The following is a 228,212-nucleotide window of genomic DNA, read 5'->3' on the forward strand; positions in this document are numbered from 1 at the left end:
AGGTCGCGATCAAGACGCTGCACACCGAGCTGGGCCGTGAGCAGGCCTTCCGTGAGCGCTTCCGCCGCGAGGCCCAGGCCGTGGCCAAGCTCACGCACACGAACATCGTCTCGGTCTTCGACACCGGCGAGGACGATGTGGCGGGGACCATGACCCCGTACATCGTCATGGAGTACGTCGAGGGCCAGCCGCTCGGCTCCGTTCTCGACGCGGACGTACGGCAGTTCGGGGCGATGCCCGCCGACAAGGCGCTGAAGATCACCGCGGACGTGCTGGCCGCGCTGGAGATCAGCCACGAGATGGGCCTGGTCCACCGGGACATCAAGCCGGGCAACGTGATGACGACCAAGCGCGGTGTCGTCAAGGTCATGGACTTCGGCATCGCCCGCGCCATGCAGTCGGGCGTCACATCGATGACGCAGACCGGCATGGTCGTCGGAACCCCGCAGTACCTCTCCCCGGAGCAGGCGCTGGGCCGGGCCGTGGACGCCCGCTCCGACCTCTACTCCGTCGGCATCATGCTGTTCCAGCTGGTCACCGGACGGCTGCCGTTCAACGCCGACTCACCGCTTGCGATCGCGTACGCGCATGTCCAGGAGGAGCCGGTCGCTCCCTCCTCGGTCAACAGCGCGCTGCCCCCGGCGGTGGACGCGCTCGTCGCCCGCGCGCTGAAGAAGAACCCGAACGAGCGTTTCCCGAGCGCCGTCGCCATGCGCGACGAGTGCCTGCGCGTGGCCGCCTCCCTCCACCCGGCCGCCCCGAACATCGTCCCGGGCACCCCGGCGCAGAGCGGCACGGGCGTCGCCTCCGCGGTGTTCCCGCCGGTCGACCAGGCGACCCCGGCCCCGCACGGCTCCGTACAGACCCCGTACCAGCCGACACCGCACCCCCAGCACGCGAATCCGTACGGCACCACGCCGCCCCCGGCGTACGCACCTCCGCACACGCCCCCGCAGACACCGGCCCCGGCGTACGGCTATCCGCAGCAGGCCGGGTACCGGACGCCCGGCCCGTACGCACAGCACACGCCCCCGGCCGGGTACTCGCTCTCGACTTCGCCCTCGACCCCACCGCCGTCGGCCCCCTCCGGAGGCGGACGGAAGAGCAACACCCCGGTGATCGTGGGTTCCATCGTCGTCGCCCTCGCCGCCGTCGGCGGGCTGCTCCTGGCCCTGAACCTGGGCGGGGACGACACCGACAACGGCGGCGGGACCGGCACCGGCGGCACCCCGAGTGCCTCGGCCTCGCAGACAGCGGGGTCGGGGTCGGGATCCGGACCGGGGTACAAGGGTCCGGACGCGAGCAAGACGATCGACGCGGCGGAGTGCTCGGAGGCGCGGGAGTCCTACACCGACCCGGACAAGATCCAACTGCCCGACTTCCGCTACAAGAACCTGGCCTCGGTCAAGCTCTGCTTCCAGGACGCCGGCTGGCGGATGAAGGTCACGCGGGTCGCCGAGAACACGTTCGGCAAGGACCAGGTCACGGACCAGTTCCCCTCCGCGGGCGCGGACGTCGATCCGGAGGACATGCCGGTGATCGAGCTGAACGTCTCGACGGGCTACCCGCCGTCCTGAGCGACGGTTGTTCATGGAGCGGGGCCCGGCAGCCGGTCGGTCGGCCACCGGGCCCCACTCCATGAGATCTGGGGCGGACCGGACTAGAGGTACGGCCCGCCCGTACGGCCGCCCGTACGCGGGTCGTCATCTCCCTCGTGGCCGCCGACACCCGGCGGCAGCGCGCGGCGCATCTGCTCCAGCTGGGCCCGCGCGGCCATCTGCTGGGCGAACAGTGCGGTCTGGATCCCGTGGAAGAGGCCCTCCAGCCAGCCCACCAACTGGGCCTGCGCGATCCGCAGTTCGGCGTCGCTGGGAATCGCCTCGTCCGTGAACGGCAGGGACAGGCGCTCCAGCTCGTCGACCAGCTCCGGCGCGAGACCGTCCTCGAGCTCCTTCACCGAGCTGGCGTGGATCCGCTTGAGCCGGACCCGGCTCGCCTCGTCGAGAGGAGCCGCGCGCACCTCCTCCAGCAGCTGCTTGATCATGCTGCCGATCCTCATGACCTTGGCGGGCTGCTCCACCATGTCCGTCACCGGAATCTCTCGGGAGTCGTCGTCACCGCCGCCGCCGAGAGCCATCCCGTCCTGGCCAACGACCAGGATCTGGGGGTTCTCCGGCGACCTTTCGTTCCTCGGCATCTCCATACCGTCATTCTCTCGCACCAGGTAGCGGCTGCGGCCGGTGGGTCCGGCCCGGCTCCCCGTCCGGGATGCCGGACGGACGGGCGCGTGTGAGGCTGGTCCCGTCGAACCCCGGTGACGGGTGACTGCCGCCGGCGACTTCGCAGCGGGAGGAGGCCGCCGACATGACTCCATGGCTCCGCACCCTGCGTACCTGCGGCATCCTGCTGGCCCTGGCGGCCCCCACGCTCGCCGCTTCCCCGCACGGCACGACACCGCCGTACGACGACGACATCGCGTACGTCGCCCGGCCCGCCCCCGACGCCTCCCGGGCCGGAAGCCCCGCGGGTGAGGGGCGGGAGCGTCCCGGGCGGCCGGAGTCCGCGCCGCCCGACGAGGCGGCGCACGAGGAGGCAGCGGCCGCCCCCGTGCCCACCTCCGTGCCGGACGGGCCGCGGGACACCGGCGCCCGGCCCGGCACGGTCCCCGGGCCCGTGCTGCGGATACTGCCGCTCGGCAGCGGCCTGGTCCTGATCGGCAGCGGCCTCGGCCTCGCCCTCCTGGCACTGCGGCTGCGCGTACGGAGGACGTGACCGGCTAGGACTTCCCGGTCCCGCTACGGAACCACCAGCAGCACCTTCCCCACGTGCCCGCTCTCCTCCACGACCCGGTGGGCCGCCGCCACGTCACCCATCGGGAACTCGCGGTCGACGACCGGCCGGACCCGACCGGCGGCGAGCAGCGGCCACACATGCTCGCGTACGGCGGCCACGATCGCCGCCTTCTCGGCGAGCGGGCGGGCACGCAGCGAGGTCGCGCTGATCGCGGCCCGCTTGGTGAGGAGCGCGCCGATGTTCAGTTCGGCCTTGACGCCGCCCTGCATGCCGATGATCGCGAGCCGTCCGTTGACGGCGAGAGCGCGGACGTTGCGGTCCAGGTACTTGGCGCCCATGTTGTCGAGGATGACGTCGGCGCCGACGCCGTCGGTGGCCTGCTTCAGCTCCTCGACGAAGTCCTGCTCGCGGTAGTTGACGAGGATGTCGGCGCCCAGCTCGGCGCACCGGTCGAGCTTCTCCTTCGTCCCGGCCGTCACGGCGACCCTGGCGCCGACAGCCTTGGCCAGCTGGATGGCCATGGTGCCGATGCCGCTGGAGCCGCCGTGCACGAGGAGGGTCTCGCCGGGGCGGAGGTGGGAGATCATGAAGACGTTCGACCAGACCGTGCAGACCACCTCGGGCAGCGCCGCGGCCCGCTTCAGGTCGATGCCCTCGGGCACGGGCAGCAGTTGTCCGACCGGAACGGCGACCTTCTGGGCGTAACCGCCGCCCGCGAGCAGTGCGCACACCTCGTCGCCGACGGACCAGCCGGACACTCCCGGCCCGAGCTCGGCGATCCGGCCGGAACACTCGAGGCCGGGGTACGGGGAGGCGCCGGGCGGCGGGTTGTAGAAGCCCTGTCGTTGCAGGATGTCGGCACGGTTGACGGCGCCGGCCACCACCTCGACCAGCACCTCGCCCTCGCCGGGCACGGGATCGGGGACCTCGGCCCACACCAGCGCCTCGGGCCCTCCGGGTTCGGGAATCGTGATCGCATGCATGAGGGGACGCTACCCCCCGTCGCGGCGAAAACGAGGTGCGGTCCGGGTCCGGCGGAGAGACCGTGGACAGACGTGCGGCCGCGCGAGCGATGAGTTTCCGTCCGGCCGGCGGTCTCCCCTCGCGTAACCCCGTACGCGCAAGGACTCCGGAAGGACCCGAACATGAGCCCACAGGCAGCCAGGGCGGGCAGGGCGGCCGAGGCGCCCGACCTCGCGATCGAGACCGCGGGGCTGGTGAAGACGTTCGGCGAGACCCGGGCCGTCGACGGCGTCGACCTCGCCGTGCCCACCGGCACGGTCTACGGAGTCCTCGGGCCGAACGGCGCCGGCAAGACGACCACCGTGAAGACGCTGGCCACCCTGCTCAGGCCGGACGGCGGCGAGGCGCACGTCTTCGGCCACGACGTGGTGCGCGAGGCCGACACGGTACGCGGCAGGGTGAGCCTCACCGGCCAGTACGCGTCCGTGGACGAGGACCTCACCGGTACCGAGAACCTGGTGCTGCTCGGCCGACTTCTCGGCCACCACAAGCGGACCGCCCGCGAGCGAGCCGCCGAGCTTCTGGAGGCCTTCGGGCTCGGCGAGGCGGCGGGCAAGCAGGTCAAGCACTACTCGGGCGGTATGCGGCGTCGTATCGACATCGCCGCGTCCATCCTCAACACACCCGACCTGCTCTTCCTCGACGAGCCGACGACCGGTCTCGACCCGCGCAGCCGCAACCAGGTGTGGGACATCGTGCGCGCGGTGGTCGCCCAGGGCACGACCGTGCTGCTGACCACGCAGTACCTGGACGAGGCCGACCAGCTGGCGTCCCGGATCGCCGTCATCGACAGGGGCAAGGTGATCGCGGAGGGCACGAAGGGCGAGCTGAAGGCGTCTGTCGGCGCCGGGTCCGTCCATCTGCGGCTGCGTGATCCGGCCCAGCGGCCGGAGGCGGAGGAGGTGCTGCGGCTGGCCCTCGACGCGACCGTGCAGCGCGAGCCCGATCCGGTGGCGCTGACGGCCCGCGTCGGGTCGTCGACCGGCGACAACGCGGCCGAACAGGCGGCCCGCGCGCTCGCCGAACTGGCCCGCCGCGGCATCACCGTCGACAACTTCTCCCTGGGACAGCCCAGCCTGGACGAGGTGTTCCTCGCCCTCACCGGACACGACACACAGACGGACACCCCGGCCGGCTCCGCGGCCGACTCCACCGAAGGCGAGGCGGCGGCATGAGCACCGCGACCACCAGCACCGAGAAGGAACTCGCCCCCGTCAGCGCCGAGTCGCTCGCCGCGCTGCTCATCACCAAGGACCGGCCGCCGCGCCCCAGCGCGCTCTCGGCGTCCCTCACCTTCGGCTGGCGCGCGATCCTCAAGATCAAACACGTCCCCGAGCAGCTCTTCGACGTCACCGCGTTCCCGATCATGATGGTGCTGATGTACACGTACCTGTTCGGGGGAGCGCTGGCCGGCTCCCCGCGCGAGTACATCCAGTTCCTGCTGCCGGGCATCCTGGTGATGTCGGTCGTGATGATCACGATGTACACGGGCGTCTCGGTCAACACGGACATCGAGAAGGGCGTCTTCGACCGTTTCCGTACGCTGCCGATCTGGCGGCCGGCGGTGATGGTCGGCTATCTCCTCGGCGACGCGCTGCGCTACACCATGGCGTCCGTGGTGATGCTGACGGTCGGCATCATCCTGGGCTACCGGCCGGACGGCGGAGTGGTGGGCGTGGCGGCCGGCATCGCCCTCCTCCTGGTCTTCTCCTTCGCCTTCTCGTGGATCTGGACGATGTTCGGGCTGCTGCTGCGCACGGAGAAGTCGGTGATGGGCGTCAGCATGATGGTGATCTTCCCGCTGACCTTCCTGTCGAACGTCTTCGTCGACCCGAGCACCATGCCCGGCTGGCTCCAGGCCTTCGTCAACAACAGCCCGATCACCCATGTGTCGTCGGCGGTACGCGAGTTGATGGCCGGCGAGTGGCCGACCGCAGAGATCGCCTGGTCGCTGGGGTGGGCCGGCCTGCTGGTACTGGTCTTCGGCCCGGTGACGATGCGGCTCTACAACCGCAAGTAGCCGGCCGAGCGATACGGGTTCAGTGGTCGCGGATCGGGCGGGCGTCGGGCGCCACATGCGCGCCCGGCGTCGCCCGCACGATGGTGATGAGCCGGTCGGCCACCTGGAGCTGCCCGATGGACGGATCGTCGTAGCCCAGCACACGATGCCCGCGTACGACGCTCACGACCAGGTCGTCCGTCTCGCGCGGCCCCTTGCCCACCTCGGCCTTTATGACCGGCCGTTCGACGATGTCGAGCCCGCTGCCCTGCTGGATGAGGTCCTCCATGACCATGCCGGCGGCGGGGCTGAGCACCGACAGCCCGAGCAGGCGACCGGCCGCGCTCGCACTGGTGATGACGGCGTCGGCGCCGGACTGCTTGAGCAGCGGCGCGTTCTCCTCCTCGCGCACGGCGACCACGATCTTCGCCGTGCGGTTGAGCTGCCGGGCCGTGAGGGTGACGAGCACGGCGGTGTCGTCGCGCTGGGTGGCGATGATGATCTGCCGTGCCTTCTGCACCTCGGCCCGCAGCAGCACATCGCTGCGCGTGGCGTCGCCGACCACACCGGCATACCCCTCGGCGGTGGCCGCGTCCACGGCCTTGGCGCTGGGGTCGACGACCACGACCTGTTCCTTCTTCAGCCCGGTGACACAGACGGTCTGCACGGCCGACCGCCCCTTGGTCCCGAACCCGATGACAACGGTGTGCTCCCGCAAGGTCGCCCTCCAGCGGTTCTGCCGCCACTCCTCACGTGTGCGTTCCGTGAGGACTTCGAGAGTCGTGCCGACCAGGATGATCAGGAAGAGCACGCGCAGCGGTGTGATGACGAAGATGTTGGTGAACCGGGCGGCGTCGCTGACAGGTGCGATGTCGCCGTATCCGGTGGTGGAGAGGGTGACGGTGGCGTAGTAGAAGGCGTCGAGAAGGCCGACGGAACCGTCAGCGTTGTCGTTGTAGCCGTCGTGGTCGACGTAGACGATGAGAGCGGTCGCGACCAGTACGAACAGAGCCATGGCCACGCGTTTGCCGACCTGTCGGATCGGCCGCTCCACCACGGTCCGGGGAAGTTTCACCCGATAGGTCGCCAGATGCTCGTCCGCCTGGCGGGCGATGGCGTCATGGCCCGGCAGTTTCACGTGAAACATCCTCCATTGCCACCGAGTCGGGCGCTGTTCCGCCCCTTCCCATCCGAATGTTTCACGTGAAACACACCCCGGACTCGGCGGCCGCGGCCCAGGGCAGGTCGAGCAGTTCCAGTTCCTGACCGGCCCGTGCGCCACCCGGGGGGACGACCGCGAGAGCCTCGGCCGCCGCGATGCCACGCAGCATGGCCGGTCCGTTGTAGTGCAGGGGCACGGCCCGGTCGCCGCGCAGCACGACGGGGACGAGCCGGGTGTCGTGCGGGTGCCCGTGCACCTCGTCCTTGAGGGGCAGCGTGTACGGCTCGGGCGCCGCCCGTCCCGCGAGGGTCCGCACCAGGGGCTCGGCGAGAGTGAGCAGACCGGAGACCGCGGCGAGCGGGTTGCCGGGCAGCCCGACGAGATGCTGGTTCTCCTTCAGCCGGGCCAGCAGCATGGGGTGGCCGGGCCGCACCTGAACGCCGTTCACCAGCAGTTCGGCGCCGAGTCGGCGCAGGGTGGGGTGGACGTGGTCGACGGGTCCGGCAGCGGTGCCTCCGGTGGTGACGACGATCTCGGCGGGGGAGTTCTTCAGGGCCGCGTGGAGCGCTTCGGCGTCGTCCCCGAGCCTGCGTACGGCGATGACGTCGGCGCCGAGCGAGCGCAGCCAGGGCGGCAGCATCGGCCCGAGCGCATCCCGGATCAGACCGTCGTGCGGGAGTCCGTCGGTGAGCAACTCGTCGCCCAGGACGAGGACTTCGGCCCGGGGCCTGGGGATCACGGCGAGGGTGTCGTACCCGGCGGCTGCGGCGAGCCCGAGCACGGCCGGGGTCACAAAGGTCCCGGTGGGCAGCAGCTGGTCGCCGGACCGGCACTCCTGGCCGCGGGGCCGGATGTCCTGGCCGTGACTCATTTCGCGGATGGCGTGCAGCCGGCCCTTGTCGTCGGTGCGGCCGTGCTCGCTGCGCAGTACGGCGCTCGTGTCGTACGGGATGCGGGCACCCGTCGCGATCCGTACCGCGTCGCCGTCGGTGAGCGGTTCGGGTTGCGCGTGCCCGGCGAGGACACCGATCTCGCGTACGTCCCAGGGCCCGGGGCCGGCCACCGCCCAGCCGTCCATCGCGGACGTGTCGAAGGAGGGGAGGTCGGTCAGGGCCGCGAGGGGGGCGGCGAGGACCAGACCGAGAGCGGCGTCGAGGGGGACGGAGACGGGGGCCGAGGCGGCACGCGGGACCCGGCGGGCGGCGCGCTCGGCAATCGCGCGGGCCTGCGGCCATGAGGTGGCCCGGGGGCGCTCGGGGGCGGGGGCGGGGTTGGCACCCGGGTCGGTCGCGGGACTCTCGGTGTCGGCGTCCACGTCGTAGACGCCCTCCCCGGTGGGGGCCGGTACCGCGGAGCCCGCAGAAGTCTGCCCGTCACCCTGCCTGCCGCTGCCGTTGCCTTCGTTCACTAGGGCGAGCGCCTCCTCGGCGCCGAGGTCGTCCAGGTCACTGCGGGCGGTCATCCGGCGTCCGGACGGCTGTCGGGGCCCTTGCCCGTACCGTCGGCTGCCGCTGCCTCGTCGGCCCAGCGCAGCGCCAGGGCGACTGCCTTGCGGGTGGCCTCGGCGACCGCTTCCGGGCCTCCCCCGGCCCGGCCCGCCGCGTACCCGACGAGGAAGGTCGTCAGAGGGGCGGCCGGCCTGGCCACTCCGTGCGCGGCGTCGCGGGCGAGGTCCAGCAGGAGGTCGGTGTCGACGTCCAGGTCGATGCCCAGTTCGTCCTTGGCTGCGGAAATCCATTCGTCCAACACGTGCCCATGCTCCCTGATGCGTGCTCTGGCGGCGGCGATGTCGTCCCAGGTGTCGCAGTCGAAGGACGCGACCGGGTCGGACACACGGGTGAGTTCGAGCGCGGCGGTCAGCCGGCGCAGCGGCAGGCCGGTGAGGCCGCCGTGTTCGAGGGTGAGCGCGCCCAGCTCCCGGCGCAGCGCGGACGCCCGGTACGCGGCCACGAGCGGTTGGTCCCGGCCGCCGGTGTCGGTGAGCAGCGCGCCCTCGGCGCCGCTCGTCCGCAGGGCGTCGAGGAGCCGCCCTACCGTCGCCGGTCCAAGGAACGGAAGATCGGCGGAGAGTACGACGACGTGCTCGGCCCCGGTGTGTCGCAGGCCGGCGTCGAGCGCGGCGACGGGTCCGCCGCCCGGCGGGTCCTCGTGTGCCCAGGTGACGGGCCGTGCGGTGGGCCGGGGGCCGGCCACGACCACGGTGGTGTCGGCGTCGGCGCAGGCTGCGAGCACCCGGTCGAGCAGGGGGCGCCCGCCCACCCGTACGCCGGGCTTGTCGGCGCCGCCGAGCCGCCGGGCGGCCCCGCCGGCGAGCACGACGGCGTCGTAGCCGTCGGCGCCGGGGGTCCCTGAGGGCTGGGGCTCGTAGGCGGTCACCCTCCGAGTATGCGGGCCCCCGCTGATCACAGGGAACGGGCGCGCGCCACCCTGATCACAGCGTGCGCAGCAGCACCGCCGGCTGTTCGACGCAGTCCGCCACATAGCGCAGGAAACCGCCCGCCGTACCGCCGTCGCACACCCGGTGGTCGAAGGTGAACGACAGCTGGACGACCTGGCGCACCGCCAGTTCGCCGTCGTGCACCCATGGCTTGGGGACGATCCGGCCGACGCCGAGCATGGCCGCCTCGGGGTGGTTGAGGATCGGTGTGGAGCCGTCGACGCCGAACACGCCGTAGTTGTTCAACGTGAAGGTGCCGCCGGTGAGTTCGGCGGGGGTGAGGGTGCCGGTGCGGGCCGCCTCGGTCAGCCGCGCGATCTCCGCGCTCAGTGACTCGGCGTTCCTCGTGTGCGCGTCACGTACGACGGGGACGACGAGCCCTCGTTCGGTCTGCGCCGCGAAGCCGAGGTGGACCCGGTCGAGCCGGACGATCTCCCTGGCCTCCAGGTCGACCGTGGAGTTCAGCTCGGGGTACCGGGCGAGGGCGGCGGCGCAGATACGGGCGAGCAGGGCGAGGAGGGAGATCTTCGGACTCCCGGCGCCGTTCATGAGCGCGCGTGTGCGCATCAGTTCCGTCGCGTCGGCGTCCACCCAGCAGGTCGCGTCCGGGATCTCGCGCCGGCTGCGGGAGAGCTTGTCGGCGACGGCACCGCGGATCCCCTTGAGGGGGACGCGCACGCCCTCAGCCGGGATGGCGGTGGGGTGCGCGGCAGGCTCCTGAGCCGCGGTCGGGGCCGAGGGCCCGGGTCGCCTGGCATCGGCGCGCAGAGCCTGCTCGACGTCGGCGCGCAGGATCAGTCCGTTGGGCCCGGATCCCGCCAACTCCCGCAGATCCAGGCCGTTCTCGCGGGCGAGCCTGCGAACGAGCGGCGAGATGACCGGAACGGGACCGTCGCCCCGGGCGGGGGCCTGTACACCCGTGTCGTCGAGGGCCACCGGAGCGGCGGGCGCCGCCTGGTCCCGTCGTACCCTCCGTCGCCGGGCGGGTGCCTCGGACGTGCCGTATCCCACGAGCACGTTGCCGGAGCCCTCGGCCGCGTCACCGGCGGGGTCGGGGTGGGCCGGTGACCCGACGGCCACCGTCACCAGGGGTGACCCGACGGGGAGTTCGGTGCCCTCCTCGCCGAAGCGGGCGGTGACGACACCGCCGTACGGACACGGCACGTCGACCATCGCCTTGGCCGTCTCGACCTCGACGACCGGCTGGTCGACGGCGACGACCTCGCCGACCTCGACCAGCCAGCGCACGATCAGTGCCTCGGTGAGTCCCTCACCGAGGTCGGGAAGCCTGAACTCCAGTACCTGTGCCATCAGCGTTGCGCCTCCCACTGCAGCCGTCCCACGGCGTCCAGCACACGGTCGACACCGGGCAGGTGGTGCCGCTCCAGCATCGGCGGCGGGTACGGGATGTCGAACCCGGCGACGCGCAGGACCGGCGCCTCCAGGTGGTGGAAGCAGCGCTCCGTGACACGGGCCGCGATCTCCCCGCCGGGGCCGCCGAAACCGCCCGACTCGTGCACGACGAGGGCCCGCCCGGTCCGCCGTACCGAGGCACACACCGTCTCGTCGTCGAACGGGACCAGGGAACGCAGGTCGACGACCTCCAGGTCCCAGCCCTCCGCTTCCGCCGCCTGTGCCGCCTCCAGACAGACGGGCAGCGAGGGCCCGTACGTGATGAGCGTGGCGCTGCGACCCGGGCGCCGCACCACCGCGCGTCCGATCGGTTCAACGGCCGACGGCTCGTCCGGGTTCCAGGAGTCCTTCGACCAGTACAGCCGCTTGGGCTCCAGGAAGACCACCGGGTCGTCGGAGGCGATGGCGGCCCGCAGCAGGCCGTACGCGTCGGCGACCGTGGCGGGCGTGACGACATGGAGTCCCGGCGTCGCCATGTAGTACGCCTCGGAGGAGTCGCTGTGGTGTTCGACGCCGCCGATGCCGCCGCCGTAGGGCACGCGGACGGTGATCGGCAGGGGCATGGCCCCGCGCGTGCGGTTGCGCATCCGGGAGACGTGCGAGATCAGCTGCTCGAACGCGGGATAGGCGAACGCGTCGAACTGCATCTCCACGACCGGGCGCAGGCCGTACATGGCCATGCCGACGGCCGCCCCGAGGATGCCCGCCTCGGCCAGCGGGGTGTCCGTGCAGCGGTCCTCGCCGAACTCCCTGGCGAGCCCGTCGGTGACCCGGAAGACCCCGCCGAGGGTGCCGACGTCCTCACCCATGACGTGCACGGTGGGATCGGCGGCCATGGCGTCGCGCATCGCGCGCGTGAGGGCCTGCGCCATGGTGGCGGGCTTGAGGGCGACGGTGGTCATCAGTGCGTCCCCTCCGCCTCGGCTGCCAGCTCGGCCCGCAACTGGGCCCGCTGCTCGCGCAGTTGGGGGGTGGGCTCGGCGTACACCTGGGCGAACAGGTCCATGGGGTCGAGCGCAGGGTCCTGGTTCATGCGGGCACGCAGGTCGGCGGCGAGCGTCTCGGCGTCGTCGCGCGCGGCCCTGATGCCGTCCTCATCGAGCAGCCCGCGCGCGGTGAGCTCCTTTTCCAGGAGGTCGATCGGGTCGTGCTCGCGCCAGGCGGTGACCTCGGAGTCCGCCCGGTAGCGCTTGTCGTCGTCGGCGTTGGTGTGCGCCTCCACGCGGTAGGTCACCGCCTCGACGAGCGTGGGACCGCCTCCCGCGCGCGCGTGGCGTACGGCCTCGCTCAGCACGTCGTACATGGCGACCGCGTCGTTGCCGTCGACCAGGCGGCCCGGCATCCCGTAGCCGACGGCCTTGTGGGCCAGCGACGGGGCGGCGGTCTGCTTGGCGAGCGGCACGGAGATCGCGAAGCCGTTGTTCTGGACCAGGAAGACGACCGGCGCCTGCCACACGGCGGCGAAGTTCAGCGCCTCGTGGAAGTCGCCCTCGCTGGTGCCGCCGTCGCCGACCATGGCCAGCGCGACCACGTCGTCGCCCTTGAGACGGGCGGCGTGCGCGAGCCCCACGGCGTGCGGCAGCTGTGTCGCGAGCGGGGTGCACAGGGGCGCCACCCGGTGCTCACGCGGGTTGTACCCGGTGTGCCAGTCGCCGCGCAGCAGCGTCAGCGCCTGTACGGGGTCCACTCCCCGGGCGACCACGGCGAGCGTGTCCCGGTAGCTGGGGAAGAGCCAGTCGCGGTCCTCCAGGACCAGCGCGGCGGCCACCTCACAGGCCTCCTGGCCGACGCTGGAGGGGTACACGGCGAGCCGGCCCTGCTTGGTGAGCGCGGTGGCCTGCGCGTTGTACCTGCGCCCGCGCACCAACTGCGCGTACAGCCGGCGCAGCAGCCCGGGATCCGCCTGCGCCGCCGCCTCGGTGCCGAGGACGCGGTACGGAGCCGCGTCGGGCAGCAGCGGCGCAGGGTCGGTACGGGGCTGCCAGGCGGGCGGCGGTGTGGGCCGGTATGCGCCCCGCTGCTCCATGACCGTCATGACGGCACCTCCTCGTGGGAGACGGCTCCGGGCGGGCCACGGGTGTGACTCGCCTCACCTACCGATTGTTCGGTCGTCGGCACATTTTGGCTACAGGCACCGTCAGGCTGTGGACAAACGGTTCTCCACAGCCTGAGATGGACGCAGTACGTCCATGGTAGGGAGGCGGGGGGACATGGCACCTGAACAAATGGCCGAACGGTCGGAAGGTGGCGGCCCCCTGCCGCCCCCTCGTCCGCTGGACGCCATTGATCAGGCCATCCTGGAGATGCTCCAGGCGGACGGCCGCGCCTCGATCCGTTCCGTGGCCGAACGCGTGCACGTTTCCCGGGCCAACGCCTACGCGCGCATCAACCGCCTCATCGAGGACGGCGTGATCCGCGGCTTCGGCGCCCGCGTGGACCACGAACGCGCCGGACAGGGCACGTCTGCGTACATCACCCTGAAGATCGTCCAGAACTCCTGGCGCACGGTCCGCGAGCAGCTGAGACAGCTCCCCGGCGCCGACCACATCGCCCTGGTGGGCGGCGACTTCGACGTGCTCCTGCTGGTCCACACCCCCGACAACAAGGCGCTGCGCGAGCTGGTCCTGATGCGCCTCCAAGCGATCCCGGAGGTGCTCAGCACGCGCACACTGCTGGTGTTCGAGGAGGAGGACCTGGGACCGGAGGCCTGAGCCACCCCCGAAATCCCCCGTCACCTTTTTTCTGGCTCCCCATTGGGGCCTGCGGCCTTCGGGTCCGCGAGGAGAACGACTCGATCGGCCTCGACGTCGAAGCCGAGCACCGGATGGCCGTAATCACCCTCCGGATCCATCAGCACCGGCTTGCCCAGCCGCCGCCCGATCTCCCGAAGGAAGCCGCAGAACACATCAAGTCGCTCCTGACCCTGCAACTCCCGCAGGTCGACGTCGAAGTCAACTGCATCGTGGGCAAGGAAGCGGAAGATCGCCAACACATCGGCAGACGGCCAGACCCGCAGGCCCGGGCACTCGGCATCCGCCGGACGGGACAGCACGGCCTCCGCCCGGGGCACCGGAAACACCGTCTCTCCCTCGGAGTACCGGCACTTCCAGCCCTTCTCCGCGACAAGATCGAGGAGCGCCTGCCAGTCCTCCACCGAGGTATCCGAGACACGCACGTCCGGCAGCGCCCCCATCAAGTCCGGGTCGAAGAGGCAGCGCACGTCATCCCACAGCAGATCAGCCACCCCGCCATGCTGCCCGGCACCAGAGCAAACGCACCCCCGTTTCCCTTGACCAAAGCCAAAGGGGGCACCTCCCGGAATCCCCCCGGATCACCCCCGCACCACTCCTCCCGAGCGGCTCACCCCGGGTTGCGCAGCCCCCCGAAGACCAGCCGCACCACCGCGTCGGACACCTCGCGCTCGCCCATGCCACGCCCGTCGGGCCGGTACCACTCCACGACGGAGTTGATCATCCCGAAGACGAGCCGCGTCGCGAGCCGCACCTCCACGTCACCGCGGATGTCCCCCTCGGCGGCGGCTGCCTTGAGCAGCTCGGCCACCCGGTGGTCGAAGTCCCGGCGCCGCTCCAGGGCCCGGCGCTCGGTGTCGGTGTTGCCGCGCATCCGCAGCAGCAGCGTCACGTACGGCAGTTCGGCGATGAGCACCTCGACCATGCGCCGTACGACGTACTCCAGGCGCCCGGCGGCGGGCCCCACGCGCGCGTGCTCCTCGTCGAGGATCCCGAAGAGCCCGTCCAGCGCCCGGCTGACGGCAAGGCGCAGCAGCTCCTCCTTGCCGGTGACGTGGTGGTAGATCGACGACTTGGAGATGCCGGCCGCCCTGGAGAGGTGCTCCATGGAGGTGCCGTCGTAGCCGCGCTCGTTGAACACCTGGACGGCGACCTGGAGCAGCGTCGTCGGGGTGTACGTGTCGCGCTTGGCGGTGGTCATGGGGTGCCCTCCCGCTTGTCGGTGGCGTACGCGTGGCGGTAGAGCGCGAGGGACGGCGCGTACCGTCCGCTCGGGTCGCGCTGGTGCAGTTCGTCGAGGATCTCGTGCGCCCAGCTCCGGCCGAGCCTGCGGCTCCATTCGAAGGGCCCGAGCGGGTAGTTGACGCCGAGGCGCATCGCCGTGTCGACGTCCTCCTCGGTGGCGACGCCCTTGGCGACGGCGTCGTGCGCGAGGTCGACGATCCGGGCCACCGTACGGGCGACGATCATGCCGGGGGTGTCCCCGAGGACGCTGACGTCCTTGCCGAGCGCCTGGAAGAGGCCGATGGCCTCGGAGAGGGTCTGGGGCTGGGTGTCCTGGGAGGCGGACAGGGCGATGCGGGTGGCCCGCCGGTAGTCGAGGGCGAGGTCGAAGTAGACGACGTCACGGAACTCGACGCTGGTCTGTCCGTCGGCGAGGACCAGCTGACCGCCGCTGGGCAGCACCAGCCGGGTGCCGTGGTCCTCCTCGTCCTCACGGACGGGAACGCCCGCCTCACGGATCAGCGCGAGAAGGTCGGCCGCGGGGCCCAGGTCTCCCTCGGCGACGACGTACGCGGGCGCCTGGGCCTTCTCCGCGGTGTGCGGTTCGGCGCGCTCGGCGTCGTCCCCGTACTCGTACCAGCCCTGCCCGGTCTTGCGGCCGAGGCGGCCCGACTCGACGAGCCGCCGCTGGGCGAGCGAGGGTGTGAACCGCACGTCCTGGAAGAAGGCCTGCCACACGGAGTGGGTGACTGCCTCGTTGACGTCCTGCCCGATCAGGTCGGTCAGTTCGAACGCGCCCATCCTGAACCCGCCGCACTCGCGCAGCACCGCGTCGATGGTGGCGGGGTCGGCGGACTGGGCCTCGTACGCCGCGAAGGCCTCCGCGTAGAAGGGCCTGGCGAGGCGGTTGACGATGAAACCGGGGGTGTCGGCGCAAGCCACCGGGGTCTTCCCCCAGGCGCGGGCCATCTCGTACGCGCGCGTGGCCGACGTGACGTCGGTGGCGAACCCGGAGACGACCTCCACAAGGGGCAGCAGCGGCGCCGGGTTGAAGAAGTGCAGCCCCACGAACCGCCCGGGATTGCGCAGGACTCCCCCGATGGCGGTGACGGACAGGGAGGAGGTGTTGGTGGCGAGCAGACAGTCGTCGTCGACCACGTCCTCCAGGTCGCGCAGCAGCTTCTGCTTCACGTCGAGCTGTTCGAGGACCGCCTCGACGACGAGGGAGCAGTCGGCGAGTTCGGCGAGGCTACCGGCGGCGTGCAGCCGACCTCGCGCGGCGTCCCGGTCGGCCGCCGTCAGCCGGTCCTTCTCGACGAGCCGGTCGAGACGCTCGCCGATCGCGTCGGCGGCGTCCTGGGCCCGCCCTGGCGCGGCATCGAACAGCCGTACGTCATGACCGGCGACCAGCGCGACCTGGGCGATGCCCTGGCCCATGGTGCCGGTACCGACGACGGCCACGGGGCTGCTGAGGTCCAGTGCTGTCATGTGCGCGATCCTCCCGCACGACGTTGTCCACAGATGCGGCGGACCCCCTTGTCCCGACCGATCGTTCGGTTACTCTAACTCTGTCGTGCCTTTTCTGCCCAGGTCATGTACCGGTTCATGTCCCAGGTCATGTACCGGTTCATGTACCGGTTCATGCACCAGTCCGTGTCCCAGGTCATGAGCTCAACGAAGTGCTCTTGAGACGAGGAGTTGGTCCCCCTGATGGCCGCCGAACTCACCGCGCACCAGCTGATCACCCAGCACCGGCCCACCCTCGACCAGGCGCTGGAAGCGATCCGCACACGCGCGTACTGGTCCCCGCATCCCGAACACCCCAAGGCGTACGGGGAGGACGGCAGCCTGGACCTGGCCGCGGGCAGGGCCGCCTTCGACGCCGTCCTGAACACCCGCCTCGACCTCGGCCAGCCCGGCACGGACGACTGGGTGGGCGGCGAGGTGTCCCCGTACGGCGTCGAGCTGGGCGTCACCTACCCGCACGCGGACGTCGAGGTGCTGCTGCCCGCCATGAAGGCCGGCCTGCGCGCCTGGCGCGACGCGGGCGCGGAGGCCCGCGCGATGGTCTGTCTGGAGATCCTCAAGCGGATCAGCGGCCGGACGCACGAGTTCGCGCACGCGGTCATGCACACCAGCGGCCAGGCCTTCATGATGGCGTTCCAGGCGGGCGGCCCGCACGCGCAGGACCGCGGCCTGGAGGCGGTGGCCTACGCGTACGCGGAGCAGGTCCGCACCCCCGGCACCGCGGAGTGGAGCAAGCCCCAGGGCAAGCGCGACCCACTGGCCCTCACGAAGGAGTTCACGCCGGTCCCGCGCGGCATCGCCCTCCTCATCGGCTGCAACACCTTCCCCACGTGGAACGGCTACCCGGGCCTGTTCGCGTCCCTGGCCACGGGCAACGCGGTCCTCGTGAAGCCCCACCCGCGCGCGGTGCTGCCGCTCGCGCTGACGGTCGGCATCGCGCGCGAGGTCCTGACGGAGGCCGGCTTCGACCCGAACCTGGTGGCGCTGGCGGCCGAGCGCCCCGGCGAGGGCATCGCGAAGACCCTGGCGACCCGCCCGGAGATCCGGATCATCGACTACACGGGCTCGACGTCGTTCGGCGACTGGCTGGAGGCCAACGCCCGCCAGGCGCAGGTCTACACGGAGAAGGCCGGCGTCAACACGGTGATCGTGGAGTCGACCGACAACTACAAGGGCATGCTGTCGAACCTCGCGTTCGCCCTCTCCCTGTACAGCGGCCAGATGTGCACCACCCCGCAGAACCTCCTCGTCCCCCGCGACGGCATCCGTACGGAGGAGGGCCACAAGTCGTACGACGAGGTCGTCACCGGCCTCGCCGCAGCCGTCGACGGTCTCCTGGGCGACGACGCGCGTGCGAACGGGCTGCTGGGCGCGATCGTCAACCCCGATGTGAAGGCACGGCTGGAGGCGGCTGCCGGGCTCGGCGAGGTCGCCCTGGCCTCACGGGAGATCGTGAACCCCGACTTCCCCGAAGCGGTGGTCCGTACGCCCGTCGTAGTGAAGCTCGACGGCGCGCGGAAGTACTGGGACGGAGCGGACTCCGAGGCCGCCTACATGAGCGAGTGCTTCGGCCCGGTCTCCTTCGCCGTCGCGGTCGACTCGGCGGCGGACGCGGTGGAACTGCTGCGGCGGACCATCCGGGACAAGGGCGCGATGACGGTCGGCGCGTACACGACCGACCCGGAGGTCGAACAGGCCGTCCAGGAGGCCTGCCTGGAGGAGTGCGCCCAGCTGTCGCTGAATCTGACCGGCGGGGTGTACGTCAACCAGACGGCCGCCTTCTCCGACTTCCACGGCTCGGGCGGCAACCCGGCGGCGAACGCGGCACTGTGCGACGGCGCGTTCGTGGCGAACCGCTTCCGGGTGGTGGAAGTGCGCCGCCAGGCCTAGGTACAGCCGGGCTTGGTACAGCCGGACCTAGAAGGCCCGTCCCCCGGTGAAGCTCCAGTGGTACAGCGTCATGGCCACGCTGGTCGCGAGGTTGTAGCTGGAGACCTGGGGACGCATCGGGAGGGACACCAGATGGTCGGCACGCGCGCGTAGTTCGGGCGACAGCCCGCTGCGCTCGGAGCCGAAGGCGAGTACGGCGTCGTCCGGGAGCTTCAGCCCCCGGATGTCGTCGCCCTCCGGATCGAGCGCGAACACCGGCCCCGAAGGCAGCTCGGCCACCGCGAGGCGCTCCACGGCGGTCGCGAAATGCAGCCCCGCCCCACCGCGTACGACGGTGGGGTGCCAGGGGTCGAGCGTCCCGGTCATGACGACGCCGGTCGCCCCGAAACCGGCCGCGAGCCGGATCACCGCCCCGGCGTTGCCGAGGTTGCGCGGGTTGTCGAGGACGACGACGGGCGCGGTCCGGGGTGTACGCGCGAGCGCCTCCAGGTTGGCCGCGCGGGAGGGCCGTACGGCCAGGGCGGCCACTCCGGTGGGGTGCGGACGCGGCACGAGGGACGTGTACGCCGGCTCCGGTACCTCGGCCAGGAGGGCGTCCAGGGTGTCCCGTACGTCAGGAGCCAGCTCGTCGGCGAGTTCCAGGGTCGCCCGTCGGTCGGTCGTCACGGCGACCGGGATCCGCGCGCCGAAGCGGACGGCGTGCTTGAGGGCGTGGAAGCCGTCGAGCAGGACGCAGGCGCCTGCGAGGCGGTGCCAGTCGGTCACCGCGTCGATCGCCGGCCCTGTCGCTGCGTCCGTCATGCCGTGAAGCCTACGTGCGGCGGCTCCGCCGTCTCGTCCACCGCGCTCTCGTCGGCCGCCTCGGAGGTTTCCCGGTCCGGCGCGGCACGTCCGTTGCCCGGCAGGCGGGCCAGCAGGCGCACGCGCGCGCGTGCCGCCCCGTCACCGAGGCGGCGCAGGAAGGACGTCGGCAGGAACACGGCGTCCGCGGCGATCATCGCGAGGGAGAAGAAGGGCAGTCCGAGGACGACGGCGATCACGGCGTGCTCGGTCATCATCACGGCCAGCAGGATGTTCTTGACCCGCCGGTTGAAGAGCGTGAAGGGGAAGGCGACCTGCACGGCCACCGTCCCGTACGTCACCAGCATCACCATCGTGCCGCTCGACGACATCAGGTCGGAGAGCGCGGGCCACGGGGAGAAGTAGTCGAGGTGGAGCGGGTAGTAGACGGCGGTGCCGTCCTGCCAGCGCGAGCCCTGGATCTTGTACCAGCCGGCCGTCGCGTAGATCAGACAGGCCTCGGCCATGATCACGAAGAGGGCCGCGTTGTGCACGAGGTTGCCGACGATGTCCAGGAGCGTCCGCGCCTCGCCGCCCTGCCCACGGCGCGCCACGACCCACCACACGCCCTGGGCCAGCCACATGCCCCAGAGGATCACCGGGACCAGCAGGTCGCCGTCGAGCTTGCCGGCCGCGATACCGCCCAGGAGAAACACCCCGAGGACGCCCCAGAGCACGGGCCCCACGCGGTCGGGGACGGGGTCGTCGCCGAGGGCCACGCGCGCGCGTGCCCTGCGGGCGCGCCGGGCGTCCAGGGACCACACCTGGCCGCAGCGCGTGAACACCAGGTAGAGGGACATCAGGTGCAGGACGTTGTCGCCGCCGTCACCCACGAAGATGCTGCGGTTCTGGAGCGACAGCACACCGACCATGAAGAGCACGGACAGGGTGCGCGTCCGCCAGCCCAGCAGGAGAAGGAGACTGGCGAGCACCGCGAGCCCATAGACGAGCTCGAACCAGAACTGGCTGCCGGACCACATCAGGACCGTGAAGGCGCCGTTGTCCGCGATGAGCTGCCGGGCGAGATCCCAGCTCCAGGGGCCGTCGGGGCCGTACAGCTCCTGCCGGTGCGGGAACTCGCGCAGCAGGAACAGCAGCCAGGTCACCGAGAAGCCGATCCGCACGACGGCGGTCTGGTAGGGGCCGAGGGCGCTCTCGGTGACGCGGCCGATGCCGCGCGAGACCGACCGGGAGAGCGAACGGAAGGCCGCGGGGAAGAGACGGGTCATGAGCCGTCCCCCTTCGTCGCGCCGGCCGAACCCGCCGCCTCGGCCGCCTCGCCGTCGGGGACGAACCACCAGGGCATCACGCGGTACGTGGGCGTCTCGGGCACCTGCTCCTGGCTCCACTCGGGCGGTCGGACGTTCGTGCTGCGGGAGCGGACCTGAACGCGATCGATCGTGCCGCCGGGTCCGGCCGCGTTCTCGCGTTCGAGTCGCAGGACGACGATGCGGCGCAGGTACTGCTCGGCGAGGGCACCGCGCAGCCCCGAGGGACGGTTCTGGGCGTCGTGCGAGCCGAGCAGGAAGTCCCAGGCCCGGCGCAGCTCGTTCTGCTGGGTGTGGCTCGGCACCGGATTGCCGTCGATGGCCTTGCCGTCCTGCGCGGAGAGGTCGTACCAGCCGGTCGTCCGCGCGCCGCCGTCCGCGGTACGGACATCGGCGCGGACCTCGACGGCGACGTTCTGCTGGAGTGGGTTGGGGGCGAAGAGCTTCCAGTTCTGTTCGAACTCCGGGTAGATCCAGTCGTCGATCGTCCGGGAGTGCTCCTTGGTCACCGTGTTCGAGGGCGCCACGTGCAGAAAGACCATGCCGAGGTGAAAACACACGGCGACGCCGACGATCGCGACGGCGAGGGCGGCGCCCATCTGGTACGGAAGGGAGAGGGCGGCCAGTGCCGGGCGGGGTGCTTCCCCGGGTTCGGGGGAGCCCTCGGCCTCGCCGGGCCCGCCGGGCCCGCGCCCGGCGTCCGGACCTGCCTCGTACGCGTCCATTCCGCCCCGTCTCCCGATACCCGGTCCCACCGCGCCTACGGCATGTGCACGGGCACGGTACTCAAGGTCACCCGCACAGCACAGCCCCCTTCGTACATCTGCACGACCGCCGAGCAACGCCCGGGGAGGTCCGACCCGGGAGTTGTCCACAGCCGTTGACACCCTATGGCCAGCCGCCGGACCATCGACTCGGACAGACCGAACGATCGGTCGCCGTCACGCACCCTCCGGTCCCGGCCGTTCCCTTCTTCTAGAACCTGTTCTATCTTGACGCCCCGTCAGATCACCCGCCCCCGGGCCGAGAGGACAGCACATGGACTTCAGGTTCAGTGAGGAGCAGCAGGCGGCGGTCGAGGCGGCCCTGGCGGTGTTCGGCGGGGTCGCGCCGGACGGAGTGCCCAGTCCGTCGCTGGTCCCGGGTGCCGTCGCGGACGACTTCGACCGGGCCCTGTGGGAGAGGCTCGCCGACGCGGATCTGCTGAGCCTGCTGCTCGACGAGGAGTACGGCGGGGCCGGCCTCGACGCCATCGCCCTGTGCCTCGTACTGCGCGAGTCCGCGAAGGTGCTGGCCAGGGTGCCCCTACTGGAGAGCTGCGCCGCCGCCTCGGCCGTACAGGCCTACGGGGACGCGGAGTTGAAGGGAGAGGTGCTGCGCCGGGCCGGGACCGGCGAACTCGTGCTCACCGTCGCCGCACACGGCCGCACCGGCCACGACCCCGCCGAACTCGCCGTGACCGCGGGACGCGACGGCGACCTGTGGATCCTGGACGGAGTCCAGACGGCGATCCCCTGGGCGCACAACGCCGACTTCGTCCTCGTACCCGCCCGAACCAACGCCGACCGGACCGTCCTCGCCCTGGTCCCCCGCCTCCACGAAGGCGCCCCGCTCGACGGCGTCGCACTCGCCGAGCAGATATCCACCGCCGGTGAGCGGCTCGGCGAACTACGCCTGGAATCAGTGCGGTTGCCGGACCGGTACGTCCTCGACGCCGACGGCGCCTGGCCATGGCTGCGCGATCTGCTGACCGTCGGAACCTGCGCGCTGGCGCTCGGACTGGGTACGGCGGTACTGGGCATGACCAGCGACTACACCAGCAAGCGTGAGCAGTTCGGACATCCGCTGGCCACCTTCCAGGCCGTCGCCGTGCAGGCCGCCGACCGGTACATCGACCTGCGCGCGATGGAGGCCACCCTGTGGCAGGCCGCCTGGCGGGTCGGCACGGGAGCCGGGGGTGCGCTGCCCGTCTCCGGCGATGTCGCCGTCGCCAAGATCTGGGCCTCGGAAGGAGTACGAAGGGTCGTCCAGACCGCACAGCACCTGCACGGCGGTTTCGGCGCCGACACCGACTACCCGCTGCACCGGTACCACGCCTGGGCCAAGTACCTGGAGCTGTCGCTCGGCCCCGCGGCGGCCCACGAGGAGGCACTGGGCGACCTGCTCGCGGCACACCAACTCGGCTGAAGCCCACCGCCGGCCGTCAAGCACCCACTGTTCAGGCGACGAAGCCCGGCGCACCCTCGTCGGTGACGACCGGGCGGCCCGCCGCCTCCCACACCTGCATGCCGCCGTCGACGTTCACGGCGTCGATGCCCTGCTGGACCAGGTAGTTCGTCACCTGGGCCGACCGGCCACCGGAGCGGCAGATCACATTGACCCGGCCGTCCTGCGGTGCCGCCTCGGTCAACTCGCCGTAGCGGGAGACGAATTCACTCATCGGAATGTGCAACGCCCCCTCGGCGTGCCCCGCCTGCCACTCCTCGTCCTCACGGACGTCCAGCAGGAAGTCGCCGTCCTTGAGGTCCGTGACCTCGACCGTGGGCACACCAGATCCAAAACTCATGCCCCGACGATACCCAGGTCACCCCCCGAGCAACGCCGCGAGCTCCTCCTCGCGCTGCGCGACCTGGGCCAGCAGCTGCTCGGCGATCTCCTCCAGGAGACGGTCGGGGTCGTCCGGAGCGAGCTTCAGCATCGCGCCGATCGCGCCCTCCTCCAGCTCACTGGCGACCAGCGTGAGCAGTTCCTTGCGCTGGGAGAGCCATTCGAGGCGGGCGTACAGCTCCTCGCTGTGACTCGGCCGCCACTCCTCGGGCACCGGACCGGCCGCCCACTCCTCGGCCAGCTCCCGCAGCAGCGGCTCGTCGCCCCGCCCGTAGGCGCTGTTGACCCGGGAGATGAACTCGTCGCGCCGCGCCCGCTCCTCCTCGTCCTGCGCCAGGTCCGGGTGGGCCTTGCGGACCAGTTCGCGGTAGAGCTTGCGGGCCTCGTCGCTCGGGCGGACCCGCTGCGGAGGCCGCACCGGCTGCTCGGTGAGCATCGCCGCCGCCTCCGGGAACAGTCCCTCCGAGTCCATCCAGCCGTGGAACAGCTCCTCGACACCGGGCATCGGCATGACCTGCGCCCGCGCCTCCCGCGCCGCCCGTACGTCCTCGGGGTCACCGGTACGCGCGGCCTTCGCCTCGGCGATCTCGGCGTCCAGTTCGTCGAGGCGGGCGTACATCGGGCCGAGCTTCTGGTGGTGCAGCCTGGAGAAGTTCTCGACCTCGATACGGAAGGTCTCGACCGCGATCTCGTACTCGATGAGCGCCTGCTCGGCGACCCGCACGGCCCGCTCCAACCGCTCCTCGGGCCGAGGTCTCTCCGCCGCGCCATCGGCGCTGTCGGCCGCGCCGGACGGCGCCTGCGCGTCAGGGCGCTCCCGCGGCCCGTCGGCTTCGGGCACGGACGAGGACTGATCAGCTTCCGGGGTCGTCACCCGCCCAGCGTAGGCCACGGCTCACACGCCCACCGAGGGTCACCGCAGAGACCCCTGAGGTGACCCCCGAAGTGACCCCACAACCGTCACACACCCATCTCCGCGTCGATCCGCCCCGCCCGCACCCCCGCCACCAGATCCGCGTGGTCCGCCTCCGTACGGTCGGCGTAGGCCATGGCGAAGGTCGCCACCGCCTCGTCCAGCTCGTCGCTCTTGCCGCAGTAGGCGGCGATCAGGCGGGGGTCGGCACTGTGGGCATGGGCGCGGGCCAGGAGGGCGCCCGTCATCCGGCCGTAGTCGTCGATCTGGTCGGCGGACAGGGCGGCCGGGTCGACGCTGCCCTTGCGGTTACGGAACTGCCGTACCTGGAAAGGCAGTCCGTCGACCGTGGTCCAGCCCAGGAGGCTGTCACTGACGACCTGCATGCGCTTCTGCCCGAGCACCACACGGCGCCCCTCGTGCACCGAGCCCGCCGCCTCCACCGGGTCGAAACCGGCCGCGGCCAGATGCGGGACGAGTGCCGAGGGACGGGCCTCCTTCACCTGGAGGACGAGGGCCTCGCCCTTGTGGTCGAGGAGCAGGACGACGTACGACCGCGCCCCCACACTTCCCGTGCCGACGATGCGGAACGCCACGTCGTGCACCGAGTGGCGGGCCAGCAGCGGAAGGCGGTCGTCCGAGAGCGTGCCCACGTACTCCTCCAGGGACGCCGCCACCACCGCGGCCTCCTCGTCCGGCACCCCGCGCAGCACCGGCGGGGCATCCACGAAACGCCGCCCGCCGTCCTCGGTGACCTCCGTCGACCTGGCCGCGAAACGCCCGCTGGTGTTGCCCCGCGCCTTCTCGGAGACCCGCTGCAGCGTGCCGGCCAGGTCCTGGGCGTCCGCGTGGGAGACGAGCTCCTCGTCCGCGATGGCGTTCCACGCGTCCAGCACCGAGAGCTTCGCGAGCAGCCGCATCGTACGGCGGTACGCGCCCACCGCGCCGTGCGCCGCCTTGCGGCAGACGTCCTCGTCCCCGCCCACCTCCCGGCCCGCGAGCACCAGCGAGGCGGCGAGCCTCTTGAGATCCCACTCCCAGGGACCCTGGACCGTCTCGTCGAAGTCGTTCAGATCCATCACCAGGCCGCCACGCGCGTCCCCGTACAGACCGAAGTTGCCCGCGTGGGCGTCGCCGCAGATCTGGGCGCGGATCCTGGTCATCGGGGTACGGGCCAGGTCGTACGCCATCAGGCCCGCCGAACCACGCAGGAAGGCGAACGGGGTGGCCGCCATCCTGCCCACCCTTATCGGGGTCAGCTCGGGGATACGGCCACGGTTGGACTCCCTGACCGCCGTCTCCGCGTCCGGACGGGAACCGTCCGCGCCCGTGTCGAGGGACGCGTGCGCACTGCGCGGAACCTGCCGCCGCAGCGCCTTCCCCTCCTCCTTGGGCGAACCCTCCGTCGGCCACTGGGCGAACCCCGGCACCTGGGGAAGCCTGCGCGCCCGGCTCCGCACCACCGCGACCCCCGCCGACTCCATACCGACCTCGGCCATCGCGACCGCCTCCCCCGCTCCACTCACCGCCGCCAACATCAACTGGCGACGACCGTACAGCCGCACACCGCATCAGGTCAGACCCTGTGGACAAGTCGGGCAACCAGTGGGATGCACTTCATAGTGAGAGAGACCTCACATCTGCCCGACGCACGGGACACGACGCACGAGGACAACGCGAAACGGCCCTCATCGTGATCCCGATGAGGGCCGTTCACCTGTGCGCGAGGGGGGAGTTGAACCCCCACGCCCTTGCGGGCACTGGAACCTGAATCCAGCGCGTCTGCCATTCCGCCACTCGCGCATTTGGTGTGTCCTCAGGCCTTGCTCCCTGCGGGGCTGGGGCCTTCCGACATCGAGAAGATTAGCACGCTGGAGGTGGTGGGTTCACATCCCTTTCCCTCCGCCCCGGACCGCCCCGACCCGCCCCGACCGAGCCGGTCCGGCTGCCACTACGTATCAACACGAGCCGGTTCACGTATCAACCTCGTACCGGTCCAGCCCATCTCCCAAGGAGGCGGGCAAGGTGCACAGTCAGGTGCGGGACACTGGTTTGGCGCCGCCTCTACGATCTGGGTACGGCTGAAGGAGTTCGAAGAGGAGCTTCACAGGGAACTTCGTCAGGCGTCGACACCCGTCGACCGGCCTGACAGGGGGAACCAGCCGATTTCCCGGCGCGTGGATACGATCAGTAAGCAGTACCAAGCAGGGCAGGCAAGGAACGCAAGGCTCAGACAAGAGCAGCAATCTGGAGGAGGTGCCCCATGGGAGTCCTGAAGAAGTTCGAGCAGCGTCTCGAAGGTCTGGTCAACGGCACCTTCGCCAAAGTGTTCAAGTCCGAGGTCCAGCCCGTGGAGATCGCGGGTGCGTTGCAGCGCGAGTGCGACAACAACGCGACCATCTGGAACCGCGACCGGACCGTCGTGCCCAACGACTTCATCGTCGAGCTGAGCGCGCCGGACTTCGAGCGCCTCAGCCCCTACTCCGGACAGCTCGGCGACGAGCTCGCCGGAATGGTGCGGGACTACGCCAAGCAGCAGCGGTACGCCTTCATGGGCAACGTCAAGGTGCACCTGGAGAAGGCCGACGACCTGGACACCGGTCTGTACCGGGTCCGCAGCCGAACGCTGGCCTCCTCCACCAACCAGCAGGCCCCCGGCGGCCCCGGCCCTGGTGCCGCCGCACCCGCGGCCCCGCCGAGGGGCCGGCCCGGCGCGGGCGGTTACGGCTATCCGCCCGCCGCCGCACCGCCCCCGATGCCTGCCGCACCACCGCCCGGCGGACGTCCCGGCGCCGCCCCGACGGGTCCGCCCATGGGACAACGGCCGACAGCGGCCGCGGGCCGGATGCGGGCCTGGGTCGAGATCAACGGCGCCCGTCACCAGATCTCCGGCCCGACCCTGGTGCTGGGCCGCAGTACCGAGGCCGACGTGCGGATCGACGACCCCGGCGTCTCGCGCCGGCACTGTGAGATCCGGCCAGGAACGCCCCCGACGGTCCAGGACCTCGGGTCCACCAACGGCATCGTGGTGGACGGAACGCACACCACCCGCGCTACGCTCCGCGACGGTTCGCGAATCGTCGTGGGCAGCACCACCATCATTTACCGGCAAGCCGAAGGGTGAAGCGGGGGCAATGTCAGAGCTGACCCTCACGGTCATGCGGCTGGGTTTTCTGGCCGTACTGTGGCTGTTCGTGATCGTGGCCGTGCAGGTCATCCGCAGCGATCTGTTCGGTACGCGTGTCACCCAGCGCGGGTCGAGGCGTGACAGCGGCCGCCAGCAGCAGGCGGCCGCCCGACAGGCCGCCGCGCCTCCACAGCAGCGCCAGCAGCAGCCGTCCGGCGGCGGCAGGCAACGCCGGGGCGCCCCCAGTAAACTCGTCGTCTCCGAGGGCACGCTGACGGGCACCACCGTCGCGCTCCAGGGGCAGACGGTCACGCTCGGCCGGGCCCACGACTCGACCATCGTGCTGGACGACGACTACGCCTCCAGCAGGCATGCCAGGATCTATCCGGACCGGGACGGCCAGTGGATCGTCGAGGACCTCGGGTCCACCAACGGCACCTATCTCGACCGGACCCGATTGACGACTCCCACACCGATTCCGCTGGGCGCGCCGATCCGCATCGGCAAGACCGTCATCGAGCTGCGGAAGTAGTGCTGCATCATGAATAGGCGCGAGCGGAGCGAGCACGCAGCGGCGGTCCATGCGAAGGGCCCCGGCGCGCTCCCGACCGGAGGGTGGGCACCGTGCGGATGTACCCGGAGCCGACGGGCGAGGTGCGCATGAGTCTGTCACTGCGCTTCGCCGCCGGATCGCACAAAGGCATGATCCGCGAGGGCAACGAGGACTCCGGCTATGCCGGTCCACGCCTCCTCGCGATCGCCGACGGCATGGGCGGCCAGGCCGCCGGTGAGGTCGCCTCCTCCGAGGTGATCTCCACCATCGTCGCCCTCGACGACGACGTCCCCGGTTCCGACATCCTCACCTCGCTCGGCACCGCCGTGCAGCGGGCCAACGACCAGCTCCGGATGATGGTCGAGGAGGACCCCCAGCTGGAGGGCATGGGCACCACGCTCACCGCCCTCCTGTGGACGGGCCAGCGCCTCGGCCTCGTACACGTGGGCGACTCGCGTGCGTATCTCCTCCGGGACGGCGTCCTCACCCAGATCACGCAGGACCACACCTGGGTGCAGCGCCTCGTCGACGAGGGACGCATCACCGAGGAAGAGGCCACCACCCACCCGCAGCGCTCGCTCCTCATGCGCGCGCTGGGCAGCGGCGACCACGTCGAGCCCGACCTCTCCATCCGTGAGGTCCGAGCCGGCGACCGGTACCTGATCTGCTCCGACGGACTCAGCGGCGTCGTGTCCCACCAGACCATGGAGGACACCCTCGCCAGCTACCAGGGCCCCCAGGAGACCGTGCAGCAGCTCATCGAGCTGGCGCTGCGCGGCGGCGGCCCCGACAACATCACCGTGATCGTCGCCGACGTCCTGGACCTCGACACCGGGGACACCCTCGCCGGGCAGCTGTCCGACGTACCCGTGGTGGTCGGCGCGGTCGCCGAGAACCAGCACAACCTGCACGACGGCGGAGCCATGCAGACGCCCGCCGGACGCGCCTCCGGGCTCGGCCGGCAGCGGCCCGCGCACGGCGGCGGGGGCGGCGAGTTCGGCCCGCCCGGCTCCGGCGACACCACCGGCTACATCCAGACCGGCGGCTTCGGCGGCTACACCGACGACGACTTCGTCAAGCCCAGCGCCGGCCGCAGGTGGTTCAAGAGAACCCTCTACATCACGCTCGCCCTCGCCGTCATCGGCGGCGGCCTGTACGGCGGCTACCGCTGGACACAGACCCAGTACTACGTCGGCGCCAGCGACGAGCACGTCGCGCTGTACCGGGGCATCAGCCAGGACCTCGCCTGGGTGTCGCTCTCGAAGGTCGAGAAGGACCACCCCGAGATCGAACTCAAGTACCTGCCCGCGTACCAGCAGAAGCAGGTCAAGGCCACCATCGCGGAGGGCGGCCTCAAGGACGCCCAGTCGAAGATCTCCGAACTGGCCACCCAGGCCTCCGCATGCAAGAAGCAGGAAGCCCGGCGCGCGGCCGACAACGCGAACAACGCCAAGACCGGCGAGGGCGAGGCAGGAGGCACCACGGGAACCACCCGTACCGCCGCCGCGTCCAAGGCAACGCCGAGCCCGACGCCGTCCGGATCGGCGTCCCCGTCCACAACCGCACCCACTCCCACACCCGGCCCCAGCCTCTCCGAGGATGAGCAGAAGCTGGTCTCGCTGTGCGGTAAGCAGTAGGCAAGCCGTGAGGGGCCACTTCATACGATGAGCAGTACAACCAACGCTTCGCAGCACCACACGTCCACGATCGGCGCGATCGGCACCCCGAGCCGACGCAACACCGAACTGGCACTGCTGGTGTTCGCCGTCGTCATCCCTGTTTTCGCCTACGTCAACGTGGGCCTGGCCCTGAACGACAAGATCCCAGCGGGTCTTCTCAGCTACGGCCTGGGCCTCGGTCTGATCGCCGGCATCGGCCATCTCGTCGTACGCAAGTTCGCCCCGTACGCCGACCCACTGCTGCTGCCCCTGGCCACCCTGCTCAACGGCGTCGGGCTGGTCGTCATCTGGCGGCTGGACCAGTCGAAGAAGCTGCAGCGGCTCAGCGTCTACGTCGAGGCGGCCCCCCGCCAACTGCTGTACTCCGCACTGGGCGTGGCCCTGTTCGTCGCCGTGCTGGTCTTCCTCAAGGACCACCGCATCCTGCAGCGCTACACGTACATCTCCATGGCCGGCGCGCTCGTCCTGCTGGTCCTGCCGCTCGTCCCGGGCCTCGGCTTCGACAACTTCGGCGCCAAGATCTGGATCAAGATCCCCGGCCTGGGCAGCGTCCAGCCAGGCGAGTTCGCGAAGATCGCCCTAGCGGTCTTCTTCGCCGGCTACCTGATGGTGAAGCGCGACGCGCTCGCCCTCGCCAGCCGCCGCTTCATGGGCCTGTACCTGCCTCGCGGCCGCGACCTCGGACCGATCATCGTGGTCTGGATCATCTCGATCCTGATCCTGGTCTTCGAGACCGACCTCGGTACGTCGCTGCTGTTCTTCGGAATGTTCATCATCATGCTGTACGTCGCCACCGAGCGGACCAGCTGGATCGTCTTCGGTCTGCTGATGTCGGCGGCGGGCGCGGTCGGCGTGGCGAGCTTCGAGTCGCACGTCCAGCAGCGCGTCGAGGCCTGGCTCGACCCGAGGAACGAATACATCCTCAGTCTGCAGGGCGTCGAGGGTCACACCATGCAGTCCATGCAGGCCCTGTGGGCCTTCGGCTCCGGCGGCACCCTCGGCACCGGCCTCGGCCAGGGCAACTCCGACCTCATCGGCTTCGCCGCCAACTCCGACTTCATCCTCGCCACCTTCGGCGAGGAACTCGGCCTGGCCGGCATCATGGCGATCCTGCTCATCTACGGCCTGATCGTGGAACGCGGCGTCCGCACCGCCCTAGCCGCCCGCGACCCCTTCGGCAAGCTCCTCGCCATCGGCCTCTCCGGCGCCTTCGCCCTCCAGGTCTTCGTCGTCGCCGGCGGCGTGATGGGTCTGATCCCGCTGACCGGTATGACGATGCCCTTCCTGGCGTACGGCGGTTCCTCCGTCATCGCCAACTGGGCCCTCATCGGCATCCTGCTCAGAATCAGCGACACCGCGCGCCGTCCGGCGCCCGCCCCGGCCCCCAGCCCCGACGCCGAGATGACCCAGGTGGTCCGACCGTGAACAAGCCCCTGCGCCGGATCGCACTCTTCTGTGGGCTCCTCGTGCTCGCCCTGCTCGTCCGCGACAACTGGATCCAGTACGTCCGGGCCGACGACCTCAAGGACGACAAGTACAACCGCCGAGTCGCCATCGAGCGCTACGCAACACCCCGCGGCGACATCATCGTCGACGGCAAGTCGATCACCGGCTCCACCACGTCCGACAGCAGCGACTTCGAGTACAAACGCTCCTACAAGGACGGCCCCATGTGGGCCCCCGTCACGGGCTACGCCTCGCAGGCGTTCGGCGCGACGCAGCTGGAGTCGATCGACGACGGCATCCTCACCGGCAACGACGACCGGCTCTTCTTCCGCAACACCCTCGACATGATCACGGGCAAGAAGAAGCAGGGCGGCAACGTCGTCACCACCCTCAACGCCGCCGCCCAGAAGGCCGCGTACGACGGCCTCAAGGGCCGCGGCAAGGGTGCGGTGGCCGCGATCGACCCGTCCACCGGCGCGATCCTGGCCCTGGCCTCCTTCCCCTCGTACGATCCCTCGACCTTCGCCGGTAACTCGAACAAGGACTCGGAGGCCTGGACGAAGCTTCAGAAGAAGGCCGACCCCGACGAGCCCATGCTCAACCGGGCCCTGCGCGACATCTACCCGCCCGGCTCCACCTTCAAGGTCGTGACGGCGGCGGCAGCCCTCGAGAACGGCCTGTACACGTCAGCTGACGAGAAGACCGACTCGCCGCTCCCGTACACACTGCCGGACACCACGACCGAGCTGAAGAACGAGGGGACCATCCCCTGCAAGAACGCGACCATGCGCGTCGCCCTCCAGTGGTCCTGCAACACCGTCTTCGGGAAGATCGGCGTCGACGTCGGCAAGGACAAGATGCTGGAGGAGGCCAAGAAGTTCGGCTTCAACTCCGAGCAGTTCATCCCGGTCCGCTCCAGCGCCTCCAACTTCCCCGAGAAGATGGACCGGCCGCAGACCGCGCTCAGCTCGATCGGCCAGTTCGAGACGGCCACGACCCCGCTCCAGATGGCCATGGTCGCCTCCGCGATCGCGAACGACGGCAAGCTGATGAAGCCGTACATGGTCGACAAGCTCCAGGCGCCCAACCTCGACGTGCTCGAACAGACCGAGCCCGAGGAGATGAGCGAGCCGCTGACCTCCAAGAACGCCCAGATCCTCCAGTCCATGATGGAGACGGTCGTCAAGGACGGCACCGGCAAGAACGCCCAGATCAGCGGCGTCACCGTCGGCGGCAAGACCGGTACCGCCCAGCACGGCGTCGACAACAGCGAGAAGCCGTACGCCTGGTTCATCTCCTACGCCAAGCTCGCCGACGGCAGCTCACCGGTCGCCGTGGCCGTCGTGGTCCAGGACGAGGACGCCATCCGCGACAACATCTCGGGCGGCGGTCTGGCCGCGCCCATCGCCAAGAGCGTGATGGAGGCGGTCATCAAGAGCAAGCAGTGAGCCCCGTCACGTCCCCTTCGCATCGGTGCACGTTGCGATACCGGTCCGGTATCGGCTGACGGGCTTGGCCAGGTCACACAAATGAACCCGGGTACCGTAGGCCCGGACGGCACACCGCCGGACCACACACAGGTGCGGTCGGGACCGACGGAGAGGGCTGGTAGGAAGCATGGAAGAGCCGCGTCGCCTCGGCGGCCGGTACGAGCTGGGTCACGTGCTCGGCCGTGGTGGCATGGCGGAGGTATACCTCGCACATGACACCCGCCTGGGCCGCACCGTGGCAGTGAAGACGTTGCGCGCCGACCTCGCGCGCGACCCTTCCTTCCAGGCCCGGTTCCGCCGGGAGGCCCAGTCGGCCGCCTCGCTCAACCACCCCGCGATCGTCGCCGTGTACGACACCGGCGAGGACTACATCGACGGGACGTCCATCCCGTACATCGTCATGGAGTACGTGGACGGCTCCACCCTCCGCGAACTCCTCCACTCGGGCCGCAAGCTGCTCCCCGAGCGGACGCTGGAGATGACCATCGGGATCCTCCAGGCATTGGAGTACTCCCACAGAAGCGGCATCGTCCACCGCGACATCAAACCGGCCAACGTGATGCTCACGCGCAACGGCCAGGTCAAGGTCATGGACTTCGGCATCGCCCGTGCGATGGGCGACTCCGGCATGACGATGACGCAGACCTCCGCGGTCATAGGAACAGCCCAGTACCTGTCGCCGGAACAGGCGAAGGGCGAGCAGGTGGACGCGAGGTCCGACCTGTACTCGTCCGGCTGCCTCCTCTACGAACTGCTGACGGTCCGCCCGCCGTTCATCGGGGACTCCCCGGTCGCGGTGGCGTACCAGCATGTACGGGAGGAACCGCAGCCCCCGTCGGTGTTCGACCCCGAGATCACGCCCGAGATGGACGCCATCGTCCTGAAGGCCCTGGTCAAGGACCCGGACTACCGCTACCAGTCCGCCGACGAGATGCGCGCCGACATCGAGGCCTGCCTCGACGGCCAGCCCGTCGCCGCCGCGCACGCCATGAGCTCGGTCGGCTACGGCGGCTACGGCTACCCCGACGACCAGGCCACCACCGCCCTGCGCTCCGACGCCGGCGCGACCACCATGCTTCCGCCGATGAGCCCGGACGACGGCGGCTTCGGCTACGACGACCGCGGGCCCCGACGCCGCCAGCAGAAGAAGTCGAACACCTCGACGATCCTGCTGGCCGTGGCGGGCGCGCTGGTGCTGATCGGAGCGATCCTGATCGGCAAGTGGGTCTTCGACGGGCAGGCTGTCAACGACAGCGCCTTCAAGAATCCCAACTTCGTCGGCCAGACCCAGAACGATGCCAAGAAAGCGGCAGTGAACGTCGAGCTGACACTGACGTTCACGAACAAGGCCTGCGAGGACGAACCCAAGGGCAACATCTGCGATCAGGACCCGAAGGCCGGGGTCGACGTCAAGAAGGGCGACACGATCGCGCTGGTGGTGTCGACCGGGGCGCCGAAGGTGGTCGTGCCGAGCGTGCTCGGCGACAAGGTCGACGACGCCACGAAGACGCTTGAGGGCGACGAATACCAGCTCGACGTCAAGACGGTGAGCAAGGAGTCGCCCGAGGACCCGGGGACCGTCCTGGAACAGTCCCTGAAGGTCGGCGACGAGGTGGAGAAGGGCACGACGATCACCCTCACCGTCGCCAAGGAAGAAGAGAAGTCGACGGTCCCGGACGTCACCGGCCAGGACTGTGACACCGCCAAGCAGCAGATGGAGGCCAACGGCCTCGTCGGCGAGTGCACGGAGATCGAGACCGAGGACGACAACCAGGTCGGCAAGGTCATCGCGACCTCACCGGCGGCCAACACCGAGGCCGACCCTGGATCCAAGGTGACCATCCAGATCGGCAAGAAGGCCGAGGAGCAGAAGACCAAGGTCCCGAACGTCGTCGGACAGACCGTGGGACAGGCCAAGCAGACCCTCCAGGCGGCCGGCTTCACCCAGATCCAGTTCACCCAGGGCAGCGACCAGAGCGACACCGCGTTCGTCACCGCCCAGGACCCGGGCAAGGACACCGAGGTCGACGACCCGGGGAGCACCCAGATCACGCTCCAGAGCGTCGGCTTCGGCAACGGCAACGGCAACAACGGCGACAACGACAACGGCGGCATCTTCGGCTGACCGTTCGTCACGTCAGTGAGCCCCGGTACCTAAAGAGGGTGCCGGGGCTCACTCATATCCATGTACGAAATCCGACCAGAACTTCGTATGCCCGAACTCGTTGGATATGTGAGGAAAACCCGACGAGTTGAGGAGAAACGGAACGTGATCAACGAAACGGCACTTCTGGAGTCGAAGGCGCTCCGCGACAGTGCACTCGAACGTACGGATGTGCTCGACAGGGTGAAGGCACTGTCACTGCTGCCGGACGGGATGCATGTGACGACGGCGATGGTGGCGACCTACTTCGAGGTCGTCGAGACAGTCATCAACAACCTGCTCAATCGTCACCGGCAAGAACTCGAATCAAATGGCCTGCATGTCCTCAGGGGTGCTGACCTGCGGGAATATCAGGAACTCAATGTGAGTTCCTCTTCCGGCAGCTATCCACAGCGACGCTCCAGTCTGGCTCTCTGGTCACGCCGAGCCGTCCTCAACGTCGCCATGCTCCTCCGCGACAGTGCTGTAGCCCGCCAGGTGCGCACGTACCTCCTCGACATGGAGTACCTGGCACGTACGCAGTCCGTGGACAACCCTGTCCACGAAGACACTCTCTCCCTCGACGACCGCATCGACCAACGCATCACCCACATCCTCGGCAAGACCGTCGTCCCCATGTTCAATGCCCTGATCGGAACATCGGGGGAACACCGACAGGAGCTCGTCGCCCTGCGGGCCGGAGTGCAGCGCATCGAGCGACGGCTCCACCAGCACCACACACGGCTGCAGCGGCTCGAAGGGACACGGGACGACAGGCCCGCCATCGGAGTCATGGCCGCCATGGACTCCATGAACGGCCGCACGTTCGAGCACCACATCGCCAAACTGCTGCGTCGCGACGGATGTACGAACGTCGTCGTCCAAGGCGGTCACGGAGACCGGGGCGTCGACATCATCGGGCTCACAGCCGACGGGCGGCGCCTCGTCGTCCAGTGCAAGAGGTTCGCGCCCTACCTCAGCATCACCAGCCCCGACGTCCAGAAGTTCGTCGGCTCGGCCAAGGTGCTGTACAGCGCGGAAGTCGCGCTCTACGTGGCAACGTGCCCCTTCACCCCAGAAGCACTGAGCATCGCATCCGAGACCGGGATCACCGCCGTACACCGCGGGGTACTGGAGGAGTGGAGCACCGGGGAGCCTCTGAAGGTCCTGGAGTAGGCACGGCGTGACGCAAAGGGGCCCGGAGCCGCAAGTCATAGTTGCGGCTCCGGGCCTCCGCCATGCTAGGTGACTGAATTCCTTCGAGGAACTCAGTCAGCGCAACTCCTCCGGCACCGTCCGCTTCGAGTCCACCTTCTCCACCCGCACCAGCTCCCCCCACACGATGTACCGGTACTCCGACGTGAACACCGGCGTGCAGGTCGTCAGGGTGATGTAGCGGCCGGGTTTCCGCTTTCCCGATTCCTTCGGGATCGCGGACAGGACCTGGACGTTGTACTTCGAGGTCTCCGGGAGGGTGTCGTAGACCTTGTAGACGTACCAGTCGTTCTTCGTCTCGAAGACGATCGGGTCGCCCTTCTTCAGCTTGTCGATGTTGTGGAACTTGGCGCCGTGGCCGTCCCGGTGGGCCGCCAGCGTGAAGTTGCCCTGCTTCGCCTGTGGGAGCGCCGACTTGATCGGGTCCACGTAGTAGCCGGCCACGCCGTTGTTCAGGACCTTCGACGACGTGCCCTTCTTGACCAGGACCTCGCCGTTCTTCATCGCCGGGACGTGCAGGAAGCCGATGCCGTCCTTGGTGTCCAGAGCGCCCGGGCCCGTGTTCCCGTCGGCCCAGTGGTCGCGGACCTCGTCGCCCTGCTTGTTCGCCTCACGGTCCGCGACGACATTCGTCCACCAGAGCGAGTACGCGACGAAAAGGCCGAGCACCAGGCCCGCCGTGATGAGGAGTTCGCCGAAAAGGCTCACCACGGTGGCCAGTTTGCCGACCGGCCCCCGCGCGCGGGCCTGCGACGGGGAAACCGGGGCGCCGGCTGTCTGCTCGTCGTGGTCCGTCGTCGCTGCCACTCTTCATCTGCCCTTACTGCACGAGCGCATCCGGCTTGCCCTTGCTGCGCGGCCGTTCCTCGACCATCTTGCCCCACACGATCATCCGGTACTTGCTCGTGAACTCCGGCGTGCATGTCGTGAGGGTGATGTAGCGGCCGGGCTTGGTGAAACCCGAGCCGTTCGGAATCGGGTTCAGCACGCTCGTGTTGCTCGGCGACGTCACCGGCAGGATCGCTTCCATCTTGTAGACGTAGTACTTGTCCTGCGTCTCCACGACGATCGCGTCGCCCTTCTTCAACCGGTTGATGTACCGGAACGGCTCGCCGTGCGTGTTGCGGTGGCCCGCGAGCCCGAAGTTGCCGGTCGCCGCGGACGGCATCGCCGTGGTGAGGCCGCCCTCCGCGTAGTGGCCGACCATGCCCCGGTCCAGCACCTGCTTCTTGCTGGTGCCCTCCGCGATCGGCACCACCACGTCCAGCTTGGGGATGTCGAGGATGGCGAAGCCCTGCCCGGGCTCGAACACCCCCGGCGCGCGCTTCCCGCTCTCCCAGTCCTCCTGGAGGCTGGTCGTCTCGTTCCCGGCCTGCGCGTGCGCCCGTACGTTCGTCCACCACAGCTGGTAGGTCACGAACAGCAACATCAGCACGCCGGTGGTGATGAACACCTCACCGATCGCCCGGCTCGCCATCACCGCCATGCCCGGCTTCTGCGCCCGCGCCGCCTGTCGCGCCGCGACCCGCGAAAGGGGCGCTCCCTCCGCCGCCGTCTCGGCGGCCACACCCTCCGATGCCTCCTGCGGGCCCCCAGGGCGCCCGTGACGGGCCTTGGCGGCCTTCCGGCGCGCTGCGCGCCCACCGGCCACAGAGGGGCCCTCAGAAGCGCCTGTGGCCTCTGTGGCGGCCGAGGCCGCTGATTTCGAGTTCTCGTCGGCTATTCGCGGCGCCTCGGGACGCAGACCGGCAGGCAGGTCCGCGAGCCGCAGCGCCACCGTCTCCTCGTCGACGGGCGGCACGACGACGGTCGGCAGGACGACGGTCGGGGGCGCTTGAGGCGTCACCGGAGGAGCTGCGGGAGGCGCAGCGGGAGACGCGTACGGCGCCTGCTCCTCGTACACCCCCACCTGCCAGTCCTGCGCGTACCCCCGCGAGTCGTACCCCGACTCCGGTCCGGGATCCCGGTGCTCCGCCGCCCCGCGCTCGGCCGAGGCGTCGTAGGGCCGCGCATGGCTGCTCCGCCTCCGACGACCCGGCGCGCGGGGCGGTGGCGCAGGCGGATCGTTCCGCTGCCCCGGCAACGGGTCGCTCAGCGGGTCCGCCAGGCCGTCCACCGCCGCCTCGAACGCGCCGGGCGCCTCGTACGGCTGCTGCTGCCCGTACGAGGTTCCCTGGTCGCCGGTGTCTCCGCCGAAGGCGGCGCCGGACTCGCGCTCGGGGCGCACGGCGGTCACGCCGAGGCCCTGCCCACCACCGGGGCGAGCCCCACAGACCTCGCCACAGCCCCACGGTCACCGCACTCCGTCAACCAGTTGGCCAGCATCAGGTGACCGTGCTCCGTCAGCACCGACTCGGGGTGGAACTGGACCCCCTCGACGGGGAGCTCGCGGTGCCTGAGGCCCATGACGATGCCGTCGTGCGTACGGGCGGTCACCTCGAGCTCGGCCGGGACCGTGTTCGGCTCCGCCGCCAGGGAGTGGTAGCGGGTCGCCGTGAAGGGGCTCGGCAGGCCCGCGAAGACACCCTGTCCCTCGTGTTCCACGAGGGACGTCTTGCCGTGCAGCAACTCGGGCGCCCGGTCCACCACACCGCCGTACGCCACCTGCATCGACTGCATGCCCAGGCAGACACCGAACACCGGCACCCCGGTGGCCGCGCAGTGGCGCACCATCTCGATGCAGACGCCGGCCTCCTCGGGCGTACCCGGACCCGGCGACAGCAGCACACCGTCGAAGCCGTCCTGCGCGTGCGCCGTCGACACCTCGTCGTTGCGCAGCACCTCGCACTCGGCGCCCAGCTGGTACAGGTACTGGACCAGGTTGAAGACGAAGCTGTCGTAGTTGTCGACGACGAGAATCCGTGCGCTCACTGGTCGTTCACCGTCACATCGTTGAAGGGGAGGAGAGGTTCGGCCCACGGGAAGACGTACTGGAAGAGGACGTAGACAACCGCCAGCGCCAGTACGAGGGAGAGCAACGCCTTCACCCACGCGTTCCCTGGCAGATGCCGCCAGATCCAGCCGTACATGCCGTCCCTTCCGTCGCCCACGGCACCCGACTCGCAGCACCGGACTCACGCCGTACCTCACCAGATTAACGGCGCAGCGCCGCAGGTTTCCCGGCCTCCACAGGCTGTGTGGAATCCAGGTGCGCCCAGACGATCAGCCGATGACTGTGTCCCCACTCCGGATCGCACGTGGTCAGCGTGAGGTAACGACCCGAATGCGTGTACCCGCTCTTACGTGGCACAGGATCGATCACCTCAATGTCCGTGGGCACGGTTTTGTAGGGGCCTTTGTCGATCCGATACGTGAACCACGTCGTCCCGTCCGTCAGCACCACCGCGTCCCCACGCCGCAGCCTCGGGAAGTCCTTGAACGGATCGCCGTACGTACGCCGGTGGCCGGCGACCGAGAAGTTGCCCTCCTGGCCGAGCCGCGCGGTGGTGGCGTAGTGGCCGAGGCCCTTCTTCAGGGTGTTCGTCCTCGTGTCTTCGAGCACGGGCTTGTTCCACGTGAAACCGAGCCGCGGGATGTACATGATCGCGAACGGCTTGCCCGGGGTGTAGGGCCCTGGGGACCTCGGGTCGGCCGTCGGGCTCGTGGTGCCGGCGGGGGTGGGCGTCGCCGCCGGCGGCGCCTTCGTCACCGTGTCCTTCGACCACTGTTCCTGCAGCTGGTGGATCTGGTCGTCCATGACGGTGTCGGCCTTCACGCCCGTCCAGAACAGCACGTACACGACGAAGAGCACGATCACCGTGCCCGCCGTGACGCACAGTTCACTGACCGTCCTGATGATCACGCGCCCCGACACAGGCCCCCCAGCGGTGAGCTACCGGCTGCTTCAGCTGCTGTCCCAGCTACTCCACAGGCTTCGCGTAGTGCAGGTCCACTGTGCCCGAGTAGCCGGGCAGAGTCACCGTCCCGTCCTCGTCGACCTGCCAGCCGAGCCCGTAGACGTTGACGTACACCATGTAGTTCTGGATCGCCTTGGACGCCGTGAGCGCGCTCCTCAGCTTCTCCGGGTCACCGATCGCGGTGATCTTGTACGGGGGTGAGTAGACGCGACCCTGGAGGATCAGGGTGTTGCCCACACAACGCACCGCGCTGGTGGAGATCAGGCGCTGGTCCATGACCTTGATGCCCTTGGCCCCGCCCTGCCACAGGGCGTTCACCACGGCCTGCAGATCCTGCTGGTGGATGACCAGATAGTCGGGCTGCGGCTCGGGATAGCCGGGGAGCTTCGCGGTAGCGTTCGGCGGAGCGTCGTTGAGGGTGACGGTGAGTGCCTCGCCCTTGAGCTTCTGGGTGCCCGCCGCCTTCTCCAGCGCCGCCAGCTTGGCGTCCTCGGCCTCGGTACTGCCGTCGTCGCGCTCGGCGAGCGCCTCGACGTCGTCGCGCAGGGCCGCGAGGGACTCGTCGAGCCGGCCGTTCTTGTGGCTGCGGTCCTGGATGAGGTCCGAGAGCTTCAGCAGAGAGGCGTCCGTGCGGATGTTCGTGCCCTTGGCCGTGTCGAAGCTCGTGAAGAAAATCAGCCCCGCGAGGGCGAAGACCCCCACGGTGAGCACCCGTACCGGGCGGAATCGGCGGTTACGGGCGGGACTGGCATCCGTCCCGGGAGAGTCGGCAGAATTGCTCAACGTACCCTTATCTCCTTCGGCGCCGCGGAAGCACTACGCTAACGGACGCCCGGGGGAGCACTAAGTGTCCCCTTGTACGCTGCCCCGGAGCCCCACCCAGTTCCCTGCGCGGCCACGCAGCGCATCGACAGGAGAGACCCTCGTGCCGAAGTCACGTATCCGCAAGAAGGCCGACTACACGCCGCCGCCCGCCAAGCAGGCGACGGCCATCAAACTGAACAGCCGCGGCTGGGTCGCACCGGTCATGCTGGCCATGTTCCTCATCGGCCTGGCCTGGATCGTTCTGTTCTATGTGACCGACGGCAAGCTGCCGATCGACGCACTGGACAACTGGAACATCGTGGTGGGCTTCGGCTTCATCGCAGCCGGATTCGGTGTCTCCACGCAGTGGAAGTAGGGGCTCTGCCCAGGGCTTTCCACTGAGTTATCCACAGCCAGGCAGTATTTCCACACCCCGCCTGGGGAAAAGACGACGATCTGTGGATAACTCATCGAGTGTTGACGCTGGTACGACTGACACACCGGCAATCGCAAGCTTGTTCGCCCCCTGCCTGACCTGGGAAAACTCCGGTCGGTGACAGGGGGCACAGCTGTTCCCGCACACTGTGCACAGGTAGCGCCACTGACTGTGGACAACAGGCACTCAGTGACAGGCGGGGAGGGCGGGACGGCCGCTAGAGGAGCTGGCCCGTGCGGATCAGGGTCATGACGACCACCGCGACCAGGACCACCCCACAGACGCCGTACTGGACGAGAGACCGGCGCTCGCGCGGGGCGTGGACCATGGCGTAGCCGATGACGACACCGGCGACCAGGCCACCGATGTGGGCCTGCCAGGCGATGTTGCTCATCCCGAAGGTGAAGATGAGGTTGATCACCAGCAGCGCGAGGATCGGCCGCATGTCGTAGTTGAGGCGGCGCATCAGGACGGCGGTCGCGCCGAAGAGTCCGAAGATGGCACCCGAGGCTCCGAGCGAGGGCTGGTTCGGGGCCTCGATCAGATACGTCAGCGCACTGCCCGCGAGGCCGGAGACCAGGTACAGCGAGAGGTAGCGGGCGCGGCCGAGGGCGGCTTCCAGGGGGCCGCCGATCCACCACAGGCTGAACATGTTGAAGATGATGTGCATCGGGCTGCCGTGCAGGAACATCGACGTCAGCAGCCGGTACCACTGCCCCTCCGCGACGCCCTCAACCGAGCCGAGGCCCTCGTAGTAGGCGCTGCCGATGAGTTCGAAGCGTTGCGTGAAGTTGTCGCCGATCGACAGCTGGAGCATGTAGGCGGCGACGTTGAGGCCGATCAGGATCTTGGTGAGGAGCCGGGGATCGGCCGTGATGGTGCCACCGGCGAGGGTGCGAGGGGTGGTCGCGTTCGGCGCGTGTCCCGTACCGGAGCCGTTGCGCACGCAGTCCGGGCACTGGAAGCCGACGGAGGCGCTGACCATGCACTCGGGGCAGATCGGGCGTTCGCAGCGGGTGCAGCGGATGCCTGTCTCACGGTCCGGGTGGCGGTAGCAGGTGGGCAGGCTCTGGGCGTCCTGCGGGCCCTGCGGGCTGCCTGGCGCCTGATCCATGGGGTCCCCAATTCCGTCGATCCGTCGTCGTATGCAATGCACCGCCCCGCCCATCCATACGGATGGGCGGGGCGTTTGGTTCCCTGCGTGTTTCCCTGTTTGTTCCCTGTCGGGATCACGTGGATTCCCGAGGGAAAGAGCCTGTGGGAGGGCTCTCGGGTCTCAGCCCTCGCGGGTCTCGACGACGACCGACTCGATGACGACGTCGTTGACCGGGCGGTCGGTGCGCGGGTTGGTCGACGTGGTCGCGATGGCGTCCACGATCTTCTGGCTGGCCGCGTCGGTGACCTCGCCGAAGATGCTGTGCTTGCGGGTCAGCCAGTCCGTCGGGGAGACGGTGATGAAGAACTGAGAGCCGTTGGTGCCCGGTCCGGCGTTGGCCATGGCCAGCAGGTAGGGCTTGTCGAAGCGGAGGTCCGGGTGGAACTCGTCCTCGAACTGGTAGCCGGGGCCGCCGGTGCCGTTGCCGAGGGGGTCGCCGCCCTGGATCATGAAGCCGCTGATCACCCGGTGGAAGACCGTGCCGTCGTAGAGCTTGTCCGTGGACTTCTCACCCGTCTCCGGGTTGGTCCACTCCCGCTCACCGGTGGCGAGTTCGACAAAGTTCCGGACCGTCTTGGGCGCGTGGTTCGGCAGGAGCCGGACTTCGATGTCGCCTTGGTTGGTCTTCAGGGTGGCGTAGAGCTGCTCAGCCACGATCTGCCTTCCGTTGTCCTCTTGTGACTCCCAGATCCTCGCACGGTCCACGCCGTGCGTCGCTCGGCGCCCTCCTCCGGGCGAAAATCCGGCACTTTCGCTTGCTCCGGAGAAAACCGGTCGAGTAGGCACGGGACGGGGGCACTGCGCCGCGATCCGTGGCATTGTCGACGACAAGCTCCCGATGCCCTGTATTCATCGCTATTGCATGTGATCGTCATCAGCTGTCACATGTGATCGGTTCGGTGCCGGCAGTCCCGTGTGATCGGCCGTCCATGACCCGGATGCCTGCCCTCACATGCCTCACGGCGTATTGCCGGGCATGATCCGTAAAAGGGTGGAGAGTCGATAACCGTACGCCACCGAGGAGGAGGATCCCGTGACCCGCATTGAAAGCGTGCGCGCCGCTACCGGCTCGGCGAAGGACAGCGTCCTGCACGCCGCGGACGTGGTGGCGCCCTACGCCGACACAGCCAAGGACAGGGCCACCCAGTACGCACACGAGGCACGCGTACGGCTTGCGCCCAAGGTGTCCCAGGCTGCGGAACAGGCCCGTGTCCAGTACGGCGCGCACCTCGCGCCGCGGCTGGAGCAGGCCCGTACGCATGTGCCGCCGAAGGTCGACCATGCTGCCCATGAAGCCGCCGTCCGCACCGCCAAGGCCGCCCGTCAGGCCGCCGACTACACCGCGCCGCGCGTGGAGCGCGCGGTCGCGGCGGCCGGACCCGTACGAGAGGAGGCGGCCGCGCGCGGTGCCGCGGCACTGGCCGCGCTGCGCGGTCAGGTCACACCTCAGGAGATCAGGAAGCTGGCCCGCAAGCACCAGCGGCGGGCCCGGACCGGCCGGCTCGCCAAGAGGCTGGCCGTGGTGGGCATCGTGGCCGGCGGTGTCTTCGCCGCGTGGAAGTGGTGGGACAAGCAGGCCAACCCCGACTGGCTGGTCGAGCCGCCCGCCGCGACCGAGGTGCCGGAGACAGGCCGTCTGACGTCCGTGGACGGAACCGGTCACTCGGTCCTGGATCCCGAGGTCCAGGCGAAGGAGGCCGAGTCCGACGCGGTGGAGGACGACGAGAACCACCGCTGACGATTCATGCGTGGTGTCATTTGTGCGATCACTGTGGGGCGGGAGGCTTTCAGGCTTCCCGCCCCACAGCGATGTTTCACGTGAAACGTGACGGGGCGGTGTTTCACGTGAAACATCGTCGGCGGTGATCGTCCGGCGAGATCGTCTCGTCAGGAGACAGCCAGTCGTGTGCTCGCCCTCAGAGCGCCGATGCCCGTCAGGGCCGGTGCCCGGCGGACGGTACGGCGGGCGGGCTTGTTCCGGTCGGCCGCGAAGACGAACAGGCGCAGAACCAGAAAGCGGCCTGTGCCGGCGAGGCCGGAAGCGCTGAGGTAGACGATCTGCTCGGTCAGCATGCCCGGCGATGACTGGACCAGGTGCAGGGCGAACATCGCGACGCAGGTGACGACGTAGGCGGCGGTGGCCGAGCCCGCCGACTGCCAGTGCTGGCGCCATCCGGCGCGCCTGCCGGCCCCGAAGGTGAAGCGGGCGTGGAGTTCGGTGCACAGGATGGTCGAGGCGACCGTGATCAGCGCGTTGGCCAGCACCCAGGGCATTGTCGCGGCCAGCAGCGCGACGGCGCCGCTGGAGAGGAGCCCGACGCCGCCGCCGCACAGGACGAACCGGGCGAAGGAGGCGAGCGGCCCGGGAGTGGCCTCGCCGGTTGCCCCCGTTGGCCCGGACGCCTTCGTGCACAGTGCCGCGCCGGTCGTCATGGGCTTCGACGGGAGCAGCGACTTCACGGCGGTTTCCTTACGGGCGGTGGGCTGTGAACCTCTGTGGATCACTGGGGATCAACCGGGTTCAACGATGCCGTCGCACGCTCATGGAAACGATGACGTGGACTCCCCAACCGGGGGTGTAGCTACCCCCACCCCCGGGGTCCGGGAAGCGCTACCGGGCCGCACGGCAGCCGCCCGTGCCTACGGCCGCAGCGTCGCCCTTGACCGCTCCGGGAAGAGGGCCGGCAGGACACGGCCGACAGCTTCTACATGACCGTAGAAACGGCAGCGGAGACAACGCGAAGCAACAAGGTGGCCCAGCTCATCGCCACGAACGCGCTCCTGCAGAACTTCCCCGCGACGGGAAACAGGGCGCGGCAGGGGCCGCCGTACGGCGGCTGGTCGCTCTGCGCACCGGATCAAGGCCTCGCACCGCACACGGCAAGCACGGGTCACCAAGGGGACCCCGTGTTGCGAAAAAATGCCCTCCGGACCGCGTTTCCGCAGTTCAGAGGGCATTTTAAGTGTGGAGCCTAGGGGAGTCGAACCCCTGACATCTGCCATGCAAAGACAGCGCTCTACCAACTGAGCTAAGGCCCCGAATGGATGGCGTCCGCCCAGAACAACCAGGTACTGGTTGGCGCCGACGACCAGAGTACCGGGTCATCCCCCGTATCTCGCAAAAGGATTGGGGGTCCCCGTGAACGACCACTCTCCGTAAGATGCTCGTCGTGGTTCGCTACAGCGAACCGCGGTATTTGGGGAAGCGATGGGGAGACGCAATGGATGCCGCACAGCAAGAAGCCACCGCAAGAGCGCGGGAGCTTCAGCGGAACTGGTACGGGGAGCCGCTGGGGGCGCTCTTCCGTAAGCTCATCGACGATCTTGGACTCAACCAGGCTCGTCTCGCGGGGGTACTGGGGCTGTCCGCGCCGATGCTGTCACAGCTCATGAGCGGCCAGCGGGCCAAGATCGGCAACCCGGCAGTGGTGCAGCGCGTGCAGTTGCTGCAGGATCTGGCCGGTCAGGTCGCGGACGGCAGCGTGAGCGCGGCCGAGGCGACCGAACGGATGGACGAGATCAAGAAGTCCCAGGGGGGATCGGTGCTGAGCAACACCGCGCAGTCGACGACGAGTTCGGGGGCGCCCACGGTCAAGAGGGTGGTCCGCGAGATCCAGTCGCTGCTGCGCTCGGTGTCCGCCGCCGGCGACATCATCGACGCGGCGGACACTCTCGCCCCGACCCACCCGGAACTGGCAGAGTTCCTCCGGGTGTACGGCGCGGGCCGCACCTCTGACGCCGTGACGCACTACCAGTCCCACCAGAACTGAGCCGCCGGCCCGGCCGCCGATCGGGGGTTCGGCGGCCGGGCTACGGCTCAGGGGTACAAAACGTGGCAGGCGCACGGGATCAGGCTTGGACAGGCGAAGGAACGCGGGCCACGAGAGGAACCGGGGGACGACGAGCAGGTAGGGAAACAGGTACGAAGACAGGTTCTGGGCGAGCAGGGTGACAGCGGGCTCCGGAGTGGGGTAGGAGGAGCCGTACCACCCGCCGGTCAGGAACCGACCGAGCGGTGATCCGAAGGGGGATCGACGCAGAGCCATGGGTGAGGTCTTCGCCGGCCGGTACGAACTGGCCGACCCGATCGGGCGCGGGGGAGTAGGCGCGGTCTGGCGTGCCTGGGACCACCGGCGCCGCCGGTACGTGGCCGCCAAGGTCCTCCAGCAGAGCGACGCCCATTCCCTGCTGCGCTTCGTCCGTGAGCAGGCCCTGCGGATAGACCACCCGCATGTCCTCGCCCCGGCAAGCTGGGCCGCCGACGACGACAAGGTCCTGTTCACCATGGATCTGGTCGCCGGAGGCTCGCTCGTCCACCTGATCGCGGACTATGGCCCCCTGCCGCCCGCGTTCGTCTGCACCCTCGTCGACCAGCTCCTCTCGGGCCTCGCAGCCGTGCACGCGGAAGGCGTAGTCCACCGCGACATCAAGCCCGCCAACGTGCTGCTCGAAGCGACCGGTACGGGCCGCCCGCGGCTGCGGCTGTCCGACTTCGGCATCGCGATGCGGCTGGGCGAGCCCCGGCTGACGGAGACCGACTACGTGGTGGGCACGCCGGGTTACTTCGCCCCCGAGCAAATGCTGGGCGCGGACCCGGACTTCCCCTCCGACCTGTTCGCCGTGGGCCTGGTCGCGCTCTATCTCCTGGAGGGCGCCAAGCCGGACTCCAAGGCCCTCATCGAGTACTTCGCCGCGCACGGCACGCCCAGCGCCCCCCAGGGCATACCCGAGCCGCTCTGGCAGGTCGTGGCCACGCTCCTGCAGCCGGACCCGCAGGCGCGGTTCCGCACCGCCACGGGCGCCCGCAAGGCCCTGGCCCAGGCCGCCGAACTCCTGCCCGAGCCCGGCCCCGACGACGAGCTGGTCGAGATCTTCGACCAACTCGGTCCCCTCCCCAAGGGCTTCGCCCCGACCGGTCCCCTCAAACCCTCCCCCGGCGTGACCACGAACGGCGGCGCGCGCACCGGCACGGCAACGGGCGGGCCGGACCCCGGCGCCGGACACGGCGAGCCGGACGGCGTGCACACCGGCATGGACACCGGCCCAGGAGCAGCCCGCCGATACGACCCGTACCGCGAACCGAACCCGGACGGCACGCCCACCGGCCCGGCGACCGGCGGCACGCACACAGGGCTGGTGCTCGGGCCGACGCCGGGTCCGTTGCCCGGTCCGATGCCGGATCCCGCGCCGCCACCGGGAACCGTCTACCCGCCCTCCGGACCGGGCACGGGCTCCGTACCCGCCAGGCCGGTCAAGGACCCCACGCCCTCGAGCCCCGGTTCCGCCATCGAGCAACCCTGGCGGTCCTCCGGTGCCGCCCCGGTCTGGCCCGGGGCCGACTCCGTACCGGACAGCGCCGGCTCTTCCGAACAGGGACCGCGCTCTTCACCGGCTCCGCCGACCTACCCGGCCCACTCCGCCCACCGCAACGGCGTCCCGCCCCAGCCGGACGCCACCCCACCGCGCCCCGCTCACCCACCGGCAGTCGTCCCGCCCCAGCCGTCCAGCATGTCGGACACGGGAAGCTTCCACCTGCCCCCTCCCCAGGTCACCGTGCCCTCCGGCACACCGCCGCACGAGCACTTCCACCACCGGCCGGAGCAGCCTTCCACTCCCCCCACGGCCGTGCCGCTCCCGGCGCCGGCCGCGGTCCATGTCTCCCCGCCCTTCGAGGTCCCGTCCTTCGGGAGCCCGCCTTTCGAGCCCGCGCGTGGGCCCTCTCCCCAGCCGCACGCATCCCGGACCGCCGCTCAGTCCCCGACCGCGACCGCGACTCCGACGCTGCGGCAGGACACGTACGCCGCGTCCTCTTCGTACGCCGCGCCGTCCCCGCAGATCGCGCTCTCCCCGCAGGCGGTTCCGCAGCACCGCGGGCGGCGCCGTCAGCGTCGCCCCGGTCCGCCCGCGAAGGTGGCGATACCGGTCCTGCTCCTCGCCCTGGCCTGCTACGCCGTGGGTTTCTGGGCCCTGTTCCGTATCTGAGCTAGGCGCGTCCGGCCCGCCGCCGAGCGAGCAGCGTCCACAGCCCCAGCACCAGCACCAGCAAGCTCCCCGCGCCGATGCCGCTCGCCGCGACGACCTGCATCGCGGCGTCGTCGCCCCCGCCGTCTGCGTCCGCCCCGTCGGCTCCCGTGCCGCCGGCCACCCCTCCGGACGTCCAGCCGCCGGCCGCCTCCCGGTCCTGTTCCGTGACCGCGAACGTGTCCCGGGGCACGGACTGCCCCAGATACCCGGGGGCGTCCTGCGCCGTACCGCTCATCTGCACCCGCAGCGTCAGCCCGTACGGCCCCGCGCCGAATCGTTCCGTCACCTGCTCGGCGAGATGGACGACGAGGTAGTACGAGCCGGCGAACCGCATCCCGCTCATACGGTCGCCGACGCCGTAGCGGTTGGCGTAGGCGACGGGTGGCAGCGGATCGAGGGCGGCAGAGCTCTGGCGGCCGTCGTAGACGAGGCCCTCGTCGTCGACGTACCCGCGCGCGGGGTTGTAGAGCGACATGACGAGCGCGCTGCTGACGTACCCCCGGCCGCTGGAACCGGCGCTGGAGCTGCCGAGTTCGGCAACCGCGTGGAGCTGCTGCCCCCAGTCGACCGGCACCCGGTAGAACAGCGTCCGCCCGGGCGCGATGTCGCCCTGCCAGACTCCCTGCCCCAGCGGGGCGGCGGTGGCGAAGCCCGCGCCGCCCTCTCGTCGGACGGCGTCACCGGTGAGCGGGTCGGGCGAGGCGGAGTCCCAGGGCTCGGAGGACTCGGGCGCGGTCGTCGCGACCTTGTCCACAAGGCTTGGCTCCGACACATAGGTCAGCTCCAGGTCCCAGTCGTCCGACGACGAGCCTGCCGAGTCGATGCGGTCCACGACCACGTAGTACGTGCCGGCTCCCTGACAGGCCGTCGTCTCGCCGTCGGTCGTGCGTGACGCCCAGGCGGCGACCGGATGCGGGCTGTGGGAGGCCCCGAAGCGTGTGCTGTCGTAGGAGCAGGAACGGGCGTCGGCGTCCTGCACGGCCACCTTCACGCCGTCGGAGGAGGCCACCGTCGTGCCCTGCCGGGGCACAGCGGTGGCGGAGACGTACGCGTTCGAGGTGGCGTCGAGTGCGAGGCGGAAGTAGAGCCTTCCGTTGACCGGGAGGGTGCTGCGGTAGGTCCCGCCGGGCTCCAGCCCCACGGCGTCCGTGGTGCTCGCGGCTCCCTCGACGGTCCGGGCGTCCTCGGCGAAGTCGTACGTGTACGCATCCGGCGCGGCGACAGCCTCGGAGTCGGCCCCCGGCCCCGCACCCAGTCCCGCCACAGCACACAGCACCACCGCCACGACCGCGCCCCGTACTGTGCGCCGCCCCATCACGCGCCACCCCTCGTCATGCCCCGCCCGTGCCCGAACCGTCCACCGTCGCCGCCACACCCGGGCACCGTTTCTGCCCGGACCGTCGCCCATCCTGCCCCGTCGGCAGTCCCGGCACGCCCGCAATTCGCACGAGTGCCCGAAACAGCCCACCCCGAGGCACTCGATTTGCCCCGGCAATCGATTCGTTCACGACGGCGAATCATCCGCCGTCCTCCGGCGCAACCCGGGACAACACAAAACCCCGACCGCGTCGGCGGCCGGGGTCTGTTCACAGACTGGTGTCGATACTCACGAACCCGTGGGCACGGAGTCGGTCGCCTCCGTCCACAGATCCTGCTCGGCGCGATCCGCCTGGATCTGGCGGTACACGAGGAGCCCGCCGATGGCGGCCAGTGCGACCAGGAGAAGCTTCTTCACCGTGCGACCTCGTCTTTCCTTGACGTAGGGGACCTCTGGCGCCCGACTATACCCTCCGGCCGAGACCGATCGGTGACCTGCGCCGGCCCCCAACTCCCGCCCGGCGCACAGCATTAGAAGCGGACGACGCCGCTCCGATCGGAGGGTGATCACATCTCCACGTACCGTGACTATTCGCCCCGCTCGGTCCTAATTCCTCCATTCTTCTCCTCTTTTCGGGCCTGCTGCGGCCATCCGAGTGGTGTTCATCTGAAGATCGACGCGCCGCGGGCGTCGGTCCACCACTTCGCGGTCTCCGTACACATCATTGGGAAAGTACGCAAATCGCCCAACCCGAAAGTGAGGGGCCATGGCCCAGAACAAGGTCATGAAGCTGTGGACCGTCGTCGTCACCGCCTTCCTGGCGCTGTGCACGACGCTCGGCCTGATCACGACGACCGCCACCGCGGCGGTAGCCGAGAGCCACCCGGCACGCAACTGCACCGCACCCGCGGTGGTACCTCCCACAGCCGCCTGGGCCTGGTCCTACGCCCGGTCCCTGCCCCCCACGATGAAGCAGCGCATCCGAGCCGAGGCCCACGGCTCCTCCCCGAGCTGCCGACACCGCTCACCCGCGGACACGGACGCCGAGACAGAAGCCGGCCAGGAGAGCGACACGGACGCCGGGACGGCGCCACAGCCCCCGTCCTGACCCCGCTCGCGGGCCTCCTCGCGTGACCCTCATGTGATCCCCCTCCCCATGTAGCGGCGAACTTGCGTACAAAGCCACACGGAGAAGCACCAGGACAGACGAAAGAACCCCAACCATCACTGGTTGGGGTTCTTTTCGCTGTGGGGCTAACAGGATTTGAACCTGTGGCCTCATCCTTATCAGGGATGCGCTCTAACCAACTGAGCTATAGCCCCGCCGCGCTCTGCGGTGTATGTCCCGCGCGCTGACCTCTGAAGATTAGCGCACGACGCGGCCAGTCCCAAAATCGATAGTCAGACGGCAGTCGAGCGACGTTCGAGAACGTCGCTCACCCGCGTCTCACCTGCACTTCACCACTTCACCGTCAGTTCATCCGGCAGTTCACTCGTCCTCGGCGAGCGTCAGCTCGACGCCGCCGACGAAGCCCGCGGAGAGGTTGTAGATGAACGCGCCGAGCGTCGCCAGCGCCGTCGCGAGGACGACGTCGATGACCGCGATGACCGACGTGAACAGCACGACGTTCTGCAGCGACAGGAACGACTGGAGGTCGAAGCCGTTGGACTCGTTCGACCCCGTGGCCTCCGAGATGGTGCCGCCGACCGTCGAGAAGACGCCCATCGCGTCCATGACCATCCACAGGACCACCGCCGCCACGATCGTGCAGATGCCCAGCGCGATCGACAGCAGGAAGCTGACCTTCATCACCGACCACGGGTCGGCCTTGGACACGCGCAGCCGGGCCTTGCGCGTGCGGGGCAGAGTGCTCGCCCCCGTGCGCGGGCGCCGTACGGCCCCCGTCTGGGCCGGGGCCTGAACCGGGGCCGCAGGCCCGGCCGGAGCGGCCGGGTAGGCCTGCGGCGGGTGGTAGGGCCCCGCAGGCTGCTGCGGCTGCCGGTCACCGGGCAACGGTGACTGCGGCGGAGCCGCGGCGCGCTGCGCGGCGGGCTCCGCCACCGGCATGGCACCCGGGGCTCCCGGGGCGGCCGGGCCCCCGCCGGCCCCGTACTGCTGGGTCTGCGGACCTCTGGCGTCCGTCACGGTTCCCCCCTGGGATCCCTGGGATCCATGTGTGTCGGGCGAGCGCTTGCCGGTCGTACGCGGCTTGATGGCCTGCAGGTTGGTCGTGTGCGGATCTGTCGCACTGTGCGCGTCCCTCGCACCCTGCTGCGCATCGGTCGCACGCGCGGCGGAGCCACGACCGCCGCCGTCTTTGTCCGTACCGGTCGAGGGACCGGACGAACTGCCGGACGAACCGGCGCCCGTGGCTCCGCTCACGATGACTCACTCCTCGCGCTACTCCGACGAGGACTGATCGCCCTCGTCCGTGCCGATGGTCACGGTGCCCTCGGCCGACTCGTCGACGGCGTCCTCGCCGTCGACCGCCTCGGCCTCGCTTCCCGCCTCGGCGTTACGTGCGATGCCGACCACGGCATCGCGCTTGCCCAGGTTGATCAGTTGGACGCCCATGGTGTCACGGCCCGTCTCCCTGACCTCATTGACCCGCGTACGAATCACACCGCCCGAGAGCGTGATGGCGAGGATCTCGTCGGTCTCCTCGACCACCAGCGCACCGACGAGAGAACCGCGGTCCTCGACGATCTTGGCGGCCTTGATGCCGAGGCCGCCGCGACCCTGGACGCGGTACTCGTCGACGTTGGTCCGCTTCGCGTATCCGCCGTCGGTAGCAGTGAACACGAACGTACCGGGTCGAACAACATTCATCGAGAGCAGCTGGTCTCCCTCACGGAAGCTCATGCCCTTGACACCCGAGGTGGCCCGGCCCATCGGACGCAGTGCGTCGTCCGTCGCCGTGAACCTGATCGACTGTGCCTTCCTGCTGATCAGGAGCAGATCATCCTCTGCCGAAACGAGTTCGGCTCCGATCAGTTCGTCGTCGGAACCGTCCTCCGTCTCACGGAGGTTGATCGCGATCACACCGCCCGAACGCGGGGAATCGTAATCCTTCAGAGGCGTCTTCTTCACCAGACCACCCTTGGTGGCCAGCACGAGATAGGGCGCCGCCTCGTAGTCGCGGATCGCCAGGATCTCCGCGATCGCCTCGTCCGGCTGGAAGGCCAGCAGGTTGGCGACGTGCTGTCCACGCGCGTCACGTCCGGCGTCGGGCAGCTCGTAGGCCTTCGCGCGGTAGACCCGGCCCTTGTTGGTGAAGAACAGCAGCCAATGGTGGGTCGTCGACACGAAGAAGTGGTCGACGATGTCGTCTTCCTTGAGCTTCGTGCCGCGTACGCCCTTGCCGCCGCGCTTCTGCGAGCGGTAGTCCTCGGTCTTGGTCCGCTTGACGTAGCCGCCGCGCGAGATCGTGACGACGATGTCCTCTTCGGCGATCAGGTCTTCGATGGACATGTCACCGTCGAAGGGGACCAGCTTGGAGCGGCGGTCGTCGCCGAACTTCTCGACGATCGCGGCGAGTTCCTCGCTGATGATGCCGCGCTGACGCACGGGCGAGGCCAGGATCGCGTTGTACTCGCGGATCTTCGCCTGCAGCTCGTCGTGCTCGGCGACGATCTTCTGCCGCTCCAGAGCCGCCAGCCGGCGCAGCTGCATCTCCAGGATCGCGTTGGCCTGGATCTCGTCGATCTCCAGGAGGCCCATCAGGCCCTCGCGCGCGATCTCGACGGTGTCACTGCGCCGGATCAGCGCGATGACCTCGTCGATGGCGTCCAGGGCCTTCAGCAGGCCTCGCAGGATGTGCGCGCGCTCCTCGGCCTTGCGCAGCCGGAACTTCGTACGCCGGACGATGACCTCGATCTGGTGCGTCACCCAGTGCCGGATGAACGCGTCCAGGGACAGGGTGCGCGGCACGCCGTCGACGAGCGCCAGCATGTTCGCGCCGAAGTTCGTCTGCAGGTCGGTGTGCTTGTAGAGGTTGTTCAGCACGACCTTGGCGACCGCGTCCCGCTTCAGGACGATGACCAGGCGCTGGCCCGTACGGGACGACGTCTCGTCGCGGACGTCCGCGATGCCGCCGATCTTGCTGTCCTTGACCAGGTCGGCGATCTTCTGCGCGAGGTTGTCCGGGTTGACCTGGTACGGGAGTTCGGTGACCACCAGGCACTGGCGGTTCTGGATCTCCTCGACGTCGACGACCGCGCGCATCGTGATGGAGCCACGGCCGGTGCGGTACGCCTCCTCGATGCCCTTGCGGCCCACCACCAGCGCGCCACTGGGGAAGTCGGGGCCCTTGATGCGCTCGATCAGGGCGTCGAGCAGTTCCTCGTGAGAAGCCTCGGGGTTCTCCAGGTACCACTGGGCGCCGGCCGCGACCTCACGGAGGTTGTGCGGCGGGATGTTCGTCGCCATACCGACCGCGATGCCCGCCGAGCCGTTGATCAGCAGGTTCGGGAAGCGGGCCGGCAGAACCGTCGGCTCCTGGTTGCGGCCGTCGTAGTTGTCCGTGAAGTCGACGGTCTCCTCGTCGATGTCGCGGACCATCTCCATGGACAGCGGCTTCAGCTTGCACTCGGTGTACCGCATGGCGGCGGCCGGGTCGTTGCCGGGAGAGCCGAAGTTGCCGTTGGAGTCCACCAGCGGCATCCGCATCGACCACGGCTGCGCGAGACGGACCAGCGCGTCGTAGATCGAGGAGTCGCCGTGCGGGTGGTAGGTACCCATGACGTCACCGACGACGCGGGCGCACTTGTAGAAGCCCTTCTCGGGCCGGTAGCCGCCGTCGTACATCGCGTACAGGACGCGGCGGTGGACGGGCTTGAGACCGTCCCTTACGTCGGGCAGCGCGCGCGACACGATGACGGACATCGCGTAGTCGAGGTACGAGCGCTGCATCTCGGTCTCGAGCCCGACGGGCTCGACGCGCAGAGTGATCTGGCCCTCTTCGGGCGAGTTGGGACCAGTGGGGGAAAGCGGTGTCTCGTCGGTCATTGCTGGTGAAGATCCTTTCTGGTGCGGTCAGCTGAGACCGACTCAGATGTCGAGGAAGCGGACGTCCTTGGCGTTGCGCTGGATGAACGCGCGGCGTGCCTCCACGTCCTCGCCCATCAGGACCGAGAACAGGTCGTCGGCCTGCGCGGCGTCGTCGAGCGTGACCTGGCCGAGGACCCGGTGCTCCTGGTCCATCGTCGTGATGCGCAGTTCCTCGGCGTTCATCTCGCCGAGGCCCTTGAAGCGCTGGACCGAGTCGTCCCGGGTGCGCTTGCCGTTCTGCCGGCCGTGCTCGATCAGCGCGTCGCGCTCGCGGTCCGAGTACGCGTACTCGAAGTCGTCCCGGCCCCACTTGATCTTGTACAGCGGGGGACGGGAGAGGAACACGTGTCCGGCCTCGACCAGCGGGCGCATGAAGCGGAACAGGAAGGTCAACAGCAGGGTGTTGATGTGCTGGCCGTCGACGTCGGCGTCCGCCATCAGGATGATCTTGTGATAGCGCAGCTTCGCGATGTCGAAGTCCTCGTGGACCCCGGTACCGAACGCCGAGATCAGCGCCTGGATCTCCTGGTTCTGCAGGATCTTGTCGATCCGCGCCTTCTCGACGTTGAGGATCTTGCCTCGGATCGGGAGGATCGCCTGGTACTGCGGGTTGCGGCCGGACTTGGCCGAACCACCGGCGGAGTCACCCTCGACGATGAAGATCTCGCACTTGGTGGGGTCGTTCGACTGGCAGTCGGACAGCTTGCCCGGCAGCGACGCCGTCTCCAGCAGACCCTTGCGACGCGTGAGGTCACGGGCCTTGCGGGCCGCCACGCGCGCGGTGGCCGCCTGGATGCCCTTGCGGATGATGTCCGAGGCCTCGACCGGGTTGCGGTCCAGCCAGTCGTTGAGGTGCTCGTAGACCGCCTTCTGTACGAAGGTCTTCGCCTCCGTGTTGCCCAGCTTGGTCTTGGTCTGGCCCTCGAACTGGGGCTCGCTGAGCTTGACCGAGATGATCGCGGTCAGACCCTCGCGGATGTCGTCACCCGTGAGGTTGTCGTCCTTCTCGCGGAGCAGCTTCTTGTCGCGCGCGTACTTGTTGATCAGCGAGGTCAGCGCCGCCCGGAAGCCCTCCTCGTGCGTACCGCCCTCGTGCGTGTGGATGATGTTGGCGAAGGAGTACACACCCTCGGTGTAACCACTGTTCCACTGCATCGCGACCTCGAGGGACAGGCTCTTGTCCCTGTCCTCCGCCTCCAGGTCGATGACCGTCGGGTGCACCACGTCTCCCTTGCGGGAGTTGAGGTACGTCACGTAGTCGACGATGCCGCCCTCGTAGTGGTACGAGACGGTCCTGACCTCGTCCTTCTCGTCGGCGCCCGCCTCGTCGGCACCGGCCGTCGCCTTCGCCACCTCGCGCTCGTCAGTGAGTTTGATCGTCAAACCCTTGTTGAGGAACGCCATCTCCTGGAAGCGCCGCGAGAGCGTCTCGAAGGAGTACTCGGTGGTTTCGAAGATGTCGGCGTCGGCCCAGAAGGTGACCGACGTGCCGGTCTCGGCCGTGGCCTCGTGCTGCGCGAGCGGAGCCGTCGGGACGCCCAGCTTGTAGTCCTGCGTCCAGCGGTAGCCGTCGGTCCGCACCTCCACGGCGACCCTGCTGGACAGGGCGTTCACGACGGAGACACCGACGCCGTGCAGACCGCCGGAGACCGCATAGCCGCCGCCGCCGAACTTGCCGCCCGCGTGCAGCACGGTGAGCACGACCTCAAGGGCCGGTTTGCCCTCGGACGGGACGATGCCCACCGGGATGCCTCGGCCGTTGTCGATGACGCGTACGCCACCGTCGGGGAGGATCGTCACGTCGATGGTGTCCGCGTGACCGGCCAGCGCCTCGTCGACGGAGTTGTCGACGACCTCCTGCACCAGGTGGTGCAGACCACGCTCACCGGTCGAGCCGATGTACATGCCGGGTCGCTTGCGGACCGCGTCCAGACCCTCGAGGACGGTGATGGCGCTGGCGTCGTACGAGGCGGTGACCTCGTCGTTCATGGAGGTCGCCTCGGGTTTCGCGCCGGCGTCGGTGGACGGGATGTTCTCGTTGGGGTTGCCGGAATCGGCCACGAAGCGCCCTTTCTGGCACAGCACAAGCCGAACTCCGGGGGTCCCCCCTCTGGAGGGTGGCCGGATCGGCTGCGGCGTGTTGCGTTGGTAAGCCTTAGTCAGCGGTGCACACCATTTCCCGGTGGTCCCCTCCAATGGGGCGGGATTAGCTTCCAGTCTACCGGTAGCGCCGACAGTGATGGGGGTTTGCCGGTACCTGAGTCCGCATGTGCCGCCCTCAACCGGTCTCTCCCGAGTCCCCATATACGGAGCGGGGCTCCAAGGGGCTTGGAGTGGCACTCAGCGCTTCCGGGTGTCAACCCTTGGCTACCGGGGAGTCAAGAAGGGATTCGCAAACGCGCGCACCACCGTCCGCGGGCCCCCGCCGCCCGTTCCGTGTGACACAGCTCACCTACAGGGAGTGGTGGGGCTCACCCGTAGGTGTCACCCGGGCCCGTGCTCCCGGGCGCCCGTAGCGGGCCGAAACGGCGGGCCGGACCCTGAGGCCCCAGCACCTTGATCAGCCGCACCCTGCCCTGCCCGAGGTCCTCGTTCAGCCGTGCGACCAGCTGCGGCGCGAGCAGCCGCACGTTCGTCGCCCACGCCGTCGAGTCGCAGCGCACGGTGAGCACCCGCTCGTCCTCGTCGTACGACTCCGGCTCGCAGTGCTTGGCCAGGTCCGCGCCGACGATCTCCGGCCAGCGGCCCATCACCCCGCCCACCGCGGCCGGCGCCTCCCACCCGCGCTCCGTCACCAGCCGGTTGATCGCCGCACCGAGCGCCATGGGGTCACGCCTGTCCCGCCCCGAGCCGGAACGCAGACCGCCCCCGCGCCGGGACTGCTTCTTCTGCTGGACGGCGTCCCCACGCGCGCGTGCCGCCTCTTTCGCCGCTCTGAGCGCCACCCGCGCGAGATCCACCCCGGAGTGCTCGGGGACCTGCGTGGGGGCTTCCTCCGGGGTACCCCCGGGCATGGGCTCCTGGGCCGTCATACGCGCTCCACCGCCCCGTCGGACACCGAGTAACGCGCCCCCGCCAGCACATGCGGTACGTCGTCGTCGACCGCGGCCGTCACCAGCACCTGCTCACCGGGCGCCACCAGCTCCGCCAGCCGCTCCCGGCGCCGGGTGTCCAGCTCCGCGAACACGTCGTCGAGCACCAGCACCGGCTCGTTGCCCTCGGCCCGCAGCAGGTCGTACGAGGCCAGCCGCAGCGCCAGCGCGTACGACCACGACTCACCGTGGGACGCGTACCCCTTGGCGGGCAGCTGGCCGAGCTTGAGATGCAGATCGTCCCGATGCGGTCCCACGAGGGTGACGCCCCGCTCGATCTCCTGCTTGCGGACCTCGGCCAGGGCCGCCATCAGCTGCTCGTACAGCTCCTCACGCGCGTGTGCCTCGCCCGGGGCCGACGGCTTGTACTCCAGGGCGAGCGGACCGCCGCCGGGCGCCAGTTGCTCGTACGCCTTGTCGGCCAGCGGCTGGATCGCGGCGATCAGGTCGAGCCGCTGGGCCAGCAACTCGGCCCCCACGCGCGCGAGATGCTGGTCCCACACGTCGAGCGTCGACAGGTCCATCGTGCGACCGCCGTGCCGCCGGGCCAGCGCCGCCGACTTGAGGAGCGTGTTGCGCTGCTTGAGAACCCGGTCGTAGTCGGAGCGCACACCCGCCATCCGCGGGGAGCGCAGGGTGATCAGCTCGTCGAGGAACCGCCGCCGCTCACCCGGATCCCCCTTCACCAGGGCGAGATCCTCCGGCGCGAACAGCACCGTCCGTACGATCCCCAGTACGTCGCGGGGTCTGACCTGCGACGACCTGTTGATGCGAGCGCGGTTCGCGCGGCCGGGGTTCAGCTCCAGCTCGACCAGCTGCTGCCGCTCGCCCTGCTTGACCTGTGCCCGGACGATCGCCCGGTCGGCACCCATGCGGACCAGGGGGGCGTCCGAGGAGACCCGGTGGCTGCCCAGCGTGGCGAGATAGCCGACCGCCTCGACGAGGTTGGTCTTGCCCTGGCCGTTGGGGCCCACGAACGCGGTGACGCCCGGTTCGAGCGGCACCTCGGCCTGGGCGTACGAGCGGAAGTCGGCCAGCGACAGATGCGTGACGTGCATGGTCGTTCGCCGACCTCCCCCGGACTTGTGGACCGCTGAGCGGCCCTGTGGATTACTTCGACTCGACCGCGTGGCCGCCGAACTGGTTGCGCAGCGCCGCGATCATCTTCATCTGCGGGGAGTCGTCCTGCCGGGACGCGAACCGCGCGAACAGCGACGCGGTGATCGCGGGCAGCGGAACCGCGTGGTCGATGGCGGCCTCCACGGTCCAGCGGCCCTCCCCGGAGTCCGCGGCGAAACCGCGCAGCCGGTCCAGGTGCTCGTCCTCGTCGAGGGCGTTGACGGCCAGGTCGAGCAGCCAGGAGCGGATGACGGTGCCCTCCTGCCAGGACCGGAAGACCTCGCGCACGTCCGTGACGGAGTCGACCTTCTCCAGCAGCTCCCAGCCCTCGGCATACGCCTGCATCATCGCGTACTCGATGCCGTTGTGGACCATCTTCGAGAAGTGCCCGGCGCCCACCTTGCCCGCGTGCACCGCGCCGAGGTCACCCTTCGGCTTGAGCGCCTCGAAGACCGGCTGCACCTTGGCGATGTCCTCGGCGTCGCCGCCGTACATCAGCGCGTAACCGTTCTCCAGGCCCCAGACGCCGCCGGAGACACCGCAGTCGACGAAGCCGATGCCCTTGGCCGCCAGCTCCTCGGCGTGCTTCTCGTCGTCCGTCCAGCGCGAGTTGCCGCCGTCCACGACGACGTCACCGGGCTCCAGGAGCTCGGCGAGCTCGTCGACGGTGGACTGGGTCGGAGCGCCGGCCGGGACCATCACCCACACCACACGCGGGGCGCTGAGCCCGTCCACAAGCTCCTTGAGGCTGTGGACATCGGCGACGTCCGGGTTGCGGTCGTATCCGATGACGGTGTGGCCTGCGCGGCGGATCCGCTCGCGCATGTTCCCGCCCATCTTGCCGAGGCCGACGAGACCGAGCTCCATCAGTTGTTCCTTAGGTTGCGACGTGGCATGAGGGCACTCCTGTTGCTCGTGCCCACGTCCGAGCCTAAACCCGGACGCTCATGCACACCTGTGGGCATACGCGCTCAAACGTATGCCCCCACCTGCGGTGTTCCTCGTCGGAGGCGATCGGCGGCCGGAAGGCTCAGCCGCTGAGACGCACCGGCATGATCAGGTACTTGTACGCCTCGTCCGCCTCGGCGTCCACGGCCGGCTTGCCGCTGAGCAGCGCGGGCTTCGTGGACGTCGTGAAGGAGAGCTGGGCGACCGGGGAGTCGATGGCGCTCAGGCCGTCCAGCAGGAACGTCGGGTTGAAGGCGATCGAGACGTCGTCACCCTCCAACTGGGCGTCGACCCTTTCCACAGCCTGTGCGTCGTCGCTGGAACCGGCCTCCAGGATGAGCACGCCCTGCTCGAAGCTGAGCCGCACCGGGGTGTTCCGCTCGGCCACCAGGGCCACACGCTTGACGGCCTCCACGAAGGGGGCGGTCTCGATCACGGCGATGGAGTTGAACTCCGTCGGGAACAGCGAGCGGTACTTCGGGAGGTCACCCTCCAGCAGACGCGTCGTCGTGCGACGGCCGGCGCCCTCGAAGCCGATGAGGCCCTCGCCCGCGCCCGAGCCGGACAGCGCCAGGATCACGCTGTCGCCGCTCGTGAGCGCCTTGGCGGTGTCCAGGAGCGTCTTGGCGGGCACCAGGGCCACCGCGGACGCCTCCGGGTCCTCCGGCTTCCACAGGAACTCCCGGACCGCGAAGCGGTAGCGGTCGGTGGAGGCCAGCGTCACCCTGTCGCCCTCGATCTCGATGCGCACACCGGTGAGGACGGGCAGCGTGTCGTCGCGGCCGGCCGCGATGGCCACCTGGGCGGCGGCGGAGGCGAAGACCTCACCGGGCACCGTGCCGGTCGCGGTCGGCATCTGCGGCAGCGCCGGGTACTCCTCCACAGGCAGTGTGTGCAGGGTGAAGCGGGAGGAGCCGCACACGACCGTCGCCCGGACACCGTCCATGGAGATCTCCACCGGGCGGTTGGGAAGGGCGCGGCAGATGTCGGCGAGGAGCCGGCCGGACACCAGGACCGTGCCCCCCTCCTCGACCTCGGCCTCCACCGAGACCCGCGCGGAGACCTCGTAGTCGAAGCTCGACAGGCTCAGCTGGCCTTCCTCGGCCTTCAGCAGGAGGCCGGCGAGGACAGGGGCCGGCGGACGGGCCGGGAGGCTGCGCGCCGCCCAGGCAACTGCCTCCGCGAGTACGTCGCGTTCCACCCGGATCTTCACTGTTGCCGCCTCCTGCTGTTGCCGGCGCTTCTCGGCCTGCCTGGCTTCGTCGTCTGTCTCGGTGTCGTCGGTCCCTGTGCTGGGAAGGACACCGGGGAACAGTCTGACGCACAGCACTGACAGTAGGTGCCTCTCGGGTCAAGTCGTGACGAGGGGCAGCCGGGCTCCCGACAGCGAGTTGTGCACAGGACCCACTTCGAAACGGATTCCCAGCTCTCTCTAGTTGTCAGTAGTAGTAGGGGCTGTGGATACCGTGGATAACCCCGTTTTCGCAGCTCAGGCGGCAAATTTTGTCCACTGACCCTGTGGGCGGAGGCGGTGGATAACCAGGCCCCTCTGTGGAGAACAGAAAGTTCTGCACACCCCATGCACAGCCGGGGGCGACTTCTCCCCAGCGCCGTCCCCAGCTTTACCCACCTTTCCCACAGACCAACCAGGCGCCTTGGTGTGACGCCTTTCACTCGACGTGGTGACGAGGCGCGTCGTGTTGCCGAACAGTGGACAGAGATGTGGAGAAGCCGGTGATCGCTGGGGACAACCGGCCGCAGCCTGTGGGTCGACGGTGGACAACTCCGTGCACAGCCTGTGGATCAATTCTTTGTCCACAGCCTGTGGAGATCTTTTGTCCACCAATCCACAACCACCTGACCTGGTCTGATGGTCTATCACCAGCCTCGCCTGTGGACACAGTCTGGACAACTTCCGGGTCCCCAGGGTGTGGACGCGAGAAAGTCACCGAATCTGTGGAGGGTGGCCGTAACTCGGCGCTCATTCGAACAGTGGGTTGCGGTACGGCAACGCCCGACGCGCGCCGGAACGGGCGGGAAACCGGCCGGCACCCCTCCGGGAGCTCCCGGAGCACGGCGAAGGCGCCCTCGGGAACGTGTCCCAGGGGCGCCTTCGGGGCCGTGCCTGTCCTGCTGTCAGCCGTTCTTGATGCGGTTGGTCAGCTCGGTGACCTGGTTGTAGATGGAGCGGCGCTCGGCCATCAGGGCGCGGATCTTGCGGTCGGCGTGCATGACGGTCGTATGGTCGCGGCCACCGAACTGCGCGCCGATCTTCGGCAGTGAGAGGTCCGTGAGCTCGCGGCACAGGTACATGGCGATCTGCCGGGCCGTGACCAGTTGACGGCCGCGTGAGCTGCCGCAGAGGTCCTCGACCGTGAGGCCGAAGTAGTCGGCGGTCGCCGCCATGATGGCCGGCGCGGTGATCTCGGGGGTCGAGTCCTCGCCGCCCGGGATCAGGTCCTTGAGGACGATCTCCGTGAGGCCGAGGTCCACCGGCTGTCGGTTGAGCGACGCGAACGCCGTCACCCGGATCAGCGCGCCCTCCAGCTCGCGGATGTTGCGCGAGATGCGGGAGGCGATGAACTCCAGGACCTCCGGCGGGGCGTTGAGCTGCTCCTGGACCGCCTTCTTACGGAGGATGGCGATACGCGTCTCCAGCTCGGGCGGCTGGACGTCGGTGATCAGGCCCCACTCGAAACGGTTCCGGAGCCGGTCCTCCAGGGTGACCAGCTGCTTCGGCGGCCGGTCGCTGGACAGCACGATCTGCTTGTTGGCGTTGTGGAGCGTGTTGAAGGTGTGGAAGAACTCCTCCTGTGTCGACTCCTTGTCCGCGAGGAACTGGATGTCGTCGACGAGCAGGATGTCCATCTCGCGGTAGCGCTTGCGGAAGCTGTCGCCCTTGCCGTCGCGGATGGAGTTGATGAACTCGTTGGTGAATTCCTCGGAGCTCACATATCGCACGCGCGTGCCGGGGTAGAGGCTGCGCGCGTAGTGCCCGATCGCGTGCAGCAGGTGCGTCTTGCCGAGTCCCGACTCTCCATAGATGAAGAGAGGGTTGTACGCCTTCGCGGGCGCCTCGGCGACGGCGACGGCTGCGGCGTGGGCGAAACGGTTCGACGCCCCGATGACGAACGTGTCGAACAGGTATTTGGGGTTGAGGCGCGCGGTGGGTTCGCCGGGGCCCGGCGCCGGGGTCTGCCGCGAAGCCGGCGAGCCGGGTGCGCCACCGCCGGGACGCACCGAGCCGCCAGGTCCGCCCCGGTGCCCGTGACCGCCGCCCGACGGGGACTCCGACAGATCGCGGCGGCCGTCGCGCTGCTCGTACTCCGGGCGCTGCTGTCCGTAGTCGCCGCGCTGCTGCTCGTACTCGGAGCGCTGCTGTTCGTACGGTGAGCGCTCGCGCGGTGGCTGCGGGCGGTAGTCGGATGACGGTGACGCGTACGGGTCGCGCTCCGGGAAGCCGAGCCGGGGCTGCTGCCAGCCGTAGTCGTCCTGGGTCGGCCGGGGCCAGGCGCCGGGCTCGGGGCGCTGGTACTCGGACGGGTAGGCGGGGCGGGCGGTGGGGAGCTGGTCCGCGTGGGAGGGCTGCTGGCCGTCGCGCTGTGAGTGGTCGTCGGCGCGGTGGCGGCCGTATCCCTGGTACGGGTCGCGGGCCTGCGGGTGCTCGGGTTCCTCGTAGCGTGACTGGGGCGGGGCGGAGGGTGCGGGCGGGGACTGCTCGCCGACGGAGTCGTCCACGGTGATCGCGATGCGGATCGGCCGACCGCACTCTCGGCTGAGTGTCTCGCTGACGATCGGGGCGAGGCGGCCTTCGAGCACGCCTTTCGCAAATTCGTTCGGTACGGCGAGCAGTGCGGTGTCCGCGACCAGGGCCAGCGGCTGGCAGCGCCTGATCCAGCGCTCGTCCTTCACCTCGACGCCCTGTCCACGGCCCTCACCGAGGAGTTGTTCCAGCACTCGTGGCCACACTGCGGCAAGATCGGCAGGTACGTCAGCCACAGGGCACGCTCTCTCACGGGTCCCACGAACGTGTGGTTCTGGGACGTATCGGGATGTACTTCGGGTGGGACGGGCGATAGGGAGTCCGGCCACGGTAGTCAGGGCGACGGGTGCGGTTCAAGTTGTTGTCCCCAGGCTGTGGATAGTGTCTCGCCCCGGGTGCTGGTTTGACCGGATGGCGTAGCCCCGCGTACCGTGACCAGGTCGAGTTGTCGATGGCTGCTGCCGCCTGCCTCCGATGGGCATAGATCACATACGAGTGCTCCTACCAGGGCATCCTTCAGTGATCGGGAGCGGTGCAATCGGGCGTAAGCGAGCTACTCGTGGGCGCACGGTGACAGCCAAGACGGCACCCCGGTATCTACCGATTCTTTCTGGAGCCCCCGAGTGAGCAAGCGCACCTTCCAGCCGAACAACCGTCGTCGCGCGAAGACCCACGGCTTCCGCCTGCGGATGCGTACCCGTGCCGGTCGCGCGATTCTCGCGAACCGCCGTGGCAAGGGTCGCGCGAGCCTGTCCGCCTGATCCTGATCAGGTCATGACGTCGTGCTGCCTACCGAGCATCGGCTGAGGCGGCGCGAGGAATTCGCGACCGCGGTACGACGGGGCCGCCGGGCCGGCCGTCCGCTCCTCGTCGTCCATCTTCGTAGCGGTACCACGGACCCGCACGCGCCTGGGGAGAGCGCTCCCCCGACGCGTGCGGGTTTCGTCGTCAGCAAGGCAGTCGGCGGCGCGGTCGTCCGCAACAAGGTGAAGCGCAGGCTTCGCCACCTGATGCGCGACCGAGTCGCCGAGCTGCCCCCCGGTAGCCTGGTAGTCGTACGAGCGTTGCCCGGTGCGGGCGACGCCGACCATGCACAGCTGGCCCGAGACCTGGACGCCGCTCTGCAGCGGCTGCTGGGAGGGGGCGCGCGATGAAGTACCCGCTACTGGCTCTGATCAAGCTGTACCAGTGGACGATCAGTCCGCTGCTCGGGCCCGTGTGCAAGTACTACCCGTCGTGCTCCCACTACGGCCATACGGCCATCGACCGGCACGGTGCGGTCAAGGGGACGGCACTGACCGCCTGGCGCATCCTGCGGTGCAACCCGTGGTCGCTCGGCGGTGTGGACCATGTCCCGCCGCGCAAGCGTCCGCGGTGGCACGAAATGCTGCGCAACACCTGGCATGCACGCAAGGGCGGGACCTCCGCCGCCGGCGCGGCCATCGAGGGACAGAATCCTTCGAGTCCGGCCGCCGAGACCCCGTCCCATGTCCAAGGAGCATGATTAGTGGACACGATTGCCAGCATTTTCAGCTTCATCACGACACCCGTTTCCTGGGTCATCGTCCAGTTCCACAGTGTGTACGGCGCGATCTTCGGCCCCGACACCGGCTGGGCCTGGGGCTTGTCCATCGTGTCCCTGGTGATCCTGATCCGCATCTGCCTGATCCCGCTCTTCGTGAAGCAGATCAAGGCGACCCGGGCCATGCAGACGCTGCAGCCCGAGATGAAGAAGATCCAGGAGCGCTACAAGAACGACAAGCAGCGCCAGTCCGAAGAGATGATGAAGCTGTACAAGGAGACGGGTACCAACCCGCTCTCCTCGTGCCTGCCCATCCTGGCGCAGTCGCCGTTCTTCTTCGCCCTGTACCACGTGCTCAACGGCATCGCGTCGGGCGACAAGATCGGTGTCATCAACGCCGAGCTGCTGGAGAGCGCGCGGAAGGCACACATCTTCGGTGCTCCGCTGGCCTCGAAGTTCACCGAGAGCGCGTCGAAGGTGGAGGCGCTCGGTGCCTCGATCACCGACGTCCGGGTCGTCACCGCGATCATGATCGTCCTGATGTCGGCGTCGCAGTTCTACACACAGCGTCAGCTGATGATGAAGAACGTCGACACCACGGTGAAGACCCCGTTCATGCAGCAGCAGAAGATGCTGATGTATGTCTTCCCGGTCATGTTCGCCGTCTTCGGCATCAACTTCCCGGTCGGTGTCCTCGTCTACTGGCTGACCACCAACCTGTGGACCATGGGCCAGCAGATGTACGTCATCCGCAACAACCCGACCCCGGGCAGCAAGGCGCAGGCCGCTCACCTGGAGCGCCTCCAGAAGCACGTCACGCAGCACGGCAAGACCCGCAGTCGCGGTGAGCGTGCCGTCGTGAAGGCCATCGTCTCCAAGGGCCGCGACCGCAACGAGTTCGAGCGCAAGTTCATCAACGGTCTCAACAAGGCGGGCCTCGCGGCCCAGCCCGACGGCACGGTGACGAAGGGTGTGAACCCGGAGGTCGCCGAGACCGAGGACGGTACGCCGGGCGGCGCCACCGCCAAGCGCCAGCAGCCCAAGCGTCAGAGCAAGTCCCAGCGTCAGTCCGGCGCCAGGTCGGCGGGCGGTTCCGAGCCGGAGACCCCGACGACGTCGCTGATCAAGTCCGACGAGCCCGACGACGCCAAGCCGGCCGGAGGAGCCGCCAAGCAGGGCGCCTCCAAGCCCGCGTCCGGTACCCGCAGCAAGGCCCAGTCCGGACAGCGCAAGGGCCCGCAGCGTCCCAAGTCCCCGTCCAAGAAGTAAGAAGGAGTCCATCCCGTGACGGAAGGCACCACCACCTCCGCCGCAGCCGAGGGTGTAGACACCCTGTCCCGCCTGGAGCAGGAGGGCGAGATCGCGGCGGACTACCTTGAGGGTCTGCTGGACATCGCCGACCTCGACGGCGACATCGACATGGACGTCGAGGCCGACCGCGCCGCTGTCTCGATCATCAGCGACGCGGGCGGCCGAGATCTGCAGAAGCTGGTCGGCCGGGAGGGCGAGGTGCTCGAGGCCCTCCAGGAGCTCACGCGTCTGGCTGTGCACCGGGAGACCGGGGATCGCAGCCGGCTGATGCTCGACATCGCGGGCTACCGCGCCAAGAAGCGTGAGGAGCTCTCGGAGCTGGGCGCCAAGGCCGCGGCCGAGGTCAAGAGCTCCGGCGAGCCCGTCAAGATGAAGGCGATGACCCCGTTCGAGCGCAAGGTCGTGCACGACGCGGTGAAGGCCGCGGGCCTGCGCAGCGAGTCCGAGGGCGAGGAGCCCCAGCGCTTCGTCGTCGTTCTTCCCGCCTGATCGGTACGTAGGTCCCTCCGGCCCCGTCTGTTGCGCAGACGGGGCCGAACTTTGTCAGCCTGTAGTTCCCGGCAGCTGTTGGCCCTCTGTTCGTCCCCCTGTGGTCCTCGACAGCTCCAGTCCCTGTAGTCCTGGTGATCAGCGCCCAGTGCGCTCATGCGGTACGGAAGGACGGTCCCCCGTGACGGAGGCAGCGGAGCTCCCCCCGGCGCCCGAGCAGGCGCGCGAGGTGTTCGGCAATCGCTTCGCGGACGCGGTCCGATACGCGGAACTGCTTGCGGAGGCGGGTGTGCAGCGCGGTCTGATCGGCCCGCGTGAGGTGCCCCGCCTGTGGGAGCGGCACCTGTTGAACTGTGCGGTGCTCTCCGAGGTCGTGCCGGAGAACGTGACGGTGTGCGATGTGGGCTCGGGTGCCGGACTGCCCGGTATTCCACTGGCTCTGGTCCGGGAGGACCTGAAGATCACGCTGCTCGAACCGCTGCTGCGCCGGACCAACTTCCTCAGCGAAGTCGTCGAGCTGCTGGGCCTGGACCATGTGACGGTCATCCGTGGCCGCGCGGAGGAGGTCATGGGCACGCTCCAGCCGGTTCATGTGGTGACGGCGCGTGCCGTGGCCCCGCTGGACCGTCTGGCCACTTGGGGTATTCCCCTGCTGCGTCCGTACGGGGAGATGCTCGCGCTCAAGGGGGACACGGCCGAGGAGGAGCTCAAGGCCTCGGCCACTGCGTTGAGCAAGCTCGGGGCGGTCGAGACGTCCATCCTGCATGTGGGTGAAGGCGTGGTGGACCCGCTGTCGACCGTGGTGCGGGTCGTGGTCGGTGAGAGTCCCGGCGGAGTGCGGTTCGCGGCGAAGCGGGCCAAGGCTGCCAGGACGGGACGGGCGCGGCGGCGACGCTGATCTTCCCGTTCGTTGATCCGTCCTGACGACGAGACGTACTCCACACAAGCTGCCTAACCTACACATATCGGAGTGTCGCGCGGCCTGGGCCCTCACGGGTGGGCATCTTGTTTCACGTGAAACGTCGCTCACTGCTGCACGGCATCATCAGCCGCGGCCGGGCCGCGGCCGCACCCCGCGACCGAAAGCCTCTCGGTTCACCCGGAGAGGTAACGGAGTTGTCCACAGAGGTGGATTTCTCCACAGAACACCAGGCCTCACTGGTTCACGACCCCGAAGACATGGCAGGCTCTGTTCATTGCGAGCCTGAAGTCGAGGAGAGTGAATCCTTGCGGTCCAACGCCAACATCGCGGGACCGATGACCGATCCGGTCCCCGGTCCCCGAACCGAGTCGATTGGGGAGGATGTTTCACGTGAAACACCGCCCCCAATGGACGACACTCCCATCGGTCGTGCTGCCCAATTGGCGGTGGAGGCTCTGGGGCGGGCCGGCGAAGGCCTGCCACGGCCGGAGCGGACCCGTGTCATGGTGGTCGCCAACCAGAAGGGCGGAGTGGGGAAGACGACGACAACCGTCAACCTCGCCGCCTCGCTGGCCCTCCACGGGGCCCGCGTCCTGGTCGTGGACCTCGACCCTCAGGGCAACGCTTCCACGGCGCTGGGGATCGACCATCACGCCGACGTTCCTTCCATTTACGACGTGTTGATCGACAGCAGGCCACTCTCGGAAGTCGTTCAGCCGGTCCCCGACGTCGAGGGCCTCTTCTGCGCACCCGCCACCATCGATCTCGCCGGTGCGGAGATCGAGCTGGTGTCACTGGTGGCACGAGAGAGCCGGCTTGAGCGAGCGATCCAGGCGTATGAGCAGCCCTTGGACTACATCCTCATCGACTGCCCGCCCTCGCTCGGTCTGCTGACGGTCAACGCTCTGGTCGCCGGTGCCGAGGTGCTCATCCCGATCCAGTGCGAGTACTACGCGCTGGAAGGCCTGGGCCAGCTGCTGCGGAACGTCGATCTGGTGCGGGCCCACCTCAACCGCGACCTTCAGGTAACGACGATCCTGCTCACCATGTACGACGGCCGGACGCGCCTCGCGTCTCAGGTCGCGGACGAGGTGCGCAACCACTTCGGCGACGAGGTGTTGCGGACGAGCATTCCGCGCTCGGTCCGTATCTCCGAGGCGCCGAGCTATGGACAGACGGTGCTCACCTACGATCCAGGATCGAGTGGGGCCCTGTCCTATCTTGAGGCGGCCCGGGAAATCGCGCTGAAGGGTGTCGGTGTCAGCTATGACGCGCAGCACGCCCACATCGGCGCACAGAGCGCACAGAGCATCGTGGAGGGTATCCAGTGAGCGAGCGACGGAGGGGGTTGGGCCGTGGTCTCGGCGCACTGATCCCAGCTGCACCGACCGGAGACAGGCCGACGCCACCGGCGATGGGGGGCACCGCGTCCACCTCACCGGCGGCGGTTCCCGTACTCACGGCCGAGCGTGGAGTGGCCGCGGCGAGGGTGGCCACCCTGCCGCCTGTTTCACGTGAAACAGAACATGCCTCCTCGAACGAGTTCGGGGAGGTCCCGGCGCCTCCCATCGGTGCCCACTTCGCCGAGCTTCCCATCGACTCCATCACGCCGAACCCGCGACAGCCGCGTGATGTGTTCGACGAGGACGCGCTGGCGGAGCTGGTCACCTCCATCAAGGAGGTCGGTCTCCTCCAGCCCGTAGTCGTGCGGCAGGTGGGTTCCAACAGCTACGAGCTCATCATGGGCGAGCGGCGCTGGCGGGCCTGCCGTGAAGCCGGCCTGGAGGCGATCCCGGCGATCGTGCGGGCCACGGAGGACGAGAAGCTTCTCCTGGACGCGCTGCTGGAGAACCTCCACAGGGCTCAGCTGAATCCGCTGGAAGAGGCGGCGGCCTACGACCAGTTGCTCAAGGACTTCCACTGCACGCACGATCAGCTGGCGGACCGGATCGGCCGTTCCCGGCCGCAGGTCTCCAACACACTGCGTCTGCTGAAGCTTTCGCCGCCGGTCCAGCGCCGTGTCGCCGCCGGGGTCCTCTCCGCCGGTCACGCTCGGGCTCTCCTCTCCGTGGACGACTCCGAGGAGCAGGACCGGCTGGCTCACCGGATCGTGGCCGAAGGACTCTCGGTACGGGCCGTCGAGGAGATCGTGACCCTGATGGGCTCACGGCCGACGGCGGCTACGAGGGCCAAGGGGCCACGGGCCGGAGCCCTGGTGTCTCCTGCACTGACCGATCTAGCCGGTCGTCTCTCGGACCGCTTCGAGACACGGGTGAAGGTCGATCTGGGGCAGAAGAAGGGCAAGATCACTGTCGAGTTCGCCTCGATGGAAGACCTTGAGCGCATCCTCAGTTCTCTCGCCCCGGGCGAGGGTCCGGTGCTTCAGAAGAGTCTTCTGGACGACGACTCCGAGGACTCGGAGGACTGAGAACCTGGCCGGCCCGGGCGGCTTCCGCTCGATCGGCGGCCGGAGCGGGCCGTGTCCGGTACACACCGGACACGGCCCGCTCTTTGCTTGCAGACGGTATCGATGCCATCGCTTCGTGGATACGATGCGTTCGAGATGGCGTATCCACCTTGCAGCACCTCTGAGTTGGGGAGGCGGGGGCCATGCGAACGGTGAGCCGCACCGGACTGGTGAGCGCGGGTCTGGGACTGGGCGCCGTCGGCGGGTTCGTCGGCAGTCTGCTCAGGGAACGGAGCGCTCTGACAGCCGCTCGCGACGCAGCGGGCGAAGGAAGCGAGGAACAGCCTTCATGGGGCGTCGGCTCGTACCGCTCACGCTGGACAACCTTCAGGATCTTCCCAAGCGCTGTCGCGCGTGTGTCTTCTGGGAACTGGATCCCGTCAGCGGGGAAGCCGCGCTGAAGGCGGGGACACCCTCGCTGGAGAAGGAAGCGTGGATCTCGGCCGTTCTGCTCGACTGGGGTTCCTGCGGCCGTGTCGTCTACGTCGACGACAATCCGGTGGGGTTCGTGCTCTACGCACCTCCGGCCTATGTTCCCCGGTCCACGGCGTTCCCCACGAGCCCGGTCTCGCCGGATGCGGTGCAGCTGATGACCGCTTTCATCATGCCGGGCTACCAGGGGCAAGGACTGGGGCGGGTGATGGTGCAGACGGTTGCGAAAGACCTTCTGCGGCGGGGTTTCAAGGCTATCGAGGCCTTCGGCGACGCCCGCTCGAAGGAGACGGCCTGCGTACTGCCCGCGGACCATCTGCTCGCTGTGGGCTTCAAGACGGTGCGACCCCATCCTCTGCATCCTCGGCTTCGGTTGGAGCTGCGGACGACGCTCTCCTGGAAGGAAGACGTGGAGATGGCGCTCGACCGGCTGCTGGGAGCCGTACAGAAGGAGCCTGTGCTTCGGCCGCTCTAGGGACTGAAGCAAAGCGAATGGGCCGACCCTTTGGGGTCGGCCCATTCGTGTTTCACGTGAAACATCGGCTGCTGCGCCGACTAGTTGGCGATGAACTCCTCGAGGTCGCGCACGATCGCGGCCTTCGGCTTGGCGCCGACGATGGTCTTGGCGACCTCGCCACCCTGGTAGACGTTCAGGGTCGGGATGGACATCACGCCGTACTTGGCGGCGATTCCCGGGTTCTCGTCGATGTTGAGCTTGACGACCTCGATCTTGTCGCCGTACTCGGCGGCGATCGCCTCGAGCGACGGCGCGATCTGGCGGCACGGTCCGCACCAGGCGGCCCAGAAGTCCACCAGGACGGGCTTGTCGTTCTTGAGGACGTCCTCGTCGAAGGAGTCGTCGGTCACGTTCTTCAGGGTGCCGGCCACAGGGGGCTCCTTAACTCGATGCTGCGGTGGGGCGGACGGGGGTCAGACAGAGGTCTTCTCGGGCTCGGCCTGCTGCTCGTTGTCCGCCAGAGCGGCGAGGAAGCGCTCGGCGTCCAGAGCGGAGGCGCAGCCGGTGCCGGACGCGGTGATCGCCTGGCGGTAGGTGTGGTCGACCACGTCACCGGCGCCGAAGACCCCGCTGAGGTTGGTCCGCGTCGAGGGTGCGGCAACCTTCAGATAACCCTCTTCGTCGAGGTCCAGCTGCCCCTTGAAGAGTTCGGTACGCGGGTCGTGGCCGATCGCGATGAACAGGCCTGTCACCGCCAGGTCGGACAGTTCGCCGGTCTTGAGGTTGCGCAGCTTCAGCCCGGCGAGCTTCGGGTCGCCCTGGATCTCGGCGACCTCGCTGTCCCAGACGAAGCGGATCTTCGGGTCCGCGAAGGCCCGCTCCTGCATCGCCTTCGAGGCGCGCAGCGTGTCCCGGCGATGGACGATGGTCACCGACTTCGCGAAGCGGGAGAGGAAGGTCGCCTCCTCCATCGCGGTGTCGCCACCACCGATCACGGCGATGTCCTGGTCCTTGAAGAAGAAGCCGTCGCAGGTCGCGCACCACGAGACGCCACGACCGGACAGGGCGTCCTCGTTCGGCAGGCCGAGCTTGCGGTGCTGCGAGCCGGTGGCGACGATGATTGCCTTCGCCTTGTGCACGACGCCCGCGGTGTCTGTGACGGTCTTGATGTCACCCGTCAGGTCTACGGCGATGATGTCGTCCGCAACGAGCTCGGCACCGAAGCGCTCGGACTGGGCACGCATGTTGTCCATGAGCTCGGGGCCCATGATGCCGTCCTGGAAGCCGGGGAAGTTCTCCACCTCGGTGGTGTTCATGAGCGCACCACCGGCCGTCACGGCGCCCTCGAAGACCAGCGGCTTCAGCGACGCGCGTGCGGTATAGAGCGCCGCCGTGTAGCCGGCGGGCCCTGAGCCGATGATGATCACGTTTCGGACGTCGCTCACGGCGTGTTTCCTCGTTTCTGGACGGCTTCGTACGACCGGTGGGAGCCTCTCTCAGAACTCTCACCCCACCCAACGGATCCTACGGGGCCCGCATTCCCGCTGTGTCCGGGCACACAAGGGCGCCACTCGGTAGGGGATGCCATGGTGGAGGGTGAAGGCGACGCGTCCGCGCTCAGGAACGCGCGTAGGAGTGCGTCAGCAGAACCTCGCCCGGAGGGGCCGACGGCTGCTTCGTACAGGCCGAGTCGACGACGTAGGCGGTGACGCGGGTGTCGTCGCCCGCTGCGGGCAGCACGACGAGATAGGCGTCGGTGCCGTCGTAGGAGCCCTGCTTGATGCCGAGGACGCGCGTGTTGCCGCGTCCGATGCCCTTGATGACGCAGGCGGGGGCGGGCGTCGGTTTGATCTTGACGGTGCCCTCGTTCTCGCCGGTCGTCGTGTCATCGGGGTTGATCTGGACGCCGACCGATGGCACTCCGCTGCGGGTGTCCTTCTCAAGGTCCTGGCCCTTGAGAAGTTCGGCGACCTGGTTCTCGACCTTCTGTCCGGCGAACGTGCTCACAGCCTCGGACTGCTTGGTGTCATCGCCCAGGGAAGACACCAGCAGCGAGCCGAGTCCCAGGGCGGCAGCCGTGAAGACTGTGCCCAGGACAATGCTGCGGCGCCGTCCGAGTCGTGCGCGGTCTTTCCGACCCGGCCCGGTGGCCGCGTGAGCGTGTCCCGTGGGACGGTCAGTGAGCCGTTCGCTCGGGGGCGATGTTTCACGTGAAACATGCGTGCCCTCGGTCTCGCCGGACACGGCACCGGCAGCGCCGACCGACACGGGGGTGTTCAGTGGGACCTCGGCGGCGAGGGCGGCGTCGATACGGCCGACGACGTCGTCCGGCATGTGCACAGGGTTCGGCACAGAGCCGAGGAGTCCGCGGATCTCCTCCAGAGAGGCGTACACGTCGGCGCAGAGAACACACTCGTCCAGATGGCGTTGTACGTCCGTGGTCCGGGACGGTGTGAGCAGGCCTTCGGTGAGGTCGGAGATTTCCGTGACGTCCGGGTGTCCAGCTGTGTCGGTCGTGGATGTCACGCTCGCCCACCTCCGCCCTTCACAGCAGCTGAATCGCTTGGCCCTGCATCCTTTGGTCCCGCTGCGGGTGGGACGGATGTCCCCTCCGCCCGGTTCCGTCCGTCACTCGATTCCTTGCAGTCACCGGTTTTTTCCGGCCGGAGATGAGTGAGGAGCGGCAGCAGTCTGGCTCTGCCTCGGGCGCAGCGGCTCTTCACCGTCCCGGTGGGCACATCGAGTACACGGGCTGCCTCCGCGACCGGGTAGCCCTGCATGTCCACCAGGACGAGGGCGGCGCGCTGGTCGGGCGGGAGAGTGCCGAGCGCTTCGATGAGCTGGCGGTGCAGATCGTTGCGCTCGGCCGGTGCCGAGGCCGACTCGTGCGGTTCGAGCAGTTGCTCCAGCCGTTCGGTGTCGTCGACCGGCGAGGTCTTGCGGGAGGCGGCCTTGCGGGCGCGGTCCAGGCAGGCGTTCACCGTGATGCGGTGCAGCCAGGTCGTGACGGCCGACTGGCCCCGGAAGGTATGGGCGGCCCGGTAGGCGGATACGAGGGCGTCCTGGACGGCGTCAGCGGCTTCCTCGCGGTCCCCCAGGGTCCGCAGGGCCACCGCCCAGAGCCGGTCACGATGCCGACGCACGATCTCACCGAAGGCGTCGGGGTCACCGTCGACATGGCGGGCGAGGAGGTCCTGATCGCTCACTCCGTCGAACGCGGCGCCTTCCGCCATGAAACCCCTTCTCCTCGGTGAATCGTCAGCCGGTGAACTTCAGGTCCGTTATGGCCTGCTTGTAGCCGGAGCCACTGAACGAGTCACCGGCTGCGTACGGAAGGGCGGTGAACCAGACCAGCACGTACTGGCTCTTCCTCGGCTTGGCGACCTTCACCTTCGCGGTGGTGTCTGTCGTCGTCACCGTACCGAGCTTCGTCATCGAGGTCAGAGGGACCGACGAACTCGTTGAATCTGTCGCGTACAGCGTGACCGTCGTGTGGTCCCCACCGAAAAGGAGCCCTATCGAGGCTGCCGATACCTCCTGAGCCGAACCGAAGTCGTAGACGATGCCTACGCCGGGTTTGTACGCCGGGTTCATGTCCGGACCGTCTTTGTAGCTCGCGGTCCGCCAGTACGTAGAGCTGTTGCTGTCGTACGTCTTGCCGACATCTGCCGGGTGTTGGGCGCTGCCCTTGGCGACGTACTCCTCGGCGCCCTGGATCTTCAGGGTGGTGACCGGCTTGGCCTTGTCGGTGTTCTTGTCGTTGTCGTCCGGTGTCTGCGTCTGGGGGGTGTCGTCGGAGCCGGCACGCTCGATGAGCGCATCCGCCAGCTGCCAGCTCCCCAGACCCAGCGCGGCGATCAGCAGCGCCGACACGGCCCACTTCAGTGCCTTGCCCGTGCGGCTCTGCAGCGGGGGCGGTGGGGTGGGCAGGGGCTGTGTGAGGCCCGGGCGGGGCGCCTGACGGCCGTACGAGCCCTGCTGGTACGTCGTGCGCTGGTAGTCCGGCGGGGCAGTGAACACCGGCTCCGGCGGGCGGATGCGGGGCATCTCCCCGATCGCCTTGACCAGTTCCTCGGGCGTCGTGCACGCGGACTCGTGGCGTGAGGCGGTGGCGCCGTCGTTGGCGAGTGCGCGCATCGCGAGTTCCGACAGGCCGCGGTGGACTCCGGCCCGTACCTGGTCGGGCGCGATGAGACCGACACCCTTGGGCAGCCCGGACAGACCGTACGCGTCGTTCTCGTACGGCCAGCGCTGGGTCAGCGAGGCGTACAGCAGGGCGCCGATCGCCTCCGTGTCGGTGCGCTGCGGGGTGTCCGAAGTGATGCCGCGCAGAGCGGCGTTGACCGCGAGGCCACGCACACGCCACTGGCCGGACGAACTCCGAAGGATGGTGCCCGGGGTCAGACGCAGATGCGCGAGGCCTTCTCGGTGGGCGGCCGCCATGGCAGAGGCGATCTGGCTGACCATCTGGTACGCGTCGTGCGCCTCCAGAGGGCCGGCGGCCAGGAGTGCGGTCAGCTCCGTCGCGTCGGGCAGCCACTCGTGGACGACGTACACGAGATCGTTCTCCTCGACGGCGTCGAGGACCTGCACGAAGCGGGGGTCGCCCAGCAGCGCCGAGGAGCGGGCCGCGGCCAGCACGGAACGCGCCCTTGAGTGGTCCGCGGGCAGGATGTGCACGCCGACGGCGCGACGAAGCTTCTCGTCGACCGCGCGCCAGCTGCTGAATCCGTCCAGACGGGTGACGCACTCCTCCAGGCGGTAGCGCCTGGCGAGTTTGTGACCGCTGTGCAGTTCGGGCGGTGAGGCCTTTCCGGGACTCTCGGTCCCGCCGCTCCCCTGTGCCTCGTCGTTGTCCGTGTCCCGCTCCCGGTTCTGGGCCACGCCGTCGGCCGTGGACTCGTCCGCCTGCGCGGTCAACGGCTCGTCGCCGCTGTTGCCTGCCACGTCGACGGCAGCCGTGCTCCGTTCCGCCACCGTCGCTCCTGCCTCCCCATCCATTACGAGCTCTCCGACGCCAAACCCAATTGTGCCCACAGTCCGCCACTCTGCACGACACGCGGTGGCGGACGATGGTTGTGCGGTTCCCCTCGACTCACCGCCCCAGTCGCCCGCGCACCATACCCACCAGTGAGTTCAGCTCTTCAATGCGCATCCTGCGGGCGGCGACGTAGAAGACGACGAGCAGGACGGCACCGCCGCCGAGAAGGGAGGCGAAGGAGCCGCCGACACCCTGGCCCAGAGTGTGGCCGATGCCGTAGCAGGCGGCGCCGCTGAGGAGCGCGGCCGGTACCGAGGCGATGCCCAGCCGGGCGTATGTCCGCAGGACACGGGTGCCGTCGAGGTCGCCGCCGAGGCGCTTGCGCAGCCGGTTCCAGGCGACGCCGACGCCGATCGCGTACGCGAGGCCGTACGAGGCGGCCATGCCGACCACGGCCCAGCGGGCCGGGAGCACGAAAAAGCAGAGGGCGGAGGCCGTCGCGTTGACAGCGGCGACGATCACCGTGTTGTAGAAGGGCGTGCGGGTGTCCTCGTACGCGTAGAAGGCGCGCAGGACGACGTACTGCACGGAGTAGGGGATCAGGCCGAGGGCGAAGGCCATCAGCATGAAGCCCATGTTGGTGGCCCCGGTGGTGCCCGAGGAGCCGAAGATGAGGGTGCACATCGGGATGCCGAGAGCCACGAAGCCGAAGGCGATGGGCACGATCGCGACGGCTGTGGTGCGCAGGCCCTGGGAGATGTCGTCCCGGACCGCTCCGCTGTCTCCCTCGTGGGCAGAGCGGGCCAGCCGTGGCAGCAGGGCGGCCATCAGGGAGACCGTGATGATGGCCTGTGGCAGGCCCCAGACGAGCTGGGCGTTGGCGTAGGCAGCGAAGCCGGTGCCCTTGACCTTCGGGTTCTCGCCGGTGGCGGCGGTGGCCAGCTGGGTGACGACGAGGGCGCCCGCCTGGTTGGCGAGGACGAACAGGATCGTCCACTTGGCGAGCATCGCGGCCTTGCCGAGACCGTGGCCCCTCCAGTCGAAGCGCAGCCGCATCCTGAAACCGGCCTCGCGCAGATACGGGATCATCGCGAGTGCCTGGACGACGAGGCCGAGCAGCACGCCGATGCCGAGGAGCCGCTGGCCCTCCGGCGGGATGGTGGTGACCTCCATGCCGGAGTCCGCCGCGCTGCCGTACACCCAGATGAACATGCCGAGGGTCACGATGATGACGACGTTGTTCAGGACCGGCGTCCACATCATCGCGCCGAACTTCCCGCGCGCGTTGAGGATCTGCCCCATCACGACGTGGATGCCCATGAAGAAGATCGTGGGCAGGAAGTAGCGGGTGAAGGTGACGGCGACCTCGTTGGCCGCAGGATCGTCGGCGATCTCCACCGACAGGGCGCGGACCAGCAGGGGCGCCGCGAACACCGCGAGCGCGGTGAGCACGCCGAGGGCCACCATGACGAGGGTCAGCAGGCGGTTGGCGAATGCCTCTCCGCCGTCCTCGTCCTCCTTCATGGCGCGCACGAGCTGCGGGACGAAGACGGAGTTGAGGCCGCCGCCCACGGTCAGGATGTAGATCATGGTGGGCAGTTGGTAGGCGACCTGGAACGAGTCGCCCAGCATGCCGAGGCCGAGGGCCGACACGATCAGCGCCGAGCGGACGAAGCCGGTGAGGCGGGAGACCATCGTGCCCGCCGCCATGACGGCGCTCGACTTCAGCAGGCCCGAGGCCCGACCGCCCTTCTTGGGGGCCGCAGGTGCCGCCGCGGGGGCTGATTGGGGGGTGAGCTGCATCGTGGCGTCGGCCGCCGGGACCTGGGCTCTCGGGACAGGGCCGCGGCCCGGGGCGGGTGAGGGGGACGGGCCGGGTACCGCCGGAGGCTCGACGGGCCCCTGCCCGCCGCCCTGCTGCTGGTCCCGGAAGAGGTGCGCGAAGGCGTCAGGCTCGTGCCGTTGTTCTCCGGCCTGGGAGACCAGGGCGTCGACGCCCACGTACTGGGTGGTGCGGGCGTCGTCGCCGTAGGGCAGGTACTGCGTGGCTCCGTCCGGCTCGGGGGCCGGGGTCTGGGCCCACACGCTCGGGTCGGGGGCGTACGGCGCCTGGGCGGGCTGTCCGTAGAGCGGGGGCTGTGGCTGGTACGTCCCGGGGGGCGGCGGAGGGTGCGCGGCGCGGTCGTAGAGCGCCTCGGCCACCGGGTCCTGGGCGGAGAGATCCTGGGCCCGGTACGGGTCCTGGGTGTACGCGTCCTGGAGGTACATGTCCGCGGGGGACTGCGCCGGCACCTGGCCGTCCTCGGGCGGCGGACCCTCGGGATGGCCCGAGTCGCCCGCGCCCTGACCGCGGTCACCGTCGTACGGCGCGTTCATGGATACCCCACCTCATCGTTCACCGGGCCCACCGGCCACGACATCGCTCAACGGTCCACTCTCTCACCCGTCCCGGACGGGTCGGCGCTTTCCGGTGCGGTGTTCGGAGTCGGGTCACTCGGCTGCTCCGGGGCGTCTGCCCGCACCGCTGCGTCCGACTCCCCCTGAGGACGGTTCTCGTCACCGTCGTGGTTCTCGTCGGGGTCGGCGTTCTCGTCCGCGGCCTCGTTCTGGAGCTCGTTGCCGGGCTCCTCGGCGCGCCGGGCCGCGGCGCGCTTGCGCTGCGTGTACATGCGCAGGCCGGCGAGTACGAGCAGCAGGAAGCCGCCGCCGATGACCAGCATCGCCATGGCCGTGAACTCGGTGACCCGCACGTCGAAGGAGACAGCAGGGCCGTACTTCTGGCCGTCCTTCGTGTACAGCTGGGCGATCACGGTGATCGGGCCGTTGGCGTTGGACGACGTGGTGAACTTCACCGACTGGCTGTGCCCGCCCGAGACCGCGATCTGCCGCTCCTGGTAGTTGCCGTCACCGATCTTGAGCCGGGTCGGGTTCGACGAAGTGACCCGCAGTACGAGGTTGTCGACGGGCTGGACGAGGTTGTTCTGGACGGTGACCGGGATGGTGGCGCTGCCGCCGGAAAGCTTTGTCTCGGACTTCTTGATCAGCTTCACCTGGTTGGTCAGATCGTTGAGGTGTGACTCCACACTCCTGCGGAAACTGACCGCAGCGCCGGACCGGCCGCGCCAGGACGTGGCCATCTCGCGGTTGATGGCCCGCCCGAAGGGGGTCTCCACGCGGGTCTCGTCGGTAAGGATGACCTTGAAGTTGTCGAGCTTGTCCTGCGTGGTCGCGATCTGGGCGAAGGCCGACTGCGGCAACTGCTGCCTGCGCAGTGTGGCCGGGTACGAGGACGCCGAGGGCACCTTGGTGGTGGCGCCCGGATCCGGCTTGGTGTCGGCGGTCTCCGTGAGCTCCTGCGGCTGGGACCAGGTCGATTCCTGGAGGGCGGTGATCGCCTTCTCCATCGTCTGGGCCTGGCTCGCGGACGGCATGCGCTGCGGGGCGACGACGACAGTGCGCTGCTTGTCGGTCTGGAGGGTGGTCGTCAGGCTCGTGGCGAGGAACTTCTGCACCGCGAGCGTGGAGCTGCCAGCACTCGTCATATCGCCCTGGAAGGCCGTGGACAGCCGTGTGTCCGCGACCACCGCCGTGGTGCCGCCGCCGATGGGGCGGGCTGCGGAGGGCGTGTACGGCAGGTCGCCGGTCTCCTTCAGGCTGTCGCTTCGCGCGATCACCTTGTCGGCGCCCGCCGAGGTGGCGATCTTGACGATCGACGGATCGACGGCACCGTTCACCGGCCATGCGAAGTCGGTGCTCGGCGTGACGTGGAGGATCGTCGTCACGGTGTCGGTGACAACGTCCGCGGCGCTCTTGAGATGGCTCAGAGTGCCGGTGACGTTCTTGCCGTTGTGCGCGATGGAGGCGAGGTCGGGGTCGCCGAAGGGGAGGGCGACGACTTCCTTGCCCTCGACCGCGTCCTGGAGTTGGGCGAGCCACTGCTTCGCGACCGCCTGACCGGTGCCGGGCGTACTGGTGTCGTCGGCGCTCTGGATGCCGTAGCCGCCGGCCATCGCGTCGACGGAGGCCAGCAGGTCGGGGTCGATCACCCAGGTGACGTCGAGTTCCTTGCCCAGGGAGAGCATCTGCTCAAGGCGTCCGCCCGGGGAGATCTCCGCGGCGAGGTCGTCGTTGAGGAAGACGGGCGTCTGCTGCTCGCCGGGGCCGGTCTCCGCCGTCATGTGGACCGTGGAGATCAGCGGCCACAGATAAGTCGTCCGCGTCCTGGTGTCCGCCTCTGTGGGCTGCCACGGCAGGAACGTCCGCTTGATTCCCAGTACCTGCTCGTACGGCTCCGCCGAGGTCTCGCCGGACAGCGAGACGCCCAGCTCGTAGACACCGTCCTGGCCGAGGTCCAGCTTGTCGACCGGAACGGCGATGGTGAACGGCTGGGCGACGCCCGGAGTGAGTTTCGAGAACTTCTCGACGTACTTGCCGCCGACCTCCGTCCCGTCGACGCCGGGTACGTAGTCGGTGCGCGCGGCGACGTCGTCGATCGCTGAGCGGGTGGTCAGCAGTTGTCCCACGCGCAGGTCCACATGGGCGTCCGTGACCGCCCGCTTGCCCTTGTTGGTCACCGTGCCGGACACGGTGACCGTGTCCCCGTCCGTGGGGGCGCTGGGGGTGAACGAATCGATGGAGACGACAACCGGATCGGACCCCGCGGCATACGCGGGCTGTCCGGCGGGTAGTTGGAGCAGACCGGCCAGTAGGGGCGCCCCCGTGAGCAGCACTCCGGCTCGCCGGAACCACCGGCGCGCGAGAGAGGGAGTCAGCCCCGGGAAGTCTGCCGCCTCGGCCACGCGTTCGCCCGTCCCTCGTCGTCAGTGGTCGTCGGAATGTGCGTCCACGCATGGTAACGATGCGCGCTGAGGGGAAGTGCCGCGGACTGGTCCACAAGATCGTGGAACACCTTCGGGCTGTCCCCTATGTGCGTGTATTGGTGGAGGAGTCCCCGGTCCGGTGCGTGGACGTTTTATGGAGGCGCGGTACGCAGTCCGGGCCACGTACCCTTTTCTGTTGTGCCGAACGCCAACGAAGACAATGCCAGTGCCCTGAGCCAGGTGCAGCACCACGCGGTGAGTGAGCTGCTGCGGGTGGCCCCGGTCGCCGACGACCTCGCCCGCCGTTTCCAGGAGGCCGGGTTCGCGCTCGCCCTGGTCGGCGGCTCTGTCCGGGACGCGCTGCTGAACCGGCTCGGCAACGACCTGGACTTCACGACCGACGCCCGTCCCGAGGACGTACTGAAGATCGTCCGGCCCTGGGCGGACGCCGTGTGGGAGGTCGGGATCGCCTTCGGGACGGTCGGGGCGCAGAAGGACGGCTTCCAGATCGAGGTGACGACCTATCGGTCGGAGGCGTACGACAGGACCTCGCGCAAGCCCGAGGTGTCGTACGGCGACTCCATCGAGGAGGACCTCGTCCGGCGCGACTTCACGGTGAACGCGATGGCCGTGGCACTGCCGGAGAAGGTGTTCATCGATCCCCACGGCGGACGTGAGGACCTGGCTCGGCGGGTGCTGCGCACGCCGGGCACGCCCGAGGACTCCTTCTCGGACGACCCGCTGCGGATGATGCGGGCCGCGCGGTTCGCCGCCCAGCTCGATTTCGAGGTGGCACCCGAGGTCGTCACCGCCATGACCGACATGGCCGGCCGTATCGAGATCGTCTCGGCGGAGCGTGTAAGGGACGAGCTGAACAAGCTGATCCTGTCGCCGCACCCGCGCAAGGGCCTGACGCTGCTGGTGGACACCGGCCTCGCCGATCACGTACTGCCCGAGTTGCCGGCCCTGCGCCTGGAGCGCGACGAGCACCACCGGCACAAGGACGTCTACGAGCACTCGCTGATCGTCCTGGAGCAGGCGATCGAGCTGGAGCAGGACGGTCCCGACCTCGTTCTCCGGCTTGCCGCGCTGCTGCACGACATCGGCAAGCCGCGCACGCGCCGTTTCGAGGAGGACGGGCGGGTCTCGTTCCACCACCACGAGATGGTCGGGGCGAAGATGACCAAGAAGCGGATGACGGCGCTCAAGTACTCCAACGAGCTGGTGAAGGATGTCTCGCGTCTTGTAGAACTCCACCTGCGCTTCCACGGGTACGGCACCGGAGAGTGGACGGACTCGGCGGTCCGACGCTACGTCCGGGACGGCGGACCTCTCCTCGACCGCCTTCACAAGCTGACCCGCTCGGACTGCACCACGCGGAACAAGCGCAGGGCCATGGCACTTTCGCGTGCGTACGACGGCCTGGAGGAGCGCATCGCCCAGCTCCAGGAGCAGGAGGAGCTGGACTCGATCCGTCCCGACCTCGACGGCAACCAGATCATGGAGATCCTGGGCGTCAGGCCCGGTCCGGCGATCGGGCAGGCGTACAAGTTCCTGCTGGAACTGCGGCTGGAGAACGGGCCGATGGAGCGGGAGTCGGCGGTGGCGGCGCTCAAGGAGTGGTGGGCCGAGCAGGGATGAGGCGTGAAACGGCGCGATGTTTCACGTGAAACATCGCGCCGGAACGCACAGCGGGCGGTGTTTCACGTGAAACACCGCCCGCTGTGCATGTGTGCTGCGTCTGACTCAGGCTTCCTTGAGGCAGAGGACGACGTCGTGGTTGCCGCCCGACTGGATGTAGGCGATCGTCGACTCCGTGACGGCCTCGCACTTGCCGGAGTCGCTGGTGTTGTCGAACTTCTGGACAACCTTGTACTCGGCGTCGCTGGAGGTGCAGTCGACTTCGTTGAGGTCGGCGGCCGTGTCCGTACCGTCGTTGTGCATGCAGGCGCCCACGGACGTCGTCTCCGCGTCGCTCTGGCCGAAGTACCACTTGCCGCCGGCGATGGCTATCGCGATGACGATGAACACGCCTATGCGCAGCAGCTTCTTGCCGAAGCGGTTGGCCGGCGCGGGCGGCGGGACCGGAGCTCCCTGGAACGGGGCACCCTGGTGCGGAGGGTACGGCTGCTGGGGCGCCGTCGGCTCGGCGGGCGCAGGGGTGTTCGGGTTCTGGTCCTGTGGCGGAGTGGTCATTTCGGGGGTCCCCCTTGGGTATGGGCGCGCTTGGCGTGAAGTAAGACGCACGTAAATTACCGGGACCCACTGACAACTCTGAACCTCAGGAGGTCTCTGTGGCCTTCATGTGACACTTACCGACGTTCAAAGCGGGCCATAGTCACAGCAATTGCCCCGTAGATAACGGCGATCGTGACCAAGAGGGGCACCGATCGTCCGTCGGAGGGCAGTATCAGGGCCGCCACTCCGGCCGCGCCGACGAAGGCGACGTTGAACAGGACGTCGTAGACGGAGAAGATCCGGCCGCGGAAGCCGTCGTCGACCGAGGACTGGACGATCGTGTCCGTGGCGATCTTCGAGCCCTGTGTGACGAGGCCGAGGACGAACGCGGCGATCAGCACGGGCACTTCGGTGAACGCCAGGCCGAGACCCGGTACCAGGACCGCCGCCGCTCCGGCGCACACCGTGATCCAGCCGCCGGGACCGAGCCGTCCGGCTGCCGCCGGTGTCAGCACTGCCGCGACGAAGAAGCCCGCCCCGGAGATCCCCACCGCGAGGCCCAGCATGGCCAGCCCGTCGTCGGAGCCGTCCGACCAGGCGTACCGGCAGAGCATCAGGACCATGACCGTCAGGGCGCCGTAGCAGAACCGCATCAGCGTCATCGCGGCCAGCGACCAGGCTGCCTCCCGACGCCCGGGTGCGGCAAGGTGCCGTACGCCTGCCGCCAGGCCGCGTGCGGTGCCGGTGAGCGCCGCCCCCAACCGGGGTTGCACCAACTCGGGCTCGGGGCCGAGCAGTTCCCGGTCGAGTCGGAGGGAGGCGAGTGAGGCGCAGAGGTACAGGGCCGCGCCCAGGAGGACCACCGCGGCATCGGAGTCGGAGGCGGCGATTCGTACGACGAAGGCGAGTCCGCCGCCCGCCGTGGCAGCGAGCGTGCCGGCTGTCGGTGAGAGCGAGTTGGCGATCACCAGGCGGTCGGCGTCGACCACGCGCGGCAGGGACGCCGAGAGTCCGGCCAGGACGAAGCGGTTGACGGCGGTGACGCAGAGGGCGGAGACGTAGAAGAGCCAGTCGGGGACATGGCTCAGCATCAGGACGGCCGTCAGGCATGCCAGCAGGGCGCGCAGCAGGTTGCCGTACAGGAAGACCTGTCGGCGTCGCCAGCGGTCCAGCAGGACGCCCGCGAAAGGGCCGACGAGGGAGTACGGCAGGAGCAGAACCGCCATCGCGGAGGCGATCGCGGCCGGTGAGGTCTGCTTCTCCGGTGAGAAGACGACGTACGCGGCGAGTGCGACCTGATAGACGCCGTCGGCGCCCTGGGAGAGCAGTCGTACGGCGAGCAGCCGCCGGAAGTTCCTCAGGCGCAGGAGTACCCGCAGGTCACGCACGACAGCCATGGGGCACAGCCTCACATACGAGGAGGGTCCCCGGGCGGATGACCCGGGGACCCTCGACGGGCAGGAGCGACAAGCCTGTTGGGGCTCGATCGGCGCTGGACTCCTCTCAGCGCTCGACTTCGCCCTTGATGAACTTCTCGACGTTCTCCCGTGCCTCGTCGTCGAAGTACTGGACCGGCGGGGACTTCATGAAGTAGCTCGACGCGGAGAGGATCGGGCCGCCGATGCCGCGGTCCTTGGCGATCTTCGCGGCGCGCACGGCGTCGATGATGACGCCGGCGGAGTTCGGGGAGTCCCAGACCTCCAGCTTGTACTCAAGGTTCAGCGGGACGTCGCCGAACGCGCGGCCCTCCAGACGGACGTACGCCCACTTGCGGTCGTCGAGCCAGGCCACGTAGTCCGACGGGCCGATGTGGACGTTGTCGGCGCCCAGCTCGCGGTCGCGGATCTGGGAGGTGACGGCCTGCGTCTTGGAGATCTTCTTGGACTCCAGGCGTTCGCGCTCGAGCATGTTCTTGAAGTCCATGTTGCCGCCGACGTTCAGCTGCATCGTGCGGTCCAGGACCACGCCCCGGTCCTCGAAGAGCTTCGCCATCACGCGATGCGTGATCGTGGCGCCGACCTGCGACTTGATGTCGTCGCCGACGATCGGGACGCCCGCCTCGGTGAACTTGTCCGCCCACTCCTTGGTGCCGGCGATGAAGACGGGGAGGGCGTTGACGAAGGCGACCTTGGCGTCGATGGCGCACTGGGCGTAGAACTTCGCCGCGGCCTCGGAACCCACGGGCAGGTAGCAGACGAGGACGTCGACCTGCTTGTCCTTGAGGACCTGGATGACGTCGACCGGGTCCTGGTCGGACTCCTCGATGGTCTCGCGGTAGTACTTGCCGAGCCCGTCGAGGGTGTGGCCGCGCTGGACCGTCACACCTGTGGAGGGGACGTCGCAGATCTTGATGGTGTTGTTCTCGGAGGCACCGATGGCATCCGCGAGGTCGAGACCGACCTTCTTCGCGTCGACGTCGAACGCGGCGACGAACTCCACGTCACGGACGTGGTACTCCCCGAACTGCACGTGCATGAGGCCCGGGACCCTGGCCGCCGGGTCGGCGTCCTTGTAGTACTCGACTCCCTGTACCAGCGACGCGGCGCAGTTGCCCACGCCGACGACGGCTACGCGAATGGAACCCATTCGGTTGCTCCCTGTGTGTACGAGTGAGGACCTGAGCGGCCCTCACGTGGCGGTGTCGTCGGACGGACCGGTCCGGGAGTCGTCCTCCCGGGACCGGGGCAGGCCGCCCGGCGCTCCAGATGTGGTGTCCTGCGAGTCGGGTTCCCCGGAAACGGGACCTTTGAGGTCCCGCCCGGCCCGCTCGCTCTCGATGAGCTCGTTCAGCCAGCGCACTTCGCGCTCCACGGACTCCATTCCGTGGCGCTGGAGCTCAAGGGTGTAGTCGTCGAGGCGCTCCCGCGTACGTGCCAGAGAGGCGCCCATTTTCTCCAGACGCTCCTCCAGCCGACCGCGGCGGCCCTCGAGCACGCGCATGCGTACATCGCGGGACGTCTGCCCGAAGAAGGCGAATCGAGCGGCGAAGTGTTCGTCCTCGTACGCGTCCGGGCCCGTCTGCGAGAGCAGCTCCTCGAAGCGCTCCTTACCTTCCGCCGTCAACCGGTAGACGATTTTGGCGCGACGCCCCGTGAGCGGAGCGGCGAGCGCATCGTCAGGCGCACCCCCGGACTCCTCGATCAACCAGCCGCTCGCGACCAGCGTCTTGAGGCAGGGGTACAGCGTGCCGTAGCTGAAGGCGCGGAACACACCCAGTGACGTATTGAGTCGTTTGCGCAGCTCATAGCCGTGCATCGGTGACTCGCGGAGCAGGCCGAGGACGGCGAACTCGAGGATCCCGGCACGCCGGCTCATCGTCGCCTCCTTTCTCCCACGGTCCCACCGTGACGGTCCCCGGCACTGTTTATGCCGAGCTGATGTATCGACTCGATACATCTAGACGATAGATCGGCCCTGCGGATGCGACAAGAGGGGAGGTCGTGAACGGGATCACATCACCGATTCGTAGGAAGCAAGTTGCCTGTTTTGGGGTGAACTTCGGGCCTAGGCGGGTTTTGACGGTGCGTAGTCTGTGCGCCATGCAGTCCACCGGGAACCGAGTGACGTTTGGGGACGTCGTCGTGCTTGGTGCGGTACGGATGAATGCGAACACGGCCGCATCCGTACTTTGGGGGGACCGGAAACCAGCCGCCGTTTCCAGGCGCGCACGGGTGCGCCTGCCCAAGGAGTAATCGTTCGATGAGCGAGCACCGTCGCAAACCGCCGCAGCCGCAGGGAGGCGGACGTGCCGCGGCCCGACGCGGCCAGTCCGGCCCGTCCTCCGGCCGCCGCGCGGCACCGCGAGGCGCAACCGAGTCTCCTTCCGACTCCTACGGATCGGGTTCCTACGGGTTGGGTCCCTACGGAGCGGAAGGTGAAGAGCGCCCGTCCGGAGGCCGCGCCGAATCCCGGCGCGCCTCGCAGAGAAGTACCGGCGGGCGCCGCAGAGGGCCCACCGGCCAGAACGGGCCCGGGCGCGGCAGAGGCCGCGCGGCCGGCCCTCCGCCCAAGAAGCGCTTCATCGACTACCCACGCGCGGGCAAGTACGGAGCGGCGCGCTGGATGCCGTCGTGGCGGCAGGTGACGGGACTGTTCATCGGCTTCGTCGGCAGCCTGGTGGCGGTGGCCGGCATCGGCTACGCCCTGGTGGGCGTACCGGATGTCGCGAAGGCCGCCAATGCCCAGAACAACGTCTACTACTGGGCCGACGGCAGCCAGATGGTGGCGACCGGTGGTGAGACGAACCGCCAGATCATCGGCTACGAGCAGATTCCCCCGGCGATGCGGTACGCCGTGATGTCGGCGGAGAACAAGACGTTCGAGACCGACAGCGGCGTCGACCCGATGGGTATCGCCCGAGCGCTGTTCAACATGGCCAAGGGCGGTCAGACGCAGGGTGGTTCGACGATCACCCAGCAGTACGTGAAGAACGCCCGCCTGGACGACCAGTCGCAGACGCTCACGCGAAAGTTCAAGGAACTGTTCATCTCCATCAAGGTCGGCACCAATGTCGACAAGCGGGAGATCATGGCCGGTTACCTGAACACCGCCTACTACGGCCGTGACTCCTACGGTCTGCAGGCAGCGGCCCGCTCGTACTTCAACAAGAACGCCAAGGATCTGGACGCCAGCCAGTGCGCCTTCCTGGCCGCGGTACTGAAGGGCGCCACGTACTACGACCCGGCCGGCAACGTGAGCGTCGACCCCGTGAACGCCAAGCCTGAGCTCAACCGCAAGCGGGCCGTGAATCGGTGGAAGTGGATCCTCGACGAGGAGGTCAAGGACGGGCGGATGACCGCAGCCGATCGCGCCCAGATCACGACCTTCCCGAAGATCCAGAACCCGCGTTCCAACACCGCGCTGAGCGGCCAGGTCGGTTATCTCGTAGACCTCGCCAAGGGCTACCTCATCAACAACACCGACAAGACCGGGATCACCGCCGACCAACTGCAGCAGGGCGGCTACTCGATCTACACGACCTTCGACAAGAAGAAGGTCCAGGCGTTGGAGAAGGCGGTCACCAAGGTCCAGAAGGCGAACATCGACGAGAAGAAGCGGCCGGACACCGACAAGTACGTCCAGTTCGGCGGGGCCTCCGTCGACCCGACGACGGGTGCGATCAGGGCCTCCTACGGCGGTGTGGACGCGACCAAGCACTTCACCAACAACGCCGACACGACGGGCGCCCAGGTGGGTTCGACGTTCAAGACGTTCGTCCTCGCCGCCGCGATGAAGTGGGGCGTGCGGGATCCGGATCTGGAGGCCACACAGGCACAGGACGAGCGGACCCAGGTCTCCCCGGACAGCATCTACAGCGGCAAGAACAAGCTCAAGATCGAGAACTACGACAACACGATCTGGAAGGACAAGGACGACAAGGAGTGGCTGCAGCGCAACGACGGCGACGAGTCGTACAACGCGCCCAGCTACCGGATCGACCTGCGCGAGGCGATGCGGGTCTCCGCCAACTCCGCCTACGTTCAGCTCGGCATGGATGTCGGCCTGGACAAGGTCAGGGAGTCCGCCACCGACGCGGGCATCCTCGACAGCAGCCTCGCGAGTGCTGACTTCCCGTCGTTCTCGATCGGTACCTCCAGCCCGAGCGCGATCCGCATGGCCGGTGCCTACGCGACCTTCGCGGCCAGCGGTAAGCAGAACACCCCGTACTCGGTCGAGACCGTCACCAGCAAGGACGGCACGATCTTCGAGCACGAGAAGATCGCCAAGGCCAAGCAGGTGTTCACCGCTCAGGTCGCCGACAACGTCACCGACGTCCTCAAGACCGTGGTCGACGACGGAACGGGCACGGCGGCCCAGCTGCCCGGTCGTGATGTGGCCGGCAAGACCGGTACCACCGACGGCAACAAGTCGGCCTGGTTCGTCGGCTACACCCCGCAGCTGTCCACCGCGATCAGCATGTTCCGGATGGACGACGACGAGACCAAGAAGAACCGCGAGTTCCTGGAGATGTACGGCACGGGTGGCCAGGAGAAGATCCACGGTGCCTCGTTCCCGGCCGAGATCTGGCACGACTACATGGAACAGGCACTCAAGGGCGCGCCGGTGAAGAACTTCCCGACTCCCGAGCCCTACGGCGAGGTCGTCGACGAGGACCCGCTGCCGAGCCCGACGCCTTCTGTCACCGAGTCGGAGGAAGCGACGCCGACGCCGAGCCCGACGCCCACCGAGGAAGAGGTCGAGCCCTCCCCCTCGCCCTCGGCGAGCGAGACCTGCGGCACCTTCGATGTCACCTGTCAGGACACCGGAGGGACCGATACGGGCGGGACGGACGAAGGCTCTACCGACGGCGGAACGACATCCAGTCCAACACCCACTGAGAGCGACGACGAAAGCAACGGCAACGCGAACGGCAACGGGGGCAACAGTGGAGGCATCTTCGGCTGACCGAGAGGTTGGCCGGAGCAGCGCCCGGCGTGGGTGTTTCACGTGAAACATCTGATTCATGCTGTTTCACGTGAAACATGGGGCCGTCGCACCGACCAGGTGCGGCGGCCCTCGGCGTGTTCCTAGGTGTGTACGGCAGGATGTGCCCATGCCCAGTGCAGAGACGACGCAAGCGAGCGTGCGCGAGCCGGACCCGGTACGGCCGACCAGGGACGACGAGATCGCCGTAGCCGGCAGTGAGCTGATCGGCGGCCCCATCGGACGGCGTGCCCTGCTGGGGGCGTCCTGGTGGACTCCGGTACGAGTGGTCGCGCTCGTGGCGATCGGCATGTTCGCCCTCGGCCTTGTCCAGAAGGCCCCCTGCTACAACGGGGGCTGGTTCTTCGGGGCCAGTACGCAGTACACGCACGCCTGCTACTCCGACATTCCGCACCTCTATCAGGGCCGCGGATTCGCCGACGGACTCGTGCCGTATTTCGACAAGATCTCCGGCGACATGGAGTACCTCGAATACCCGGTGCTGACCGGCGTGTTCATGGAGGTGGCCGCCTGGCTCACGCCCGGCAGCGGGACCATCCAGCACCAGGAGCAGTGGTACTGGTTCGTCAACGCCGGAATGCTGATGGTCTGCGCGGCGATCATCGTCGTATGCGTGTCGCGCACGCACGCACGGCGTCCCTGGGACGGTCTGCTGGTCGCGCTGGCGCCTGCCTTCGCGCTCACCGCCACCATCAACTGGGACCTGCTGGCGGTCGCTCTGACGGCCGCCGCGATGCTGATGTGGTCTCGTGGCCGGTCACTCGCCTTCGGTGTCCTGCTGGGGCTCGCCACGGCCGCCAAGCTCTATCCCTTCCTGCTGCTCGGGCCTCTGTTCCTGCTGTGCTGGCGCGCCGGCAAGTGGCGGCCGTTCGGGAAGGCGCTGGGAGGTGCTGTCGTCGCCTGGGTCGCGGTCAACCTTCCGGTGATGGTCTTCGCCTTCGACGGCTGGTCGAAGTTCTACAGGTTCAGCCAGGAACGCGGTGTCGACTTCGGTTCCTTCTGGCTGATCCTCGCCCAGCACTCGGACAACCCGCTCACCACCGAAACCGTGAACAGGTTCGCGATGCTCCTGATGCTGCTCGCGGCTGCGGGCATCGCGGCACTCGCGCTGACCGCCCCGCGGCGTCCGCGTTTCGCCCAGCTGGTCTTCCTGATCGTCGCGGCGTTCATCATCACCAACAAGGTCTACTCACCCCAGTACGTCCTGTGGCTGGTCCCCCTTGCCGTACTGGCCCGCCCGAAATGGCGGGACTTCCTGATCTGGCAGGCGTGCGAGGTCGCGTACTTCCTGGGTATCTGGATGTACCTCGCCTACACGACCAGCGGTGACGCACACAAGGGCCTGCCCACCGAGGGCTACCAGTTCGTCATCGGCGTCCACCTGGTGGGCACGCTGTACCTGTGCGCCGTGATCGTCAGGGACATCCTGATGCCGGAACGGGACGTGGTGCGCAGGGCGGGCGACGACGATCCGTCAGGGGGTGTGCTCGACGGTGCCCAGGACGTCTTCGTACTCGGCCCTGCGGCCCATCCGCCGCGGCACGCCGCTCAATTCGACGGACCGCAGGTGGAGTGGGGCAGCCAGCAGGCGCGGGAGGGCGAGGACCGTTCGCTCTGAGCGAACAAGCCTCGGAGGTGCCACGTGAAAGGCCGTACACGGAGTCCGTGTACGGCCTTTCAGGCAATCTGCGGCATGTAGGTCAGCGGTCGACGATCCGGTCGAACTGTGTCGTGGTGTGCCGCAGATGGGCCACCAGCTCCTCGCCGACCTTCGGCTCCGGGGCGTCCGAGGGCACGAAGAGGATCGAGACCTGCATGTGCGGCGGCTCGGCGAACCAGCGCTGCTTGCCGGCCCAGACGAACGGGGCGAGATTCCGGTTGACCGTGGCGAGGCCCGCGCGGGCGACTCCCTTGGCGCGCGGCATGACGCCGTGCAGCGCCTTGGGGGCCTCCAGGCCAACCCCGTGCGACGTACCGCCCGCCACGACCACCAGATAGCCGTCCGAAGCCGCCTTCTGCTGCCGGTAGCCGAAGCGGTCGCCCTTGGCCACGTGGGTGACGTCCAGGACCGCGCCGCGGTACTCCGTGGCGTCGTGGTCCCCCAGCCACAGCCGCGTGCCGATACGGGCGCGGAAGCGGGTCTGCGGGAACTGCTGCTGAAGTCGCGCGAGGTCCTCGGCCTTGAGATGGCTGACGAACATGGTATGCAGGGGCAGCCGGGCCGCGCGCAGCCGGTCCATCCAGCCGATGACCTCCTCCACGGCGTCCGAGCCGTCGGTGCGGTCCAGGGGCAGGTGGATCGCGAAGCCTTCGAGGCGTACGTCCTCTATGGCGGCGTGCAGTTGGGGCAGCTCCTGCTCGGTCACCCCGTGACGCTTCATGGAGGACATGACCTCGATGACGACCCGGGCGCCGACGAGGCCGTGGACCCCGTCCACAGACGACACCGAGCGGATGACGCGATCGGGCAGCGGTACCGGCTCCTCGCCCCGTCTGAAGGGTGTCAGCACCAGCAGGTCACCGCTGAACCAGTCCTTGGTCCGCGCGGCCTCGTACGTCGTTCCGACGGCCAGGATGTCCGAGCCCAGTCGCGTGGCCTCCTCGGCCAGCCGCTCGTGCCCGAAGCCGTAGCCGTTGCCCTTGCAGACCGGGACGAGCCCCGGGAACTGCTCGGACACGTGCTTGTGGTGCGCACGCCAGCGCGCGGTGTCGACGTAGAGCGTGAGCGCCATGGCCGGGACCTGGAACCTTCCTCGTGGTTGTGGTGAATCAGAGGTGCGAACGGGAAAACCGGTACATCAGCGGCGTGACATGTAGATGTCGAGCGCCTTGTGGAGCAGCTTGTTGAGCGGGAAGTCCCACTCGCCGAGGTACTCGGCAGCCTGCCCACCCGTGCCGACCTTGAACTGGATCAGACCGAAGAGGTGGTCCGTCTCGTCGAGCGAGTCGGAGATGCCGCGCAGGTCATAGGCGGTGGCGCCCAGTGCGTAGGCGTCGCGCAGCATCCGCCACTGCATGGCGTTCGAGGGGCGGAACTCACGCCCGATGTTGTCCGAGGCACCGTACGAGTACCAGACGTGCCCGCCGACGATCAGCATCGTCGCGGCCGACAGGTTCACTCCGTTGTGGCGGGCGAAGTAGAGCCGCATGCGGTTGGGGTCCTCGGTGTTGAGGGCCGTCCACATGCGCTGGAAGTACGACAGGGGGCGGGGACGGAAGTGGTCGCGCACCGCTGTGATCTCGTACAGGCGCTGCCACTCCTCCAGGTCGTGGTAGCCGCCCTGGACGACCTCGACACCGGACTTCTCGGCCTTCTTGATGTTGCGGCGCCACAGCTGGTTGAAGTTCTGGTGGACCTCTTCCAGCGAACGGTTCGCGAGCGGCACCTGATAGACGTAGCGAGGCTGTACGTCGCCGAAGCCGGCCCCGCCGTCCTCGCCCTGCTGCCAGCCCATACGACGCAGCTTGTCGGCGACCTCGAAAGCGCGCGGCTCGATGAAGTCGGCCTCGATGTCACGCAGCCGCTTCACGTCCGGGCTCTGGATGCCGGCCTTGATGGACGTGGCCTCCCAGCGCCGGATGATCACCGGCGGGCCCATCTTCACGGAGAAGGCGCCCTGCTGCTTGAGATGGGCCAGCATCGGCTGGATCCAGTCGTCGAGATTCGGCGCGAACCAGTTGATGACCGGGCCCTCGGGCAGATAGGCGAGATACCGCTTGATCTTGGGCAGCTGGCGGTACAGCACGAGACCGGCGCCGACGATCTCGCCCGTCCGATCGTCGAACCACCCGAGGTTCTCGGAGCGCCACTCCGCCTTGACATCTGCCCAGGCCGGAACCTGCATGTGGCTCGCCGACGGCAGGCTCTGGATGTACTCCAGATGCTGCTCTCGGCTGATCGTCCTCAGGGTCAGGCTCATTCGGGGCGCTCCTCGGGCTGGTGTGTCCCCATGGGTACAAGGGCTCCGGCTCTCGCGCCGAAGCCTACTGCGCCCTGCGAGCGCCTCGACTGGCCGTATGGCACCTGTGCCCCGGCCTTACCTCGGCCGGGGCACAGGGCGGTGGTCCGCGTCAGCCGATCACGCCGCCGAAGAGGCCGCCGTGCGCCATGCCGAGGAAGAAGCCGACCGCTGCGGCACCGAGGCCCAGGATCAGCCCGAAGCGTTCGCGGGTCGTCTCCGAGACGAACTGCCCGTACGCGCCGGTGAGGATCCCCACCAGGCCGGTCCAGGAGCTGAGCAGATGCAGGCTGTGGAACATCGCCGTGACGAAGGCCGTGACTCCGAGCACCAGTGTCACAGCGAGCAGGCTGTCCTGGAGCGGATGGGGTTTGCCGTCGGTGGCGAAGAGAGATCCGGCGGTGTTGGGTCGCAATGCCTGTGCCATGTGGCACCTCCTGCGGAAGGCGGCGCATCGTAGCGCCATACACACCCGATGTGTACAGATTGACGGTCACCCGGCCCTGATTTCAACCGGAAGCGCAGGACGGGTACTCTGTACCGTCTGCACCGGTGTCTGCCCATGCCGTGACGAGGAATCCCTTCGGATACCTCCGACTGTCAGTGGCTGCCGATACCGTTGCGTACGCATAACAACCCTCCTGCCACGGAACGACCGTGGCCGCTGAGTCCAAAGGAGGTGGGTTCCACATGCGTCACTACGAAGTGATGGTCATCCTCGACCCCGAGCTGGAGGAGCGCGCTGTCGCCCCTCTGATCGAGAACTTCCTCTCCGTCGTCCGTGAGGGCAACGGAAAGGTCGAGAAGGTCGACACCTGGGGCCGTCGTCGTCTCTCGTACGAGATCAAGAAGAAGCCCGAGGGCATCTACTCGGTCATCGACCTGCAGGCCGAGCCTGCGGTCGTCAAGGAGCTCGACCGCCAGATGAACCTGAACGAGTCGGTCCTCCGGACCAAGGTCCTCCGCCCCGAGACCCACTGAGCCTCCCGCTCAGCCGGTCCCGGGAATTCGAGTAGCAGCACCAAAAGCAGCCAGCAGCAAACCCGCCGAGAGGTTCCCCTATGGCAGGCGAGACCGTCATCACGGTCGTCGGCAATCTTGTCGACGACCCCGAGCTGCGCTTCACCCCCTCCGGTGCGGCGGTCGCGAAGTTCCGTGTCGCGTCCACCCCCCGCACCTTCGACCGGCAGACCAACGAGTGGAAGGACGGCGAAAGCCTGTTCCTCACCTGCTCGGTCTGGCGCCAGGCGGCTGAGAACGTGGCCGAGTCGCTCCAGCGAGGCATGCGCGTCATCGTGCAGGGCCGGCTGAAGCAGCGGTCCTACGAGACCACGCAGGGCGAGAAGCGCACGGTCTACGAGCTGGACGTCGACGAGGTCGGTGCCAGCCTGCGCAGCGCCACCGCCAAGGTCACCAAGGCCGCCGGCCGAGGTGGCCAGGGCGGTTACAGCGGTGGCAGCGGCGGTGGAGGTGGCGGCCAGCAGGGCGGTGGCTGGGGTGGAAACTCCGGCGGCGCTCCGCAGGGCGGCAGCGCTCCGGCTGACGACCCCTGGGCAACGGGCGCTCCCGCTGGTGGCAACCAGGGTGGCGGCGGTGCTGGTGGCGGCGGCTGGGGTGGAAACTCCGGCGGCTCCGGCGGCGGCTACTCGGACGAGCCCCCCTTCTAGGCCTTCGGGCCGAGGGGTGGGCCGTACCCACACTTCTTGATCACACAGGAGAAACACCATGGCGAAGCCGCCTGTGCGCAAGCCTAAGAAGAAGGTCTGCGCTTTCTGCAAGGACAAGGTCCAGTACGTGGACTACAAGGACACGAACATGCTGCGGAAGTTCATTTCCGACCGCGGCAAGATCCGTGCCCGCCGCGTGACCGGCAACTGCACGCAGCACCAGCGTGACGTCGCCACGGCTGTCAAGAACAGCCGTGAGATGGCGCTGCTGCCCTACACCTCCACTGCGCGATAAGGGAAGGGTGACCGACTAATGAAGATCATCCTCACCCACGAGGTATCCGGTCTCGGTGCCGCGGGCGACGTCGTCGACGTCAAGGACGGCTACGCTCGCAACTACCTGATCCCGCGGAACTTCGCTATCCGTTGGACCAAGGGTGGCGAGAAGGACGTCGAGCAGATTCGTCGTGCTCGCAAGATCCACGAGATCCAGACCATCGAGCAGGCCAACGACATCAAGGCCCGCCTCGAAGGCGTCAAGGTCCGTCTGGCCGTCCGCTCCGGCGACGCCGGTCGTCTCTTCGGTTCCGTCACTCCGGCCGACATCGCCACGGCGATCAAGGCTTCCGGTGGCCCCGAGGTCGACAAGCGCCGCATCGAGCTGGGCTCGCCGATCAAGACGCTCGGCGCCCACGAGACGTCCGTGCGTCTGCACCCCGAGGTTGCCGCCAAGGTCAACATCGAGGTCGTCGCTGCCTGAGCGAGGCACTCGCTGAAGCAGTTGTAGGGCCGCATCCTCCGGGGTGCGGCCCTTCTGCGTGAGCCGATTCGTGGGCTGTGGCGTGGCAACGACGCGGTGCCCTGGTTGCGCGGGGAACTGAGCACGCCGATGTTTCACGTGAAACGGCAGGAACCGGGTCGATGTTTCACGTGAAACACGGGGACGTGGAACACGGGGACGTGGAACAGGGCAGCACGGTGCACTCGGCGCTCTCCGTACCTTCAGCGGGTGGCGCCCGTGACCATCCAGCGGCCTGAACGGGCTCGCAGCCACAGAGTCAGCATGCGGACGGTCATCATGAGCGTCATCGCTCCCCAGAGGGCGGTGAGGCCGCCACCGAGGGTTGGCACGAGCAGGGCCACCGGTGTGAAGGCGGCGAGTGTTATCAGCATGGCCCCGGCCAGGTAGCGGCCGTCGCCCGCGCCCATCAGCACGCCGTCGAGGACGAAGACGATTCCGCAGATCGGTTGCGACAACGCGACCATGAGCAGGGCCGGCAAGGCGGTGTCCTTGACCATGGCGTCGCTGGTGAACAGAGGCAGGAACAACGGGCGGCTGACGATCACCAGCAGGCCGAGCACGATTCCGGTGGCGATGCCCCACTCGACCATACGACGGCAGGCTTCGCGGGCGCCCCTGGTGTCGTTCGCGCCGAGGTAGCGCCCGATGATGGCCTGCCCGGCGATGGCGATCGCGTCGAGCGCGAAGGCGAGCAGGCTCCACAGGGACAGGATGATCTGGTGTGCGGCGACGTCCGCGTCCCCGAGTCGTGCTGCAACGGCCGTGGCGATCATGAGGATTGCCCGCAGGGAGAGGGTACGCACGAGAAGCGGCGCGCCCGCCTGGGCGGAGGCCCGTATCCCTGCGGTGTCGGGGCGCAGTGAGACACAGTGCTTGTGTGCGCCGCGGACGACGACCGTGAGATAGGCCGCCGCCATGCCCCACTGGGCGATGACGGTGCCCCAGGCGGAACCCGCGATGCCGAGGTCTGCGCCATAGACGAGGCCCGCGTTCAGGGCGGCGTTGGCGACGAATCCCGCGATGGCGACGTACAGCGGGGTTCTGGTGTCCTGGAGGCCGCGCAGAACGCCGGTGGAGGCGAGGACGACCAGCATGGCCGGTATACCGAATGCCGAGATCCGCAGATAGGTGGTCGCGTACGAGGCGGCGGTGTTCGAGGCGCCGAAGAGGTCCACGAGCGCGGGTGCCGAGGGCAGGACGACGGCGATGACCGCGGCTCCGAGCAGCAGGGCGAGCCAGATGCCGTCCACACCCTGGCGGACTGCGGCCTGGAGATCGCCCGCGCCGACACGTCGGGCGACGGCGGCCGTGGTGGCGTACGCGAGGAAGACGAAGACACTGACCGCCGTGGTGAGCAGGACGGACGCGATGCCCAGTCCGGCGAGTTGTGCTGTGCCGAGGTGGCCGATGATCGCGCTGTCGGCCATGACGAAGAGGGGCTCGGCGATGAGTGCGCCGAAGGCAGGGACAGCCAGTGCGACGATCTCTCGATCGTGCCGGCGCCGGGTCGTCCTGGGTTCGGCGGGAGCCTGTGTCATGACCACCAATCTAATCTTCCACAGGTAAGAGATGCAATGCCGTTGTGACTATTACCTCTCCTCTTGGGGCGTGCGTCGCGGTGTGCCGCTCGTGGAGATCTTGGCCATATGTGGAAAGTTTTTCTTCTGCACAGCCGGTGGATGGGAAACGTGCTGGTCAGAAGCCATGTAACCCAAGTCGCGAAAGCTTGTTCACAGGGCTGTCCACCGGGTCGTGCACAGGTTTTGCGGAGTTCTCCACAGCATCAGGGCCGTCGTCCACATGGCCTGTGGATAACCAGATTGGCTGACGGTGCAGACGGGCCTACGGTGGTGCGGCGCCCGCTCCTTCTCCCAGCCTCGGAAACGTCACAAAACCGACGCGCCGGAACCGGAGTTGGGCGTCTTATTTGTCAGTGCCGTGCCGTAGAAAAGAGGGGCACGGCGAGGTCCGCTCGGCGGACGGGAGGAGGTGGCTCGGTGAGTATTTCCGAGCCCTTGGACGATCCGTGGGCCGACAGCGGTCCCAGTGATCGTCTGCCCCCCTCCCGACAACGCCGTGAAGGGGGCAGGGGCCGCGACGAACAGCACGACCGCGGTCGCGAGAACGGCGCGTGGGAAAGCGAGAGCACGTCATTCGAGCGAGTACCGCCCCAGGACCTCGACGCCGAGCAGTCCGTCCTCGGCGGCATGCTCCTGTCCAAGGACGCGATCGCCGACGTCGTCGAGGTGCTCAAGGGCCATGACTTCTACCGGCCTGCTCACGAGATCGTCTACGGGGCGATCCTCGACCTGTACGCGAAGGGCGAGCCGGCCGACCCCATCACGGTCGCCGCCGAACTCACCAGACGAGGCGAGATCACCAAGGTCGGTGGTGCTCCCTATCTGCATGCGCTGGTGCAGACGGTGCCGACGGCGGCGAACGCCGAGTACTACGCGGAGATCGTGCACGAGCGCGCGGTCCTGCGCCGTCTGGTCGAGGCCGGAACCCGTATCACCCAGATGGGATACGCGGCCGACGGGGACGTCGACGAGATCGTCAACAGCGCCCAGGCCGAGATCTACGCGGTCACCGAGCAGCGCACCACGGAGGACTATCTGCCGCTCGGCGACATCATGGAGGGTGCGCTCGACGAGATCGAGGCGATCGGCTCACGTTCGGGGGAGATGACCGGCGTGCCGACCGGGTTCACCGACCTCGACCAGCTCACCAACGGTCTGCACCCCGGCCAGATGATCATTATCGCGGCCCGCCCCGCCATGGGTAAGTCGACGCTGGCGCTGGACTTCGCTCGTGCCTGCTCGATCAAGCACAACATGCCGAGCGTCATCTTCTCCCTCGAAATGGGCCGCAACGAGATCGCCATGCGTCTGCTGTCCGCCGAGGCGCGCGTGGCCCTTCACCACATGCGCTCCGGCACGATGACCGACGAGGACTGGACCCGGCTCGCCCGCCGCATGCCGGACGTCTCGGCCGCCCCGCTGTACATCGACGACTCGCCGAACCTGTCGATGATGGAGATCCGAGCCAAGTGCCGACGCCTCAAACAGCGGGCGGACCTGAAGCTCGTCATCATCGACTACCTCCAGCTGATGCAGTCCGGCGGCAAACGCTCCGAGAGCCGCCAGCAGGAGGTCTCCGACATGTCGCGAAACCTGAAGCTCCTGGCCAAGGAGTTGGAGCTGCCGGTGATCGCGCTGTCGCAGCTGAACCGTGGCCCCGAGCAGCGCACGGACAAGAAACCCATGGTCTCCGACCTGCGTGAGTCCGGCTCCATCGAGCAGGACGCGGACATGGTGATCCTGCTGCACCGCGAGGACGCGTACGAGAAGGAGTCTCCGCGCGCGGGCGAGGCGGACATCATCGTCGGCAAGCATCGAAACGGCCCGACGGCGACGATCACGGTCGCCTTCCAGGGCCACTATTCGCGGTTCGTGGACATGGCCCAGACGTGATGCGTGCCTGTAGGTCTCGCGGCCGATGTCGTAATCCCACGGGCCGTGTCGTACCGATGGCGGACACGACATCACCGTGGGACCAGCGAGTGGTGCTGCTGCTCAGCGCCTCGTCTCGTACCTGGTCAGGACCACGCCGCCGGGAAACGTCCGCGTCTCCACCAGGTTCAGGTTCACCCAGCTGTCCAGCGCGGTGAAGAACGGCGTGCCGCCGCTACCCACCAGGACCGGCGCGGTGGCCAGCACGTACTCGTCAATCAGCCCGGCCCGCATGGCGGCCCCGGCGAGCGTCGCGCCGCCGATGTCCATCGGGCCGCCGTCCTCGGCTTTGAGCCGGGTGATCTCGGCGACCGCGTCGCCGGTGACCAGGCGGGTGTTCCAGTCGACCTTGTCGACCGTCGAGGAGAACACCACTTTCGCCATGTCCCGCCAGCGGCGCGCGAACTCGATCTCGGCCGGGGTGGCGTTGGGCTGCTGGTCGCCGGTCGGCCAGTAGGAACTCATCGTCTGCCACAGCTTGCGCCCGTACAGCGACAGGTCGGTCGCCTCCAACTGGTCGGACCAGAACTGGAACAGCTCGTCGCTCGGCGGTCCGCCCCAGCTGATGTCGTCGCCGGCCGCGGTGATGTAGCCGTCCAGGGTCAGGTTCATGCCGTAGATCAGTTTCCGCATGGTTCAGCCTTCCGGTTGTGGGTGTCCGGCGATAGACCGGTGCGGCGGGGGAAACTCATCGGTGCGCGATCCGGGCTCGCCGTAGCCCTCGTGCTCGGGGCTCAGCGTGGTGTACCCGGGCGACTCGGACAGCCACCTGATCTCGATCCCGCCCTCGCGAGGAAATACCACGGATCGGAGACTGATCACGAGTGACACTGCCGTGAGACAGCCGAGAACGCCCAGGTCACGCAAGATCGACATGTCATGAGCGGCGAGACCCTGCGGTGCCCCGCGGCACAGGTGAAATACGCTCGACGCGACGCAGCACGACCGATGAACTTGCCCCATGACAACACCTCAGAACGAACTTCTTCCCGGCACACGGCGGGCGTTGCTGCATCGGATCGCGGTTGCCCAGAGTGAAGGACGGGCGCCGTCGTTGGTCGCGGCGGTGGTGCGGGACGGGGAGACGGTATGGACGGGGGCGCGTACTTCGGTGGACGGCCATGCGCCCGATGCCGACGTGCAGTACCGGATCGGTTCGATCACCAAGACCTTCACCGCGGTACTGGTGATGAGGCTGCGTGACGAGGGGCTTCTCGATCTCGTCGATCCACTGGAGAAACATCTGCCGGGTACCGGCGCGGGGGAGGCCACCATCGCCGAACTGCTCGCGCACACCGGTGGGTTGGCGGCCGAGTCACCCGCGCCCTGGTGGGAACGCACCCCCGGATCACTGCGGCCCGAGTTGGCCGACGTACTCGGGGACCGGCCCTTGCTGCATCCCGTGGGTCGACGCCACCACTACTCGAATCCTGGCTACAGCGTTCTCGGCGCGCTGGTCGAGGAACTGCGCGGTGCTCCGTGGGAGGACGTGCTGCGAAGTGAGGTGCTCGATCCCCTGGGGCTGGAGCGGACCAGCGGGCAGCCGCAGGCGCCGCACGCGGGTGGATGGGCGGTGCATCCCTGGGCCGATGTGCTGTTGCCGGAGCCGACGGAGGACCTGGGACGGATGGCGTCGGCCGGTCAGCTCTGGTCCACCACAGGAGACCTGGCGCGCTTCGCCGCTTTCCTCACCAAGGGGGACGACCGGGTGCTGAGCGCTGCGTCCGTCGCGGAGATGCGTACACCGGCAGCTCCGGCCGAGCCGGACGATGTGGCGGCGGGTTCGGCGTACGGCCTGGGTATGCAGGTTCAGTACCGGGACGGCCGGCTACTGGTGGGGCACGGAGGGTCGCTGCCCGGCTTCCTGGCGAGCCTCACCATCAGCGTGGCGGACGACCTCGCGGCTGTCGTTCTGGCCAACTGCACCTCTGGTCCGCTGGTGTCCGCGGCTGCCGCCGACCTCGTGAGGATCGTCGCGGAGGCCGAGCCGCGGATTCCCGAGCCATGGCGGCCAATGCCCGAAGTCGACAGAGCGGTACTGGAGTTGGCGGGCCAGTGGTACTGGGGGACCGCCCCTTATGCTCTGCGGCTGTCGGCCGATGGGGGCGTCTCGCTGGGACCCTTGGTCGGTATCGGCCGCCGCTCGCGCTTCAGGCCGAACGGCGACGGCACCTGGACGGGCCTCGACGGCTACTTCGCCGGAGAGCTCCTCCAGGCCGTACGACGGCCTGACGGAGTCGTGGACCACCTGGACCTCGGGTCGTTCGTCTTCGTGCGTCAGCCGTACGACCAGGGGGCTTCCGTGCCGGGTGGAGTGGATCCGGAAGGGTGGCGTGGGATCAGGTAGGTGCCGAGTGCGAGGAAGCGTCATGTTTCACGTGAAACATGACGCTTCCTCCGAGTGGTCAGAGCTGGAGCTTGAAGCCCACGTGTGAAGGCGTGAAGCCGAGCCGTTCGTAGAAACGGTGGGCGTCCGTGCGCGTGACGTCCGAGGTCAGCTGAACCAACTGGCAGTTCTCCCGACGCGATGTGTCGATCGCCCACTCGATCAGCCTGCCGCCGAGACCGCTGCCGCGTTCGGCGGCGTGGACACGTACACCTTCGATGATCGACCGGGTCGCGCCCTTGCGGGACAGACCCGGAACAATCGTGAGCTGGAGCGTGCCGACCACGCGCCCTTCGCGGACCGCGACGACCAGGTGCTGGTTCGGGTCGGCGGACAGACGGTCCAACGCGGTCAGGTATGGGGTCAGGTCGTCCGGTGACTCGCGCTGCGCACCCAGCGGGTCGTCGGCGAGCATGCCGACGATCGCGGGAACGTCCTCCGTGATCGCGGGCCGTATCTCAAGATCTCCCATGGCCGCACTCTATGCGGGCAGGATCACCGGCTCCACGACCCGGACCAGCGGAGCAGGCTCCGGATTCCTGGCCGCCTCGTCGAGGAGTTCGAACCCCGCCTCGCTGACGTTCGTGTAGATCCCGCGGCGGTCGGTGGGTCACAGGTAGCGGGCGGGCAGCCCGCAGTCCTCAAGCCTGCTCACCAGTCGAGTCGTGGCGCTCTGGCTGAGGACGACCGTGTCGGCGACCGCCTTCATCTGCAGATGGCCGCCCGCGCCGTCGTGCTGTCGGCTGAGGACGTCCAGCAGCGAGTACGCGCGCACGCTCAGGCCGCCGACAGGCAGCAGGCGGCCCTCCACCGGTGACCCGGGCAGGCATGCTCAGAGCTGTCGGCGCGTCTCCTGGCAGCCGGTGTGTGCGTCTCTTGCGGAGAGCCCTCAGCCCGCGGCCACCGTCAGAGGCGCGAACCGCCGTGTCCAGTCACCCGGCAGTTCGGCGGTTCCGTACGTCATCACCGCGTTGAGGCCCAGTTGCGCAAGCCCGCGCTCCTTCACCCAGGCCAGCAGTTCCCCGTGCCGCACGTCGATATCCGTGCGCAGCGGACGGTCGGTGTGGGCGGCGAGTGAGGCGAGGAGAGCTTTCGCCGCCTCTGTGTCGCGGGCGATCAGTGGTCCCACGACATGGGTGTCCATGTTGGGCCAGGCCGCCGCGTAGCCGATGATCCGGCCGTTCTCCTCGGCGACGCGCAACTGGTCGGAGAAGGCGGGCAGTCGAGTGATGATGGATGTGCGGTCGGTGCCGAACACCTCCTCGTCGAGCTGGATGATGGCGGCGAGATCCTCGGCCGTGGCCGCGCGCGTAGCTACTTCGGGCTCCGGCCCGTGTGGCGTGAAGTGGCCGCGCACCATCTCGGCCTCGCCGCTGACCTTGAAGCCGAGTTCTTCGTAGAGCGGGCGGCCGTTCGGGGTCGCGTGCAGGGTCAGAGGTGTGGTGCCCATCGCGGCGACCACGTGCTGCATCAGCCGCCGTCCGATGCCCTGGCGGGCATGCCGCTCGGCAACCAGCACCATGCCGATGGCTCCCAACTCGGGCTCTCCGTACGGTCCGTACTCGGTGACGACACATGCGCTGACCAGTCCGCCGCCGGGGTCGTCGATGCCGTACCCCTTCCCGGCGGTGAGCAGGAGACCCCACTTGTGCTCCTCGCGGGGCCAACCCCGGTCCTCGGACAGGTCGGCGCAGGCGATGAGATCGCGGCGCGTAAGACGGCGGATGGGCAGATCAGCGGGGGAAGGAGTCGGCACGCAGGTCAGGCTGTCCGACCGGCGACCCCTCCGTCCACCTGTTTGCGGTCGGACGCACGCTCTTTTGGCCATGTCGTGCCGGTCCGTGCAGCGCGTGGACAGATGTTTCACGTGAAACGGTGAGCATCGGTCATCGGGCGACAGGCCCTGGCTAGCCTCGGTACCCATGACGCGACTGCATCTTTTCGATCTCGACGGAACACTGCTGCACGGCTCGGCCGCCCCCATTGAGATATCCCGGCAACTTGGGCTCGATCGCGAAATCGCCGAGTTGGAGCAGGACTTCGTGACACGACGTGTCGAGCCTGCCGAGTACGCCCGGCGCGTGCACCTCCTCTGGGCGGAGCTGACCGTGGCTCATGTCGACGCGGCCTTCGCGGAAGCGCCCTGGCTGCGGCGGATCAGGGAGACATGGGAGGCGATCCGGGGCCGGGGAGAGTACTGCGCCGTTGTCTCTCTGTCGCCCTCGTTCTTCGTCGAACGCCTGACGGAGTGGGGCGCGCATGCGGCGCACGGCTCGCGCTTCCCGGCGGTGCCTTTCAGAGAGCCGCTCGATCCCACCGGAATCCTGACGCCGGTGGCCAAGGTGGAGATCGCTGACCGGCTCTGCGGGCAGTTCGGGCTGACCCGGGCGGACTGTGTCGCGTACGGCGATTCGCTCTCCGACGCGGAGCTCTTCCGGGTAGTACCGGTCTCTGTCGCAGTCAACGCCGACCTTCATCTGGCGGGCCTTGCGACCCACACCTACGCGGGGCGGGATTTGTGGGATGCCTATGAATTCGTGTGCGGCGCCCGGTAGTTGAGGGAATTGATGGTTCGCCCGTTGCTCGCCAGCGGCGAATAAGGGCGGGACTTGTGTGCTCGGCGACGGCCGGTAGGGTCGACTCCGGTTCTTGTCCGTACAGGGGTGCGTATCCCGCACACGCGGCAAGAGCAGGGCAATGCAGCCTAACGGGACGGAGAGATCGAAGACTCGCATTTCCGGTTACACGACGGAGGTCCGGGTTGTATGTGGCCGCATTGGACAGAGGGCGAACGGGGAAAGCAAGCCGTCAGCGGGGGAACGCGAGCACATTCCGAACCAGGAAGTGCGCAGACCGACCGAAAGATGTTCGAGGCGAGGCAGACCATGGACGCTCCGACCACCACGTCGGCCGACAACGGCACTTCCGGCGGCAGCGGCGGGGGCGGCTGGTTCAAGCCGCACAAGCAGCCGGAGGCACCCCCGGGCGGTGGCCAGGAGGCAACGGAGGGCAGCAGGCTGGCCGCGCTGCGTCCCGTGGGCAGGCCGCCCACGGCCGCCGCCACGAACTCCTCGCCGGACGCCGAGGCCCGTTCGGCCGGGGCCGAGCCACCGACGGAGCAGGAACGAATATCCACGCCGTCGACTCCTGGACCCCCGGCGATTCCTCCGACTCCCGGGCCTTTGCCTCCCCTGCCCCTCTCGCCCGCGTCACCGCTTCCCGCGCCCTTCACTCCCGCTCCTTCGGCCACCGGGACGCCGGTTCGCCCGCCCTTCGCCCCGGTGCCCCCGGCTTCCGTACCGCCGGCCTCCGATGAGTCGGCGGGCGCAACCGAGCCCGTGCCCCCCGCACCACCCGTCCTCCCGGCGCCGGCCCTCGCGGCCACCACCTCCGAGGCTTCCCGCACACCTTCCGCGCCGCTCCAGCAGGCATCCCCTGACGCCGTGCTCATCCGGCGGACTATGGAAGAGGTCGGTCCTGTCGCAGACAAGGCCACCTCGTACTTCTACGCGCTGCTCTTCGTCCGTCATCCCGAACTGCGTTCACTTTTCCCGGCCGCGATGGACACCCAGCGGGACCGGCTGCTCAAGGCACTGCTCACCGCCGCCGAGCACATCGACAACACCGAGGTCCTCGTCGCGTATCTGAAGAACCTCGGCCGCGGCCACCGCAAGTACGGCACCCGACCCGAGCACTACCCGGCCGTCGGCGAATGCCTCATCGGCTCGCTGAGCCGGTACGCCGCCGCGATCTGGGACCAGGAGACCGAGGCGGCATGGGTACGGGCCTACACGACGATGGCACAGGTGATGATCGACGCTGCGGCCGTCGACGAACTGCGCGCTCCGGCCTGGTGGTACGGGGAGGTGGTCTCGCACGACCTCAGGACTCCCGACATCGCCGTCGTCACCGTCCGGCCCGACCAGCCGTACCCGTTCCTCGCGGGGCAGTACACGAGTCTGGAGACGCCGTGGTGGCCCCGTATATGGCGGCACTACTCATTCGCCTCGGCGCCCCGCTCCGACGGTCTGCTGTCGTTCCACGTGAAGGCCGTGCCCGCCGGCTGGGTCTCCAGCGCGCTGGTGCACCGCGCCCGACCCGGCGACATCCTGCGACTCGGCCCGCCCGCCGGCACGATGACGGTCGACCACACCACCAACAGCGGCCTGCTCTGTCTGGGCGGCGGCACCGGCATCGCGCCTATCAAGGCACTGGTCGAGGACGTCGCCGAGCACGGTGACCGGCGGCCGGTCGAGGTCTTCTACGGTGCCCGTACACATCTCGACCTGTACGACATCGACACCATGCTGCGGCTCCAGCAGAGCCATCCCTGGCTGTCGGTGCGCGCGGTCGTGGATCAGCAGGCGAATCTCCAGCTCCCCGACGCCGTACGGGAGTACGGGCCCTGGTACGAGTACGACGCCTATCTGTCGGGCCCGCCCGGGATGATCCGCAGCGGTGTGGACACGCTGCTGCGCGCCGGTTTCCCCGCGGAGCGGATCCGCCACGACTCGGTGGAGGAGCTGGTCGTCACCGGGAACTGACCGGCTGCGCGCTGTCAGCCCAGGTCGGGCGCGTGCATCGCCCGTACGCCCTCGATGTTCCCGTCGAGATAGTGGCGCAGCGACAGCGGCACGAGGTGGACGGAGGCGATGCCGACCCGGGTGAAGGGGATGCGGACGATCTCGTAGTCGCCGCAGGGTTCCTCGATTTCGGGGCCGTGTCGAAGCGAGGGGTCCATGCTCTCCAGACGGCAGACGAAGAAGTGCTGGACCTTCACGCCCGTGGCGCCGCCGTCCGCGCCGATGTGCTCGACGGTGTCCACGAAGCAGGGCACCACGTCGGTGATCTTGGCACCCAGCTCTTCGTGCACCTCACGATGCAGGGCGTCGACGACGGTCGCATCGTCCGGTTCGACGCCGCCGCCCGGGGTGAGCCAGTAGGGATCGACACTCGGTTTGGTCCGCTTGATGAGGATCAGGTCGTCGCCATCGAGCAGGATGGCGCGTGCGGTGCGCTTGACCACGGGTCGGACGGTCATGGGAGAAATGTGGCCCGGCTGGTTCCACGTGAAACATGCCGGCTCCCCACGAAGTGCTCTCGGCGGAGCAAAGGCTGTGGACCGCATGGGGCGAAATGCGTGTTTCACGTGAAACATCGCAGTGATCCTGAGAGATCCGCAGAGGTGCGCAGGGCATGCAGGGTGGGCAGAAGGATCCAGGTTCTGTGAGGGCTCAGCCCCAGTCGGCCGCCGCGAGATGGAGCCATTCGTGCGCCCGTGTGATGTGAGGCATCGCCAGTGTGCCGGTACGGACGACCAGGAAGTACGTCCGCAGTGGGGGCACCGCCGGATCGAGCAGAGCGACCACCTCGCCCCGCTCCAGGGCGGGCGCGCACAGATACCGAGGCAGTACCGCGAGCCCCGCACCCGCGGCCGCGCAGGCGAGCACCGCGCGCAGGTCGGGCACGATGACGGTGCCTGAGGCGGCGGGGTGGGTACCGAAGACGGAGGCCCAGTAGCGGGCGACGAGTGGCAGCGACTCGTGGACCTCCACCACGGGAAGGTTCTGCAGGACGGACGGCCCCTTGCGGCGCAACTTCCCGGGGCCGAGTTCCGCGGCCCAGCGCGCAGCGGCGACCAGGACGTGCTCCTCGTCGCAGAGCGCAGTCGCCGTGAGCAGGGTGCCGCGCGGACGGGTCGTCGTGATGGCCAGATCATGATGCCCGGCGGACAGGCCCTCCAGGGTTTCCTCGGCATTGCCGAAGGAGACGCGCAGAGCGAAGCCCTGGCCGTCGTCGCCGGTCAGCTCCGTAAGCGCGGGCAGCGCGCGTTCCGCGGTGAACTCCGGAGGCCCGGCGAGGTGCAGCGTGCGTACGGAGGAGTCCTCGTCCAGCCCGGTCTCGGTGATCTCCACGAGCGCGTCGAGATGCGGCGCGGCCTTGTGCGCGAGCTCGTCGCCGATGGTCGTGGGGGTCACGCCACGGGCCTGGCGCAGGAACAGAGGGCGTCCCAGCTGCCGCTCCAGGGTGCGGATCTGCGAGGTGACGGCAGGCTGCGAGAGGCCGAGCAGGGCGGCGGCACGAGTGAAGGAGCCGGCTCGGTGGACGGTCACGAAGGTGCGCAGCAGGGCCAGGTCCATGACGCGCGCTCCCCCTTCCCTGCCCTTCTTTCGGCCTCCCGGATCCGTCCAACTATAAATAAGTCGATAGGACCCTGTCGCTACAGTGATTGGACACTGACACAGAGTCAACTAGCCTTGTTCGCGCGGTTCTTCGCGCGCGGAACCGCGGCGGTCCGAGCCACGAGGGGGGAGGCTCGGACCGCCATCGTGTGTAGCGGAGCGTCTCTCGGCTCCTGCTCGTCCGGTCAGTCAGTCCACTCCTCCAGCGCGCGCAGCACATCCGCCACCAGGTCGCCCGGGTCCTCGGCGCCGACCGAGAAACGAATGAAACCCTCCGGAACGGCGTCGCCGCCCCACCGGCCGCGCCGTTCGGCCGTGGACCGGACCCCACCGAAGCTGGTGGCGTCATCGACGAGCCGCAGCGCACCGAGAAAACGGTCGGCACGCGCGCGCGTGGGCAGCACGAAGGAAACCACACACCCGTAGCGCCGCATCTGCTGTGAAGCGATCCCGTACGAGGGATCCTCCGGCAGCCCCGGATAACGCAGCCCGGTCACCTCGGGCCGCCCGCGCAGAGCCTCGGCGAGAGCCAGCGCGGTGGCGTCCTGTCGGTCGACACGCAGAGGGAGTGTGGCGATCGACCTGTGTGCGAGCCAGGCCTCCATGGGCCCGGGAATCGCTCCTGCGATCTTGCGCCACCGTCGTACGGCGGCCATCGCGGTGGCGTCCGCACCGGTGACATAGCCGAGCAGTACGTCGCCGTGCCCGGTGAGCTGCTTGGTTCCGCTGGCCACGGAGAAGTCTGCGCCGAGCTCCAGCGGGCGCTGGCCGAGCGGTGTCGCCAGCGTGTTGTCGACGGCCACGAGACAGCCACGCGCGTGTGCCGCCTCGGCGAGCCGTCGTACGTCGCACACGTCAAGGCCGGGGTTCGACGGGGTCTCGATCCACAGCAGCCGCGCGCCGTCGAGAACGTCGAGCTGAGCGTTGCCGCCGGTCGGCGCGGTGCGCACCTCGATGCCGTACGCCTCCAGTTGGGCCCGTACCAGGGGCAGCGCCTGGTAGCCGTCGCCGGGCAGGACGACGGTGTCCCCGGTGCGCAGTTGGGAGAAGAGCACCGATGAGACGGCCGCCATCCCGGAAGCGAAGACGAGCGTCTCGACGCCGTCCTGTTCCGGCGCCTCCAGTTCGCCGATGGCACGCTCCAGCAGCGTCCAGGTCGGGTTCTCGTCGCGGCCGTAGGTGTACGGGCCGGTGGGGGCGCCCGGCAGGTGGTAGTGGGCCGCGAACACCGGGCCGGGGAGGGCCGGCGCGTACTTGACCGGCTCGGGCAGCCCCGCCCGCACCGCGCGTGTCCCGTCGCCCATGCCCGGGTTCGCGGGAACGCCCGAACTCCCGTTCGCAGCCGAATCGGTCATGCCGCCCATCCCTCCACCTCGGTCTGTACCGCGGCGAGCAGGCCCACACTTGCCGCTTCCACCATCTCAAGGCACTCCTCGAAGCCGTCCATACCCCCGTAGTACGGGTCGGGGACGTCCAGATCGGCACCCGCGGCGGGATCGTACGAGCGCAGCAGACGTACCTTCTCCGCGTCCTGCGGAGTGGGCGCCAGACGACGAAGGGCCTTCAGATGGCCTGCGTCGAGGGCGACGACGAGGTCGAGGCGGGCGAACCACGCGGCCCGGAACTGGCGGGCCGCGTGATCGCCGTCGTAACCGGCTGCCTCCAGCACGGAGACCGTGCGCGGGTCGGCGCCGTCGCCCTCGTGCCAGCCACCCGTGCCCGCACTGTCGACCTCGACCAGGCCGGCCAGCCCGGCCTCCTCCACTCGCGTGCGGAAGACGGACTCCGCCATCGGGGAGCGGCAGATGTTGCCGGTGCAGACGAAACAGACGCGGTAGGGCATCGGGTGTCCTCAGTCCTCGTCGGGAAGGACGATGTGCAGCGCCCAGGAGACGATCGAGATGATCAGGCCGCCCAGGACGGCAGTCCAGAAGCCCTCGACGTGGAAGCTCAGGTCGAACTTGTCGGCCAGCCACGAGGTGAGCAGCAGCATCAGGGCGTTGACCACGAGGGTGATCAGGCCGAGCGTGAGGATGAACAGCGGGAAGGTGAGCACCTTCACGAGCGGCTTGACCAGGAAGTTCACCAGGCCGAACAGGAGGGCGACGACGATCAGCGTGCCGATCTTCTTGCCCGTGCTGTCACCGGTCAGGGTGATCTTGTCGAGGACCCACACGGCCACGCCGAGGGCGCCCGCGTTGGCGATCGTCTTGACTACGAAATTCTTCATGTGTCTGATCGTTGCAGAAGAGATCGGTTACGAGCATGGGCGAGGGCGATGAAGGCATTCCGGTTGGATGAACTGGAGGCGGAACGCGCCGCCAACGACGGTGCCTACCTGCAGTTCCTGCGCGAACGGAACATGTCGGTCGGCCTGTACGCACTGGACGCGGGCGAGCAGGACCCACAGCAGCCCCATCGTCAGGACGAGGTGTACTTCGTGGTGAGCGGGCGGGCCGCGATCACGGTGGGCATGGAGACGACCCAGGTGGCACGCGGCAGTGTCGTGTACGTGCCGGCCGGGGTGGCCCACAAGTTCCACCACATCAGCGAGGATCTGCGGGTCATGGTGGTCTTCTCTCCGCCCGAGAGCTGACCTGTTGCCTCAGGGTTCCCTAGGGGATCGATCAGGGGAGGACAAGGGATGCGAGGCCCCCGCCGGGCCCCCTGTCGGCCCTAGCATCGAAGGCGGAACATCGAATGTCCCGGCACGAGCGAAGGGCACAGGCCCCGGCGGATGCGACGGGCCGAGCAGTAAGGAAAAAGGGCGATGCGAGAGATCTTCGCGGGAATGCCGTGGTGGGTGAAGTGGGTCGCGGTGCCGGTCATCGCCCTCGTCGTGTTCGGTGGGCTGATAGCGACCGTCGTCGGGTTCGTCATCGGCCTGCTCTTCAAGGCGCTGGTCTTCGTCGCCCTGGTCGGCGGACTCATCTACGTCGTACGGAAGTTCATGTCGAGCTCGTCGTCGCGCAGCGACTGGTGAGAGCCGTGGGGCGAGGGGGGCACGGGAGCCGGTGGACGGGACGGCGCGGGCGCCGGTAACAGAAATCATCGGTTCCCTCGGGCGGGGGAAGTTTCCCGTACGGGCCGTCTGCACGCGGTGACAGGCGGTTAGAGTCCGGAATTCGACGCGGGGACAACCCTCGCGGACGGCGTACCCCCTCCTCCCGTGCCCTTCCGCACGGGCAGCCCCCTCGCCTTCGAGAGTGACCCTCGCCATGGTCGACACCGCCCCCGTGGAACCACAGGCTCCACCCGTACAGCGACGGCCCGAACAACGGACCTCGCCCTCCCCGAGGACTCGCGGCCGGCCCACCGAGAGACCCCTGTCGGTCCCCGTGCCCGCCCTCGCCCCCGTGCCGCCCGCCGAACCGCACCCCACGGCGACCCTCATCGGTTCCGTGCAACGGGCGATGCGTCTGCTGGAGTCCGTCGCCGCGCACGAACACGGCGCACCGGCCAAACAGCTGGCCCGCGAGACCGGCCTCGCCCTCCCGACTGCCTACCACCTGCTACGGACGCTCGTCTTCGAGGGCTATCTGCGGCGAGAGAAAGGGCTCTTCTTCCTCGGTGAGGCGGCCGAGCGACTGGGCAGCAGCGGTGCAAGGCAGAAACGTCGCAGCACGGTCGTGGACGCACTCGCGCACTGGCGGGACGCCATCGGCGTACCCGTGTACTACGCGGTGTACCGCGACGGCGAGATCGAGGTCATGTGCGTCTCCGACACCCCCGGCAACCCGGCGGTCGAGGAATGGGCGGACTTCCGCGAGACCGGACACGCGCACGCCGTCGGGCAGTGCCTGCTCTCCCAGTTGGACGAACAGTGCCGTCGGGACCATCTCGACCGACACCCCGTACAGGCGGTCACCCCCTACACGGTGCGTGACAGCCACACGTTGCTGCGCCGCCTCGACCGCATGCGGCGAATGGAACTGGTCGTAGAGCGGCAGGAGTACGCGCTGGGGACGGTCTGTGCGGCGGTTCCGATCACGATCGGTTCCACGGCTGCCACATTGGCCATTTCTCTGCCTTCCCATCAGGCCGATCGACTGCTAGTCGCGGCACGGCAGTTGCAAACAGAGGTCGGAAGACTGCTGGGGTCGCTCGCGATCTCTATCAGTATCTGAAAACTCACTCCTTGTGATTCACCGTGTACTTTCAGCAAGATTCGAGCAGTATCAGAGCGATGATTCCAGGCCAGTCCACGGCAAGTGACGGGGTTAGGCGATGCGCGAGTCGGTGCAGGCAGAAGTCATGATGAGCTTTCTTGTCTCGGAGGAGCTCTCCTTCCGCATTCCGGTGGAGCTGCGCTACGAGACCTGTGATCCCTATGCCGTCCGGCTGACCTTCCATCTGCCGGGCGACGCCCCTGTGACCTGGGCCTTCGGGCGCGAGCTGTTGATCGACGGAGTGGGCCGGCCCTGCGGGGACGGGGATGTGCGGATCGCGCCCGCCGACAGCGATGTCCTGGGCGAGGTGCTGATCCGGCTTCAGGTCGGCGGCGACCAGGCGTTGTTCCGCTCAGGTGCGGCGCCGCTCGTGGCCTTCCTCGACCGCACGGACAAGCTCGTGCCGCTGGGGCAGGAGCGTTCCCTCGCGGACTTCGACGCCCACCTCGACGAGGCGCTGGACCGCATTCTGGCGGAGGAACAGAGCGCGGGCTGAGCCCCGGTCCCCGACAGTGCTGTAACGCTTCTCCTTGGCGCGAGGAGAAGCGCTGCAGCCACACTTCGCGCTCAGCGCTGCGTCGGCGCAGACCCGGAGCCGGTGCAGTCTCCGTCAGTGTCAGTGCCTGCGGCGACGGCCCTTCCCCGCGCGGGCCTGGGCCGCCGTTCCCGCTGCCGCAGTACCCGTTCCCGGTCCGGCCACTGCTGCCGCTCCTGCGGTCAGCGGTGCCGTGCCCGGGCGGTCGGCCGAGACCATCAGAGCCGCCAGGAGCGTGGTCACCGGCACGGACGCGACCAGACCGATCGAGCCCACCAGAGTCCGCACGATCTCCTCCGCGACGAGTTCGCTGTTGGCGACGGCCCCGACGCTGCTCTGCGCGATCGAGAAGAGCAGCAGCAGCGGCAACGCGGCGCCCGCGTAGGCGAGCACGAGAGTGTTGACGACGGACGCGATGTGGTCGCGGCCGATGCGGATGCCGGCCCGGTAGAGCCCGCGCCATCCCATCGTCGGATTGGCCTCGTGGAGTTCCCAGACCGCCGATGTCTGCGTCACCGTCACATCGTCCAGGACACCGAGCGAACCGATGATGACGCCTGCCAGCAGCAGGCCACTCATGTCGATGGACGGATACAGGCCATGGATCAGGCCCGTGTTGTCGTCCGTGTTGCCGGTCAGCGCGGCCCAGCCGATGAACAGCGAGCCGAGAATGCCGATCAGCACCAGCGAGATCAGGGTGCCGAGCACCGCAACAGACGTACGGGCCGAGAGGCCGTGGCACATGTAGAGCGCGATCAGCATGATGGCGCTGGCCCCGACCACCGCCACGATCAGCGGATTCGAGCCCTGGAGGACCGCCGGCAGGATGAAGAAGGTCAGGACCATGAAGCTGACGGCCAATGCGACCAGTGCCATCACACCGCGCATGCGGCCTACGGCCACGACGGCGAGCGCGAAGATGCCGGCCAGCAGGGCCATGGGGAACCTGCGGTTCACGTCGGAGACCGAGTACTGCAGGTCCCTCGGTGCGGAGGGCTCGTAGGCGACCACGACCTTCTCGTCCTGGTGCAACTGCCGTGACTGGTCCGGCTGGACGATCTCCGTGAACGTACGGCCCTTGTCGTCACCGGTGTCGACCCGGATCGTCGCCCGCTTGCAGTCGCCGGTCGCCTGCTGCTGTGCCGAGGAGCCCTCGGCGGTTGAGGTGTCGCCGGTCGGGGTCTCCCCGGAGGCGTTGACGGACTTGCAGTCCACCGCGACGACCTTGGTGACCGTGGCCTCCTGGGTCTGCCGGTCGAAGCCGACGCCCGTGCGCTCGTGCGCCGGGGCACCCCCGGGCCACAGCACCGCGAGCCCGACCACGACCGCCACGGCGAAGGGGATCAGAATCGCCCCGATGATCTTCCGCAGATGGATGGAGACAGGGGCCGCCGGGCCATGGCTGTGACTGTGGCCGTGCGAGTGACCTTGGTTGTCATCGGGGCCGTGGGCGTCATCGGGCCCAGGTCCGTGTCCGCCCCCTTGCCCGCCCCCTGGTCCGGGGCCATGCCCGCCACCGCCACCGCCATCGCCACCGCTCCCAGGACCGCCGCGAGACCTCCCACCGGGTCCGTTCCCGTGCCCATGGCCCGCGCCGTGCCCCGGACCGGAGCCGTGATCGTGCCCGCCGCTCGCTCCGAGGCCGGGACCCCGCCCGCCTTCGGATACGGGAATCGGGCCGAACCGGCCGGTCCCGGGCCCCTCGGCACCGAACCCGGGGTCGTGGCCTCCCGGGCCCGTTCGCCCGCCCTGACCTGGCCCCGGCCCATAGTCGCGCTCGACCCTCTGGCCGGGCCCGTATCCGGGACTGTCACTCGGTCCGGTCGCTCCACCGGCGCCTCCCGTTCCGGCTCCGGGCGCACCACCGGGTCGACCGGCTCCACCAGGGCCACCAGGGCCGTCGCCCAGCCGGAACCTGCGCTGCGGGCCGGTGCTGTCGCCGTTTCCGCTGCCCGGCCCGGCACCGCTTCCGCGCGGTGGCTCGGAGGGCGGATATGGGGGTCCTTGCGTCGTGGTCACCGCCCGATCATCGCAAGAACGGCAGGGGCCCTCTGTTCACCTCGCCCAAATTGACGCTAGCGTGGAGGCACCTTTGCACACGCGGGAGCTCGGAGCACCGGGCTGAGAGGGCGCTGACCTCCGTCTTAGCGATGTTTCACGTGGAACATGTGGAACGAGTGATGTTTCACATGAAACATCGGCAGACGGAATCCGCTGCGTCGACCGCTGAACCTGTTACCGGGTAATGCCGGCGTAGGGAGTAGGTCTCATGACCATCAAGGACACACGCACGCCTGCCTCCGACCAGGACGAACAGCCCGCCCAGGGCGAACAGTCCCAGGAGGCCGGGAAGTCCATCGGCTGGCACAAGGGGTATGTCGGCGGCTCACGCCCCGACCTGCGGGTGCCGGTCCGTCAGGTGCACCTCACCAACGGGAAGTCGGTCACCCTGTACGACACGTCGGGCCCGTACACCGATCCGCAGGTCGACACCGATGTTCGCAGGGGGCTGGCACCGCTGCGGGACAACTGGATCATCGCCCGCGGCGACACCGAGGAGTACGCGGGTCGCCCCATCCGCCCGGAGGACGACGGGATCAAGCACACCTCGCCGCGTGGCGGGCTCAGGAACCTCGACGCGGTGTTCCCGGGGAGGCCCCGGCAGCCGCGCCGGAGCAGGAACGGACAGGCGGTGACGCAACTCGCGTACGCCCGCCGCGGGGAGATCACGCCCGAGATGGAGTTCGTCGCCATCCGGGAGAACATCGACCCCGAGGTGGTCCGTGCGGAGATCGCCGCCGGCCGTGCGGTACTGCCCGCGAACGTCAACCACCCGGAGATCGAGCCGATGATCATCGGCAAGCGGTTCCTGGTGAAGGTCAACGCCAACATCGGCAACTCCGCGGTCACTTCCTCCATCGAGGAAGAGGTCGAGAAGATGACCTGGGCGACGCGCTGGGGCGCCGACACGGTCATGGATCTGTCCACCGGCCGCAATATCCACACCACCCGCGAATGGGTGCTGCGCAACTCCCCCGTTCCCATCGGCACGGTGCCGCTCTACCAGGCGTTGGAGAAGGTGGACGGCAGGGCCGAGGAACTGACCTGGGAGATCTACAAGGACACGGTCGTCGAACAGGCAGAGCAGGGCGTGGACTACATGACGGTCCACGCGGGCGTCCGCCTCGCGTACGTACCGCTCACCGCGAACCGCAAGACCGGCATCGTCTCGCGCGGTGGATCGATCATGGCGGCATGGTGCCTGGCGCACCACAAGGAGTCCTTCCTGTACGAGAACTTCGAAGAACTGTGCGAGATTCTCGCCGCGTACGACGTCACCTACTCCCTCGGCGACGGTCTGCGGCCGGGTTCGATCGCGGACGCCAATGACCAGGCACAGTTCGCGGAGTTGAGGACGCTCGGGGAACTCAACACGATCGCGAAGCGTTTCCATGTACAGACGATGATCGAAGGCCCGGGACATGTCCCGATGCACAAGATCAAGGAGAACATCGACCTACAGCAGGAGATCTGCGATGAAGCTCCGTTCTATACGCTCGGCCCGCTGACGACGGACGTCGCGCCGGCGTACGACCACATCACTTCCGGCATCGGTGCCGCGATGATCGCCTGGTGGGGCACGGCCATGCTCTGCTATGTCACACCCAAGGAGCACTTGGGTCTGCCCAACCGTGACGACGTCAAGACCGGCGTAATCACCTACAAGATCGCCGCCCACGCAGCCGACCTCGCCAAGGGGCACCCAGGTGCGCAGGAATGGGATGACGCGCTCTCCGACGCCCGCTTCGAGTTCCGGTGGGAGGACCAGTTCAACCTGGCCCTCGACCCGGACACAGCGCGGGAGTTCCACGACGAGACCTTGCCGGCCGAGCCTGCCAAGACAGCCCACTTCTGCTCGATGTGCGGGCCGAAGTTCTGCTCGATGAAGATTAGCCAAAGCATCACAGAGCGGTTCGGCGGTACGGCGGCTGCGGGGGCGACGGCTGAGGAGGTCGCCGAGGGGATGATGCAGAAGTCGAAGGAGTTCGCGGCGAGCGGGAACAAGGTGTATCTGCCGCTGGCGGACTGAGTAGAGCAGTCACCAGGCGAACCTGCGGCCTGTGGGGAGGCCGTGGGTTCGGGGGATAGATCTGCTACCGGCAGGGAGACAAGGCGACGGCTGCACGGTCAGGATCTACCATCAAGGAGGGGGAGAGGACCCCAGGAGATCTGATGAAGAACCGAGCGATCACCACAGGGATACTGACGGTACTCGGGCTGATCTTGGTCGCACCTGGTAGCGCCCTTGCTCTTCCGCCTACGTCGACTCAAGCATCACCACCGTCGCCCACAGCAACCTACGACCAGCTGACCGCGCGAAAGTGGGCACTGATCGCTAAGAATCCGGATGCACACGTTGGTGAGCGCTACGTCGTATACGGAGTGGTCACCCAGGCTGACGCAGCCACGGGCCCTGAGGTACTCCGGGCCGACGTAGACGGAGTTCGGCACGCAAACGCGTATCAGTACCCGACCAACACCGTTCTCAAGGGAGACGCGTCAGCGTTCGCACAGATAGTGACGGGTGACAGCTTCCGGGCGAAGGTCGAAGTGAGCGGATCAATCACGTACGACACGCAGATCGGCGGGGCGACGACCGCTCCCCAGTTGCAGGTGGATTCCATCAAAGTGATTGGTCCTGCGTCGAGTTGACACGTTCCAAGGGCTTACGGTAATGCCCTTGTCTCTCCGTCTCAAGGGAACCTGTGACTGATGCAGCGGGATGCTCCTGAGCGGCCCAATCCCTGGGACAGTCCATTCCGATCAGGGTCGATACGCAGCACGAATTCGAGTATTCCTGGCTGAGGCTGTCCTCGATGAAGATCTCGCACGACATCCGCCGCGAGCACGGCGGTGCGTCTGGTACGCCGGTGGAGATCGAGCAGGGCATGGCGCAGAAGTCGAAGGAGTTCGCCGCGGCGGGCAACCGGGTCTACCTGCCCATCGCGGACTGACACCGACCCCGAGTGCCGGCTCGTGCCGGCTCATGCCGGTTCGTGATGGTTCGCGTCTCCGAGTGGGAGCGGGTTCCGTTGACGCTCTCAGGGCGTCTCGGAGGCGCGGGCCGTTACGGGTGGGTGAGCAGGACCGTCGAAGGGTTTCGGTGCGAGCGGTAACGGAAGGGACAAGAACCCCCGTTCCTTGATCGTTCTGTCTAACCTCCGTGCCATGGGCGGAATCGACGTGGCCAACGGAGTGGTCGGAGCCGTACTCGGCATGGTGTTCGCAACGCTGTTCCAACAGCCGTTGCAGGACGCCTGGTTCCGGCTGCGGAAGCGGTCGGTCAGTGCGGTGCGCGGGCTGCGGCAGCGGGAGGAGAGCAGTACGGCCTGGCAGACGTTCTCACTCGGGCCGCTGCACACCTCCGCGCTGATCGTCGAAGGAGACGGCGACGTGGCGATCGCCCCCGAGGACGTGCACGTGCATGTGCTCGACCAGGAGATCACGCTCCCCGAGGAGATGGCCGGCTGGCGGGACGAGATCGAGGCGGAGAACGAGCGGTTGAGGGCGGAAGGGCGGACACCGGTGTGGAACGGCCCCCGTTACGCGGTCGAGTCGTTCGACATCTCAAGGACGGCCCTGGCCGAGCATCCGGAGGTCCACATACGCCTGCGGCCCACCGACTACTACACCTTCCTGGCCACTCAGCAGCTCGACCGCCGGTTGCCGGACGGCACGACACCTCGTAGCCGCCATCTCGACCCGGACGATCCACTGGTCGCGCCCGCGTTCCTCCAGTGCAGCTTCGGGGTGAACATCGCCGTGGTGACGGCCGACGACATGCTGGTCGTCAGTCGGCGCAGCAACCGGGTCCGGACGGGCCAGGGGCTGTGGAACTCATCCGTCAACGAAGGGCTGTCACGTCACATCGACTCCTCCGGCCGAAGCGCGCCGGAACTGCACGCGGTGGCCCGCCGAGGTATGCGCGAAGAGCTCTCGCTGGAGTCCCACGAGTACTCCCTCGTGCTGCTGGCCTTCGTCGTCGACGTGGAACGGCGGCAATGGAGCGCCCACTTCCACGCCCGGCTCAAGGACATCACCCGCGAGGGTCTGCAGGCACGGCTGAGCAGAGGCGCGGCCGACCGCTGGGAGCATCAGACGATCGACTACGTGCCGTTCCGTCCGGCCGACGTCGTCCGCTACATGCTGCACGCCGACCGGATCCACCGATGGGCACCGGTAGCCCCGGCCCTGTACCACCTGGCCCTGGTCCATGTGCACGGCCGTACGCCTGTGGAGCGCGCGGAAGCCCAGGTGGTCAGGCGCCTCCAGTAGCCGCCCGCTCCACCTGAGTCCTGGGTCCCCCGTCCGGACCGTCGGTCACTCCGGCGGGTGGTCCGGACCTCCGAAGTCCGGGCTGCTGAAGTCCGGGCTCGTGAAGCTGGGGCGGTGACTCGTCGTCGAGCCGTCATCGGGGCTGCTGAAGCCGGGGCGGTTGTAGCCGAGGTGGGGCATGCGGCCGGTGGTGGGTTCCGGGGACGGTTTGCGGTTCATGGCCGCCGTACCGGGGTCGGCGAGGGCGTCGCGGAGGAACGGCATGATGCCGCGCTCCAGCAGGGCCTCGCGCCAGGCTTCCCTGGCCTGCGCGACCTCCCCGGTCAGTTCGCCGTACCCCCCGGCCTCCTCCGCCTCCGGGCTGTTGCGCAGGGCGGTGAGGAGCAGGCCGACCGCGGCGACGAGTATCGCTGCCGCGGTCACCGCACCGAACACCCATCCGGTCGTGAGCATGGTCTGGGCGAACGCCGGCTCGGGGTCGAGCATCTTGAGGATGTAGCCCACGAGCAGGAAGATCGCCGCGGCCGTGCCCGCGAGGACGGGAGCCAGGACCGCGACGACGGCGACGGCGCCCGCCCCGGCGGTCTCGGCGGCGATCTCGCCCATGCCAGCGGCGAGTCCCATCGAGCCTGTGCCCGGCTCGGTGGAGCCGGATTCGTGGAGGGACGACGGGGTGGACGGCGCCGGGTGGCGCAGTTCGTCGCGGACCTTCACGTAGTGCTGGTATTCGGCCGCCGCGGCCACCGTGATGAGCGCGGTGGCGTTGAGTGCCATGGTGCGCAGTTGTTCGGGGTTCAGCCGTTGACCGACGGCGGCCAGTTCCGGGCGGTGTGGGGCGGAGCGCAGCGCCTCATCGAGGATCCGCTCGTATTCCTGGCGGTCCTCGTTCAGCAGGTGCTGCGGAACGCTGTTCATGTGCATCCCCCGATGCTCCGTAGGGCTTGGGGCTCGGCATGCTGACGAGCCGTCGGGCAGAAACGGAGGGGAGCCTGCTACGGATATGCCGATGGTAGAGCGGCGACGGCGCGCGGTGACAGGGGGTTTGAAGAAATTGCCGTGCGAGTGTCCCCCGGCCGCTGCGGTTCGCAGTCGGAGGACGCCTGCCCGGGAAACGCTCGGATATCCGTCAGAGATCCAGTGGAAGTTCCTGGACCAGCAGTTTTCCGGCCATGGTCACGCCGCCGTCCATCGCGATCGCCAGTCCGTCGGCGTAGACGTGCGGGTGTTCGATGTTCGGACCGGAGTTTTCCTCACCGTCGTCCTCGGTGCCGGCGTCGCCCACCAGATACGGGATGGGGCTGTGGCCGTGAACGATGCGGCTGCCACCGTACGTATCGAGGAGGGAGCGTACGGCTTCGGGACCGCCCTCGTCGCGGAAGGAGAAGCGCTTGGTGAACTTGCGGAACAGATCCCACACCTCGTCCGCGTCGTTGCGCGTGATCGTCTCGCGGACGGTGTCGTTGACCGCCTCGATCGAGTCGCCGTAGTCGAGGTAGGCGGTGGTGTCCGAGTGCACGAGCAGGTGGCCGTCGACCTCCTCGATCGCGTCGAGGCGGGCCATCCACTGGAGGTGGTGGTCCTGAAGCCGGTCCATGTCGGTCTTCTGGCCGCCGTTGAGCAACCAGGCCGCCTGGAAGGTGGCCGTGCCCGCGCCCGAGTTGACGGGGGTGTCCCCGAACCGCTTGGCGCCCAGCAGCAGCAGCTCGTGGTTGCCCATGAGGGCCTTGCAGTAGCCGCCGGCCGCGGCCGCCTCGGCGGACAGCCGCATGACGAGGTCGATGACGCCGATGCCGTCCGGACCGCGGTCGGTGAAGTCGCCGAGGAACCAGAGCCGGGCGGTGCCCGCGGACCAGTTGCCCGCGCTGTCGATCAGGCCCTGTTCCTGAAGGGCGCCCACCAGTTCGTCGATGTAGCCGTGGACGTCGCCGACGACGAAAAGAGGTCCAGGACCGTCGGCGGCCAGGGCTGCGGGATCGACGGTCACCTGAAGCGTGTCACCGCGGTTGATGACGGGCAGGTCGCGTTGGGTCGGCGTGTACCCGTCGGGGTATTCCTCCAGGTCGGAAAGGGTCTGCGCGCCCTCGGCGGGCTCCTGGACCTCGGTGTCGGCCGCTCCGTCGGTGACGTCCCCGGGGGCCGCGCCGTCGGTGTGCGGACCGGCCTCATGGACGTAAGCGGGCACCCGGAAGTCGCGCAACGTCGCCGTCCGCGTCACCTCGGGTCCCTGACCGGCCCCCTGAGTCATCGACCCCTCCACCATCGCGCCGCATCTGCACCGCATCGGACTGCCTGGTCGCAGCGGCCCGCGGTGTCGTGGGCCCATCATAGGAATGCGGATCGCGCCATGTGATGACCCAGGGGTGGTGAATCGGCGAAGGAGCCCAGTTCACCGCGGCTTTCGCCCCGATTCGGAGGGGCTTTCCCGTCCGGGCCCGCCCAGGACCCGCCTGCTTCGTACGTTGCTTCGAACCTCGGAACCTTCAATACCGACGCTTCGTACGATCATGACACCGGCGCCCGTCACCTGTCCGGACGCCGGTGTCCCGCGTTCCTGAGCGGAGCCGGGCTCCCGCTACCCCTGCGGGGCCGACCCCTCGTACGGCCCCGCTCTCCGGGAACCGGCCCCGCACAAGCGCACTCTCCCCGCCCCTCACCACCGCCCCCGGATCACCCTTCCTCGGGCGACCGCGGAGGACTGACCGTCGTACGCGGCGGACGGCGCTGCGAGGACGTCCGCACGATCAGTTCGGTCGGTATCACCTGCTCGACCGGCATGTCCGAGTCGAGGTTCTCGATGGCGTCGATCAGGAGCTGGACCACCGCCGTGCCGATGCGGCGCGGCTTCAGGGAGAGGGTGGTGATCGGCGGCTCCGTGGTGGCGTACACCGTGGACTCGCTGCAGCAGACCAGCAGGAGGTCCTCCGGGACGCGCAGGCCGTAGCGGCGGGCCGCGGCCAGCAGGTCGGTGCCGTTCGGGTCGAAGAGGCCGTAGACGGCGTCCGGGCGGTCCGGGCGGGCCAGCAGCCGATCGGCGGCAACGGCGCCCGCACACGGGTCGTGGGCCGGGTAGGACTCGTACACCGGGTCCTGGCCGACCCGCTCGCACCAGTGCAGGTACGCCGTGGTCGAGAGATGGGTGTAGGTGTCGGTGGACGTCCCCGTCAGCAGGCCGATGCGGCGGGCGCCGGCGTCGGCCAGGTGGTCGAGGATGCCCAGGACCGCCGCTTCGTGGTCGTTGTCGACCCACGCGGTGACCGGGAGCGAGCCGGCCGGGCGGCCGTCGGAGACGACGGGCAGCCCCTGCCGGACGAGTTCGGTGACCACCGGGTCATGGTCGGACGGGTCGATGACGACCGTGCCGTCCAGGGCGACGTTCGACCACACGTCATGGCGCGAGGTCGCGGGGAGGATGACCAGGGCGTAGCCCCGGGCGAGGGCGGCCGAGGTGGCAGCCCTCGCCATCTCCGCGAAGTACGCGAACTCGGTGAAGGTGAAAGGTTCATCCCCGTATGTCGTCACGGTCAGACCGATCAGCCCGGACTTGCCGGTACGGAGGGTTCGGGCCGCGGCCGACGGGCGGTAGCCCAGCCGGTCCGCGACCTCACGGACATGGCGGCGGGTGGCGTCCGGGAGCCGGCCCTTTCCGTTGAGGGCGTCGGAGACGGTCGTGATCGAGACGCCGGCGGCGGCGGCCACGTCTCTGATGCCTGCCCGGCCCGGCCGACTGCCTCTTCGGGTTGTCTCCGCGCGGCTCACCTGGTGCTTCCCTGCTGCTGTCATGGCGAGCCGATAGTAGGGCTCATGCGGTGGGGTAGTGCGGACGCATATGCAGCCGTTGACAGGCACGTTTCTGCATGGTCAAAAGCGATCAACTGCCTTAGAAAAGAAGCCAGTTGAACGATATTACTGCCCTACCTGACTTGTCGGCGCACATAGGCCTGCCAAGTGACCGATGTTTCGAAGAGGTCTCAACTCACCTCTACGGGGGATGCGCGCCACGGCGTGAGCCACCAGCGCGTGCCGAGAAGCGCAATGCGCCCCCCAATTCGTACAACTTTGTACGGCGATACCCCTGATGCCTGTGGGGCAGGTGGTGTGGAAGCGCGGAGCGGGTCGGATGCTCTCGGACACGACCGACCCGTACGCAGTGACGCCGAATCCTCATAAGGTGAGAAGCATTGGTACCCGGGAACCGGCAGCGGGTGGCCGTGCTGAGCCGGTGGTGGTCACGAGGAGGACTGCGGTGAGCGAGACGAGCCCCAAGCTGCGAGCCGAGCTGGAGGGTATCCCCACCTACAAGCCGGGCAGGCCGGCCGCGGCGGGCGGGCCGGTGGCCTACAAGCTGTCCTCGAACGAGAACCCGTACCCGCCGTTGCCCGGCGTGCTGGAGACCGTGACAGCCGCGGCGGGGGCCTTCAACCGGTACCCGGACATGGCCTGCACGGAGCTCATGAGCGAGCTGGCAGAACGTTTCGCCGTGCCGGTCTCCCATATCGCCACCGGCACCGGCTCGGTCGGCGTCGCCCAGCAGTTGATCCAGTCCACCAGCGGGCCCGGCGACGAGGTGATCTACGCCTGGCGGTCCTTCGAGGCCTATCCGATCATCACGCAGATCAGCGGCGCCACGTCGGTCAAGGTCCCGCTGACACCGGGGGACGTGCACGATCTCGACGCGATGGCGGACGCGATCACCGACCGGACCCGGCTGATCTTCGTCTGCAACCCCAACAACCCGACGGGGACGGTCGTACGGCGGGCCGAGCTGGAGCGGTTCCTGGACCGGGTGCCCGCCGACGTGCTGGTGGTGCTGGACGAGGCCTACAAGGAGTTCGTGCGCGACATCGAGGTGCCGGACGGGGTCGTGCTCTACCGCGACCGGCCGAACGTCTGTGTGCTGCGGACCTTCTCCAAGGCGTACGGCCTTGCCGGGCTCCGGGTCGGCTTCGCGATCGCCCACGAGCCGGTGGCGGCCGCGCTGCGCAAGACGGCGGTGCCCTTCGGGGTGAGCCAGCTGGCCCAGGACGCGGCGGTGGCCTCGCTGCGGGCCGAGGACGCGCTGTTGGGCCGGGTGGGTTCGCTGGTCTCGGAGCGCACGCGGGTGGTCGACGGTCTGCGCGGCCAGGGCTGGACGGTGCCCGAGACCCAGGCGAACTTCGTGTGGCTGCGGCTGGGGGAGCGCACGGTGGACTTCGCGGCGGTGTGCGAGCGGGCCGGGGTCGTCGTCCGGCCGTTCCCGGGTGAGGGGGTTCGTGTGACGGTCGGTGAGACCGAGGCGAACGACGTCTTCCTGAAGGCCGCGGAGATGTTCCGCAAGGAGCTCTAGAACAGCTCCTCCAGAACAGCTCGGAGCCTGTCCGGCGGACCATGTGCGGCACGTCACTCATAGCCGGTGACGTGCCGTTTTGCTGTCCTGGCGGCCCTGAATCGCACGCTCCGGGGCGGCCGGAGGCTGTTTGGGCACCCCGCGTCTCCCGTCTCGAACGGGCATGCGCCATAATTGCTTGTGAATGTGAACGCGTTCACAAGCGCGTCTCGTTTGTCCCTCTCGTGCGGGTCGGCGACCGGGACGGACCGCCGAAATGATCACGGCTCGTAAGGAGGAGATGTGGACATCGCTCTGGCGCCGGAGACTCTGGCTCGTTGGCAGTTCGGCATCACCACCGTCTACCACTTCCTGTTCGTCCCGCTGACGATCTCGCTGGCCGCGCTCACCGCCGGCCTGCAGACCGCCTGGGTGCGCACCGAGAAGGAGAAGTACCTCAAGGCCACCAAGTTCTGGGGCAAGCTCTTCCTGATCAACATCGCGATGGGTGTCGTCACCGGCATCGTGCAGGAGTTCCAGTTCGGTATGAACTGGTCCGACTACTCGCGCTTCGTCGGCGATGTCTTCGGCGCCCCGCTCGCCTTCGAGGCGCTGATCGCCTTCTTCTTCGAATCCACCTTCATCGGGCTGTGGATCTTCGGCTGGGACAAGCTGCCGAAGAGGATCCACCTGGCCTGCATCTGGATGGTCTCGATCGGCACGATCCTGTCGGCGTACTTCATCCTCGCGGCCAACTCCTGGATGCAGCACCCCGTCGGCTACCGGATCAACGAGAAGAAGGGGCGCGCCGAACTCACCGACTTCTGGCTGGTCCTCACCCAGAACACCGCGCTGACCCAGGTCTTCCACACCCTCACCGCGGCCTTCCTCACGGGTGGCGCCTTCATGGTCGGCATCGCCGCCTTCCATCTGACGCGCAAGAAGCACATCGAGGTGATGAAGACCTCGCTGCGGCTCGGCCTGGTCACCGTCGTCATCGGCGGTCTGCTCACCGCGGTCAGCGGTGACTTCCTCGGCAAGGTCATGTTCAAGCAGCAGCCGATGAAGATGGCCGCCGCCGAGGCGCTCTGGGACGGCGAGGCGCCCGCGCCCTTCTCCGTGTTCGCCTACGGCGACGTCGAGGCCGGCCACAACAAGGTCGCCATCGAGATCCCGGGCCTGCTGTCCTTCCTGGCCAACGACGACTTCAGCTCGTACGTCCCCGGCATCAACGACGTCAACAAGGCCGAGCAGGAGAAGTTCGGGCCCGGCGACTACCGCCCCAACATCCCGGTCGCCTACTGGGGCTTCCGCTGGATGATCGGCTTCGGCATGACGTCCTTCGCGATCGGGCTCGCCGGACTCTGGCTGACCCGCAAGAAGTTCATGCTGCCGCAGCATCTGCGGGTCGGCGACGACGAGGTGCCGCACCTCTCGCTGCTCCCAGGGAAAGCACTCGGCCCGACGCTCACCAAGTGGTACTGGCGCATCGCGATCCTCACCCTGGGCTTCCCGCTGATCGCCAGCTCCTGGGGCTGGATCTTCACCGAGATGGGCCGTCAGCCGTGGGTCGTGTACGGCATCTTCCAGACCCGGGACGCGGTCTCCCCCGGGGTCTCCCAATGGGAGATCCTCACCTCGATGATCGTCTTCACCTCGCTCTACGCGATCCTCGCCGTCATCGAGGTCAAGCTCCTCGTGAAGTACGTCAAGGCCGGGCCGCCCGAACTGACCGAGGCCGACCTCAACCCGCCCACGAAGATCGGCGGCGACCCACAGGACGCCGACAAGCCGATGGCCTTCTCCTACTAGGCCCAGGGAGCTGAATCGCCATGCAACTTCACGACGTCTGGTTCGTCCTCATCGCCGTCCTGTGGATCGGCTACTTCTTCCTGGAGGGCTTCGACTTCGGGGTCGGCGTCCTCACCAAACTGCTCGCCCGCGACCGGGCCGAGAAGCGGGTCCTCATCAACACCATCGGGCCCGTCTGGGACGGCAACGAGGTGTGGCTGCTCTCGGCGGGCGGCGCGACCTTCGCCGCCTTCCCGGAGTGGTACGCCACTCTGTTCTCCGGCTTCTATCTGCCGCTGCTGCTCATCCTGGTGTGTCTGATCGTGCGGGGTGTCGCCTTCGAGTACCGGGTGAAGCGGCCCGAGGAGAACTGGCAGCGCAACTGGGAGACCGCGATCTTCTGGACCTCGCTGCTGCCCGCGTTCATGTGGGGTGTGGCCTTCGCCAACATCGTGCGCGGGGTGAAGATCGACGCGAACTTCGAGTACGTCGGAAATCTCGCCGACCTGCTCAACCCGTACGCCCTGCTGGGCGGCCTGGTCACCCTGTCGCTGTTCACCTTCCACGGCACGGTGTTCGTCGGCCTCAAGACAGTCGGGGACATCCGGGAACGGGCACGGAAGCTGGCGGTGCGCGTAGGACTCGTGGCCGCCGTCGTCGCGCTCGTGTTCCTGGGCTGGACCCAGGCCGACAAGGGTGACGGGGGCTCACTGGCCGCGGCGGTCGTCGCCGTGCTCGCCCTCGTCGCAGCGCTGGGGGCGGCGTGGAAGGGACGTGAGGGCTGGGCGTTCGCGTTCTCCGGGGTCACTATCGTGGCCGCCGTCGCGATGCTGTTCCTGACGCTCTTCCCGAACGTCCTGCCGTCCTCGCTCAGCGCCGACTGGAACCTCACGGTCACCAATGCCTCGTCGAGCCCGTACACGCTGAAGATCATGACGTGGTGCGCGGGGATCGCCACCCCCATGGTCCTGCTCTACCAGGGCTGGACGTACTGGGTGTTCCGCAAGCGGATCGGCACGCAACACCTCGCCGAGGCCGCGCACTGATTCGGCTTTGCCCGCGCCGGAAATCCCTGTCCGCTCTGCGTCATCTCTGTCGGCGGGAGGTGGTTTCGCGATGTTTCACGTGAAACATCGCGAAACCACCTCCCTGGACCGAAGGGCATGTTTCACGTGAAACCAATCGATCCACGCCTCCTCCGGTACGCCGGTGCAACCCGCCGTTTCCTGCTGGCGGTTGTCGGCCTCGGTGCAGTGGGTGCGGGGCTGGTCATCGCGCAGGCCATGCTCATCGCCGAGGTGGTGGTCGGAGCCTTCCAGCACGGACTGGCGGCCGCTGAACTCCGTACGCCCCTGCTGCTGTTGGTGGCCGTCGCCGGTGGTCGGGCGGTGGTCTCCTGGCTCACCGAGTTGGCCGCCCACCGCACGAGCGCGGCTGTGAAGTCGGAGCTGCGTGGGCGGTTGTTGGAGCGGTCCGTCGCGCTGGGGCCCGGATGGCTGAGCGGGCAGCGGACCGGTTCGCTGGTCGCCCTCGCCACGCGGGGGGTCGACGCGCTCGACGACTACTTCTCGCGCTATCTGCCGCAGTTGGGGCTCGCGGTGGTGGTGCCCGTGGCCGTGCTGGCGCGGATCGTCACCGAGGACTGGGTGTCGGCCGCGATCATCGTCGGGACCCTGCCGCTCATTCCGGTCTTCATGGTGCTGATCGGCTGGGCCACGCAGTCCCGGATGGACCGTCAATGGCGGCTGCTGTCACGGCTGTCGGGCCACTTCCTCGATGTCGTGGCCGGGCTGCCGACGCTGAAGGTGTTCGGCCGGGCCAAGGCGCAGGCCGAGTCGATCCGGCGCATCACCGGTGAGTACCGGCAGGCCACGATGGGGACCCTGCGGATCGCCTTCATCTCGTCCTTCGCGCTGGAACTGCTGGCCACGCTGTCCGTGGCGCTGGTCGCGGTGACCATCGGTATGCGGCTCGTGCACGGCGAGATGGACCTGTACACCGGGCTCGTCGTTCTTGTCCTCGCGCCCGAGGCGTACCTGCCGCTGAGGCAGGTGGGCGCCCAGTTCCACGCGGCGGCCGAAGGGCTGGCCGCGGCCGAGGAGATCTTCGCCGTCCTGGAGACGGCGGTACCGGAATCCGGGACAGGGGCGGTTCCGGCGGGCGGGGTTGCCTTCGAAGGCGTGACGGTCCGGTATCCCGGGCGCTCGGTGGACGCGGTGGCGGACGCGTCCTTCGCTGTCGGGGCCGGCGAGACGGTCGCGCTCGTCGGGCCGAGCGGCGCGGGCAAGTCGACGCTGCTGCACGCGCTGCTCGGGTTCGTACGGCCGGCGGAAGGGCGGGTGTGCGTCGGGGGAGCCGATCTCGCCGGTATCGACCTGGAGCAGTGGCGTTCGCGGGTGGCCTGGGTGCCGCAACGGCCTCACCTGTTCGCCGGGTCGATCGCCGAGAACGTACGGCTGGCCCGGCCCGATGCCGACGACACCGCTGTACGGACGGCACTGGCCGACGCCGGTGCGCTGGAGTTCGTCGACGCGCTGCCCGACGGCATTCACTCGGCGCTCGGCGAGGACGGGGCCGGGCTCTCCGCCGGGCAGCGGCAACGGCTCGCGCTGGCCCGGGCGTTCCTCGCGGACCGGCCTGTGCTGCTGCTCGACGAGCCGACGGCCGCGCTCGACGGGGAGACCGAGGCCGAGGTCGTGGCCGCCGTACGGCGCCTGGCCGTTGGACGGACGGTACTTCTGGTCGTGCACCGGCCGGCGCTGCTGGCGGTGGCGGACCGGGTGGTGCGGCTGGCGGAGGCCGCCCGCCCCGCTCGCCTGCCTGGGGCCGAGCAGGCCGGTGGTGCCCTCGGCGGCGACGAGTTTGTCGTGGGCGGTGGACAGTTCCCCGTGCCCGACGAGGAAGACCTGGTGGCCGGTGTTTCCGCGGGGCGACGTGGTGTGCTCGCGCGGGTGCGGGCCATGTCCGGGGCCCGGCACGGGCGGTTCGGACTCGCGCTGCTGCTCGGGAGTCTCGCGCTCGGCAGTGCCGTCGGGCTCATGGCGACCTCCGGGTGGCTCATCTCGCGGGCCTCGCAGCAGCCGCCCGTGCTGTATCTGATGGTCGCCGTGACGGCCACACGGGCCTTCGGAATCGGGCGGGCCGTCTTCCGCTACGCCGAGCGGCTGGTGTCGCACGACGCCGTGCTGCGGATGCTGGCCGACACCAGGGTCGCCGTCTACCGGCGCCTGGAGCGGCTGGCGCCCGCCGGACTGCGGACGACCCGGCGCGGGGACCTGCTGTCGCGGCTCGTCGCCGATGTGGACGCCCTCCAGGACTACTGGCTGCGCTGGCTGCTGCCCGCCGGGGCCGCCCTGGTCGTCTCCGCCGCCTCTGTCGGGTTCACCGCGTGGCTGCTCCCGGAGGCAGGGGCCGTGCTCGCCGCCGGGCTGCTCGCGGCCGGCGTAGGCGTACCCCTAGTGACCAGTGCCGTGGCGCGGCGCGCGGAACGCCGGCTCGCCCCGGCCCGCGGGGCTCTCGCCACGCATGTGACCGATCTGCTCACCGGAACCGCCGAGGCGACGGTCGCCGGCGCTCTGAACGGACGTACCGAGCAGGTGCGGCGGGCCGACTCCGCGCTCACCCGGATCGCCTCGCGCGCCGCCACCGCCACCGCGCTCGGCGACGGACTCACCGCGTTGCTGTCCGGAGTGACGGTCGCGGCCACCGCCCTCATGGGCGCCCGGGCGGTCACCGACGGGAGGCTCGACGGGGTGGTGATGGCGGTGGTCGTCCTCACTCCCCTGGCCGCCTTCGAGGCAGTCCTCGGACTGCCGCTCGCCGTGCGGTACCGGCAGCGGGTACGCAGGAGCGCGGAGCGGGTGTACGAGGTCCTGGACGTGCCCGAGCCCGTACGCGAACCCGAAGAGCCGCTCCCTGCGCCGCTGTCGCCGTTCCCGGTCGTCGTCGAGGGACTGGCCGCCCGCCATGCCGGACAGGACCGGGACGCGCTCACCCGCCTCGACCTCACCCTCCACGAAGGGCGCCGGATCGCCGTCGTCGGCCCGTCCGGGTCAGGCAAGACGACGCTCGCGCAGGTACTCCTGAGGTTCCTGGACGCGGACGCCGGCTCCTACACGCTCGGTGGCGTGGACGCGTACGCGCTGGACGGCGACGACGTACGGCGGCTGGTCGGGCTGTGCGCCCAGGACGCCCACCTCTTCGACAGCTCCGTGCGCGAGAACATGCTGCTGGCGAAGAAGGACGCGACCGAGGACGACCTGCGGGCAGCCCTCGCGCGGGCACGGTTGCTGGACTGGGCCGAGTCGCTGCCCGACGGGCTCGACACGCTCGTCGGCGAGCACGGGGCGCGGCTGTCCGGCGGCCAGCGGCAGCGGCTGGCGCTCGCCCGGGCGCTGCTCGCGGACTTCCCGGTGCTGGTGCTCGACGAGCCCGCCGAACACCTCGACCTGCCGACCGCCGACGCGCTCACCGCCGATCTCCTGGCCGCGACCGAGGGCCGTACGACACTGCTCATCACCCACCGGCTGGCCGGTCTCGGAGCCGTGGACGAGGTGATCGTGCTGGACGAGGGGCAGGTCGTGCAGCGGGGGACGTACGCGGAGCTGGTCGCCGTCGAGGGGCCGCTGCGGCGGATGGCGGAGCGGGAAGCGGAGTCCGAGCAGTTGGCGCTGGTGGCGGCGGTGCGTCAGTCCTCTGCTCGCCAGTCCCCGGCACCTCTGTTTGCCAGGGGAGGCGTAGCCGCTCGACTTTCGTGGACAAACGGGAGTAATTAGGCTCGTGGGATGTCCGACCCACTGCCTCGTCCCGAGCCGTGCGTGCCGCAGTTGCTGGAGGCGATGCGGGCCGTCGGGAGCGGGCTCGGGCCGCATGCCACGCTGGAGCGGATCTGTGCGACGGCCACCGCCCTGGTGGACGCCGGGCGCGCGGCCATCGGGGTCCTCGCCGAGGACGGCATCGGCTTCGCCGACTTCGTTCACCACGGCGTCGACGAGGAGACCGTCCGATGGGTCGAGCCGATCCGGGTGCACGGTGAGGTCTTCGGGAATCTGTACCTGGGTGACAAGCGTGGTGGCGGCCCGTTCACCGAGCACGATCTGACCCTGGTCCGTGTGCTGGCCACCGAGGCGGGCATCGCCATCGGCAACGCCCGCCTGTACGAGGCCGCCCGGCAGCGCGAGCGCTGGATCGACGGGTCCGTGGCCGTGACCACCGCGCTCCTCTCGGGCGGTGACATCGGCGACTCCCTTCGGATCGTCGCCGAACAGGCCCGCCGGCTCTCCGGGGCGGCGGCCGGGATCGTGCTGCTGCCCGCCGAGGAGGGCGGCCTGGAGATCGTCGCCGTGGACGCGGAACGCCCCTCCGACGCGCTCGGCGTGATCATCCCGCCGGAGAGCGAGATCGTCGCCGAACTCCTCGACGGCGAGCCGGTGTTCGTCGCGGACGCGGCCACCGACCCCCGGCTGGCCATCCACACCGGCCTCACCCGCGACTACGGGCCCACCATGCTGCTGCCCCTGCAGAGCGACGGCCGCGTCGTCGGCAGCCTCGCCATGCCCCGCGCGCGGGGAGCGCGCGCGTTCACGGAGACGGAGCACGCGCTCGCCGTCCAGTTCGCCGCACAGGCCGCGCTCGCGCTCATGATGGCCGAGGCACAGCGCGACCGGGAACGGCTCGCGGTGTACGAGGACCGCGACCGGATCGCCCGTGACCTGCACGATCTCGTCATCCAACGGCTGTTCGCCACCGGGATGATGCTGGAGAGCGCCCAGCGCGGACCGGTCGCGCCCGAGGTGCGGGACGGCGTCGGCAGGGCCGTCGACGAACTCGACGTCACCATCCAGGAGATCCGCACCGCGATCTTCGCGCTCCAGGACGACCCCGGCGAGGCGCCTGCCCAACTGACCACGCGGGTGCGGCGGGAGATCCACATGGCCGCCGTGGCACTCGGCTTCAAACCCTCGCTCCAGGTGGTCGGTCCGGTCGACACCGCCGTCGGTGAGCTGACCGGCAAGAACCTCGTCGCCGCTCTTCGCGAGGGACTGTCCAACGCCTTCCGCCATGCCGGGGCGTCCCGGATCGATGTCGTGGTCGACGCGGACATGACCCTGCCGGACGGCCGGAAGGGCGTACGGCTGACCGTCGCCGACGACGGCGTCGGCATCCCCGAGGGCGGTCGGCGCAGTGGCCTCAGGAACCTGAAACGGCGCGCCGAGTCGCTGGGCGGCGACAGTCGGCACGGACCGGGCAGCGGCCCGGACGGTGGCGGTACGACGGTGGTGTGGCAGGCGCCGTACTGAGCCTGTCGCGGACCCGGTCGCTGAGCCGTTCGTGGCCAGAGGTCCCCCAGGCGTACGACTTGAACAGGCGACCGGCCCGGGTTGGGGTGCACGATCGCTGACATGGGCTCACGTCGCCGTCATCCGCTGCTGGTTCCGGCACTGCTGTGCGCGCTCGTGGTCCTGGTCGCCCGGCCCACGGCCGCCTCGGGCGAGGACACGGACGCCGGACCGGACTCCGCCACGGACTCGGGTCTCAGCACCGAGGTGACCCGGCTGTACGCGGAAGCCGCCGTGGTGACGCAGCAGTACGAGGCCGGACGGCGCGAGTCCGAGGCGGAGGGGGCCAGGGCCCGGCGGTACGAGGAACTCCTCGCCCGTGAACGGCGCGACATCGCCGTTCTGCACGAGGACCTGGGCCGGATCGCACGCGGCCAGTACCGCAGCGGAGGCGGCCTGCCGCTCACCGCGCAGATGCTGCTCGCGGACAGCCCCGAGGAGCTGATGCGCGGTCAGCGGGCGGTGTGGCAGGCCGATCTCGCCGTCAACAACGCGATCGACAAGAGCCGGCGCGCGGAGGCCCGGCTCGCCGCCGACGAGGCGAAGGCGGCGGCGCAGTGGCAGAAGCTGGAGCGGCGCAACAGCGAGATCGCGGAGCTGAAGCGGACGATCGAGGCGAAGCTCGAAGAGGCCCGCTGGACACTTCAGGGCCGGGCCGACGCCTCGGTCGCGGCGGGCTCGTGCCGGGGTGCCGTCCGGCTCGACCAGCCGGATCCCGGGACCATGCCGGAGTACGTCACGCCGGTGGAGACGTACGAGCTCTCCGCGAGTTTCGGCAGCGGCGGCGACCGGTGGGCGAACGGGCACACCGGGCAGGACTTCGCGGTACCGATCGGCACTCCGGTGCGGGCGGTCGGCGAGGGCACCGTGGTCTCGGTGTCGTGCGGGGGCGCCTTCGGCATCGAGATCGTGATCGAGCACGCCGGGGGCTACTACACGCAGTACGCGCACCTCGCCGCCGTCACCGTCGACCAGGGGCAGCGGGTGACCCCGGGCCAGTGGATCGGCCAGACCGGCACGACCGGCAACTCGACCGGCCCGCATCTGCACTTCGAGGTACGCGTCACACCGGAACTGGGGTCGGGGGTGGATCCGGCGGCGTGGCTGACGGCACGCGGGGTGCGGTTGTAGTGGGCGGTCCCCTTGCGGCGGCTTCCTCAGAGGCGTTCCGCGAGCAGCCGCTCGATCACGACGGCCACCCCGTCCTCGTTGTTGGGCGCCGTGTGGCCCGAGGCCGCCGCGAGGACGTCGGGATGCGCGTTGCCCATCGCGTACGACCGGCCCGCCCAGGTGAGCATCTCGACGTCGTTCGGCATGTCCCCGAAGGCGACGACCTCCTCGGACGAGATGCCCCGCTCGGCGCAGCACAGGGCCAGGGTGCTCGCCTTGGAGACCTCGGGGCCGCTGATCTCCAGCAGAGCGCTGGGGCTGGAGCGGGTCACGGTGGCACGGTCGCCGATCGCGAGCCGGGCGGTGGTGAGGAACGCGTCGGGGTCCATCGTGTGGTGGAAGGCGAGGATCTTGAGCACGGGCTCACCGTCGCTCGGCCCGCCCGGGGCCAGCAGCTTCTCGGCGGGCGCCAGATTGTCCGGCACCTCCATGTGCAGCTTCGGATACTCCGGCTCCTGGTGGAAGCCGTACGTCTGCTCCACGGCGTACACGGTCCCCGGGGCGGCCTCGCGCAGCAGCCGTACGGCGTCCAGCGCGTTCTCCCTGGCCAGCTCCCGCACCTTCACGAAGCGGTGGGCGCCGGGGCCGCCGTGGAGGTCGACCACGGCGGCGCCGTTGCCGCAGATCGCCAGACCGTGACCGTGGACGTGCTCGCTGACGACGTCCATCCAGCGGGCCGGGCGGCCCGTGACGAAGAAGACCTCGACACCCGCGGCCTCGGCGGCGGCCAGGGCGGCGACCGTGCGTGGGGACACCGACTTGTCGTCGCGCAGCAGGGTTCCGTCGAGGTCGGTGGCGATCAGCCGGATAGGGAGGGCGGCGGCGGGGGTCTCGGGCTCTCGGGTCGCTGAGGTCACCCGGCCATTCTCGCGTATGTCCGCGCACGCCCGTGCGACGGTCCGCCCAGGTGAGTACTCACCTGGGCGGTGCTGGGTCAGCGCAGCTGCGTCGGCGCCTCCAGGGCGATGCGCTCGAAGATCCGCTCGTCGGCCGCGAAGTCGGAGTCGGGGATGGGCCAGTGGATGACGATCTCGGTGAACCCCAGTTCCTGGTGCCGGCCCGCGAAGTCGACGAACGCGTCCACGGACTCCAGCGGACGCCCCCGGTCAGGGGTGAACCCGGTGAGCAGGATCCTGTCGAGTCCGCTCACGTCCCGGCCGATCGCGGCGCAGGCGTCGGCCAGCTTCTCGGTCTGCCCGCGCAGGGCCTGCACCGACTGTTCGGGCGTGCCGCTCTCGAACAGCCGGGGGTCGCCGGTCGTCACCCACGCCTGCCCGTACCGTGCCGCGAGCTTCAGCCCGCGCGGGCCGGTGGCGGCCACCGCGAAGGGCAGCCGGGGGCGCTGCACACAGCCCGGGATGTTGCGCACCTCGTGGGCCGAGTAGTAGTCGCCCTGGTACGAGACGCCGTCCTTGCCGTCCTCGGTCAGCAGCTTGTCGAGGAGCGCGACGAACTCACCGAACCGGTCGGCACGCTCCCGGGGTGTCCACGGGTCCTGGCCCAGCGCGGTGGCGTCGAAGCCGGTGCCGCCCGCGCCGATGCCCAGGGTGATCCTTCCGTTCGACACGTCGTCGAGGGAGATCAGCTCCTTGGCCAGCGTCACCGGGTGCCGGAAGTTCGGCGAGGTCACCAGGGTGCCCAGCCGCAGCCGGTCGGTGACAGCGGCGGCGGCCGTGAGCGTGGGCACGGCACCGAACCACGGGCCGTCCCGGAAGGTGCGCCAGGACAGGTGGTCGTAGGTGAACGCGGTGTGGAACCCGAGCTGCTCCGCGCGCTCCCAGGTCGAACGGCCGCCCTCGTGCCAACGGCGGTACGGAAGGATCACGGTGCTCAGGTGCAGACTCATGGTCAGAGAGCCTAGGCCCGGTTCATGTTTCACGTGAAACATGCCACCGGGCACCTGCTGAGGGTCACCGGACGCGACTGCTGAGCCACGGGCTGACGCCGAACACCGGGATGTACTCCTTGTACGTGCGGTCGCCGGGCAGCGGGACGACCAGGTGGCGGCCGGGCGGGAAGCGGCGGGCCGTGACGAACGCGAGGCCGTCGTAGACCGAGCGGAGGAAGGCGGGGACGTCGTCGCGTGGGATGTCGGGGCATTCGACGCCCTCGACCGTGATCAGCGCGTCGTCGTCGGGGAACAGGCGGACGGTGACCCGGGGGACTCCGCCGAGCTCGGCGAAGGCCTCGTGCGGAAGCGAGCCGTCCGGGTCCGTGGTGACGCCGATGCCCGCGGCCGTGCGCCGGGAGGTCTGGTCGGCGCCGATGTCGTGGCCGACCTCGATCTCACGGGCGTACTCGGCGGCGAGGGCGCGCAAAGCGGTGACGGCGGCCTCGGTGCTGGGCAGATGGTCCATGGCCTCGATCATGCCGGGGCCGGTGCCACGCGGTGTCAGTGCGGGTCGGAGAACCGCAGATAGCGCGGCGGTACGGCCTCCGTGAGCCACACGCCGTTCGCGCTGACGTGGAAGAGGTGGCCGTCGCGGTGCATGGCGGCCGAGTCGACCGAGAGCACGACGGGCCGGCCTCGGCGGGCGCCGACCCGGGTCGCGGTCTCACGGTCGGCCGAGAGGTGCACGGCGTGCCGGTTCATGGGCCGCAGGCCCTCGGCACGGATGGCGTCCAGGAAGCGGTCCACCGTGCCGTGGTAGAGGTACGGCGGCGGAGTCGCCGGGGGCAGTCCGAGGTCGACCTCGACGCTGTGGCCCTGGCTGGCGCGGATCCGCGTTCCGTCGATCGCGAAGCGCTTCTTGTCGTTGGCGGCGACCACGTGGTCCAGCTCGTCCCGGGTGAACCGGAAGCCGTGGGCCGTGGCAGCCGCGATCAGTGTGTCGATCTCGACCCAGCCGGCCTCGTCGAGCGCGAGCCCGATCCGCTCCGGCTGGTGCCGCAGATGCTTCGACAGGTACTTCGACACCTTCACGGTGCGTCTTTCATCCATCTCTTTCTCGGTCATCCCGTAAGGGTGCCGGGCGAGACGGTGATCACGCATTTGATTTTGGTCCGGAGGTTTGATCCACAGCCAAGTGCGGTTATCCACAGGGGAATTGAGAAAACTGTGGACAACTGGTCGGCGTTTTGCGACCTTTGGTCAACTTGGTTATATTTATTACCTTTTGGCTCCTGTGGTTACAGCGGCGGATCCATCCGCGCCAGCGTCCTCAACGCCCCCGGCAGGAAGCGGGACATGAGGTGTGCGCCCCGGGCCTCCGGTGTCACCGGCGCGACCGCCTCGTTGCGCACCACCGCGCGCAGGATCGCCGAAGCCACCTTCTCCGGCGGGTAGTTGCGCAACCCGTACAGCCGAGCCGTCCGCTTCTGTCGGCGGGCCTGTTCCTCGGCGTCGACTCCCGTGAAACGCGCGGTCGTTGTGATGTTCGTGTTGACGAACCCGGGGCAGATCGCCGAGACGCCGATGCCCTGGCCCGCCAGCTCGGCGCGCAGACACTCGCTGAGCATGAGCACCGCGGCCTTCGAAGTGCTGTACGCGGGAAGGGCTTTGGAGGGCTGGTACGCGGCCGCGGACGCGATGTTGACGATGTGCCCGCCCTGTCCGCGCTCGGCCATCTGCTTCCCGAAGAGCCGGCAACCGTGGATCACACCCCACAAGTTGACGTCCAGGACCTTCTTCCAGTCCTCCGGGGTCGTGTCGAAGAAGGACCCGGAGAGCCCGATCCCCGCGTTGTTCACCAGCACGTCCACGATGCCGTACTCGGTGGCGACCTTCTCGGCGAGCTTCTCCATCGCCTGCTCGTCCGTGACGTCCACCGGCTCCGCCCAGGCCTCGGGAGCGCCGACGAGCCGGGCCAACTCGGCCGTACGGGCGGCGCTTTCGGCGTCCCGGTCGACGGCCACCACACGAGCGCCCGCCTCGGCGAACGCGAAGGCCGTCGCCCGTCCGATGCCGCTGCCCGCCCCGGTGACCAGGACGAGCTGCCCGCCGAAACGCTGTGCGTGGGGGCCCGTTGCCGCCGCCGGGAGCCGCCCGCCCTCGTTGGCGGTCGCGAACTCCCCGATCCAGGCGGCCACCTGGTCGGGCCGGGTGCGCGGGATCCAGTGCTTGGCGTCGAGCGTGCGGCGCACCAGCCGGGGCGCCCACCGCTCCAGTCCGTCGTACAGCCGCTCGGAGAGGAACGCGTCCCCCAGGGGCGTGATGAGCTGCACGGGCGCGTGTGCGTGCGCGTCCGGGCGCGGCCTGCGCAGCCGGGACCGTACGTTGTCCCGGTACAGCCAGGCGCCGTTGGCCGCGTCCGTGGGCAGGGAGGCGGTGGGGTAACCGTCCCCGGAGACCTTTTCGAGGCGGGCCAGCAGCTTCGGCCAGCGTTTGCCGAGCGGGCCGCGCCAGGCGAGTTCGGGCAGCACGGGCGTGTGCAGCGCGTACACGTACCAGGATCTGCGGCCCTGGCCCAGGAGTTGGGCGACCGCACGCGGGGTGGGCCGCTTCAGGCGACCCTTCGTCCAGTGGCCGAGGTGGTCGAGGGACGGCCCGGACATCGACGTGAAGGACGCGATCCGGCCCTCGGTGCGTGCGACGGTGACGAACTCCCAGGACTGCACCGAGCCCCAGTCGTGCCCCACCAGGTGCACAGGCCGGTCCGGGCTGACCGCGTCCGCGACGGCCAGGAAGTCGTCCGTGAGCTTCGCCAGGGTGAAGCCGCCGCGCAGCGGACGCGGCGTCGTCGAACTGCCGTGACCCCGCACGTCGTACAGCACGACGTGGAAGCGGTCGGCGAGCCGCGCGGCGACCTGGGACCACACCTCCTTGGTGTCCGGATAGCCGTGCACGAGGATCACCGTGGGGTCCGAGGGGTCGCCCAACTCGGCGACGCACAGCTCGATCCCGCCCGTACGTACCCGGCGCTCACGCGCCCCGTCGAGAGTCACTCGTCCTCCGTCTCAAGGGTCACGATCGTCACTTCGTCTCCGCCCAGCGCCGCACGTGCGGCAGATCGTCGTCCAGCCAGAACGCGCTCTCCCGCGGGTCCGCGGAGTCCGTGACGACCAGGATCTCCTCGAACTTCGCCCCTGTGCCCCGGAATCCGAGATGCGGCTCGACCGCCCACAGGCCCGGCTGCGGCGGGTGGTCGGAGAAGCGGTACGGCGACCACAGGGGCGACCAGCCCTCGCGGTGGCCGCGCAGCGCGTCGCCCGCCAGCCCTTTCAGGGACTGCGTACCGAACCCGAACAGCCGGGGCGACCACGACCGTTCGCGTACCCGGTCGACCTTGTGCGCGATCACCCCGAAGGGATACGCGCGATGCCGGTTGGCGTAGCCCTGGCGGACCATGAGGCGGTCCACGTCCTCGTAGATCTCGCGCAGCGGGCGCCGCTCGCGCACCTCGCGCAGGATCAGCTCGCGGTGCGCCTCCAGGTCGGCCATCAGCCGGTCCTGCACCGGGTTGGCGCCGAGCGAGCCGGAGTAGCCGATGTCCGCCGCGAAACCCCGGTGGACCGGGGCCAGGTCCAGGATGAACGGCATCCCCGGCTCCAGTCGGCGGCCGGTCGGGAAGAACTGGAGGGGGATGCGGAAGTTCACGAACGCCGTGCGGTCCCCGAACCAGGCGAAGGGCAGATGGAACCAGTCCCGCACACCCCGCTCGCGCAGCCACTCCCGCTGCATCCGGGCCGCCTCGCGCTCGGTGATCCCCGGCTCCAGCCGTGCCGCGACGGCCTCCGCACACTCGTACGCCAGCCGTTGCACCCGTCTGAACCCGGCCAGTTCACCGGCCGACTCGCTGGTGAGCCCGCCTGCCTCCGCCGTCGCCATTGCCGCGCCCACCGTCCCCATCGACCGCGCTACGTGCCCGTAACTTGACCCTCGCGAATCTGACACTTGTTAGAGCCGGCGTCAACAGTCGAACGCCTGTCTGTGGACAACGGAGCCGATGTGGATAACCCGCAGTCGGTTGTTCGACCTGAGGGGGACCCCTACGGGCCCGTACGACTGGAGGTGGATATGGAGACAGCTCTTCGGGTTGACGACCGATGTGGTGTGCGCCACTACCGTCGTGGACGTGACTGTGATCGCGACCGAAAGCCTGAGCAAGCGGTTCCCCCGGGTGACCGCGCTCGACCGGCTCTCCATGGACATCGGACCCGGTGTGACCGGACTCGTCGGCGCCAATGGCGCCGGCAAATCCACCCTGATCAAGATCCTGCTGGGTCTGTCCCCCGCCACGGAGGGCCGGGCCGCCGTGCTCGGACTCGACGTCGCCACCGAGGGCGGCGCCATCCGGGAGCGGGTCGGCTACATGCCGGAGCACGACTGCCTGCCACCCGACGTCTCGGCCACCGAGTTCGTCGTGCACATGGCGCGCATGTCCGGGCTCCCGCCTGCCGCCGCCCGCGAGCGCACCGCGGACACCCTGCGCCATGTCGGCCTGTACGAGGAGCGCTACCGTCCCATCGGCGGCTACTCGACCGGCATGAAGCAGCGGGTGAAGCTCGCCCAGGCGCTGGTCCACGACCCGCAGCTGGTCTTCCTGGACGAGCCGACCAACGGCCTCGATCCGGTCGGCCGCGACGACATGCTCGGCCTGATCCGCCGTATCCACACCGACTTCGGCATCTCGGTGCTGGTCACCTCGCACCTGCTCGGCGAGCTGGAGCGGACCTGCGACCACGTGGTGGTCGTCGACGGCGGCAAGCTCCTGCGGTCCAGCTCCACCACGGACTTCACCCAGTCCACGGCCATCCTCGCCATCGAGGTGACCGACACCGACGAACACCCGGACGGCACCGCCGCGGTGCGCGACGCGCTCCACGCGCGCGGGGTGGACACCCACGACGGCAGCGGCCTGCCCGGCGCCGGACACATCCTGCTGCTCACCGCCCAGGGCGAGGACACCTACGACCTCGTGCGGGACACGGTCGCCGACCTCGGCCTCGGTCTGGTGCGCATGGAACAGCGCAGGCACCACATCTCCGAGGTCTTCACCGACAGCGACGCCAAGCAGGCGGACGAACAGCAGAGCGTGAGTGCAGGAAAGGAGGCGGTCGGCCATGGCGGTTGAGCAGACCCCGGCACAGGCGGGCGCCCAGTCCCGCATCCACAACATCGGCTACCGCTCGTACGACGGCCAGCGACTGGGCCGCGCGTACGCCCGACGCTCGCTCTACTCACAGTCCCTGCGCGGCGCCTACGGCCTCGGCCGTTCGGTCAAGTCCAAGGTGCTGCCGATGGTGCTCTTCGCCGTGATGTGCGTCCCTGCAGCCATCATGGTGGCGGTCTCGGTCGCCACCAAGGCCAAGGAACTGCCCGTCGAGTACACGAACTACGCGATCATCATGCAGGCGGTCATCGGCCTGTACGTCGCCTCGCAGGCACCCCAGGCCGTCTCCCGCGACCTGCGCTTCAAGACCGTACCCCTGTACTTCTCGCGCCCGATCGAGACCTCGGACTACGTCCGCGCGAAGTTCGCGGCGCTGGCCTCGGCCCTGTTCCTCATCACCGCGGTGCCGCTGGTCGTGCTCTACGCGGGCGCCCTGCTGGCCAAGCTCGACTTCACCGACCAGACCAAGGGTTTCCTCCAGGGGCTCGTCTCCGTGGCACTGCTCTCGCTGCTGTTCGCCGGTATCGGCCTCGTCATCTCGGCGGTCACCCCGCGCCGCGGCTTCGGTATCGCGGCGGTCATCGCCGTGGTGACCATCTCCTACGGGGCGGTGTCCACGCTCCAGGCCATCGCTGACGCCCAGGGCAGCACGGGTGCCGTCCCCTGGATCGGCCTCTTCTCGCCCATCACGCTCATCGACGGGGTGCAGACGGCCTTCCTGGGCGCCACCTCCTCCTACCCCGGAGGGGTGGGCCCCAGCACCGGCGAAGGCGTGGTCTTCCTGCTCGCCGTCCTGGGTCTCATCGCCGGCTGCTACGGCCTTCTGATGCGCCGCTACCGAAAGGTCGGACTGTGACCACGCTCAACATCGACCACGTCTCGCGCTGGTTCGGCAACGTGGTGGCGGTCAACGACATCACCATGACGATCGGCCCCGGCGTCACCGGCCTCCTGGGCCCCAACGGCGCCGGAAAGTCCACCCTCATCAACATGATGGGCGGCTTCCTGGCCCCCTCCACCGGCACCGTCACCCTCGACGGACAGCCCGTGTGGCGCAACGAGCAGATCTACAAGCACATCGGCATCGTCCCCGAGCGCGAGGCGATGTACGACTTCCTCACCGGCAAGGAGTTCGTGGTCGCCAACGCCGAGTTGCACGGCCTCGGTGCCAAGGCGGCGCAGCGGGCGCTCGCCACGGTCGAGATGGAGTACGCGCAGGACCGCAAGATCTCGACGTACTCCAAGGGCATGCGCCAGCGTGTGAAGATGGCGAGCGCGCTCGTCCACGACCCGTCGCTCCTTCTGCTCGACGAGCCCTTCAACGGCATGGACCCGCGCCAGCGCATGCAGCTCATGGATCTGCTGCGCCGCATGGGCGCCGAGGGACGCACGGTCCTGTTCTCCTCGCACATCCTCGAAGAGGTCGAGCAACTGGCGGCCCACATCGAGGTCGTCGTCGCCGGACGGCACGCGGCCAGCGGTGACTTCCGCCGGATCCGCCGTCTGATGACCGACCGCCCGCACCGCTACCTCGTACGCTCCAGCGACGACCGGGCCCTCGCCGCCGCGCTGATCGCCGACCCGTCGACCTCCGGCATCGAAGTGGACCTCGCGGAGGGCGCGTTGCGTATCCAGGCCGTCGACTTCGGCCGCTTCACCGCCCTGCTGCCCCGCGTTGCCAGGGATCACGGCATCCGGCTGCTCACGGTCTCGCCGTCCGACGAGTCCCTCGAATCCGTGTTCTCGTATCTCGTCGCCGCGTAGGAGGCCGAAAATGTACGACCCCACAGTCGCCCGGCTCACCTACCGGGCCCTGCTCGGCCGCCGCCGGGCCCTCATCCTCGGCGCGCTGCCCCTGCTGCTCATCGTGATCGCCATCGCCGTACGCGGCCTCGTCGGCGCCGACGATCAGACGGCGGCGGACCTGCTGGGCGGACTCGCCCTCGCCACGATGGTGCCGATCATCGGCGTCATCGCGGGCACCGGCGCGATCGGCCCGGAGATCGACGACGGTTCCGTCGTCTACCTGCTCTCCAAGCCGCTCAAGCGACCCAAGATCATCTACACCAAGCTGATCGTCGCGATCGGCGTCACCATGGCGTTCTCGGCGGTGCCGACCTTCATCGCCGGCCTCATCCTCAACGGCAACGGCCAGCAGGTCGCCGTCTCTTACACGGTCGCCGCACTGGTCGCCTCCATCGCCTACGCCGCGCTCTTCCTGCTGCTCGGCACGGTGTCCCGGCACGCGGTGGTCTTCGGACTCGTCTACGCCCTGGTCTGGGAGGCACTGTTCGGCTCCCTGGTGCCCGGGGCGCGCACACTGAGCGTCCAGCAGTGGGCCCTGGCCGTCGGCCACAAGGCCACGGGCGGCGACCTGATCACCTCGGACGTCGGCCTGACCACGGCGACGGTCCTGCTGATCGCGGTCACCGTCCTCGCCACCTGGTACGCAGGCCAGAAGCTGCGCACGCTGACCCCTACCGGCGATGAGTAGGCAGTTGCGGGCCCGGGTGCGCGTGGTCACCTGACAGGGATTTCTGACAGAGACTTCACGTGTGCCCGGGCACACTGGACAAACGGGGCCGCAGGGCGAGGAGGACGGGGATGGCAGGGGACAGGGACATCTGGGACGAGTTGGTCCTCGACGAGGACTTCATACGCTCTGCCGAAACCGCCGAGCCGTCCGCCCGGGCCCGCATGCTGACGGCGCGCTGGCGGAACGAGACGCCCGAGCCGCAGCCCTGGCGGTCGGACGAACCCCCGGCGGGCTGGTTCTTCAGCAAGGCGCGTCGCCGCAGGTGGCGCCGCAAGTAGGGCAGACGGTGGACGTTCCGGTCCGCCGCTCCGGAATCCGCTCACCAGTTTTATTCGGTGGCGCCCGACTCGGGTTACGGGCACAGTGGTTGTGTCCAGTACGCCGGATCTGTCCGGTGCTCTGGGTCGGGTTCTGGGAGCGGAGCCGGGCGGCGCCGATGCACGGCAGCCCGCGCGGCTTCCTTCAGGGCAGCCCGCGGCGGGCTCCGGAGCAGTCACTCCCTCCGGCGGGCCCGCCAAGCGGGGGGAGCTGCCCGGGGCGGCCACTTCGAGCGCGCGACTCACTCCGCGCGGGCCGCCCTCCCGGACCCCCCAGCCCTCAGCTTTCAGTCCCCGAAAAGGACTACGCCAGCAATCGCTCCAGCACCACCGCGATGCCGTCCTCGTCGTTCGACGACGTGACCTCGTCGGCCACCGCCCGCAGTTCGGCGTGGGCGTTCGCCATCGCCACCCCACGCGCCGCCCAGGTGAACATCGGGATGTCGTTCGGCATGTCACCGAAGGCGATCGTGTCCGCGGCCTTCACGCCCAGTCGACGGGCCGCCAGGGACAGGCCCTTCGCCTTGGACAGGCCCAGGGGGAGGAGTTCGACGATGCTCTCGCCGGCCATGGTGACCGTCACGAAGCCGCCCGCTGTCCGGGTGGCGACCTCGGTGAGCTCGTCGGTGGACAGGGTTGGGTGCTGGATGTAGATCTTGCCCAGCGGCTCGGCCCAGAGGTCCGAAGAGTCCGTGAGCGGGACGAAGGGCAGCGAGCCCAGGCTCTCGTAACCCGGCCCGACCAGCACCTCACCGTCGAGGCCCGCCCGGCTCGCCGCCAGGAACAGCGGTCCGACCTCCGCCTCGATCTTCGCCAGCGCGAGCGAGGCCAGCTGCCGGTCCAGAGTGATCGACGTCAGCAGACGATGAGCCCCGACGTCGTACACCTGTGCGCCCTGGCCGCAGACCGCGAGTCCCTCGTAGCCCAGCTCGTCGAGGACGTGCCGCGTCCAGCGCACCCCGCGGCCGGTGACGACGATGTGCGCGGCGCCCGCCGCGGTGGCCGCGGCGAGTGCCTCACGGGTGCGCGCCGAGACCGAGCCGTCGGAGCGCAGAAGCGTTCCGTCGAGGTCGGTCGCGACGAGCCGGTACGGGAACGACCCAGCGGCGTCGGTCACTTGGCGACCGGCTCCAGCAGTTCCCGGCCGCCCAGATACGGGCGCAGCATCTCGGGCACGCGCACCGAACCGTCGGCCAACTGGTGGTTCTCCAGGATCGCCACGATCGTGCGCGGTACGGCGCACAGCGTGCCGTTGAGCGTCGCGAGCGGCTGGACCTTGTTCTTGCCGTCGCTGGTGTCGCGCATCCGTACGGACAGGCGCCGGGCCTGGAAGCCGTCACAGTTGGAGGCCGACGTCAGCTCGCGGTACTTGCCCTGGGTCGGGATCCAGGCCTCGCAGTCGAACTTGCGCGAGGCGGAGGCGCCCAGGTCGCCCGAGGCCACGTCGATGACCTGGAAGGGCAGTTCGAGGGCGGTCAGCCACTGCTTCTCCCAGTCCAGGAGACGCTGGTGCTCGTTCTCCGCGTCCTCGGGGTTGACGTACGAGAACATCTCGACCTTGTCGAACTGGTGCACGCGGAAGATGCCCCGGGTGTCCTTGCCGTAGGTGCCGGCCTCGCGGCGGAAGCACGGCGAGAAGCCGGCGTAGCGCAGCGGCAGCTTGTCGGCGTCGAGGATCTCGTCCATGTGGTACGCGGCGAGGGGGACCTCGGAGGTGCCGACCAGGTAGTAGTCGTCCTTCTCCAGGTGGTACACGTTCTCCGCGGCCTGGCCGAGGAAGCCGGTGCCCTCCATCGCGCGCGGGCGGACCAGCGCCGGGGTCAGCATCGGGACGAAGCCGGCCTCCGTGGCCTGCGCGATCGCCGCGTTGACGAGGGCGAGTTCGAGGAGCGCGCCGACGCCGGTGAGGTAGTAGAAGCGCGAGCCGGACACCTTGGCGCCCCGCTCGACGTCGATGGCGCCCAGCGCCTCGCCCAGCTCCAGGTGGTCCTTGGGCTCGAAGCCCTCGGCGCCGAAGTCGCGGATCGTGCCGTGCGTCTCCAGGACGACGAAGTCCTCCTCGCCGCCGACCGGGACGTCCGGGTGGACCAGGTTGCCGAGCTGGAGGAGGAGCTTCTTGGCTTCTTCGTCGGCCTCGTGCTGCTCGGCGTCGGCTGCCTTGACGTCCGCTGCGAGCTGGCCCGTCTTCTTGAGTAGCTCGGCCTTCTCGTCGGCGGAGGCCTTGGAGATGAGCTTGCCGATGCTCTTCTGCTCGGAACGCAGCTCGTCGTAGCGGACGCCGGACGACCTGCGTCGCTCGTCGGCGGACAGGAGAGCGTCGACGAGCGCGACGTCCTCTCCACGGGCGCGCTGCGAAGCGCGCACACGGTCGGGGTCCTCACGGAGCAGGCGAAGGTCAATCACCCTCCAAGGCTACCGGTGCCGGGTCGGCGCTCACGACTCGGTATTTCCATACACGCCCCGTGTTGCTATTTGCCCGAAATGTCTGCCCGTTCGAGGAGCGTCGAGAGGTGTCAAGGAAAGGCGGCCGGATTCCCTGAAAGGGTCAGACGGTAGTGCCTGGTTGACCCGAATCCCTTGCACTGAAGGGGACTTGAGGGTGGGCTCGTCCACAGTAATCCACACCTCGGAAAAGTTATCCACAGGCTGTGCGAAAGATCTGTGGATTACCGAAGTGATCGTTTCCAAAGGTGTCCACGAGATGGCCAATTCCCGAAGCAAACCACCGTCACGCCCACTTTCGGGTGGAAATGCGTAACTCCGGCGAGTTACACCAGGGAAACGAGTGGACGAAGGGTGGCATGCCGGGCTGTGGACGGATCGACGGCCTGTAGGGCGATTTGTCGACAGACCGGCACCCTGTTGTCGACTTGTCCCCAGGTCGAGAAGCGGGCCTGTGGATAACTTCTGTGGATAACGGAAATCGGCTGGTAGGACCGGCCGGAAGCACAGGCGGACCGCTTAGAAGCGGCCGTCCTGGCAGCGAGCCACCCAGTCGGCGGCCGTCACGAACTCCTCGTCGGACGTCCCCGGCAGAGGAGCACGGACGTCGTCCACGCCGATGTCCGCACGCGGGTACGAACCCAGGTACCGCACCTTGAGACAGATCCGCCTGAGCCCCATGAGAGCCTCGGCGACCTTCCGGTCGGAGATGTGACCCTCGGCGTCAATGGCGAAGCAGTAGTTGCCGATGCCCTGCCCGGTCGGCCGGGACTGCAGCAGCATCAGGTTGACGCCCCGCACCGCGAACTCGCCCAGCAGATCACGCAGTCCACCGGGGTGGTCGTCGCGCTGCCAGATGACGACGGACGTCTTGTCCGCGCCGGTCGGCGCCGCGGGCCGGGCGGGCCTGCCCACCAGGACGAACCGCGTCTGCGCGTTCTCCGCGTCGTGGATGCCGGTCTCCAGCGCGGTGAGGCCGTACCGGGCGGCTGCGAACTCGCCCGCGAAGGCCGCGTCGTAACGGCCCTCCTGGACCAGCCGGGCACCGTCCGCGTTCGAGGCGGACGACTCCCACACCACGTCCGGGAGGTTGATCTTCATCCAGTTGCGGATCTGCGACTGCGCGGCCGGATGGGCGGTGACGGTCTTGATCTCCGACAGCTTGGTGCCTGGCCTGACCAGCAGCGCGAAGGTGATCGACAGCAGCACCTCGCGGTAGATCATCAGCGGGGAGCCCGCGACCAGCTCGTCGAGGGTGGTGGTGATACCGCCCTCGACGGAGTTCTCGATCGGCACGAACGCGGCCTCGACCTCACCGCTGCGCACCGCGTCGAGCGTGGCCGGCACGGACACCATCGGGATCAGCTCTCGGGTGGCCGTCTCGGGAAGCGTGCGCAGGGCAACCTCGGTGAAGGTGCCCTCGGGGCCGAGATACGCGTAGCTGGCTGGCATGACCTCACCCTAATGGCCCTTGTCCGGCCCGACGCACGCTTCCCGGCTCCGCCGCCCCAAGGGCGACAGGGGCCCGTCGAGCGTGCTGTGGCCCCGGCACCGCTTGGGAACCGGCCGCGCGTCACCCCTCCAGCAGCCGCTGCCCGACGTACTCCCCCTCGCCCGCCCCGCCCGGCACCGCGAACAGTCCGCTCGACTCGTGCCGGATGAACCTCGACAGCGCGTCGCCCCGGTCGAGCTTGCGCTGGACGGGGACGAAACCGCGCAGCGGGTCGGCCTGCCAGCAGACGAAGAGGAGCCCCGCGTCGGGCGTCCCGTCCGCCCCGATCCCGTCGTGGAAGGAGAACGGGCGCCGCAGGATGGCAGCGCCCCCGTTCTCGTCGGGGCGGGTGATCCGGGAGTGCGCGTTGATGGGGACCACGAGATCGCCGTTGGCGTCGACCTTCTCCAGGTCCATGGCGGTCGTCTCGGAACCGCCGCTGAGCGGCGCCCCGTTCGACTTCTTCCGCCCGACCACGTCCTCCTGCTGCTTGACCGACAGCTGCTCCCAGTCGTCGAGAAGCATGCGGATACGGCGTACGACGGCATAGGAGCCGTTCGCCATCCAGGACGGTTCGCCGGCGGCGGGCACGAAGATGCGCTTGTCGAAGTCGGCCTCGGACGGCTTCGGGTTGCGGGTGCCGTCCATCTGGCCCATCAGGTTGCGGGCGGTCATCGGCTGCGCGGTGGCGCCCGGCGACCGGTTGAAGCCGTTCATCTGCCAGCGGACCCGGGCCGCGCTGCCCGCGTCCTTCTGGATCGCGCGCAGGGCGTGGAAGGCGACCAGGGCGTCGTTGGCGCCGATCTGCACCCACAGATCGCCGTTGCTGCGGGCCTTGTCGAGGTGGTCGGAGGAGAACTCGGGCAGCGGATCGAGCGCGACCGGGCGCTGCTTCTCCAGCCCGGTGCGGGCGAAGAAGCCGTATCCGAAGCCGAAGGTGACCGTCAGGGACGAGGGGCCCGCGTCCCGGGCGACATCCGTGTCGTCGTGCGCGGCGGCCTCGCCCGCCATGAGCCGCCGGGCGGTGTCGGACCAGCGGCGCAGCAGCGCGGCGGCCTCGGTGCGGCCCGCGCCCGCCGCCAGGTCGAAGGCGATGAGGTGGCCGCTGGCCTGGAGGCCCTCGGTGATGCCCGGCTGATGTTTCCCGTGAAACATTGCCATGTCCGCGCCCACCGAAGCGAGCGCGAGGGACGAGCCGGAGGAGCCGGATCCGGAACCGTCGTCGGAGGAGCCGACGGCATAGCCGGTGGCCCCGCCCGCCGCACCGAGCGCGAGCCCGGTGGCGCCGGCGGTGCCGAGCAGCCGCCGACGCGAGATGCCCTGTTCGCCGTTCTCCTGGGCGTCTCCCACGGCGTCTTCCTTCTTGTTTTCCTTGGTGGACTGGTCAGCCATGGTGCGGTTCAGCCGATCTGCGCGTTCTTGTCGACGGTCACTTGGTCGATGTCGGAGGTCCGCACGGTCACGGCGACCTTCCAGTCGCCGGCCATGGGGATCTGGACCTCGTTCGCCGTCCAGTGTCCGGTGGCGACGCGGTCCGGGTTCACGGGCAGTGGCCCGATCTTCTTGGCGGTGAGGGTGAAGGCGACCTTCACCTCGGGCACGTCGAACGCCCGCCCGTTGGGCCGCTCCACGTACACGTGCATGACGTTCCCGCCGACGCGGGCGGGGTTGATGTCGAGCCGCACGAGGCCCTTGCCGTCCTGGCCGCCGGTGTCGAAGGGCATGTCCAGGGTCAGGGCGCCCGTCCCGTCGGAGTCCGAGGAGGAAGAGGACGACGAGGAGGACGACGCCGAGGTGGCGGCCTTGGCCTCCTCCTCCGTACGGCCCGGCTCGGTCGACGTCAGCACGGTCGTGACGGCGAGCAGGACGACGGCGACGCCCGCCTCGGCGAGCACCGAGCGGCGCAGTCCCGAGCGCAGGGGGTCGGCGTCGCGCAGCCGCTTCAGCCGAGCGGTGTCGACGGCGGCCCGCTGCCGGGCGAGCTGAGCGGCCCGCTTGGTGTCCCCGCCCTTGGCGGCTGCGGCGACCGGCTCCTTCTCGGGGTCGTCGGCCTGGTCCTCGGAACTCTCCGCGTCCTCCGCCGCGCCGGCCGCGGCGGTCTCCGGCAGCTGGGCGGTCCAGCGGCGCGAGATGTAGGCGATGCCGACAAGGACGACCACCAGGCCGATCTTGACGAGCAGCAGCTGTCCGTACGAGGTGTCGGTGAGCGCCGACCAGGAGCCGAGCTGGCGCCAGGACTGGTAGATCCCGGTCGCCACCAGCGCCAGCACGCTGCCGAAGGCGACACGCGAGAAGCGGCGTACGGCCGAACCCTCGATCGGGGTGTCCGCGGGCGCCCGGAACAGCGCGACCAGGAGCGCTGAGAGCCCGCCGAGCCAGACGGCGACGGCGATCAGATGGAGCACGTCGACGGGCATCGCGATGTTGGGCTGGAGGCCGGTCGAGGCGTGTTCGGCCAGCGCCCAGGTGGCGGCCAGCCCGATCGCCACGACTCCGCCGCCGATGCCGAGCCCGAAGGTGAGGTCCCGCCGCGCGGAACTCTCGTCCAGCTCCTCCTCCCCCTCGTCCTCGTCGCCCTCGTCGCTCTCGTCGTCCTCCGTCTCGGGCCGGGCGTACGCCCCGAAGAGGACCGCGATGAACAGCGCGCCGGCCGCGAGCAGCAGCAGCCGGGAGACGAGCGCGGCACCCGTCTTGGTCTGCAGGACGTCTCCGAGGAGGCCCAGGTCGAAGATGTCGCCGACCTTGCCGGAGCCGGTGTACGAGCCGCGCATCAGCAGGAGCGCGAGTGTGGCCGCGGTCATCGCGAGCCACCCGGAGACGACGAGCCGCTGGAGCGCCCGTACGCCGGAGCCGCGCTGCCAGCAGGCGAGGACGAAGGCGGCGCCGCCGACCATGACGATGAAGCCCGCGTACGAGACGTACCGGCCGAAGCCGTAGAGGGCGCCGACGACTCCGCCGCCCGCTGTCTGGTCGGAGACCGAGACGGAGGTGACGGAGGGGGCGCCGATGGAGAAGGTGAAGGCGCCGGCGACGGGGTGACTGTCCGCCGAGACGACCTGGTAGGCGACGGTGAAGGTGCCGTCGGGCAGCCCGGAGTGGAGCGGGACGCCGTAGGTCGTGCCGCTCAGCTCGGTCGCCTTGCCGGTGTCGACACGCTTGCCGTTGGGGTCGAGCACGCGGAACGCGCCGTCGGACAGCGCGACCTTCTCGGAGAAGGTCAGCGTCACCTGGGTCGGGGCCTTGTCGACCACCACACCCTGCTGCGGGGCGCTGCCGGTGAGCGCGGCGTGTGCGGAGACCGGCGCGGCGCCGGCCAGCCCGGCGAGCAGCGCGGCGGCGACCGCGAGGAACAGCAGCACCAGGGGCCGCACGCGCGGGGCGATGGTCTGTGTCACGGTGATCCCTCCCTCGGTCTCAGTGTCCGGTCTTCGGGTTGTACGTCGCCGACTTCACCGGCATCTCGACGGTGATCGGCGAGGTTTTGGCAAAGTGCAGTCGCACGGAGACCTTCTCGCCCTCCCGCGGCTTGCGCTTGAGCTGCTCGAACATCAGATGGTCGCCGCCGCTCCGCAGGACGAGTTCGCCGTGGGCCGGGATGTCGAGGTGCTCGGCCTCCTCCATGGTCTGCCCGACGGTCTTGTGCACGGTGACATCGCCGGCGACATCGCTGGTGACGCGGGTGAGCACGTCACCGGCGGCGCCCTTGTTGGTGATGACGAGGAACCCGGCGGCCATGGAGTCCGAGACCGGCTGGGGCATGTAGGCGGAGCCGACGGACAGCCCGGCGCTGTCGCCGTCGGACCCGGACTCCGAACTCCCGCACCCGGCGAGGACGAGTGCTCCGGCGAGGACGGTGGCCGTCGCTACGGCGAGATGCCGCGCAGGCCGTACAGGCCGCGCAGTGGTCAAGAGCCTCGGGGGCCTCACGGGTTCTGTCCCTTGATGATCTTGGGGAGGTCCTTGATGTAGTCGTCGACGGTGGCGTCCTCGCCGTACAGGACATAGCCGCCGTCGGTCTTCGGGGAGAACGCGATGACCTGGGTGCCGTGCATCGAGATCGTCTTGCCGTTCTTGTCCTTCGACGTCGGCTCGATGGAGATGCCGAGGGTGCGGGCGCCCGCCTGGATGGTGGCGAAGTCGCCGGTCAGACCGACCACCTGGGGGTCGATGCCCTTGAGCCACTTGCCGAGCGCGGCCGGGGTGTCCCGCTTCGGGTCGGTGGTGACGAACACGATGCGGAGCTTGTCCTGGTCGGCCTTGGGCAGCTGCTTCTTGGCGACGGCGATGTTGCTCATCGTCAGTGGGCAGACGTCGGGGCAGTTGGTGTAGCCGAAGTAGATGAGCGTGGGCCGGCCCTTGGTCTCCGCGCGGAAGTCGTACGGCTTGCCCTGGGTGTCGGTGAGGACGAGGTCAGGCTTCTCGAACGGCTGGTCGAGGATCGTGGCCGCCTTGTCCGAGCCGGCCTCGACGGAGACATCGGCGACCGACTGGCCGGAGTCGTCGCCACTGCCGCAGGCGGAGAGGGTCAGGGTGGCCGCGACGAGCAGGGCGGACGCGGCGAACAGCTTCTTGCGCATAAGGAGAGTTCCCGAAGGTGTCGTTCGTGGAAGGTTCGGCGCGCACCCAGGGGTGTACGGGACACCGGGGGCGTACGGGACAACCGCACGCCCCCGGCGCGCACCGGAGGTGAGCGGGTGTCAGACGGTGGTGCGGCGACGGCCGGCCACGCCGTACGCGACGCCCGCGACACCGACGACGATGCCCACGACGCCCAGCACGCGCGCGGTGGTGTCGCTGCTGTCGGCGGGTTCGGCGGCGGTGGTCGTGGTCTTCGCGGCGGCCTGCTCGGCGGTCTCCGCCGAGGCTGCCGCGCCGCCATGGTGGTCCCCGGTGGCGGCGGACAGGGCGAGTACCGGAGCGGGGTTGTCGGGCTCCTCGGCGCCGTCCTTCTGGACCTCGATCCAGCGGACGACCTCCTTGTTGGAGTACGTCTGGAGCGCCTTGAAGACGAGCTCGTCGGTGTCCTCGGGCAGCTGGCCGACGGAGAGCGGGAACTTCTGGAAGAAGCCGGGCTCGACGCCCTTGCCGGTGGCGGTCCAGGTGACCTTGGAGACGGCCTCGGAGATCTTCTCGCCGTGCAGTTCGAGGGGCTTGGCCAGCTTGGACCTGGTGACCTTGACGGTCCAGCCGTCGATCGGCTGCGGCATCACCGAGGCGAGCGGGTGCTCGGTCGGGAAGCTGACCTCGAGCTTGGTGGTCGAGGCGTTGTCGCGCTCGTTCGGCACCTTGAAGTTGACGGTCGCGTAGCCGCCCTTGGCGGCGGTGCCCTCGGCCGAGACGCTGACGTGCGCGAAGGCGGGGCCGGACAGGACGAGGACGGTGGCACCGGCGAGGGCGCCGGCGGCGGCGATACGGGAAACCTTCATGACGGAAGGCACTCCATTTCGAGTGAGGTCGTCCCCGACGGGGCCGGAGAGGATCCGACAGATCGGAGAGCGAGGAGGAAAGAGGGACGCGCGTGCGAAGCGGTGCACACGCGCGCGTGCCGCACGACGGCGGCTCTTCCTCGGACTCGGACCCTCGGATCCGAAGACCCCGGGCACCCGATGGGGAGCGGTCGCGTCGTGTCAGGCGGCGAGCACGAGCGGGACGGCGGGCGGACCGCGCCGGATCACCGTGTGCTGGAGTTCGGCGGCGGACTGCCCGAGGGGAACGAGGGCCCACGCGCGCGGTGCGTGCGGTGCCCTGCCCGGCGTACCCGGAAGGCCCGTACGGAGTGCGCGCGCCAGCGCGAGCGCCCCGCGCAGGGATCGTACGAGCGCCGCCTCGGCCACCCCGTGCGCCGACAGCCGCATCAGCCGCAGCAGAGCCAGGTCGCCGCGGCGCAGCAGCCAGCCGGTGGCGACGGCCGCGAGGAAGTGACCGAGCAGCATGGGCAGCGTCGGCAGGAGGGAGGCGAGGGAGTCCAGGGAGGTGCCGGACCCGGCGGACACGAGGCCGTCAGCCGCGTGGTTCATGGACCCCATGTCCATACCGCCGCCGCTACCGCTACCGGAACCCGAACCCCCTGTCAGGGGCCCGACCGTACTGATCCGTGCGTCGGCGAGGATCCGCTGGGCCTGGGCCGGGCTGATCGCCGCGAGCGGCACACCGCACAGCAGCCGGGCGGCCCGTGCGACCAGGGCGGGGTCCGCCGTGGAGGCCGTGGTGGCCACCGACGACGTGGTGTGCTGCCCCAGTCCGAACAGGGTGTGCAGGGCGGTCTGACCGACGGCCAGCAGGGCGATGATGCCCGGGAGCGAGCGGGTCCGTCCGGCGAGCGGTGCCACGCACGCGAGGACCCCGAGGAAACCGGCACCCAACGTCCACAGCGGAACGGAGGCGCAGGAGGCAAGGGTGTGACCGGCCCCGGCCAGCACGACACAGACCGCGGAGAACACCGCGGCCCTCAGCATCCGGAAGGCGCTTCCGGAGGGCGCTGTGCGCCGGCGGCGGGCAGTCATGGCGGGCTCATCATCGCACTGGCCCCACGCCACCCGTACGGCAGGTCCACAAGGTGGATTACGGCCGGGTACCGACATGAAAAACCATGGAGAACCGAAAGATCGCTTCTGTGGGTTGATGCACTACATACACCGATTGGAGCCCACGGTGCATCCCCCGTATGGGCGGCATCACGTCAACTGCGTGCTTACACACCGCCACTCCCGGCAATACGTACAGGTATGTCGAGCCGCGGCCTGGAGGCTGGAGCATGAGCATCTGGTGGTCACTCCATCTTCGGCGTGAGGCTGCGAGCGTTCCGCTCGCCCGGCGCCTGCTGCTGGGCACCATGCAGACGGCGGGCGTCGACCCCGACATCTGTTTCGACCTCTCCGTCGCGCTCAGCGAGGCCTGTGCGAACGCCGTCGAGCACGGCGGGGACACCGGGCAGGGCGACTCCCGAGGGGCCTATCGCGTCACCGCGTACCTGGACGGGGAGAAGTGCCGCATCGAGGTCGCCGACTCGGGGCCCGGTTTCCCGGCGAGCCCGGTGACCCCGGTGGCCCCGGAGGCCCCGCGCCGGCCGGTGCCCGTGGCCGCCGTCCCGTACGACGCGGAGAGCGGCCGGGGTCTGTCACTGATCGAGGAGCTCGCCGATCACGTCACCATCGGCAACAAGCCGGGCCGGGGCGGCGCGGTGGTCAGCTTCGACAAGATCCTCAAGTGGCAGAAGGACGCGCCGCTGATGGCGGTGTGACGGCACCGGAGACGACCGGTCCGCAGCGGTGATCCGCGCGTCGCGAAGCTGCCGACTTCAGGTTTCTCAAGCTTCACAGGCGGCTCTCAGTCCACGCCCATGTTCCTGACGGACGGCGTCCCTAATTTCCTGATCATGACGGGAAACCACAAGGACACATCGATCAGCCGGCGCCGCGCTCTCGCGGTGACCGGAGGCACGGTCGCGGCCGGCGGACTCGTGGTCGCGGGCTACCAGTCGGCCTTCGCCGACGAGGCGACGAGCACGGCCACCGCCGACGCCACGGCGTCCGCCACGGCGAGCGGGAGCAGCGGCACCTGCGTGCTCATGTCGAGCGTGACCGAGGGGCCGTACTACCTCGACAACGCGCTGGTGAGAAAGGACATCACCGAGGGCAAGTCCGGTGTCCCGCTGACCCTGCGCATCACCGTCCAGGACACCACCGAGTCCTGCGCCCCGGTCGCCGGCGCGGCCGTGGAGATCTGGCACTGCGACGCCTGGGGCTACTACTCCGGCTACACCACCGCCAACCCCGGCGGCTCGGCGCCCGCCGAGAGCGAGGACGGCTCCACGGCCGACGACAACACGTACCTGCGCGGCTACCAGATCGCCAACGCCAACGGGGTCGTCAAGTTCGAGACGATCTTCCCCGGCTGGTACACCCCGCGCACCTGCCACATCCACGTCAAGGTGCACACCGGCGGCGAGAAGGAGGACGGCACCTACGAGGGCGGCAAGGTCAACTACACCGGCCAGTTCTTCTTCCCGGACGACGCGGCCGAGGGCATCTTCGCCCTGGAGCCCTACTCGAAGCACTCCGGCAGCTACACCACCCTCGACAACGACATGGTGTACGACGGCGGCGGCTCCGCCAGCGGTCTGCTCACCCTGAAGCCGGTCCACAAGAAGGACGTCTCCAAGGGCTACAAGGGCTTCATCACCCTCGGCATCGACCCGGACGCGGAGAACACCGGCGCGGGCAGCGGCGGCGGAGGCGGTACGCCCCCGAGCGGCGAGCCGCCGACGGACGCTCCGGCCGAAAGTGCCACCGCGTCCTCGTCGGCCTCCTCGGCTTCCTCGTAGGCTGCGGCCATGAGCAGCCGTGAGGACGAGGCGCTGGCGCTGGCCGCCGTGGACGCGCTGACCGGGCAACTGGCCCTGGCTCCCAAGCCGGGCCTGCCCGACCCGCGCGATCTCGACGCCCGCGCCACGCGCAAGGACCAACTCGCTCTGCGCTGGTCGGCCAAGGCGCTCGCGCCCGGCCTCGCGGCGATGGCCGCCGCGGCCCGCCGCACCGGCGAACCGACACCCGGGCTCCGTACGGAACTCGGCGCGATCGGCCGGTCCACCGAGCACTCGGTGGCGCTCGCGGGCGGCGGCCACCGGGGCGCCCTGTGGGCGCTCGGCCTGCTGGTCGCGGCAGCCGCCCTGGACCCCCGGGCCAAGGCGCTCGACGTCGCCGCAGCCGCCAAGCGCATCGCCTCCCACCCCGACAAACGCGCCCCGCGCAGACCCTCCCGGGGCTCCTCGGTGTCCGCGAAGTACGGCGCGGCCGGCGCGAGGGGCGAGGCGAGGGCCGGATTCCCGCACGTACGGCGCGCGTTGGACGCCCTGGCCACCGCCCGCTCGACCGGCGCGACGGAGGCGGAGGCCCGCCTCGACGCCCTTCTGACCGTCATGTCGACGCTCCAGGACACCGAGTTGCTGTACACGGCGGGCCCGCTCGGCCTGCGCCACGTCCAGGCGGGCGCCCGCGGAATCCTGGAGGCGGGCGGCACGTCCACGGAGGCGGGCGCCGCGGCGCTGACCGCCTTGGACGACGACCTCCACGCGCGCGCGTGGAGCCCGCGCGGCAGCGCCGGCCTCTTCGCGGGGGCACTGTTCCTGGACGCCCTGCCGGTCAGCTCACTGACACGGGCCGCCTGACAGCCGCGCCCGCCGGCCCGGCGGCGGCTGCCTTCCGGGCCGCCGGCCCCATCGCGTACGACGCCACCAGAGTGACCCCGCCCAGCAGCAGCCACCCCGGGGTCCCCCAGCCCACCAGCAGCGCGGTGAGGACGAGGGGCCCCGCGGTACGGGCCACGGTGACGCCGGTGCCGAAGAAGCCCTGGTACTCGCCGACCCGGTCGGCCGGGGCCAGCTCGAACGACAGCTGCCAGGACCCCGCCGACTGCCCCATCTCGGCGACGACCTGAAGCACCGCGCCGACCACCAGGACACCGACGGCCACCCAGGGGCTCAGCCCCGCAGACAGGGCGAACACCGCGCACGCCGCGAGCATGACCCACCCGGAGCGCCGTACCGCGCGCGTGGCCGACGCGAGCCCCGACACCCCGCGCGCCATCCGTACCTGGAACACCATCACGGCCCCGGTGTTGAGCACGAACAGCGCGGAGACGACCCAGGCCGGAGCGTCGGTCCGCTCGGTGATCCACAGCGGGATCCCGAGGCTGAGCAGCGGCATGCGCAGCAGCAGCACCGTGTTGAGCAGCGTCACGACGACGTACGGCCGGTCGCGCAGCACACCGAGCCCCCGCGACTTCGGCACGGCGACGGGCGTCACCGACGGCAGCCGCAGCAGCAGCCCCGCGCACACCAGGAAACTCACCGCGTCCAGCGCGAACACCCCGAGATACGCCGCCCGCGTCCCGGCGTTCAGCGCGAGGCCGCCGAGTCCCGCGCCGACCGCCAGACCGGCGTTGAGGGTGGACTGGAGGTGTGCGAGCAGCCGCGTCCGGTCCCCGGCGGTCACCAGCCCGGCGAGCAGCGCCTGCCGGGCCGCCGCGAGCCCCGACTGCGCGGACGCGTAGGCACAGGCGGCGATCACGAACGGCACGAAGCCCCGCACGACGAGGAAGGACGCCACCGCGGCCCCCGTGGCGAGCGCCAGCAGTACTGCGGTCCCGCGCGCCCCGCGCCGGTCGGCGAGCCGCCCGAGCGGCACGCCGACCAGCGACCCGACCGCCCAGGCGACCGTCAGCCCGAGCCCCACGCGCGCGGGGGCGAGCCCGACGACGTGGGTGAAGTAGAGGGCGGAGGTGACGTAGTACGCCCCGTCGCCGACCGAGTTGGTCAGCTGGGCCAGGGCGAGTACGCGCTGCGGGCCTGCGGGCGGGACGAGAGCGTTGGTCATACACACGACGTTAGAAGCACAGTGGACCGATGGGCAGGCCCAATAGTCACGCTCTTCAGTGGCCCAATTCCACTGAAGGGAATGCCGGGCTCAACCACCCTCCAGAACCCGCCCGAGCACCTCCAACGCCTCCGGATACACCCGCTCCCGAGGCGTCCCGTAACCCACGACCAGTCCCTGTACCCGGCCCTCCGCCGCCCCCGCGCCCGGCGTGTGCCAGTGCTCCCCGAGATGCCCCACCGCGAGCCCGGCCTCCTCGGCCCGCGCCAGGACCGCCGCCTCGTCGGCCACCTCCACCAGGGCGTGCAGCCCCGCCGCGATCCCGCGCACGTTCCGACGGGTGCCCAGCAGCTCCACGAGCCGGTCCCGGCGGCGCCGGTAGCGCAGACGGCACGCGCGCACGTGCCGGTCGTACGCGTGGCTGGTGATCAGTTCGGCGAGGGCCAGCTGGCCGATGGTCTCGGTGTGGTGGTCGCTGTGCAGCTTGGCGTCGGCCACCGCGTCGACGAGGTGGGGCGGCAGCACCATCCAGCCGAGGCGCAGGGCGGGCCCGAGCGTCTTGGAGGCGGTGCCGATGTAGGCGACCTGCCCCGGAGCCATGCCCTGAAGGGCGCCGACGGGCTGTCTGTCGTACCGGAACTCCCCGTCGTAGTCGTCCTCGACGATCAGCCCGTCACGCGCGCGTGCCCAGTCGGTGAGCGCCCGACGCCGCTCCGGGTGCAGGGTGACGCCGGTCGGGTACTGGTGGGCGGGCGTGACGACGACCGCGGAGACCTCGCGCGAGGCGGCCAGTTCCTCGACACGCGCGCCGCGTTCGTCGACGCCCACCGGTACGACCCGTCCGCCGGCCCGCCGTACGACCTCCCGGTGGAAGGGCAGCCCCGGGTCCTCCATGGCGATCGTGGCGCCGTCCAACACGCGCGTGAGGAGCGCGAGCCCCTGCACGTACCCGGAGGTGATCACGATCCGCTCGGGCGGCGCGAGCACCCCACGGGCCCGCCCCAGGTAGCCGGACAGGGCCGTCCGCAGCTCGATCCGGCCGCGCGGATCGCCGTAGTCGTACGCCAGGGAGGGCGCCGTCGCGATGGCCCGGCGCAGCGCCCGCAGCCAGGCGTCCGCCGGAAACGTGCCCACGTCCGGACTGCCGGGCCGCAGGTCGAACAGGGGCACACGCGCGCGTGCGTGTGCCCCCGGTGGTACGGCGTCCACCGGGGGCAGCGCGGCGACCTGTGTACCGGCCCCCTGTCGAGCGGTCAGAAAACCCTCGGCGACAAGCTGGTCGTAGGCCGCTTTGACGGTCCCCCGCGAGACCCCCAACTCCTCGGCGAGCCGCCGAGTAGCGGGCAGCAGGACCCCGGGCACGAGCCGCCCGTCCCGCACGGCGTCCCGAAGGGCACGCTCGAGCCCGCCACGGCGCCCTTCACCGACGGCGAACTCAAGATGCAGGTCCACGCCGATGCCGATAGGGGCGCGGGGAACTGCGCGCTCAGCCACGAACTACCCGCAGCCGAAAGATCAGCTCTTCAGGGAAGCCATCCAAGCCTCCACTTCGTCCGAGCGACGAGGAAGCCCAGCCGAAAGGTTCCGGTTACCACTCTCGGTCACCAGAATGTCGTCCTCGATCCGCACCCCGATACCCCGATACTCCACAGGCACGGTCAGATCATCGGCCTGGAAATACAACCCGGGCTCAACGGTCAGCACCATCCCAGGCTCCAGCACACCATCCACGTACGACTCGACTCGTGCCGCAGCGCAGTCATGAACATCCATGCCAAGCATGTGCCCAGTCCCGTGCAGCGTCCACCTCCGCTGCAACCCCAGCTCCAGCACCCGCTCCACGGGCCCCTCGACAAGCCCCCACTCCACGATCCGCTCGGCCAGCACCCGCTGCGCCGCATCGTGGAAGTCCCGGTACTTGCCACCCGGCTGCACCGCCGCGATCCCGGCCTCCTGGGCGTCGTACACCGCGTCGTAGATCTTCTTCTGGATGTCGGTGTACGTGCCGTTGATCGGCAGCGTCCGGGTGACGTCGGCCGTGTAGTACGTGTGCGTCTCGACGCCCGCGTCCAGCAGCAGCAGTTCACCGGAGCGAACGGCCCCGTCGTTGCGCACCCAGTGCAGCGTGCAGGCGTGCGGGCCGGCGGCGCAGATGGAGCCGTAGCCGACGTCGTTGCCCTCGACCCGCGCGCGGAGGAAGAAGGTCCCTTCGATGTACCGCTCGGAGGTCGCCTCGGCCTTGTCGAGGACCTTCACCACGTCCTCGAACCCGCGCACCGTCGAGTCGACGGCCTTCTGCAGCTCACCGATCTCGAACTCGTCCTTGACCAGCCGAGCCTCCGACAGGAAGACCCGCAGTTCGTCGTCGCGTTCGGCGGTGACCTTGTCGGTCAGGGCGGCCTCGATACCGGCGTCGAACCCGCGTACGACCCGGACCGGCCCGGTGGCCTCCCTGAGCCTGTCGGCCAGCTCGCGGACGTCCGAGGCCGGAATGCCGTACACCTGTTCGGCTTCGGTGAGGGAGTGCCGACGGCCGACCCAGAGCTCGCCCTGGCCGGAGAGCCAGAACTCACCGTTCTCGCGGTCGGAGCGCGGGAGGAGGTAGATCGTCGCCTTGTGCCCGTCGACGACCGGCTCCAGGACGAGGACGCCGTCCTCCGTCTGGTTGCCGGTCAGGTAGGCGTACTCGACCGAGGCGCGGAATGGGTACTCCGTGTCGTTCGAACGCGTCTTCAGGTTGCCGGCGGGGATCACCAGGCGCTCACCCGGGAAGCGCGCGGAGAGCGCGGCGCGGCGGGCGGCGGTGCGACCGGCCTGTGCGATGGGCTCCAAGCCTGTCAGCTCGGTGTCGGCCCAGCCGGACTTCATGCTCTCGGCAAGCTCGTCGGAGACGCCCGGGTACAGGCCGTTCTTCCGCTGCTTGATCGGCTCTTCGGGCTCGGTCTCAGTCTCCGGGGTCACCGGATTGAGCTCGTCCGCCACGGTCATCCTCCTAGATACGGCACTGGACCCCGTCCATCGTACGGTCGTACGGGACAGGGCCCAGAAGCGTGACGGGCGATCCACCGGACGACCGGCCGGACGACCATCCGGATGTCCGGCCGCTCACTCGAACCGCGCCGACAGCAGTACGACGTCCTCCTGACCGTCCGACGCGTCCAGCTCGTCCGGCAGCATGCTCCGCAGGACGTGGTCCGCGATCGCGCCCGGATCGTCACGCAGCTGCCGGGGCACGCTCGCCGCCGCCGCGTGCAGCCGGGAGAAAGCCCGGTCCACGGGTTCGCCGGTACGGTGCAAAAGCCCGTCGGTGTAGAGCAGAACCGTCTCTCCGGGCTCGGTGTGGAACTCCACGCTGGGCGCCTCCCAGCAGGCGAGCATCCCGAGCGGCGCCGACACGGTGGTCTCCACGAACTCGGTGCGCCGTTCACCGATCACCAGCGGCGGGCAGTGTCCCGCGCCGGCCAGAGTGATCTTGCGCAGCGCGGGCTCGCAGTACGCGAACAGTGCGGTGGCGCAGCGGGCGGGCTCGGTGAGCCGCAACAGCAGCTCCAGGTCGGAGAGGACCGCCACGGGGTCCTCGCCCTCCATCACGGCGTACGCGCGCAGAGAAGCCCGGAGCCGGCCCATCGCGGCGATCGCGCTGGGCCCGGAGCCGGTCACCGCGCCCACGGCCAGGCCGAGGGCCGCGTCCGGGAGCGGCAGTGCGTCGTACCAGTCGCCGCCGCCGCGCGGGCCGGTGCGGTGCCGGGCGGCGAGCTGGACGCCGGCCGTCCGGGGCAGCCGGGCGGGCAGCAGCTCTTCGGAGATCGTCCGCACGCACGCGCGCGTGCGCTCCACTTCGACCAGCCGGGCCAGGTGCTCGGTCGCGAACCGCGCGTAAAGGCCGACGAGGTGGCGCTGCCGTTCGACCGGCTCCGCTGGTTCGTCGTACAGCCAGACGGCCGCGCCGAGGCGGCCCGCGGACTCGGTGGACAGGGGGAGCGCGTAGCTCGCCGCGTAGCCGAGGCGGGCGGCCACCTCGCGGTGGCGGGGGTCGAGACCGTCCTCGGCGAGGAGGTCCGGGTGTGTGATTTCGCTCTCGCCGCCGGGCAGCCCGGCGGCCGTGTCGAGAAGCTGCCCGTACGGCATGGCGCCGCGCGGGACCGTCTCGATGTGCCCGAGGTCGGCGCGGGCCAGCCCCAGGCCAATGGTGGTGTCGGGGCCCAGACCGTCGCCGGGTTCCAGGACGAGGAGACCGCGCCGGGCGCCCACGAGAGCGGCTCCGGCGCGCAGCAGCTCCTGGAGTGCGTCGGTGAGTGCCGCCGTGCGTGCCAGGCGTTCGGTGAGCTCGTGCAGCGTTGTGAGGTCGGACACCCAGCCGGCGAGGCGGTCCTGAAGGAGAATGCCGGGGCCGTTCTGGCAGGTCAGCGCGGGTGTGTCCGCTGGGGCACCAGGGATTACGGGCGCGGGCGCGACAGTGTGTGCGGGCGAGGGAACCGTGGCATCGATTCCAGCCACTTTCGGGAGGTGAGGGGCGTTCATGGCGTCCGGCCTTCCGACCGGCGCTTATTGCTCAATAGCATCGCAAACCCCCATGTGATTCTGCGCCGCTAGCAGTGTCTCCACATGTACACGCACTCGTGAGGGGATGTCCAGCATTGTCCTGCTGGGATTCCTGGTGTCCGTGAGTTCACCGGTGTCCCCTTGCGGAAAAGCAAAGTTGGCTTAAAACTGACTCGGGTAGCGGGTTATTGCGGTCGACTGGCCTGGTTCGACGGAGCGTCACAGCGGTCTTGATGGGTACGTTCTCGGTGAAGACCAGGGGTGGTTGTGGAACCTCCCGGAACCTGGCGACGGACCCGGGCGTCTTAACCATCGACGACCGTGCCCCATCCTCCCTTGGCGGAGGCGGAGAGAACATGCGGGACGGCAAAACGCCAGACTCCGCCACCCCGCGCCATGCCCATGCTTTTGATCAACGCAGTATGGACGCGGACGTAGCCAACGCTCGGCGCTCGGCGCACAACAAGGGGGCTGCCCCTTGCCTCCCGCAGGTCGGGATGCGCCAGAAGGTACGCACAGTGAAGTGATCTGCACATGACGTGATGTGGCCCACGGTGTTGCCAGGCGTGCAACGGAAAGGAACGAGCGCTCATGCGCGAGATCCTCGGAAGGCTCGGAAGGCGACGCAGGCTCCTGTCCCGGCGTGACGGCGGGAAGCCTGAGGTGCTCGGCGCGGCTCTGACGTTCGCGACCGGATGGCAGTGGCCCGTACTCCCGGGCGTGGCACCGGATCCACAGGGGCGCGCCCGCTGCGGCTGCCCCGATCCGGAGTGCACGGTCCCCGGTGCTCACCCGTTCGACCCGGGGCTGCTCGCGGCCACCACCGACGAGCGCATGGTGCGCTGGTGGTGGACGAACCGGCCGACGGCCCCCATCATCCTCGCCACCGGTGGCGAGGCCCCGTGCGCGGTGAGCCTGCCGGCCCCGGCCGCGGCCCGCGCCCTCAAGGCACTGGACCGCAAGGGCATGCGCCTGGGTCCGGTCGTCGCGGCGCCCACCCGCTGGTCGCTGCTCGTGAAGCCGTACACGATGGAACAGCTGGGCGAACTGCTGTACGCGAAGGACTTCGTTCCCGGTTCCCTCCGCTTCCACAGCGAGGGCGGCTACATCGCGCTGCCCCCGTCCGAGACCGGCCAGGGCCAGATCCGCTGGGAGCGCGCACCGCTGCCCGGTTCGGCCTCGCCCTGGGTACCCGATGTCGAGGCCGTGGTGGACGCCGTGGTCGAGGCTCTCACTCGTACGGGTGTGAGCGCACCCGAGTTGTAGGGGTGTCGGGCGCGCGGGCAACCGGGCGCCCGTCCCCTGTCGTTATCTTCACCCCCATGAACCTCCGTCTGCTCGCGCTCTCGGGCGTCGTGGCGCTCACGGTCGCCCTGCCGCTGGCCGTGGCGTCCGCGGGGCCCGTCGGCGACGCGGACCGCGACGCCCTCCTTTCCCTGACGCCGGAAGAAGGTCCTCGGGGGGTCTCTCAGGAGGGCCCCGAGGACGGCAAGGCGCGAGAGGCCGCCGATCCTCCCGCCGATCCCGCCGATGCCCCGCTGTTGTTGGGCCTGGGGCTCGCCACGGCCGCCCGTTGCGGTCCCGAACTCACCTCCCCCGACGGCATCGAGGCGCAGACCTGCGTGCTGTCCCAGGGGGAGGAGACCTGGGCGCGCACCTACTACCGCAACGCGACCGGCCATGCGCTCACGTCCGTACTGAGCCTCATGGGGCCCGACGACCACACCGTGCAACTTCGGTGCGCGGTGGGCGCGGAGGACGAGCCGGGGGTGTGCGAGACGCCCAGGGAGCGCACGGCGGGCGAGCCGGAGGCGTACACGGCGGTCGCGGAGTTCGCGGCGGCCGGCAATTCGACGGGACGCGCGGCGGGGGCGACGGACGGCGGAGAAAGCCCGCTGCTGCTGCGATCGGGGAGCAACTCCGGTGCGCCCGGCGGGAGTTGACGCGTCGGGCGGTTCCGTACAGAACGCCGTACGGATCTCCGGGCACAGAAAGACCCGGTTGCTGGCGACGGGGGATGCACCAGCAACCGGGCTACCGCAACGCTAACAAGAGATCGGCGGTTCGCAAATTCGAACTCGGCTATTCGGACACCGATTCCGCTGTTCTCACGGGGAGTTGTGACAGGAGTCACCCCGGTCGGAGTGGGCGGATCCGACTGTGCGTCAGCTGAGAGTCACCTGCCGGTTGGTCAGGCCGCCGCGGGCGCGGCGCTCCTCCGGGGTGAGCGGGGCGTCCGAGGCCAGCGCGGTGGCGAGGCGGTCGGCGAACTCGGCGGCCGGCTTCTCGACGTCCTCCGCGGTGACGTCGGTCGGCAGGTCCCAGACCGGCACGGTGAGGCCGTGCGCCCGGAAGGAACCCACCAGACGGGTGCCCTCGCCCAGGCTGGACTGCCCGGCCGCGTGCAGCCGCGCGAGGGCGTCGAGCAGCTGCTCCTCGCCGTGCGGCATCACCCAGCGCAGGTGGTTCTTGTCCGGGGTCTCGCACCAGTACGCGGCGTCGACGCCCGTCAGCTTCACGGTCGGGATGGCCGCGTCGTTCGCACGCTCCAGCGAAGCGGTGACGTCCGCCGTGGCGTTCTGCGCGTCCGGAACCCAGAACTCGAACCCCGTGTGCACAACTGGCTCGAACACGCCTTCGGGGTCGAGCAGGTCCTGCAGCCGCGGGCCCTCGGCCGGGGAACGGCGGCCCTGGACGGGCGTACCGGGCTCCGCGGCGAGCGCGCGCTGCAGGGTGTCGGCGAGGTCGCGGCTGATGTCGCCGGACGCCGTGTCGTTCTGCAGACCGAGCAGGACCGAGCCGTCGTCGCGGCGCAGTGCGGGCCAGGCCATCGGCAGAACCGTCGCGAGTGTGACGGAGGGAACGCCCTCGGGCAGGCCGCCCTTCAGGGTCAGCTCCACGGTGGCGGCGGGGACCAGCTCGCGCAGTGCCACCCAGTCGCCCTCGCCGGCCAGGCCCTCGAAGGGACGGTGCACCAGTTCGGTCACCGCGTGCGCGGCGGCCCGGCCGTGGCAGGCCTTGTAGCGTCGGCCGCTGTCGCAGGGGCAGGGTTCGCGGGCGCCGACAACCGGGATCTCTCGGTCGGACAGCTGAGGCCGCGAGGCCTTCGTCTGGGGTCGCTTCTTGGCCATCGTGGGTGTCTCCCGGTTACGGCTCGTCTCGTACTGGCGCGAGCCTAGCCGCTCGTACGACGGGCCGACGGGACCCTGTGGACAACGGACCGCACGCCGACGGCCGGACCTGTGGACACGTCCGGCCGCCGATGTGCCGTCAGTCCATGTCGTCGAACGCGTCCGCGAAGTCCAACTCGGGTATCGCGGACATCGAGCGCGCCGTGATGCGGGTGGCGAAGTCGGTGCGCCGGTGGCCCGCGTCCGGGTCGTGCACGTCGTCGTGAACGACCACCCACACCGTGACCTCGCCGCGGCTGTCGTCGCGGACGCCCCAGTCGTTGGCCAGCGCTGTGATGATGTTCAGCCCGCGACCACCGTGCGCCGTCACCGAGGGGGTCGCCGGAACCGGGCGGGTCGGACCGCCGCCGTCCGTCACCTCGACGATGAGTCTGCCGCCGGTGTCCACGCGCCACGCGGCCCGGACATCGCCGTCACCGGCCAGGGCCTCGCCCAGTGGCCGACCGTGTTTGCACGCATTGCTCAAGAGTTCGGACAGGATCAACACAGCGTCGTCGATGACCGATTCCGACACACCGCCCGTGCGCAACTGATCGCGCATCCGGTGTCTTGCTTTGCCCACGCCCGCAGGGCCATGGGGAACGGCCATGCTCGACGACGTGGGCACCTCCTGTGCCACCACCAACGCCACCCCCGAGACCTCCTTTGCCCCACGCCACGGTGTGAATGCCCCTTTGGCCTGTACCGGAAACCGCCCCTTCCGCCTTCGGTGACGCACTCGCAATGATCGAACACGGACCGAACGCGCCGGTGCACTCCCTGTAACCGAGTGGCCGGATTTCGACGGTATGGCCGAAGGTGGAGGTTTCCTCACCGGGAGCGCCAGGTCAAGAGTCCTGGCGCGAACCGGGGTCGGAGTCGGGTAAGAGGCCGATCACGGCCGGGGGCTTCCGGATCTGTGGGAGCGCGGCTGGTCAGCGGCCCAGTTGTCGCAGGACCGCGCCCGGGCGGTTGGTGATGATGGCGTCGATGCCGAGGCCGACGCAGAGGTCGACGTCCTCGGGCTCGTTCACGGTCCAGACGTGCACCTGGTGACCGGCGCGTTTCAGCCGCTCGATATACGCCGGGTGACTGCGCACGATCCGGATCGAGGGCCCCGCGATCCGGACCCCCAGGGGCAGTCGGCCGTCCCGCAGCCGGGGCGAGAGGAACTGGTTCAGATAGACCGTCGGCAGTGTCGGCGAGGCGGCCCGCACCCGGTGCAGCGAGCGCGCCGAGAAGCTCATGACCCGAACCTGTGAATCGGCCGGGGACTCCGGGGCGTCCAGTCCGAACCGCTTGAGCAGGAACAGGAGCCGCTCCTCGACCTGGCCGGCCCAGCGTGTGGGGTGCTTGGTCTCGATGGCCAGCTCCACCGGCCGTCCGGCGTCGGCGACGAGTTCGAGCAGCCGCTCAAGGGTGAGTACGGAGGTGTCCTCGCGGTCCTCCGGCCGGTGCTCCCAGTCGGGGGCCTCGTCGCGGTTCTTCCAGGAACCGAAGTCCAGGGCGGCGAGGTCGGCGAGCTCCAGGGCGGAGACCGCGCCGCGGCCGTTGGACGTACGGTTGACGCGGCGGTCGTGGACGCAGACGAGATGGCCGTCCGCGGTCAGCCTTACGTCGCACTCCAGGGCGTCGGCGCCGGCCTCGATCGCCTTCTTGTAGGCGGCCAGTGTGTGCTCGGGTGCCTCTTCGGAGGCTCCGCGGTGGGCGACGACCTGGATCGGGTGCTGTCGAGCGTGGGTCACCGCGTCATGGTGTCACCGTCGGAGGGCGGTCGTGACGTAGTGGGCACCCCGCGCGCGTAACAGATACACATGATTGTGTGAATTGTCAGATATAAAGGATGACCCCGGACCCACAGGCACCGCTTATGGTGCCCTGACGGCCCGTGGGAAAAGCTGGCGGCATACAAAAGGACACGCACAGCTGAAACGTACCGACCGCGTACCCGTGTAAACGGGTACCCACATATGTGATCGGACGTGACCAAGTGCGACCGACCAGGACAGCCGTGGATCGAGGAGACAGAGCTGTGAGCACCGAGAACGAGGGCACTGTGGTACCCCCGGCCCCGTCCGCACCTCCCGTGCCGGTGGAAACTCCTGCTGCCTCCCCGCAGGCCACCGCGCACGAGGCCCCGACGACTCCGCTCCCGCCGGTGCCCTCGGGCGCCCCGGGCGTACCGGAGCCGGAACCGGCGCACGCGGCCCAGGTGCCGGCGTACGCGTCGGCGGGAGCGCCGGAGGCAGGACAGGCCGCCGGGCCGGGCCCCGAGGCGGGCGCCTGGCCGCCGCCCCCGCCGCCGGCGACGCCGTCGTACAGGGACGGCGGAGGCGGCGACACGGGCATCCCCTGGGGCGCCACGTACGACCAGCAGCCGAAGCCGAAGTCCGGGCGCGGCGGGCTGTTCGCCGCGGTGCTGGTGGCCGCGCTGGTCGCGGGCGGTCTGGGCGGCGGCCTCGGCTACACGCTGGCCAAGGACAACGACGACTCCACCACGTCGACGACCGTCTCCGCCGCGCAGCAGAGCGGCGGTGACCTGAAGCGCGACGCGGGCACGGTCGCGGGCGTGGCCGCCAAGGCACTGCCGAGCACGGTCACCATCGAGGCCGAGGGCTCCAACGGCGAGGGCGGCACCGGTACGGGCTTCGTCTTCGACACCCAGGGCCACATCGTCACCAACAACCACGTCGTCGCGGACGCGGTCGACGGCGGCAAGCTGACGGCCACCTTCCCCGACGGCAAGAAGTACGACGCCGAGGTCGTCGGCCACGCACAGGGCTACGACGTGGCGGTCATCAAGCTCAAGAACGCCCCGTCGGACCTCCAGCCGCTCACCCTGGGCGACTCCGACAAGGTGGCCGTGGGCGACTCGACCATCGCGATCGGCGCTCCCTTCGGCCTCTCCAACACGGTGACCACGGGCATCATCAGCGCCAAGAACCGCCCGGTGGCCTCCAGCGACGGCAGCGCCAGCAGCAAGGCGTCGTACATGAGCGCCCTCCAGACCGACGCGTCGATCAACCCGGGCAACTCCGGCGGCCCGCTGCTCGACGCCTCGGGCAACGTCATCGGCATCAACTCGGCGATCCAGTCCTCCAGCAGCGGCGGCCTGGGCACCGGCCAGTCCGGCTCGATCGGCCTTGGCTTCGCCATTCCGATCAACCAGGCCAAGTACGTCGCCCAGCAGCTGATCAAGACCGGCAAGCCGGTCTACGCGAAGATCGGCGCCTCGGTCACCCTGACCGAGGGCACGGGCGGCGCGCAGATCAGCCAGAAGTCGACGGACACCGCCAACCCCGTCGAGGCGGGCGGCCCGGCGGCAGCGGCCGGCTTGAAGCCCGGCGACGTCATCACCAAGCTCGACGACCACGTGATCGACAGCGGCCCGACCCTGATCGGCGAGATCTGGACCCACAAGCCCGGCGACAAGGTCCAGATCACCTACGAGCGCGACGGCAAGTCAAAGACGGTCGAACTGACCCTGGGCTCCCGCGAGGGCGACAGCTGACCCACGAGCGCACGCGAGGACCCGTTACTCTTGTCCCGCGCCGAGCAGATCACGCCCGGCGCGGGGAAGCGTGCCCGAGCGGCCTAAGGGAACGGTCTTGAAAACCGTCGTGGCAGCGATGTCACCGTGAGTTCGAATCTCACCGCTTCCGCAGATGAACGGCCCCTGACGAGGTATATCGGTCGGGGCCGTTCTCATGTGCACTGCCCGTCAACCACCGTGGTTCCCCGTCAGATACCGGTTGATTGGGCACGGCAGGGGCACGGGACTGGGTGGGGAGAACGCATGTCTGATGCGACTGACTGGCTGAGTGCTGCCGGCGGGATCGTAGGGGCAATCGGAGGTCCGGCAGGGCTCTGGGCGGCGTGGAGCCAGCACCAGCAGAATCGGCGCCGAAGATATGGCCCTCCAGAGGAACTCGTTGGGCTATTGGCGAAGATCATCGATGTTGCCCACGATGCAGAACTCAACTACCGCAATGAGGCCTGGATGACTGCCTCTGGCCTAGAGGAGGCCCGTGCCCGCGTCGATGAGCTGAAACACCTGGTTCGCGACCAAGAGCTGGGTAGCAAGCTCACAGTCGTTCACGCTCAAGCTGGCTTGTTGGTGGGGGCAGTCGCCAGCGATACAGATAGCACTGAGCGGATGATGAACGCTGTTGCCAAGCAGTCTCGCTACGCCTCTGACCTTGAGAAGTACGCAAACGGTGCGCTGAATCGGCTCCGACGAAAGCTTTAGAGGGAAGGGCGGCGGAGTCGCAATGGCTGTGCGTGCCCCATCGATTGGGCTCCTCGATGCGAACTACGGGCACGACGGTCGCTGAGGGTCAATTGGCAGTTCAGCAAGGGTGGCAGGGTCATACTCGGTTGACTGCGGTCTGTGCGGTTGCTGTACTCCGCTGCTGTACAGCGACTTCGGAGGCCCCGTGACCGCACTGCCGGCGAGCGTAGACCGCGACATCCTCGATCACCGGATCATGTTTGCGATCATGGCGATCCGCGAAACGCGAGGCTGCACGATTCATGAAGCCATCGACGTGTTCGCGGCACGGTATGAGGAACTGCGTCGTGATCGTCCGGACGACTTCAGCGTCGGGCCCGAGGAGTACGGCCGGGGCTTCTACTCCTGATTGGTGGCGTACTAGGTTGGAAGATCGCGTATGCGGACCCGGGCTGAGCTGGCGATTCGCTGACCTGCGGGTACCCGGGTCGCTCCCCGCTGTTCCCCGAGGCTCCCCACTGCTCGCTGTTCCGGCGGGCACGTCGGGGGCACGTGGTCACTCGTAGATCCGAGCGGCAGTCAGGGCGCGAGCGAAGAACGTCCAGTCACCGTCGGGTGGTAGATCCTTTCAGTGGTTGTCGTACCACCCGGGCGAACCCGAGACCCAGGCCTCCAAGGCGTCCAGGGGGGGGTCTAGCGACCTGCTCTCCCATGTGGCGCCATTGACGGCGGTCAGTAGATACTCCCCGTAGGCGGCCACTTAGCGCCCCATTCCTGGCCAAGGATTGCCCCACGGACGGCCATATATCTCCCCGGACCTGGACCGATACCGGTCGGCGAAGCTGACCGGTGTGAAGAACAGCAGGGAGATCATGGAGATCCTTGAGGCATACGACCTCACGGGGAGTTACCGAGCAGCGGCCGAGCTGGCCGGCTGCGACCACCACACGGTGGCCCGGTATGTGCAGGCTCGGGCCGAGGGCAAGAGCCCGACCGAGCGGCAGCACCGGGCCCGCCCGATCGACGAATACCTCGCGAAGATCGAGGAGTTGGTGGTGAACTCCCACGGCCGGATCCGTGCCGATGTCGTGCACCGGCGGATCACGGCGATGGGCTTCACGGGCGGGGAAAGGACCACCCGGCGGGTGGTCGCGGAGGTCAAGACGAGCCTGCGGGCCGGATCGCGACGGGTCTATCGGCCGTGGATCACCGAGCCCGGATTGTGGCTGCAGTGGGACTGGGGCGAAGGGCCGCGGATCGGCGGACGCCGTACTTCCTTGTGGTGCGCCTGGCTGGCCTGGTCCCGGTTCCGCGTCGTCATCCCGGTGTTCGACAAGACCCTGCCGACGATCGTGGCCTGCCTGGACTCCACTCTGCGGCGAATAGGAGGGGTGCCTGCCTATGCGCTGACCGACAACGAGAAGACGGTCACCACGATGCACATCGCGAACATCGCGGTCCGCAACCCGGACATCGTCGAGGTGGCCAGGCACTACGGGCTGACCATCCGTACGTGTCTGCCGGCCGACCCGGAAACCAAGGGCGGATCCGAGGCCACGGTCCGCATCGCGAAGGCCGACCTGGTGCCCACCGACGCCAACCTGCTCGAGCAGTACGGGTCGTTCGGACATCTGGAGGCGGCCTGCCGCGACTTCTGCGACGAGGTCAACAACCGGGTCCACCGGGCCAGCCGGCGCAAGCCCGCCGAGGCCCTCGCCGAGGAACGGCAGCGGCTGCACCCGCTGCCGAAGGAGCCGTTCGCGGTCGCGTTCGGCACCACGAGACGGGTCAACTGGGACGCCACCATCTCTGTTGAAGGCGTGCGCTATTCGGTCCCGCACCAACTCGTCGACACCCGGGTCTGGGCCCGTTTCAACGGCGACGAGCTGATCGTCACCGCCGTCGCGGACGACGGGCCGGCCGAGGTCGCCCGGCACGACCGCTCGACTCCCGGCAGCCCGCAGATCAAGGACGAGCACTACCCGCCCCGCGAAGACAAGGAGGGCGACCGGACACCGAAGGCCAACTCGGCCGAGGAAGCGGCCTTCCTCGCGCTCGGTCCCGGGGCGGCGTCCTGGCTGATCGAGGCCGGCGCGGCCGGAGCCCGCAGGGTCAAGTCGAAGATGGCCGAGGCCGTCGCGCTGGCCAAGCTCCACTCCGCCGCCGATGTCGACCGGGCCCTGGGCTCGGCGGCGGTCGCCGGACGGTTCGCGGAGAACGACCTGATCCGCATCCTCACCTACCAAGTCGGCCTGGAGACAGTCGAACCCACGCGGCCTTCCGAGAACCACAGCCTCCAGCCGGGCACCTCCGCCTGGTCCAACTTCGGCGTCGCCGACGAGAAGGAAGAGCACTGATGGCCACCCCGATCCGCACCGTCACCGGCACCCACGGCGATCCCCTCGCCGAGGCCATCGAGCTGACCCGGCGGCTGAAACTCCCGCACATCCGGAGGGCGTTGACCGACCTGATCCCCACCGCGAAGGCCCAACGCTGGGACCCCGCCGAGGTCGTCCGCGTCCTCCTGTCCGAAGAGGCTGCCGGCAGGGACGCCGCGAACCTCCGCACCCGCCGCAAGCGGGCCGGGTTCCCCGCGGGCAAGACCTTCGGCGACTGGGACGAGACCGCCTCCTCAATTCCCCGGCCGACCCAGGACTCGCTGAAGATGCTCGAGTGGGTCACCCGCAAGGAGAACCTCTGCATCTGCGGACCCTCGGGCACGGGCAAAAGCCACTTCACCGAAGCCCTGGGACAGGCCGCCATCGAAGCCGGCATGACCGTCGCCTGGTTCACCATCGAAGACCTCGGAGCCCTCGTCCGCCGCCACCGAGCCGACGACTCCCTGGCCAGAGCGATGGCCCGGCTGATCCGGACCGACCTGATCATCGTCGACGACATCGGACTGCTGCCGGTCTCACCCGATGCCGCCGAGGGCTTCTACCGGCTGGTCGATGCCGCCTACGAACGGCGGGCGCTGGCCGTCTCGAGCAACCTCCACCCCTCCGGCTTCGACGAGATCATGCCCAAGACCCTGGCCACCGCGACCGTGGACCGGCTCCTGCACCACGCTCACGTGGTGGTCACCCAAGGTGATTCCTTCCGGCTCAACCAGGCCACCAGCGGTCAGGGGGTGATCCCCTTGCGCTGATCCACCCACCAACAGCGGGGAGATATCTGGCCGCGGTTGGGGAAGATCTACTGGCCGCCAGCGGGGAGAATTACTGGCCGCCTCCGGGGAGAACTGAGTGGCCGTTGACACGCCATGCTCCGCGTGGTCCGCTCGTAGACGCGCCAGAAAGGCACTGAAAGCTTCCCGGTCGGCGATGTGGTCGTCGGGCAGCAGCGGATGGCTCATAGGTTTGACTCCATGATGCAGGACCGGCTTGCCCGTTCCCAACTGCCACTTGCTGATGAGGCCTTCGATGCCTCGGCCGGCATGCATGATGGTGTTTGTGAACTGGCTGAGCACCCTTGCCGACATTGGCAAGATCATGGGTGGGGTGGTGGCGGCACTGACCCTGTTCGGAACGGTGACAAAGTGGTGGAAGCAGGGCCCCGGAAGGCGGCGGACCTGGACGAAGAGCTTCAGGAAGCTCGCGCCGGGTGTACGGCCCGCCTATGTCGAGGCTCTCTTCGGGGAACCAGCCTTTGAGTCCAAGGTGCCGGTGCTGAGCATTACACCCGGTCAAGGGAGTCGGCTGGCGCTGACTGAGCGGGTGTGGCTCTTGGCTGCCGATGGCTACTTGACAACGTGGGGTAGCGAGTCCGACGTCCTTGCCTACTCCCTCACCACGACGAGTAGGCGCTTCAAGCCCAAGGTCCGTATTGGGTCCTCGCCTTACTCAAACGGTGCCGCGTTCAGCGTGCAGCTGGGTCGTACACGCCTGGCCCAGGTCGCCGCCGGCCTCGGTGTGTGAACCGTTCCGGGTTCGATAGAGATCTCAGATGTTGGCTGTTACCTGGAGATTCGTGGTTGCTCGGTAGAAGTTGGCTTCGTATTCGACGGGTGGGATGTGCCCGATCTCACCGTGGAGTCGGCGGTGGTTGTACCAGTCGACCCACTCGGCAGTGGCGAGCTCGACGTGCGACAGCGTCTTCCACGGCCGCTGAGGCTTTATGACCTCGGTCTTGAACAGGCCGATCGTCGACTCCATGAGCGCGTTGTCGTAAGCGTCGCCAACCGACCCGATCGAGGCCGCGATCCGGACCGAGTCCAGGTGTTCGGCGAGGCGAAATGATGTGTATTGCGACCCGGCATCGGAGTGGTGCACCAACTCGCCGGGGATGGGTGGACGACCGTCTCGGTCGCGCTGCCACAGGCCCATGTCCAGGGCGTCCAGGACGAGTTGGGTCTGTTTCGACAGCGATGCGGACCAGCCGACGATGCGGCGGGAGAAGGTGTCCACGATAAAGGCGACATAGACGACGCCCGCCCAGGCGGCGACGTGTGTGAAGTCGGCGACCCAGGTCCGGTTCGGCGCCGGTGCGACGAACTCGCGGTCGAGCAGGTCCGGGGCCCTGGCCGCCGCCGGGTCCGGCATGGTCGTGATGACCTTCTTGCCGCGGACGGCGCCGGCGATGCCGATCTCGCGCATCAGACGCTCGACCGTGCAGCGGGCCACTTTCTGGCCCTGGCGGTTCAGCTGGCGCCAGACCTTCCTCGCATCGTAGACACGGTAGTTGGCCTCGTAGACCTCCTTGATCTGTTCCTTGAGCCCCTCGTCCCGCACGGACCGCGGCGAGGGCGCCAACTGGCGTTTCTTGCAGGCGTAGTAGGTGGAAGGGGCGATCTTGCAGCCGTGCTGGGTGAGCACGCGGCAGATCGGCTCGACACCGCCGAAGCGGCCCTTGTGCTCGTCGATGAACGCTACGAGCGCGTGTGTGGCCGGTCGAGCTCGGCCGCGAAGAAACTCGCCGCCGCCTTCAAGATCTCGTTCGCCCGCCTGAGTTCGGCGATTTCCTTCTTCATCGCCTTGACCTGCGCGGACTCCTCTGTCGTGGTCCCCGGCCGGGCTCCGTTGTCGATCTGGTCCTGGCGGACCCACTTGCGCAGCGTCTCGGTCGTCCCGATCCCCAGCTTGGCGGCGACCGCCTTCATCGCGGACCACTCGGTGTCGTACTCGGGCCGCACCTCGGCGACCATGCGGACCGCACGTTTGCGCAGCTCAAGGGGGTAAGGGGAAGGGCGTGCCATGACTCGATCCTCTCAAATGATCGAGTCCCTATCGAACCCGGAGCGGTTCAGTCGTGCGCCCACGCACCCCGCTCAAGCGGCTCGGCATCGCCCGGTACGACAAGGCGAAATGGCGCGACGGCGACGAAGTCGCCTTCATCGCGGACCGTGTGGCATCAGGGCGCGAATACAAGCGCAACGAGCAGACACAGACCGTGAGCCGCGTCGAGGCGAGCGCTGCCGTCGCCGACGGGCTCGGCATCCCGGTCGGCTCCGGGGTGTACGCACGCGCCCGCCTGGTGAAGGAGGGCACCCAACCCACCCACACCCTGACCAGCTACTACCGGCCCGAACATGTCGAGGGAACACGCATCGTCGACCCCGCACCGGGCCCCGCCGGCCGTGGTGGCGGATACAGGGTGCTGTACGACGCGGGTTACGAGATCGACCACATGCGAGAGGCCCTGTTCGCCCGTGTCCCCACGGCGGACGAAATGAAGCTCTTGCAGTTGCCGCCGGGCGAACCCGTCGTAGAACTGCACCGCACCACCTACACGGCAGACGGCACGGTCGTCGAGTACACCATCGGCATCCACTCGGCATCGCGCTTCGCATGGGAGTACGACTTCAAGGTTCCGGACTCGGCACAGGACGGAGAGGGCCAGAAATGATCTCGGCGCAGGCATGGGCGGACGCCCGACTTCTGTGGGACTACCACCTCATGCACCACGACCCACGGCCCTGTTCGGTCGCCGTCGGATTGGGGAGCCACGACCTCGGCGTGGCCGACGTGACAGCGGAGTTGTATCGCCAGGGCATGGCCCCGGTGATCGTGTTCACCGGGGCCACCAGCCCGACGACCCGAGCACGTATGCCGCGTGGCGAGGCCGTCCATTACCGCGAGCGGGCGTTGCAGCTCGGGGTGCCCGACTCCGCCGTCTTGCTGGAGCCGCGCGCCACGAACACCGGCGAGAACATTGAGTTCACGAAGGCGGTACTGGTCGAGGCCGGTATCAAGGCCTCGTCTGTCCTACTCGTCAGCAAGCCGTACGAAGAGCGGCGCTCGTACGCCATGATGCGAAAGCTCTGGCCTGAGGTCGAGGTGGTGTGCGCGTCCACACCGATGGACTTGGAGGAGTATGCCGATTCCATCGGGGATGCCCGCATGGTGATCGACATGATCGTGGGAGCGCTGCAACGAGTGCTCGTGTTCCCCGGCTGGGGTTTGGCCATCGAACAGGATGTGTCGGATGTCGTGACGGCTGCCTACGAGCGGCTTTGCGTCGAGGGCTTCACCAGTCGACTCATCCCGGAGGCAACCATCACTTGAGTTCGGGTGACGGGTGCTAGCCATGGCCAAGCCCCGTAAATGTAGGGAGTGGGGGCGGGTTCAGCCTCCTACATTGGCATGTGGTGCGCCGCGAGTGATGGACGCCACACATCCGAGATTCGATGGGTTCGGCAGTGAGTGCGACTCCGTCATGTGACGTAGGCACCCTCCTACCCCCCGAGCTGTACGCAGCGTGACTGCCCGCGATCCCCCGCCTCAGTGGCAGTTGCTCGGCTGCGTGTTCGCAGGTCGCGGTGACGTTACAAGAATCAACTAACCGTCAAAGGGCGATTCAGGGCGGCAGTTGGTCCGGGTGTGGTCACTAGCGGACCGTTGTTGTAGGTCGGACCCGGTAGGCTCATCCCAGCATCTTCTCTTGCGGCGCAATCCGTCGATCGGTTGGCCCGATCGGGGCCGATCGGCTCCGCGACCGAGAGAAAGGTGCTGCGGATGGAGAACCCGCCCGAGGGCGGGGAGCGGAAGAACCGGAAGAACGTCAAGAAAGCGATCGGCTGGCTGGCGCTTCAGGCACTGAGTGTCTGGCTGCGTCGTCTGTTCGATAGCTCTCTGTAGACGCCTAAGGCCCCCTGCTGCGAACAGAGGGCCTCACCGGGAATCCACTCCCAGACGCTGGCCCTGTGCCTCCGCCAACGGGTCATGAACCGTGGAGGTGCAGGGCCTCTTCCATCATGAATACACGTGGACCGCAGTCCCCAAACGGTGCGGCCAACGGCGTCCAACGTCGCGCATTTTCGCCGAAGCATCCACCGGTTCTGCCACTAAAAAACATGGCATCCCAGGTCAAGCTTCGAGTGGAGTTGACGATGTGACTCGTCCGTAGCCCCCGAATGGTACCTCTAAACGGGTCCCGGCGACGAGGAAGGGCGCACGGATGGCGCGGGGCATGACTCATTTCAGCCCCTCTGAGCTGCTAGCGCACCGGATGAACGTCTACGCGCGTCCGGATGTGGTGTCGATGACGGCTGAGGAGCTGGCGAAGGCAGTCGGGGCAACCAAAGCGCAGATCCTTGCTTACGAGAACGGGCACCGGGTGCCCGACCCGCCGCGCGTGCGCGCCCTCGCCCGCGCCCTGAAGGTGCACCCCTTCCAGCTCATGAAGAGTGAGCAGCTCGACACATGGACTCTTGCCGACCTCCGGCGTGCTTCTGGACTGCGGGCCCAGGACGTCGTGAACCGGCTCGGCATCTCTCCCAAGAACTACCGCCGGTTCGAGAGCGAAGGCATCGTGCCGAGCCGCAGTCCTCAGTTCCTGGACCAGGTAACCGCCGCCCTGGGGGCGCCCCGCCACCTGATCGAGGCGGCCATTGACCGGACGCCGGCCGTGCAGCGTCGCCGAGCCCGCGCTTTCGAGCTGGTCGTGGCTATGGCTGAGCGTTACGTACCCAAGACCGGGCCGTGGCGGGGGCCCGCACTCAATGATCAGAATCTGATCGAACTGGCCGCTGCTTACGCCCGACCAGTCCAGCGCATACAACGCGTCCTGACCTACGAACTGGGAGAACTGCGCCAGAGCCAGGTGCGCGCCCAGCGCGAGCGCGTCATCGCGGACTATGACACCGACCGCGGCCGCCAGATCCGCGCAGGGCTTGCACTGGCCCAATGGCACGATCTCTTCGACAAAGAATTGATTCGGATACCTCATCGTCTGGAGCGGTTCCACCGCACCGCTCAGCCGTCGGACGTCTGGGAACTGCTAGTGGATCTCTACAACGTAGAGGCGACCTTCCGCCCCGATGCGGGCACTTGGGCTGTTACGGCGCTACTGTGCAAGGACCCCAGGGTGCTGCCCTTCCACTTTGTTGAGCGGCACTTTGTCAATGACGTGGAAGTCTGCCGACTCTCTGCCCCGGGCGCCAACCACGTACACGCGTACGCCGGTTTGTATGCCGCCCTGTACCCCGGCGTGCGCAGGCCCATCATCCGCCCAAGCGGTCGCGGCGGTGGGAAGGGCCGTGTGACCACCAACAGCCCGGAGACGTTCATACTTCCCAATCGGGCTGAGCGCCTGGCGGTACCTCACATGATTCTGGAGGAAATGCGCAACATAGCGCTCAGCTCAAAGAACGCCCAGCCAGTGCGGCTGAGCCCTTCATACGAGCTCAGTGTGGGACCCAACTCCTTGTCGGTATTGGATCTTCTGAGTGCTCTCGACGACACCAATCGACAGGCTCATAACAGCGGACAGCGCGACACCCTAAGCCCTTGAGTGCGGTCTCAGCGCCGCTGCATCCGAGGGTGTCCGTAATTCGTGACAGTCTCCACGGCAGCGGATGTGTCCCGTTGCCGCGTAGGGATGCGTTTCTGGCCTGCCCGGCGGGTCTCAACGAGCGCGCGGACTTCTTACGGTGTTGGCCAAGCACGCGGCGGTGGATCACGCGATGGCAGTTGGCGCAGCAGACGAGTGCGAGACCGTTGAGTTGGGTCCGACTCTTGTCAGTCGCGGCCATCCTCTGGCCAACAAGGAACGGACGATGCATCCCGGGGCGCCGTATGTACAGGTCAGAGGCCATCCGGCCGTGTGTAACCGGCCGGTCATGAAAACCGTCGTGGCAGCGATGTCACCGTGAGTTCGAATCTCACCGCTTCCGCCAGGTGGGAGAGTGTGCAGGTCAGAAGGGGTGTCCCTCGGTGAGGGGCACCCCTTCTGCGTGGGGCTGTCTCAGCTTGACGCGGGTCTGGCGCGTTGTTGATCAGGGTGTGTGGGCCAGGTGTGGGCCACGGTCCATGCCGCGCTGGGGTCCTCTGTCGGATGCGGGAGCGCTGCTACTGCAAGGGAGTCCGTGAGACGTCAGTTGGAGCGCTGATCAGCTGCTGGAGGTGGTGAATGAAGTCCGGATCGTCGAGACGGGAGTCGGTGACACGGTCGCGCACATCGGTGAGGAGCCATTCCACCAGCTCCGCGGTGGCGTGGTATTCGCTGTGGAACCCCAGGCTCAGGTCGGTGATCTCGTACTCGAACAGCACGTCGACCATCAGGTCCGCCAAGTGCGCGTCGGCGGCCGGGGTCCGGGTGGCGGTCCATATGTCCAGCCAGGGGCGCAGGCTGTCGGTGGCGACGGTGATGAGGCTGAGGGTGTCCCTGATGGACACTGGGCTGGGGTGGGTGTGCAGTGTGGCCGGCCACCATGCGGTCCAGACGTTGCGAAGAGCGTCGGCCAGGGGCGCGTCCCAGGTGCTCCAGCCAGCTTCGACCAGGCGGGTGGCGATCAGTTCCTCGGAGACGTGGAACTGACCGGCGACAAGGGGGCGGATGATGCGTGGGACGAGACGCCGGTAGAGACGCGGGAAGTCGTCCCAGTGGCTGGGCACCTCTCCGGCGGCTGCGGACACCATGTCGTCGGGTATGAGGTGCAGCGGCCTGGAGAGTTCGGCGAGTCCCTCCTCGCCGTAGCAGTACGTGCAACCACCGACGGGGAACGGCTCTTCAGCGGCGAAGGCGCGGTCCAGTGCATCGAGGGCTGTCATGAGTTGCTGGTGGTGTGACATGGCGACCCGCCGGGGGACTCCGTCCGGGTGACCGGCGAAGATCGCAGGCTATCAGGATGGGCCGGAGCTGATACTGCGGACTGAACCGTCACTACCCGACTACGACTCGAAATTCTCAGTAGGTCCTGAGTAGCGACAACCCTGCCAAGCCAGACCGATGGGTCGCGTCAGCAGTGGCAGTGGACCCGGACGAGGATCGTGTCGCCGGGAAGGTCCGCGAGGTACGCCTCGCTGCCTGGCCACACGGCGGGCAGTGGAGAGTCGTGCGGGCACAGCTCAGGCTCGCAGAAGGCGTGGACGGCCTTCATACCGTGCTGGTACACCTCCAGCCACCAGCCATCCAGAGTGAGCACGTCCGTATTCGATGGCCTTGTTGATGTGTACTGCCGGATGTACTCGGCCCGGGTTCCGGCATAGCCGATGACCGGGTGCTCCAAAGGATCGCTGTTGCCAAAGAAGCCCAGGAAGCCCGTGTCGAGGCTGAAAGAGTGGTCCAGGTACGCCTTGATCAGCGGCTGGGCCCGGTAGGCGGAGAACATTGCGTCTGAATACCCGTCACCGCCGAATGCGGTGGGATCGTTTCGCCAGCGGTCCACGTAGTCCGCGAGGGGAACGGCCTCAGGGTGCACGGCGGAGAGGCTGTGCCACAGGTCCCATGACGCGGCGGCTGCTCGTTCGGAAGCAAGGTGCGGCTGGGAGAAGTCGAGCAGTGCGCGTGGTCCTCCGGCGCAGACGCCCGGGGGGCTGGGGCGGGGTGTGCCGTCGGGTGCGGGGTTGTCATGGATGAGCCGGGGATCCTCCTCGTGTCCGAGGGCGACGGCGAAACCTCCGTCTGTGCTGCCGCCGCGGATGCGGCGGGAGTCCCACATGCCGCGACTGACAGGGTTGTGTCCTGAATCGGAGTCGAAGGGCGCAAGAGCCTTCGTGAGCGCCCCTTCGACATCATCCACGGCCTCGGCCGGCAGGCAGACCGTCACCGTTACGCCAGCCATGATCTCTCCTTGTCGTCGGGGCGCACAGGATGAATGCAGGCGTGCAGATCCGTGCCCCAGACCATGTCTACAGTGCGGCGAAGCCGGGAAGCGATTTGTTTTGGGTGAGGGCTGTGGGCGGTCATTTCCCCAGGCTTCGGGATCTGAGCGTCACGCAATTCCCCACCCTGACGGTCACGAGTCCCCATGGGGCGGTGACCGTGAGCGGCCCCAAACCTGCTGCCGAAATCCGGTAGACGTGGCGGGGATACTGCCGTCATGGCCGTGACTCAGCAACTCGCCCGCATCTCCGAAGAGTGTCTCGCCGCCTGCCGTCAGTCCGCCAGCGCGTCACCGGACCGCGATCCCCAGTGGGATCCGTCGGCGTACGAGGTGCTGGACCTGGACTGGGCACCGGCGCTGCTGAAACGCGTCGGAGAGGTGGCCGGACTCGGAGAAGTCCATCTCGATGCTCTGCGCCGGGCCACAGACGGCGACACTGTTCTGGACCTCGGCTTCCTCAATACTCACGCGCACGCCATAGCCCCCTTCGGGGCCGCACCCACCGCCCTGGGCATCTCTCAAGTGGCGTGCGTCTCCGAACTCCTTGGCCAGATCGACATGCCCGTTCTTCTCGCGGCCCTGCCGGCCGACGACCGTGACGCCGGATCTTTGATCGGCCACGTGGGCGACCCCATCACCGGCGGTCTAAGGGCGTACCTGCTGGAGCATTTCAATGCCTTGCGCGACTTCTACCTCGACGCAGCTGAGCGCCACCTGCTCGTTGTGCTCTGGTGGGACTGACCCGCCCCCATCCGGCGTCCCCACCCCGAGCACTTGGGGAATTTTGTGGCTCTGCCAGTAATTCCGTGAAAGCCCCAGACAGGAGCACACTGTGGCGGTGTACCCGACCCGCCAAGCCTCAGAACCGCCGTCCCTGCCTCGAAAGCCGGTTCTGCCCGACATGGCCACAGCGCGCAGTCACGGGCCTGCCGCCGCCGTTGAAGCCCGATGGGTGTCACTAAACTCAGCTGGCGGTGGTCACGTGATGTCCACGAGATTCGCTCGCCAGGACAGCCATATCCGGGCATCGTTCCGCTGCTGGAGGCCGCTGCCGCGACACCACGGCTACGGCGGCTGTATCCGTTCACCAGCCATTTCGCTCTGCTCTTCAGCAGCCGCACCGACTACCCCTGGATCTTGCAGGCCGGATCCATTGAACCTCTGCGCAGCGGATCGTTCGAGGTCCGTCGCCGTGATCCCCTCGCCGTGGTCGGCGAAGTCGAAACTGCCACGGAGGCCGTGAATCTGGCAGTGAGACTTCTGCCGGCCGACTTCGAGCCGGTCGTCACAGCCTCCGCCGACAAGCACAAGTGACGACGCACGGCCACACTGACCCCGGCCAGACCACTCACATACGCAAACGGTCAGATCCAATTTTGTGACCGTCCACAAGGGCCGGGCGTGACCGAGCACCGGCGGACTGGATCCGGGCTTCCACGCCTCGCCGTACTCCTTGGAGAGGAGGTTGCCGCTCTACCGCTCGGCGGTGCCGTCCTCACCGTCGATCTCGTAGATCCGCCCTTGAAGCTGCTCCCCGGCCCAGTCCAGCTCGACGCCCAGGTCGAACCAGTGCCGATCCTTGCGGACTTGGGGCCGTGAGAGGTTCACCGCCGCCCAGGAGAACACTCCCAGGAGGATGGAACGCCCGTGCTGCGTTGTGCTCACGGACAACGCAAAGGGCGCGGCGAGTGCCGCGCGGGTGACCAATATGGCCTTTTCGTCTTCGGAACGTCGACGCCCACCCGTGAGAAACCGGGGCGTTTCAAGGATCTTGACCCACTCGACAACTGCGTCGGCCACCTGGGCGCGCAAGGACTCTTCGATGCCCTTCCGGATGGCGGTCGCGGGATCATCGCCGAGCCAGCCAAGCCAGTGATGAGGGTCGGTCAGCTTGTTGAAGTCGTCCTGTGGCACACCGTGACGGGGATTCTCCTCGTACTCACCCGTAAGTTTCCCGCTGCTGTCCACCAACCACGCGCCGCGGATTGCCTCGGGGGGTACGTAGCCGTTCGGGTCGTCGATATACGTCGGATCGATCTCGGCGACGCTGCCACCGGGATTCTCCGCAGCCGCAGCCAGTAGCGCCGGCTCCTTCGGTATGCCCTTACGTCGACTTCGCGAGCCAAAGAGCCCCACGTTCCTACCCCCGCCGTTGCCCGTCCAGTTAGTTGATCGCGATTGTTCCGCACCGGCCAGGGCTGCATGAAGGGGTGGGTGACGGCGACGGGTGAGTGGGGAATCTCAGGGCTTTGACCGCGGTTTCGTGAGCCTGTTCAGAAGGACCGGTGGATCCCCTCGGGATCATCGTGAGCCCATGCCGCGTACTCCTCGAAGCCCAGGTTGCCGATGCTCGGTTCGCGTGGACGTCGTGGAGCCCTGCGGGAATGGTGCGGAAATCGCGACCGAGCTCGGTCAGTCGTTCGTAGTCCTCTTCGTCCTCGCACTCCTCCCGCGTCAGCGTGGTGACCACCAGCAGCGGGGCGCTCTTGGCCTGCGTGGTTGTACGGTCGGCGAGAAAGACCACGGCCAGGTTGTCGTCACCGCAGACCGCAGTCAGCACCTCATCAACGGTCGCCCATGCCCAGGCCGGATCGTCGATGAGGTGGACGTGCGCCTCGTACTGCGTGTCTCCCCAGGGCTCCATCAGCGCCGTTGCCATGTCCTGCCACGCCTGGTCGTCGGGTCTAGGAGCCTGGACCCGGTCCAGCGACGGCTTCGCTGCCTCCTCCCAGTGATCGGTGGAGCGAGGAAGGCGCCACTAGGGTGGCCATTGTGGACGTGGGGGCAGGAAACGAGATGGTCGTCGTCCCGTCGGGACGGGTGACGTTGTCGGACCGGCGGACGCAGAGCAGTTGGCCGGTCGAGGTCGCGCCGTTTCAGATGTCGGCGTTCCCGGTCACCCAGTCCTGGTACGCGCTGGTCACGGGCGGAGGGTCGAGTGGAATCCAGGGCGAGCGGCTGCCGGTTGAGGGTGTTTCGTGGTGGGACGCCGTTCGGTTCTGCAACGCCCTGTCCCGGCGCGAGGGGCTGGCCCCCGCGTACGACCTGAGCGTCGACGCCGGCACGGCCGAATGGGACACCTCCTCGGACGGGTACCGGTTGCCGACCGAGGCCGAATGGGAGCACGCCTGTCGTGCGGGGACCACTGGCGCGCGCTACGGCCCGCTCGACGAGGTCGCCTGGTACCGGGGCAACTCTGACGGGCGGATCCATGCCGTCGGCGGCAGGCAACCCAACGCATGGGGTCTGTACGACATGTTGGGCAATGTGTGGGACTGGTGCTGGGACGTCTACGACGCCGAGGTGTACGGCACCTACCGGGTGCTCCGCGGTGGTGGATGGGCCGACGAGCACTGGAGCTGCCGGGCGTCGGTGCGGCGGCGCAGCCACCCGACCTTCCGGATCGACGACGTGGGATTCCGCGTTGCGCGCTCCACGCCATCGCCTCGGCCTTGACAGCCTCACTTTGAAACCGTCGGTCGGACCGCCGGGGCTGCGATGTCACGTGGGTTCGAATCTCGCCGCTCCGCTTCCGCTTCCGCCCCGGTTCAGCGTGTGAGCCGATCAGGAGGGGCGCCCCGACACCGGGGCGCCCCTCCTGTGCGTTCGGCCTCACGGGCTGGCGGCCCCCTGGGGGTTCACCCCTGCCACCCCGACATCCGCGCCGCCGAAGCCACAGTCGCCCGTGCCTCCCGTTCCGTCAGCCCCGTCTGTACGGCCGCCTCGACCAAGGGGGCCAGCAGAGCGGGCCCGAGGCCGTTCTCGTACGCGCGGCAGGCTGCCCAGAAGAGGCGGGTGTTGCGTTGGCCCTCGTGGGCCGCGAGGACGAACTGGACGAGCCCCTGGCCGTGTTCGCCCGGAGTGGGGGACGCGGAGCGGGGTGTGCGGGGCGGCGGCAGGAGGAGGCGCAGGAGGGACGGCGGGCAGAGGGCCGGGGTCAGGTGGGCCGTGCCGGGTGCCGTGCCGTAGACGCCGTGTTCGGTTCGGGAGCCGGGGCCGACGAGGTAGCCGCCGGCCCCTCTGATGTCGATGCCGGGGGCCAGCCTGCTCGCCGAGTTGGCGACCACGGCGTCCGGGGGGCCGGTCAGCCAGAGATGGCGGCCGCCGGACGGGGTCAGGACGACCACCGTCTCGGGGATCGTGAAGAGGTGGCGCAGGGCCAGTTCGCGCAGGGCCGCGGAGGAGTCCGTGCCCGACTTGGTGTCGAGGTCGATGCCGATGAGGTGGTGCGGGGGCAGACCGCAGGCGATGCCGTAGCCGGTGGCCCAGGGGGCGGCGGCGAAGAGTTCGCGGATACGGGACGGGTCGGTCGTGGCGTCGTACACGCCGTGGCCCATGCCTCCGCACTCACCGTGGCACGGGGTCGGGGCCGGGTCGTCTCGGTGGGGGGAGCGCAGGGCCGGGAGCTTTGTCCTGGACAGGGGGATGACGGCCAGGCCGCGTTCGGCGGCTGACAGGGCGTGTGCGAGGGCCAGCGTCGTGGCCTGCCGGTCTGTGGTGGCCATACCTCCATGTTCGTACTTATGTTCGAAAAAGGGAAGGGTGTGCCGGTGCGCTGTGGCCCTCTGGGGGGAATGGCTGGAAATGTGCGGGAACGCTTCAGCCCTTGCGTCCCTTGGGTGTCACCCGTAGTGGCTTGGCGTGAATCACCCCTATCGGGTTGACCTGCGACTTCCATGATGCGAAGGGGGTTTATCGACTTGTCATCACGCTTCAGGGGGAATGATCGGTTCCGGGGTGGTTCACCGGGGATTCGGTGGGCAATTCTGATCTTGCGACGCAGTGCACAGCGGCGAAACAGCACCGAGGCGGGTGGCCAACTGCCTTGGGATCAGAGGTGGTTCATGCAATCCGCAGCACGCGGTTCGCATCACACGCACTACGAGTCACTTGCACTACGCATCACACGCACTACGCATCACACGTACTTCGTACGGTCCGGCACGGAGCCGGGGCGTACATGTTCTGGAGGAACAGACATGGCAAGCATCCGTACCGCCCGCGTTCTCGCCGCCGTCTCGGCTCTGCCCCTCGCTGCCGCGCTCTTCAGCGGTGTCGCGGCGGCGGACAACGGCGCCTTCGCGGACGACGGATCGAACGCGGCCGTCGCGAGCGTCATCGGCAGCGGCGTGGGCGGAAACAACAACGGCAACTCGTCCACCTCGCAGCAGCAGGCGGTCGGCTCCGGCGCCTCGAACCAGAACAACACCGCACAGGTCAACGGCTCGGCCTTCACGGCCATCGACCAGTCCAACGCCGTCGTCAACTTCACCAACCTCTGGTGAGCCGTGGGCCGGCGGGGGTGTGGGTCCCCGGCGGTCCTGAACTCCCTTGTGGGGATCGCTTCATGGGGTGGTAACGCGTCTGCGCGGCGACACGTACTTGGTGTCGCCGCGCAGACGTTTTCCGGGCTCTTGACACCCTTCGGTATCTGACGGACAGTCAGAAACCGTGACCCACCTACCCAGTCAGCAGTCCGGTCGTCGGCCCGGTCCTCGGCCTGATGAGCCGCCCGGCGACCAACTCGCCCAGCGGCTCTCCGCGTTCGAAGGGCGCCCAGCTGTCACTGGCGGTGTCGGCAAGGATCCCGTCAACGAGCCGATGATCCGGCACTGGTGCGAGGCGCTGGGGGACAACAGTCCGGCGTATTCCGGGCCGGACGCCGTCGCGCCGCCCGCCATGCTCCAGGTGTGGACCATGGGCGGCCTCTCCGGGAACCCGGGTCGCTCGGCCGCGTACGAGGAACTGCTCGACCTGCTCGACGGCGCGGGCTGCACCTCGGTCGTCGCCACCGACTGCGAGCAGGAGTATCTGCGGCCCCTGCGGCCGGGGGACCGGGTCGCCTTCGACTCGGTCGTGGAGTCGGTCTCCGGGCCCAAGACCACCAAGCTCGGCACCGGGTACTTCGTCACGACCCGGACGGATGTACGAGTGGACGGTGAGCCGGTGGGCACCCATCGCTTCCGGATCCTCAAGTACGCACCGGTACGCAAGTACGCCCCCTCACGCGCCCCTGAGGCAGCTGAGGCACCTGAGGGGCAGGAACCCCAGGTCGCCCCCGTCCCTACCCCCACACGCCCCCGCCCGGTGATCAACCGCGACAACGCCGGATTCTGGGAGGGTGTCGACCGGCACCAGCTCCTCGTCCAACGCTGCCTCGGGTGCCGCACCCTCCGTTTCCCCTGGCTGCCGGGGTGCAGCGCCTGCGGCAACGGCGACTGGGACACCGTCGAGGCGTCCGGCGACGGCACCGTCTTCTCGTACGTCGTCCTGCACCACCCGCCCTTCCCGGCCTTCGACCCGCCCTACGCGGTCGGGCTGATCGAGCTCGCGGAGGGCGTGCGGATCGTCAGCAACGTGGTGGGCGTGCCGTACGACAAGGTGCGGATCGGGATGCCGGTGCGGCTGGAGTTCGTACGGTACGAGGAGGGGCAGCCGGCGCTTCCGGTGTTCCGGGGCGATCTGCCCGCGGAGGTGGGCGGATGAGGGCCGGGGACGAGCTGCCGCCGCTGGAGATCGCTATCACGCGCACGCTGATCGTCGCCGGGGCCATCGCGTCCCGCGACTTCCAGGACGTGCACCACGACGCCGAGTCGGCGCGGGCGAAGGGGTCCCCCGACATCTTCATGAACATCCTCACCACGAACGGGCTGGTGGGACGGTACGTCACCGACTGTTTCGGGCCCGACGCCGTCCTGCGCAAGCTCGCCATCCGCCTCGGCGCCCCCAACTACCCCGGCGACACCATGGTGTTGACCGGCCGGATCGAGGACATCGACGGCGGCGGCGAGGCCGAAGGCGACACGGTTGTCGTACGCGTCCTCGGGGCGAACGGGATCGGACGGCACGTTTCCGGGACGGTGACCGTCTCCGTACCCCCCTCGGCCCCGGGAGGCACCCCGTGACCCTGCACGCGCGCGACGATCTCGGCGGCCGTGCGGCCATCGTCGGCATCGGGGCCACCGAGTTCTCCAAGGACTCGGGGCGCAGCGAGCTGAGGCTGGCGGTGGAGGCGGTGCGGGCCGCGCTCGACGACGCCGGGCTGACGCCTGCCGATGTGGACGGCATGGTCACGTTCACCATGGACACCAGCCCGGAGATCACCGTCGCGCAGGCCGCCGGGATCGGGGAGCTGTCCTTCTTCTCCCGGGTCCACTACGGCGGGGGCGCCGCCTGCGCCACCGTCCAGCAGGCCGCGCTCGCCGTCGCCGCCGGGGTGGCCGAGGTCGTCGTCTGTTACCGGGCCTTCAACGAGCGGTCGGGACGGCGGTTCGGGTCGGGGGTGCAGCGGCGGGAGCCGTCGGCCGAAGGGGTGGCGCTCGGCTGGTCGCTGCCGTTCGGGCTGCTCACGCCCGCCTCCTGGGTGGCGATGGCGGCGCAGCGGTACCTGTACGCGTACGGGCTGTCGGCGGAGGCGTTCGGGCAGGTCGCCGTCCGTGGCCGGAAGTACGCGGCGACCAATCCGGCGGCCTGGTTCCACGGCCGTCCCATCACCCTCGCCGACCACGCGGCCTCGCGCTGGATCGCCGAGCCCCTGCGGCTGCTCGACTGCTGCCAGGAGACGGACGGCGGTCAGGCGGTCGTCGTCACGTCCGTCGAACGGGCGCGCGAGCTGCGGCGGTCACCTGTCGTCGTCGCGGCGGCGGCCCAGGGCGCGGGGCGCGCTCAGGAGCAGATGACGAGCTTCTACCGCGACGACCTCACCGGGCTCCCGGAGATGGGTGTCGTGGCCCGCCAGCTGTGGCGGACCGCAGGGGTGGGCCCGGCCGACATCGACGTCGCCATCCTGTACGACCACTTCACGCCGTTCGTGCTGATGCAGCTGGAGGAGTTCGGCTTCTGCGCGCCGGGTGAGGCGGCGGATTTCGTCGCGGCCGAGGGGCTGCCCCTGAACACGCACGGAGGTCAGCTCGGGGAGGCGTACCTGCACGGTATGAACGGCATCGCGGAGGCGGTACGACAGCTTCGCGGGACCTCCGTCAACCAGGTGCCGGGTGCGGAAAGAGTGCTGGTCACGGCAGGGACGGGGGTGCCGACATCGGGGTTGGTGCTGGAGGGTGCCGGGTGAGTGCGAGCGTCTGGCCGGCCGCTGGGCCCGCGGTTCCCTCTACTACCGGAGGAGGAGCCTCCGTACCACCGCCGTACGACCCCTCAGGGTTGAACCCTCATAGTCCCGTACTCGGCCTCCACCTTCAGGAGGTGGAGGCAGCCCCCTTCCTACAACCTGAGGCGGACGTGGCTTCGGGACCTGCGGCCGATCCGCCGGAGTAGGGGGCGAACCTAGCGTAGAGCCATGACCACACTCGTCTGCACCAGCGCTTCGAACGCGGCTACGCCGGCGACGCAGACCCTGTCGTTCGCGTCCTACACCTCGTACCCCTCGTTCTCGTCGTACGTGAAGGCCCGCCGTCCGGTGCTGCTGCGTACCGCGCGGTCGCTCACCGCCAATCCGAGCGACGCGGAGGACCTGCTGCAGACCGCGCTGACCAAGACGTACGTCGCGTGGGAGCGGATCGAGGACCACCGCGCGCTGGACGGCTATGTCCGCCGGGCGCTGCTGAACACGCGGACGTCGCAGTGGCGGAAGCGGAAGGTCGACGAGTTCGTCTGCGACGAGCTGCCCGAGCCCGAGGGGGCGCCGGTCGGCGATCCGGCGGACCAGCAGGTGCTGCACGACGCGATGTGGCGCGCGATCATGAAACTGCCGGCGCGGCAGCGGGCGATGGTGGTGCTGCGGTACTACGAGGACCTGAGCGAGGTCCAGACGGCCGAGGTGCTCGGGGTCTCGGTGGGCACGGTCAAGTCGGCCGTCTCACGGGCGCTCGGCAAGCTGCGCGAGGACCCCGAGCTGGTGCTGGCCAAATAGCTCCGCCAGGCTCCACCAAGCTCCCCCAAGCTCCGTCTGTTGGTCGCCGAAGGGGAACCTATGGTGATCGCCGGTAGTTCCCGAGGCAGGACGTGATCTGATCGATCACTCTCTCCTAGTGACGTACCGCTCGGTATGTGCGCAGAATCAGCACAACCTTTACCACCGAGTAGGCAATGAAGCCCCGGGAGGACGCCGTGCTGAGCACCATGCAGGACGTACCGCTGCTGATCTCAAGGATCCTGACCCATGGGTCGACGATCCACGGCGACTCGAAGGTCATCACCTGGACCGGCGAGGCCGAACCGCAGCGCCGCTCCTTCGCCGAGATCGGAGCCCGGTCGGCGCAACTCGCACACGCCCTGCGCGACGACCTGGGAGTCGTCGGCGACGACCGCGTGGCCACGCTGATGTGGAACAACTCCGAGCACGTCGAGGCCTACTTCGCGATCCCGTCCATGGGCGCGGTCCTGCACACCCTCAACCTGCGGCTGCCTCCTGAGCAGTTGGCCTGGATCGTCAACCACGCCGCCGACAAGGTGATCATCGCCAACGGTTCGCTGCTGCCGCTGCTCGCCCCGCTGCTCCCGCACCTCAAGACGGTCGAGCATGTCGTGATCTCCGGCCCCGGTGACCGTTCCGCCCTCGCCGGTTCGCACGCGCAGGTGCACGAGTACGAGGACCTCGTCGCCGGGAAGCCGACCGGCTACGACTGGCCCGAGCTCGACGAACGCGCGGCCGCGGCCATGTGTTACACCTCCGGCACGACGGGCGACCCCAAGGGCGTGGTGTTCAGTCACCGCTCCATCTACCTGCACTCCCTCCAGGTCAACATGGCGCAGTCCATGGGCCTGACCGACGAGGACACCTCCCTCGTCGTGGTCCCCCAGTTCCACGTCAACGCCTGGGGACTGCCCCACGCGACCTTCATGACCGGCGTCAACATGCTGATGCCGGACCGGTTCCTCCAGCCCGCCCCGCTCGCCGAGATGATCGAGAAGGAACGGCCGACCCACGCCGCCGCCGTCCCCACCATCTGGCAGGGCCTCCTCCTGGAGCTCACCGCGAACCCCCGGGACGTCTCGTCCCTCACCCAGGTCACCATCGGCGGCGCCGCCTGCCCGCCCGCCCTGATGGCGGCCTTCGACAAGCTGGGCATGCGCGTCTGCCACGCCTGGGGCATGACGGAGACCTCCCCGCTCGGCACGATCGCCCGTCCGCCGGCCCATGCGGTGGGTACGGACGCGGAGTTCGCGTACCGCATCACGCAGGGCCGTTTCCCGGCGAGCGTCGAGGCCCGGCTGAGCGGCCCCGGTGGCGAACGTCTCCCCTGGGACGGCGAATCGGCCGGCGAGCTGGAGGTGCGCGGCCCGTGGATTGCGGGCTCCTACTACAACGGCCCCGACGGTGAACCCCTGCGCCCCGCCGACAAGTTCAGCGAGGACGGCTGGCTCAAGACGGGCGACGTGGGCACCATCAGCCCGGACGGCTTCCTGACGCTCACCGACCGCGCCAAGGACGTCATCAAGTCCGGCGGCGAGTGGATCTCCTCCGTCGACCTGGAGAACGCCCTCATGGCCCACCCGGACGTCATGGAGGCGGCCGTCGTGGCCGTCCCCGACGACAAGTGGGGCGAGCGCCCGCTGGCCACCGTCGTGCTGTCGGAGGGCTCCACCGCCGACTTCGAGTCCCTGCGCGCCTTCCTCGCCACCGAGGGCAAGATCGCCAAGTGGCAGCTCCCGGAGCGCTGGACGATCATCGAGTCGGTACCGAAGACGAGCGTGGGCAAGTTCGACAAGAAGGTGCTCCGCAAGCAGTACGCGGAGGGCGAGTTGGACGTCACCAAGCTCTGACGGCCGACTGAGGCCGACGTACGGGTTGGGGCATGTTTCACGTGAAACATGCCCCAACCCGTATACGTAATAAGCCGATTAGCGCTGTTGATCCGGGCCGTCAATTGGTTCCGATACGCGCGAGCAGATCGACGATCCGGCTCTGCACCTCGGTACTGGTGGACCGTTCGGCGAGGAACAGCACCGTCTCGCCAGAAGCGAGCCTCGGCAGGTCGGCCTGGTCGACGGCGGCCGTGTAGACGACCAGCGGGGTGCGGTTCAACTGCCCGTTCGCCCGCAGCCAGTCCACGATTCCGGCCCTGCGACGCTTTACCTGAAGCAGGTCCATGACCACCAGGTTCGGCCGCAACTGCGAGGCCAGGGTGACCGCGTCGGCGTCGCTCGCGGCCCGCGCGACCTGCATCCCGCGCCGCTCCAGCGTCGCCGTCAGCGCGAGCGCGATCTCCGCGTGCTCCTCGATGAGCAGGACCCGCGGCGGATGCTGCTCACTGTCACGCGGGGCGAGCGCCTTCAGGAGTACGGCGGGATCGGCGCCGTACGCCGCCTCGCGCGTCGCCTGCCCGAGTCCGGCCGTCACCAGCACCGGAACCTCGGCGGCCACGGCGGCCTGGCGCAGCGACTGCAGGGCGGTCCGGGTGATCGGCCCGGTCAGCGGATCGACGAACAGCGCCGCCGGGAAGGCCGCGATCTGTGCGTTGACCTCCTCGCGCGAGTGCACGATGACGGGCCGGTACCCGCGGTCGCTGAGCGCCTGCTGAGTGGTGACGTCCGGCGCGGGCCACACCAGCAGCCGACGCGGGTTGTCCAGCGGCTCCGGCGGCAGCTCGTCGTCCATGGGCCGGGGCTGCGGCTGGTCGGAGACCTCGACGGCTCCGCCGGGCCCGTCGAGCGGCTCGGGCCCCTCGGCGGCGTTCTCGTCCGGTGCTCCTATGGCGTACGAGCGCCCGGCCCCCTCGGTGAACCCGGGAAGCCGGGGAGTGCCCGGGGCGAGCTGGGTCTGCCCGGCGAGCGAGGGCTGCGTGGGCAACGGCGCCTGGGCGAGCGGTGCTTGCCCGGCGAGGGACGGCTGGCCCGGCAGGGGCGCCTGGCCGGCCAGGGAGGGCTGAGCCGGGACCGGCGCGGCGGGGGCGGCCTGGCCTGTCTGGGGGTGCGGGCGGGCCGTCGTCTCCGGCTGGCCGGCGGGCTCGGGCCGGGTACCGAGCTTGCGGCGACGGCCGGAGCCGTTCGAGCCGTTGGTGCCGTGCGGAGGCGTCGCCGTCTGCGGCTGGCCCGGTGTCTGTACCTGCGCCGCCTGCCGGGTGAACGGCACACCCTGCCCGAGCGTCCGCACGCTGATCGCCCGCCCCTGCGTCGAGTTCGGGTCGACCGGCGCGGCGGCGGCCTCGGCGGGCAGCGCCTGCCCCAGCCGTGGCTGCGCGACCCGCTCGGGCGGGAGGGGAGCGGCTGCCGCCTGGGGCGCGGGGGCGACGCCAGGAGCAGCGGCCGGGTTGTTCGGGTGCGGCGCTACGGCGGTGCCGGCGTCCGGGGTCGCGTCGTCGGCCGGGGGCCAGGGCTGGGGCTGGGCGGCGGGGGCGGCCTGAGCGGGGATCGCCTGGCCGGGGGCGAGCCCCTGGCCGAGTGCGCCCTGGGGGGCCATACCCTGCGCCGGGACCTGCTGGGGCTGGGGCTGGGCCTGAGGAACGGACTGGGGGGCCTGCTGCGGAACCTGCTGGGGAACCTGCTGGCCCTGGATGCCCTGTGCCGGGACGGGCTGACCGGGGAGCGGCTGACCGGGGACGGGCTGTGCGACCGGCTGTCCCAGCGCCGACTGCGCGGGAAGTCCCTGAGCCGGAACTGCCTGTCCGGGCATGGCCTGTGCGACCTGCGAGGCCTGCGCGTTCTGCGCGACCTGTGTGGCGGGAACTGCCTGTCCGGGCATGGCCTGCCCCTGTCCCGGCACGCCGCCCTGTGGGCCGGTGGCGGCCTGGGCGGCCGTTGCCTGCGCCGGAGCCGCCTGCACGGGAACCGCCTGGCCGGGAATCCCGCCCGGAGGCACGACGCCCGGCTGCTCCGGGGCCTGGCGCGCACGGCGGCGACCGGTCGGAGCGGAGGTCGGGTGGGGCTGGGGCGGGGTGTGGTCGTCGTCGGGATCGTGCATGAGCCCGTCATGCCGGCCACCGTCGTCGAACCGGTCGCCGACAGGCCCGGCGGGCACCGCGGCGGAGCTTTCGTCGGTCGTCCGGTCGGCCTCCGCCGGCGGCAGGGCGAACACCGGACGGGGGCCCGCCTCCTGCGCCGCGCCGCGCTCGGCCGCGGCCGCCAAGGCCCGGCGTCGACGCCCTGTGGGCTGCCCGTCCGCACCGTCGTCGGCGCCACCCTCCGCGCCGATGGCCCCGGAAGGAGCCGCGGGCAGCGCGGGCTGCCCGGATGGCAACGCGTGCTGCTCGCCTCCGCCGCGCCGACCCGGCGCGCCGGGCACGCCCTGAGGCGGCACCGTCCCGCCCAGGCCGGTTCCTGCGGCAGCGGTGCCCGCGCCGTACTCGCCCGCCATGACGACGGCGCCGGAGGAGACACCGTCGCCACCGTTCGCGTCGCCCGCGTCGGCGGGGCTGGGCCGACCACGCCGACGCCCCGTACCGCCGTCACCCTCGGCCGTGGGCTGCACTTCCTGAGGCTGAGGCTGGGCCTGGGGGGCGGGCGCGGAAGCCACGGCGGCCTCCTCGGCCGCACGCCTCCGCCGCCGCCCGGTGGGCGCGACCGCCTCGTTGCCGGAGGAGTCACCGGACTCGACGTCGGCCTCGGCGGCGGCTTCCGGAACGTCGGCCTCCAGGAAGGCGTCCACAGACGACCGCCGCGCCCGTCGCCGCCCGCTGACACCGCTGTTGCCGTTGCTGTCGCCGCCGCCCGCTGCCTGCTCGGGAACGGCGAGCTCGGCGCCGACACCCGCCTGCGGGACCTCGGCCTCGGCCTCGGCCGCCACCGCGCCCGCCCCACCCCCGATGGGCACCTCAAGGACGTACGCACTGCCGCTCATGCCCGGCACCTCGTGCGTCTGGAGCACTCCGCCGTGGGCGCGCACGATCCCGCGCACGATCGGCTCGTGGACCGGGTCTCCCCCGGTATACGGGCCGCGCACCTCGATCCGTACGACCTCACCGCGCTGCGCGGCGGCCACGACGACCGTGTTGTCCATGTAACCGCCGGCGGAGGCGGGTGAATTGCCGGTCGCGTCGACGCCGGCGACGTCCGCGACGAGGTGCGCCAGGGCGGTGGCCAGGCGCTGCGGGTCGACCTCTGCCTCTATGGGCGGCGCGTGCACGGCGAACTGGACGCGCCCGGGCCCGATCAGTTCGACGGCCCCGTCGACACCGGCGGCGACGACCGCGTCGAGCATCACCTTCGTACGGGTGATGGAGTCGACGCCCGTGTCGAGCCGCTGGTAGGAGAGGACGTTGTCGACCAATGTGGTGATGCGCGAGTAACCGGCCGACAGATGGTGCAGCACCTGGTTGGCCTCGGGCCACAGCTGCCCGGCGTCGTCGGCGGCGAGGGTGGCCAGTTCGCGGCGCAGCTCGTCGAGGGGGCCGCGCAGCGAACGTCCGAGCAGCACGAGCAACTGCTCCTGCCGTCCGGCCAGGGCCTCGTACCGGTCCTTCTCGCGCTCCGCGAGCGCCGCGTACCGGTCCTCACCCGCGGCGAGTTCCTCCTCGTGCTCCTCGCGCAGCTGCTCGATCTCGGTGACGTGCTGCTGGCGCAGGGCGGTGAGCTCGGAGGCGTGCTCCTCGGCGACCCGCTCCAGCTCCTCCTCGTGCAGCTTGTCGGCGGCGTCCTTCTCCTCGGCGAGGGAGTCGTACGGACGCCGGTCGGTGAAGGTCATCACGGCGCCGACGAGCTGGTCGCCGTCCCGCACGGGCGCGGTCGTCAGATCGACGGAGACCGGGTCCCCGCTCTTGGACCACAGCACCTGCCCGCGCACCCGGTGCTTGCGCCCGGACCGCAGGGTGTCGGCGAGCGGCGACTCGCCGTACGGGAAGGGCTCGCCGTCGGCACGCGAGTGCAGGACGAGCGTGTGCAACTCGCGCCCGCCGAGATCGCTGGCCCGGTAACCGAGTATCTGGGCGGCGGCCGGATTGACGAGAACGACCCGCCCCTCGGTGTCCGTCCCGACGACCCCTTCCGCGGCGGCGCGCAGGATCATCTCGGTCTGGCGTTGCGAACGCGCGAGTTCGGCCTCGGTGTCGACGGTGCCCGACAGATCCCGTACGACGAGCATGAGCAGCTCGTCATTGGTGTAGCCGTAGCTGTCGTACGCCTGCTGGCCGTTCTCAAGATTCGCACTGGTGACCTCGACGGGAAACTCGCTCCCGTCCGTCCGCCGGGCGATCATCCGGGTCGGCTTGGTCTGCCCGTGCGGGTCCATGGAATCGGGCCGCCGCATGGTGCCCGGGATCAGCCGGGAGTCGAACTCCGGCAGCAGATCGAGCAGCCCGCGCCCGACGAGGGCTGTGCCCGGCGTCTCGAAGGCCCCGAGGGCGATCGTATTGGCGTTGACGACGGTCCCGTTGGCGTTGACCAGCACCAACGCATCGGGCAGCGCGTCGAGTATGGCTGCGAGGCGAGCAGCGCCTCGGGATGGCCTGCTGCTCACGAGACGCTTCCTCCCTGTTACCGCACCTTGCCTACCGCGGGCGCCATCTTGCCTACCGGCCCGCAACGTGTCACGCGAGGGAGTCTAAGGGCAGTGGTTGCGCTCGCGACGCCGGATGAGAGGGAGGTCGCACGACGAAGTGACAGAGAGGCTGTGACGGCGCCTTTCACACCACATATGCGCTACGGGGCTCCTGTGACTGTGGTGTGAGAGCCCTCGGATGCCTTGCCGCGCCGGTCAGAAGCCTGGCCGGGGAGCTCGGCGGGGGCTCACCGAAGATCGGGCAGCAGCGGTACGAGCCGGTTCCAGCGGTCCATCTGGCACCCGTTGCTGCGGTCGAACGTGGCATCGACGGGACGCCCGGCCCAGGTCCCGGTCACGTGTGCGGTCGCCGGACCTCCGTACATCATCGTGCAGACGCTGTCGGGGGACACGGGGGCGAACGGGTCCTTCCCCCACCGCGCCCCCCGGTCGAGCGACCCGCAGGCTCCGTCGACGTCGGGATGACTGCCGCTCCCGGGATGACAGGCCAACTCGAACCGCCCGTCCCCGCGCCCACCGGTGCCGCGGACGGTGACGGTGAGGCGGTCGGAGGCGCGTCCCATGGGAGTGAGGAGGGGCGCGAAGGGCGTGAAGGGGCGGGCCTGGGGGCCCGTGTCGGCGTACGCGGCCGAGGGCACGGCGGAGAAGGAGGCCGCGGCGAGGGAGACGCCGGCGGTGGCGGCGAAGACGAGGCGGCGGAGGGCGCGAGGGGCATGAGCGTTGACCTTGAACATGACCTGACTAACGCCTGACGCCGGAGGACGTTGCGCGAGCGGGGCAGGGGGCAGGGGGCAGGAGGCAGAGGGCGAGGGCAGGTGGCAAGGAGCGGGGTCGGGGAAGCACCGGGCAGCACCCGTGCCACCGCACGGCATCGGTCGGCATCGGTCGGCAGAACGGCTTTGCCCTGCGCCCCACCTGCCTAGTACCGTGGGAGGCGATTGGTGACACCGCGCTCGTCTGTGTCATCATCTGCACGCACCACTCGCGCTCGCGCGGGAGGTTGTGCTGGAGGCGTCGCCTAGTCCGGTCTATGGCGCCGCACTGCTAATGCGGTTTGGGACTTACATCCCATCGAGGGTTCAAATCCCTCCGCCTCCGCACCTCGTCCCGAAGCCCTGGTCATGACGACCGGGGCTTCGGTCGTTCCAGGAGCTCCAACAGGCCCCGAACGGTCGTTTTCGCAGGTCAGACAGGGTGAGGCAAACGGATTTCACCTCACGCCGCCAGTCATGTAATGTTGTTCCCGCAACGCCGACCGGGTAGAAAAACCCGGAAGGAAGAGCAAACACAACAGAAGACACAAGCACTCGTAGCTTAACGGATAGAGCATCTGACTACGGATCAGAAGGTTGCAGGTTCGAATCCTGCCGAGTGCACACAGGTCAAAGGCCCCGCCGGGTAAACCGGCGGGGCCTTTGACGTACACGGATGACATCAGCGCGCCCGGGCCCTGTCTCCAGTCACGGTGTACGAGGTTCGATTGCTCACGGCCGACTCGGGGAGGCCGCGACCGTCGAGTTCTTGATCGCGGATGCTCTGCGGCGGGAGAACAGCAGCAGCCAACGTGGGCGGGCGTTCACGCGTTCTGGCTGGCCCGTGCGCAACTGGACCAAGAGGAAGCGAGACGTAGCCCTGGCCTTCGAGGCACGGCTACGGGACTTTTCCTGCCGGTCAGTGGATCGCTTCGTCCATGAGTACGTACAGGAGGCCGGCGAGGGAGCCGCTGTCCTCGACCAGGTCCATGGGCAACGCCCAGACCCACGAGTCCGTGATGAAGCGGTGCCGCCACATCATCAGCACCTCCTGGCGGTCGTTGACCACGGCCGCCACGGCCAGGTGCCGGAGGCGAACGACGTGGTACTCCCACCTGGCCCCGTCAGGCTGCCGGATGTGCGCCAGAAACAGACCACCCACTTGTTTGTGTGGATCTCTCGCTCGCCGTGGGTATTCCACTCCATTTCTCCGGCCCCTCCTCGGCTGGGAAGAATGCCCTCGACAGCCAACTGCCCACCGGCGAGCCGAAACTTCGGGCCGTCTTCGACAAGCTGACCGTGAAGTTTGGTGGCGCGCTGGTGATCGTGGGCCAGAACGCCTCCGTCGGAGCCCTTCGTTATTGGCCAGTGGGTCACGTGGAGCAATGGGTTCCGGGAAGTTCGCTGCCGTCTACGTGACCATGTTCGGCATCATGTTCGCAACGTGGTGAATCGTTCTGCTGTTCTCAGAGCTTGCAGGGAATTGACTTGTGGGATCTCGGACTTGAATGCCCGGGGTGATGCGTCGCTCGCCCGCAGGTTTGTCTTCGCGGGCCCGAAGTGGAGTGCCGAGCTTCCAATTCTCGGAATCGGGTTCCTCGGTGACTTCCTCTTATCTATCCTCAGGATCATGACGGCGGTCAGTGCGGTGGGAGCCCGGGTCGTGGCCAGTGGCTATCTCCTGTTGCCTTCGGTGACAGTGCTCGCGGTCGGTTCCTTGCTCGATGTGCGGTTCCTGTACGTGATGCTCGCCGCAGTGCTTGTACTGCTGTTCCTGCCGGTGAACTTGGGCCCGCTGGCGCGGTCGGGACTGTTCGCTGTTGTGCTGATCTCCGCAGCACACACCGAGCTGCTACGTGGCTCCGTATTCCTGATGTACCTCCCGTTCATGCCTTTCCGGTTTCTTTTCGGTGCGGACTGGCTGACCGGGCTACCCCTTCTGATCAAGCTGGTGGCCTATCCGGTTGCTGCGGTGGTCGCGCTCGGGTCTGGGTTCATTCTGAGTTTCCTCTTCGGCTACCTCGTGTCGATCTTTGTCTCCACGCCGATATTCGGCCTGATCAACCTGGAGAACCGTGCCCGGCAGAGAGTGAGGGATCGCAGGGCTCAGCGGTTGGGGGAATGGGTCCGTGCCGGACGTACCCCTGCATACAGCCTGTACCTGCGGCCGTTTGCCACAGCGGACAGGCTCGCCACCCTCATGAACGGGGTCATGCATTCCGGCGACGGTCACGATGTCGCGAACATTCAGCAAGACTTCGAAGCCGTATTGGCAGCGTCACTCCCGAGCCATCGGCCGATCGTCGCCGTCGGTGAGGCAGGCGCCATGGTGTCTGGCTTCGCGCGGGCCGTCGAGACGATTCCGCCGGTCTCCTTCGTTCCGCTCCATGTGCCTTCTACGGGCAAGATCACGGCTACCGAGGAGACTTGGCGTGACCTCGTTGCCGAGCTTGTCGGGCCCGCCGAGCTGATCGTCGTGGTGCCGCTGGATTTCCCGGGAACGCAGTGGGAGATCGATTTGCTCCACCGAGCGGGCCTGCTGCACAAGTGCGTCTTCTACATGCCCGCGACCCTGGAGGGGAACGACAGCTACTCCGTTGCCTGGCGGCAGGCGAAGGCCGTGGTCGCCCCCATGGGGCTCAACCTGCCTGACTACGCCTCGCGAGGGTCACTCTTCATGATCACGAAGTCGGGTGACACGCTCGCCTACAAGCTGCCGTCCTTCTCTCTTCTGAGCTTCGTGCGATTCCAGCAGTTCCGCCGACACGCGCGCCTCGGACGGTGATCCCTTCGGCACGTGGGCGGTGGCGCGTACGCGCATGGAGTAGACACACAAGGCATATGGAAGTTGTGCCCGGTACGAGAACAGAGGCGCGGCGGGCGCCGAGTACACCGGCCCCGAGAGGTGAGCTTCACCGGGCAGCTGATCCGACGCCAACAGGCCTGTGAGCCTGTGAGCCCCTGCGTCTCGGGGGCTCGGGGTCTCTGGTCATCTTCAGGCGCGGGGCATCTGCGGTTGCCCTGAGCCCTGAGCCGTTGTCCGCTTGCCCTGGCGTCGTCAGGATTGCCGGATGACGATCTTGCCGCCGTTCGTGCTGCGCGCACTTGAGCGATTTCATGCCGCCCGGCCCTGGGACCACAACGCCCACTACCACCCGTGGATCCTGCGGCAGTTGCCGAGGCGGTACGGGCGTGCTGTGGATGTCGGGTGCGGCAGCGGTGACCTGGTGCGGTTGCTGGCCGGGCGGAGTACGTCGTCGGTGCTCGGGGTCGACTCTGATCCCGCGATCGTCCACCGGGCCCGGGAACTCACTTCCCCCACGCTCCCCGTCACGTTCGCCGCCGCGGACGCGATGACCGGGTTCTCCGACGGACAGGACGGTTCGTACGACGTCATCACCTGTGTCGCCGTCGTTCACCACCTTCCCTACGCCGACGCGCTCGCGCTCTTCCGGCGGCAACTGGCACCCGGCGGGACGCTGGTTGTCGTTGGGCTGGCACGGGCCGAGAGTCCTGTCGATCATCTGCTCGGAGGCCTCGCCATTCCGGCGAACCTCCTCATGGCCTGGGTGAAGAACAGGGGGAGGCCGGCGTCCCGGCCGGTTTCGATGACCGCGCGGACGCGGGCTGCGGAGATGGGGTTCGGTGAGGTGGTGAGGGAGGCGCGGCGGGTGCTGCCCGGGTGCCGGGTGCGGCGGCGGCTCTTCTGGCGGTACACGCTGGTGTGGCGTCAGCCGAAGCAGAGCTGACCTCTTTCCCGGCCTTCTCCGCGCCCTCTCCCGAGGCCCCGTTCAGATGTCCGTCCCGCGGATCTCGTCCATGTAGTCCCGGGCCAGCTTGCCCTGGCGTGTGAACCAGTCGGCCAGCACGGCGACTTCGTCGGGGGAGTAGTCGGCGATGAGGGTGGCCAGGCGGGCGTAGTAGGGCTCGTAGAGGGCGTATGCCCGGGCGACGGCGGCCGGTTCGGCGGCCACGCGTACCCGGCGGCGGTCGCTGGGGTCGGGGCGGCGGGTGATGTAGCCCGCGCGTTCGAGGCGGTTGAGGATTCCGGTGACGGCGCCCGTGGTGACGTGCGCGCGCTCGGCCAGGTCGCCGGCGGTGAGCAGGTCCTCGCCCGCTTCCAGGACGTAGGCGAAGCAGGTGATGTCCGTGACGTTCATGTTGAGGCGGCGCGCCATCTCCTGCTGGCTGAGCAGGTGCGTCGCGATGGTGTGGTCCATCTCCTTGAGCATCTGGGCGGCGGTCGCGGGCGGGCGAGGTGTGCCGCCCGGTGTGCCGGGGGTGTCGGGCGTGCCGTGCATCGCGAATTGCCTTAGCTCGTGAGAGATTTTGTGTCTAAACTACTTACGGCGTGAGAGATTCTCGATTCTACTGGGGAGTGCGGACGTGAGCACATACGACGAGGGACACACCGTCGCAGGCTGGACCGGCACCGCCATCGCGACCGTCGGGTCCTGTGTGCTGGGGCTGGGGGTCTGCACGACCTCGGTTCTCGCGGTGGTGGGCGGCACGGCGATATCGGCGGTCGCTCTCCTGGTCACCTGGACACTGCATCTCGCCGGGTGGGGGAAGCCGCCGGGTGTGCGGCCCGTCGGGGAGTGGCCGATGCGGAAGCGGGACCACTCGGCGAAGGCCGGGCACTCGGGGTGCGTGGGGTGCCGGCTGGCGGGGCGGGAGCGGCGGGCGGGCAGTATGAGCCGTACGGCCGTTGCCGCCGAGGGCGCCGACGCCCTTCCGGAACGTGTCTGACCCCTACTAACCCTTCTGACCTGCGCATTTGACGCCCGAAGGCGCGTTGTCAGTGGTACCCCGTAATCTCGCAAGGGATGGCACAGGCGTGGAGATGCTCGGGGCTGCGATGGACGGCGGACGGTCCCGTGCTGCGGTGGGCCGGTGGGCGCGGTAGCGCGCTGACCTGGGGGAAGAGGGTGGCCTTCGGGGTCACGGAAGGGGGCGTACGGACATGTGTGGGAGCACGGGGGAACGCCTGTCCGATACGGGCGGTGGTGTCGGGGCGGAGCACGGGGGCCCGGTGCGAGGAGTGTGCGCGGCTGGACCGGGCGCACTCGGTCGCCGCCGACACGATCGCGGACGATCCACGGCCCTATCACGTATATCTGGCGTGGTTCGGGCCCGGGATGACCAAGGTCGGCATCACGGCACTGGAGCGGGGCTCGGCGCGGCTGCTTGAGCAGGGTGCCGTCGCCTTCAGTTGGCTGGGAGTCGGCCCGTTGATGGCCGCCCGGCGTACGGAGGAGCTGCTGCGCGCCGCGCTCGGGGTCCCGGACCGGATTCCGTACGCGGACAAGCGGGCGGTGCGGGCCGCGCTGCCGGGATCGGCGGCGGAGCGGGCCGCCGAGGTCGAGGGCCTGCACGCCCGGGCGGTGGGGCTGGGTGGCTGGCCGGAGTCCCTGGAGCGGGCGTCCTGCCAAGTCGTCGACCATGTCGAAGCGTTCGGGCTGACAGGGCTGGCTGAGCTGACGGGGTTGGCGTCGGCCGTGGGTGCGGTGAGCGAGCTGGTCGCGGGGGGTGTCGTCGGGGGCGAGCTGGTGGCGGCGGCCGGGCCCGATCTGCATCTCGCGGTCGAGGACGGGCGGGGGAACGAACCGGGAGGCGGAAGAAGTGTGGTGGTGCTGGACACCAGGCTGATGACCGGGTGGGAGCTGGTACCCGTCGGGGACGGTGGGCTTACCGTTCCGGTAAGGGAGTTCAAGGGAGCGAAGGAGTCGGCGGGGGTGCAGGACGGGTTGTTCTGAGCCCCGACTCCACGCGACGACGGCATACAGGGATTCACGGTGAGAGGGGTGGCGGTGGACGGCATGCGGGAAGCCTCGGCGGACGGAAACGCCGACGCCGACGTCGACGGTGAGATCACCGAGGTCCGGCGGTTCTGGACGCGGCTCGGGCTGCCCGGCCTCGTCGATGTGCACACGCACTTCATGCCCGAGCGTGTCCTGCGCAAGGTCTGGGCCTACTTCGACGCCGTCGGTTCGGTGGACAACGGCATCGAGTGGCCGATCACCTACCGGCTGGAGGAGGACGAACGGCTCGCACTGATCCGGGAGTTCGGGGCGCGGGCCTTCACCGCCATGCTCTACCCGCACAAGGCGGGCATGGCCCAGTGGCTCAACCAGTGGGCCACCGACTTCGCGGGCCGTACCCCCGACTGTCTGCACACCTCGACGCTGTTCCCCGAGCCGGGCGTCGAAGCGTACGTCCGGGAGGCCGTCGAGTCCGGCGCGCGCGTCTTCAAGGCGCATGTGCAGGTGGGGGCGTACGACCCGGCCGACGAACTCCTCGACCCGGCCTGGGGACTGCTCGCCGAGGCCGGGACACCCGTGGTGATCCACTGCGGCTCCGGTCCGGCGCCCGGCAAGCACACCGGACCCGAACCGATCGAGCGTGTGCTGGCCCGGCATCCCCGGCTGAGGCTGGTCGTCGCGCACATGGGCCTGCCCGAGTACGGGGACTTCCTCGGCCTGGCCGAGCGGTACGACGAGGTGCGGCTGGACACGACGATGGCGTTCACCGACTTCTCGGAGCGGATGGCCCCGTTCCCCCGGCCCGAACTCCCCCGGCTGGCGGACCTCGGCGACCGCGTTCTGCTCGGCTCGGACTTCCCGAACATCCCGTATCCGTACGTCCACCAGTTGCACGCCCTGGAGCGGCTGGGCCTCGGCGACGACTGGCTGCGGGCCGTCTGTCACGACAACGGGGCGCGGCTGTTCGGGCTGGCGGGTACGGATGAGGAGGGCCTGACATCGGCGTGATTTCGGGATGAGAAGAGGCGGCCGAAGGGGATGAATCGGGCGTTCGGCAGTGGGGTGCGTAACTTTCGATCAGGTTCGCCCAGGCGACGCACAGGATGCCCGAGGGCTGTCTCAGGAGCTTCCCAGGGGCCGGTCCGACGGTCCGTGCGGTCGGTAAACGTACAGGTCGGAGAGGGATTCGGGGTCGCCCGGCACATGGTTCCACCCCTGCTTTCCGGGCTTCCCGGGGCCGGAATTCCCAGGGCTTCCCTGAGAGGTGCCTGTGAGTTTCTCAGGAAAATCACAGGTTCCAGAAAGCTTGCTCTCAGAGGACACCGACAAGGTTTCCGCTATGACCACGACCTCGCCCCAGGGGCGCACCGAACTGCTGAGGCCGGACGGGAGCCCCGTCCGAGTGCTTGTGGTGGACGACGAGCTGTCGATCACCGAGCTGCTGTCCATGGCCCTCCGCTACGAAGGCTGGCAGATCCGCAGCGCGGGTGACGGAACGGGTGCGGTGCAGACCGCGCGAGAGTTCCGGCCCGACGCCGTCGTTCTCGACATGATGCTGCCCGACATGGACGGCCTCACCGTCCTCGGCCGGCTGCGGCGCGAGCTGCCCGAGGTACCCGTGCTGTTCCTGACGGCGAAGGACGCCGTCGAGGACCGGATCGCGGGCCTCACCGCCGGCGGCGACGACTACGTCACCAAGCCCTTCAGTCTCGAAGAGGTCGTGGCACGACTGCGCGGCCTGATCCGGCGCTCCGGCGCGGCCGACCGCCGCTCCGACTCCGTCCTGGTCGTCGGTGACCTCACCCTCGACGAGGACAGCCACGAGGTGTCGCGGGCCGGGGACGGCATCCACCTCACCGCGACAGAGTTCGAGCTGCTGCGCTTCCTGATGCGCAATCCGCGGCGCGTGCTCAGCAAGGCGCAGATACTCGACCGCGTGTGGTCGTACGACTTCGGCGGCCAGGCGAACGTCGTCGAGCTGTACATCTCCTACCTGCGTCGGAAGATCGACGCCGGGCGCGAGCCGATGATCCACACCCGGCGCGGCGCCGGATATCTGATCAAACCCGCCGGCTGACCCCCTGTCATCGGTGGTGCCGCTCCGGAAGACGTAGTAGAGCCCGGTAGGAGGGCAGCACGGTGAGCAGTAAGAGGAAAGCGGGCGGGCAGCGGAGGCTGGGCAGGTCCGAGCAGAAGGCCCAGCGGCAGAGCAGGCCGCGGACCCTGCGGACGCGGCTCGTCGTCTCGGCGGTCTCGCTGATCGCCGTGGTGTGCGCGGTGATGGGCACGGTGACGACCATTGCGCTCGAACAGCACCTCTACAAGCAGTTGGACAGCCAGGTCAGCGAGACCGCGGACCGGGCCGGCGGGCCCCCGCCCGGGGGGCGCCCGGATGAAGCGAACAAAAAGGTCAATCCGCCCGGCGGGTTGCCGAGTGGCAACGGCTTGACCACTTCTTCGCCGTCCACAGCTCCTTCGGCCTCCACGGATTCCACGTCCTCCACGGGCAACAGCACCACCTCCGGTGCGGGCACCGTTATACAGTCCGTCGAGGGGCAGCTCACGAACCTCGTGACGAGGGGCGGGACGCCGGAGTACACCGTCGCCGCAGCCGTCGACGCGAAGGGCGGTGTCACCCGGGCGTACTTCTCCAAGGTGCAGTCAAGTACGAGTACGACCGACAGCGAGGTGCAGGCTGTCGAACTGTCCGAGACACAGAAGGCCGAGTTGGCCTCCGTCTCCCAAACCGGCAGTCTGCAGACCATCACCATCACCGGGCTCGGTGAGTACCGCGTCAAGTACGTCACCGGCGACCGCGGCAACTTCTACGTCGCCCTGCCCACCGAATCCGTCACCACGACCATCAACACCCTGATCCTCGTCGAGGTCAGCGTCACCGCCGCCGGTCTCGTCGCCGCCGGAATCGCCGGTACGGTCCTGGTCGGAGTGGCTCTGCGGCCCCTCCGCAAGGTCGCCTCGACGGCCACCCGGGTCTCCGAACTCCCGCTGCACACCGGCGAGGTGACCCTCAACGAGCGGGTCGCCGAGTCCGAGACCGACCCGCACACCGAGGTCGGCCAGGTCGGCGCCGCGCTCAACCGGATGCTCGACCATGTGCACGGTGCCCTGCACTCGCGCCAGCAGAGCGAGATGCGGGTACGTCAGTTCGTCGCGGACGCCAGTCATGAGCTGCGTACGCCGTTGGCCTCGATCCGCGGATACGCCGAGCTGACGAGACGTGGACGCGAGGAGACCGGGCCGGACACCCGGCACGCGCTCGGGCGGATCGAGTCCGAGGCGGGGCGCATGACCCTGCTCGTCGAGGATCTCCTCCTGCTCGCCCGCCTCGACGCGGGCCGGCCGCTCCAGTTCGACCAGACCGACCTCGTACCCCTCGTCGTGGACACCGTCAGCGACGCGCGCGCCGCCGGGCGGGACCACAACTGGCGGCTCGACCTGCCCGACGAGCCCGCGCTGGTGTCGGCGGACGCGGCCCGGTTGCAGCAGGTCCTGGTGAACCTGCTCGCCAACGCCCGTACGCACACTCCGCCCGGGACGACCGTCACCGCGCGCGTGCAGCGGCGCGGCCCGTGGCTGTGTGTGGACGTGCAGGACGACGGACAGGGCATCCCGGCCGACCTGTTGCCGCATGTGTTCGAGCGGTTCGCGCGCGGCGACACCGCGCGCTCCCGCAGCACCGGTTCCACCGGTCTCGGGCTCGCCATCGTGCAGGCCGTCGCGACCGCGCACGGCGGTGCCGTGACCGTCGACAGCGTGCCCGGACAGACCGTCTTTACGGTGCATTTGCCTGCCCTTGCCCCCGAAACAAACTGGCAATCGGACTCACAGGTACAGCACAGTGCCACCACATGGGTGCAACAGGGGGCCTGACGAAAGTCGGTCCTATGCGAACCGACTCTTCTCCCGGCACCCTGCCGGCGCGGGAGCACCTCCCGGCCGCGGCAGCCGGTACGCCTGTCCTGGACGTAGTGATCCCCGTCTTCAACGAGGAGAAGGACCTCCAGCCATGCGTGCTCAGACTCCACGAGCACCTCAAGCGCACGTTCCCGTACGCGTTCCGCATCACGGTTGCGGACAACGCGTCCACGGACACCACTCCCCTGGTGGCGGCGCGGCTGGCGGCGGAGCTGCCGGAGGTCAGGTCCTTCCGGCTGGAGCAGAAGGGGCGCGGCCGAGCACTGCGGACCGTGTGGTCCGCGTCCGACGCGCCGATCCTCGCCTACATGGACGTCGACCTGTCGACCGACCTGAACGCCCTGCTGCCGCTGGTGGCACCGCTGATCTCCGGTCACTCGGACCTCGCGATCGGCTCCCGGCTCGCCCGCTCCTCGCGCGTCGTGCGCGGTGCCAAGCGGGAGTTCATCAGCCGGACGTACAACCTGATCCTGCGTGGCTCGCTCCAGGCCCGCTTCACGGACGCGCAGTGCGGATTCAAGGCCATCCGGCGTGATGTCGCCCAGATCCTGCTGCCGCTCATCGAGGACACCGGCTGGTTCTTCGACACCGAGATGCTGGTGCTGGCCGAGCGCGCGGGCCTGCGTATCCACGAGGTGCCGGTCGACTGGGTCGACGACCCGGACTCGACCGTCCACATCGTCAAGACGGCGACCGACGACCTGAAGGGAGTGTTGCGCGTGGGCAAGGCCCTTGCCACCGGCTCGCTGCCGCTGGACCGGCTCACCCGGCCCTTCGGCGACGATCCGCGCGACCGTGACATCAAGGACGTACCGAAGGGACTGGCCCGCCAGCTCGTCGGATTCTGTGTGGTCGGCGGTATGTCGACCCTCTTCTACCTGGTGCTCTACAGCGCCTTCCGGGGTTTCGCCGGCTCGCAGATCGCCAACGCGCTCGCGCTGCTGGTCTCCGCGGTCGCGAACACCGCTGCCAACCGGCGGCTGACCTTCGGGGTGACCGGCCGGGGCGGGGCGGTGCGCCACCAGGCGCAGGGCCTGGTCGTGTTCGGCATCGGACTCGCCCTCACCAGTGGCTCGCTCGCCGCCCTCAGCGCGGCGACCAGCGACCCCGGGCACTCCACGGAACTGGCGGTGCTCATCGCCGCCAACCTCGCGGCGACGGTGCTGAGGTTCCTGCTCTTCAGGGCCTGGGTGTTCCCGGACCAGAACGGCGAGCCGACCTTCTCCTCCTCCTCGACGGTGGTCGCCTCGCACACGCCGAGCTCACCCGTCTACCAGGCGTACACCACAGGCGCGTACGCCAACGCTTCGCACAACAACGCCAACAACGCCAACGCCTCGTACGGCAACTCCCCTTACTCCACTGACCAGTTCACCACCGACCAGTTCACCACCGACCAGTTCCGCGCCGGTGATGTCGCGGACCGTACCTGGGGGGACCCGACCATGCGGCTCCAGCCGGTGCGCCCGCACGACAGCCAGGATCCGAGGAACCCGCGATGACCACTCACTTCGACCAGACGACCCGTACGGGCCTTTCGGGGCCGGGGGGTGCGAGCCCCTCGTATCCGCCGCCGGACTCAACTGCCGTACAGCAGGACGCGGTTCACGGCCCGGCCGGGCCGGCGCCTTCCTCCGGTGAGCCCAAGCAGCCCTTCGTGCGCAGACTGTGGCGCGGGCGGCCCGAGGACCACCGATGGGTGCGGCCCGCGTTCCTCGCCACGCTGCTGGTGATCGGCGCGCTCTACACCTGGAACCTCACCGCCTCCGGATACGCCAACTCCTTCTACTCGGCGGCGGTTCAGGCCGGCAGCCAGTCCTGGAAGGCCTTCTTCTTCGGCTCGCTCGACTCGGCCAACGCCATCACGGTCGACAAGCCCCCGGCCTCCCTCTGGCCGATGGCGCTGTCGGTCAGGCTCTTCGGCCTCAACTCCTTCGCGATCCTGTTCCCGCAGGTCCTGATGGCCGTCGCCACGGCGGGTGTGCTGTACGCGTCCGTGCGGCGCCGGTTCAGCGCCACGGCCGGTCTCCTGACGATGGCGGCCTTCGCGGTGACGCCCGTCGCCGTGCTGATGTTCCGCTTCAACAACCCGGACGCGCTCCTCGCGCTCCTCATGGCAACCGCGGTCTACTGCACCCAGCGCGCCATGGAGAAGGCCGAGACGAAGTGGCTGGTCTGGGCCGGTACGGCGATCGGTTTCGCCTTCCTGGTCAAGACGCTCCAGGCTTTCCTGATCCTGCCGGTGCTGGCACTGGTGTACGTGATCTTCGCCCCGACCAGCGTCCGCAAGCGCATCGGGCAGGTACTGGCCGCCGGGCTCGCGATGGTCGTCGCGGGTGGCTGGTGGGTCGCGATCGTCGAGCTGTGGCCGGCGTCCTCGCGCCCCTACATCGGTGGCTCGCAGAACAACTCCTTCCTCGAACTGACCTTTGGTTACAACGGACTTGGCCGTATCAACGGCGAGGAGACCGGCAGCGTCGGCGGTGGTGGCGGCGGAGGCGGCACCGGAATGTGGGGCGAGACCGGCTGGGACCGGATGTTCACCTCCGGCAGCGGCGGTCAGATCTCCTGGCTGATCCCGGCCGCGCTGATCCTGCTCGTCGGGGCTGTCTGGGCCGGCCGCAAGGCCAAGCGCACGGACGCCGTCCGCGCCGGCCTCCTCCTCTGGGGCGGCTCGCTGCTGATCACCATGGTGATCTTCAGCTACATGCAGGGCATCTTCCACGACTACTACACCGTCGCCCTCGCCCCCTACATCGCGCCGCTGGTCGGCATGGGCGCGGCCCAGCTCTGGCAGGAGCGGGACAAGATGTGGGCGTCACTGACGCTCGCGGCTGCCACGACGGCCACCGCGGTCTGGGGGTACGTCCTCCTCAACCGTTCCTCCGACTATCTGCCCTGGCTGAAGTGGCTGGTGCTGGTGGGCGGTCTCGTCGCCGCGCTGGGCCTGATCTTCGTCAACCGGCTCGGACGCCAACTGGCCCTCGCGGTCGTCGGGTTGAGCTTCGTCACGGCGCTGGCCGGTCCGGCCGCGTACTCCCTCACCACTCTCAACGAGGGTCACACCGGCTCGATCGTCACGGCGGGTCCGTCCGTCCAGGGCGGTCGCGGTGGGTTCGGCGGTGGCGGTGGCGGCGGTATGGGCGGCGGTCCTGGCGGCGGCGGTATGGGCGGCCAGCAGGGTCAGCAGAACGGCAACGGCAACACCCAGGGCGGCGGCATGGGCCAGCCCCCGACGGGTGGCGCCGGCGGCGGCTTCCCCGGCGGCGGCAACACCCAGGGCAACCAGCAGCAGGGCAACGGGAACACCCAGCAGGGTGGCCCCGGCGGCCAGACCGGTCGGACCGGTGAGGGCGGCGGTATGGGCGGCGGCGGTGGCGTGGGCGGTCTGCTCAACGGCGCCAGCGTCACCAGCGAGGCCAAGGCCCTGCTGGAGAAGAACGCCGACGACTACACCTGGGCCGCGGCGGCCATCGGTGCCCAGAACGCGGCGAGCTACCAGCTCTCCACCGGCGACCCGGTGATGGCGATCGGTGGCTTCAACGGCACCGACCCGTCCCCGACGCTGGCCGAGTTCAAGAAGTACGTGACGGACGGCAAGATCCACTACTTCATCTCCAGCGGCTCCGGCGGCGGTATGGGCGGCGGCAGCAGCACGACGAGCACGTCGTCCCAGATCAGCTCGTGGGTCGAGAGCAACTTCAAGAAGGTGACGGTCGGTTCGGCCACCTTCTACGACCTGACCCAGCCGACGAGCAGCAGCTGATCGGTATCGGCTGAGGGTTCTTCTCCCCGGCCTTCCCTGGTGGTGGCCCGGAGCGATCTCGCTCCGGGCCACCATTTCTATATTTGTTGTACGCCGTACAGGAGCTGTTCTACGGTGTACAGCATGTCTATCTCCCCCCATGCCGACCCCAAGGAGCAGTCCCAGGGTCACCCCCAACGCTGGCTGATCCTCGGAGTCATCTGTCTCGCGCAGCTCACCGTGCTGCTCGACAACACCGTCCTGAACGTCGCGATCCCCTCCCTCACCCGGGAGTTGGGCGCCGGTACCTCCGACATCCAGTGGATGATCAACGCGTATTCGCTGGTCCAGTCGGGCCTGTTGCTCACCGCCGGCAGCGCGGCCGACCGCTACGGCCGCAAGAAGATGCTGATCGCCGGCCTTGTCCTGTTCGGCGTCGGCTCGCTGATCGCCGGACTCGCCGACAGCACCGGCCAGTTGATCGCGGCCCGCGCCGGGATGGGCGTCGGCGGTGCGCTGCTGATGACCACCACCCTCGCCGTGGCGATGCAGATCTTCACGCCCGAGGAGCAGCCGAAGGCCATCGGCATCTGGGCCGCGGTGAACTCGCTGGGGTTCGCGACCGGCCCGCTCCTCGGCGGCTTCATGCTGAACCACTTCTGGTGGGGCGCGATCTTCCTCATCAACATCCCGGTCGCGGCACTGGGGCTGGTGGCCGTCGTGGCCCTCGTACCCGAGTCCAGGAACCCGACCGGCGATCGCCCGGACCTCCTGGGCGCCCTGCTCTCCACGATCGGCATGTCCTCGCTCGTGTTCGCGATCATCTCCGGGCCCGAGCACGGCTGGACGTCCGGCCGGGTGCTGGTGCCGGCGACCGTCGCAGTCGTGGTGCTGGGCGCCTTCGCGTACTGGGAGAACCGGATCCCGTACCCCATGCTCGACATGCACTTCTTCAGGAACCGCCGGTTCACGGGGGCGGTCTCGGGTGCGGTGCTGATCACCTTCGGGATGGGCGGGTCGCTCTTCCTGCTCACCCAGCACATGCAGTTCGTGCTGGGCTACGGCCCCCTGGAGGCCGGGCTGCGCACGGCACCGCTCGCGCTCGCCATCGTGGCGCTCAACTTCACCGGCGTGTCGGCGAAATGGGCGGCCAGGCTCGGCACCCCCCTCGCCATCGGGCTGGGCATGACGCTGATGGCGTGCGGCCTGGTCTCCATCGCGACGGTCGCCTCCGGCGGTTACGCGGGTACGTTGCTGGGCCTGCTGCTCATCGGTACGGGGGCCGCGGTGGCCAGCCCGGCGATGGCCCACGCGATCATGAGCTCGATTCCGCCGGAGAGGGCGGGTGTCGGGGCGGGGATCAACGGCACGGTGGCGGAGTTCGGGCAGGGGCTGGGAGTCGCGGTGCTCGGCGCGGTGCTGAACTCGCGGTTCGCGGCGCTTGTCTCTGTGGCGGCGGGGTCCCTGCCGGGGGCGTTGGCGGAGGCGGGGTCGGCTGCGGAGAGGGCGCGTATTACGGATGCGTTTGCCTCCGGCTTGGAGGCCAGTCAGTTGGTGGGGGCGGGGGCTGTGTTGCTGGGCGGTGTTGTAGCGGCGGTGTTGTTGCGGCGGGCTGAGCGGGCAGAGTCAGAGGTGGATGTGCGCGCGGTCGCCTAGGAGCTCGGGGGTTCTGTTCGGTTGCGGCTGCTGGTGGTTTGTGGTTGATCGCGCAGTTCCCCGCGCCCCTGAAGGGGCGCCTAGCATGGCCCGTGTTGGAAAGCTCAGGAAAGGTACGGCCATGGTGAGGGCAGCCGAGAAGCCCGTGCGGACCAGCGTGTGGCTGGACGGTAAGGCCGTGCGCCGGAGTAGTACGGGTCGAGCCGCGCAGCCATCAGGCCTCGACCGGGACCGGATCACCGAGGTGACCGTTCGGCTGCTGGACGCGGAAGGTCTGGGCAAGTTCTCCATGCGGCGTCTTGCCGCCGAGCTGAACGTCACGGCGATGTCGGTGTACTGGTACGTCGACACCAAGGACGACCTGCTCGAACTCGCCCTCGACGCGGCCTCCGCCGAGCTGCGCCTGCCCGATCCGGAACGGGGCCCGGAGGCCGGCGGCGAGGACTGGCGGGACCAGCTGCGCATGCTGGCCGGCGAGTACCGCGCCCTGCTGGTCCGCCACCCCTGGGTGTCCCCGCTCGCCGGGACCTACCTGAACATCGGCCCGCACTCGCAGGCCTTCTCACGTGCCGTCCAGCGCGTGCTGCGCCGTACCGGCCTGCCCGCGCGGGGCCTCACGGGTGCCATCGCCGCCGTCTTCCAGTTCGTGTACGGATTCGGCACGGTCGAGGGCCACTTCATCGCCCGCTGCGCAGAAGCCGGCATGACCCAGGACGCCTACTTCCGGCACGCCATGAGCGCCGTCGGGTCCGCCCCGGAGACCGCCGGGTTCATGCAGGAGTCGGCGGACATGATGGCGGCGCGGGGCGGCGGCACGGTGCAGGAGATGCGCGACCGGGACTTCGACTTCGCGCTGGAACTGCTGGTGGCGGGGATCGAGGCGATGGTGACCCGGGTGGGCGGGACCAGCCCGTCCGGAGGTCCCGGGGCCGAGCCCCCGGGAACGACCCCTACTCCTGCGGAGCGAGCCTCGCCGGGAACCCGCCCGTAGCCACCGGCCCCCACTTCTCCGGCGTCACCCGGATGATCGACTTGCCCTGCTTGACCATGGCCTCGCGGTACTCGTCCCAGTCCGGGTGCTCACCGGAGATGTTCCGGAAGTACTCCACGAGCGGCTCGACCGAGTCCGGGGAGTCGATGACCTCCGCCGTTCCGTCGATCTGGACCCACGGCCCGTTCCAGTCGTCGCTCAGCACAAGCAGGCTGACGCGCTCGTCCCGCTTGGCGTTGCGCGTCTTCGCGCGCTCGGGGTACGTCGACACGACGACCCGCCCCGAGTCGTCGACCCCGCAGGTCAGCGGCGAGGCCTGCGGGGAGCCGTCCGCGCGCCGGGTGAGGAGGATCGCCCGGTGGCGGGGCCGTACGAAGTCGAGCAGCTCGTCCAGGGACACGGCGGTGTTCGTAGCGATGTTCGGTGCCATGGTGCCAGCCTAGGCGCAGGAGGGCTGTAGGACCTGTCCCCGCCGGGCCTGTGTCACAGCGCTGAGGCAATGAGTGGTGTGCATCGTGAAGTCGCAGGTCACGGGTCTGGAGCCACCACCACGACCACCGACAGCGCGGCCGAAGGCGCCTGTTCGCAAGTCCTCGAAGTTTTTTCGGATCGGTGACAACCTGCCGGGTCGCCCAGTCCGTATGTACGGCATGAAGCACTTCTCACCGCGCTCCGCTGCGGTGCCGGGCGGAGGGGGCCTGTGATCCGGACGCCGGACGAACAGGACGTCTCCGACACCGGTGGCGCGGTCGAAGTCGGGCTCGACTTCGACGAGTTCGCGCGCAGCCGCCAGGCGCAACTGCGCCGTACGGCGTACCTGCTGTGCGGTGACTGGCACTTGGCCGAGGACCTGACGCAGACGGCGCTCGCGAAGCTGTACGCGGCATGGCGCCGGGTGCGGCTGGACAGTCCCGATGGCTACGCCCGCAAGGTGCTGTTCCGGACCTTCGTGGACGAGACCCGGCGGCGGCGCTGGTGGGAGCGGCCGAGAGCGTACGAGTTCGACGTCGCGGCCCCGGCGCAGGACCCGGAGCTTCGGCTGACGCTCCTGGCCGCGCTGCGGCAGGTGCCCGCGCGCAGCCGGGCGGTGCTGGTGCTGCGGTTCTGGGAGGACCAGAGCGTGGAGGCGACCGCGACGGCACTGGGATGCAGTGTCGGCACGGTGAAGAGCCAGACCTCCCGGGGGCTGGCCGCACTGCGCCGGATCCTGGGCGACACGCCACTGGCGCCGTCACCGCCCGGAAGCGGTGGCGGTAGTGGTGGCGGTGCGGGGATGAGCCCGGGCAACGGATATCTGAGGGCGGGGTGGTGAGCATGGCTGGGGAGTCCGGCGCCGGCGGGCGCGGGAACAGGAACGGGAACGGAAGCGGGGACGCGTACGAGTTCGCCCTCGTCGACGCGTTGGGCAGGCTGAGTCCTGACGCGGAGCCGCCGATGCCGGATCTGGTGCCGGGCGCGACCGTGCGCGGCAGGCGGATCCGCCGTCGGCGCAGGATCGGGGTGGCGCTGAGCGCCGTGGCGGCGGTCGCGGCCGTGTTCGTCGGGGGGTCCGCCGTGATCTCGTCGCCGGTGGAACGTACGCCCGCGCCGCCGGCCGCGGAGCCGACGGTCTGGTACCCCTCGCTGGGGCTGCTGCGATCGGTCGTCACGGCGGAGGCCGGCACGGTCGAACCGGCGGATCCGAAGCGTCCGGACGGGGATCAGCGTTACTTCCGCTGGGTCGACACCTCCGGTCGTCCGAGCTATCTGTACGTGTCGGTCGAGCGGTCCACGACCGGTCAGTCCCTGCTCCCGTCGGGCGATGTGGGGTGCCGGGACGGTGTCGGCCGCACACTCACGACCCCATGGGGCGGCCGGCTGACGAAGTGCCACGTCGTCCCCAGAAAAGAGGGAGACAACCTGCTGGAGTACTACGTGAGCCAGCGGGAACTGCCCGAACCGAAGAGTGACGCGAGCGACGACTACGCGATGGGCGTCGCCTACGTGACCTCGGGCGGCTGGACCGTGCAGGCGATCGCGAGCGAGGCCGGCGAGAACCGCAGGAGCGGCCAGGAGTACACGGATTCGGTCCGCCAGACGCTGTACCGGCTTGCCACCGCCCCCCGGCTCTTCGACGCCGTCAAGGAGACCAGCGGCTGACAGGTCCGTAACCGACAGGCAAGAGCACAACCAGACCCGGCACGAACAGAACCCCACCTGAATGGAGTGATGTCATGGGCATGTCCAAAAATACCCTGCGCAGTCACCTGATCACGGCCCTCGCGGTCGGCATGCTCCCCCTGCTGGCCGCCTGCGGCGGTTCGGGCGACGAGGACGGCAAGAGCGGCGGGAGTTCCGCGGCGGGCGGCGGCACGACGAACGCCGACGGTGCCGCGCAGCTCAACATCCCGGAGGGCGTGAACGCCGAGGCCAAGCAGGAGTACATCCGGGAGAACGCCATCGCGGCCTGCATGAAGAAGGAGGGGTTCACCTACACACCGCACGTGGCGGCGGCATCCTCGGCCGACCCCAACCACGACGGCGACGGCGAGGACTACGCGGCGGCGAAGAAGTACCGCCAGAAGTACGGCTTCGGGACCTACGCGGCGGCCGCCTACCCCGACGACCCGAACGTCCCCTTCAGCAACGCGGGCGGCAAGGTCGGCGGAAAGGTCCTCGACCCCGTGGACGACGACACCAAGGGGCTGACCCCGGCACAGGTGAATGCGTACCAGGCCGCGCTGTACGGTCCCCCGGCCAAGACCAAGGCGGAGGACAAGGAGGCCGGCTGCACCCTTGAGGGGAACACCGCCGCGTACGGGGCGCCGTTGAGCGCCGCGGCGGAGCAGGAGAAGCAGAACGCCAGGACCGAGGAGAACCGCCAGAACGGGCTGGCGCTCAACGGCGACACCCAACTGGTGCAGCTCGCCCAGCAGTACGCCACCTGTCTGAGGGCGCAGGGCATCCCGGTCTCCACCACCCAGCCGACCGGCATGGCCTACATGGTGCGGATCGACCTCACCAGCAAGCTCCCGGAGGAAAGGAGCGAGTGGACCAAGGAGCAGGCGATGCCGCTGCTCACCGCGGACATCGACATCGCTCTGAAGGACCTGGAGTGCGGCAAGAAGTTCCGCGCCGCGTACTTCCCCAAGGAGAAGGCCAACCCGTACTGGGGTGACGGCGCGTGAAGCGACTCGGCAGCCGCCGACAGCTGGGCGCCATGGTCGGCGCGGTGGTGCTGGTCGGCGCCGGGGGCTGGTTCGCCGGTACGCAGGTGCGCTCGCCCGCCGACGCCGCCGCCTCGCACAACGCGCCGAAGGCCGGCCCGGTGACCGTGGAGGTGGAGCGGCGGTCGCTCACCGCGACCGTGGTGGCGACCGGGACGGTGGCGTTCAGCTCGCCCCGGCCGCTCTCGCTGGCCGGCTCGGTCGGCACCGGGGCGGTCACGAGCCCGTCCGGCGAGGGCGCGGAGCAGCGGGTCACCAAGGCACCGGTCGCCGGTACGAAGGTCAAGGAGGGCGACGTACTGATGATGGTCAACGGCCGCCCGGTGCTCGCGCTCGCCGGATCCGTACCGATGTACCGGGCGATGGGCCCCGGAGGCACGGGTGACGACGTGAAGCAGCTCCAGAAGGCGTTGCGGCGGCTCGGGTTCGACCCCGGGTCGGTCGGCGGCACGTTCGGCCAGGGCACGGCCACAGCGGTCGCCGACTGGTACCGGAACAAGGGGTACGAGGCCCAGCAGCCGAGCGCGGAGGACCAGCAGCAGCTGGGCCAGCTCCAGCAGGCGGTGTCCAGCGCGCAGGAGGCGCTGCTCACGACCCGGAGCGCGAACGCCGGGGACGGTACCGACACCGGCGACGGTTCCGGCACCGGAGCGGGGACGGGTACGGAGACGGGTACGGGCACTGGTGCCGAGACCGGTACCGAGACCGGTTCGGGGACTCGTACGGACGCGCAGTCCAGCATCGACCGGCAGGTCCGGGCGATACAGCTCAAGTCCGCGCAGAAGTCCCTGGACATGGCGAACAGCGCCCTCAGTACCTTCCAGGCCACCTACGGGACGAAGGTCCCGGCCGGCGAGGTCGTCTTCTTCCCGGAGCTGCCCGTACGGCTGGACAAGGTGACCGTGAAGGTCGGAGACGCGCCCTCGGGCCCGGTCGGCACCGTGACCGGCTCCGAGCTGATCGTGGAGGCGGCCGTGCCCGGTGAGGACGCCGAACTGCTGAGGCGCGGTATGCCCGTCGATGTGACGACGACGGGCGGGGAGAAGGTGAAGGGCAAGGTGGAGGCGATCGGTTCCGCCGCCGCGTCGTCCGGTACGACGGGCGGCGTCGGCGAGGCGGCGTCGGAAGGCAGCGACGCGGATGCCTCGGACGCGTCCGGCGGCGGCGCCGACGCCAATGCGGCCGACACGTCCGGTACGGGCGGCGCCACCGGGGCAGGCGCGCCCGGTCCGGTCCAGTTGCGGATCTCCATCCCCGATCCGGGACCGCTGGCCGGGCAGGCCGAATCCTCGGTGAAGGTGACCATCGGGGTCGGCGCCTCGGACGGCAAGGTGCTGACGGTGCCGCTCGCCGCGATCCGCACCTCGGCCGACGGAAAGGCCCGGGTGCAGGTCGAGCGCGACGGCGAGGTGCGCGATGTCTCCGTGACCGTCGGGCTCTCCGCGGCCGGCCTCGTAGAGGTGAAGCCCGCCGGCGGCACACTCGAGCAGGGCGACAAGGTGGTGGTGGGCAAGTGACTCCCGGTCCCTCCTGCACCACCACCCCCTCCCTTGCCTCGTCCGATGCCGTCGACTCGTCCGGTGCCTCCGCCGTCATCGAACTCACCGACGTGCGGCGGACCTTCGATTCCGAGCCGCCCGTGCACGCGCTGCGCGAAGTGAATCTGACCGTGCGGCGCGGGGAGCACCTGGCCGTCGTCGGGCCGTCCGGCTCCGGGAAGTCGACGCTGCTCAACACCCTCGGCCTGCTGGACCGGCCCACTTCGGGCTCGTACCGGCTGGACGGGGTGGAGACCACCGGGCTCGGCGACCTCGAACGCACCGCGCTGCGCGGCAGCCGGATCGGGTTCGTGTTCCAGGCCTTCCATCTGCTGCCGTACCGGACGGTGGACGAGAACGTGATGCTGGCCGAGGCCTATCGCAGGCCGCGCCCCGGTCGCGGGCGCGGCAGCAGGCGCACCCGGGCCCGTGAGGCACTCGAGCGGGTGGGGCTCGGTCACCGTTCGGGCTTCCGGCCCGACCGGTTGTCCGGCGGTGAGCGCCAACGGGTCGCCATCGCACGGGCGTTGCTCGGTGATCCGGCGCTGCTGCTCTGTGACGAGCCGACCGGCAACCTGGACAGCGAGAACACGGTCTCCGTGCTGGAACTCTTCGAGGAGCTGTGTGCCCAGGGCGTGACCCTGGTCGTCATCACCCACGACGACGCGGTCAGCCGCCGGGCCGCCCGCCGCGTCCGGATCACCGACGGACGCCTCACCACGGAGGCCGAGGCCGGGTGACACGTACGGAGACAAGGGAGATGGAAGAGGCAAGGAAGATAAGGGAGGCAAAGAGGACAAGGAGGACAAGGAGGTGCGGGTTGACCAGGTCCATCCGGTCCATCAGCTCCGCTCCGTCCGCTCTGTCCCTGTCCGCCCGGTCGACGCGGGTCGAGCGGCCCTGGCTGGACCCGCGGGACCTGTGGACGGAAGCCCTCGCCGGCGTTCTCGCCCGGCCGGTGCGGTCCGCGCTGACCACGCTCGGCACGGTGCTCGGGATCACCACGCTCGTCATCACGATCGGCGTGGCCTCCACCGCGGGCAACCAGATCGTCGGCCGGTTCGACGCGCTCACCGCGACCTCGGTGACCGTGACGGTGCCGCAGGCTCTTCCCGGCTCGGACGACACCGGCCCCCTGGTGGACTGGTCGGGAACCGGCGCGGTCCGGCGGCTGGCCGGTGTGGAGTCGGTCGCGGCCGTGGCCGACTCCGCCACGACCAACAGTGTCCAGGTGCGGTCCAACGACGTGACCGCGCCCGGTGACACCTCCAGCCAGACCCTCGGTGTGGTCGCCGCCTCGGCCGGCCTGCCGGACGCCGTACGGGGCGAGATGACCGCCGGGCGGTTCTTCGACTCGGGTGACATCGACCGGCACGACCAGGTGGCGGTGCTCGGCGACCAGGCGGCGGAACTTCTCGGCATCCGGCGGGTGGAGGACGCCCCGGCGGTCTTCTTCCAGGGCCAGTCGTACACGGTCATCGGCATCCTCGGCGGCATCAAGCGCGAGCGGCAGCTGTCCACGGCCGTACTGCTCCCGCCCACGACCGCCGCGGACCGGCTCGGTCTGCGCGACGTCACACGCGTACTGGTCAACACCTCGCTCGGCGCCGCCTGGCAGGTGGCGCGCCAGGCGCCGATCGCCCTGGCGCCCGGGCACGAGGACGCGCTCACCGTCGTGGCGCCGCCCGATCTGTCCAAGTCCCGCGACGGCGTCCAGAACGACGTCAACGGTCTCTTCCTCGTCCTCGGTCTGGTCTCGCTCGTGGTGGGCGCGATCGGCATCGCCAACGTGACCCTGGTGACGGTGATGGAGCGGGTCGGGGAGATCGGGCTGCGGCGGGCGCTGGGCGCGTCACGACGGCAGGTCGCGGGCCAGTTCCTCCTGGAGTCGACGACCATCGGCCTGCTGGGGGGTGTCATCGGGGCGTCCCTGGGCATCGCCGTCGTGGTGGGCGTCTCCGTCGTCAAGGACTGGACCCCGGTCCTCGACCTGCGGCTCGCCCTCGGCGCCCCGCTCGCCGGAGCCCTGGTCGGCCTGCTCGCCGGCCTCTACCCGTCCCTGCGCGCCGCCCGCATGGAACCGGCCGAAGCTCTCCGCGCACCGTCGTAGCCCCGTGCCGGCCGGCCCCGGACAGGCCGGATCATCAGTGAACTTCTTGTTGTCCGGCGCCAGTTCGCCATCGCCGCCGAAGTGGTGCAAGACGACCGAACCGTCGTCGAAGAGCCAGAAGCCGTTGCCGGGCAGGGCAGGGCAGGCGCGGACGCGCGACGGCGCGGTAGCCAGCGCACCTGCTCCCCTGCCTCCACCGTGGGGCCGGTGAGGTGGTGCTCGAACCGGATGTGGTCCGACACGGTCCGGGCCCTGCGTAGCTCTACCCCCTGGGCCGCGAGGTCGGCGACGAGCCGTAGTCGGCACCACCACCGTTCCTCACCTCCGGGAAGAGCGCTGCGCCACGTCGGAGAGGAAGTCCGCCCAGGTGGTGGGTCGGAGGGTGAGCTGGGGGCTGGTGGGGGTCTTGGAGTCGCGTATGTGGATGGGGGTGGGGGTGGGGGCCATCTCGACGCAGGCAGAGCCTTCTTCGCTGTAAGTCGACTTGTGCCAGGTCGGTTCGGTCATGGTTCGCCCCTTGGATCTCTCCTCTGGGGGACGGTCTGCTGGATCGCGGTGCCGGGAAGTTGCTGTGGTTCGAGGCGGGCGGGTGAGTGGGACCGGCCGGTTCTGGAGAAGGATCCGAGCGGACGGACAACGGACGACGGGCGCCTGGGGTCGGGGAGCGGTATGGGCAACGGTGAGAGCGACGGCGCCGCAGAACAGTGGCCCCTTCTCCCCGACTGGATGTGGGACTGCGCCGACTGCGTCCGGCTCTACGAGGAGATGCGCCACGTACAGGCCGAAGTGGCCGGGCTGACGGCTGAGGACTCCTCCGTCGACTGGGACTTCACCGACAGCGTTCTGGGAACGCAGATCAGGCTCGGCCGTCATCTCGCCGACGCGCACGCCGAGTTGCTGCCCCCGTGGGATCCCGCCTGCGGAACCTGCGCCGAACGCCAGGAGGCCCTGGCGAAGGCGGAGGGACGGCCCGACCGGATGCCCGCGGCCGTGATGAACGCCGAGGAACACCGAGTCCGGCACCTTTTCGTCCCGCCCCGTCTGCTGCGCCTGCTGTAGCCCGCCTCAGTCAGTCACGCCGTCGGCAGCGCATGCCCCTGCACCGCCTGAATGTCGATCTCCACCCGCAACGTCGTACCGATCGCCGCGATCCCCGCCCGTACCACCTGGTTGTAGTTCATGGCGAAGTCCTCGCGCCGTAGTTCGGTCGTCGCCCGGAAGGCGGCGCGTGTGCCGCCCCAGGGGTCGGCGCCGGTGCCGAGGTAGGCGAGGTCGAGGTCGACCGGCCGTACGACACCGCGCATGCTCAGCTCGCCGTGGACGGTCCAGCGGTCGGGGCCGGCTGCCGGGGTGAGCCCCGTCGAGCGGAACGTGACCTCCGGATACCGCTCGACGTCCAGGAAGTCGGCGGACCGCAGATGATCGTCCCGTGTCGCGTTCCCCGTATCGATCGAGGCGGCCGAAATGACCGCCTCCACGCGGGACTTGGCGACCTCGTCCGGCGCGATCTCGATTGTCGCCGTGAAGTCCGTGAACCGGCCGCGCACGCTGGAGATGCCCAGGTGCTGGGCGACCGCGCCGACGGACGAGTGGGCCGGGTCGACGGTCCACGCCCCCGGCGGCGGCAGTTCGGCGCCGCCGCCCAGCCGGGCGAGGGTGACAGTACCGACCTCCATACGTCCTCCCCCAGAGGGGGTACCCCCAGCCGTGACGATCGCACTGGACGCGGTGGGCGCGTACCCGACGGCCGTCACGATCACGGTGTACGCGCCGGGCGCGAGCGGGGTCGCGTCGCGCACGACCCCGTCCGCGTCGGCCCCGGCCCGCAGCACCTGCTGCCCGGTCATGTCGGTCACGGTGACGACGGCGTGGGAGACCGCCCACCCGTCACGGGTACGAACCCGCGCGCTCAGCCCTGTCATGGCTGTCATGTCCTGCTACTCCCCGACCGGGTGGGCGAGTTCGATGTCGTGGCCGTCGGTTCCGTTGCCGGTGACGGTCAGGGCGGTGGCCGCCGGCGGGTAGCCGGTCGCGATGACCGTGTATTCGCCGCTGTCCAGATCGGTGAAGGCGTACGCCCCGTCCGCACCGGTCGTCGCCGAGCCGACCACGTTGCCCGCCGCGTCGACGAGCGTGACCCGCGCGTCCCCGAGCGGCCCGTGCGGCGCCCGTACGACACCCTGGACGTGCGCCCCGGACGCCAGTTCCACCTCGACCCGGGTGACCCCGGCGCCGCCGACCTCGACAGGCAGCGCCCGCGGCCGGTACCCGGCGGCGTTCACGGCGATCGTCACGGCACCGGGCACCAGCTCGGCGAAGGTGAACTCGCCCTGCTCACCGGTGGTCCCGGTGGCCAGAACATCCCCGCGCACATCGGTCACGACGACCATCGCGTCCTTGACGGGCGACCCGGATTCGGTGGCCCTCACCAGTCCGCTGAGCCCGCTCGTGCCGCTGAGCAGGATGTCGTACGAGACCGGCTCGCCGTTCACGACGACGGTCGAGGCCTGCGGCTGGAACCCGTCCGCCGAGGCGATCAGGACGTACGAGCCCGTGCCCGGCGCGTCCAGCGCGTAGGCGCCGTCGCCCTGCGCGACCGCGCGGCCCAGCTGACGTCCGGCGAGGGAGATCAGCGTCACGGCGGCCTGCGGAACGGGCGCGCTCTCGGCACCGCGCACGTGACCGCGTACCGGAATCCCGCCACCGGCAGGCACGTCGACGGGCTCGGCGGCCTCGACAGCCACCGTGGCGACGGCGGCGGGCACCTTCTCCGTCTCCGCGACCGGGACGGCGGAGGCACCGTTCTCCTCCGCGGCCTGCGCCAACGCGCCCTTGGTCCGCAGCGGGACCTCCTTGATGAAGAGGGAGAAGACGAGCGCGAGCAGGGCGACCGGGGCGGCGTAGAGGAAGACGTCGCCGATGCCGTGGCCGTACGCGCCCTCGATGACCGTGCGCAGCGGCGCGGGCAGCGCGTCGAGGTCGGGGATCGTGTTGGAGGTGGAACCGGAGAGCGCCGACGCGTACTTCGGGTCGATGGTGGCCAGACCGTCCTTGAGGTGGTCGGTGATCCGGTGACTGAGGACCGCGCCCAGCGCGGAGACGCCGATCGCGCCGCCGAGGGACCGGAAGAAGGTCACCACCGAGCTGGCGACGCCGAGGTCGGAGGGGGAGACCTGGTTCTGGGTGCAGAGCACGAGGTTCTGCATCATCATGCCGACGCCGAGGCCGAGCAGCGCCATGTAGATGGCCACGTGCCAGTAGGGGGTGTCGTAGCGCAGGGTGCCCAGCAGGCCGAGACCGGCCGTCACCAGCACACCGCCGGAGAGCAGCCACGCCTTCCAGCGTCCCGTACGGGTGATGACCTGACCGGAGACGGTGGAGGCGACGAACAGGCCGCCGATCATCGGGATCGTCATGACGCCGGACATGGTCGGCGACTTGTCCCGGGCCAGCTGGAAGTACTGGCTGAAGAAGATGGTGCCCGCGAACATCGCGACGCCGACGAAGAGCGAGGCGAGCGAGGCGAGGGTGATCGTGCGGTTGCGGAAGAGCCGCAGCGGGATGATCGGCTCACTGGCCTTCGACTCGACGAGGACGAAGATCCCGAGCAGTGCGACCGTGCCGCCGATCATCGCGTACGTCTGCCAGGACACCCAGTCGTACTTGTCGCCGGCGAAGGTCACCCAGACCAGCAGCAGGCAGACGGCCGAGGTGATGAAGAAGGCGCCGGTCCAGTCGACCTTGGCCTGACGCCTCACGACGGGCAGGTGCAGGGTCCGCTGCAGCACGATGAGGGCGACGACGGCGAAGGGCACACCGACGTAGAAGCACCAGCGCCAGCCCAGCCAGCTGGTGTCGGTGATGACACCGCCGATCAGCGGGCCGCCGACCATCGCGGTCGCGAAGGTGGCACCGAGGTAGCCGTTGTAACGGCCGCGCTCACGCGGGGAGATCATCGCCGCGAGAATGATCTGGGCGAGAGCCGACAGCCCGCCCATGCCGATGCCCTGCACGGCACGGAAGCCGATGAGCATCGCGGCGTTCTGCGAGAGCCCGGCGGCGGCCGAACCCAGCACGAAGACGACGAGCGCGACCTGGATCAGCAGCTTCTTGGAGAAGAGGTCGGCGAGCTTGCCCCACAGAGGGGTGGACGCGGTCATCGCGAGCAGCGACGCGGTCACGACCCAGGTGTAGGCGCTCTGGCCGCCGCCGAGGTCCTTGATGATGTCGGGCAGGGCGTTGGAGACGATCGTCGACGACAGGATCGCGACGAACATGCCGAGCAGCAGCCCGGTGAGCGCTTCCATGATCTGCCGGTGCGACATCGGCGCGCCGTCGGCGGAGCCGTGGGAGCCTCCCCCGTGCTTGGCGTGTGCCGCTCGCACACCGGCCGGTGTGGTCGTTGCCATTGAGCTTCCTTGTCTGTTTCCGCGTCTACTGCGTCGTCTTTTTATGCTTTTACGTCTTTTGCCGCGCCGCTTGTCACGCTGCTTGTCCCGCCGTGCGTTGCGTCGCTCGGGTGTGCGCCGAAGCTCTCCCGGAGCCGCCCCATGAGCAGGGTGAGCTGCCCGACCTCCTCGTCGCTCCAGTGGGCGAGCCGGTGGGCGAGCAGTTCGGTGGACCGCCGCGACAACTCGCCGATCTGGGTGTGCCCGGACGGGGTCAGCCGCAGAATGCGGGAGCGCTTGTCGGCGGGGTCGGGGAGCCGTTCGATCCAGCCGCGTCCGGCGACGTGCGCGACATGACGGCTGGTCACGGACATGTCGACGGCGAGCAGCTCGGCGAGCCGGCTCATCCGCATGTCCCCGTGCCGGTCGAGCAGCATCAGCACGACGGCGGAGCCGCTGGAACACTCGGGCGGCATGATCCGCCCCATCTCCCGCTTCACGGCACCGAAGGCGCTGAACTGACGCGCCAACTCCTCGTACTGCGTCTGCTCGGCCATCGCACCCCCTGAGTCCTGACTGTCCGGCCAATATTCGTTGCTTGGGGCAACCATAGAAAAGATTGGTTGCTACAGGCAAATGAAATGGCGAGGGGTGGGCTAAAAACTTGGCAAAGGCAAGTATTGGCGAACGTAAACGCGCAGGTGGGGGCGGTGAGTGAGGGGGCCCACTTGGGTGGGCGCCGCCGGGTTCGCTAGGGTCTCGCACCATGGCCAACACCCCCAACCCCCAGGGCCCCGAGGGCAACTACGACCCCGCGGGCAGCACCCAGATGTTCCGAGCGTTCGTCGACGAGACCCCCCAGGGCGGCAGCCGCCAGGCACCTGCCCCGGCAGGTCCCCGCATCGGCCTGATCGTCGGCGTGGTCGTCGCCGTACTGGTGGTCGCGGCGGTGGCCTGGCTGGCACTGAAGTAGGACCGACAGGAACCGCGCCGGCGATACGGTCGGCGCGTTTCACCGGAGGGACGTACAGCCATGGACCGCGCAGACGACTGGGTCAGCACCTCCATGCCCTATCTGGCGCCGCGGGCGAGCGGACAGGGCGACGCCTGGAGCGAGGAAGCCGCCGCGCGGGGCCGCCGGGGCACGCAGCGGATCGTCCACGCCGGGGAGGTGCCGGCGTCCGCGGAGGTCTCCGGGCTGCTCGGTGTCGCCGAGGGCGAGGCCGTGGTCGTACGGCGTCGGGTGATCGAACTCGACGGGGAACCCTGTGAGTTGACGGACACCTACTACCCGGTCACCGTCGCCGGAGGCACCGCGCTCGCGGACGTCGCCAAGATCCCCGGCGGTGCTGTCACCCTGCTCGCGCGCCTCGGGCACGTGGGCGTACGAGTACGCGAGGACGTGACGGCCGGGCTGCCCGGCGCGGCGGAGCAGCAGGCGCTGCGCGTGGGCCCGGACACTCCCGTCCTACGGCTGACCCGGCTCACCCTGGACGCCGAGGACCGCCCCCTCCAGGCCGACCTGATGACCATGCCCGCTCACCGTCAACGCCTGCGCTACGAGCTGCGGATCGGATAGCGGGCCAGGGTCGGCTCCCCCTCCGCACCCTCCTGCCCCTCGCCCTCCTACGCCCACTCCACCCCGACCACCCGGGTCGCCACCCGCATCCCCCACGGCACGCGCCACTCCTCCACGCACACCGTCCAGGTCTCTTCCCGCCTCGCACCCGGCGCGATCGGTGTCGGGAGCGGCACGGTCGACTCGATCGTCGCCCAGTCGATGCCGAGCAGGTCGATGATGTGCGTGCCGAACGTCACCGTGCCCGAACGCACCGCTGAGCCGCCGGTGTTGTGGAAGGCGAGCGTCACCTTCTCGCACCAGCGCTTGTCCGTGGGCTCGCGTACCGGCGCACCGGTGATCAGATGTGCGGGACCGACGGGCGGTGAAGACGCCGGTGTTGTCGGCACCGGCGTGGCAGCCGACGTCGGTGTCGCAACGTAGGTCGGTGTCGGTGTCGGGTTCGGCGCAGAAGACGCCGACGACGCCGAATCCGTGCTCGTAGGAGCGGAGTTGGAGCCCGCTGCCGCAACGGCCGGTGATCGGTGTGCCGTTGCGGGTGTACGCGGCCGACTCCCCGGCCCAGGAGGTGAGTCGGGCGCTGCGGATTCCGGCTTGTGGCCTTCCAGCGGTACGAACGTCACCTCCCCGGTGGGAGCAACCGCCGTACCGCCGATCGCCGGTCGCTCGACCGGGACGTACCCCTCGTCGTGTCCGCCGCCGTCCCCGCAGGCCGCCAGCACCCCTGCCAGGGCGCAGGTCACGACGGCCGCCGAGGTGGTCAGGGCGATGGCGCCCCGGCGGTCGTGCGTCGCGCGGGTAGGTCGGAGCATCGCGTCATCGTCGCTGATGCTCCGTCAGAAGTGAACCCTCGGTCGGACCTTCGGTCGGGCCTGCGGCAGAAACCTTCAGCCGGACCTCGGATCGGAGATCAGTCGGAGATCAGGCCCTCGCGGAGCTGGGACAGGGTCCGGGTCAGGAGGCGTGACACGTGCATCTGGGAGATACCGACCTCCTCGCCGATCTGCGACTGGGTCATGTTGGCGAAGAAGCGCAACATGATGATCCGGCGCTCACGGGGCGGGAGTTTGGCCAGCAGCGGCTTCAGGGACTCGCGGTACTCCACGCCCTCCAGCGCCGTGTCCTCGTAGCCGAGGCGGTCGGCCAGGGAGCCCTCGCCGCCGTCGTCCTCCGGGGCCGGGGAGTCCAGGGACGAGGCCGTGTACGCGTTGCCGACCGCGAGGCCGTCGACCACGTCCTCCTCGGACACGCCCAGGACCACGGCGAGTTCGGGCACCGTGGGGGAGCGGTCGAGCTTCTGGGCGAGCTCGTCGCTGGCCTTGGTGAGGGCCAGCCGCAGCTCCTGCAGACGGCGCGGTACGCGTACCGACCACGAGGTGTCGCGGAAGAAGCGCTTGATCTCGCCCACGACCGTCGGCATCGCGAACGTCGGGAACTCGACGCCCCGTTCGCAGTCGAAGCGGTCGATCGCCTTGATCAGGCCGATGGTGCCGACCTGGACGATGTCCTCCATCGGCTCGTTCCGGGAGCGGAAGCGGGCCGCCGCGTACCGGACGAGGGGGAGGTTCAACTCGATGAGGGTGTCCCGCACATACGCACGCTCGGGGCTGTTCTCGTCGAGGGCGGCGAGCCGCAGGAACAGGGAACGGGACAGGGTGCGGGTGTCGATGGCCCCCGTGGCCGGCGGAGCGGCCGGGAGGGCCTGGACGGCCGGGGCTGCCTCTGCCTCGACCTCCACTACAAGGGCCGGGACGTCGTGAAGCTCGGCGGGCGCCGACTCGCTCTTCGTGAGCGTGAGCACCTTGGAGCTGCCCTGGTCTGCGGACATGCCACCCCCTTTGGGTCGCGGACGGTCGCGGCGGACGTTCCCGATCTGAGGAACGCAGCCTTCACCTGAATACCGGAGCCGAAGCCACGGCAAACGCTCTTCCGGCAGAATGTCACATGTCGGCAACACGCTGTAGTGACATGTCGACATGTGGGACGCGAATCCGCCCTGGAAAAAGGGGGTCTGACAGTTTTTCACCCCAGAAAAGCCGGGAAATGCGCCACTGGGCGATTCGCTCGCTCAGGTGACGACTCGCTCCTGCGTCCGGTTGTGCCCCCGACTATGCCTCGACCTATGCCTCGACTCGGTTCGCGGAGCGCAGCCGCGCGAAGCTACGGGCCAGTAGCCGGGACACGTGCATCTGGGAGACACCCAGTTCGGCGCTGATCTGCGACTGGGTGAGGTTGCTGTAGTAACGCAGCAGCAGGATGCGCTGTTCGCGTTCCGGGAGCTGGACCAGGAGATGGCGGACCAGATCGCGGTGCTCCACGCCGTCCAGCGCGGGATCCTCGAAGCCGAGCCGGTCGACCAGACCGGGCAGACCGTCGCCCTCCTGGGCGGCCTCCAGCGAGGTCGCGTGGTACGAGCGGCCGGCCTCGATGCAGGACAGCACGTCGTCCTCGCTGATCCGCAGCCGCTCGGCGATCTCGGCGGTCGTCGGAGTACGCCCGAACGCCGTCGTCAGATCCTCCGTCGCCCCGGTGACCTGCACCCACAGCTCGTGCAGCCGGCGCGGTACGTGGACCGTGCGGACGTTGTCCCGGAAGTACCGCTTGATCTCGCCGATGACGGTCGGCATCGCGAACGTCGGGAACTGCACGCCCCGGTCCGGGTCGAACCGGTCGATGGCGTTGATCAGACCGATGGTGCCGACCTGGACGACGTCCTCCATCGGC

The 228,212-nt window shown here is 69.1% G+C and carries 202 protein-coding genes, 6 tRNA genes and 6 pseudogenes (2 of these 214 cut by a window edge); 106 read left to right on the top strand and 108 right to left on the bottom strand.

The window, feature by feature from the left end:
* Window positions 1-1,577, top strand: the 3' portion of a protein-coding gene (locus OHN74_RS21290) for a Stk1 family PASTA domain-containing Ser/Thr kinase (protein ID WP_327696152.1). 133 nt of this gene lie to the left of the window's left edge; only the last 1,577 of its 1,710 coding nucleotides appear in the window; its start codon lies off the left edge, out of view; the stop codon is at window positions 1,575-1,577.
* A gap of 83 nt (window positions 1,578-1,660) precedes the next feature.
* Here the strand turns inward: OHN74_RS21290 and OHN74_RS21295 are convergent, their stop codons facing one another.
* The gene (locus OHN74_RS21295) at window positions 1,661-2,203 is read right to left on the bottom strand and encodes a bacterial proteasome activator family protein (RefSeq protein WP_327696154.1); all 543 of its coding nucleotides are present in this window, start codon (window positions 2,201-2,203) and stop codon (window positions 1,661-1,663) included.
* 161 nt (window positions 2,204-2,364) lie between these two features.
* Between OHN74_RS21295 and OHN74_RS21300 the strand changes: the two genes are divergently transcribed.
* Window positions 2,365-2,772 (top strand): hypothetical protein, encoded by a 408-nt coding sequence (locus OHN74_RS21300; RefSeq protein ID WP_327696155.1) that lies wholly within the window; start codon window positions 2,365-2,367, stop codon window positions 2,770-2,772.
* Between the two features lie 23 nt (window positions 2,773-2,795).
* On the opposite strand, the gene OHN74_RS21305 is transcribed toward OHN74_RS21300, so the two are convergent.
* A complete protein-coding gene (locus OHN74_RS21305) occupies window positions 2,796-3,776 on the bottom strand; it encodes an NAD(P)H-quinone oxidoreductase (protein ID WP_327696156.1) in 981 nt (326 codons plus the stop codon).
* A 162-nt stretch (window positions 3,777-3,938) separates the two neighbouring features.
* On the opposite strand from OHN74_RS21305, the gene OHN74_RS21310 reads away from it, so the two are divergent.
* Window positions 3,939-4,991, top strand: coding sequence for an ATP-binding cassette domain-containing protein (locus OHN74_RS21310; RefSeq protein WP_327696157.1), 1,053 nt, complete (start codon window positions 3,939-3,941; stop codon window positions 4,989-4,991).
* A complete protein-coding gene (locus OHN74_RS21315) occupies window positions 4,988-5,836 on the top strand; it encodes an ABC transporter permease (protein ID WP_327696158.1) in 849 nt (282 codons plus the stop codon). Before OHN74_RS21310 ends, OHN74_RS21315 begins: the two co-directional genes overlap by 4 nt.
* Window positions 5,837-5,855: 19 nt before the next feature.
* Here the strand turns inward: OHN74_RS21315 and OHN74_RS21320 are convergent, their stop codons facing one another.
* Genes OHN74_RS21320 through pdhA form a run of 6 tightly spaced genes read right to left on the bottom strand, consistent with a single transcriptional unit; the run spans window position 5,856 to window position 12,862 of the window.
* Entirely contained in the window at window positions 5,856-6,962 is a 1,107-nt protein-coding gene (locus OHN74_RS21320) for a potassium channel family protein (RefSeq protein ID WP_327696159.1), read from the bottom strand.
* A gap of 52 nt (window positions 6,963-7,014) precedes the next feature.
* Window positions 7,015-8,439 carry a molybdopterin molybdotransferase MoeA gene (locus OHN74_RS21325; RefSeq protein WP_327696160.1) on the bottom strand — a complete coding sequence of 475 codons (1,425 nt, stop codon included), beginning with the start codon at window positions 8,437-8,439 and terminating at the stop codon, window positions 7,015-7,017.
* Entirely contained in the window at window positions 8,436-9,353 is a 918-nt protein-coding gene (locus OHN74_RS21330; RefSeq protein ID WP_327696161.1) for an NTP transferase domain-containing protein, read from the bottom strand. Before OHN74_RS21330 ends, OHN74_RS21325 begins: the two co-directional genes overlap by 4 nt.
* 55 nt (window positions 9,354-9,408) lie before the next feature.
* Entirely contained in the window at window positions 9,409-10,725 is a 1,317-nt protein-coding gene (locus tag OHN74_RS21335) for a dihydrolipoamide acetyltransferase family protein (RefSeq protein WP_327696162.1), read from the bottom strand.
* On the bottom strand, window positions 10,725-11,729 hold the full coding sequence (locus OHN74_RS21340; RefSeq protein ID WP_327696163.1) for an alpha-ketoacid dehydrogenase subunit beta: 1,005 nt from the start codon (window positions 11,727-11,729) through the stop codon (window positions 10,725-10,727). Before OHN74_RS21340 ends, OHN74_RS21335 begins: the two co-directional genes overlap by 1 nt.
* Window positions 11,729-12,862: a pyruvate dehydrogenase (acetyl-transferring) E1 component subunit alpha gene (gene pdhA, locus OHN74_RS21345; RefSeq protein ID WP_327696164.1), complete on the bottom strand. Its 1,134-nt coding sequence runs from the start codon at window positions 12,860-12,862 to the stop codon at window positions 11,729-11,731. Before pdhA ends, OHN74_RS21340 begins: the two co-directional genes overlap by 1 nt.
* Window positions 12,863-13,037: 175 nt before the next feature.
* Here pdhA and OHN74_RS21350 point away from each other — a divergent pair, with 175 nt between their 5' ends.
* Window positions 13,038-13,538: an Lrp/AsnC family transcriptional regulator gene (locus OHN74_RS21350; protein ID WP_371661211.1), complete on the top strand. Its 501-nt coding sequence runs from the start codon at window positions 13,038-13,040 to the stop codon at window positions 13,536-13,538.
* A gap of 20 nt (window positions 13,539-13,558) precedes the next feature.
* Here the strand turns inward: OHN74_RS21350 and OHN74_RS21355 are convergent, their stop codons facing one another.
* The 3 genes from OHN74_RS21355 to OHN74_RS21365 form a co-directional block, all read right to left on the bottom strand.
* Window positions 13,559-14,071: a hypothetical protein gene (locus OHN74_RS21355; protein WP_327696165.1), complete on the bottom strand. Its 513-nt coding sequence runs from the start codon at window positions 14,069-14,071 to the stop codon at window positions 13,559-13,561.
* 116 nt (window positions 14,072-14,187) lie between these two features.
* Window positions 14,188-14,778: a TetR/AcrR family transcriptional regulator gene (locus OHN74_RS21360; protein WP_327696166.1), complete on the bottom strand. Its 591-nt coding sequence runs from the start codon at window positions 14,776-14,778 to the stop codon at window positions 14,188-14,190.
* On the bottom strand, window positions 14,775-16,289 hold the full coding sequence (locus OHN74_RS21365; RefSeq protein ID WP_327696167.1) for a 3-hydroxyacyl-CoA dehydrogenase: 1,515 nt from the start codon (window positions 16,287-16,289) through the stop codon (window positions 14,775-14,777). The genes OHN74_RS21360 and OHN74_RS21365 overlap by 4 nt, the downstream gene beginning before the upstream one ends.
* A gap of 222 nt (window positions 16,290-16,511) precedes the next feature.
* On the opposite strand from OHN74_RS21365, the gene paaN reads away from it, so the two are divergent.
* On the top strand, window positions 16,512-18,218 hold the full coding sequence (gene paaN, locus OHN74_RS21370) for a phenylacetic acid degradation protein PaaN (protein ID WP_327696168.1): 1,707 nt from the start codon (window positions 16,512-16,514) through the stop codon (window positions 18,216-18,218).
* A 27-nt stretch (window positions 18,219-18,245) separates the two neighbouring features.
* Here paaN and OHN74_RS21375 read toward each other — a convergent pair whose 3' ends face one another.
* From OHN74_RS21375 to OHN74_RS21385, 3 genes are read right to left on the bottom strand one after another with little or no spacing between them, the layout of a single operon-like run.
* Entirely contained in the window at window positions 18,246-19,019 is a 774-nt protein-coding gene (locus tag OHN74_RS21375; RefSeq protein ID WP_327696169.1) for a TrmH family RNA methyltransferase, read from the bottom strand.
* Window positions 19,016-20,287, bottom strand: coding sequence for an HTTM domain-containing protein (locus tag OHN74_RS21380; protein ID WP_327696171.1), 1,272 nt, complete (start codon window positions 20,285-20,287; stop codon window positions 19,016-19,018). Before OHN74_RS21380 ends, OHN74_RS21375 begins: the two co-directional genes overlap by 4 nt.
* The gene (locus tag OHN74_RS21385) at window positions 20,284-21,051 is read right to left on the bottom strand and encodes a DUF5819 family protein (RefSeq protein WP_327696172.1); all 768 of its coding nucleotides are present in this window, start codon (window positions 21,049-21,051) and stop codon (window positions 20,284-20,286) included. Before OHN74_RS21385 ends, OHN74_RS21380 begins: the two co-directional genes overlap by 4 nt.
* A gap of 313 nt (window positions 21,052-21,364) precedes the next feature.
* Between OHN74_RS21385 and OHN74_RS21390 the strand changes: the two genes are divergently transcribed.
* A complete protein-coding gene (locus OHN74_RS21390) occupies window positions 21,365-22,513 on the top strand; it encodes an acyl-CoA dehydrogenase family protein (protein ID WP_327696173.1) in 1,149 nt (382 codons plus the stop codon).
* A 31-nt stretch (window positions 22,514-22,544) separates the two neighbouring features.
* Here the strand turns inward: OHN74_RS21390 and OHN74_RS21395 are convergent, their stop codons facing one another.
* From OHN74_RS21395 to OHN74_RS21410, 4 genes are all read right to left on the bottom strand, one after another.
* Window positions 22,545-22,874 carry a rhodanese-like domain-containing protein gene (locus OHN74_RS21395; RefSeq protein WP_327700217.1) on the bottom strand — a complete coding sequence of 110 codons (330 nt, stop codon included), beginning with the start codon at window positions 22,872-22,874 and terminating at the stop codon, window positions 22,545-22,547.
* A gap of 36 nt (window positions 22,875-22,910) precedes the next feature.
* Window positions 22,911-23,807 carry a hypothetical protein gene (locus OHN74_RS21400; RefSeq protein WP_327696174.1) on the bottom strand — a complete coding sequence of 299 codons (897 nt, stop codon included), beginning with the start codon at window positions 23,805-23,807 and terminating at the stop codon, window positions 22,911-22,913.
* 86 nt (window positions 23,808-23,893) lie between these two features.
* A complete protein-coding gene (locus OHN74_RS21405; RefSeq protein ID WP_327700218.1) occupies window positions 23,894-25,345 on the bottom strand; it encodes a DUF2252 domain-containing protein in 1,452 nt (483 codons plus the stop codon).
* A gap of 221 nt (window positions 25,346-25,566) precedes the next feature.
* Window positions 25,567-25,649 (bottom strand) — tRNA-Leu (locus OHN74_RS21410).
* A gap of 460 nt (window positions 25,650-26,109) precedes the next feature.
* Between OHN74_RS21410 and OHN74_RS21415 the strand changes: the two genes are divergently transcribed.
* From OHN74_RS21415 to OHN74_RS21445, 7 genes are all read left to right on the top strand, one after another.
* Window positions 26,110-26,970, top strand: coding sequence for a DUF3662 and FHA domain-containing protein (locus tag OHN74_RS21415; protein ID WP_327696175.1), 861 nt, complete (start codon window positions 26,110-26,112; stop codon window positions 26,968-26,970).
* A gap of 10 nt (window positions 26,971-26,980) precedes the next feature.
* On the top strand, window positions 26,981-27,505 hold the full coding sequence (locus OHN74_RS21420; RefSeq protein WP_164315837.1) for an FHA domain-containing protein FhaB/FipA: 525 nt from the start codon (window positions 26,981-26,983) through the stop codon (window positions 27,503-27,505).
* Between the two features lie 98 nt (window positions 27,506-27,603).
* Complete coding sequence (locus OHN74_RS21425) at window positions 27,604-29,163, top strand: Stp1/IreP family PP2C-type Ser/Thr phosphatase (protein WP_327700219.1); 1,560 nt, start codon at window positions 27,604-27,606, stop codon at window positions 29,161-29,163.
* Between the two features lie 27 nt (window positions 29,164-29,190).
* Window positions 29,191-30,630 (top strand): FtsW/RodA/SpoVE family cell cycle protein, encoded by a 1,440-nt coding sequence (locus tag OHN74_RS21430; RefSeq protein ID WP_327696176.1) that lies wholly within the window; start codon window positions 29,191-29,193, stop codon window positions 30,628-30,630.
* The gene (locus tag OHN74_RS21435; RefSeq protein ID WP_327696178.1) at window positions 30,627-32,099 is read left to right on the top strand and encodes a peptidoglycan D,D-transpeptidase FtsI family protein; all 1,473 of its coding nucleotides are present in this window, start codon (window positions 30,627-30,629) and stop codon (window positions 32,097-32,099) included. The genes OHN74_RS21430 and OHN74_RS21435 overlap by 4 nt, the downstream gene beginning before the upstream one ends.
* 169 nt (window positions 32,100-32,268) lie before the next feature.
* Window positions 32,269-34,266, top strand: a complete 1,998-nt coding sequence (gene pknB / locus OHN74_RS21440) for a Stk1 family PASTA domain-containing Ser/Thr kinase (RefSeq protein ID WP_327696179.1) — start codon at window positions 32,269-32,271, stop codon at window positions 34,264-34,266.
* 144 nt (window positions 34,267-34,410) lie between these two features.
* On the top strand, window positions 34,411-35,460 hold the full coding sequence (locus OHN74_RS21445; protein ID WP_327696180.1) for a restriction endonuclease: 1,050 nt from the start codon (window positions 34,411-34,413) through the stop codon (window positions 35,458-35,460).
* Between the two features lie 96 nt (window positions 35,461-35,556).
* On the opposite strand, the gene OHN74_RS21450 is transcribed toward OHN74_RS21445, so the two are convergent.
* From OHN74_RS21450 to OHN74_RS21475, 6 genes are read right to left on the bottom strand one after another with little or no spacing between them, the layout of a single operon-like run.
* On the bottom strand, window positions 35,557-36,306 hold the full coding sequence (locus tag OHN74_RS21450; protein WP_327696181.1) for a class E sortase: 750 nt from the start codon (window positions 36,304-36,306) through the stop codon (window positions 35,557-35,559).
* 13 nt (window positions 36,307-36,319) lie between these two features.
* Window positions 36,320-37,735 carry a class E sortase gene (locus OHN74_RS21455; RefSeq protein WP_327696182.1) on the bottom strand — a complete coding sequence of 472 codons (1,416 nt, stop codon included), beginning with the start codon at window positions 37,733-37,735 and terminating at the stop codon, window positions 36,320-36,322.
* Window positions 37,732-38,370 (bottom strand): aminodeoxychorismate/anthranilate synthase component II, encoded by a 639-nt coding sequence (locus tag OHN74_RS21460; RefSeq protein WP_327696183.1) that lies wholly within the window; start codon window positions 38,368-38,370, stop codon window positions 37,732-37,734. Before OHN74_RS21460 ends, OHN74_RS21455 begins: the two co-directional genes overlap by 4 nt.
* On the bottom strand, window positions 38,367-38,549 hold the full coding sequence (locus tag OHN74_RS21465) for a hypothetical protein (RefSeq protein WP_198539328.1): 183 nt from the start codon (window positions 38,547-38,549) through the stop codon (window positions 38,367-38,369). Before OHN74_RS21465 ends, OHN74_RS21460 begins: the two co-directional genes overlap by 4 nt.
* A gap of 44 nt (window positions 38,550-38,593) precedes the next feature.
* Window positions 38,594-39,313 carry a class E sortase gene (locus tag OHN74_RS21470; RefSeq protein WP_327696184.1) on the bottom strand — a complete coding sequence of 240 codons (720 nt, stop codon included), beginning with the start codon at window positions 39,311-39,313 and terminating at the stop codon, window positions 38,594-38,596.
* Window positions 39,314-39,359: 46 nt separating this feature from the next.
* Complete coding sequence (locus tag OHN74_RS21475; protein WP_327696185.1) at window positions 39,360-40,139, bottom strand: DUF881 domain-containing protein; 780 nt, start codon at window positions 40,137-40,139, stop codon at window positions 39,360-39,362.
* Window positions 40,140-40,281: 142 nt separating this feature from the next.
* On the opposite strand from OHN74_RS21475, the gene crgA reads away from it, so the two are divergent.
* The gene (crgA, locus tag OHN74_RS21480; RefSeq protein ID WP_055528140.1) at window positions 40,282-40,536 is read left to right on the top strand and encodes a cell division protein CrgA; all 255 of its coding nucleotides are present in this window, start codon (window positions 40,282-40,284) and stop codon (window positions 40,534-40,536) included.
* A gap of 277 nt (window positions 40,537-40,813) precedes the next feature.
* Here the strand turns inward: crgA and OHN74_RS21485 are convergent, their stop codons facing one another.
* Together OHN74_RS21485 and OHN74_RS21490 are read right to left on the bottom strand one after the other, a co-directional pair.
* Window positions 40,814-41,710 carry a rhomboid family intramembrane serine protease gene (locus OHN74_RS21485; RefSeq protein WP_327696187.1) on the bottom strand — a complete coding sequence of 299 codons (897 nt, stop codon included), beginning with the start codon at window positions 41,708-41,710 and terminating at the stop codon, window positions 40,814-40,816.
* Window positions 41,711-41,872: 162 nt separating this feature from the next.
* Window positions 41,873-42,406, bottom strand: coding sequence for a peptidylprolyl isomerase (locus OHN74_RS21490; protein ID WP_327696188.1), 534 nt, complete (start codon window positions 42,404-42,406; stop codon window positions 41,873-41,875).
* A 379-nt stretch (window positions 42,407-42,785) separates the two neighbouring features.
* On the opposite strand from OHN74_RS21490, the gene OHN74_RS21495 reads away from it, so the two are divergent.
* Window positions 42,786-43,490: a DUF5324 family protein gene (locus tag OHN74_RS21495; RefSeq protein ID WP_327696189.1), complete on the top strand. Its 705-nt coding sequence runs from the start codon at window positions 42,786-42,788 to the stop codon at window positions 43,488-43,490.
* 149 nt (window positions 43,491-43,639) lie between these two features.
* Here OHN74_RS21495 and OHN74_RS21500 read toward each other — a convergent pair whose 3' ends face one another.
* Both OHN74_RS21500 and OHN74_RS21505 read right to left on the bottom strand, forming a co-directional pair.
* Window positions 43,640-44,212: a hypothetical protein gene (locus tag OHN74_RS21500; RefSeq protein WP_443060424.1), complete on the bottom strand. Its 573-nt coding sequence runs from the start codon at window positions 44,210-44,212 to the stop codon at window positions 43,640-43,642.
* A gap of 506 nt (window positions 44,213-44,718) precedes the next feature.
* Window positions 44,719-44,791, bottom strand: a tRNA-Ala gene (locus tag OHN74_RS21505).
* A 182-nt stretch (window positions 44,792-44,973) separates the two neighbouring features.
* On the opposite strand from OHN74_RS21505, the gene OHN74_RS21510 reads away from it, so the two are divergent.
* Together OHN74_RS21510 and OHN74_RS21515 are read left to right on the top strand one after the other, a co-directional pair.
* Window positions 44,974-45,522 carry a helix-turn-helix domain-containing protein gene (locus OHN74_RS21510; RefSeq protein ID WP_327696190.1) on the top strand — a complete coding sequence of 183 codons (549 nt, stop codon included), beginning with the start codon at window positions 44,974-44,976 and terminating at the stop codon, window positions 45,520-45,522.
* Window positions 45,523-45,796: 274 nt separating this feature from the next.
* Complete coding sequence (locus tag OHN74_RS21515) at window positions 45,797-47,734, top strand: serine/threonine-protein kinase (RefSeq protein ID WP_327696191.1); 1,938 nt, start codon at window positions 45,797-45,799, stop codon at window positions 47,732-47,734.
* A 1-nt stretch (window position 47,735) separates the two neighbouring features.
* On the opposite strand, the gene OHN74_RS21520 is transcribed toward OHN74_RS21515, so the two are convergent.
* Window positions 47,736-49,091 carry a hypothetical protein gene (locus OHN74_RS21520; protein ID WP_327696192.1) on the bottom strand — a complete coding sequence of 452 codons (1,356 nt, stop codon included), beginning with the start codon at window positions 49,089-49,091 and terminating at the stop codon, window positions 47,736-47,738.
* Between the two features lie 291 nt (window positions 49,092-49,382).
* Window positions 49,383-49,511 carry a DLW-39 family protein gene (locus OHN74_RS21525; protein ID WP_003999697.1) on the bottom strand — a complete coding sequence of 43 codons (129 nt, stop codon included), beginning with the start codon at window positions 49,509-49,511 and terminating at the stop codon, window positions 49,383-49,385.
* A 349-nt stretch (window positions 49,512-49,860) separates the two neighbouring features.
* On the opposite strand from OHN74_RS21525, the gene OHN74_RS21530 reads away from it, so the two are divergent.
* Window positions 49,861-50,202: a DUF6344 domain-containing protein gene (locus OHN74_RS21530; RefSeq protein WP_327696193.1), complete on the top strand. Its 342-nt coding sequence runs from the start codon at window positions 49,861-49,863 to the stop codon at window positions 50,200-50,202.
* 141 nt (window positions 50,203-50,343) lie between these two features.
* Here OHN74_RS21530 and OHN74_RS21535 read toward each other — a convergent pair.
* The 9 genes from OHN74_RS21535 to dnaA form a co-directional block, all read right to left on the bottom strand.
* Window positions 50,344-50,417, bottom strand: a tRNA-Ile gene (locus OHN74_RS21535).
* Window positions 50,418-50,583: 166 nt separating this feature from the next.
* Complete coding sequence (locus OHN74_RS21540) at window positions 50,584-51,477, bottom strand: DUF3566 domain-containing protein (RefSeq protein WP_327696194.1); 894 nt, start codon at window positions 51,475-51,477, stop codon at window positions 50,584-50,586.
* Between the two features lie 18 nt (window positions 51,478-51,495).
* Window positions 51,496-54,102, bottom strand: a complete 2,607-nt coding sequence (gyrA, locus tag OHN74_RS21545; protein ID WP_327696195.1) for a DNA gyrase subunit A — start codon at window positions 54,100-54,102, stop codon at window positions 51,496-51,498.
* A 42-nt stretch (window positions 54,103-54,144) separates the two neighbouring features.
* On the bottom strand, window positions 54,145-56,205 hold the full coding sequence (gene gyrB, locus OHN74_RS21550; RefSeq protein ID WP_327696196.1) for a DNA topoisomerase (ATP-hydrolyzing) subunit B: 2,061 nt from the start codon (window positions 56,203-56,205) through the stop codon (window positions 54,145-54,147).
* A gap of 410 nt (window positions 56,206-56,615) precedes the next feature.
* A complete protein-coding gene (locus OHN74_RS21555; RefSeq protein WP_327696197.1) occupies window positions 56,616-57,176 on the bottom strand; it encodes a DUF721 domain-containing protein in 561 nt (186 codons plus the stop codon).
* Window positions 57,173-58,294, bottom strand: coding sequence for a DNA replication/repair protein RecF (gene recF / locus OHN74_RS21560; RefSeq protein WP_327696198.1), 1,122 nt, complete (start codon window positions 58,292-58,294; stop codon window positions 57,173-57,175). The genes OHN74_RS21555 and recF overlap by 4 nt, the downstream gene beginning before the upstream one ends.
* Window positions 58,295-58,346: 52 nt before the next feature.
* Window positions 58,347-59,222 carry a phosphogluconate dehydrogenase (NAD(+)-dependent, decarboxylating) gene (gene gnd, locus OHN74_RS21565; protein WP_327696199.1) on the bottom strand — a complete coding sequence of 292 codons (876 nt, stop codon included), beginning with the start codon at window positions 59,220-59,222 and terminating at the stop codon, window positions 58,347-58,349.
* Window positions 59,223-59,385: 163 nt separating this feature from the next.
* Complete coding sequence (gene dnaN / locus OHN74_RS21570; RefSeq protein ID WP_327700221.1) at window positions 59,386-60,516, bottom strand: DNA polymerase III subunit beta; 1,131 nt, start codon at window positions 60,514-60,516, stop codon at window positions 59,386-59,388.
* A 923-nt stretch (window positions 60,517-61,439) separates the two neighbouring features.
* Entirely contained in the window at window positions 61,440-63,302 is a 1,863-nt protein-coding gene (gene dnaA, locus OHN74_RS21575; protein WP_327696200.1) for a chromosomal replication initiator protein DnaA, read from the bottom strand.
* A 387-nt stretch (window positions 63,303-63,689) separates the two neighbouring features.
* Here dnaA and rpmH point away from each other — a divergent pair, with 387 nt between their 5' ends.
* The 9 genes from rpmH (at window position 63,690) to OHN74_RS21620 (ending at window position 70,684) form a co-directional block, all read left to right on the top strand.
* On the top strand, window positions 63,690-63,827 hold the full coding sequence (gene rpmH / locus OHN74_RS21580) for a 50S ribosomal protein L34 (protein ID WP_006381191.1): 138 nt from the start codon (window positions 63,690-63,692) through the stop codon (window positions 63,825-63,827).
* Between the two features lie 21 nt (window positions 63,828-63,848).
* The gene (gene rnpA / locus OHN74_RS21585) at window positions 63,849-64,220 is read left to right on the top strand and encodes a ribonuclease P protein component (RefSeq protein WP_189150480.1); all 372 of its coding nucleotides are present in this window, start codon (window positions 63,849-63,851) and stop codon (window positions 64,218-64,220) included.
* Complete coding sequence (gene yidD / locus OHN74_RS21590) at window positions 64,217-64,570, top strand: membrane protein insertion efficiency factor YidD (protein WP_164315877.1); 354 nt, start codon at window positions 64,217-64,219, stop codon at window positions 64,568-64,570. The genes rnpA and yidD overlap by 4 nt, the downstream gene beginning before the upstream one ends.
* Before the next feature lie 3 nt (window positions 64,571-64,573).
* Window positions 64,574-65,857, top strand: a complete 1,284-nt coding sequence (gene yidC / locus OHN74_RS21595; protein WP_327696202.1) for a membrane protein insertase YidC — start codon at window positions 64,574-64,576, stop codon at window positions 65,855-65,857.
* A gap of 15 nt (window positions 65,858-65,872) precedes the next feature.
* Window positions 65,873-66,388 (top strand): Jag family protein, encoded by a 516-nt coding sequence (locus tag OHN74_RS21600; protein WP_327696203.1) that lies wholly within the window; start codon window positions 65,873-65,875, stop codon window positions 66,386-66,388.
* Window positions 66,389-66,569: 181 nt separating this feature from the next.
* Window positions 66,570-67,286, top strand: coding sequence for a 16S rRNA (guanine(527)-N(7))-methyltransferase RsmG (rsmG, locus tag OHN74_RS21605; protein WP_327696204.1), 717 nt, complete (start codon window positions 66,570-66,572; stop codon window positions 67,284-67,286).
* A 281-nt stretch (window positions 67,287-67,567) separates the two neighbouring features.
* Entirely contained in the window at window positions 67,568-68,641 is a 1,074-nt protein-coding gene (locus OHN74_RS21610; RefSeq protein ID WP_327700222.1) for an AAA family ATPase, read from the top strand.
* Window positions 68,638-69,738: a ParB/RepB/Spo0J family partition protein gene (locus OHN74_RS21615; protein ID WP_327696205.1), complete on the top strand. Its 1,101-nt coding sequence runs from the start codon at window positions 68,638-68,640 to the stop codon at window positions 69,736-69,738. Before OHN74_RS21610 ends, OHN74_RS21615 begins: the two co-directional genes overlap by 4 nt.
* A 328-nt stretch (window positions 69,739-70,066) precedes the next feature.
* A complete protein-coding gene (locus OHN74_RS21620) occupies window positions 70,067-70,684 on the top strand; it encodes a GNAT family N-acetyltransferase (protein ID WP_327696206.1) in 618 nt (205 codons plus the stop codon).
* A gap of 80 nt (window positions 70,685-70,764) precedes the next feature.
* Here OHN74_RS21620 and trxA read toward each other — a convergent pair whose 3' ends face one another.
* The 7 genes from trxA to OHN74_RS21655 all read right to left on the bottom strand — a co-directional run bounded on the left by trxA (window position 70,765) and on the right by OHN74_RS21655 (window position 80,446).
* A complete protein-coding gene (gene trxA, locus OHN74_RS21625; protein ID WP_327696207.1) occupies window positions 70,765-71,097 on the bottom strand; it encodes a thioredoxin in 333 nt (110 codons plus the stop codon).
* Window positions 71,098-71,139: 42 nt separating this feature from the next.
* Window positions 71,140-72,111, bottom strand: coding sequence for a thioredoxin-disulfide reductase (trxB, locus tag OHN74_RS21630; protein ID WP_327696208.1), 972 nt, complete (start codon window positions 72,109-72,111; stop codon window positions 71,140-71,142).
* A 172-nt stretch (window positions 72,112-72,283) separates the two neighbouring features.
* Window positions 72,284-73,192: an anti-sigma factor family protein gene (locus tag OHN74_RS21635; RefSeq protein WP_327696209.1), complete on the bottom strand. Its 909-nt coding sequence runs from the start codon at window positions 73,190-73,192 to the stop codon at window positions 72,284-72,286.
* On the bottom strand, window positions 73,189-73,899 hold the full coding sequence (gene sigM / locus OHN74_RS21640) for an RNA polymerase sigma factor SigM (protein WP_327696210.1): 711 nt from the start codon (window positions 73,897-73,899) through the stop codon (window positions 73,189-73,191). The genes OHN74_RS21635 and sigM overlap by 4 nt, the downstream gene beginning before the upstream one ends.
* A 25-nt stretch (window positions 73,900-73,924) precedes the next feature.
* A complete protein-coding gene (locus tag OHN74_RS21645; protein ID WP_327696212.1) occupies window positions 73,925-75,643 on the bottom strand; it encodes a protein kinase family protein in 1,719 nt (572 codons plus the stop codon).
* A gap of 118 nt (window positions 75,644-75,761) precedes the next feature.
* Window positions 75,762-78,023, bottom strand: a complete 2,262-nt coding sequence (gene murJ, locus OHN74_RS21650; RefSeq protein ID WP_327696213.1) for a murein biosynthesis integral membrane protein MurJ — start codon at window positions 78,021-78,023, stop codon at window positions 75,762-75,764.
* Between the two features lie 47 nt (window positions 78,024-78,070).
* Window positions 78,071-80,446, bottom strand: a complete 2,376-nt coding sequence (locus OHN74_RS21655; RefSeq protein ID WP_327696214.1) for a DUF6049 family protein — start codon at window positions 80,444-80,446, stop codon at window positions 78,071-78,073.
* A 219-nt stretch (window positions 80,447-80,665) separates the two neighbouring features.
* Here OHN74_RS21655 and OHN74_RS21660 point away from each other — a divergent pair, with 219 nt between their 5' ends.
* Complete coding sequence (locus OHN74_RS21660; RefSeq protein ID WP_327696215.1) at window positions 80,666-82,108, top strand: CCA tRNA nucleotidyltransferase; 1,443 nt, start codon at window positions 80,666-80,668, stop codon at window positions 82,106-82,108.
* Between the two features lie 105 nt (window positions 82,109-82,213).
* Here the strand turns inward: OHN74_RS21660 and OHN74_RS21665 are convergent, their stop codons facing one another.
* From OHN74_RS21665 to OHN74_RS21680, 4 genes are all read right to left on the bottom strand, one after another.
* Window positions 82,214-82,663 (bottom strand): LppU/SCO3897 family protein, encoded by a 450-nt coding sequence (locus OHN74_RS21665; protein ID WP_327696216.1) that lies wholly within the window; start codon window positions 82,661-82,663, stop codon window positions 82,214-82,216.
* A 116-nt stretch (window positions 82,664-82,779) separates the two neighbouring features.
* Window positions 82,780-84,042, bottom strand: a complete 1,263-nt coding sequence (locus tag OHN74_RS21670; RefSeq protein WP_327696217.1) for an MFS transporter — start codon at window positions 84,040-84,042, stop codon at window positions 82,780-82,782.
* A 106-nt stretch (window positions 84,043-84,148) separates the two neighbouring features.
* Window positions 84,149-85,231 carry an inositol-3-phosphate synthase gene (locus OHN74_RS21675; protein ID WP_327696218.1) on the bottom strand — a complete coding sequence of 361 codons (1,083 nt, stop codon included), beginning with the start codon at window positions 85,229-85,231 and terminating at the stop codon, window positions 84,149-84,151.
* Window positions 85,232-85,273: 42 nt separating this feature from the next.
* Window positions 85,274-85,960, bottom strand: coding sequence for a PadR family transcriptional regulator (locus tag OHN74_RS21680; RefSeq protein WP_327696220.1), 687 nt, complete (start codon window positions 85,958-85,960; stop codon window positions 85,274-85,276).
* Between the two features lie 384 nt (window positions 85,961-86,344).
* Between OHN74_RS21680 and OHN74_RS21685 the strand changes: the two genes are divergently transcribed.
* Both OHN74_RS21685 and OHN74_RS21690 read left to right on the top strand, forming a co-directional pair.
* Window positions 86,345-89,050, top strand: coding sequence for a transglycosylase domain-containing protein (locus OHN74_RS21685; RefSeq protein ID WP_327696221.1), 2,706 nt, complete (start codon window positions 86,345-86,347; stop codon window positions 89,048-89,050).
* A gap of 148 nt (window positions 89,051-89,198) precedes the next feature.
* Window positions 89,199-90,707: a glycosyltransferase family 87 protein gene (locus tag OHN74_RS21690; RefSeq protein WP_327696222.1), complete on the top strand. Its 1,509-nt coding sequence runs from the start codon at window positions 89,199-89,201 to the stop codon at window positions 90,705-90,707.
* Window positions 90,708-90,789: 82 nt separating this feature from the next.
* Here the strand turns inward: OHN74_RS21690 and OHN74_RS21695 are convergent, their stop codons facing one another.
* From OHN74_RS21695 to OHN74_RS21705, 3 genes are all read right to left on the bottom strand, one after another.
* Entirely contained in the window at window positions 90,790-91,821 is a 1,032-nt protein-coding gene (locus OHN74_RS21695; RefSeq protein WP_327696223.1) for an alanine racemase, read from the bottom strand.
* Between the two features lie 66 nt (window positions 91,822-91,887).
* Window positions 91,888-93,009, bottom strand: coding sequence for a peptidoglycan bridge formation glycyltransferase FemX (gene femX / locus OHN74_RS21700; protein WP_327696225.1), 1,122 nt, complete (start codon window positions 93,007-93,009; stop codon window positions 91,888-91,890).
* Window positions 93,010-93,160: 151 nt separating this feature from the next.
* Window positions 93,161-93,475, bottom strand: coding sequence for a hypothetical protein (locus OHN74_RS21705; RefSeq protein WP_105970260.1), 315 nt, complete (start codon window positions 93,473-93,475; stop codon window positions 93,161-93,163).
* A gap of 263 nt (window positions 93,476-93,738) precedes the next feature.
* Between OHN74_RS21705 and rpsF the strand changes: the two genes are divergently transcribed.
* From rpsF to rplI, 4 genes are all read left to right on the top strand, one after another.
* On the top strand, window positions 93,739-94,029 hold the full coding sequence (gene rpsF, locus OHN74_RS21710) for a 30S ribosomal protein S6 (protein WP_146481131.1): 291 nt from the start codon (window positions 93,739-93,741) through the stop codon (window positions 94,027-94,029).
* A gap of 80 nt (window positions 94,030-94,109) precedes the next feature.
* The gene (locus OHN74_RS21715; RefSeq protein WP_327696226.1) at window positions 94,110-94,715 is read left to right on the top strand and encodes a single-stranded DNA-binding protein; all 606 of its coding nucleotides are present in this window, start codon (window positions 94,110-94,112) and stop codon (window positions 94,713-94,715) included.
* 58 nt (window positions 94,716-94,773) lie between these two features.
* Window positions 94,774-95,010: a 30S ribosomal protein S18 gene (rpsR, locus tag OHN74_RS21720; RefSeq protein WP_006381652.1), complete on the top strand. Its 237-nt coding sequence runs from the start codon at window positions 94,774-94,776 to the stop codon at window positions 95,008-95,010.
* Window positions 95,011-95,028: 18 nt separating this feature from the next.
* Window positions 95,029-95,475: a 50S ribosomal protein L9 gene (rplI, locus tag OHN74_RS21725; protein WP_006381650.1), complete on the top strand. Its 447-nt coding sequence runs from the start codon at window positions 95,029-95,031 to the stop codon at window positions 95,473-95,475.
* Window positions 95,476-95,717: 242 nt separating this feature from the next.
* Here rplI and OHN74_RS21730 read toward each other — a convergent pair whose 3' ends face one another.
* Entirely contained in the window at window positions 95,718-97,055 is a 1,338-nt protein-coding gene (locus OHN74_RS21730) for an MATE family efflux transporter (RefSeq protein ID WP_327696227.1), read from the bottom strand.
* Between the two features lie 459 nt (window positions 97,056-97,514).
* On the opposite strand from OHN74_RS21730, the gene dnaB reads away from it, so the two are divergent.
* Complete coding sequence (gene dnaB / locus OHN74_RS21735; protein WP_327696228.1) at window positions 97,515-98,990, top strand: replicative DNA helicase; 1,476 nt, start codon at window positions 97,515-97,517, stop codon at window positions 98,988-98,990.
* A 102-nt stretch (window positions 98,991-99,092) separates the two neighbouring features.
* Here the strand turns inward: dnaB and OHN74_RS21740 are convergent, their stop codons facing one another.
* Window positions 99,093-99,662, bottom strand: a complete 570-nt coding sequence (locus OHN74_RS21740) for a dihydrofolate reductase family protein (protein ID WP_327696229.1) — start codon at window positions 99,660-99,662, stop codon at window positions 99,093-99,095.
* Window positions 99,663-99,990: 328 nt separating this feature from the next.
* Here OHN74_RS21740 and OHN74_RS21745 point away from each other — a divergent pair, with 328 nt between their 5' ends.
* Window positions 99,991-101,376: a serine hydrolase domain-containing protein gene (locus tag OHN74_RS21745; protein WP_327696230.1), complete on the top strand. Its 1,386-nt coding sequence runs from the start codon at window positions 99,991-99,993 to the stop codon at window positions 101,374-101,376.
* 58 nt (window positions 101,377-101,434) lie between these two features.
* Here the strand turns inward: OHN74_RS21745 and OHN74_RS21750 are convergent, their stop codons facing one another.
* From OHN74_RS21750 to OHN74_RS21760, 3 genes and pseudogenes are all read right to left on the bottom strand, one after another.
* Window positions 101,435-101,887: a GNAT family N-acetyltransferase gene (locus OHN74_RS21750; protein WP_327696231.1), complete on the bottom strand. Its 453-nt coding sequence runs from the start codon at window positions 101,885-101,887 to the stop codon at window positions 101,435-101,437.
* Between the two features lie 9 nt (window positions 101,888-101,896).
* Window positions 101,897-102,226, bottom strand: a pseudogene (locus OHN74_RS21755) (MarR family winged helix-turn-helix transcriptional regulator); the annotation flags it as partial.
* Window positions 102,227-102,304: 78 nt separating this feature from the next.
* Window positions 102,305-103,171 (bottom strand): GNAT family N-acetyltransferase, encoded by an 867-nt coding sequence (locus OHN74_RS21760; protein ID WP_327696232.1) that lies wholly within the window; start codon window positions 103,169-103,171, stop codon window positions 102,305-102,307.
* A 166-nt stretch (window positions 103,172-103,337) separates the two neighbouring features.
* Between OHN74_RS21760 and OHN74_RS21765 the strand changes: the two genes are divergently transcribed.
* Both OHN74_RS21765 and OHN74_RS21770 read left to right on the top strand, forming a co-directional pair.
* Window positions 103,338-103,970 carry an HAD family hydrolase gene (locus OHN74_RS21765; RefSeq protein ID WP_327696233.1) on the top strand — a complete coding sequence of 211 codons (633 nt, stop codon included), beginning with the start codon at window positions 103,338-103,340 and terminating at the stop codon, window positions 103,968-103,970.
* 330 nt (window positions 103,971-104,300) lie between these two features.
* Window positions 104,301-105,959, top strand: a complete 1,659-nt coding sequence (locus OHN74_RS21770) for a globin domain-containing protein (RefSeq protein ID WP_327696234.1) — start codon at window positions 104,301-104,303, stop codon at window positions 105,957-105,959.
* 14 nt (window positions 105,960-105,973) lie between these two features.
* On the opposite strand, the gene OHN74_RS21775 is transcribed toward OHN74_RS21770, so the two are convergent.
* The 5 genes from OHN74_RS21775 to OHN74_RS21795 all read right to left on the bottom strand — a co-directional run bounded on the left by OHN74_RS21775 (window position 105,974) and on the right by OHN74_RS21795 (window position 109,827).
* A complete protein-coding gene (locus OHN74_RS21775; RefSeq protein WP_327696235.1) occupies window positions 105,974-106,456 on the bottom strand; it encodes an NUDIX hydrolase in 483 nt (160 codons plus the stop codon).
* Window positions 106,457-106,649: 193 nt separating this feature from the next.
* The gene (locus OHN74_RS21780; protein WP_327696236.1) at window positions 106,650-107,555 is read right to left on the bottom strand and encodes a LysR family transcriptional regulator; all 906 of its coding nucleotides are present in this window, start codon (window positions 107,553-107,555) and stop codon (window positions 106,650-106,652) included.
* A 227-nt stretch (window positions 107,556-107,782) separates the two neighbouring features.
* Complete coding sequence (locus OHN74_RS21785) at window positions 107,783-108,952, bottom strand: cystathionine gamma-lyase (protein WP_327696237.1); 1,170 nt, start codon at window positions 108,950-108,952, stop codon at window positions 107,783-107,785.
* A complete protein-coding gene (locus tag OHN74_RS21790) occupies window positions 108,949-109,440 on the bottom strand; it encodes a low molecular weight protein-tyrosine-phosphatase (protein ID WP_327696238.1) in 492 nt (163 codons plus the stop codon). The genes OHN74_RS21785 and OHN74_RS21790 overlap by 4 nt, the downstream gene beginning before the upstream one ends.
* A gap of 9 nt (window positions 109,441-109,449) precedes the next feature.
* Window positions 109,450-109,827, bottom strand: coding sequence for a phage holin family protein (locus OHN74_RS21795; RefSeq protein WP_006373800.1), 378 nt, complete (start codon window positions 109,825-109,827; stop codon window positions 109,450-109,452).
* A 48-nt stretch (window positions 109,828-109,875) separates the two neighbouring features.
* Here OHN74_RS21795 and OHN74_RS21800 point away from each other — a divergent pair, with 48 nt between their 5' ends.
* From OHN74_RS21800 to OHN74_RS21815, 4 genes are all read left to right on the top strand, one after another.
* A complete protein-coding gene (locus OHN74_RS21800; protein WP_164408297.1) occupies window positions 109,876-110,193 on the top strand; it encodes a cupin domain-containing protein in 318 nt (105 codons plus the stop codon).
* 174 nt (window positions 110,194-110,367) lie between these two features.
* The gene (locus OHN74_RS21805) at window positions 110,368-110,580 is read left to right on the top strand and encodes a DUF5326 family protein (RefSeq protein ID WP_006373816.1); all 213 of its coding nucleotides are present in this window, start codon (window positions 110,368-110,370) and stop codon (window positions 110,578-110,580) included.
* Between the two features lie 235 nt (window positions 110,581-110,815).
* Entirely contained in the window at window positions 110,816-111,724 is a 909-nt protein-coding gene (locus tag OHN74_RS21810) for an IclR family transcriptional regulator (RefSeq protein ID WP_327700223.1), read from the top strand.
* A 100-nt stretch (window positions 111,725-111,824) separates the two neighbouring features.
* Entirely contained in the window at window positions 111,825-112,262 is a 438-nt protein-coding gene (locus OHN74_RS21815) for an SsgA family sporulation/cell division regulator (RefSeq protein WP_327696239.1), read from the top strand.
* A 120-nt stretch (window positions 112,263-112,382) separates the two neighbouring features.
* On the opposite strand, the gene OHN74_RS21820 is transcribed toward OHN74_RS21815, so the two are convergent.
* Entirely contained in the window at window positions 112,383-113,975 is a 1,593-nt protein-coding gene (locus tag OHN74_RS21820) for a YibE/F family protein (protein WP_327700224.1), read from the bottom strand.
* Between the two features lie 595 nt (window positions 113,976-114,570).
* Between OHN74_RS21820 and thiC the strand changes: the two genes are divergently transcribed.
* From thiC to OHN74_RS21840, 4 genes are all read left to right on the top strand, one after another.
* Window positions 114,571-116,391: a phosphomethylpyrimidine synthase ThiC gene (thiC, locus tag OHN74_RS21825; RefSeq protein WP_327696240.1), complete on the top strand. Its 1,821-nt coding sequence runs from the start codon at window positions 114,571-114,573 to the stop codon at window positions 116,389-116,391.
* Between the two features lie 143 nt (window positions 116,392-116,534).
* The gene (locus OHN74_RS21830; protein ID WP_327696241.1) at window positions 116,535-117,014 is read left to right on the top strand and encodes a hypothetical protein; all 480 of its coding nucleotides are present in this window, start codon (window positions 116,535-116,537) and stop codon (window positions 117,012-117,014) included.
* 164 nt (window positions 117,015-117,178) lie between these two features.
* Window positions 117,179-117,316 (top strand): hypothetical protein, encoded by a 138-nt coding sequence (locus OHN74_RS21835; protein ID WP_443060425.1) that lies wholly within the window; start codon window positions 117,179-117,181, stop codon window positions 117,314-117,316.
* Window positions 117,317-117,530: 214 nt separating this feature from the next.
* Window positions 117,531-118,637 (top strand): hypothetical protein, encoded by a 1,107-nt coding sequence (locus tag OHN74_RS21840; protein WP_327696242.1) that lies wholly within the window; start codon window positions 117,531-117,533, stop codon window positions 118,635-118,637.
* 45 nt (window positions 118,638-118,682) lie between these two features.
* Here OHN74_RS21840 and OHN74_RS21845 read toward each other — a convergent pair whose 3' ends face one another.
* The 3 genes from OHN74_RS21845 to OHN74_RS21855 form a co-directional block, all read right to left on the bottom strand.
* Window positions 118,683-119,558 carry a hypothetical protein gene (locus tag OHN74_RS21845; RefSeq protein ID WP_327696243.1) on the bottom strand — a complete coding sequence of 292 codons (876 nt, stop codon included), beginning with the start codon at window positions 119,556-119,558 and terminating at the stop codon, window positions 118,683-118,685.
* A 205-nt stretch (window positions 119,559-119,763) separates the two neighbouring features.
* Window positions 119,764-120,897 (bottom strand): metallophosphoesterase, encoded by a 1,134-nt coding sequence (locus OHN74_RS21850; RefSeq protein WP_443060426.1) that lies wholly within the window; start codon window positions 120,895-120,897, stop codon window positions 119,764-119,766.
* Window positions 120,898-121,304: 407 nt separating this feature from the next.
* Window positions 121,305-122,417: a LacI family DNA-binding transcriptional regulator gene (locus OHN74_RS21855; protein WP_327696245.1), complete on the bottom strand. Its 1,113-nt coding sequence runs from the start codon at window positions 122,415-122,417 to the stop codon at window positions 121,305-121,307.
* A gap of 463 nt (window positions 122,418-122,880) precedes the next feature.
* On the opposite strand from OHN74_RS21855, the gene hisC reads away from it, so the two are divergent.
* From hisC to OHN74_RS21885, 6 genes and pseudogenes are all read left to right on the top strand, one after another.
* Complete coding sequence (gene hisC, locus OHN74_RS21860) at window positions 122,881-123,960, top strand: histidinol-phosphate transaminase (protein WP_327696246.1); 1,080 nt, start codon at window positions 122,881-122,883, stop codon at window positions 123,958-123,960.
* A 282-nt stretch (window positions 123,961-124,242) separates the two neighbouring features.
* The gene (locus OHN74_RS21865; RefSeq protein ID WP_327696247.1) at window positions 124,243-125,751 is read left to right on the top strand and encodes a cytochrome ubiquinol oxidase subunit I; all 1,509 of its coding nucleotides are present in this window, start codon (window positions 124,243-124,245) and stop codon (window positions 125,749-125,751) included.
* 20 nt (window positions 125,752-125,771) lie between these two features.
* Window positions 125,772-126,776, top strand: a complete 1,005-nt coding sequence (gene cydB / locus OHN74_RS21870) for a cytochrome d ubiquinol oxidase subunit II (protein WP_327696248.1) — start codon at window positions 125,772-125,774, stop codon at window positions 126,774-126,776.
* A gap of 117 nt (window positions 126,777-126,893) precedes the next feature.
* Window positions 126,894-130,397 (top strand): annotated as a pseudogene (gene cydD / locus OHN74_RS21875) (thiol reductant ABC exporter subunit CydD); the annotation flags it as partial.
* Window positions 130,398-130,514: 117 nt separating this feature from the next.
* Window positions 130,515-132,029, top strand: coding sequence for a GAF domain-containing protein (locus OHN74_RS21880; protein WP_327696250.1), 1,515 nt, complete (start codon window positions 130,515-130,517; stop codon window positions 132,027-132,029).
* Between the two features lie 102 nt (window positions 132,030-132,131).
* Entirely contained in the window at window positions 132,132-133,199 is a 1,068-nt protein-coding gene (locus tag OHN74_RS21885) for a M23 family metallopeptidase (protein WP_327696251.1), read from the top strand.
* Window positions 133,200-133,225: 26 nt separating this feature from the next.
* Here OHN74_RS21885 and OHN74_RS21890 read toward each other — a convergent pair whose 3' ends face one another.
* The 6 genes from OHN74_RS21890 to OHN74_RS21915 all read right to left on the bottom strand — a co-directional run bounded on the left by OHN74_RS21890 (window position 133,226) and on the right by OHN74_RS21915 (window position 139,005).
* Window positions 133,226-134,095: a Cof-type HAD-IIB family hydrolase gene (locus tag OHN74_RS21890; protein WP_327696252.1), complete on the bottom strand. Its 870-nt coding sequence runs from the start codon at window positions 134,093-134,095 to the stop codon at window positions 133,226-133,228.
* Window positions 134,096-134,172: 77 nt separating this feature from the next.
* On the bottom strand, window positions 134,173-135,084 hold the full coding sequence (locus OHN74_RS21895) for an LLM class flavin-dependent oxidoreductase (RefSeq protein WP_327696253.1): 912 nt from the start codon (window positions 135,082-135,084) through the stop codon (window positions 134,173-134,175).
* Window positions 135,085-135,148: 64 nt separating this feature from the next.
* On the bottom strand, window positions 135,149-135,607 hold the full coding sequence (locus OHN74_RS21900) for a hypothetical protein (RefSeq protein WP_327696255.1): 459 nt from the start codon (window positions 135,605-135,607) through the stop codon (window positions 135,149-135,151).
* 23 nt (window positions 135,608-135,630) lie between these two features.
* Window positions 135,631-136,179 carry an RNA 2'-phosphotransferase gene (locus OHN74_RS21905; protein ID WP_327700225.1) on the bottom strand — a complete coding sequence of 183 codons (549 nt, stop codon included), beginning with the start codon at window positions 136,177-136,179 and terminating at the stop codon, window positions 135,631-135,633.
* Between the two features lie 188 nt (window positions 136,180-136,367).
* Entirely contained in the window at window positions 136,368-138,122 is a 1,755-nt protein-coding gene (locus OHN74_RS21910; protein WP_327696256.1) for an SDR family oxidoreductase, read from the bottom strand.
* A gap of 28 nt (window positions 138,123-138,150) precedes the next feature.
* On the bottom strand, window positions 138,151-139,005 hold the full coding sequence (locus OHN74_RS21915) for a M24 family metallopeptidase (RefSeq protein ID WP_327696257.1): 855 nt from the start codon (window positions 139,003-139,005) through the stop codon (window positions 138,151-138,153).
* Between the two features lie 253 nt (window positions 139,006-139,258).
* Here OHN74_RS21915 and OHN74_RS21920 point away from each other — a divergent pair, with 253 nt between their 5' ends.
* The 5 genes from OHN74_RS21920 to OHN74_RS21940 all read left to right on the top strand — a co-directional run bounded on the left by OHN74_RS21920 (window position 139,259) and on the right by OHN74_RS21940 (window position 143,104).
* Complete coding sequence (locus tag OHN74_RS21920) at window positions 139,259-140,251, top strand: ABC transporter ATP-binding protein (RefSeq protein WP_327700226.1); 993 nt, start codon at window positions 139,259-139,261, stop codon at window positions 140,249-140,251.
* On the top strand, window positions 140,241-141,146 hold the full coding sequence (locus OHN74_RS21925; RefSeq protein WP_327696258.1) for an ABC transporter permease: 906 nt from the start codon (window positions 140,241-140,243) through the stop codon (window positions 141,144-141,146). The genes OHN74_RS21920 and OHN74_RS21925 overlap by 11 nt, the downstream gene beginning before the upstream one ends.
* On the top strand, window positions 141,143-142,054 hold the full coding sequence (locus OHN74_RS21930) for an ABC transporter ATP-binding protein (protein WP_319096614.1): 912 nt from the start codon (window positions 141,143-141,145) through the stop codon (window positions 142,052-142,054). The genes OHN74_RS21925 and OHN74_RS21930 overlap by 4 nt, the downstream gene beginning before the upstream one ends.
* A 10-nt stretch (window positions 142,055-142,064) precedes the next feature.
* Window positions 142,065-142,784, top strand: coding sequence for an ABC transporter permease subunit (locus OHN74_RS21935; RefSeq protein ID WP_327696259.1), 720 nt, complete (start codon window positions 142,065-142,067; stop codon window positions 142,782-142,784).
* A gap of 110 nt (window positions 142,785-142,894) precedes the next feature.
* A complete protein-coding gene (locus OHN74_RS21940; protein WP_327696260.1) occupies window positions 142,895-143,104 on the top strand; it encodes an SGM_3592 family protein in 210 nt (69 codons plus the stop codon).
* A 343-nt stretch (window positions 143,105-143,447) separates the two neighbouring features.
* Here OHN74_RS21940 and OHN74_RS21945 read toward each other — a convergent pair whose 3' ends face one another.
* From OHN74_RS21945 to OHN74_RS21985, 9 genes are all read right to left on the bottom strand, one after another.
* A complete protein-coding gene (locus OHN74_RS21945; RefSeq protein ID WP_327696261.1) occupies window positions 143,448-144,260 on the bottom strand; it encodes an HAD family hydrolase in 813 nt (270 codons plus the stop codon).
* Window positions 144,257-145,546 carry a serine--tRNA ligase gene (gene serS, locus OHN74_RS21950; protein WP_327696262.1) on the bottom strand — a complete coding sequence of 430 codons (1,290 nt, stop codon included), beginning with the start codon at window positions 145,544-145,546 and terminating at the stop codon, window positions 144,257-144,259. Before serS ends, OHN74_RS21945 begins: the two co-directional genes overlap by 4 nt.
* Before the next feature lie 558 nt (window positions 145,547-146,104).
* The gene (gene pheA, locus OHN74_RS21955; protein ID WP_327696263.1) at window positions 146,105-147,037 is read right to left on the bottom strand and encodes a prephenate dehydratase; all 933 of its coding nucleotides are present in this window, start codon (window positions 147,035-147,037) and stop codon (window positions 146,105-146,107) included.
* 121 nt (window positions 147,038-147,158) lie between these two features.
* On the bottom strand, window positions 147,159-148,469 hold the full coding sequence (gene efeB, locus OHN74_RS21960; protein WP_327696264.1) for an iron uptake transporter deferrochelatase/peroxidase subunit: 1,311 nt from the start codon (window positions 148,467-148,469) through the stop codon (window positions 147,159-147,161).
* 8 nt (window positions 148,470-148,477) lie between these two features.
* Complete coding sequence (locus OHN74_RS21965; protein WP_327696266.1) at window positions 148,478-150,472, bottom strand: copper resistance CopC/CopD family protein; 1,995 nt, start codon at window positions 150,470-150,472, stop codon at window positions 148,478-148,480.
* 19 nt (window positions 150,473-150,491) lie between these two features.
* On the bottom strand, window positions 150,492-150,986 hold the full coding sequence (locus OHN74_RS21970) for a copper chaperone PCu(A)C (protein WP_327696267.1): 495 nt from the start codon (window positions 150,984-150,986) through the stop codon (window positions 150,492-150,494).
* Window positions 150,987-151,000: 14 nt separating this feature from the next.
* Window positions 151,001-151,654 carry an SCO family protein gene (locus tag OHN74_RS21975; RefSeq protein WP_327696268.1) on the bottom strand — a complete coding sequence of 218 codons (654 nt, stop codon included), beginning with the start codon at window positions 151,652-151,654 and terminating at the stop codon, window positions 151,001-151,003.
* Window positions 151,655-151,774: 120 nt separating this feature from the next.
* Window positions 151,775-152,503, bottom strand: coding sequence for a YcnI family copper-binding membrane protein (locus tag OHN74_RS21980; RefSeq protein ID WP_327696269.1), 729 nt, complete (start codon window positions 152,501-152,503; stop codon window positions 151,775-151,777).
* 201 nt (window positions 152,504-152,704) lie between these two features.
* Entirely contained in the window at window positions 152,705-153,580 is an 876-nt protein-coding gene (locus OHN74_RS21985; protein WP_327696270.1) for a hypothetical protein, read from the bottom strand.
* A 251-nt stretch (window positions 153,581-153,831) separates the two neighbouring features.
* Between OHN74_RS21985 and OHN74_RS21990 the strand changes: the two genes are divergently transcribed.
* The 3 genes from OHN74_RS21990 to OHN74_RS22000 all read left to right on the top strand — a co-directional run bounded on the left by OHN74_RS21990 (window position 153,832) and on the right by OHN74_RS22000 (window position 156,243).
* Window positions 153,832-154,317: an ATP-binding protein gene (locus OHN74_RS21990; RefSeq protein ID WP_327696271.1), complete on the top strand. Its 486-nt coding sequence runs from the start codon at window positions 153,832-153,834 to the stop codon at window positions 154,315-154,317.
* Between the two features lie 135 nt (window positions 154,318-154,452).
* Window positions 154,453-155,400, top strand: coding sequence for an intradiol ring-cleavage dioxygenase (locus OHN74_RS21995; protein ID WP_327696272.1), 948 nt, complete (start codon window positions 154,453-154,455; stop codon window positions 155,398-155,400).
* 9 nt (window positions 155,401-155,409) lie between these two features.
* Window positions 155,410-156,243, top strand: a complete 834-nt coding sequence (locus OHN74_RS22000) for a triphosphoribosyl-dephospho-CoA synthase (RefSeq protein WP_327696273.1) — start codon at window positions 155,410-155,412, stop codon at window positions 156,241-156,243.
* On the opposite strand, the gene OHN74_RS22005 is transcribed toward OHN74_RS22000, so the two are convergent.
* The 4 genes from OHN74_RS22005 to OHN74_RS22020 all read right to left on the bottom strand — a co-directional run bounded on the left by OHN74_RS22005 (window position 156,218) and on the right by OHN74_RS22020 (window position 161,971).
* Entirely contained in the window at window positions 156,218-157,450 is a 1,233-nt protein-coding gene (locus OHN74_RS22005) for an MFS transporter (RefSeq protein WP_327696274.1), read from the bottom strand. The two genes, OHN74_RS22000 and OHN74_RS22005, sit on opposite strands and share 26 nt — an antisense overlap.
* A gap of 90 nt (window positions 157,451-157,540) precedes the next feature.
* Entirely contained in the window at window positions 157,541-158,902 is a 1,362-nt protein-coding gene (pdxR, locus tag OHN74_RS22010; RefSeq protein WP_327696275.1) for a MocR-like pyridoxine biosynthesis transcription factor PdxR, read from the bottom strand.
* A 63-nt stretch (window positions 158,903-158,965) separates the two neighbouring features.
* Window positions 158,966-160,438, bottom strand: coding sequence for an aminopeptidase P family protein (locus tag OHN74_RS22015; RefSeq protein ID WP_327696276.1), 1,473 nt, complete (start codon window positions 160,436-160,438; stop codon window positions 158,966-158,968).
* Between the two features lie 117 nt (window positions 160,439-160,555).
* The gene (locus tag OHN74_RS22020; RefSeq protein WP_327696277.1) at window positions 160,556-161,971 is read right to left on the bottom strand and encodes a PP2C family protein-serine/threonine phosphatase; all 1,416 of its coding nucleotides are present in this window, start codon (window positions 161,969-161,971) and stop codon (window positions 160,556-160,558) included.
* A 612-nt stretch (window positions 161,972-162,583) separates the two neighbouring features.
* On the opposite strand from OHN74_RS22020, the gene OHN74_RS22025 reads away from it, so the two are divergent.
* Both OHN74_RS22025 and OHN74_RS22030 read left to right on the top strand, forming a co-directional pair.
* The gene (locus OHN74_RS22025) at window positions 162,584-163,258 is read left to right on the top strand and encodes a bifunctional DNA primase/polymerase (protein WP_327696278.1); all 675 of its coding nucleotides are present in this window, start codon (window positions 162,584-162,586) and stop codon (window positions 163,256-163,258) included.
* Window positions 163,259-163,314: 56 nt separating this feature from the next.
* Complete coding sequence (locus tag OHN74_RS22030) at window positions 163,315-163,935, top strand: hypothetical protein (RefSeq protein WP_327696279.1); 621 nt, start codon at window positions 163,315-163,317, stop codon at window positions 163,933-163,935.
* A 222-nt stretch (window positions 163,936-164,157) separates the two neighbouring features.
* Here OHN74_RS22030 and OHN74_RS22035 read toward each other — a convergent pair whose 3' ends face one another.
* The 3 genes from OHN74_RS22035 to OHN74_RS22045 form a co-directional block, all read right to left on the bottom strand.
* Window positions 164,158-165,123: a DUF5926 family protein gene (locus tag OHN74_RS22035; RefSeq protein ID WP_327696280.1), complete on the bottom strand. Its 966-nt coding sequence runs from the start codon at window positions 165,121-165,123 to the stop codon at window positions 164,158-164,160.
* Window positions 165,124-165,262: 139 nt separating this feature from the next.
* The gene (locus OHN74_RS22040; protein WP_327696281.1) at window positions 165,263-165,901 is read right to left on the bottom strand and encodes an ATP-binding protein; all 639 of its coding nucleotides are present in this window, start codon (window positions 165,899-165,901) and stop codon (window positions 165,263-165,265) included.
* A 196-nt stretch (window positions 165,902-166,097) separates the two neighbouring features.
* Window positions 166,098-166,907 carry a glycerophosphodiester phosphodiesterase gene (locus OHN74_RS22045; RefSeq protein WP_327696283.1) on the bottom strand — a complete coding sequence of 270 codons (810 nt, stop codon included), beginning with the start codon at window positions 166,905-166,907 and terminating at the stop codon, window positions 166,098-166,100.
* A 287-nt stretch (window positions 166,908-167,194) separates the two neighbouring features.
* On the opposite strand from OHN74_RS22045, the gene OHN74_RS22050 reads away from it, so the two are divergent.
* The 7 genes from OHN74_RS22050 to OHN74_RS22080 all read left to right on the top strand — a co-directional run bounded on the left by OHN74_RS22050 (window position 167,195) and on the right by OHN74_RS22080 (window position 173,310).
* Window positions 167,195-168,673: a S1C family serine protease gene (locus OHN74_RS22050; protein WP_327696284.1), complete on the top strand. Its 1,479-nt coding sequence runs from the start codon at window positions 167,195-167,197 to the stop codon at window positions 168,671-168,673.
* Between the two features lie 64 nt (window positions 168,674-168,737).
* Window positions 168,738-168,824 (top strand) — tRNA-Ser (locus tag OHN74_RS22055).
* Between the two features lie 134 nt (window positions 168,825-168,958).
* A complete protein-coding gene (locus tag OHN74_RS22060; RefSeq protein WP_327696285.1) occupies window positions 168,959-169,411 on the top strand; it encodes a hypothetical protein in 453 nt (150 codons plus the stop codon).
* 187 nt (window positions 169,412-169,598) lie between these two features.
* Window positions 169,599-169,802, top strand: a complete 204-nt coding sequence (locus tag OHN74_RS22065) for a hypothetical protein (RefSeq protein ID WP_327696286.1) — start codon at window positions 169,599-169,601, stop codon at window positions 169,800-169,802.
* Between the two features lie 442 nt (window positions 169,803-170,244).
* A complete protein-coding gene (gene istA / locus OHN74_RS22070) occupies window positions 170,245-171,750 on the top strand; it encodes an IS21 family transposase (RefSeq protein WP_327692450.1) in 1,506 nt (501 codons plus the stop codon).
* On the top strand, window positions 171,750-172,541 hold the full coding sequence (gene istB, locus OHN74_RS22075; RefSeq protein ID WP_266639805.1) for an IS21-like element helper ATPase IstB: 792 nt from the start codon (window positions 171,750-171,752) through the stop codon (window positions 172,539-172,541). The genes istA and istB overlap by 1 nt, the downstream gene beginning before the upstream one ends.
* Window positions 172,542-172,845: 304 nt before the next feature.
* The gene (locus tag OHN74_RS22080) at window positions 172,846-173,310 is read left to right on the top strand and encodes an ETEC_3214 domain-containing protein (RefSeq protein WP_327696287.1); all 465 of its coding nucleotides are present in this window, start codon (window positions 172,846-172,848) and stop codon (window positions 173,308-173,310) included.
* A 24-nt stretch (window positions 173,311-173,334) separates the two neighbouring features.
* Here OHN74_RS22080 and OHN74_RS22085 read toward each other — a convergent pair.
* Window positions 173,335-174,587 (bottom strand): IS3 family transposase gene (locus tag OHN74_RS22085; RefSeq protein WP_443060427.1). Its coding sequence is split into 2 segments (ribosomal slippage): window positions 173,335-174,305 and window positions 174,305-174,587, totalling 1,254 coding nucleotides; the frame shifts between segments, so codons are not numbered across the junction.
* Between the two features lie 44 nt (window positions 174,588-174,631).
* On the opposite strand from OHN74_RS22085, the pseudogene OHN74_RS22095 reads away from it, so the two are divergent.
* The 4 genes and pseudogenes from OHN74_RS22095 to OHN74_RS22110 form a co-directional block, all read left to right on the top strand.
* Window positions 174,632-175,237 (top strand): annotated as a pseudogene (locus OHN74_RS22095) (UTRA domain-containing protein); the annotation flags it as partial.
* Window positions 175,234-175,896 (top strand): YdcF family protein, encoded by a 663-nt coding sequence (locus tag OHN74_RS22100; protein ID WP_327696289.1) that lies wholly within the window; start codon window positions 175,234-175,236, stop codon window positions 175,894-175,896. The pseudogene OHN74_RS22095 and the gene OHN74_RS22100, both read left to right, overlap by 4 nt.
* 450 nt (window positions 175,897-176,346) lie before the next feature.
* A complete protein-coding gene (locus OHN74_RS22105) occupies window positions 176,347-176,469 on the top strand; it encodes a hypothetical protein (RefSeq protein ID WP_327696290.1) in 123 nt (40 codons plus the stop codon).
* A 331-nt stretch (window positions 176,470-176,800) separates the two neighbouring features.
* Complete coding sequence (locus OHN74_RS22110) at window positions 176,801-178,123, top strand: helix-turn-helix transcriptional regulator (protein ID WP_327696291.1); 1,323 nt, start codon at window positions 176,801-176,803, stop codon at window positions 178,121-178,123.
* A gap of 557 nt (window positions 178,124-178,680) precedes the next feature.
* Here OHN74_RS22110 and OHN74_RS22115 read toward each other — a convergent pair.
* Both OHN74_RS22115 and OHN74_RS22120 read right to left on the bottom strand, forming a co-directional pair.
* Window positions 178,681-179,403, bottom strand: a complete 723-nt coding sequence (locus OHN74_RS22115) for a hypothetical protein (protein WP_327696292.1) — start codon at window positions 179,401-179,403, stop codon at window positions 178,681-178,683.
* Window positions 179,404-179,570: 167 nt separating this feature from the next.
* Window positions 179,571-180,395, bottom strand: a complete 825-nt coding sequence (locus tag OHN74_RS22120; RefSeq protein WP_327696293.1) for a hypothetical protein — start codon at window positions 180,393-180,395, stop codon at window positions 179,571-179,573.
* 258 nt (window positions 180,396-180,653) lie between these two features.
* Here OHN74_RS22120 and OHN74_RS22125 point away from each other — a divergent pair, with 258 nt between their 5' ends.
* Both OHN74_RS22125 and OHN74_RS22130 read left to right on the top strand, forming a co-directional pair.
* Window positions 180,654-181,178 carry a DUF1877 domain-containing protein gene (locus OHN74_RS22125; RefSeq protein WP_327696294.1) on the top strand — a complete coding sequence of 175 codons (525 nt, stop codon included), beginning with the start codon at window positions 180,654-180,656 and terminating at the stop codon, window positions 181,176-181,178.
* 207 nt (window positions 181,179-181,385) lie between these two features.
* Window positions 181,386-181,751 carry a DUF6193 family natural product biosynthesis protein gene (locus tag OHN74_RS22130; protein WP_327696295.1) on the top strand — a complete coding sequence of 122 codons (366 nt, stop codon included), beginning with the start codon at window positions 181,386-181,388 and terminating at the stop codon, window positions 181,749-181,751.
* A gap of 159 nt (window positions 181,752-181,910) precedes the next feature.
* On the opposite strand, the gene OHN74_RS22135 is transcribed toward OHN74_RS22130, so the two are convergent.
* Both OHN74_RS22135 and OHN74_RS22140 read right to left on the bottom strand, forming a co-directional pair.
* Entirely contained in the window at window positions 181,911-182,573 is a 663-nt protein-coding gene (locus tag OHN74_RS22135) for a hypothetical protein (protein WP_327696296.1), read from the bottom strand.
* 28 nt (window positions 182,574-182,601) lie between these two features.
* Window positions 182,602-183,096, bottom strand: coding sequence for a DUF6924 domain-containing protein (locus OHN74_RS22140; protein ID WP_327696297.1), 495 nt, complete (start codon window positions 183,094-183,096; stop codon window positions 182,602-182,604).
* Between the two features lie 137 nt (window positions 183,097-183,233).
* Here OHN74_RS22140 and OHN74_RS22145 point away from each other — a divergent pair, with 137 nt between their 5' ends.
* Window positions 183,234-183,893 carry a formylglycine-generating enzyme family protein gene (locus tag OHN74_RS22145; RefSeq protein WP_443060566.1) on the top strand — a complete coding sequence of 220 codons (660 nt, stop codon included), beginning with the start codon at window positions 183,234-183,236 and terminating at the stop codon, window positions 183,891-183,893.
* A 182-nt stretch (window positions 183,894-184,075) separates the two neighbouring features.
* Here OHN74_RS22145 and OHN74_RS22150 read toward each other — a convergent pair whose 3' ends face one another.
* Complete coding sequence (locus OHN74_RS22150; RefSeq protein ID WP_327696298.1) at window positions 184,076-184,942, bottom strand: bifunctional DNA primase/polymerase; 867 nt, start codon at window positions 184,940-184,942, stop codon at window positions 184,076-184,078.
* A 474-nt stretch (window positions 184,943-185,416) separates the two neighbouring features.
* Here OHN74_RS22150 and OHN74_RS22155 point away from each other — a divergent pair, with 474 nt between their 5' ends.
* From OHN74_RS22155 to OHN74_RS22180, 6 genes are all read left to right on the top strand, one after another.
* A complete protein-coding gene (locus tag OHN74_RS22155; RefSeq protein WP_327696299.1) occupies window positions 185,417-185,722 on the top strand; it encodes a hypothetical protein in 306 nt (101 codons plus the stop codon).
* Window positions 185,723-185,888: 166 nt separating this feature from the next.
* The gene (locus OHN74_RS22160; protein ID WP_327696300.1) at window positions 185,889-186,923 is read left to right on the top strand and encodes a bifunctional MaoC family dehydratase N-terminal/OB-fold nucleic acid binding domain-containing protein; all 1,035 of its coding nucleotides are present in this window, start codon (window positions 185,889-185,891) and stop codon (window positions 186,921-186,923) included.
* Window positions 186,920-187,342, top strand: coding sequence for a MaoC family dehydratase (locus OHN74_RS22165; RefSeq protein ID WP_327696301.1), 423 nt, complete (start codon window positions 186,920-186,922; stop codon window positions 187,340-187,342). Before OHN74_RS22160 ends, OHN74_RS22165 begins: the two co-directional genes overlap by 4 nt.
* Window positions 187,339-188,505 (top strand): lipid-transfer protein, encoded by a 1,167-nt coding sequence (locus OHN74_RS22170; protein ID WP_327696302.1) that lies wholly within the window; start codon window positions 187,339-187,341, stop codon window positions 188,503-188,505. Before OHN74_RS22165 ends, OHN74_RS22170 begins: the two co-directional genes overlap by 4 nt.
* A 225-nt stretch (window positions 188,506-188,730) precedes the next feature.
* Window positions 188,731-189,303 (top strand): SigE family RNA polymerase sigma factor, encoded by a 573-nt coding sequence (locus tag OHN74_RS22175; RefSeq protein WP_327696303.1) that lies wholly within the window; start codon window positions 188,731-188,733, stop codon window positions 189,301-189,303.
* 176 nt (window positions 189,304-189,479) lie between these two features.
* A complete protein-coding gene (locus OHN74_RS22180; RefSeq protein WP_327696304.1) occupies window positions 189,480-191,156 on the top strand; it encodes a long-chain fatty acid--CoA ligase in 1,677 nt (558 codons plus the stop codon).
* Window positions 191,157-191,256: 100 nt separating this feature from the next.
* Here OHN74_RS22180 and OHN74_RS22185 read toward each other — a convergent pair whose 3' ends face one another.
* On the bottom strand, window positions 191,257-195,783 hold the full coding sequence (locus tag OHN74_RS22185; RefSeq protein WP_327696305.1) for a PAS domain-containing protein: 4,527 nt from the start codon (window positions 195,781-195,783) through the stop codon (window positions 191,257-191,259).
* 269 nt (window positions 195,784-196,052) lie between these two features.
* A complete protein-coding gene (locus OHN74_RS22190; protein ID WP_327696306.1) occupies window positions 196,053-196,559 on the bottom strand; it encodes an SSI family serine proteinase inhibitor in 507 nt (168 codons plus the stop codon).
* Between the two features lie 273 nt (window positions 196,560-196,832).
* Here OHN74_RS22190 and OHN74_RS22195 point away from each other — a divergent pair.
* Together OHN74_RS22195 and OHN74_RS22200 are read left to right on the top strand one after the other, a co-directional pair.
* Window positions 196,833-196,923, top strand: a tRNA-Ser gene (locus OHN74_RS22195).
* 205 nt (window positions 196,924-197,128) lie between these two features.
* Window positions 197,129-197,201 (top strand) — tRNA-Arg (locus OHN74_RS22200).
* A 349-nt stretch (window positions 197,202-197,550) separates the two neighbouring features.
* Here OHN74_RS22200 and OHN74_RS22210 read toward each other — a convergent pair.
* Window positions 197,551-197,783: pseudogene (locus OHN74_RS22210) on the bottom strand (NUDIX hydrolase); the annotation flags it as partial.
* On the opposite strand from OHN74_RS22210, the pseudogene OHN74_RS22215 reads away from it, so the two are divergent.
* The 3 genes and pseudogenes from OHN74_RS22215 to OHN74_RS22225 all read left to right on the top strand — a co-directional run.
* A pseudogene (locus OHN74_RS22215) lies at window positions 197,748-197,933 on the top strand (IS110 family transposase); the annotation flags it as partial. The pseudogenes OHN74_RS22210 and OHN74_RS22215 overlap by 36 nt on opposite strands.
* A 274-nt stretch (window positions 197,934-198,207) precedes the next feature.
* Window positions 198,208-199,362, top strand: coding sequence for a hypothetical protein (locus tag OHN74_RS22220; RefSeq protein ID WP_327696307.1), 1,155 nt, complete (start codon window positions 198,208-198,210; stop codon window positions 199,360-199,362).
* 286 nt (window positions 199,363-199,648) lie between these two features.
* Window positions 199,649-200,326 (top strand): class I SAM-dependent methyltransferase, encoded by a 678-nt coding sequence (locus tag OHN74_RS22225; protein ID WP_327696308.1) that lies wholly within the window; start codon window positions 199,649-199,651, stop codon window positions 200,324-200,326.
* Between the two features lie 42 nt (window positions 200,327-200,368).
* Here OHN74_RS22225 and OHN74_RS22230 read toward each other — a convergent pair whose 3' ends face one another.
* A complete protein-coding gene (locus tag OHN74_RS22230; RefSeq protein WP_327696309.1) occupies window positions 200,369-200,878 on the bottom strand; it encodes a helix-turn-helix domain-containing protein in 510 nt (169 codons plus the stop codon).
* A gap of 85 nt (window positions 200,879-200,963) precedes the next feature.
* Between OHN74_RS22230 and OHN74_RS22235 the strand changes: the two genes are divergently transcribed.
* The 9 genes from OHN74_RS22235 (at window position 200,964) to OHN74_RS22275 (ending at window position 212,667) form a co-directional block, all read left to right on the top strand.
* Complete coding sequence (locus OHN74_RS22235; RefSeq protein ID WP_327696310.1) at window positions 200,964-201,326, top strand: HGxxPAAW family protein; 363 nt, start codon at window positions 200,964-200,966, stop codon at window positions 201,324-201,326.
* 77 nt (window positions 201,327-201,403) lie between these two features.
* Complete coding sequence (locus tag OHN74_RS22240; RefSeq protein WP_327696311.1) at window positions 201,404-202,333, top strand: DUF2797 domain-containing protein; 930 nt, start codon at window positions 201,404-201,406, stop codon at window positions 202,331-202,333.
* 63 nt (window positions 202,334-202,396) lie between these two features.
* Window positions 202,397-203,347 carry an amidohydrolase family protein gene (locus OHN74_RS22245; protein WP_327700228.1) on the top strand — a complete coding sequence of 317 codons (951 nt, stop codon included), beginning with the start codon at window positions 202,397-202,399 and terminating at the stop codon, window positions 203,345-203,347.
* A gap of 331 nt (window positions 203,348-203,678) precedes the next feature.
* A complete protein-coding gene (locus OHN74_RS22250; RefSeq protein WP_044471956.1) occupies window positions 203,679-204,416 on the top strand; it encodes a response regulator transcription factor in 738 nt (245 codons plus the stop codon).
* Between the two features lie 203 nt (window positions 204,417-204,619).
* A complete protein-coding gene (locus OHN74_RS22255; protein ID WP_443060567.1) occupies window positions 204,620-206,230 on the top strand; it encodes a HAMP domain-containing sensor histidine kinase in 1,611 nt (536 codons plus the stop codon).
* A 14-nt stretch (window positions 206,231-206,244) separates the two neighbouring features.
* On the top strand, window positions 206,245-207,777 hold the full coding sequence (locus OHN74_RS22260) for a bifunctional glycosyltransferase family 2/GtrA family protein (RefSeq protein WP_327696313.1): 1,533 nt from the start codon (window positions 206,245-206,247) through the stop codon (window positions 207,775-207,777).
* Window positions 207,774-210,041 carry an ArnT family glycosyltransferase gene (locus tag OHN74_RS22265; RefSeq protein ID WP_327696314.1) on the top strand — a complete coding sequence of 756 codons (2,268 nt, stop codon included), beginning with the start codon at window positions 207,774-207,776 and terminating at the stop codon, window positions 210,039-210,041. Before OHN74_RS22260 ends, OHN74_RS22265 begins: the two co-directional genes overlap by 4 nt.
* 123 nt (window positions 210,042-210,164) lie before the next feature.
* On the top strand, window positions 210,165-211,676 hold the full coding sequence (locus tag OHN74_RS22270; protein WP_327696315.1) for an MFS transporter: 1,512 nt from the start codon (window positions 210,165-210,167) through the stop codon (window positions 211,674-211,676).
* 121 nt (window positions 211,677-211,797) lie between these two features.
* Complete coding sequence (locus tag OHN74_RS22275; protein ID WP_327696316.1) at window positions 211,798-212,667, top strand: TetR/AcrR family transcriptional regulator; 870 nt, start codon at window positions 211,798-211,800, stop codon at window positions 212,665-212,667.
* Here the strand turns inward: OHN74_RS22275 and OHN74_RS22280 are convergent.
* Window positions 212,627-213,097, bottom strand: a complete 471-nt coding sequence (locus OHN74_RS22280; protein ID WP_327696317.1) for a PPOX class F420-dependent oxidoreductase — start codon at window positions 213,095-213,097, stop codon at window positions 212,627-212,629. The genes OHN74_RS22275 and OHN74_RS22280 overlap by 41 nt on opposite strands.
* A 273-nt stretch (window positions 213,098-213,370) precedes the next feature.
* On the opposite strand from OHN74_RS22280, the gene OHN74_RS22285 reads away from it, so the two are divergent.
* The 6 genes from OHN74_RS22285 to OHN74_RS22310 all read left to right on the top strand — a co-directional run bounded on the left by OHN74_RS22285 (window position 213,371) and on the right by OHN74_RS22310 (window position 219,521).
* Window positions 213,371-213,979, top strand: a complete 609-nt coding sequence (locus OHN74_RS22285; protein ID WP_327700229.1) for a SigE family RNA polymerase sigma factor — start codon at window positions 213,371-213,373, stop codon at window positions 213,977-213,979.
* 2 nt (window positions 213,980-213,981) lie between these two features.
* The gene (locus OHN74_RS22290) at window positions 213,982-214,806 is read left to right on the top strand and encodes a hypothetical protein (RefSeq protein ID WP_327696318.1); all 825 of its coding nucleotides are present in this window, start codon (window positions 213,982-213,984) and stop codon (window positions 214,804-214,806) included.
* 80 nt (window positions 214,807-214,886) lie between these two features.
* Window positions 214,887-215,834, top strand: a complete 948-nt coding sequence (locus OHN74_RS22295) for a hypothetical protein (protein WP_327696319.1) — start codon at window positions 214,887-214,889, stop codon at window positions 215,832-215,834.
* The gene (locus OHN74_RS22300) at window positions 215,831-217,390 is read left to right on the top strand and encodes a peptidoglycan-binding protein (protein WP_327696320.1); all 1,560 of its coding nucleotides are present in this window, start codon (window positions 215,831-215,833) and stop codon (window positions 217,388-217,390) included. The genes OHN74_RS22295 and OHN74_RS22300 overlap by 4 nt, the downstream gene beginning before the upstream one ends.
* A 77-nt stretch (window positions 217,391-217,467) precedes the next feature.
* The gene (locus OHN74_RS22305; protein ID WP_327700230.1) at window positions 217,468-218,151 is read left to right on the top strand and encodes an ABC transporter ATP-binding protein; all 684 of its coding nucleotides are present in this window, start codon (window positions 217,468-217,470) and stop codon (window positions 218,149-218,151) included.
* 80 nt (window positions 218,152-218,231) lie between these two features.
* Window positions 218,232-219,521 (top strand): ABC transporter permease, encoded by a 1,290-nt coding sequence (locus OHN74_RS22310; RefSeq protein WP_327696321.1) that lies wholly within the window; start codon window positions 218,232-218,234, stop codon window positions 219,519-219,521.
* Here OHN74_RS22310 and OHN74_RS22315 read toward each other — a convergent pair.
* Window positions 219,461-219,778, bottom strand: a pseudogene (locus OHN74_RS22315) (DUF6879 family protein); the annotation flags it as partial. The gene OHN74_RS22310 and the pseudogene OHN74_RS22315 overlap by 61 nt on opposite strands.
* Window positions 219,779-219,839: 61 nt before the next feature.
* Window positions 219,840-220,028 carry a DUF397 domain-containing protein gene (locus OHN74_RS22320; RefSeq protein WP_327696322.1) on the bottom strand — a complete coding sequence of 63 codons (189 nt, stop codon included), beginning with the start codon at window positions 220,026-220,028 and terminating at the stop codon, window positions 219,840-219,842.
* 162 nt (window positions 220,029-220,190) lie between these two features.
* On the opposite strand from OHN74_RS22320, the gene OHN74_RS22325 reads away from it, so the two are divergent.
* A complete protein-coding gene (locus tag OHN74_RS22325) occupies window positions 220,191-220,580 on the top strand; it encodes a hypothetical protein (protein ID WP_327696323.1) in 390 nt (129 codons plus the stop codon).
* A 14-nt stretch (window positions 220,581-220,594) separates the two neighbouring features.
* On the opposite strand, the gene OHN74_RS22330 is transcribed toward OHN74_RS22325, so the two are convergent.
* The 3 genes from OHN74_RS22330 to OHN74_RS22340 are packed head-to-tail and all read right to left on the bottom strand — an operon-like array spanning window position 220,595 to window position 224,466.
* Window positions 220,595-221,452: a YceI family protein gene (locus OHN74_RS22330; RefSeq protein ID WP_327696324.1), complete on the bottom strand. Its 858-nt coding sequence runs from the start codon at window positions 221,450-221,452 to the stop codon at window positions 220,595-220,597.
* A gap of 6 nt (window positions 221,453-221,458) precedes the next feature.
* Window positions 221,459-223,930, bottom strand: coding sequence for an MFS transporter (locus tag OHN74_RS22335; protein ID WP_327696325.1), 2,472 nt, complete (start codon window positions 223,928-223,930; stop codon window positions 221,459-221,461).
* 41 nt (window positions 223,931-223,971) lie between these two features.
* Complete coding sequence (locus OHN74_RS22340) at window positions 223,972-224,466, bottom strand: MarR family winged helix-turn-helix transcriptional regulator (RefSeq protein WP_327696326.1); 495 nt, start codon at window positions 224,464-224,466, stop codon at window positions 223,972-223,974.
* Window positions 224,467-224,675: 209 nt separating this feature from the next.
* Between OHN74_RS22340 and OHN74_RS22345 the strand changes: the two genes are divergently transcribed.
* Both OHN74_RS22345 and OHN74_RS22350 read left to right on the top strand, forming a co-directional pair.
* Window positions 224,676-224,882 (top strand): hypothetical protein, encoded by a 207-nt coding sequence (locus tag OHN74_RS22345; RefSeq protein ID WP_327696327.1) that lies wholly within the window; start codon window positions 224,676-224,678, stop codon window positions 224,880-224,882.
* Between the two features lie 60 nt (window positions 224,883-224,942).
* Window positions 224,943-225,488, top strand: coding sequence for a GntR family transcriptional regulator (locus OHN74_RS22350; RefSeq protein ID WP_327696328.1), 546 nt, complete (start codon window positions 224,943-224,945; stop codon window positions 225,486-225,488).
* Window positions 225,489-225,535: 47 nt separating this feature from the next.
* Here OHN74_RS22350 and OHN74_RS22355 read toward each other — a convergent pair whose 3' ends face one another.
* The 3 genes from OHN74_RS22355 to OHN74_RS22365 form a co-directional block, all read right to left on the bottom strand.
* The gene (locus tag OHN74_RS22355) at window positions 225,536-226,300 is read right to left on the bottom strand and encodes a hypothetical protein (RefSeq protein WP_327696329.1); all 765 of its coding nucleotides are present in this window, start codon (window positions 226,298-226,300) and stop codon (window positions 225,536-225,538) included.
* Window positions 226,301-226,398: 98 nt separating this feature from the next.
* A complete protein-coding gene (locus tag OHN74_RS22360) occupies window positions 226,399-227,316 on the bottom strand; it encodes an RNA polymerase sigma factor SigF (protein WP_327696330.1) in 918 nt (305 codons plus the stop codon).
* Window positions 227,317-227,608: 292 nt separating this feature from the next.
* Window positions 227,609-228,212, bottom strand: the 3' portion of a protein-coding gene (locus OHN74_RS22365) for an RNA polymerase sigma factor SigF (protein ID WP_327696331.1). It continues 290 nt past the right edge of the window; only the last 604 of its 894 coding nucleotides appear in the window; its start codon lies beyond the right edge, outside the window; the stop codon is at window positions 227,609-227,611.

The organism is Streptomyces sp. NBC_00459 (assembly GCF_036013955.1).
Taxonomy (GTDB): Bacteria; Actinomycetota; Actinomycetes; order Streptomycetales; family Streptomycetaceae; genus Streptomyces.

What these genes read in the sequence shown, in the direction of transcription:
- OHN74_RS21295 (WP_327696154.1), bottom strand. Translation starts at nt 2,203, where the DNA reads ATGGAGATGCCGAGGAACGAAAGGTCGCCGGAGAACCCCCAGATCCTG.
- OHN74_RS21300 (WP_327696155.1), top strand. Translation starts at nt 2,365, where the DNA reads ATGACTCCATGGCTCCGCACCCTGCGTACCTGCGGCATCCTGCTGGCC.
- OHN74_RS21305 (WP_327696156.1), bottom strand. Translation starts at nt 3,776, where the DNA reads ATGCATGCGATCACGATTCCCGAACCCGGAGGGCCCGAGGCGCTGGTG.
- OHN74_RS21310 (WP_327696157.1), top strand. Translation starts at nt 3,939, where the DNA reads ATGAGCCCACAGGCAGCCAGGGCGGGCAGGGCGGCCGAGGCGCCCGAC.
- OHN74_RS21315 (WP_327696158.1), top strand. Translation starts at nt 4,988, where the DNA reads ATGAGCACCGCGACCACCAGCACCGAGAAGGAACTCGCCCCCGTCAGC.
- OHN74_RS21320 (WP_327696159.1), bottom strand. Translation starts at nt 6,962, where the DNA reads ATGTTTCACGTGAAACTGCCGGGCCATGACGCCATCGCCCGCCAGGCG.
- OHN74_RS21325 (WP_327696160.1), bottom strand. Translation starts at nt 8,439, where the DNA reads ATGACCGCCCGCAGTGACCTGGACGACCTCGGCGCCGAGGAGGCGCTC.
- OHN74_RS21335 (WP_327696162.1), bottom strand. Translation starts at nt 10,725, where the DNA reads ATGGCACAGGTACTGGAGTTCAGGCTTCCCGACCTCGGTGAGGGACTC.
- OHN74_RS21340 (WP_327696163.1), bottom strand. Translation starts at nt 11,729, where the DNA reads ATGACCACCGTCGCCCTCAAGCCCGCCACCATGGCGCAGGCCCTCACG.
- pdhA (WP_327696164.1), bottom strand. Translation starts at nt 12,862, where the DNA reads ATGACGGTCATGGAGCAGCGGGGCGCATACCGGCCCACACCGCCGCCC.
- OHN74_RS21350 (WP_371661211.1), top strand. Translation starts at nt 13,038, where the DNA reads ATGGCACCTGAACAAATGGCCGAACGGTCGGAAGGTGGCGGCCCCCTG.
- OHN74_RS21360 (WP_327696166.1), bottom strand. Translation starts at nt 14,778, where the DNA reads ATGACCACCGCCAAGCGCGACACGTACACCCCGACGACGCTGCTCCAG.
- OHN74_RS21365 (WP_327696167.1), bottom strand. Translation starts at nt 16,289, where the DNA reads ATGACAGCACTGGACCTCAGCAGCCCCGTGGCCGTCGTCGGTACCGGC.
- paaN (WP_327696168.1), top strand. Translation starts at nt 16,512, where the DNA reads ATGGCCGCCGAACTCACCGCGCACCAGCTGATCACCCAGCACCGGCCC.
- OHN74_RS21375 (WP_327696169.1), bottom strand. Translation starts at nt 19,019, where the DNA reads ATGACGGACGCAGCGACAGGGCCGGCGATCGACGCGGTGACCGACTGG.
- OHN74_RS21380 (WP_327696171.1), bottom strand. Translation starts at nt 20,287, where the DNA reads ATGACCCGTCTCTTCCCCGCGGCCTTCCGTTCGCTCTCCCGGTCGGTC.
- OHN74_RS21385 (WP_327696172.1), bottom strand. Translation starts at nt 21,051, where the DNA reads ATGGACGCGTACGAGGCAGGTCCGGACGCCGGGCGCGGGCCCGGCGGG.
- OHN74_RS21390 (WP_327696173.1), top strand. Translation starts at nt 21,365, where the DNA reads ATGGACTTCAGGTTCAGTGAGGAGCAGCAGGCGGCGGTCGAGGCGGCC.
- OHN74_RS21405 (WP_327700218.1), bottom strand. Translation starts at nt 25,345, where the DNA reads ATGGCCGAGGTCGGTATGGAGTCGGCGGGGGTCGCGGTGGTGCGGAGC.
- OHN74_RS21415 (WP_327696175.1), top strand. Translation starts at nt 26,110, where the DNA reads ATGGGAGTCCTGAAGAAGTTCGAGCAGCGTCTCGAAGGTCTGGTCAAC.
- OHN74_RS21420 (WP_164315837.1), top strand. Translation starts at nt 26,981, where the DNA reads ATGTCAGAGCTGACCCTCACGGTCATGCGGCTGGGTTTTCTGGCCGTA.
- OHN74_RS21425 (WP_327700219.1), top strand. Translation starts at nt 27,604, where the DNA reads ATGTACCCGGAGCCGACGGGCGAGGTGCGCATGAGTCTGTCACTGCGC.
- OHN74_RS21430 (WP_327696176.1), top strand. Translation starts at nt 29,191, where the DNA reads ATGAGCAGTACAACCAACGCTTCGCAGCACCACACGTCCACGATCGGC.
- pknB (WP_327696179.1), top strand. Translation starts at nt 32,269, where the DNA reads ATGGAAGAGCCGCGTCGCCTCGGCGGCCGGTACGAGCTGGGTCACGTG.
- OHN74_RS21485 (WP_327696187.1), bottom strand. Translation starts at nt 41,710, where the DNA reads ATGGATCAGGCGCCAGGCAGCCCGCAGGGCCCGCAGGACGCCCAGAGC.
- OHN74_RS21510 (WP_327696190.1), top strand. Translation starts at nt 44,974, where the DNA reads ATGGATGCCGCACAGCAAGAAGCCACCGCAAGAGCGCGGGAGCTTCAG.
- OHN74_RS21515 (WP_327696191.1), top strand. Translation starts at nt 45,797, where the DNA reads ATGGGTGAGGTCTTCGCCGGCCGGTACGAACTGGCCGACCCGATCGGG.
- OHN74_RS21520 (WP_327696192.1), bottom strand. Translation starts at nt 49,091, where the DNA reads ATGGGGCGGCGCACAGTACGGGGCGCGGTCGTGGCGGTGGTGCTGTGT.
- OHN74_RS21530 (WP_327696193.1), top strand. Translation starts at nt 49,861, where the DNA reads ATGGCCCAGAACAAGGTCATGAAGCTGTGGACCGTCGTCGTCACCGCC.
- gyrA (WP_327696195.1), bottom strand. Translation starts at nt 54,102, where the DNA reads ATGACCGACGAGACACCGCTTTCCCCCACTGGTCCCAACTCGCCCGAA.
- OHN74_RS21555 (WP_327696197.1), bottom strand. Translation starts at nt 57,176, where the DNA reads ATGACGGCCCAGGAGCCCATGCCCGGGGGTACCCCGGAGGAAGCCCCC.
- recF (WP_327696198.1), bottom strand. Translation starts at nt 58,294, where the DNA reads ATGCACGTCACGCATCTGTCGCTGGCCGACTTCCGCTCGTACGCCCAG.
- gnd (WP_327696199.1), bottom strand. Translation starts at nt 59,222, where the DNA reads ATGGAGCTCGGTCTCGTCGGCCTCGGCAAGATGGGCGGGAACATGCGC.
- yidD (WP_164315877.1), top strand. Translation starts at nt 64,217, where the DNA reads ATGAAGTACCCGCTACTGGCTCTGATCAAGCTGTACCAGTGGACGATC.
- OHN74_RS21610 (WP_327700222.1), top strand. Translation starts at nt 67,568, where the DNA reads ATGGCAGGCTCTGTTCATTGCGAGCCTGAAGTCGAGGAGAGTGAATCC.
- OHN74_RS21620 (WP_327696206.1), top strand. Translation starts at nt 70,067, where the DNA reads ATGGGGCGTCGGCTCGTACCGCTCACGCTGGACAACCTTCAGGATCTT.
- sigM (WP_327696210.1), bottom strand. Translation starts at nt 73,899, where the DNA reads ATGGCGGAAGGCGCCGCGTTCGACGGAGTGAGCGATCAGGACCTCCTC.
- murJ (WP_327696213.1), bottom strand. Translation starts at nt 78,023, where the DNA reads ATGAACGCGCCGTACGACGGTGACCGCGGTCAGGGCGCGGGCGACTCG.
- OHN74_RS21665 (WP_327696216.1), bottom strand. Translation starts at nt 82,663, where the DNA reads ATGACCACTCCGCCACAGGACCAGAACCCGAACACCCCTGCGCCCGCC.
- OHN74_RS21670 (WP_327696217.1), bottom strand. Translation starts at nt 84,042, where the DNA reads ATGGCTGTCGTGCGTGACCTGCGGGTACTCCTGCGCCTGAGGAACTTC.
- OHN74_RS21675 (WP_327696218.1), bottom strand. Translation starts at nt 85,231, where the DNA reads ATGGGTTCCATTCGCGTAGCCGTCGTCGGCGTGGGCAACTGCGCCGCG.
- OHN74_RS21680 (WP_327696220.1), bottom strand. Translation starts at nt 85,960, where the DNA reads ATGAGCCGGCGTGCCGGGATCCTCGAGTTCGCCGTCCTCGGCCTGCTC.
- OHN74_RS21685 (WP_327696221.1), top strand. Translation starts at nt 86,345, where the DNA reads ATGAGCGAGCACCGTCGCAAACCGCCGCAGCCGCAGGGAGGCGGACGT.
- OHN74_RS21690 (WP_327696222.1), top strand. Translation starts at nt 89,199, where the DNA reads ATGCCCAGTGCAGAGACGACGCAAGCGAGCGTGCGCGAGCCGGACCCG.
- OHN74_RS21695 (WP_327696223.1), bottom strand. Translation starts at nt 91,821, where the DNA reads ATGGCGCTCACGCTCTACGTCGACACCGCGCGCTGGCGTGCGCACCAC.
- femX (WP_327696225.1), bottom strand. Translation starts at nt 93,009, where the DNA reads ATGAGCCTGACCCTGAGGACGATCAGCCGAGAGCAGCATCTGGAGTAC.
- OHN74_RS21705 (WP_105970260.1), bottom strand. Translation starts at nt 93,475, where the DNA reads ATGGCACAGGCATTGCGACCCAACACCGCCGGATCTCTCTTCGCCACC.
- rpsF (WP_146481131.1), top strand. Translation starts at nt 93,739, where the DNA reads ATGCGTCACTACGAAGTGATGGTCATCCTCGACCCCGAGCTGGAGGAG.
- OHN74_RS21715 (WP_327696226.1), top strand. Translation starts at nt 94,110, where the DNA reads ATGGCAGGCGAGACCGTCATCACGGTCGTCGGCAATCTTGTCGACGAC.
- rpsR (WP_006381652.1), top strand. Translation starts at nt 94,774, where the DNA reads ATGGCGAAGCCGCCTGTGCGCAAGCCTAAGAAGAAGGTCTGCGCTTTC.
- rplI (WP_006381650.1), top strand. Translation starts at nt 95,029, where the DNA reads ATGAAGATCATCCTCACCCACGAGGTATCCGGTCTCGGTGCCGCGGGC.
- OHN74_RS21730 (WP_327696227.1), bottom strand. Translation starts at nt 97,055, where the DNA reads ATGACACAGGCTCCCGCCGAACCCAGGACGACCCGGCGCCGGCACGAT.
- OHN74_RS21740 (WP_327696229.1), bottom strand. Translation starts at nt 99,662, where the DNA reads ATGCGGAAACTGATCTACGGCATGAACCTGACCCTGGACGGCTACATC.
- OHN74_RS21745 (WP_327696230.1), top strand. Translation starts at nt 99,991, where the DNA reads ATGACAACACCTCAGAACGAACTTCTTCCCGGCACACGGCGGGCGTTG.
- OHN74_RS21750 (WP_327696231.1), bottom strand. Translation starts at nt 101,887, where the DNA reads ATGGGAGATCTTGAGATACGGCCCGCGATCACGGAGGACGTTCCCGCG.
- OHN74_RS21765 (WP_327696233.1), top strand. Translation starts at nt 103,338, where the DNA reads ATGACGCGACTGCATCTTTTCGATCTCGACGGAACACTGCTGCACGGC.
- OHN74_RS21770 (WP_327696234.1), top strand. Translation starts at nt 104,301, where the DNA reads ATGGACGCTCCGACCACCACGTCGGCCGACAACGGCACTTCCGGCGGC.
- OHN74_RS21775 (WP_327696235.1), bottom strand. Translation starts at nt 106,456, where the DNA reads ATGACCGTCCGACCCGTGGTCAAGCGCACCGCACGCGCCATCCTGCTC.
- OHN74_RS21780 (WP_327696236.1), bottom strand. Translation starts at nt 107,555, where the DNA reads ATGGACCTGGCCCTGCTGCGCACCTTCGTGACCGTCCACCGAGCCGGC.
- OHN74_RS21785 (WP_327696237.1), bottom strand. Translation starts at nt 108,952, where the DNA reads ATGACCGATTCGGCTGCGAACGGGAGTTCGGGCGTTCCCGCGAACCCG.
- OHN74_RS21790 (WP_327696238.1), bottom strand. Translation starts at nt 109,440, where the DNA reads ATGCCCTACCGCGTCTGTTTCGTCTGCACCGGCAACATCTGCCGCTCC.
- OHN74_RS21795 (WP_006373800.1), bottom strand. Translation starts at nt 109,827, where the DNA reads ATGAAGAATTTCGTAGTCAAGACGATCGCCAACGCGGGCGCCCTCGGC.
- OHN74_RS21800 (WP_164408297.1), top strand. Translation starts at nt 109,876, where the DNA reads ATGAAGGCATTCCGGTTGGATGAACTGGAGGCGGAACGCGCCGCCAAC.
- OHN74_RS21805 (WP_006373816.1), top strand. Translation starts at nt 110,368, where the DNA reads ATGCGAGAGATCTTCGCGGGAATGCCGTGGTGGGTGAAGTGGGTCGCG.
- OHN74_RS21810 (WP_327700223.1), top strand. Translation starts at nt 110,816, where the DNA reads ATGGTCGACACCGCCCCCGTGGAACCACAGGCTCCACCCGTACAGCGA.
- OHN74_RS21815 (WP_327696239.1), top strand. Translation starts at nt 111,825, where the DNA reads ATGCGCGAGTCGGTGCAGGCAGAAGTCATGATGAGCTTTCTTGTCTCG.
- thiC (WP_327696240.1), top strand. Translation starts at nt 114,571, where the DNA reads ATGACCATCAAGGACACACGCACGCCTGCCTCCGACCAGGACGAACAG.
- OHN74_RS21830 (WP_327696241.1), top strand. Translation starts at nt 116,535, where the DNA reads ATGAAGAACCGAGCGATCACCACAGGGATACTGACGGTACTCGGGCTG.
- OHN74_RS21835 (WP_443060425.1), top strand. Translation starts at nt 117,179, where the DNA reads ATGAAGATCTCGCACGACATCCGCCGCGAGCACGGCGGTGCGTCTGGT.
- OHN74_RS21840 (WP_327696242.1), top strand. Translation starts at nt 117,531, where the DNA reads ATGGGCGGAATCGACGTGGCCAACGGAGTGGTCGGAGCCGTACTCGGC.
- OHN74_RS21845 (WP_327696243.1), bottom strand. Translation starts at nt 119,558, where the DNA reads ATGCACATGAACAGCGTTCCGCAGCACCTGCTGAACGAGGACCGCCAG.
- OHN74_RS21850 (WP_443060426.1), bottom strand. Translation starts at nt 120,897, where the DNA reads ATGGTGGAGGGGTCGATGACTCAGGGGGCCGGTCAGGGACCCGAGGTG.
- OHN74_RS21855 (WP_327696245.1), bottom strand. Translation starts at nt 122,417, where the DNA reads ATGACAGCAGCAGGGAAGCACCAGGTGAGCCGCGCGGAGACAACCCGA.
- cydB (WP_327696248.1), top strand. Translation starts at nt 125,772, where the DNA reads ATGCAACTTCACGACGTCTGGTTCGTCCTCATCGCCGTCCTGTGGATC.
- OHN74_RS21880 (WP_327696250.1), top strand. Translation starts at nt 130,515, where the DNA reads ATGTCCGACCCACTGCCTCGTCCCGAGCCGTGCGTGCCGCAGTTGCTG.
- OHN74_RS21885 (WP_327696251.1), top strand. Translation starts at nt 132,132, where the DNA reads ATGGGCTCACGTCGCCGTCATCCGCTGCTGGTTCCGGCACTGCTGTGC.
- OHN74_RS21895 (WP_327696253.1), bottom strand. Translation starts at nt 135,084, where the DNA reads ATGAGTCTGCACCTGAGCACCGTGATCCTTCCGTACCGCCGTTGGCAC.
- OHN74_RS21900 (WP_327696255.1), bottom strand. Translation starts at nt 135,607, where the DNA reads ATGATCGAGGCCATGGACCATCTGCCCAGCACCGAGGCCGCCGTCACC.
- OHN74_RS21905 (WP_327700225.1), bottom strand. Translation starts at nt 136,179, where the DNA reads ATGGATGAAAGACGCACCGTGAAGGTGTCGAAGTACCTGTCGAAGCAT.
- OHN74_RS21915 (WP_327696257.1), bottom strand. Translation starts at nt 139,005, where the DNA reads ATGGCGACGGCGGAGGCAGGCGGGCTCACCAGCGAGTCGGCCGGTGAA.
- OHN74_RS21925 (WP_327696258.1), top strand. Translation starts at nt 140,241, where the DNA reads ATGGCGGTTGAGCAGACCCCGGCACAGGCGGGCGCCCAGTCCCGCATC.
- OHN74_RS21935 (WP_327696259.1), top strand. Translation starts at nt 142,065, where the DNA reads ATGTACGACCCCACAGTCGCCCGGCTCACCTACCGGGCCCTGCTCGGC.
- OHN74_RS21940 (WP_327696260.1), top strand. Translation starts at nt 142,895, where the DNA reads ATGGCAGGGGACAGGGACATCTGGGACGAGTTGGTCCTCGACGAGGAC.
- pheA (WP_327696263.1), bottom strand. Translation starts at nt 147,037, where the DNA reads ATGCCAGCCAGCTACGCGTATCTCGGCCCCGAGGGCACCTTCACCGAG.
- efeB (WP_327696264.1), bottom strand. Translation starts at nt 148,469, where the DNA reads ATGGCTGACCAGTCCACCAAGGAAAACAAGAAGGAAGACGCCGTGGGA.
- OHN74_RS21975 (WP_327696268.1), bottom strand. Translation starts at nt 151,654, where the DNA reads ATGCGCAAGAAGCTGTTCGCCGCGTCCGCCCTGCTCGTCGCGGCCACC.
- OHN74_RS21980 (WP_327696269.1), bottom strand. Translation starts at nt 152,503, where the DNA reads ATGAAGGTTTCCCGTATCGCCGCCGCCGGCGCCCTCGCCGGTGCCACC.
- OHN74_RS21985 (WP_327696270.1), bottom strand. Translation starts at nt 153,580, where the DNA reads ATGACTGCCCGCCGCCGGCGCACAGCGCCCTCCGGAAGCGCCTTCCGG.
- OHN74_RS21990 (WP_327696271.1), top strand. Translation starts at nt 153,832, where the DNA reads ATGAGCATCTGGTGGTCACTCCATCTTCGGCGTGAGGCTGCGAGCGTT.
- OHN74_RS21995 (WP_327696272.1), top strand. Translation starts at nt 154,453, where the DNA reads ATGACGGGAAACCACAAGGACACATCGATCAGCCGGCGCCGCGCTCTC.
- OHN74_RS22000 (WP_327696273.1), top strand. Translation starts at nt 155,410, where the DNA reads ATGAGCAGCCGTGAGGACGAGGCGCTGGCGCTGGCCGCCGTGGACGCG.
- OHN74_RS22005 (WP_327696274.1), bottom strand. Translation starts at nt 157,450, where the DNA reads ATGACCAACGCTCTCGTCCCGCCCGCAGGCCCGCAGCGCGTACTCGCC.
- OHN74_RS22015 (WP_327696276.1), bottom strand. Translation starts at nt 160,438, where the DNA reads ATGACCGTGGCGGACGAGCTCAATCCGGTGACCCCGGAGACTGAGACC.
- OHN74_RS22020 (WP_327696277.1), bottom strand. Translation starts at nt 161,971, where the DNA reads ATGAACGCCCCTCACCTCCCGAAAGTGGCTGGAATCGATGCCACGGTT.
- OHN74_RS22025 (WP_327696278.1), top strand. Translation starts at nt 162,584, where the DNA reads ATGCGCGAGATCCTCGGAAGGCTCGGAAGGCGACGCAGGCTCCTGTCC.
- OHN74_RS22030 (WP_327696279.1), top strand. Translation starts at nt 163,315, where the DNA reads ATGAACCTCCGTCTGCTCGCGCTCTCGGGCGTCGTGGCGCTCACGGTC.
- OHN74_RS22035 (WP_327696280.1), bottom strand. Translation starts at nt 165,123, where the DNA reads ATGGCCAAGAAGCGACCCCAGACGAAGGCCTCGCGGCCTCAGCTGTCC.
- OHN74_RS22060 (WP_327696285.1), top strand. Translation starts at nt 168,959, where the DNA reads ATGTCTGATGCGACTGACTGGCTGAGTGCTGCCGGCGGGATCGTAGGG.
- istB (WP_266639805.1), top strand. Translation starts at nt 171,750, where the DNA reads ATGGCCACCCCGATCCGCACCGTCACCGGCACCCACGGCGATCCCCTC.
- OHN74_RS22100 (WP_327696289.1), top strand. Translation starts at nt 175,234, where the DNA reads ATGATCTCGGCGCAGGCATGGGCGGACGCCCGACTTCTGTGGGACTAC.
- OHN74_RS22105 (WP_327696290.1), top strand. Translation starts at nt 176,347, where the DNA reads ATGGAGAACCCGCCCGAGGGCGGGGAGCGGAAGAACCGGAAGAACGTC.
- OHN74_RS22110 (WP_327696291.1), top strand. Translation starts at nt 176,801, where the DNA reads ATGACTCATTTCAGCCCCTCTGAGCTGCTAGCGCACCGGATGAACGTC.
- OHN74_RS22115 (WP_327696292.1), bottom strand. Translation starts at nt 179,403, where the DNA reads ATGTCACACCACCAGCAACTCATGACAGCCCTCGATGCACTGGACCGC.
- OHN74_RS22120 (WP_327696293.1), bottom strand. Translation starts at nt 180,395, where the DNA reads ATGGCTGGCGTAACGGTGACGGTCTGCCTGCCGGCCGAGGCCGTGGAT.
- OHN74_RS22125 (WP_327696294.1), top strand. Translation starts at nt 180,654, where the DNA reads ATGGCCGTGACTCAGCAACTCGCCCGCATCTCCGAAGAGTGTCTCGCC.
- OHN74_RS22130 (WP_327696295.1), top strand. Translation starts at nt 181,386, where the DNA reads ATGGGTGTCACTAAACTCAGCTGGCGGTGGTCACGTGATGTCCACGAG.
- OHN74_RS22140 (WP_327696297.1), bottom strand. Translation starts at nt 183,096, where the DNA reads ATGGCAACGGCGCTGATGGAGCCCTGGGGAGACACGCAGTACGAGGCG.
- OHN74_RS22145 (WP_443060566.1), top strand. Translation starts at nt 183,234, where the DNA reads ATGGTCGTCGTCCCGTCGGGACGGGTGACGTTGTCGGACCGGCGGACG.
- OHN74_RS22150 (WP_327696298.1), bottom strand. Translation starts at nt 184,942, where the DNA reads ATGGCCACCACAGACCGGCAGGCCACGACGCTGGCCCTCGCACACGCC.
- OHN74_RS22155 (WP_327696299.1), top strand. Translation starts at nt 185,417, where the DNA reads ATGGCAAGCATCCGTACCGCCCGCGTTCTCGCCGCCGTCTCGGCTCTG.
- OHN74_RS22165 (WP_327696301.1), top strand. Translation starts at nt 186,920, where the DNA reads ATGAGGGCCGGGGACGAGCTGCCGCCGCTGGAGATCGCTATCACGCGC.
- OHN74_RS22175 (WP_327696303.1), top strand. Translation starts at nt 188,731, where the DNA reads ATGACCACACTCGTCTGCACCAGCGCTTCGAACGCGGCTACGCCGGCG.
- OHN74_RS22180 (WP_327696304.1), top strand. Translation starts at nt 189,480, where the DNA reads ATGAAGCCCCGGGAGGACGCCGTGCTGAGCACCATGCAGGACGTACCG.
- OHN74_RS22190 (WP_327696306.1), bottom strand. Translation starts at nt 196,559, where the DNA reads ATGTTCAAGGTCAACGCTCATGCCCCTCGCGCCCTCCGCCGCCTCGTC.
- OHN74_RS22220 (WP_327696307.1), top strand. Translation starts at nt 198,208, where the DNA reads ATGACGGCGGTCAGTGCGGTGGGAGCCCGGGTCGTGGCCAGTGGCTAT.
- OHN74_RS22225 (WP_327696308.1), top strand. Translation starts at nt 199,649, where the DNA reads ATGACGATCTTGCCGCCGTTCGTGCTGCGCGCACTTGAGCGATTTCAT.
- OHN74_RS22230 (WP_327696309.1), bottom strand. Translation starts at nt 200,878, where the DNA reads ATGCACGGCACGCCCGACACCCCCGGCACACCGGGCGGCACACCTCGC.
- OHN74_RS22240 (WP_327696311.1), top strand. Translation starts at nt 201,404, where the DNA reads ATGGCACAGGCGTGGAGATGCTCGGGGCTGCGATGGACGGCGGACGGT.
- OHN74_RS22245 (WP_327700228.1), top strand. Translation starts at nt 202,397, where the DNA reads ATGCGGGAAGCCTCGGCGGACGGAAACGCCGACGCCGACGTCGACGGT.
- OHN74_RS22250 (WP_044471956.1), top strand. Translation starts at nt 203,679, where the DNA reads ATGACCACGACCTCGCCCCAGGGGCGCACCGAACTGCTGAGGCCGGAC.
- OHN74_RS22255 (WP_443060567.1), top strand. Translation starts at nt 204,620, where the DNA reads ATGGGCACGGTGACGACCATTGCGCTCGAACAGCACCTCTACAAGCAG.
- OHN74_RS22260 (WP_327696313.1), top strand. Translation starts at nt 206,245, where the DNA reads ATGCGAACCGACTCTTCTCCCGGCACCCTGCCGGCGCGGGAGCACCTC.
- OHN74_RS22265 (WP_327696314.1), top strand. Translation starts at nt 207,774, where the DNA reads ATGACCACTCACTTCGACCAGACGACCCGTACGGGCCTTTCGGGGCCG.
- OHN74_RS22270 (WP_327696315.1), top strand. Translation starts at nt 210,165, where the DNA reads ATGTCTATCTCCCCCCATGCCGACCCCAAGGAGCAGTCCCAGGGTCAC.
- OHN74_RS22275 (WP_327696316.1), top strand. Translation starts at nt 211,798, where the DNA reads ATGGTGAGGGCAGCCGAGAAGCCCGTGCGGACCAGCGTGTGGCTGGAC.
- OHN74_RS22280 (WP_327696317.1), bottom strand. Translation starts at nt 213,097, where the DNA reads ATGGCACCGAACATCGCTACGAACACCGCCGTGTCCCTGGACGAGCTG.
- OHN74_RS22290 (WP_327696318.1), top strand. Translation starts at nt 213,982, where the DNA reads ATGGCTGGGGAGTCCGGCGCCGGCGGGCGCGGGAACAGGAACGGGAAC.
- OHN74_RS22295 (WP_327696319.1), top strand. Translation starts at nt 214,887, where the DNA reads ATGTCCAAAAATACCCTGCGCAGTCACCTGATCACGGCCCTCGCGGTC.
- OHN74_RS22320 (WP_327696322.1), bottom strand. Translation starts at nt 220,028, where the DNA reads ATGACCGAACCGACCTGGCACAAGTCGACTTACAGCGAAGAAGGCTCT.
- OHN74_RS22325 (WP_327696323.1), top strand. Translation starts at nt 220,191, where the DNA reads ATGGGCAACGGTGAGAGCGACGGCGCCGCAGAACAGTGGCCCCTTCTC.
- OHN74_RS22330 (WP_327696324.1), bottom strand. Translation starts at nt 221,452, where the DNA reads ATGACAGCCATGACAGGGCTGAGCGCGCGGGTTCGTACCCGTGACGGG.
- OHN74_RS22335 (WP_327696325.1), bottom strand. Translation starts at nt 223,930, where the DNA reads ATGGCAACGACCACACCGGCCGGTGTGCGAGCGGCACACGCCAAGCAC.
- OHN74_RS22340 (WP_327696326.1), bottom strand. Translation starts at nt 224,466, where the DNA reads ATGGCCGAGCAGACGCAGTACGAGGAGTTGGCGCGTCAGTTCAGCGCC.
- OHN74_RS22345 (WP_327696327.1), top strand. Translation starts at nt 224,676, where the DNA reads ATGGCCAACACCCCCAACCCCCAGGGCCCCGAGGGCAACTACGACCCC.
- OHN74_RS22350 (WP_327696328.1), top strand. Translation starts at nt 224,943, where the DNA reads ATGGACCGCGCAGACGACTGGGTCAGCACCTCCATGCCCTATCTGGCG.
- OHN74_RS22355 (WP_327696329.1), bottom strand. Translation starts at nt 226,300, where the DNA reads ATGCTCCGACCTACCCGCGCGACGCACGACCGCCGGGGCGCCATCGCC.
- OHN74_RS22360 (WP_327696330.1), bottom strand. Translation starts at nt 227,316, where the DNA reads ATGTCCGCAGACCAGGGCAGCTCCAAGGTGCTCACGCTCACGAAGAGC.